We start from the raw sequence: 230,686 nt of genomic DNA, 5'->3' as shown, positions 1-230,686 counted from the left end.
TGGCCGAGCGGATCCTCTCCGACGCCGGGCACACGCCGGGTGCCCTGCCGCTGCTCGGGTTCACCCTCGACCTGCTGTGGCAGCACCAGCGGGACGGCCTGCTGACGCATCGTGCCTACGAGCACCTTGGCGGAGTCGCCGGGGCGTTGGGGCAGTACGCCGTCCAGGCGTGGTCCGAGTGCGTCTTCGAGGAGGACGAGGAGGACGAGGACGCGGGCCGGCGCCTGCTCGCCGGGCTCATCCGGCTCCCGATGGGGTCCAGCGCCGTGACCCGGCGTACCGCGCTGCGCTCGGATCTGGGCGACGGCGCGTGGCGCGTGGCGCAGCGCCTGGCCGCCACCCGGCTGCTGGTCACCGGCCGCACGGCGGAGGGGACCGAGACCGTCGAGCTCGCCCACGACGCGCTGATCACCGGGTGGGGGAGGCTGGCCGACTGGGTGGCGGAGAACCGCTCGTTCCTCGGCTGGCGCGAAGCGCTGCGGCACGACAGGGAGCGCTGGGAGCTCGGCGGACGCACGACGGATCTGCTGCCGACCCCGGCCACCCTGGCGAGCGCGGAGCCGTGGCTGCGGGAACACGCCGCCGACCTGACGGCCGCCGAACACGACTACCTGGAACGGGGCCGGGCCCGCCGGCGACTGCGCGCCCGCATGCGCCGCTTCTTCCTCTCGGGGCTCGCGCTGGTGGTCACTCTTGCGGTCGTCCTGGGCACCCTGCTCGCCTTCCAGCGCCGGGAGAGCCGCGCCCAGCAGGAGCGGGCCGACTCCCTCGCGCTGGCGCAGCTCTCGTCGGACCGGGCGAAGGCGGACCCGGTCGAGTCGACCATGCTGGCCCTGGCCGCGTACCGGACCTCGTCCACCGGGGAGGCCACCGACGCGCTGTTGCGCAGCTACGTCCGCTACGCGGGCACCACGCGGCAGCTGTCCGGGCTGCCCGACTCGCTCGGCGGTTACCAGGCGAGCGGCGACGGCGACGTGGTGCTGGCCCGCTCCACGGGCGGCAAGGCGATTCTCTACGTGCACGCCGCCACCGGGAGGATCCGCAGCGAGCAGCTACGGCAACCCGTGCCGGCGCTCTATCCCCTGGTCTCCCGGGACGGCAGCCGGGCGGGGTACGTCGGCCAGGACGGCTCCCTCTTCTGGTACCGCGTGAACAGGTCCGACGACGGCGCCCCCGTGGCCGGACGCGCCCACCGCCTGCCCGCCGCGCCGGAGGTGGAGGAGGGGCTCTACGACGACCACCGGGCCGTGTTCTCGCCCGACGGGCGCGTGGTCGCGGCGGCGTCCGACACGCACATCGTGTGGTGGGACCTGGACCGGGGGACCCTCGGCGGCAGGGTCCGGGCGCCCGACGGCATCGACTCCAGCGACAGTCTCTTCTTCGGTGCGGACAACCGCACGGTGCTGGCGAGGCGGTACACCGGCGGAACCGGCGACCGGTCCGTGGGCCTCGTCGCGGTCGACCGGATCACGGGTGCGGAGCACCCGGTGCCGGTGGCGGACGCGAGCGATTCGGCGGCGGACACGAGCGGGCCAGCGGCGGGCATCAGCGGGCCGGCGGCGGCCACGAACGAGCCTGCGGCGGCCACCAACGGGCCATCGGCGGCCACGAACGGGCCATCGGCGGGCACCAACGAGCCATCAAAGGCCACGAACGAGCCTGCGGTGGCCACGAACAAGCCATCAACGGCCACCAACGAGCCATCGGCGGCCACCAACGAGCTGATCGTCTCCGGCGACGGCGCGGCAGTCGTGACCTGCCGCCTGCATGACGGCCGCGCGATCTACGGCGGCCGTGCGATCTACGAGGGCCAGGCGACCCACGGCGGCCGGCCCGTGGCCGGCGGCCCGCCGCTCCGCGGCTTCTCCGAGCGCGCGGACATCTGCAACCTGGAGGCCGTGGACGACACCGGGCGGCGGGCCGTCCTTCAGGACGGCAACGACGTCCGCCTCGTCGACCTGGTCCACGGCACGGTGGTCTCCCGGGCCGACGGGCTGGGTGCCGGCGGTAGCGAGATAGGGCTCGCGTACGCCTCGGTCCGGGGCGCTCCGACGCTCATCGGGATGATCGGCAACAGGCTCTCCTACACCGCGCTGCCAGGTCCCGTCCCGCTCGACGTCCACACCGCCGGCATCACCCCCGGCGGCAGGACCGTGGTGGGCATCGCCAAGGGCGGCGCCCGGATCCAGGTGCGCTCGGTGGACGACCCGGACAAGGTGCTCGCCGACGCCGCCCGCCCCGCACCGTTCCGTGATCCCTCCCTGACGAGCGACCACGTCGTCGTCAGCGACGACGGGACACTCGTCGCTGACCGGGACGGCACGGGCACCATCTCCGTGCGCCGGGCCACGACGCTGCGCCGCACCGCTCGGATCACCACGGCCGCTCCGCCGCCGAGCAAGGGGGAGCAGTCCACGCTCACCTGCTTCTTCGACCGGTCCGGGCACCTGGTGACGGTCTCCGGCACCGTCGTCCAGGAGTGGGACCCGCACACGGGGCGGCAACTCGCCCGGTTCGACACGTCCGTCTACCACCCCGGGACCGCCGGCGACGGCAGGCCCGAGGTGTCCGTCGCCGCCTACCCCGCGGACGACACGGTCGCCGTCGCCGTGCCGGGCGATCCGCGGGTGCACGTGGTCGACCTGGCCGAGGGCCGCGAGACCGCCCACGTGACCACCGGCAGGGACACCGCGGCCGTCGAGTTCGACCCGGGTGGGCGTTTCCTGGCGGTGGAGCGCAGCGGCGGCCTGATCGAGCTGTGGCGGCGCCGACCGCAGTCCAGGGAGGTCGGTCCGCTGCCACCGCTGGGGAACGACGCCCATGTCGCCCGCTTCGTCGACGACCAGGGCCACTACCTCGTGGCGGCCGCCGGCAAGGCGCGCGTGTACCAGGTCGGATCGCACGCCTACGGCTCCTCCTACGACCTCGACAGCCCGGCGGACGCCCTGATCGACACGCCGTATGACGTCCCTGGCGCCGCACGCGACGGCACGGCCCTGGTCTACGAGGACGGCGGCCCCGGCGGCGAGGGCGGTGTGCTTCCGCTCGACCCGGCTCTCTGGGCGCGCCGGCTGTGCGCGGTCATCGGCTCCCGGGACTTCACGGCCCGGGAACGAGCCGGCCTGCCGACGCATCTGCCGCCGAAGCCCGCGTGTCCCGACGGGCGGTAGCCGGCGCCGGGTTGCCGTGCGGGCGATTGCGGTACGTTCTTCTCGCACGCTCCTGCCTGTCGTGAACGAGGCGGCGCGCACCGGGAGTCGGAGTCCCGCACCGGGAGTCGAGGGCCCGCACCGGGAGTCCGGGTCACCAGCGTGGTCGCCGGACGCGTGACGGGCCATCGGACTCAGGACGGACGTCGAAGGGGGATCGACGGCATGGCGTACGTGGTGGAGGTGCCGGTCGCCGGGGACGAGGGCGCACCGGACGGGGTCATCAAGGTCGCGATCGAGGAGGCTCCGCAGGACGGCCTGGTCAAGGTCGCCCGGCCGGGGCAGGTGGTGGCACGCGCCACGCGCTCCCTCGGCGACCTGCTCGCGGGTGTACGTCCCGTCGCGCAGCACTTCGTCGAGGGCTTCAGCACGATGGCGCACGCGCCGGACGAGATCACCGTGGAGTTCGGTCTCTCGCTGTCGGCCCAGGCCGACGTGGTGGTCTCCAGCACGTCCGCTCAGGCCAACTTCAAGGTCTGCCTGACCTGGAACCGCGAGTCCGCCGGGGGCGCCGGCACCGCCGCGTCCTCACCCGCGCCATGACCCCGCCGCCCGCCGGCACGGACCCACCGGCGGGACCCGGCGCACCGGCGGAGCCCCGCGCACTGGCGGGACCCGACGCGCTGGCGGGACCCGGCGCCCTGGGCGCCGCCGTGCTGCGGATCCGCGACGGCCGGGGCGAGGCCGTCGGCATGGGCTTCCTGGTCTCCGCCGACGTGGCCCTGACGTGCGCGCACGTCGTGTCCGCCGCGCTCGGCGGCTCCGGGGACGAACCGCCCCCGCCCGGTGCCGGCGTCCAGGTCGACCTGCCGCTGCTGCCGGCCTCCGGTGCGGACGGCACGAGGGTGACCGCCCGGGTCGAGCAGTGGACGGCGCCGGGCCCCTCCGGCGCCGGAGACGTGGCCGTACTGCGGCTGCCCGCACCGCTGCCCGGTGCGCGGCCCGTGCGGCTGGTCGCGGCCGGAGGCGAGGACATCTGGGGGCACCCCGTCCGCGTCTTCGGCCTTCCCGAGGGCCGCCCCGGCGGCGTCTGGCACGCCGGGGTCCTGCGCGGATCGCAGGCGGCAGGATGGGTGCAGGCCGATCTGGCCGGCGCGGGCTATCCGGTCTCGGGAGGCTTCAGCGGCTCCCCGGTGTGGGACGAGCATCTCGCGGGCGTCGTCGGCATGGTGGCGGTGGCGGAGGCCGGGAAGCCCTCGGCGAGCTACCTGGTGCCCACCGGCCGGCTGGCGGATGCCTGGCCCGAGCTGCGCGGCCTCCTGCTGCCGGCCCCGCCCTTCCGCGGGCTGGCGGCGTTCAGGGAGAACGACGCGCCCGTCTTCCACGGCCGGCGCGAGGAGGGCCGCGAGGTGGCCCGGATGGTGGCGGCCCACCGCTGGGTGACGGTCGTCGGCCCCTCGGGTTCGGGCAAGTCGTCCCTGGCCATGGCGGGAGTCGCACCGTCCCTGCGGGCCGCGGGGACCGTACCGGTCGTGATGCGGCCCGACGCGGGCTCCAGCCCGCTGTCCGCCCTCGCGGCCGCGCTGCTGCCGCTGCTGGAGCCGGATCTTCCCGAGACCACCCGGCTGCTGCGGATCCGCCCCCTGGTGGCGGAGCTGACCCGGCCGGGCGGGTTCGCGCAGGTCGTCGGGAGGCTGGCGGGCGCTGGGAGCGACGAGGGCCCGGAGCCCGCCGCTGGGAGCGACGAGGGCCCGGAGCCCGGCGCTGCGAGCGACGAGGTCCGGCTGCTGGTCGTGGTCGACCAGCTGGAGGAACTGCTCGCCGCGGAGCCGGAAGCCGCCGAAAAGCTGGCCGACGTGCTGTTCACCGACGCGCTGCCCCCCTCCGTCCGGGTCCTGACCACGCTGCGGGCCGACTTCCTGGAGGCGGCGCTCGCCCACCCGCGCATCGGAGCGCACATCGGGCAACAGGTGTACGTCCTTCGTCCGATGAGCGCCGGACGACTACGCGAGGTCATCACCGCGCCGGTGGACGCCATCCCCGGTGCGGGCTACGAGGAGAACCTCCCCGACCGGATCCTCGCCGACACCGGGCACGCACCAGGCGCGCTCCCGCTACTGGGACTCACCCTCGACCTGTTGTGGCGGCGCCGGCAGGACGGCGTCCTGACCCACGACGCCTACGACCGGCTCGGCCGGGTGCCCGGGGCGCTCGGGCAGTACGCGGACCGCGCGTGGGCCGAGAGCGTCTCCGAGGATGACGAGCCGGCCGCCCGCCGCCTGTTCACCCAGTTGATCCGGGTGCCGCTCGGATCGGCGCCCGTGACGCGCCGCGTCGCGGCGCGCACGGAGCTGGGCGAGGCCGAATGGCGGGTCGCCCAGCGGCTGGCCGCCACCCGGCTGCTGGTCGTCTCACGCGGCGCCGAGGGCACCGAGACCGTCGAACTCTCCCATGACGCGCTGATCACGGGCTGGGCCAGGTCGGCGGAGTGGGTCGCGCGGGACCGGTCGTTCCTGGCCTGGCGGGAGACGCTGCGGCACGACATGGAGCGCTGGGAGAGCGGCGGGCGCGCCACGGACCTGCTGCCGACGCCCGCCATGCTGACCGCCGCCCGGCCGTGGCAGCGCACCCGTGGCCCCGATCTGACGGTCACCGAGCTCGACTACCTCGCACGCGGGCGCGCCCATCGCAGGGCTCAGGCCCGGCGGCGTCGATCACTCGTCTCCGGCCTCGCGCTGGCCGTCGTCCTCACGCTGGTGCTGGGCACCCTCCTGTACGGCCAGCACCAGCGCGGCGAGGAGAACGCCGCGCACGCCGAGTCCCGTCACCTGGCCACGGCTTCGGCGGACGAGGCCGGCTCCGACCCCGGCCTGTCGGCCATGCTGGCCATCGCCGCGTACCGCACCTCACCCACGCAGGAGGCACGGGACCGGCTCCTCCAGCAGTACCTGCGGCAGATCCCGTCCGGCCGGATCGACTCCGGTTTCCAGGGACCCGCCGCGGACTTCCGGACGAGCAGGGACGGCGAGGTGCTGCTGGTCGGCTCCTCCTCGGGCCGCGCGACCCTCTTCGTGCACGCCGCGACCGGGCGGATGCGCATGTGGCGCCTGCCGTCGGAGGTCCACAGGATGTATCCGCTGGTCGCGGCCGACGGCACCCGGGCCGTGACGGTCAACTCCGACGGCTCCGTGGACTGGTACCCCGTCACGCCCGACGCCGACCGCATCACCCGGCCCGTCCACCATCTGCCGCCGGCCCGCGGCCTGCCCCGCCCCCACTACTCCGACGTGAACGCCACGCTGCTGCCCGAGACGCACGCCTCCCTCGCCGCGCTCTCCCCCGACGGCCGGCTGCTCGCGTACGCCACGTCGAGCGGCTTCGCCTGGCGGAGCCTGGACACCGGTGCCGGCGGCACCGTGCCCCTGCCACCGCACGCCTGGGGCGACGTGTGGTTCGGAACGGACGACCGGACGCTGCTGGCGACGGTCGACGCGTCCGGCGGCCGGAGCCGGATCGTCGCCGTCGACCGGACGACGGGCAGGACCAGGCCGGTGACGCCGGGCGCCGACCAGGAGTTGGTCTCGGGCGACGGAAGCGCGGTCGCGGCGTGCCGGGAGTCCGGACTCGGCCACGTCACCCTCGATGTCACCCGCGTGCGGGACGGCAAGCGGCAGGGCAGGGTGTACACCGGCCACGACCTGAAATGCGGCATGGAGGCGACCGACGAGGCTGGGCACCGGATCGTCCTCGGACCCGACGCCGGCGCCGCCGACGCGGCGTCGCTGCGGCTGCTCGACCTCGACCAGGGCACGGTGGTCTCGCGGTTCTCCACGGCGGGCGCGCCCGCGCGGCTGGTCTCCGACCACGGAGTGCCGCTGCTGGTGACGTTCGACGAGACCCGGGTCGGCTACGCGCGGGTGCCTGCCGCCCCCGGCACCGTCGACGCCGCCAAGGAGGTCCTCACTGACGACGGCAGGAACGTGATCGTCGCCGTGAAGGGCGGTGTGAAGGGGGGTTTGAAGGGCGGCTGCGCCCTCCAACTGCGGTCGGCGCAAGGCGGAGCGGAACTCCTCGCCCAGGCGCGGCGCCCCGAGCCGTGCTGGGACCTGGGGCAGGGCGACTCGCTCCAACTCGACGCGGGCGGCCGGCTCCTGGCCGTGCGGGACGGCGAGAACACCGTCTCCGTTCACGATGTCTCCACCCTGCGGCGGATCACCCGCGTCACCACGGCCGAGCCGCGGCCCCGGAGCGCCGGGAACGGCAACTTCGCCTGCTTCTTCGACCGGACCGGGCGCCTGGTGACCGTCTCCGGCACGCTCATCCAGCAGTGGGACCCGCACACGGGACGGCGGCTCGCGCAGTTCGACGCGAACGTCTTCCACCCCCGGACGGAGAAGAACGGCACGCTGGAACTGTTCGTCGGCCGCTATCCCGCGCCCGACTCGGTGGCCGTCGTCGCCTGGGGGGATCCGGTGGTCCACGTCCTGGACCTCACCAGCGGACACACCACGGCAGGCATGCGACTCGGCTCCGACACCCACGGGGTCCAGTTCGACCCCGGCGGACACCACCTCGTGGTACTCCGCTCCGGAGGCACCCTCGAACTGTGGCGGCGAGACCCCCTGCGCAGGGAACTCCCGGCGCTGACCAGCGTCGAGGACGACAGCGACAGCTACGTCGCACACTTCGTCGACGACCAGGGCCGGTTCCTGCTCGCCGCGCAGAACGCAGTCCGCATCTACCGCGTCGGCCAGGGCGCGTACGAGGACTCCTACGAGTTCGGTACCTCCTCCGGCACCCCCAACGGTCCCGGCTACACGTTCCTGAGCGCGTCGGGAAACGGCAAGAGCGTGATCTACGCAGGGGCGGGCGGCGCCGGTGGGCCGCTCCCCCTCGATCCCGCACTCTGGCAGCGGGCGCTGTGCCGGGCCATCGGCTTCCGCGAGTTCACCGCCGAGGAACGGCGGGGCCTTCCGGTCCACGTGCCCGCGCAGCCGGTGTGCGCGGGGTCGTGACGAGGGCCCGGCCGGTCGGTGTCATGGCAGGGACAAGGAGTGCGTACGCAACAGGCGGCGCTGACACGAGGTGTGCCTGCCGTCGCTCGACGTGACGGGCCCCGTGGCGCTCTGCACGGCCTCGCGGCCTCACGGTCTCTTGGGTGCCATCCGGCGGAGTGTGTCACCGTGGGAGACTCCGTGGGGGCAGGGGACAGAACGGGGCGGTACCGGCCGAAGCCGACCGGACCCGGCGTGCTGAGTTCGGTGTCATGCGTGGAAGAGGGCGTCAGAATGGCTGCAGAGGTGCGCGTCGACCCGGCCGATGAGCGCCGGCCCGATGAGCACGGGCCCGGTGAGCACGGGCCCGGTGAGCACGGGCCCGAGGAGCACGGGCCCGGTGAGCGCGGATCCGACGAGTACGGGTCCGACGAGTACGGGTCCGACGAGGTGGAAGCGCTGCTGCTGGCCGTCGAGCCACTGGTGAGCGGGCTGGCGGCGACGTTCGGGCCGTCCTGCGAGGTCGTCCTGCACGACTTCCGCCACCCCGAGAACAGCATCCGCGCGCTGTCCGGCTCGGTGACCTCCCGGCACGTCGGCGGCGCGATGAGCGAGATCGGCCTCGGGCTGCTGGCCCAGGGCGACCAGGCCCAGGACCAGCTCAACTACACCACCCGCATCGCCGACGGCCGCACGGTGAAGTCCTCGACCATGCTGCTGCGCACCGGCTCGGGACGCGTCGTCGGGGCTCTGTGCGTCAACCTCGACATCACGGGGCTGCAGGTGGCCGCCACCTCCCTCGCCGCGCTGATCGGCAGCACGCCCGAGCCCGAGGCCACGTCGATGACGGTCTTCTCCGACGACATCGGCGACGTCATCGAGACCGTGATCGCACAGGAGGAGGCGCTGCTCGGCCGGGTGCTCCCGAGGGACACCCGCAAGGGCAGGATCGCCATCATCGGCGCGCTGGACTCCAAGGGCGTCTTCAAGCTGCCGCGGGCGGCCCAGCAGGTGGCCGTGTATCTCAACGTCTCGCGGGCGACCGTCTACGCGGATCTCAACGCGGCACGCGGCACCGACACCGGCGCGTAGCGGGATCGATCCGCCCCATACTTTTCCTTGACATTTTGTCTGAGCGGCTAGACAGTGTGTCTAGCCGATCCTGGGTCGGCGGAGGGTCGCCCGGAAATCCCGGGCATCGCCGTCGACTCCACGGTGTCCGCCGGCGGGTCACCGCAGACGTCGCCCGGCGGAATTCGCAGGCGTCCGCCGGCGGATGGCGCACGGCGCGCCGCGCACCCGTTGCGCAACACCCCCCTGGTCAACGGAACCCGTGTGAGCGCGTGATGCGCGTTGCCGGGCACGCGACCCGTCGCGCTCGATTTATACCGCCAAAACTGGATATTTAGGATTGATTATGCACTCCCGGCCGGTCGCACCCAAGCGCTTCTCCGACGCGGACCACCCCTATTCGGCGAGCCGTACCGCAGCAGGTCTGATCTTCGTGTCCGGGCAGCTCGGCGTCCTCGACGACGACATCGTGCCCGGTGGAATCGGCGCCGAGGCCCGCCAGGCACTGGCGAACCTCAAGGCGTGCCTGGCCGAACACGGCCGCGGCCCGGCCGACGTCGTGAAGACCACGGTGCTCCTTGCGGACCTCGCCGAGCGCGGTGAATTCGACGCGATCTACGCGGAGTTCTTCACCGAGCCCCGGCCCGCCCGGACCTGCTACGCGGCGGGCGCACTCCCTTACGGCGCGCGAGTCGAGGTGGAGGCCATCGCCTCGGCCGGCGTTCCCCGTGGTTCTAGCGAAAGAGTGACATGGTAAGCGTCGCCACGCCCACCGGCTCGCCCGGAACGACCGGTCAGAAGCCGACCCGGAGGGTCCCGGGTCCCCTGGTGATCCTCGGTGCACTGTTCCTCGCCATAGCGATCACCTCGTCGATCCTTTCGGCGGCCGGCGTCTCCTTCACCGCCGCTGGGGGAAAGAGCACGCCGATCCTCGGCTTCTTCTCCGGCCAGGGCCTGTTGAACCTGCTGACCGGCGCCATCACCAACTTCGTGGACTTCCCCGCCCTCGGGGTGACGCTCACCATGGTCCTCGGCCTCGGCGTCGCCCAGGGAACCGGCGCCCTGGAGACGGCGGTGCGGATCGCGTTCGCCCGGGTGCCGGCGCGGATCGTGCCGTACGGCGTGGCCTTCCTCTGCTGTCAGGGACACGTGCTCTCCGACGGCTCGTTCGTCCTGCTGCCGCCGCTGGCGATGCAGATCTTCAAGGCCAAGGGACGCAACCCGCTGGCCGGCCTCGTGGCCGGACTGGCCTGCGTCGCCGTCGGCTACGGCGGCGGTCTGGTCTTCGGTACGTCCGACGTGGGCTACACCGCGGTGACCGAGAGCGCGGCGAAGCTCGCCCACGTGCCCGGCTACGTCTCCGACACCGGCGTCACGATGAACTGGTTCATCACGTCCACGATCGGGATCGTGCTGCCGCTCGTGCTCGGCTGGGTGACCGTCCACATCCTGGAACCCCGCATCGCGCCGATCGCCGCCGCCGGCTCCGGCACCCCGGACAGGGGCGTCGTCGTCACGCGCGCGCAGTACCGGGCGGTGGCGCTCGGCCTTGCCGCGGTCGCCGCCTACATCGCGGTCGTCATCGCCTGGTGGCTGTGGCCGGGCAGCGCGCTGCGCGGCGACGGCGGGGCGCTGGTGCAGTCCCCGTTCCTCAAGAACCTCGTGCCGATCCTGGCGCTGGCCTTCGTCATCTTCGGCATGATCTACGGGCGCGTCGCGGGCATCCCCAAGGAGCAGCGCAAGCTCCTGCCGCTGCTGACGAACTCCATCAGGGAGATGTCCGGCTTCATCGTCATCGTCTTCGTGCTGGCGCAGGTGATCTCGGTGCTCACCTGGTCCAACCTGTCGTCCTTCTTCGCCGTCGGGATCGCCTCGGGACTCGACCACATCGGGATCACCGGCTACCTGGCGCTGCTCGCGGTGGCGATCCTCACCGCGGTGATGAGCGTGTTCATCAGCGGCACGGCCCTGTGGGGACTGGAGGCGCCGGTGATGGTGCCCGCCCTGATGCTGAACGGCCTGGCTCCCGCCGGGCTTCAGATCGCCTTCCGGATGGCGGTGCAGTGGGGGTCCGTCGTCTCGCCGGCCAACGTGTTCATCTACTTCACCTACAACGAAGCACGCAAGATCGATTCCAGTATCACCATCGGCTGGCTGATCAGGCGCACCAGCTTCTTCGTCCCCGCGGCCGCGGTGACCTGGTTCGCGGTGCTGGCGGTCTTCTACTTCGCGGGGATACCGGTCGGCCCCGGCGTCGGGCTGAAGCTCGGCTGAGCGGTCCGACCGCTCGGGGACCACGGCCGCTCGGGGACCACGGCCGCTCGGGGACCACGGCCGGTCGGCGACCACGGCCGGTCCGGTCGCTCCGGCCGGTCCGCGTCAGCGACCGTTCGGTCCGCGTCGAGGAAGGCTCGGACCGCTTCGAGGAAGGGAAAGTCCAGCATGCATGATCTGGTGATCAAGAACGGTCGTCTCGTCGACTTCGCCGGCGACACCGACCGGTTCGCCGACGTGGCGGTGGAGGCCGGCCGGATCACGGCGATCGAGGATTCCGTCACCGGGCCGACGAGATCGGTCATCGACGCGGACGGCTGCTACGTGCTCCCCGGCCTCGTCGATCTCCACGTCCACCTCGACAGCGGCTTCGGCGGCGACGCCGGCCACGCCATGCTGGCGCGCGCCGGGGTGACCACCGCACTGGATCTCGGAACCCCGTCCGCCGCCGACGTGTTCGAGCTGGCCGAGCGCTACGGCACCGGACTGAACATCGCATGTGTGGTGCGCCTCGTTCCGGGGCTCCACCTGTCCGCCTCGCCCAGCCGCGGCGATATCAGGGGCGCGTTCGAGAAAATCCTGGCGGACGGGGCGCTCGGGGTGAAGATCCACGTCGACTCCGGCTGGTCGGTGGAGAGCGCCGCGGCCATCGCCGAGACCGCGCACGAGCTGGGGGTGTGGCTGGCGGTGCACTGCGGCACCAGCAGCGCGGGCAGCAACATCGAGGGGCTGCGCCAGACCGTCGAGTACCTCGACGGGCGGCCGGCGCAGATCGCGCACGTGAACAGCTACTGCCGGGGCGACCTCGCGGCACCCGAGGACGAGGCGCGGGAGGCCGTCCAGCTCCTGCGCGGCTCACCGCACCTGTTCGCGGAGTCCTACCTCGCCGAGATCAACGGCAACATCGCGGACTGCGCCGACGGGCTGCCCACGGTGCCCAGGGTCGCCGAGTGGCTGGTTCAGGGCGGCTACCCGGGCACCCAGGACGGCATGCGGGCCGCGATCCTGGAGGGCTGGGCGGCGATCCCGCACCGCGACGGCGACCACACCGTCCCGCTGTCGGGCCCGGCCGGCGTCAGGGCGTGGGAGGAGGCCGGAACGCACATCGGCCTGTGCCTGCCGCTCAACCCGGCCGCGTCGAGGGTCCCGCTGGTCGCCTCGAAGAACGGCAAGGGAGCCTTCGACGTCGCGGCCATCGCCACCGACGGCGGCGGAATCCCGCGCAACGTCACCGTGCACTCCGGCCTGTCCCTGGTGGAACTGGGTGCCCTGAGCCTCAAGGAGTTCGTCCAGAAGTCGTCCTGGACTCCGGCGCGCACCCTCGGACTGCGGAACAAGGGGACGATCGCGGTGGGCGCGGACGCCGATGTCGCGGTCGTCGACCGCGCCTCGAAGTCCGTGGTCTCCACCGTGGCCGCCGGGGAGGTGGTCTTCCACCGCGGCACGGTGATCCCGCGCAGGCCGCGGCTGCTCACCACCGCGCGTGCCACGGCGGATCCGCTCGCGGACGCCCTGAGGATCGACCCGGCGGAAAGCGGCCTGTACACGGGAGCGGGAAGGTAACGGGAAGGTCGGGAAGGCAACGGGAAGGCCGGGGAAGGCAACGGGAAAGTCGGGAAGGCAACGGGAAGGCCGGGAAGGCAACGGGAAGGTAAGGAGAAGAACCGTCCGATGGAGGAACCGGAACTGCACGAGCTGGTCCGGGGCGAGCCGTTCGCCTCGGCTCTCACCCCGGCCGTGCTGATCGACACCGAGCGGGTGCGGGAGAACATCGCCACCACGCTGCGGTACATCCGCTCGCCAGGCGCCTGGCGGGCGCACGTGAAGACCGCGCGACTGCGCTGGACCGTCGACGCCCTGCTGGACGCGGGCGTCGAGCGCTTCAAGGCGTCCACACTGGCGGAGGTGGAACTGCTGCTGGAGGCGGGCGCACGGGACGTGCTGCTGGCCTACCCGGCGATCGGACCGACCCAGTGGCGGCTGGCCGGACTGGCCGCCGCCCACCCCCGGGCACGGGTGTCCACGCTGGCCGACCACGTCGAGGCGGTGCGCGGCTGGCGGCCGGGCCCGGTGGCGGCGTTCCTGGACGTGGACAACGGCGGCGGCCGCACCGGGTTCGGGGTGAAGGACGCCGACAGGGCCAAGGCCGTCGCGGAGGAGCTGCTCGGGGCCGGCTTCGCACTCCTCGGCCTGCACTCCTATGACGGCCACCTGGCCGACCTCCCGGAGGCCCAACAGCGTGACGTGGTCGCCGGGGACCTGCACGACCTCGTGCGGCTCGCCGAACAGCTCGAAACCGCGGGGCACCCGGTGGGCGAGATCGTGACCGGCGGCAGCCACACCTTCGTCCCCGCCGCGGCCACGCCCCTGCCCGCCCCCTGGAACGAGCGGGTCACCTTCGGCCCCGGCACGGTGGTCTACAACGACCTGCGCAGCCTGGACCGGTTCGGCGACAAGGGCTACCGGAGCGCCGCCTTCGTCCTGTCCCGGGTGGTCAGCACGCAGGGACCGGACGGGGTGACCCTCGATGCCGGGCTCACGACCATCCAGGTCGACGGCGGCCGGCCGCACGCCCGGGTGATCGGCGTCCCGGCGCAGGTCGGCGCACCCTCCCAGGAGCACCTCAAGGTGACCGTGGAGTCCGGCCCGGTCCCCGCGCACGGCGACCCCGTCCTCCTGGTGCCGCGCCACGTCGACACCACGCTCGCCCAGTTCGACCGGGTCTACCTCGTCGGTGACGGCCCGGTGCGGACGACCGCGACGGTCACGCGGCCCTTCTGAGGTGGAGCGACGGGGCGGCCCGGTCACCCGCGTCCGGCGGGTGACCGGGCCGCCCCGGGCGCTCCTGTACCGGCCCACCGGTGGACCCCGCCACCTGTTCTCCCGCCGGGAAGAGCAATGGCCGGGCACCGCGAAGTGGGCCGTGGCGCAGCGGGATCAGTCAGCCAGCCGGTTGACGGCACCGGCGGCGATGCCTTCCATGTAGCCGGGGTCGTCGCTGGGCTGACCGGCGAGTTCGACGATGCCGAACCTGTGGCCGCTGCGGATCACCGCGACACCGCCGGCGGTGTCACCGTCGCCGTTGAAGGACGGGTACCACGTGCCCTCGCCGCCCTGGACGGTGATCGCGTGCCCGTCGCCGTAGTACCAGTGGCCGTCCGGCTCGTCCTGGCAGCTGCTCACCAGCGCGTTGAGCCGCTGCTCGTAAGAGGTCGCCGACGCGAGGGTGGAACCGTCCGCGACGGATTCGGTCAGCAGGGTGTCGTCGGTGTCGAAGGTCCAGATGACCTCGGCGTAGGCACCGGCCTTCCCTTTGGTCAGCGCTCGCATCGTCTCCTCGCCCGAGCAGGCCGAGAGGGCCTGGTTCCCGGTCGTGCCCACCGTCGCGCTGACCGGTTGCAGGCCCTGCTGGAAGAAGTCGTCGCTCTGGATCAGGTTGTCGGAGCCGAGGCCGGGCGCCCCGGCAGGAGTGGCGGTAGCCGCCGTTGCCGACCGGTGCGCGGCGATCGTGCCCGCGCCGGCGGCAGCGGGTTGCATGCCGAAGCCGACCGCGATCAGGGCGGCACCGACGGAGGCTGCCACCCCCGCGGTACGACCGCGGCGCGGGAACTTCCTGCCGGCTGCTTGGTTGTCGAACATCCCATCCCCCTGGGTGCTGGGACGCGGTGTGCGTCCTCGTACACAGGGAGATGCATGGGCTACGGGAAATGTTGGGTAGCGGTCGGCCCCGGCGGGTGTGAGCCATCTCGCATTTGCCGGCAGAGTCGGGGTGGTGCCGGCAGAGTCGGGGTGGTGCCGGCGGGGTCGGGGTGGTGCCGGCGGGGTCGAGATGGTCTCAGAGCCGTGTCACGGCCGCACGGACGATGCGCGTCATCGCGGCCGTGTCCAGGCAGGCGTCGACCTCCAGGACCCCGTAGTGGGAGCCATTGCGGAGCACGGCGATGCCTCCGCAGGGCTCCTTGCCCCGCGGTGCGGTCCCCGTGGTGTTCAGGTCGCCGTCGTAGGAACTCATCCAGCTCGCGGTGATGCGCGGAGCGACATCGATCGTGTGCGTGGGTCCGTAGACCCAGTGCGCGGCGGGCTCCTCCTGGCACGGCACCTCCTCCAGCAGGAGGCGCTGGGCGTAGTTCTGAGCCAGCGCCGGGCTCCCGGCGTCGGCGGCTACCTCGCGCGCGACCTGGTCCTCGATGTTCACCGCCAGCGTGGGGTCGCCGTCGTCCGTGTCCGTGGTCGTCAGCAACCCGCGGAAGTGTGCCCCCGGCCCTCCCAGGGTCTCCCCGAGGGTCTTCTCCCCGGCGCAGGCCGCGTTGGCGTACCTGCCGTCTCCGACACGGTCCCGCACGTGGATGTGCTTAGAGAACCCCACCTTCCCGAACTCGGCCGCTGCCAGCAGGTGCCGGTCCGTCATGGGCCCGCCGGCGGGCTTCGGTGCCGCAGAACCGTCACCCGGCGGGGCCGGCGCGGCGCCCGGAGCCACCGTCGTGGTGGAGCGGGCGGGCAGGACGAACCGGCCGGTCAGCAGGCCGAGTCCGACGGCTGCCGCCAGGATGACGACGATCGTCCGAACCCGCACGGCGACACCTCCCTGCTCCTACCCCATCTGATGCCGGTCGGGAGTCGGAAGTCGGGACGCTGTCCGGACGCTTCAGAAGTCGCCGCCGAGGCGGTCCCGCATGAAGCGCCGAGCCTGATGGATGCGGTCCTTGACCGTGCCCAGAGGGGTACCGGTGATCTCGGCGACCTGAGCATAGGTCAGGTCGCCGAGATCGCGGAGCACGAAGGACTCCACCAGGGCCGGATGGCGCTCCTCCAGCGCGGCCAGCGACTCCATCAGGTCCAGGCGGGTCCCCGCGATGACGCTCGTCGTCCGAGGGTCGGCGGCGTCCGGAACGACCGCATGACTGTCCTCCGCGCGCCGGCGCATCGAGCGGTACGTGGACCTGGCGGCGTTCGACGCGATCACCGTCACCCACCCGAGGAACGAGCCCCGCCCGCTGTACTCGTGCAGATGCGTGCTGATGGACAACAGCGCATCCTGCGCGGCCTCTTCGGCGTCGGCGTGGTGCGGCAGGAACCTGGAGCAGCGGCGCATGACCATGGGGCGGAGCCTGACAAGGAGGCGGTCCAGGGACGCTCGGTCACCTGCCCGGGCAGACGCCACGAGCCGTGCCAGCTCGGCCTCTTCGATCACCCCGCGGACTCCAGTCATCGTCCGACCCGCATCCCACTGGCCGCACCGGAGTTCCCGGCCCCAAGCCCTCGGGCAGAATGTCGCCACATGCAGAAGCTGGGTCGTTACGTCCTTGAGGACAGGCTGGGAGCCGGCTCGTTCGCCACCGTCTGGAAAGCATACGATCCCGAGCTCGACACGGACGTCGCGGTCAAGGTGCTTGCCGACAACTGGGCGTCGAACGCCGACGTACGAGAGCGGTTCCTGGCGGAGGCCAGGCTGCTCCGCAGGATCTCCAGCCCGCGTGTCGTACGCGTCCACGACGTCGGTGTCCAGGACGACCGGCCCTACTTCGTCATGGACTACGTACGAGGCGGCACCCTGGCCGAGAAGGTCGGGCACTGCCGGCCCGCGGAGGCACTCCGTCTGGCAGCCGAGGCCGGATACGCCGTCCAGGTGCTTCATGCCGCAGGCGTCGTCCACCGCGACATCAAGCCGTCGAACCTCCTGCTCGACGCGGGCCGCACGCCCACCGCCGTACTCGTCGCGGACCTCGGCAGCGCGAAGCAGCTCGCTGACGCGTCGGGGCTGACCGTGACCACGGGGACTCCCGCGTACATGGCACCCGAGCAGGCCTTCCGGAGCGGCGGGTTCGACGGCCGAGCCGACGTGTACGCCCTCGGTGTCGTGGCGTACGAACTGCTCACCGGCCGCAAGCCGTTCGGTCCGGGCGGCCGCGCCACTCTCACGGCGGAGCAGCCATCGGTGTCTTCGTCGCCGGCACTCCCCGGGGAGCTGGAGGTTCCGAGCGGCATCCACACGCTTCTCCATGCGGCGCTGTCCGCGGATCCCGACGACCGACCGGGAACCGCGCAGGCGTTCGCGGACGCGCTGCGGTCACGGGGGGCGGGGGAGTGGGCGCCGGCCAGGTCGTCGGGGCCGTCCGGCCTGGTGGTCTGGCTTGCGGCGGTGGCGGTGTTCCTGGCGACGGCGGTGCTGAGCTGGTGGGGGCGCTGAGGTCGGTTTCCCCCGGGTGGGCGATCCATGCAGCTCGGTGGGTGGCCGCTGTCGACCGCCTGTGGCACGGAAACACCTGCGGGGGCTTGCCGGGCCACACGCCCAGGTGACGCGCCCAGATGCGCCGGGCCTGCCGAGCGACCCGGGAGGCCGAGGTGCCTCGGGGCCGTTCCCCTGGCCCGCCGGCTGACGAGGGTCGGTCGACCGCTCTCGGAGGCGGGCCGTCAGCTTTCCGTATCGGTGGGGACCCGCGCCACGGTCACTCTGCCGGCGAAGGTGTTCTCCATCAGCACGGAGTCCTCCGGATCGTAGATCCAGAACTCTGGGTGCGAGTCGGTGATCTGCGACAGGTGGCTCAGGGCTGCACCAAGCGGCAGCTGCGCGCTCGGCAGCGCAAGGCTTCCCCAGAAGACCACCAAGCCCTTCGCGCCGGCGCAGTGTTGCCTGATCAGAGCGTCCAGGTCGGCGGTGTCCTCGTCCGTGGAGACGAGGACCAGGTCCGCGGACACCTCTGCCCACGCGATCGTGCCGTCCGAATGGCGCGGAAAGCGGCCGAGGCTCTCGTGTTCGTACCGGAGGTGCTGGTCCAAGTCCAGCAACAGTACGTCGGGACGGCCGACCCAGGTCAGCTTCCGTCCCTCCCGCTGTTCCGTACGGGCCAGGCGGACCATGGACCGAGGCAGGAGGTCCGGCCTGGTGCCGTACGTCTCTTCGAGAGTCATGTGTTACCGCCGAGGATCCTCTTGAAGTCGTCTTCCGTGCCGTTCCAAGGCACGGCCCACTTGCGTGCGGAGTCGCCCTTTCCGACCTCCACGTTGATGTGAGGTCCCTTCTCCGGGTCGTAGTCCAGCCGGAACCTCTTGAACTCGCCGTCCACCCTGGTGGTGAAACCCACTACCTTTCCGTAGGTCGACTCGGCCGATTCGAGCCGGCCGACGTAGGGTTCCCGGGTCGCGGGGTCGATCCTACCCAGCAGGTCCAGCGCCTTGTTCCGGGCTTGTTCGAAGCTGTCGTACTTGGGGAGGACCTTTTCCTTGGGCCCTCCGGAATCATCCGTTGGTTGACCGTTCTTGCATTTCAGGCCGAGCGGGTCGATGTACTTGAGCGGGTTGTCGACGTATCCGTGGTGGTTGGGGGCGGGATCCAGGCCCAGGGGGTCGGGGCTGAGGTAGCGCGCGGTCTCGGGATCGTAATTGCGGAAGTAGTTGTAGTGCAGGCCTGTCTCGCGGTCGGCGTACTGGCCCGGGAACCGAAGTGGGCAGTGAGCCGTGGAATCGGCCGCCGGCACGGAGACGTCCGTTCCCCAGAGCGTGGTGCGGTGGTGCCACACCACCTTCCCGTCGGCGGTGACCAGTTCCGCGGGGGCTCCTACAGCGTCGGTGACGACCGCCTGGAAGCGTGTGTGGTGGTCACCTTCCGTGTCCTCGGCCAGTGAGGCGAGCGCCGATTTGCCGGGCACCTTGAGGAGGGGGCGGTGGTCGGTCTGGGCCACCGGACGATGGGTGCCGGGCGCGTAGTCCCAGGTCAGGGCTTGTCCGTCGGGCCCGGTCTGCTCGATGAGGCGCGTGTCGTCCCAACTGAACTCCGTTCGCGCCCGGACGGGACTCCCGTCGGCGGCGACCCACTTGCCGATCCGGCGGCCCAGCGGATCGTAGGCGTAACGCCAGCGGACCCCTTCAGGTGTCACCGCCTCGACGAGCCGATCCTCCGGGTTCCAGACGTAGGCCCATTCCTTTCGCCGACCGTCGAGCAGCTTGAGGGTCTTGCGGACCAGGCGCCCTTGCGAGTCGTGCTCGTACCGTGTCCTGCCCGCACGGCGGATCAGCGTCCCGTCGAAGTCACGCTCACCGGGGCTCGCGTGGTCGGGCGCGGTGGCATGAGCCACGTTTCCCGCCGTGTCGTAACGGTAGGTCTCGCGCCACCCGTGGGCCCGCACCTCGGTCACTCGTCCGGCGTCGTCCAACGAGAAGCGGAGGGTCCCGGAGGTGAGGTCGCGGATTTCGGTGGGACGGCCGTCTGCCCGGTAGGCGTAGGCACGGTGCTGCAGGAGCCGTTGCGCCTCGGCCGCCCGTGCCCCGACACGGGCTGGCTCCGGGTGTCTGGTGAGCGTCTGCGACGTGACGCGGTCCGCCTCGTTCCAGGCGTGTGCGAGCAGCACCTCGGTCCCGATGTTCCGCTCGACCTCGCGGCCGGCGGCGTCGTATCCGAACCTGAGGAATCCGGCGTCCGCTTCGAGCTCGACGGGTTGGCCGGCGGGGTCGTAGGTCCACCGGGAGAGCAGTCCGGTAGGTGTCGTGCGCCGGATCTGCCGGCCGAGGGCGTCGTAGACGTAGGCGGTGGTGCGCCTGTTGACCGTCTCCTTCAGGACACGTCCCAGCGGGTCCCGTTCGTACCCGATCTCGGCGTCGCCGTTCGCCGTCCGGATGAGGTGGCCCGCCGCGTCGTAGGTGAACGTGCTGTTCCAGGTGCCGGAGTCCGTCTCGGCCCGCTGCTCGGTCACACGGGACAGGGCGTCTCGGAGGTACCGGATCGTCTCGCCGGCACCGTTGACGCGCAGGATCAGATGTCCGGCCGCGTCGTGGGCGTAGTCGAGGGTGCGCCCGTTGAAGTCGGTCTCTGAGGTGAGCCGCCCGGCCGCGTCATAGGTGTAACTCCAGGTCAGTCCCTGCGGGTTGGTCACCCCGGTGAGGCGCAGTTCGGTGTCGTGGGTGAACGTGTACGTACGGCCGTCGGGATCGCTGCGGGTGGCGGGAACGTCGAAGTGGGTCACCGAATGCCGGGTGACAGCGCCGACGCGGTCGGTGTGCGTGAGGAGGTTGCCTTCGGCATCCCACGTCCACGCCTCCTGCGTGCCGTCCGGGTACGCACGCCGCTTCGGCTTCCCCTCGACGGTCCAGGTCGTACGGGTGGTGCGTCCGAGCGGGTCGGCCACCTCGGTGATCCTGCCGAAGATGTCACGGCGCACGGTGGTGGTGCGCCCCAGCTCGTCGGTGAGCGCGACGGGCAGGCCCGCCTTGTCCGTGACGAAGCTGTGGACGTGGCCGAGGGCGTCCGTGACGGCAGTCAGGTGGCCGGCCCGGTCGTAGGTGTAGTGGGTCTCGGCGCCCAGTGGATCGATGGTGGCGAGGAGATTGCCCCGGTCGTCGTAGCGGCGCCTCCAGCGGGCGCCGCCGGGCTCCGTCACCTCGACGGGCTGTCCGAAGGCGTTGTGCCGGGCGTGGGCGGTGGACCCGTCCGGAAGCGTCAGGGTGGTGAGGTGGCCGTCGGCATCGTAGGCACAGGTGGTGGTGTTGCCGAGCGCGTCGGCCAGCTCGAGGGGCTTGTCGCCACGGGCCTCCCAGGTGGTACGGGTGGTGTTGCCGAGGGCGTCCGTGTCCTCGATGACCTGGCCCTCGGCGTTGTAGCGGTGCCGGGAGGTGTGGCCGAGGGAGTCGGTGTAGGCGGTGGTGCGGTGCTCCTCGTCGTAGGCGAAGGTGCCGGAGAGGAATCCGCCGGTACCCTCCGTGCGCACCACCCGGCCCCGGTCGTCGTAGAAGTACTGGAACGAGGTGTCGTTGCGGTCGGTCCAGGCTGTGATCCGGTCCTCGTCGTCGTACTCGAACGTCAGAGGTTCGCCGCTGGAGTTGATGACCTCGCTGAGGCGGCCCGCTTCGTCATAGCCGTAGCGGACGACGACGGTACCCGCGGTGGCGTGGGGATCGTGTTGCTCGTACGCGGAGGGGGCGTGGTCGAGGAGGCGCAGGGCGGTGACGCGGTGGCCCCTGGTGTCGATGGCGAGGTGGTAGCCGCCGGAGTGGCGCAGCGCGGTGGGGAGGCCCTGGTGGTCGCGGTCGAGGGTGATGCGGGTGTCGTTGCGGTCGTGCCAGCTCTCGACGAGGAGGCGGTAGGTGCCGGGTGTGTCGGAGGGGGTCATGGGGCCGGTGAAGGTGCGTACGACACCGGTGGCGGGGTCGGTGACGGTCATGACGCCGTCCGGGTGGCCGTCCCACTCCAGCGGCCAGCGGGCGCCCTTGGCCGGCAGCACCGGCACGCCGGGTTGCGGTACCGGGTAGACCAGGCGCATGCCGTCGGCGGCGGCGAACACCACCCCTTCGCCGTCGATCTGCACGCACTCGTCCAGCGGGCAGATCCAGGTGGGTCCGAAGGTGATTCCGGCGCGATAGGAGGTCAGGTGGGTGCGCTGGAAGATCAGGGGGAGGCCGGCGGCGGGCAGGGTGAGGTCGGTGTGCTGCATGAGCATCGCGCCGGTGACCACATCCACCGGCTCGTTCTCGCACGGGGTGTCCTCGGCCTTGCGGCCGGCGGTCCCGATGTCGTCGCCCGGTGGTCGGACGTCGTGGGGGCGGGCACGGCGTGCTGCCGCTGCCGCATCCGCGAGTTCGTCTGCGGTGCGTGCGGCCTTGACCCCGGCGCCCGCGCCGTCCGTGGCGATGGTCAGTGCGAGGTCCGGTACCAGCCGGCCGAGGCCTTCCGACGGGTCTTTCATGAAGTCGGTGACCATCTGCTTGCCGGCGCCCCAGGGGTCGTTGGCGACGGTGACCAGGCCCGCGGCGAGGCTGTCGAGGTTGGTGACGTACTCGGCGGGGTGGGTGATGTTGTAGGGGTCCAGCGGGTTGATGCCCCGCGCGAAGTTGTTCAGGCCCGCGGTGCCCTTGAGCAGGCCGCCCTCGAAGTGGTCGATCATCATCGGCACTTCGTCCAGGCCCGACGTGAGCTGGTCGGTGTAGGACGGTTTCGGCGGGGCCTTGTCACGCGCCGCGCGGATCTTGGCGCTCGCGGTGTCCGCGGCCGCATTCCGCTGCTTGCGGGCCTCGGACAGGATGTCCTGCGCGTCCTGCATCAGCTTCTTGCCCGGATCGGGGAAGGAACTGCCCGGCTTCGGCGGGAGTGAGGACGGGTCGCGCTTGTCCGCGGGCTGGGCGTTGTAGTGGTCGGCGGCCTTGTTGTAGGCGTCGACCTTCTTCTTGTGCGCGTCCGCCGCGTCCTCGGAGGCCTTCGTGCCGGCCTTCCACTTGTCGATCGCCGTCTGCGCCTGCCCCTGCGCCCAGGAGACCGTGTCCGCGAACGACTCCAACGCCTTGGCCGCCGCATCGAACGCGTCGGCCCCCGTGAACCACTTGGGGGGCTGGATGTGCACGCTCTTGCGGAACGCCTCCGCCGCCTCACCCTTGAGATGATCGGAGTTGAGACCCTTCAGGCCGTCGCCGACGTCGTCGAAGGACTTCTGGAACGTGTGCAGGTGACCCGCCGTGGCGCGGAGCTTGCCGGGGCTGCCGTAGACCAGCTTCGTCTTGTCGTCACTCTGGCCGAGGTCCATCTCGTCGACCTGGGCACCCATCCGGTTGGCCACCGAACGCGACTGCTCACGCACCCAGTCCGCACCGGAGTCCCAGCCCAGATCGTCCAGCCGATCGGCCGTCCAGTCACCGGCGTCCTCGACACGATCCCCGACCCACTCCGTGCCCTTCTCGACGGCATGCTCGATCGGATCGGGAATGAAATCACCGATACCCACCCGTCACTTCCCCCCGTCCTGCCCCTGCCCCTGCCCCTGCTCCGGCTGCTGGTCCTGCTGGGCTGCGCGCTCTTCCGGCGAGGGGCCGAAGACACGATCCAGATCCCGGTTGAACTCCTGGTCGTCCACGCCCGCGATCTGGTTGCCGATGCCGGACATCACGCCGCCCTGGCCCTCGGTCAGCAGCGAGCGCCCGGTGTCCTTCCAGGTCTGCGCCATCTCGTGGCCGGCCTTCTTCCAGGAATCGGCGCTGTAGTCGGGATGCAGGGAGTCCGGAGTGAACACATCCCCCCAGCTCTGCTTCTCGATGTCCTCCTCCGAGGCATACGGGCTCCCACCCGCGAACGAGCTGGCGATCACCTTCAGCGAGCCCTGGACGTACTGGTCCTCCGCCCACTGCGTACCCGCCGCCAGCCCCAGCCGCTTCGCGATCTCACTCGCGTCATGGATCAGCGAGCGAACCCCCCAGTCCCACCGCTCGCAGAAGTCCTCGAAATCCACCGACAGCCCGTGGTCCCCGGCCTCCATGCCGGTGATCGCCAGATCGGAGAAGCCCTTGCCCATCACGGAACCGGTGCCGCTGCCGATCTCACCGAGCTCGCTGATGGCACTGCGCAGGCCCTGCGTGATCTTGTCCACGCTGGCCTTGTCGAAATGCAGGTCCATCCCGTCACCACTGCCCACGGTCGTCCCCCTCCCGCCCGACGCCACCCTGCCGTGCGCCACCCCGTGCGGCGTCCACGGCCGCCTCATCGGGCACGATGCCCTCCACCGGCGGGAAGAACATCGCACCGCCCTCCGTGGCGATGTCCACCGCAAGCCCGGCCGGTTCGTCCATGGCCGGCCCGATCTCGTCCAGCAGCCGCCTGCCCAGCAGCGCCGCGAACTCCCACGACGCGTCACCCGGTCCGTGGTGCAACGCGAACCGCGCCAGCGCCGCCTCGTCGGTGAACGCGCAGATCCACCGCACCCCACCCGCGCGCGCCGTCCACAACCCGCCACCCTCCAGCGGCACCAGCAGCACCGCATCGCGCACCGCGGCCACCAGCTCCGCCGGGTCCCCGACCCCGGCCCGCCGCTGGGCGATCCGGTCCACGAGCCCTGTGCCTGCATCCACGCCCACCAGGCCTCCCCCCGCTGTGATGAACAACCGGCCGGCTCACGACACCATAGGAAAAGACGACAGAGTCCGACAGACCGTTCCGGCACGCACCCGAGGTCCTGCTTGCGGCTGCGACCGGACGGTCCCGGGGCCGAGGCGGGACGGGTTCGGGTCCGAGTCCGGAGGGGGGGCGGGTCCGGACGGGTTCGGGACCGGGTTCGGGACCGGGTCCGGACGGGTTCGGGGTCCGATATCGGACAGTTTCCGTGCCTACCCGTCGGTGAGCAACGTGGACGGTCTCGGCCTCCGCACCTCGATGAGGAACGTCAAAAGTCAAGAGCGGACATGGAACCGCACCCTTGCGCAGCAACAGTTCACCGAAGCCCGGCTCAGAGTTCATCCCGGACCGACAGGTTCGAGGGCATGACTTCAAGATTCGGCTTTCGCAGGCGCACCCGGATCGCCATCACGATCGTTGCCGCCGTCACCGTGGCGGGCGCGGGCTCGGTCGCAGCCCAGGCCCATGGCCGGATGTCGACCCCGACGCACGCCTTCGGCGCGGCCTCGGACACCTTCTCCGGCCACGGCGGTGTGAAGGGCGACGTGCTGCGGAACGACTTCGGCGCGACCGCCGTCGTGCGGCACACCGACCCGTCCCACGGGACGGCGGCGGTCAACGCGGACGGCACGTTCACGTACACACCGAGCTCCGGCTTCAAGGGTACGGACACCTTCACGTACACGGCGACCGATGCCGTGGAGCTGTTCAAGGACGCCCAGGCGAACGGTGCCCCCCTTCCTCCGCTCGGCACGGTCGCTGGCCCGGGCGGCACCACCACCCAGATCTCGGGGGAGGGCTTCGGGTCGTCGCTCGCCCCCGTGCCGGGCAGGCCGGGCTCCTTCTACGGCCTCACCGACCGCGGCCCCAACGCCGACGCCCCGGACGGCAACAAGTCCGAGATGGTCCTCGACTTCACGCCCGAGGTCGGCGAGTTCAGGCTCGTCGGCGGCAAGGCGAAGCTGGTCAGGAAGGTCACCCTGAAGGGGCCGAGGAGCCTCGGTGGGGTCAAGTACAGCGGCCGTCCCCCGCACGACACGGGCGAGGTGATCGACGACGTCGCCGCGACGAACGCGAACGGCGGCACCCCCGTGCCCGTCGCCGACGATCCGTACGGCTACGACTCCGAGGGCCTCGTGGCCCTGCCGGACGGCACGTTCTGGGTCTCGGACGAGTACGGCCCGTACATCACGCACTTCGACGCGAACGGCTACGAACTGGGCCGGCTGACCCCGTACAAGGACAGCCCGGACAACAAGTATCACAAGATCGTCGGCCACCTGCCGGCCGAGCTGGCCAACCGCCTGAAGAACAAGGGCATGGAGGGCCTGACGGTCACGCCGGACGGCTCGACCCTGGTGGGCGTGATGCAGTCCGCGCTGCAGCAGCCGGACCTCGGCAGCACGAAGGCCTCCAACGTCTCGCCCACCCGGATCGTCACGATCAACCTGCGCACGTACCGGGCCAAGCAGTACCTGTACCTGCTGGACGACCCCGGCACCACGGGCAACGCCAACAGCGAGATCACCGCGCTGTCCGACACGAGGTTCCTCATCGACGAGCGTGACGGCACCTTCGAGCCGTCCGCCCAGAAGACCCTCTACGAGGCCGACATCCGCGGCGCGACCGACGTCAGCGGCCTGACGGTCGGCGGCAAGTCGCCCGAGGCGCTCGTCGGGAAGGACGGCACCGACGCCGCCTTCGCCGCGCTCGACGGCGCCGGCGTCCACGTGGCCCGGAAGCGGTCGTACCTGGGCGTCGGGACGCTGGTGACCCAGCTCGACCCCAGCGGCGCGTTCTTCCCGCACGACAAGGTCGAGGGCGTCGCCACCACGAACGCCGGGAAGACGCTGTACCTCTCCAACGACGACGATTTCGGCATCGACACCATCGTTGTCGACCCCGACGGCACGTGGACGGTCCACCAGAAGGTGCTGCCGCCCACGGGCGAGAGCGACAACGGCGAGATCCTGAAGGTCGACACCACCAGGCTGCCGGCGGTCCTCAAGACCGTCACGGTGACGGTCCACGTGCACTGACGCACTCGGCGCCCTCGGGCGCAGGAGTTCCTCGGCTCCTACCACACGTTCCGGAACTGCCTGGTGAATCTCTTCGAGCACCGCGGCTGGGCGGGCGGCTCGATCGCCTTCGCCGGCGACCGCACCGACCTCGGCATCCTGGACGACAAGGCCGGCTCGATCCTCTGGTCCTGATCCCTCGCCCGCTGACCGGTCCACGGACTGCCTACCCGTCCGGGGACTGCTGACCGGTCCACGGACTGCCTACCCGTCCGGGGACTGCTCACCGGTCCACGGATCACGGACCGCTCACCCGTCCACGGCGGTGGCGCTTCCGCGCCACCGCCGCTGGCGTGCGTTCTCCGGCGTTCTCCGGCGTGTGCCGTGATCAGCCGAACAGCCCTGAACCGAGCGGGTGCTGCCGGTCGAAGCCCGGGAGGATCAGGAACGTCGCGCTGGCCGTCGTGGTGGTGAACTCCAGCAGCGCGTCGGCGGCGTCCATGTGGGTGAGGGTGGCGGTGAAGGTCCGCAGGGCGTTCTGGAAGCTGATGAAGAGCAGGCCGGGGGCGGGCTCGTCGGTGTTGTAGGAGCGGCGGAGCATGAGGCCGGTGCCGACCACGGTGGGGTTCGCCCTGCGCACGTGGGCCTTCGCGGGGACGAGGTAGCGCCCGTCCGCTGTCTTGGCGCCGAGTTCCGGGGTCGAGGCGACGGTGCCGCCGGAGAGGGGGACGCCGCTGGTCCGGTGCCGCCCGAAGACCGCTTCCTGCTCGGCCACGGACAGGGCGGCGAACCGCGGCAGGTCGAGTTCCATGCGCCGCAGCACGGCCAGGGTGCCGCCGGCGACCGCGGGGGGCCCGGCCAGCCACAGGTCGCGCTCCTGCTCGGCGGTGGTGTGCGGGCCCACGATGCCGTCGATGAAGCCGAGCGTGTTGCGTTGCGCGGCGAGGCCGCCCCCGAAGGGCACGTTCGTACCGCGGCGCGCGGACTGGCGCCAGCGTTCGCGGACGCGGTCGCCGGCCTGGTCGAGGAGCGCCGCGGCGGCGACCGACAGCAGCAGTGCGTTGCCGGCGCAGATCTGTAACAGCAGGTCTCCGCCCCGTGCCTCCGCGGCGATCCGCTCGCGGGAGAACCGCGGGAGGTCGGTCGCGCCGGGCAGCGAGGCACCGGCCGTGCGCACCAGCCGGGGGCCCACGCCGACGGTCACGGTCAGGTCGCCCGGCGGCAGGCCCAGCAGGCGCGGGTCGTCTCCCGCGGTGAGCGCCCGGATGGTCCGGCCGAGTTCGTCCAGCAACGGGCCGGCGTCCGCGGTGGCGCCGAGGTCGGCCACCACGGCGAGCAGGTTGGGCTGCGGCGGCTGGGGGAGCGTGATGCCCGCCTGATGGCGGCCCGTCGCCGGAACCGGCATGGGCGTGGGCGTGCCCGCTGCGGAAGGGGCGTTTCGCCCCGGCTGCGCGGAGTCCGACGTGCACCCGGCGGTCAGGCCGGCGGCCACCATCGTGCCGGTGACATCGAGAAACGTGCGGCGCGACGGGCGGCGATCGGCTCGGGGCATGGTGTGCAGAGTGCCACACCGCAATCGCGGTGCCGGTCAACTTGGCGATTCCGGCCCTGAATTGGGCGTCACGCCATACGCGGAATCGGGCGTCATGCCAGACTGGGGATCATGCCTCGATTAGCACTTCGCGTGGTGGCGGCGGTCCTGGGGACGCTGGCACTTGTGGCCGGCTGCGGCGGCGGCGACGACGGCGCGGACGCCGGATCGGCCAAGGGCCGGCGGCCGAGCGGCGCGCATGTGACGATCCGAGTGCCTGCCGACGCCCCGACGATCTCGGACGCGGTGTCCCTCGCTCACCCGGGTGACGTGGTGCTGGTCGCGCCGGGCGTCTACCACGAGTCGGTGAGGATCGACACGGCGCGCGTCACCCTGCGCGGCGAGTCCCGGGAAAGGGTCGTCATCGACGGGCGGTTGCGGCAGCCCAACGGCGTCCTCGTGTCGGCGCCCGGGGTGGCCGTGGAGAACCTGACCGTGCGGAACAACACGCAGAACGGCGTCCTGGTCACCGGTTCCGCGGCGGCCGCCGCCGGGCTGCCGGGCCAGAGCGGCGGCTACGACACCGGCGACGAGCCCGTCACCTTCCTGAAGTCGTTCCTGGTCTCGTACGTGACCGCGACCCGCAACGGCCTGTACGGCATCTACGCGTTCTCCGCGCAGAACGGCGTCATCGAGCACTCGTACACCTCGGGCGGGGCCGACTCGGGGATCTACGTCGGGCAGTGCAAGCCGTGTCACATCGTGGTGCGGGACAACGTCGCCGAACTCAACGCGGTCGGCTACGAGGGCACCAACGCCGGCGGGGACATGTACGTGGTCGGCAACCGCCTGGTGGGCAACCGCGTGGGCCTGACCACCAACTCCGACCACCAGGAGAAGCTGCTCCCGCAGCGGGGTGCCGTCATCGCGGGCAATCTGATCGCCGCCAACCAGCAGGAGGCCACCCCGGAGCAGGCCGACGGCGGGTGGGGCACCGGCATCGGCATCGACGGCGGCAGCGACAACCGGTTCGTCCGCAACCGCGTCGCCGGCAACAGCAACGCCGGGCTGGTGATCACCGCATCCGCCGACCTGCCTCCGAACGGCAACCAGATCGTGGACAACACGTTCACGGGCAACGGCGTCGACGTCGGCTGGACGTTCCCCACCGCCACCCGCGGCCGGGGCAACTGCCTGCGCGGCAACGCTCTGCGCACCACGGTGCCCGCCCGGCTCGCGGCAACGGCGTCCTGCCCGCTTCCGGCCGGGTCGTCCTCCCCGGCCGGCACGTGGACGATGCCGGCGGCGCCCGGTGGCATCCCGTTCACCGAGGTCGCGGCGCCCGGTCCGCAGCCGGAGTTCCCCGGCGCCCGCACGAAGGGCGCCACCGCGGTTCCGGCTGTTCCGAGCATGCCGGACGAGGCGGGCATCCCGCTGCCGTCGGCGTCCCTGCTCGTCGCGAACGCGCGGGTGCAGGGGGCCGGTTCGAAGACGTCCTGAACGGCGGCAACCGCGGCTGCCGCCCGTCCTGAACGGTCGCTTCCGTGCGTCCTGAACGGTCGCCTACGTGCGTCCTGAGCGGCTGCTTCCGTGCGTCCTGCTGAACGGCCGCTACCGCGGCTACCGCGCCGGGGCGGCTCCGGGTACCGGCTCGACCGGCACGTACTTCTGGGTGTCGAAGTCGATGACCACCGGCTGCGGCGCGGAACTCACGCCGGCGCGGGCCCGGTACATGGTGCCGTCCGAGCCGATCCAGTAGCGCACGTTGCCCGCCGTGCCGGAGCGGTCGCGGGAGGACGGCCCGGTCATGACGTCCACCCGGTGGCCGCCCACCTGGTCCCGCCCCCACCAGGCGGCACCGTTCTGCGGCAGCAGCTGGGCGTTGTCCGGCCGGTCGCTGCCGAGGCTGAGCGCGATGGCCAGCGAACTGTCCAGCGAGCTGCCCGACGACTGCAACGGACGCGTGTACCAGCCCGGACCGGGCGGCGACGCGGGTGCGCGCGCGGGGGCGTTGGCCATCGGGTGGACGAGGACCGAGGTGGCCGTCCACTCGATCAGCCCGTCGCTGGACGTGTCGCGCCCGGTGCCGTGCACCACGCCGTAGCCGAGCTTGCGCCGGTAGTCGACGGACCCGGTGACGACCAGCCCGCCGGCGCTGCCCGGCACGGTGATCGTCACCGCGCGGCCGTGCGCCTCGTAGTTGCGGAACCGCGTGATCGCGAGCTGGTTCGCCTCATCCGGCGTCAGTGCCCGCGGAACTCTGGATTCGGGGTCGCCGCCGGTGAGGAGGAGCGTGGCCACCACCGCCACCGCGACGGCCGCCGCGCCGACGGCGACTGCCGCCCAGCGCCGCCCCGGCCACCTGCGCCGGTCGGCCGGGCGCCCCGGTTGAGCTTGCTGGGATCTCGCACTGCGCACGCGGCTCGACGCTGGCACTCTGCTGGTTCACCCTCTCGATCACCGCACCGCCCGGCCACCGTGCTGACGCGACGGCACCCGGCGGTCCGGTGACGGACGACGCCGGGGCCGGCCCTCGTGGACCGGCCCGAGACGCGATCCGCCCGCCCGCGCGCCATCCGGAGCGCGGGCGGGCAGATCACTGGTTGTTCCGTTTGTTCCGTTCGTTCAGTGTCTCTGGACGAGGTACTTCCGGCTCACGAAGGCGATGACCAGACCCGCGCCCACCAGCAGGCCGGCGAGGGTGATCATCTGAGGCAGCCCGGACGTACCGGTGTCGGCCAGGGAACCCGAGCCGCCACCGGCCGGGGCCGGGTTGTTGGCGGGCGGCGCGGTCGGCGGGGTGGAGGCAGGTGGCGTCGCCGGCGGTGAGGACGGAGGCGGCGTCGGTGTCTCCTTCGGGATGTACACCCCGGCGTCGATCGTGTGATCGACACCGCCCGGCTTGTCCGGGGCCGTGACAGGCGCGGAGCCGTTGCACAACTCCCCGGTGGTCGGCGGGGTCACATTGGAGTCGTGCGCACGGTTGGCACCGGCCCGCGCGAGCGTGAACCGGAGCTCGTCCGCCGTGGGCTGGTCGGCCACCTTGCTGGTGTCGGCCGTGCACACGTCGAACTGCACGGTGTACTTGGCGCCGGGCGTGAGCTGGTACTCGGCACCGACACCACCGAAGTAGTACTCGCCGGCGGCATCGGTCCTCGTCGTGGCGACCTGCTTGCCGCCCGCGTCCAGCAGGTTGATCGTGGCCTCCGGCAGCAGCGGTTCCGCGGGGTCCTGCGTGCCGTTGTGGTCGCCGTCGAACCACACGAGGTTGCCGATCTGGATGGGCGCGTTCGCCGCCGCGTACGCGACGTCGCCGAGCCCGCCGGCCTTGCCGAACCCGCCTTGCTGCTGGTTGACGAACTGGTACCCGTTGGCGGTCGGGTTGTTGCCCGGGCCCTGACCGGTCGTGATGTTGTGGTACCCGGTCCCCGAGGTGGCGACGTTGACGACCGGGTCGAACTCCGTGCTGACGACCCACTGCTGCTGCGGGATATAGGCCACCGACCCCAGCGCGGTCTCCTGGTGCGCGTTGGCGTAAGAGTCGCCCGGGAAGTATTCGACGACATCGGCGGCCTGGCCGCCGTTGTTGGCGGGGGTGGCGTGGTTGGGGCAGCTCCCGGTGCCTTCCCACTGGTACTCGCCGGTGGGAGTGGCACAGACCATGGTGATGTCACCACCGGACATGCCGTTCTCCGCCGTGTTGTTCCCCGGGCGGGGGTCCAGCCCTCCCCAACTGAGCACGTCCATGAACCGGTCGCGGAAACCCAGGATCATCGAGCCGTCGCGGGCGAAGGCGAGGGAAGCCAGCTCCGGCTGCGGATCGATGAAGGTGCTGCCCGACTTCCGGTCGTCCCACGTGTCCAGCTTGGTGTTCCACGGGTTCCAGTGGGTGTTCCTGTCGCCGGAACCGTAGACGCTGCCGCGTTCCTCCGTGAGCTGGTGGGTCAGCACCGTGCTGAACCGCTTGCCGTCGTAGGTGTAGACGACGGCTTTGAGGTCCGCGCGCTGCTGCGTGCTCTCCGCGCTGCACACGCCGCCGACGTACAGCGTGTTGTTGTGGGCCTGGAGACCGAACGGCCGCCAGTCGTCGGCGCTCGCGCACCCCGGGTCCGGGATCGGAACCGTCGCCTCGGGCTCCGAGGCGGTGGTCCCCGTCGCATCGAAGGCCACCAGACTCCGGGTCAGCAGGTTCACCGCGTACAGCGTGGAGCCGTCCTCCGACAGGGCCAGGCCGCCGATGCTCTCCTTGCCCGGTGCCTCGGTGAACCCGGGATCCTTGATCATGTTGGCGGTGTCGTGCTGTGTCACCGCTGCGCCCGGGACCTGGGCGAACAGCTCGGGCGCACCCGAGCCGCCGACCGGCACCGTGTAGATCGCGCCGGCGCCCTGGGGCCCGTACGGGGCGTACCGGCGGGCGAACGCGCTCTGGAACAGGCGGCTGCGGTCCGTGTCGTACGCCAGCCCGAACGTCGTGCCGACCTGGTCCTGCGTGGCCAGCGTGGCCGGACAGGACACGTCCGTGGGACACGTGCCCCGGGTGTCCGTCCCGAACGCCACCAGCGCCCGGTTGTCGGTTCCGTCGGCGCCGCTCTGGACCGGTACGAAGTAGCGCGAGTCAGGCAGCGCGTAGTCGGCCGGATCCCACACCCCCGTCACCACGGAGGCGTCCTTCCCGCCCGACACGTCCACGAACGACGTGAAGCTGTCGAAGTGGTTCTCCTCCGTGGACGCGGGGGCCGCCCGCAGGTAGTCGCTGTACGGTGCCGGGACGCTGACGTCGACGCGGTACTGCCCGCCGCTCAGCTCCGCCGACGGCGGCACCACGACCTTTCCGGTGGCATCCGTGACGCCGGTGACATCGTGGCCGGCGGGGTCGGAGATCTCCACCTTCATGCCCCGCTGCGGCACGTCCATGGTCGCGTTGATCACGCCCGTGCCGAAGAAGTCGCGCAGCACCTCGACCGTCAGCGTGCCGTCGTCGGTCGCGGCGGCGGCGGAGCCGGCTGTCGCTCCCATGGCGCCGCCCGCCAGGAGGAGAACGGATAACCCCACGCGCCCCAGAGGCTCCGCAAGCCTCCAGGGCGACCGGGGCGAATCTCTGCCGACTCGGTTCATGGCATCACACTCCACACTTCTCTTGTCGTGAAACGAAGCGCCCGCTTCTCGCCGGGCGTCGCCCCATGGCCCCGGACGGGGGTGCCGGTCGCGAACGCCAAGGAAAAGAAAAAGGGCCCATCGCCGTTGCGTGGACCGCTTTGTGGTGATCGTTTGAAGGGTATTGCGGGCGAGTGGTAAGCACCGCGGGCCAGCAAAGGCGAAAGCATGTTCAGAACCTCGGGCGGTACCGCCCTCCATTGCGCGTTTCCGCAGCTCGAACACGGTACCCTCGCCCCCCGCCGCCGACCTCACCGACCGCCATCGCGAGCAGCGCGCGATATTCTAAGCGTGAGAGTCTCGCCGTCGCCACCAGAACTCCGGCATCCGTCAGGATCCGCGATAGGCCCCGAGCGCCCGGGGAATGCCGATCGGAAGAATGTGCGACAGCGACGTGATGACCGAATCCGGTCACGCTGAATGCGTGGCGCCCGGATGGCGCGTCCGGGACGTGCTCGTCATGCAGGGGCGTTGTGTCTGGAGGCGAAATCCGGTCGCCTGCGGGGGGCGCGGTGGCGTGGCCGAGTCGAGCGGTCATCGGAGGGCGGGGCATTACGGATCCGTGCGGTGGTGGAGGCCGGATCGGGCGCCGGTTTCGCGCTCCGCGCGCTCCCTGGTGCGCCGGTGGGAGCGGCCTCCGCCGCCAGAGCCGGTGCGGTCAGTGCAAGCCGTGCATTTCGACCACCAAGTTGCCCGAGGCAAGCACTTGGTTTATATTTGTTGAGACCAAGCAAGTTTCGTAGGAACAGGCGATCGATACGGAGTGGCCCATGGCCGCGGGAAGAGGCCCCGCCCCGCCGGTGCGAGCGGTGACACAGCTGCTCCCGCCCCCGGCACCGCCACCGGCACGAGCCCCCGCAGGCTGACAGCGACCGAGGGCCGCCCCCGGCGCGGTACGCGGGACGATCCGGCCCGCGCGGCCGGTGCCGGCCCGAAGACCCGGTCGTCCACCGCGAGCCGGGCCCGCAGCAGACGATCCCGGCCGCCACCCTCGTATCCGGCGAGGCCCGGAACACGGGCGGGGCATGCCGCCGACCGACACCGGCGCCGGGTGCGCCACCCTTCAGCAGTACCGGAGTGAGCGGGACCCGAAGCCGCGGCCGACCCCCAGGGGCGGCCGCCCGGGGACCGCTTCGAGCTCGTCCGGCCGCCCACCCGTCTCCATGAGGACTTGCCGGCACATCACAACGCGCGACACCGCCCAGGAGCCCGCTCCGGGTGTCGGCGGAGGACAGGGAGAAACAGCACGATGAGCCAAGCAGCCCCCGCGCAGAGCGCGGGGACACCGATAGCCTCGCCGGGCGGCCTCAACCACCGGCAGATCCTCACCATCCTCAGCGGCCTGCTGCTGGGGATGTTCCTGGCCGCGCTCGACCAGACCATCGTCAGCACGTCCATCCGGACCATCGCGGACGACCTGCACGGCCTCAGCCAGCAGGCCTGGGCCACCACGGCGTACCTGATCACCTCGACGATCTCGACGCCGCTGTACGGCAAGCTGTCCGACCTGCACGGCCGCAAGCCCTACTTCCTGGCCGCGATCAGCATCTTCATCGTCGGCTCCGTGCTGTGCACCTTCTCCAACTCGATGACCGAGCTGGCCGTGTTCCGGGCCCTCCAGGGCATCGGTGCCGGTGGTCTGATGTCGCTCGCGCTGGCGATCATCGGTGACATCGTCCCGCCCCGCGAGCGCGCCCGATACCAGGGCTACATGCTCGCGACCTTCGGCATCTCCAGCGTGGGCGGACCGCTGATCGGCGGCTTCCTCGCGGGCACGAGCAGCATCCTGGGCGTCACCGGCTGGCGCTGGGTCTTCCTGGTCAACGTGCCGATCGGCATCGTCGCGCTGTTCGTCGTCGCCAAGGTGCTCAACATCCCGCACACCCGCCGGCCGTCCCGCATCGACTGGTGGGGCGCGCTCACCCTCATCATCGGTGTGGTGCCGCTGCTGCTCGTCGCCGAGCAGGGCCGCGGCTGGGGCTGGGGCTCGCCGCGGTCCCTCACCTGCTACGCGATCGGTGCCGTCGGAATCGTCGTCTGGATCTTCGTCGAGCGCGCCATGGGCGATGCCGCACTGATCCCGATGCGCCTGTTCCGCATCCCGGTCTTCAGCCTGACCAGCCTGGTCGGGGTGCTGATCGGTATGGGCATGTTCGGCGGCATGCTGGTGATCCCGCAGTACCTCCAGATCGTCAAGGGCGCCAGCGCCACCAAGTCGGGCCTGGAGATGCTGCCGCTGATGGCCGGCATGATGGCCGCCTCGATCGCCTCCGGCCAGGTCACCTCCAAGACCGGCCGGTACAAGATCTTCCCGATCATCGGCAGCGCCCTGATGGTCGTCGCGATGGGGCTCTTCTACTTCAGGGTCGACTGGGACACGCCGCTGTGGCAGACGATGGTCTTCATGGCGGTCTTCGGCCTGGGCCTGGGCGGCTGCATGCAGACACTGGTCCTGGCGGTGCAGAACGCGGTGCCGATCAAGGACATGGGTGTCGCGACCTCGTCGTCCACCTTCTTCCGGCAGATGGGCGGCACGGCCGGCACGGCGATCTTCCTCTCGGTGCTCTTCAGCACGCTCAGCGGCAAGATCGCGTCGGCGTTCACCGAGGCCGCGTCGAGCGCGAGTTTCAAGGCCGCGCTGAGGGACCCGGCCGTGCTGGCGGACCCGGAGAACAAGCCGGTGCTGAGCATGCTCAAGGGCGGCTCCAACGGCGGTTCCAGCAGCGTCCTCAGCGATTCCTCCTTCATCCAGAAGCTGGACCCGCGCCTGGCCGTGCCCTTCAAGGCGGGCTTCGCGGACGCCATGCACTCGGTGTTCCTGCTCGCCGCGATCGTGATGGCCGTCGCCTTCGTGGTGATCCTGTTCATCAAGGAGGTGCCGCTCCGGAAGATCTCCGCCCTGGAGGCGCGTGCCGCCGAGGCGGCGGGTCCCGCGCCGCGCTCCGAGAAGGAGCCGGTCCTCGTGGGCGTCGGCGCCGCGGAGTCGCAGGCGGAGGCGCCGTCGCAACCGCCGGTGGCGGCCTTCGCCTCGCCGGGCGGCGGTGACGTCCAGGCGGCCGGCACCCACGCCGTGCACGGCCGGGTGCGGTACTCCGACGGCACACCGGTGGCCGCCGCCGCGCTGACCCTGATCTCCCCCTCCGGACGCCAGCTCGGCCGCGCCGACGCCCGGGCCGACGGCGGCTACACCCTTCCGGTGCCGGGCACCGGCTCGTACGTGCTGATCGCCGCCGCCGACGGCTGCAAGCCGCAGGCGTCCACCGTCACGGTCGGCCAGGAACCCGTCTCCCACGACGTGCTGCTGTCCGCGAGCGGTGGGCTCGCGGGCGTCGTGACCAGCGCGCCGGACGGCCTGCCCGTGGAGGGCGCGATGGTCGTGGTGACCGACATCCCGGGCAACGTGCTGGCCTCCGGCAAGACGGACGCGGCCGGCGGCTTCACCCTGGGCGAGCTGCCGGTGGGCGAGTACACGGTCGCCGTGCATGCCTCGGGTTGCCGGCCGACCGCCCGCCTCGCCGAGGTCGGCGGTACCGGGACCACGCGGCTGGACATCGTCCTCCAGGCGGGTGCCCAGCTCCAGGGCGCCGTCCGTGCCGGCGCGGACCACCGCCCGCTCGCCGACGCCCGCCTGACGCTGCTCGACGCGGCCGGGAACGTCGTCGGCACGGCCACCAGCGACTCGGAGGGCGTGTACGCGTTCACCGACCTGGACGCGGGCGGGTACTCGCTCATCGCCAGCGGCTACCCGCCGGTGGCCACCACCGTCCGGGTCGAGGGCAGGGGAGCCGACGGCCTCGACCTGGAGCTGAGCCACCCCGAGAAGTGACCCTCCGCACCCTCCGGACCCTCCGGTGAGAAGCCGGCCCGTACCTCCAGCGCGGAGGGACGGGCCGGCTTCTTCGTTACGTCTGGTGTGTGCCCGCGGTTACGGCCTGGCTGGCTTGCCCGCGGTGTAGAGCCAGGTGTGGAAGAGGGCGCCGAGGTCCTTGCGGGACACCCTCTCGCTGAGCGCGATGAACTGGGCGGTGGTTCCGCTGCCGTAGCGGTGGCTTCGGGCCCACGTCTTCAGGATGGTGAAGAAGTCGGTGTCGCCGACGGCCGTGCGCAGCTCCTGCAAGGTCATCGCGCCGCGGGTGTAGACGGGCGAGGCGAAGATGTTCGCCCCCTCGCCGGGGTCCGCGGGCGGGAAGGCCCACAGGCTGTTGGTGGCCGGCCGGGCGTAGTAGCCGTCGAAGCTGGCCTGGGCGGTCTTCCCGCCGTGCTGCTCCTCCCAGAGCCACTCCGCGTAGGTGGCGAAGCCCTCGTTGAGCCAGATGTCCTGCCAGCTGGTCAGGCTCACGGAGTCGCCGAACCACTGGTGCGCCATCTCGTGGACGACCGTGCCGACGCCCGGCGCCCTGTCGTAGATCGGCCGCGTCTGCGTCTCCAGGGCGTAGCCCACGTCCGGAGCATGGTCGACGATCGCGCCGGCCGCCGAGAACGGATACGGACCGAAGAGGTCGCTCTCCCAGTCGAGGATCGCCGGGATCCGGGCCAGTGCCGGGGCGGCGTCGGCCGCCTCGCGGGGATCCACCGCGTTGTAGACGGGGATGCCCGAGGCGGTGGTGTACCGCTGGACGTCGAACTTCCCGACCGTGGCGGTGGCGAGGTAGGAGGCCATGGGCTGGGACTGGCGCCAGTGGAAGGTGGTCTTGCCCGCCCTGGTCCGCTGCGATGCCAGCACGCCGTTCGCGACCGCGGTGTACCCGGCCGGCACGGTGATCTCGAAGGTGTACGAGGCCTTGTCCAGAGGGTGGTTGTCGGCGGCGAACCACGACATGGCGCCCTGGGGCTCACCCGCGACGAAGGCGCCGTCGTCGGTGGAGATCCAGCCGTCCGCGGAGCCGTCGGGGTCGGTGACGTCCTCCGGAACGCCGCCGTAGGAGAGGTCGACGCGGAAGCCCTGCCCCTTCCCGAGCGGCTTCGCGGGCGTGATGGCGAGTTCCTGCCCGTCGCGCGTCCACCGGGCCGTCCGCCCGTTCACCCGCACCCCGCGGACCGTCAGCCCGGACAGGTCGAGGTCGAACGTGCTGAGCCGCTGGGTGGCACGTGCGGTGACGGCTTCGGTGGCGTCCAGCCGCCGCGTGAGCGGATCGTAGGCGAGGTCCAGGTCGTAGTGCCGGGTGGTGTAGCCGCCGTTCCCCGCGAGCGGGAAGTACGGGTCGCCCAGGCCGCGCGCGCCCGGGGCGCCGTGGCCGTCCGCGGTCGCGGCCACGGCGGTGCTCTCGGCCGTCAGGGTGAGGGATGCCGTCACGGAGAGGACGGCCAGGGCGGTGGCCAGGAATCGACCGCGGGCCGGTCTCCGGCGCGGGCGGGTGGGGGAGGCTCCTGCGGGGGCAGCGAACATGTGCACTCCTGGAACGAGGCGGGTCCAGAACATGAACACATCAATGTCGCCTCACCTTATGGCGCGCCTCTTCCGGCGACAAGATCGCAGGCGGCGCCGACCGCCTGCGGCATCCCCACGGCACCTGGTGCGCGCCCCGCTCCGGCGCCCCGCTCGTCACCCCTCCGGCGGCTCGCCGCGGCCACGCGTGCCGGCCACGCGGCCACGCGTCGTTCAGACCCCTCCGGCCTCCGCGGCGCCGCCCTCCGCGTCCCGCTGCGCCCCCTCCTCCTGGATGACGGGGAAGCGGCGCGGTGCGACGAACAGCAGCACCAGCAGGGTCAGGACGGCGGCGCCGGCCGCGCCGAGGAAGACGTCGCCGACGGCGGAGTCCACGGCCCGGCGCAGGTAGTCGGCGGCTGCCGCGCTCAGGGAGCCGGGGTTGTCGAGGGCCCGCGAGACGGCGTCGAGGTCGCCGGGGAGCTTGAGCCCGTGGGCGTGGGCGAGCCGCCCGGCCAGGACGCCGTTGGCGACGGCGCCGAACAGCGCGGCGCCGACGCTCTGGCCGATCTGCCGGTTGAAGAGGATGGACGCGGTCGCCGTACCGCGCTCGGACCAGCCGACCGTGGACTGGACGCCGATGATCAGCGGGAGCTGGAAGAGGCCGAGCCCGCCGCCGAGCACCAGCATGATCAGCGCGGGCTGCCAGGCCTGCCCGGGGAAGGGCAGGAACGGGAACGCGAGCAGCATCAGCGTGGCGACGGACATGCCCGTGACGGCGCAGAGGCGGAAGCCGATGCGGTCGTAGACGCGGCTGGAGAGGGCCGCGGCGATGGGCCAGCTCAACGTCATCACGGACAGCACGAAGCCGGCGGGGATCGGGCCGAGGCCGAGCACCGACTGCGCGTACGTGGGGACGAACACGGTCGGCGCGACCATCAGCAGGCCCATGACGCCGAGCGCGATGTTCACGGCGGCGATGGTGCGGCGGCGCCACACCCAGCCGGGGATGATCGGGTCCGCGGCCCGCCGCTCGATGGCGACGGTGGCGACGGCGAGGGCGGCGCCGCCGCCGAAGAAGGCGAAGCTCGGCGCGGAGAGCCAGGGCCAGGCCACGCCGCCCTGGACGAGCGCGGTCAGCAGCAGGGCACCGGTGGCGAACACGGCGAGCGCGCCCGCCCAGTCGATCCGGGGCCGCCGCGCGGGTGCGGCCGGGGCGCTCGTGGCCGGTGCGCCTGCCTTCGCGGCCTTGGCGCCCGTGCGAAGGGTCGCGGGGCGGGAGGGCTCGTGCAGGTGCTTGACGATCAGCCACAGCGCGAGCGCGCCGATCGGCAGGTTGATGAGGAAGATCCAGCGCCAGTCGAGGTAACCGGCGAAGAGCCCGCCGACGGCGGGGCCCGCCACGGACGAGCTCGCCCAGACCGTGGAGAGCTTGGCCTGGATCTTGGGGCGTTCCTTCAGGGGGTACAGGTCCGCGGCGACGGTCTGCACGGTGCCCTGGAGGGCGCCGCCGCCGAGGCCCTGCACGACGCGGAACGCGATGAGCGCGGCCATGTTCCACGCGGTGGCGCAGAGCAGGGACCCGGCGACGAACAGGATGATGCCGGCGATGAGCACGGGCTTGCGGCCGAACGTGTCGGAGATCTTCCCGTACAGGGGGAGCGTGACGGTGACGGCGAGCAGGTAGCCGGAGAACAGCCACGAGAAGACGGAGAACCCGCCGAGGTCGCCCACGATCTGCGGGACGGCCGTGGAGACGATCGTGCTGTCGAGCGCGGCGAGCGCCATCGACAGCATCAGCGCGGCGACGACGGAGCCGCGGCCGCGTGGTGCTGGTGCTGGTGCGGCGGCCGCTGCCTGCCGCGGCGTGGTGTCCGGCGACGGGTGGTCCGGTATCGCGTCTGTTCGCTCGCCGCGGCTCACGGATTTCCTTTCCTGATGCACGTATCTTCCGACAGTACGGAGTGTGGGCGGCGTCTTCGCCTGCTGTCCAGGCCGGGCAGGTCGCGGCTACCGAGCGTCACCGCCGCTTCCGCCCCGGCGGAGCCCTTGCCCCTCGTGCGAGCCACGCCCAGGTGGGGCCGTTCGGCGGTATGCCGGAGCCTGGTTCCGTGCGACGCGGCGGCGAGCTGTCGCGCCCGCCGGCCGATGGTGCAGGGTGTGACCGACCGCGAAGGGCCATAAGGGCCATAGGGAGGAACGGCCAGATGGAGGGGGAAGGATGACCGCGATCAGAGACGCGTACCTGGAGGCGGCGGCGTCGGTGGCGGCGCTGCTCGGGGACGCGGGGGTCGCCGTGGCGTGGGACCGGCCCAGCGTGCTGAAGGAGTTCAGCGTCCACGGGCTCGCCGGCCACGTGGGGTCGCAGGTCTTCTACGTGTCTTGGCTGCTGGAGGCCCAGGCCGCGGAGGAGGAGCCGCTGCCCGTGGCCGACTTCTACACCAGGGCCGCCGCGTTCCACGCCGATGTCGACGCGGAGGTCAACGTGAACATCCGGGAGGGCGGCGAGTCCGCGGCGGCGGGCGGCGCGGAGGCGTTCGCCGGCGAGGTCGCCTCGGCGGTGGCCCGGCAGCGCGCGGCCCTGCCGGCCGAATCCGCCGACCGGATCGTGTCGTTCGTCGGAACGCCGCTGACGCTCGACGACTTCCTGCTGACGCGCATGGTGGAGATCGTCGTGCACTCCGACGACCTGGCGCTGAGCGCCGGCATCCCCACGCCGTCGTTCCCGCCGGGCGTCTTCGAGCCGGTGCTCGACCTGCTGTCCCGGCTCGCGGTGGTCCGGCACGGGCAAACGGCCGTCCTGCGCGCGCTGAGCCGGGCCGAACGGGCGCCCGCGGTGATCACGGGCATCTGAGGGCCCGGGTGCCAGGGGCGCCGGACTGCTTGCCCGGCGCCCGCACCGTCACCGGCCCGGTCGGTCACATCGCCGGATCCGGCTGTATCGCCGGGTCCGGCTGTATCGCCGGGTCCGGCTGTATCGCCGGGTCCGGCTGTATCGCCGGGTCCGGCTGTATCGCCGGGTCCGGCTGTATCGCCGGGTCCGGCTGTATCGCCGGGTCCGGCTGTATCGCCGGGTCCGGCTGTATCGCCGGGTCCGGCTGCCTCGTCGCGTCCGGCTACATCGCCGCATCCAGCTTCGCCCGCTGCTCGGCGGTGAGCTCCAGGTCGACGGCCGCCAGGCTCTCGTCGAGCTGCGCGACCGACGAGGCACCGACAAGCGGTATCGCCGGTACCTCCGCGCCGATCATCCACGCCAGCACGACCTGGTTGAGGGTCGCCCCCGCGTCCGCGGCCACCTCGCGCAGCGCCGCGAGCCTGGCCGGGGTGCCGGGGTGGTCGTGCTCGGGGTCGAGCGGCTTGTCGGGGCGCACGTAGGCGCCGCCGAGCAGCGGCGAGTACCCCACGAGCGTGAGGCGGGGGTCGTCCCGCAGGTAGCTGAGGTGATCGCCGGACACGACACCGAGGTTGCCGTCGGCCGAGCGCAGGCTGGGCATGTCGGTGCGCATCCGCAGGTAGCTGTGGTGGTACTGGAGGACCTCGTAGCCGGGCAGTCCGGCCGCCGCTGCCACCCTCCTGGCCCGCTCGACCCGCCATATCCAGTGGTTGCTGGCGCCGACGAGGCCCACGGTGCCGTCCGCGACCAGTTCGGCGAACGCCTCCACGGTCTCGTCCACCGGCGTCTTCGCGTCCTCCAGGTGCGCGTAGTAGAGGTCGATGGTCTCCACGCCGAGCCGTTCCCTGCTCCGCTCCGCCTGCTCCCTGATCACGGGCGCGGACAGGCCCTCCAGGTCGTTGATGAAGGTGGTGGTCGGGCGCGACGGTCTGCCGCCGACCTTGCTGGCGATCACGACCTCCCGGCCGACGCCGCGGCTGCGGCGCCACCGCCCGACCAGCGCCTCGCTCTCGCCGCCCTGGGTGCCGCCCACCCAGAACGCGTAGTTGTTCGCGGTGTCGACGAACGTGCCGCCCGCCTCGACGTAGCGGTCGAGGATCGCGAACGACGTGGCCTCGTCGGTCGCGGTGCCGAAGAGCATGGCTCCCAGGCTCAGGACGCTGACCTCGCGGCGCGTGGTCGAACTGGTGCCGATGGTGCGGTACTTCATGGGATTCCGTTCTGCCGGCCCGGTGTCGGGCCGGACCGGAGCGTGCGCGGCCGATGCGGTCGGGCGCGCGACGGCCGGTCCGGCCCGGGTGGGCTCCGACCGTAGGATCGGCGGACGGCTGCCGACGAACCGTTCGACTGTGCTCGAATGGCACCGTGCTCCGGATCGCCTTCAGCGCTGCCGACCTGACCAGGCTCAGGCTCGCCCACTCGCCCATGGTCGAGGTGGTGACCAGCAGCTTCGTGCTGAACCAGCCGAACAGGTTCCGGATGTACGGCTCCTGGCGGGCCAGGGTGCGACCGCTGGTGGCCCGGGCCGGCCTGGAGACGATGCTTGCGGTGGTCCGCGGCCCGGCCTGCTACGTGCCGGACTTCCTCACTCCCGTCCCGGCCACCGCGCGGCCCAGCCTGGAGGATGAGGTGCGGGTGCTGGCCGCCACCCCGCTCGACCGGGTCGCCGAGGAGGTCGGCGCCGCCTGGGCCGGCCACCCGGCGCCACCGGGGATCGTCCGGTTCGCCACCGACCCGGCGGGCGGGCTGGCCGACCTGATCCAGCAGATCCGCCGCTACTTCCGGCTGGCCATCGCGCCCCTCTGGCCGCGGCTGCGCGCGGTGGCCGAGGCCGAGATCGCGCAGCGCGCCCGGACCGCCGCCGAACTGGGCCCGCGCGCCCTGCTGGAGGACGTGCATCCTCAACTGGACTGGGACGGCTCTGCGTTGCGGCTGGGCCATGCCAAGAGCCGGGAGTGGGAACTGGACGGGCATCCGCTCGCCCTCATGCCGGCCGGGTTCGCCGGCCCGCTGGTGCACACCATGACCGAGGCACCGACGGGCCGGGCCCTGTGGTACCCGCCGCGCGGATACGGCCGCCTCTGGGACCCGGCCCGGCAGTTCGAACCCGGCTCCGCCCTGGCCGCCCTGCTCGGCCCCACCCGGGCGGCGGTGCTCACCCTGCTGGCGGTCCCCAGCACCACCGGGGAGGTCGCCGACGCCCTCCGGCTGGCCCCGGCGACCGCCTCGCACCATCTGACCATCCTGCGCGACGCCGGCCTGGTCGTCGCGGAGCGAGCCGGCCGGCGGCTGCGGTACCTGCGGACACCGCTCGGCGAGCAGCTCACCGCGGGCACCGGGACGCTGCCCGCCTGATCGCGGGGCTGGGTGAACGACTGTCCCGGCGGGGCAGGCGTACCGCTCCGCAGGAATGTTCAGAACGCAGGCGCGTGCGGCACGCTCGCGGTCCGGAACCACCGGGCCGGGACCAGGCCGTGTGGGCTTGCGCCGCAACGCTGCAAACGCGTTCGGCGGCCGCCGCGCCTGTTCCCCGCCCGGGCACCGCTCCCACGCCGCGCGCCGGGACCCCGTCCCGGCCACGCGCCGGCGCCCCGGACCCAACAGCCGTAAAGCGCTTGGTGCAGAGCCCTTCCTAGGCTCCTGTCCCGATGGCACCATGGCGCAACACATAGAGAGACGTTGTTCACGTCATTGAATGCACGGGGGCACAACGTCGCGCGGACCGAACGGGAGGGTGGGCCACGGCTCCCATGTACACGCAGAACCTGCCCCTGGAATCCGTCGGCTGGTCGGCCCTGGTCGCCGCCGTTCCCTTGCTCACCGTCCTCGTCCTGCTCGGTGTCTTCCGCTGGAAGGCGCAGTGGGCGGGGCTCGCCGCGTTCGTGGTCTCCCTGCTCGTCGCGGTGTTCGCGTACGACATGCCCGTCGGCATGACGTTCGACGCCGCCGGGTACGGGGCCGCGAACAGTGTGATCACCGTCCTGTGGATCACGTTCAACGCGATCTGGATCTACAACCTCACCGTGGAGACCGGGCACTTCGCCGTGCTGCGCAGGGCGTTCGCCGCGATCAGCGATGACAAGCGGATCCAGGCGATCGTCATCGCGTTCTCCTTCGGCGCGCTGCTGGAGGCGCTGGCCGGTGGCGGTTCGCCCATCGCCATCTGCTCGGTGATGCTGGTGGCCGCCGGGTTCCAGCCGTTGAAGGCGGCCGTCATCGCCCTCCTCGCGGACACCGCGCCCGTCGCCTTCGGCGGCATGGGCAACCCGATCACCGTCCTGGGCACGGTCACCCATCTGAACCCCGACGACTACGGCGCCATGACCGGCCGCCAGGCGCCGATCCTCGCCGTCCTCGTGCCGTTCCTGCTCGTGGCCATCGCCGACGGCCCGCGCGCCCTCAAGCAGGTGTGGCCGGCCGCGCTCACCGCCGGACTCACCTTCGGCGTCACGCAGTTCGCACTCGCCAACTACTGGAGCTACAAGCTCGGCGACATCTTCGCCGCCATCGTCTCCGCCGGCGCCGTCGTCGCGCTCAACCGCGTGTGGCAGCCCTCCGACGCCCCGGCCGGGCGGGCCGTACCGCCCGTCATCGCGGGCGGGTCCGTCGACCACGATCCGGTGGCCGAGCGCCGGGCCGGCCGCCCGGACGGAACCGATCCGCGTGCGGACAAGGTGCTCGCGTTCGCCCCCTACCTGATCGTCGTCGTGCTGTTCTCGCTCGCCCAGATCGGCCCGATCAAGGAATGGCTCGCCAAGGGCACGAACAGCTTCCAGTGGCCGGGCCTCGCCGGCATCCACGCCGGCGACGGTGCGCCAGTCGCCACGGTGTTCGCCGTGCCGTGGGCGTCGACGGCCGGCACGCTGCTGTTCGTCTCCGGCATCCTGACGGCCGTCGTGCTGCGGGTGGGGCCGCTGCGCGCGCTCCAGGTGTACGGGGCCACCCTGCGGCAGTTCGGCTGGGCGATCTTCACCGTGCTGTGCGTCTTCGCGCTGTCGTACGTGATGAACCTGTCGGGCCAGATCACCACGCTCGGCATCTGGCTCGCGCAGACCGGTTCGCTCTTCGCCTTCCTCGCACCGCTCGTCGGCTGGTTCGGCGTCGCGGTGACGGGGACGGACGCGGGTTCCAACGCGCTCTTCGGCGGGTTGCAGCTGACCGCGGCGCACCAGCTGCACGCCTCGCCGATCCTGTTCGGCGCCGCGAACACCACGGGCGGCGTGCTGGCCAAGATGATCTCCCCGCAGAACCTCGCGATCGGCACGGCCGCGGTGGGGTTGGTGGGCGCCGAAGGCACGCTGTTCCGGCGCGTGTTCGGCTGGAGCGTCGTGATGCTGGCGCTGCTGTGCGTCATCGTCTACCTCCAGTCCACGGCGGTGCTGGGCTGGATGGTGGTGGGGGGCTGATCGGCGGGGCGGTGCTCCGGCGACGTCCGGTGCGGGCGGTGCGTCGGCTACACCCGCGGTGGGGGGGCGGTCCACGGTGGGCCGCTCCGGCCGGGCGAAACACGAAGAAGTCAGCTCTCTGACAGGAAACTTACAACCCTCGGCGAACATGCGGCTCAGCCGAGACAGAGGTATGAGCCGCTATGAAACGCACCCCCCACAGCCCGTCTCCCCGCCATGACGGGGCAACTGACCACGACGGGGCCACCCGCCACAACGGGTCCAGCCGCCGGGGCCTGTCCACTCCGCGGGGCCGCCGGGGCCTGTTCACCGCCGTCGCCGTGACCGCCGCCGTGGTCGGATTCGCCCTGCCCGCCTCCGCGGCGCCCACGCCCGTCGCCGACCTGCGCGCCGACGGAGCCCGGACCGGCCGGATCGACATGGCGGGCGCGGACTCCGCCGCGGCCGGAACGGCGCTGTTCCTCCCCAACATCGACGACGACGCCGTCGCCTGCCGGGCACCCGCGAAGAAGATCGCCGCGGACGCCGTCGACCGGGAGGCAGCCAACGACACGGCCTTCTACGCGAAGAAGGCCGAGTTGGAGAAGGAGCCCGACCAGGAGAAGGCGAACCAGGAGTACCAGGAGCTGCGGCGCAGCCACCAGAAGGACCAGAACGAGGCCGACCGCGATATGGCCGCCTGCAACGACGCCGCCGACACGGTCGTGAACGGTGCGCAGGACGCTGCCGACCTGGCCCGGATCAGGACCGTTCCCTTCAAGGCCGCCCCCGCGGGCGCGACCGGCCGGGTCACCGTCTCCGAGCAGGCCGCCCCCCATGTGCACCTGTTCGTCAAGCGCCCCGGAAGCAGCGCGCCCCAGGGGTGGGAGCTGGTCACCGGCAAGACCGTCCTCACCGCGGACGAGCTGCGGCACGGTGTGGAGCTCGGCATCGAGGGCCGCGACGTCGTACGCGACTGGGCCGTCTGGGACGGCCGCGCCGACGTGACGCTCACGGTCACCGCGGACGGCGCCGGTGCCTCGGACACCGTGCCCCTGCGCGAGGCCCCGGTCCTCACCCAGCTCAACACCCAGAAGCTGGACCAGGTGCTCACCGCCGTCCCGGACAAGAGCGACACCGTGGGCAGCGCCTGGCGCGACGGCGTGCGGGCGGCCGCGGAGGACGGCGGCGCCGAGGACGGCATGCGCACCCTCGACACCGGCGGCGACGAGTGGGCGCAGGACATCTTCGAGCCCGCGTACACGTCCATCCCGGGCGCCGGCGGGAAGCCGCAGGGCATGCACGTCCTGATCGGCTCCGTCAACGACAACCGCCGGGTGGCGTCCCGGGTCGCGTTCACCGAGCTCGCGGGGCACGACGTGGCCGCCGTGCACATCGAGCACGTGCCCACCGAGGACGAGAACAGCAGCTACGACTCCATGGGCAACCTGGAGACCATCCCGCCGACCCCCGGCCACCCCGCCGGGCAGATCGTCGTCGGCGGCGCCGGCTACGCGCCCGGCAGGACCGGCCCCGCCTCGGAGGTGCTCACGCTCCTGCGCTCGCAGGGGATGCAGGACCCGCTGTCGCTGGACACCTCCTGGCTCAGCGTCGGCCACATCGACGAGTTCGTGCAGTTCGTGCCCGCGCCGGGCAGCCGGCTCGGCTGGCGCGCCGTGGTCGCCGACCCGACCGCCGGGATGCGGCTCCTGAAGGACGTGCGGAAGGCCGGGCACGGCGACGAGATCATGCACGGCGGGCTGCCGAAGCTCGACTGGCCCTACGACACGTACCTCGACCAGCGCACCACGAACGAGTTCCTCGCCGACGAGCAGTTCGTCGACACCAACCGGATCGCCGCCGAGAAGATCGCCGCCAACGTCGCCGTCCTGAAGCAGAAGGCCGGCCTGACGGACGCGGACATCGTGCGGATCCCGTCGCTGTTCACCGCGCGGGGGATGGACTACCACCTGCTCCAGTCCGAGATCGACAGCATGGAGCCCGGCGAGGAGAAGGACGACGCCGTCGCCAAGCTGGGCGCCATGCGCGAAGGGGTCGCGGAGATCCCGGGACCGGTCAACGGCCTGGTGCTGAACGGCGGCCGGTACGTCTCGCCGAAGCCGTACGGGCCCGTCGTGGACGGCAAGGACGTCTTCGCCGAGGCGATCTCGGCGGCGTTCGAGAAGACCGGCTACCAGGTCACCTACCTGGACGACCTGACGTCACCGCACGTGTCCGAGGGCGAGATCCACTGCGCGACGAACACCCTGCGGGACGTGCTCGGCGCGGACCAGCGGTGGTGGGCGCCGAACCACGGCTGACGGGCGGCACGGCGGCGCCTCCTTCCGCGGGGGGCGCGCCGAAGGCGGTGTCGTGCGGTCACCGCTGTGGGCGTGCGAGTGTTCACGAGAAACGACGTCAGTGCATGGGGTGACATGCCCTCTGGTGCCTGTTCCTGGATCACGCTGACGCCTTGGAACAATTCGTTCAGCTTTGACCGATGACTCGCGTAGGGTGCCCCAGTCATCGAGGCGGAAGGCGGGTTGCGGGCATGGCACCCAGGAAAGTGACGCGCGATCAGTTGGAGGGTGCCGCACGGGCTGCGCTGGGTGGTGGGCGACGACTGGAGGCGGTCGAGCGACTCGCGGGCGGCACCACGAAGGGCGTCTACCGGCTGACCATGGACGACACCATGACGGCGATAGCCTATCTGTGGGAGGACTCCGAGAACTACTGGCCGATCACCGAGCACGACGGCGACCTCGCCGACCCGTTCTCGCCCGGCATCGGGCTCGACCTGTTCGAGGCCGCGCACGCGCGGCTGGAGGCGCTGGGCCTTCGAGTCCTTGAGATCCACCTGGTCGACCGTGACCGCACCCACTACCCGGCCGACCTCGCGATCGTCGAGGACGTGCCCGGCGAGGACCTGATGGACCTGCGCAACCGCGACCCACGCGCCGCGGAGCCGACCATGATGCGCCTCGCTGAGAGCCTGGCGGTGATGCGTGGCCACAGGGCGCCGTCCTTCGGCAAGGTGGCCCTGATCGACGGGGGCGGCACGTCACGCTCGGCCTCGTGCGAGCAGGCAGCACTCGCCTTCGCACTGCGCTGCCTCGCCGAGGCCACCACTCGCGACCAGAGGATCGCCGACGTCCACGATCGGTTGGAGGAGCGACTGCGTCAGTTGACCGCGGCGGTGCGGCCGCGTGCCGAGTACTCGGTCGTCCACGGCGAGCTGGGCCTGGACCACGTCATGGTCGACCGGGACGGCCATCCCGTCGTGATCGACATCGAGAACCTGCTGTACTTCGACGTCGAGTGGGAGCACGTGTTCCTCCGTCTCCGCCATACCCTCGGCCAGTACCAGCAGTTGGCGGTCGACGGACTCGACGAGGACCGCCTCGCGCTCTACGAACTCACCCAGCATCTGTCGTTGACAGCCGGCCCGCTGCGCCTGCTCGACGGGGACTTCCCCGATCGGGAGTTCATGAGAGGGATCGCCGAGCATCACCTGAACGAGGCGCTGACCATGGTCCCGGCGAGTTGAAGACGCGACGGTGGAGGGTCGAGAACCCCTCCTCCAAGGAGGCCGGTCAGCCGTCGCCGGCGCGATCCCCGAGGGTGATCTCCAGCAGGGGGAGTACCCGGCCCGGGATGGATCCGGACGGTGCCGTGCCGATGCGTGTCGCGCCCATCGCGCGGTAGAACGGCTCCGCGTTGGGGTCCGAGTCGATCGTCAGCCGGACGAAACCGGCGTTCCTCGCGACGGTGAGGGCCCGGCCGAACAGCAGGCGCCCGACGCCCTGCCCGATGAACTCCGGGTCGACGAACATCATGCCCACCTCACCTTCCGGCGGCTCTCCCTGCACGGAGACGAAGCCCGCGAGGCGGCCGTCCGACTCGGCGACGCGGATCCGCCGGCTGTCCACCTCGGCCGGCAGGATGGTCAGTTCCTCACGGCATGCCTTGATGAAGGCCTCGTCGTAGCCCCAGTGCGCCTTCGACCTAAGCGCCAGTTCCGTGAGGAGGTCAGCTTCGTCGGCGCGGGCCGCCCTGATCAGCACGGACCGGCGTGGACCGGTGGGGGCGGTGTGGAGGACACGGAGGCGGCCCGGCTCCGCCGGGTCCCGGTCGGCGACCTGGACCGGTGCCCAGGTCCACTGCCAGACGCCGGTGCCCGGCGCCCGGGAGAACCGGATCGGGCCGCGGGTGCCCTCGACCGCCGTGCGCGGCCATGACGCGGCGATGGCCGCCCGGTCCGTGCCGTTCGCACGCAGCGCCTCGGCGAGGACGGCGATGGTGTCCCAGCCCTCGAAGGCGACGAAGGAGGGGGCTTCGCCGAGCCGGGCGCGGAGTTCCTTCCCGACGCGCTCGCCGAGCGGGCCGAGGTGCTCGGGCAGGTAGCGCAGGAACGGGATCCCGGCGCCGCCGGCGCCCAGCGCCGCGGCCCATCCGGCGAACTCCGGTTGTCCGGCCGGGGCGCCGATCAGGATCTCCGCGAGCCGCCGGTCGGCCCGCACGGCCCTGACGATCGGCACCGCCGGCTCGGGCAGGCCGGCCAGCAGGAGGAGCGCCGTCGCGCCGTGGTCGACCAGCGCGTCGCACAGGGCCTCAGGGGTGAGCGTGTCCGCGTCGAGTTCGACGACGGTGCCGCCGCGGGGCACGAGACGGTCCCGCAGGATGCGGGTCCCGGACGCCCAGTAAGCGCTCCGCTGGGTCGCCACGGCGATCCGGCTCCGGCCCGCGGCAAGGAGGAAGTCCGCGTAGATCCGCCAGCCGTGGGACTGGGCCGGGGCCAGGCGCGCGACCCGCTCCGCCGGCTCCTCGGTGAGCGCGTCGAGCACCGCGGACGAGCAGAGGAACGGCAGGCCGAGGGCGTCGGCCCGGGTGGCGGCGGCGCGGGCGGCGACGCTGTGGTACTCGCCCGCCACCGCTGCCGCGCCCAGGCCGGCCAGCTCCTCCACGGCCGCCGCCGCCCGCTCCGGATCGGCCGCGGTGTCGCGGACCACCAGTTCCAGTGGCGCCCCGCCGATCCCGCCCGCGTCATTGACCTCGCGGACGGCCAGGTCGAGTCCCGCGAGCAGGTGCCGGCCCGCCTCGACCCAGCCGGGCGGCGTCAGCGGGACGAGAACGCCAAGGCGGACGGACGGCCCGGACGCGTGATCCGCTCCGGGCGGCGATGGTGGCGTGTTCATCGGGTGGCGCCTCCCCTGGGGCGAAGCCGTGGCGGACGGCCCGGAACGCGCGTCGGCCGGGGCCGGCGCTCCGCCTTCCTCACGCCTGCCGCGGGGCGGTTGCCCGGGTGATCGTGCCGATCATTGGACCCAGCGCCCTCGCCGGTAGGCAACCGATTATTCGTTCCCTGGGTCGGGCCGGCCGTCTGCCCGGTAGCCACGCCCAGCCGGCGTTCGACAAGCCACCTGCCCGATACGGCCGAGTTGGCTGGGGCTGCGTGAACGGTTCACCGGTCGGCCACCGTGCGCATGGAGCGGCCGGAACTGGGGACCTGGCGGGAGCCTTGCTGAGGCCGGTCGCGGGAGCCCTGCCGAGACCGGCCGCACGCGGGCACCGACCGCCGTGCGGCCCCTCGAAAAGACAGAGAGCACATTAGGCCATAGGGTAGATATTCAGGACATATCTGACCCGATCAGCCCTGCGGATACGGATACCGAGAGGCGGTGGCCTGATGGCGAAGCTGCTGTTCGTGATGACCGGCGCGAGGTACTGGACGCTGAAGGACGGCACCCGGTACGCGACGGGTTACTGGGCCGAGGAGTTCGCGGCCCCCTACAAGGCGCTCACCGACGCCGGACACGACATCGTGGTCGCCACGCCCCGCGGCGTGATCCCGAACGTCGACATGATGAGCCTGCGGCCCGAGATGGCCGGCAGCGAGAAGATGGCCCTGCAACTGGAGGAGATCATCCGCGACGCGGAGGTGATGCGCCGCCCCATCCGGCTGTCGGAAGCCCGCCTGGAGGACTACGACGCCGTGTACTTCCCGGGCGGCCACGGCCCCATGGAGGACCTGTGCGTCGACGCCGACGCGGGCCGGCTGCTGACCGCGGCGCTCGCCTCCGGCAAGCCCCTCGCGGTCGTCTGCCACGCCCCGGCCGCCATGCTGGCCACCAGGATCCACGGCAGGTCGCCGTTCGAGGGCTACCGCGTCAGCGGCTTCACCAACGACGAGGAGAACGCCGTCGGCCTCGCCCCGAGGGCCCGGTGGCTGCTGGAGGACGAGCTGAGGGCCATGGGCGTCGACTTCACCAAGGGCGAGATGTGGAAGCCGTACACGGTGGTCGACCGCAACCTGTTCACGGGACAGAACCCGGCTTCGGCGGGGGTTCTGGCCGAACGGCTTCTCAAGGTCCTGTAGGGCGCTCCGGGGAGTACAGCCATGTCCAAGTTCCTCATCCAGGCCGCTTACACGCCCGAGGGCACGAAGGGGCTGCTCGCGGAGGGCGGGAGCGGCCGGCGCGCCGCCGCCGAACAGGTCGTCGCCGGCCTCGGGGGAACGGTCGAGACCGTGTACTTCACCTTCGGGGACGACGACATCCTGCTCATCGTCGACCTGCCGGACCCGGCCGCCATGGCCGCCGTCAGCCTCGCCGTCAAGGCCACCGGTGCCGTGCGCACCCGGGCCACCCCTCTCCTCACGGTCGAGGAGGTCGACGAGGCCACCCGCAGGCAGGTCTCCTTCCGAGCCCCCGGCGCATGAGCCGGGGCGCATGAACCCGGTTCACCCTTCGGCCCGTATGCCCCGGCACAGGGGCCGAAGGCACCGGTCCCTCAATCGGCGAGGGCACCCATGGGGTCCCAGGCGGGCAGGACGATCGGCTCCTGGTCGAGGGCGCCGGCCAGCTCCGGCGGCAGCGCGGAGCGCCGGACCGCGATCTCGAAGACGTGCTCGCCGAACCACGAGTCGTTCATGGTCCAGAAGCCCTTGTCGGCCCTCTCCCCGCCCCAGCTGTTCTCCACCCGCCAGCGGCGCGGGCTGCCGTCCACCACGTCGACGCCGGTGAACAGCATCGCGTGGGTCATCTCCGTGTCGTGGTGCAGCAGCCGGGCGGCCTTGTCCATGGTGAAGGGGGTGTCGTAGACGGCCGCGTAGTCGAAGAGGCCCGCGTCCCAGACCCCGGCGTCGGCGCGCATCATCTTGGCCACGTCGCAGCCGAACCACACCGGCTCGCCGCCGACGATCGCGTCCATGGCCAGCTGCTTCAGCAGCTCGATGCGCGCGTTCAGATAGACCACCGGCGGGGCGTCCACGACATTGCCCAGGTACTCGACAGTGAAGGTGCGGCCGGCCGGGCTCGACTCGCGCGGGTCGTGGACCAGGCAGACGTACTCGTCCAGCGGGAGCTGCACGTACGAGGCGGCGAACTCCGCCGGGGTGAGCCAGCCGTCGCGGTGGAACTCCCTGTCCTTGTCCTCCCACTGCCACAGGAACCGCTGCGGGGGCGTGCCGAGGTGGATGCTGAGCACCCGGTGGACCGCGGCCAGCACCTCGCGCTTGTGCTGCCGCTGCGCCTCGACTCCGTCGGCCGCCCGCCCGCGCAGGTCGCGGGCGCCCTGGCGGAGCAGGGTCTGAAGGGCCCGGTTCATCGCCCGGGTCGCGGAGGAGCTGTCGGTCTCCGGCATGGCCGACTTGGGGACCAGGCCGTGCTTGGCGACGAGCGCCGCGAACATGTTCCACTGCCCGCCGTCACTGATCGGGTCCGCCAGCAGGTGCGCCACGGTGCGGTCGTCCACGTCGCGGTCCGAGGTCTCGATGACCGCTTCGAGGACGTAGTTCGCCCGCTCCAGCTTGTCCCACCAGAGCAGGTGGTTCTGGGAGAACTCGAAGTCCCTCACGCCCAGTTTCCGTGCGGCGCCGACCCGTAGCAGGTTGAGCCCGGCGAACATCCAGCAGCGCCCGCTCTGCTTCTGGTTGGTGACCTTCCAGTCGTCCAGGTGGTGGGAGACCGAGTGGTCGATGCCCGTGAGGACCCGCCGGTCCAGGGCGACGTCGTCGACCGGAGTCTGGGTGACGGCGTTCTGCATCAGCTGGTTCGCCGGCCGGGCCGCGAACCCCTTCTCGAAGAACTCCAGCTGATCCGGCGTCAGGCCGGCTGCCACGGCCGGACGGGAATCATCGTTTCCGAAGGTCACAGCCACTGCCTCCAGTTCCCCGGCGCCCTCATGCGGAGCGCGCTCTCACGGTCGCACGCCCGTTCGGCGGGAGTCAACGGCGCGTGGGAGCTGAGCCGCCGCCGAGCGCGATGCGTGCGGGCATGCCTGTGGTGTGCGGGGGAAGGGGGCGAACCAGCGGGACACGAGTGCGGCCGTGCCCGTCTCAGGACGCGGGAACAGGCCACCGTGCCCTGGTCCTATTGTTCCCAGGTCGTGTATACAGTATACGGTCCCCGGCTGTCGGTGCACCTGCCGGCACCACGCCGCAGTGAACGGAGGTTCGTCCCCCATGTACACAGTGACCGATCCGGCCACGGGTGAACTGATCGAGGAGGTACCGAACGCGAGCGACGAGGAGGTCCTGGCGGCGATCGACCGCGTCCACCGCGGATTCTCGTCCTGGCGGCGCCGACCGGTCGCCGAACGGGCGAAGATCGCGTTGCGGGCGGCGGAGCTGTTCGCCGAACGCGCCGACGAGCTCGCGGCGATCATGACGTTGGAGATGGGCAAGCGGATCAACGAGGGCCGCGGCGAGATCGGCATCGTCGTCGACATCTTCGAGTACTACGGCACCAACGGCCCCGCGCTGCTGGCCGACGAGCCGCTGGCGCTCAAGACCGGCAAGGCCGTCATCGCCAAGGAGCCGATCGGCGCGCTCCTCGGCGTCATGCCCTGGAACTTCCCCTGCTACCAGGTCGCCCGCTTCGTGGCGCCCAACCTCGTGCTGGGCAACACGATCCTGCTCAAGCACGCCTCCATCTGCCCCCGGGCCGCGGCCGCGATCGAGCGGGTGCTGCGCGACGCCGGGGTCCCCGACGACGCGTACGTGAACGTCTTCGCGTCCAGCAAGCAGATCCCCTCGGTGGTCGCGGACCCGCGCATCAAGGGGGTGTCGCTGACCGGCAGCGAGCGGGCCGGCATCTCGGTCGCCGCCGACGCGGGGCGCAACCTCAAGCGTGCCGTGCTGGAACTGGGCGGCTCCGACCCGCTGATCGTGCTGGACAGCGACGACATGGCCGAGACCGTGAAGGCCACGGCGACCGCCCGGATGCGCAACTGCGGGCAGTCGTGCAACGCGCCGAAGCGCATGATCGTGATGTCCGACATCTACGACGAGTTCGTCGACGGGCTGACCAAGCGCGTCGCGGAGTACTACCGGCCCGGCGACCCCGCCGACCCGGCGACGACCCTGCCGCCGCTCGCGTCCGTCGCCGCGGCGGACGAGGTGGCCGGCCAGGTCGAGAAGGCCGTCAGCCAGGGGGCCACCCTGCGCACCGGCGGCAAGCGGATCGGCCCCGGCGCCTACCTGGAGGCCACCGTCCTCACCGATGTGACACCGGGGATGGACGCCTACCACGAGGAGATCTTCGGCCCGGTCGTCATGGTGTTCCGGGCCGAGACGGAGGACGAGGCGGTCGCCATCGCCAACGACTCGCCGTTCGGCCTCGGCGCCGCGGTCTTCGGAACCGACCCCGAGCGGAACCGGAGCGTCGCCGACCGGATCGAGGCCGGCATGGTCTACATCAACAAGTCCGGCGGGTCCGTGGCCGACCTGCCGTTCGGCGGCATCAAGCGCTCCGGCATGGGCCGCGAACTCGGTGCCCTCGGCATCGAGGAGTTCATGAACAAGAAGTCGATCCGCCTCTAGGGGGCTCGACGGCGGGGACGGTGTGCGGTCGCCCCCGCCACTCACGCAAGGGGCCCCTGGACGGCGGTGACGCCGGCCAGGGGCCCATTCGCGCTCAGGCTGTGCCCGCGCTCGTATTACGTCAGTCGGTGTCCGTCGACGGGATGAGGGCGCCGGGCACCTGGTTCGGGGCGAAGATCTTCTTCTCGCCCGGGTACGGCTGGGACCAGTTGTGCGTCTGGTACCACGTGAGGTGGTTCATCTGGGCCGGGTTCGCGAAGTCCGCCTGGGCGTGCGTCCCGGTCAGCCGCTGGTGCGACGCCCAGGTCTTCCACTCGTCCGCGAGCGGCTGCATGTCCGCGGGGACCTTCGTCGCGGGCTGGAGCGCCGCCTTGGGGTCCTGGGGCGCCGGGGTGTCGACGCCGCAGGACGGCGGGGTGCTCAGGCCGTCGGTCAGCGAGGTCCGGTTGGGCACCGCCTTGAACGGCGTGTTGTCCGGGTGCGAGGTGAACGCCCCGGTCATCGGCGTCGCAGCGCTGTCCTTCTGGTTCATCGGCTGGACCCCGAGGATCTGCTCGATGGTCCGGATCATCGTGATCTGCGAGTAGTAGTGGCTGTCGACCGTGCCGTGCTTCGCCCAGGGGCTGATGATCTGGATCGGGGCACGGTGGCCGTCGACGTGGTCGAGACCCGCCTGGGAGTCGTCCTCGGCGACGAAGATCGCCGAGTCCTTCCAGTACTTGCTGTGCGAGATCTCGTCCACGATCTTGCCGACGGCGAGGTCGTTGTCCGCGACCTGGGCGGCCGGGCTCGCCGGACCACCGGTGTGGTCGCTGGAGAGCCAGAACATGTTCAGGTTCGCGGGACCGTTCTTCTCGAAGTCCTGCTTCCAGATCTGCTCCCGGTAGACGTCCGGGACGCTGGTGTCGAACTTCGGGAAGCCGTGCACCGACACGTCGTTGAGCGACGGGATCGGCGAGGACGAGTCCAGCGGGATGCTGGTGGGCTGCCCCGTCGACTCCATGTTCTTGCTGTCGCAGTACAGGTTCTGCCAGCTCGCGTTCGACGGCTTGGTCAGGAACTGCTGGAACTCGCCGAAGTCGCGCACGGACTTGCCGGCCGCCTGGACACCGGACCAGATGAACCCGGACTTCTGGTGGCCGAGCGCGTCGTCCTCGGTGTCGTAGCTGCGCAGGTACTCGCCGGCCGAGGACTCGGTGTACTCCGGGTCGTCGGCCTGCATCAGCCAGTTGTGGCCCTCGGCGGAGTTCGTGCCGATGTCGTACGTGTTGTCGTACAGGCCGAACTGCTCGGCCAGCGCGTGCTGGTTCGGCGTGACGTTCTCGCCGAACTGGGTCAGCGACGCGTCGCCGTTGCCCTCCGGGATGTCGCCGAAGAGCTGGTCGTAGGTCCGGTTCTCCTTGACGATCAGGAAGACGTGCTTGATCGTCGAGGGTGCGCCGAGGCGCGCCGGGACCGGAACCGGCTTCGCCTTGATGTCGCCCTTGCCCTTGACCGAGCCGTCGGTCCAGCCGTTCTGCTGGAAGACCTTGGCCGTCTGGGACTTGATGGCCTTGTCGCTCGGCAGCGTGAAGCGCTGGAGGCTGGAGGTGGTGTCGTGGGTGCCGTGCCCGGCGCTGCTGGTGGGGCGGCGGGCGTCGATGCCGCGGGTGTTGGAGACCACGATCTGCTTGCCCACGGTGGCGATCTCCGCGGGGAAGTAGTCGGTGGGCAGCAGGCCGACGTAGCTGACCGGCTCCTGCGGGCTCCTGTACTTGTAGACGGCGACCGCGTTGGCGCGGCCGAGCGTCACCAGCAGGTGGCCGTCGTCGGTGAGCGTCACGGCGTTGGGCTCGTAGCCCACGGACGCCTCCGGCCACGGCTGCGTGGCGATGGTCTGGACGACCTTGTCCTTCTTCGTGTCGATGACCGACACGTCGTTGGTGGCCGTGTTGGTGACGAACAGCGCGCCCTTCTTCGCGTACATCGCGGTCGGGTGCAGGCCGACGTCGATGCTCGCGGGGGCGGCGGACGGCTTCGCCAGGTTGATGACGCTGACCGTGCCCGTGGTGGTGGCGCCGGTCACCGGGTTGGCCGGCACCTGGGTGTTGTAGGAGTTGATCGTGGTTTCGCCGGGCTTCGCCGGGCGGCCGCCCTCGTTGCTCACGTAGAGCTTGTCGCCGACCTGCACCATGCCGCGCGGGGCGTTGCCCACGGACCAGGTCTGCTTGATGGCGCCGGTCGCCGTGTCGAGCGCGACCACCTTGTTCTGGCCGTTGACCGCGGCGTACGCGGTCGAGCCGTCGGCCGAGAACACCGGCTGGGCCACGAGCGCGTGCTTGGGGCCGTCCGCCGCGATCTTGATGGAGACCGGGTCGGAGACGGTGCCGTCCGCGTTCACGGTCAGCTTGGTGTAGCCGTCGGTCTGGCCCAGCCACAGCTGCTTGCCGTCGGGCGAGTAGGTGGGGCCCTCCTGGCCGACATCGTTGCCAGCCAGGCGGGGCGTGGACGACGCGGCGTTGCTGACGACCTGCTGCACCTTCCAGCCGTCCAGGTCGACGATGGCCAGCGCGCCGTTGCCGTCGGTGATCGAGGCGGCGAGGTGCTTGCCGTCCGGGCTGACCGTCGACGACATGATCTTGCCGTTGTCGATGGTCAGGCGGTCACCGTAGGGGGCGATGTACTGGTCGGCGGAGACGACCTGCCCGTTCTTGGTGACCTGGCCGACCTGCTCCCTGCCGAACGTGTCCGTCTGGGCGATGGCCGTGCCGGCTGCCACCAGGCCGATGGCGGAGATGCCTGCCGTGACCACGGGTATCCGGCGGCCGAGCCGTCTGCCGAGAAGGCCCGAGTCGCCCTTCTCGTCACGCCTGCGGCGGCGTGTTACCTGCATTGCTTATCCCTTCGAGGTGGGAAGCAGCTCGACGTTGCCGTCGAACTGCCAGAGCGGGTTCGGTGCGTCCCCCTCGGGGGTCCGCACCAGGAAGTAGCCGTTCACTTCCTTCGGTCCATCGCCATCGGCCATGAACCGCCCGTCCGGGGTGACGTCAAGCTGATAGATCGCCTGCCCGGTGGCCTTGACGCCGGGGAGATGCCAGGAGACGACGCAGCGCCAGTCGTTGCCGGCGCCCTCGCCGTCGTCCTGGCCGCCCTTGGTGCACGCGGCCGAGGACTTCAGCTGGGCCTCGGTGACCGCAGGGCGGTGGAGTTGCTGAGTCTGCATGCGGTAGAGGTGGGAGAACGCCGTGGCGACCGAGCTCTGCACCTTGTCCTGCTCGATCCCCGAGCCCGACAGGGGCGGGATCCCGGTCGCCGGCGCGACGACCGCGACGGTGACGACGAGCAGTCCGGCGAGCGGCAGGATGCCGGCGGTGAGCGCGCGGCGGCCGGAGCCGTCGTAGCTCAGGTCGGTGAAGTCGCGGCGCATGAACAGCACGTAGGCCAGCGCGGTCGCGACCACGGCCCACACCAGGCTGACGGCGACGCCGATCAGCAGCGGGCCGAGCTGCGCCGGGCTGGTGAACAGGCCGTTCCAGGAGATGAAGGCGTAGCCGGGCAGGGCGAGCCGCACGGCGACGGGCAGCGGCAGCATCTGGAGGAGCTGCATCGCGAGCGCGACGATCGCGGGCAGCAGCAGTCCCATCGGGGACCGGCCCAGCATGACGGATCCGAGCAGGCCGATCCCGGCGAGTGCCAGGGTCGGGGCGAGCGCGCTGAGCCAGGCGAGTGCGACCCGGCCGGCGGCGTCGCCCGACGACAGCAGGTGCCCGTCGAGGCCCACCAGCGGGTGGCCGCCGATCGCCAGCACGCCGCCGACCACGCTGGAGACCGCGAGACCGGCCACGAGCAGCACGATGACGGTGAGGCTGGCGGACACCTTCGCCACGAAGATCCGCCGGGGCGAGCGGACCGCCACGAGCAGGTGGCGCCAGGTGCCGAGCCGGTCCTCGGAGGCGAACACGTCGCCGGCGACCAGCGAGGTCAGCAGCGGGAGCGCGTAGAGGCCCGCGAACCCGAGCATCACCAGCGGCCCGGCCCACCCCGTGGCGAGCATCCAGCGGCCGAAGAGGGTGTCGACGGGCAGCGTGCTCTGCTGGCTCACTCCGGCGACGAAGAGCGCCGGAACGATCCAGCAGGCGAGCACCAGCAGCCGGACCCGCCACTGCGAGACGAGCTTGACCAGCTCGAAGCGGTAGCCGCGGGCCACCGACACGGGCCGGGCCCGGCCGGCCTGGCCGTCGTCGACGGTGGGGCGTTCGCCGGCGATGGTCGCGGTCATCGGCCGTCCTCCTGGGGGTACCGCCCACGCCCCGCAGGCAGTGGGGGATGGTCCGTGAGGGCGAGGAACGCGGCCTCCAGCGGCGAGACCACGGGTGAGAGCTCGCGCAGCGCGATGCCCTCCTGCACGAGCCGCACCACCAGCTCGTCGACGGCGGGCACCAGAGCGCGCACGAAGAGCGCCTCGGTGTCGCGCCGTGCCGCGGTGTTCTCGACGACCCGGATACCGGGTGCCTCGGCGGCCACGCGGCGGGCGCCCGCCGCGTCGGAGGTGATCAGCCGGTAGTCGAGTTCACGGTTCTCGGCGGCGAGCTTGTCCACCGGCCCGGTGAAGACGATCCGTCCGGTGGAGAGGATGGTGACCTCGGAGCAGAGCGCCTCAAGGTCGTCCATGCGGTGGCTCGACAGCACGACGGTGGTCCCCTCCGCCGCGAGGCGGGTGAGGACGCCGTGCACGTGCCGCTTGCCGGCGGGGTCGAGGCCGTTCGACGGCTCGTCGAGTACCAGCAGCCGGGGTTGGGTCAGCAGCGCGGCGGCGAGCCCGAGCCGCTGCCGCATACCGAGGGAGAAGCCGCGGGCGCGGTCGTCGGCGACGTCGGTGAGCCCGACCTGGTCGAGCACGGCGTCGATCCCCGCCGTCTGCGCACCGCCGCGGAGGGCGGCGAGCGCGGCGAGGTTCTGCCTGGCGGTGAGGGAGGGATAGAGGCCGGGACCGTCCACGAAGCCGGCGACCGAGTCGGGAGCGGCGAGCGCCCGCCCGAGCGGCGTGCCCAGGATCTCGAGGCTGCCGCCGTCGGCGACGGCCAGACCCAGCAGGAGGCCGAGCAGTGTGGTCTTGCCGGCGCCGTTGGGCCCGACCAGGCCGTGGATCTGCCCCTGCGACACATCCAGATCGATGCCGTCGAGTGCGACGACGTCGCCGAAAGACTTGGTGATCCCGCGAGCCCGGATTGCGCGGAGTGTGTCCATGAGTCCCTTCTTTCGAAATCCTCAAGGACCCTAAGGATCGGCACCTGGCGCGGGCAGGGGCGCCCGATTGAACGTTCTCGGAACGGAAGGCGACTTAGGTCTGCCTTACGGACGCCCGTGTCGATAACTTCGGCAGGCCGACCTGCACTTCTTCGCGCCCCGTGACCGGCGGGTGCGCGGGTCTTCCGGCATGTGACGGGCCATCGGGACGTCCGGGGATGAGACACCCGCATCCGGGGGCCCGTTCAACAGATCTTTTGTGTATTCCCCATAAAACATGGCATGTCGTGCACGCCGTAAACCACGGCATATTGCTGACGCAACCCTGCGTCGTTTTCCGATAACCCACCGGAGGCGACCGGGAGCCTTGGCCCAGCCCTCTGGGGGCCGTCTCGGACGGCTCGTCAGAAAGCGCCGAGCGGATTCGGGGAAGTGGGGCGGTGGCCGCGGATCGCGTCGCCAACTGGCCTTCGCTCAGGGAGATTTGATGCTCGGGCGGTAGGCGGGGTCAGGGCTTTATAAAAGTGATGGTTTCTCAGTTACTTGCGGTATACCGGTGAGTAATCGTGTTCTCCCGCTGCTGAAAACGGAGGAGCTCCAAATGGATGTGAAATTCCTGTGTTAGTGTCCGTCGCCTGAATCAACCAGGCGAGAGAGGAAGCCCCGTGGGAGGTATGCATCACTTCACTTACGGGTGGTTGACGCCCTTGCTGTCGTTCGCGATGGCGTGCGTCGGCGGGGCGCTCGGCCTGCGCTGCATGGTCCGCGCTCTCGCCGCGACCGGGACGAGCCGGCGCAACTGGCTGGCCATGGCCTCCCTCGCCATCGGCTCGGGCATCTGGACCATGCACTTCGTCGCCATGCTCGGCTTCAGCGTCTCCGGCTCCGCCATCCGCTACAACGTCCCGCTGACCGTGCTCAGCCTGCTCGTCGCGATCCTCGTGGTCGGAGCCGGCGTCTTCACGGCGGGCTACGGGCGTTCGCGCACCCGCTCCGTCCTGCTCGGCGGCCTCGGCACCGGGCTCGGTGTCGCCGCCATGCACTACATCGGGATGGCCGCGCTGCGGCTGCACGGCGACGTCGGGTACTCCCCGCTGCTCGTGACCCTCTCCGTGCTGATCGCCGTCGCCGCGGCGACCGCCGCCCTGTGGGCCGCGCTCACCGTGCAGGGCACGTCGGCCGCCGCCGGTGCCTCCCTGGTGATGGGCGTCGCGGTCAGCGGCATGCACTACACCGGCATGGCCGCCGTGTCCGTGCGGCTGGCCCCCGGGCAGGCCGAGCTCCAGGGCGCCACGGCCACCGAGTTCATCTTCCCGCTCGCCGTCGTCCTGGGCTCCTTCCTCTTCCTGACCTCCGCGTTCGTCGCGCTGTCGCCCACCGCCCAGCAGCGCATGGAGTCCGAGTCGGCCGTGCGGCGCCTGTACGACGTCGAGACGCACGGTGTCGAGCTCCCCTCCGACTGACGCCCCCCGACCCGCACGTCTCAGCCACACCACCGAACGAGGAAGTCATGCGTGTAAGCCGCGTGTTGGCCGAGGACAGGCACGACCACGACCACGGGACACCCCCACCCTCCGGCGGACCGGGGCACGTGCTGCGCGCGCCGCGGCCGCCGCTCACCGGGGCCGCCTCGCTCCTGCCGGGCCGGCTGCGCCCCCAGTCCGTGCGGGCGAAGATCGTCGCGCTGCTGATGGTCCCCGTCGTCTCGCTGATGGCGCTGTGGGCCTTCGCCACCGTCACCACCGCCCAGAGCGTCTCCGACCTCACCCGGTTCAAGGACGTCAACGCGACCCTCCTGAAACCGGTGGGTGACTACGTCACGGCCGTGCAGGCCGAACGCAGCGCCGCGGCCCGCTACCTGGCGAAGCCCGACCCGGCGCGCCTGGGCACCCTCGGCGCCAGGGCCAAGACCACCGACGCCGCCGCGGCGGCCCTGCGGCGCGGCATCAGCGCCAGCAGCACCGACACCGCAACCCTCAGCCCCGACCTCCCCTCCCGCACCCGCGACCTGATCAGCGCCTCCGGCAAGCTGCCCGAACTGCGGAAGCGGATCGCAGCGAAGAGGGCGACCTGGGGCGACGCCTACACCCGGTACACCGACGCCATCGACCGCGGCTTCGCCGTCGACGGCGGGCTGAGCGGGATCAGCGCGTCCGTCGCCGAGCAGGGCCAGGGGTCCTCGATCGCCTCGGGGGCGCGCGTCGTGCAGGAGCTCGCCCGCGCCCGGGAGATGATCAGCCGCGAGGACGCCGTCGTCGGCAGCTCCGGGGCGGACGGGCGGATGCCAGGGGACCGCTACCGCTCCTTCGTCGGCGCCGCCCAGTCCGAGCAGACGCTGTTCCAGTCGGCCGTGGACGACCTGCGCCCGTCGGACGCGTCGGCCTACCGCGCCGTCCTGGCGGGCCGGGACTTCGAGCAACTGCGGTCCCTGGAGCGCGTGGTCGAGGACGCCGGGCCCGGCCACGCCCCGAGCGGTGCCACCACGGCGACGTGGGACCAGGTCGCGGGACCCGTGCTGGCGGGCCTGGACAAGGCCGAGGCGGGGGCGAGCACCGCGGCGGCGAAGCAGGCCGACCCGCTCGCGCTCGACGTGCTCGGCGAGTCCGGCATCGCGGTGGTCCTCGGCCTCGTCGGCGTGCTGATCTCCCTGCTGATCTCGATGCAGATCGGCCGCGGCCTCGTCGTCGAGCTGGTCGAGATGCGCAACTCCGCGCTGGAGCTGGCGGGCAGCAAGCTCCCCCAGTCGCTGCGCCGGCTGCACGCGGGCGAGGAGGTGGACATCGACGCCGAGGCGCCGGTGCGGCGGCGCGGCGAGGACGAGATCGGGCAGGTCGGCGCCGCGCTCAACGCCGTGCACCGGGCCGCGCTCCAGGCCGCCGTCGAGCGTGCCGAGGTGCTCAGCGGGATCTCCGAGGTGTACGTGAAACTCGCGCGCCGCAGCCAGGTGCTGCTCCACCGCCAGCTCGACCTGCTCGACACCATGGAACGGCGCGTCGAGGACCCCACCGAGCTGGAGGACCTGTTCCGGCTCGACCACCTCACGACCCGGATGCGGCGGCACGCCGAGAGCCTGATCATCCTCTCCGGCGCCGCGCCCGTGCGCGGCTGGCGCCGGCCGGTGCCGATGCTCGACCTGGTGCGCGCGGCGGTCGCGGAGGTCGAGGACTTCACCCGCGTCGAGGTCCGGGTCGCCGAGGACGTCCACGTGGCCGGCTCGGCCGTCGCCGACCTCACCCACCTGATCGCCGAGCTCGTCGAGAACGCCGTCGCCTTCTCGCCCCCGAACACCAAGGTGCAGGTGCGCGGCGAACGGGTCGGCGCGGGGCTGGCGCTTGAGGTGGAGGACCGCGGCCTCGGCATGAGCCGCCAGGCCATGGACCAGGCCAACCGCAAGATCGTGGACGCCTCCCAGGTCGACCTGCTCGACACCGACCGTCTTGGCCTGTTCGTGGTCAACCGCCTCGCGCACCGCCGCGGCGTCCAGGTCGCGCTGAAACCGTCGGTGTACGGCGGCGTCACGGCCGTCGTGCTCGTTCCCGAGACCCTGCTGGAGCAGCCGCCGGCGGCGGGGCCACAGGACCCCGGCGGCCCGGCGACCATGGAACTCCCGCCCGTCCCGGGCGGCCGGGGCAACGGCCGGCGCCACGCCGCACCCGCCGGACCCCTGCCCCGGCAGGTGCCCCCGCGGCCGACCAGGGCCCCGTCGACACCCGCCGCCGATCCGGAGCGGACGCGGCACGCGGTTTCCTCCGGCGACGAAACGATTCTTCCGGCGCATCCGCCGCAGGAGGCGCCCCCGCCGGGGGCTCCTGTCGAGGTGGTGCCCGCCTGGGAGACGCCTTTCCGGGGGACGCCTGCCGTCCGGCCGGCCGAACCGTCGCGGCCGGGTGCCCACGACCCCGCCGACGCACCGCGGCCCGGCGCCGCGCCCGCCGAGGGGACCGCGCCCGCCGACGGGACGGCACCCGTCGACAGGGCCGCGCCCGCCGGAGACGCGGCCACCTCGCAGGGGGCTGAGACCCCGGCCCCTGAACTCCCCGTGCGGAACGGGCAGTCCTCCACGGGCGGCGCCCCGCTGCCCAAGCGGGTACGGCAGGCGAACATCGCGCCGGAGCTGCGGGACGCCCCGCCCCGTCCGCAGCGCTCGGGACCGCACATCGCGGACCCCGCGGCCACGGCCCGCTCGCCCGAGCGCGCCCGCGCCACCATGGCGGCGCTGCGCGCCGGATGGCTGCGCGGCGAGCAGGCGGCCTCGGACCTCGGTCACGGTGCCGGGGGACGGACGGAGCCCGCTGCCGGGGAGATGCCGGGCCGCACCCCCGAAGGGAACGTGCCGCCCCCGCCCGCACGGGATCCGGGCCATTCCGAGATACCGTCACAGGGAGATGAATCGTGATGTCCGGGACGACGACGGAGACGTCCGGCGAGCTCAACTGGCTGCTGGACGAGCTGGTCTCACAAGTGCCGCAGATCAGGCACGCCGTCGTGCTCTCCGGCGACGGCCTGCCCATCGGCGCGTCCGGCGAGCTGACCCGTGACGACCGGGAGCGCTTCGCCGCCATCGCCTCCGGCTTCCACAGCCTCGCCAAGGGCGCCGGCAGGCACTTCCGGGCCGGCCGGGTGGTGCAGACGGTGGTCGAGCTGGAGGACGGGTTCCTCTTCGTCGCCGCGGCCGGCGAGGGCACCTGCCTGTCGGTGTTCACCGACGCCGACGCCGACGTGGGCGTGGTCGCCTACGAGATGGCGCGGCTGGTGGGGCGGGTGGCCGAGCACCTCGGGGTGTCGTACCGCACGGACGACGCCGTAGCCGTCCAGGAGTGACCGGAGCGCCATGACAGACACTCCCCGGCAGTGGTTCGGCGACGGAAGGGGACGGCCCGTGCCGCCGTCCCACCCGCCGAACGCCTCGTCGTCCACCCCCGAGTGGTACGACGACGAGGCCGGGCCACTGGTGCGCCTGTACGCGATGACCTCCGGCCGTGCGCGGCCGACCAGCGAGGTGTTCGACCTCGCCGCGGTCGTCCAGACGGTCCAGACGGAGGAGGCCGGCGAGGAGGCCGCGAAGCCTCCCTCCCCCGAGCATGCGGCGATCACCGCGCTGTGCCGGGCCGCTCCCCGGTCCGTCGCCGACATCGCGGCCGACTGCGACCTGCCGGTGGGCGTGCTGCGCGTGCTCCTCGGCGACCTGCTGGACACCGGGCACATCCGCGTCGTCCGCCCCGTCGCCCCGGCCCAACTCCCCGATGCGGGCATCCTGAAGGAAGTCATCGATGGACTCCGTGCACTCTGACGACCACCGTCCGGACGCCCCCGGCTCCTTCCTGTCGCTGAAGATCCTGGTGGCCGGCGGGTTCGGGGTGGGCAAGACCACCCTGGTCGGGGCGGTCAGCGAGATCCGCCCGCTGCGCACCGAGGAGCAGCTCACCGAGGCCGGCCGCCCGGTGGACGACCTCGGCGGCGTCGAGGGCAAGACCACGACGACCGTCGCCATGGACTTCGGGCGCATCACGCTCAGGGACGGGCTGTCGCTGTACCTGTTCGGCACGCCCGGCCAGAACCGGTTCTGGTTCCTCTGGGACGAACTGGCCAACGGCGCGCTGGGAGCGATGGTGCTCGCCGACACGCGGCGCCTGGAGGACTGCTTTCCCGCCGTCGACTACTTCGAGCGCCGCGACATCCCCTTCATCGTCGCCGTCAACTGCTTCTCCGGCTTCCACATCTACGCCCCGGGGGAGGTGCGGGCCGCCCTCGACCTCGATCCGGACACGCCCGTGGTGCTGTGCGACGCCCGTGAGAAGGAGTCGGCGAAGGAGGTGCTGATCGCGCTCGTCGAGCACGCGAGCCGCCTCTACAGCAAGGACTGACGCGGTCGTCCGGTCGTGCCAGGCCCTCGGACGGGCCGGTTGGACGGGTTGGTCGGACGGGTTGGTCGGACGGGTGACGGGTGACCCTGTTGGGGCCTCCCTGTCGGGGCACTAGACGTGCAGCGTGCCGTCCAGGACCGTGACGGCGTCTCCGGTGAGGTGGACCCGGTCGCCGTCCAGGGCGGTGCGGACCAGGCCGGTGCGCTCGGACGCCTGGAGCCCGGTGAGCGCGTCACGGCCGAGCCGCGCCGACCAGTAGGGGGCGAGCACGGTGTGGGCGCTGCCCGTGACGGGGTCCTCCGGGATGCCGCGGGCCGGCGCGAAGAAGCGGGAGACGAAGTCGTAGCCGGAGCCGAAGCCGGAGCCGGAGCCGGGCCCGGCCGCGGGTGCCGTGACGACGACGCCGCGCAGGCCCTCGCGGCGGGTCAGGCCGGCCAGCGCCTCCCCGTCGGGGGTCACGGCGTGGACGGCGGCCTCGTCGGGCAGGACCGCCAGCAGGTCGCCGAGGGTGCCGGCGTGGAGCGCGGCCTCGGGCTTGGTGCCCAGTGCCTCGGACAGGCCGTCCGGCACGGGGACCGCGGTGGCCGGTGCGGCCGGGAAGTCCAGGGTGATGCCGCCGCCCTCCTCCCCGGTGTGCGCGACGAGGACGCCGTGCAGCCGGCTGCTGAACCGGACCGTTCCGAGCAGTCCACGCTCGGTCCGCAGCACGTGCGCCGTGGCCAATGTGGCATGGCCGCAGAGTTCGGCCTCGACGCGCGGGGTGAACCAGCGGATGGCCCAGTCGGCCTCGGCTCCGCCGGGCAGGGGCAGGGCGAACGCGGTCTCCGCGTGGTTCATCTCGGCCGCGACCCGCTGCATCCAGGCCTCTTCCGGCCACTGGCCGGCGGGCAGAAGGCACACGCCCGCCGGGTTCCCGGCGAACGGGCGGTCGGTGAAGGCATCGACGACGTGAATTCTCATGGCACGACGGTAGCGACGCCGGGAAGTCCACAACCAAGTCCAATCCAACATTGGTGGACTGGAATGAGTGGGGCGGATCGGTCAGTAGTCGAGGCCGGCGGACCAGTCGCCGCGGCCCCGGGGGGTGAGGTCGAGGATGTGCCACACCGGGGTGAGCAGGTCGATGCCGCGCTGGTCGATGCCGTCGGCCATCCTCGGGTGCGCGGAGTAGGCGTGGCGCACCGGGCCGTCGCCGTCGCGGGTGAACACGGACACCGTCGAGTCCTGGTTGCCCTCGGCGTCCTCGCTGCCCAGGTCGTACTTGAAGGTGCCCTCTGAGGCGCTGAGCAGGCGCAGGTCCGTCCACCGCCGGTCGCGGGCGTGGGCGCGCAGGGCGGGCAGCCCGGCCGCGGCGACGACCGCGAAGTCGACGTTCCGCGCGATGTGGCGGGCGACACCGTTGAACCCGTCGATCCACATCGTGCACATCGGGCAGGGGCTCGGTCTGCCCCTTGCCGTACATCAGGTGGTAGACGACGAGGTCCCGGCCGGGCCCGGTGAACAGCTCGATCAGGCGCACGGTCCGCGCCGGTGCGTCACCGGCGTCCAGGTCCGCGGGGCCCTCCTCGAAGGCGTAGTCGTCGACGACGGGACCCGGCGGCAGCCGGCGCCGCAGCTCGGCGACCTGCTCGCGGTGGCGCATCAGCTCGATCTCGGCCTGGCGCAACTCCTCGCGCGCGGCGAGGTGGTCGGCCGACTCCCCGGCGAGATTGGTGTGGCGCATGGAGCTGCCTCCTGGAGGACCGGCACCTGGCTGCCGTGCCGCGCTGCCGCCATTGTCCGACGCAGCCTGGGGGCCCGCCAGACGAGCGGGCGGCGGGGATCCGGCGTGCGCGGGGGTGGCGCCGGGATCCGGAGTGCGCCGGGGTGCGCGAGCGACCAGGCACCCGGCCCGCGCCGAGCCCGGCGGCCCTGGTCGTGGACGAGGGCCGCCGGGCGGCGGCGGTCAGGACCGGGACTGGGACGGCGGGGGAGTGACCCAGTCCGGGTGGCCGACGGGGACGGGCGTGGTCTTCCCGTAGACCCAGCTCCTGATGTACGAGGTGAGGTCCTTGCCGGAGACCGCGTTCGCGACGTCGATGTAGTCCTGGGTCGCCGCCGACCTGCCCCGGTACTTCTCGAAGAACGTGTGCTCGATCGCCCGGAAGGTGGCGTCACCGACCATCCGGTGCAGGCCGTCGAGCATCACGCAGCCGCCGGCGTTGGTGCCGCCGAGGACGTCGAGCGTGTCCGCGGGGCGGCCGGGCGGGCCGTAGACCGGGCGGTTGTCGACGTCGAAGTCGTAGGCCCGGTGGATGTTCTCGTCGAAGGTGGCGTCCGAGTCGCCCTTGTCCGCCATGTAGCGGAACGCGTAGTACGAGGCGTGGCCCTCGCTGAGCCACATGTCGTCCCAGCTGTGCACGGAGACGGCGTCGCCGAAGTACTGGTGGACCAGCTCGTGCAGCATCGTCGTCTCGATGGCGCGGGGACCGCTCGTCAGGCCGTCCGCGGCGAAGGTGGACAGGGTGGCGCTCTCCAGCGCGACGTTGTTGTAACCGCCCGGCACGCCCAGGAGCCCGTACGTCTCGAACGGGTAGGGGCTGCCGATCTGCTCCTCCAGCCAGCGCATCTGGTCCGGGATGAGCGCCAGCACCGGGGCGGCCTTCGGGGAGTCGGGCGTGTTGACGAAGCTGCGCAGGGGGACGCCGCCCGGCCCGGTCCCGTTGGTCCGCGTGAAGTGGCCCACCGCGGCCTGCATCACGTCGGTGGGGACGGGGTCGCGGGTGGTGTAGACGTACGTGGTCCGGTCGCCGGCGGTCCGCCGTGACGTCAGGGTGCCGCCCGCCACCGCCTGGAGGTCCTCGGGGACGGTGATCCGGAAGGTGGCGCGGGCCTTGTCCCGGGGGATGTCGTTCATCGGGAAGAACAGGTGCGAGCGGTGCGGCTGGCCGAAGAGGGCGAAGCCGTCGTCCTTCTCGACCCAGTTCTTGAAGTGGTCCTGCTCGGGGAACCAGGGCGAGGGCGGGTTCACCGCGCGGTCGGCGACGAAGCCGATGCGGACCCGGAACGGAAGGCCCCGCGCCAGTGCCCGCTTGGGCGTGATGACCAGCTTCTCCCTGTCCCCGTCCAGGCGGAAGCCGGCCGGGGCGCCGTTCACGGTGGCGGAGCCGATCCGCTGGCCCACCGAGTCCAGGCTGAAGCTGGACAGCGCCTGCCGTGCCGTGGCCACGATGTCCACGGAGGAGTTCATCACCGTCTCGCCGGGCCGGTAGTCGTAGGCCACGTCGTACGACCGCACGTCGTAACCGCCGTTGCCGAGTCCCGGGTAGAGCCGCTCGCCGCCGCTCTGTGCGCCGGGCCGGGCCGTCTGCCCCGCGGCGGTGGCGGGTCCCACCGCCGTCGCCGAGAGCACCATGGCCCCCGCCAGCAAGGCGAGCGGAATCCTCCTGGCACCGAACCTGTGTCCCATGTGCTGGCTCCGTCCTGCGGCGTCCTCCTGACACCCCAGGACGGGGCGTCCTCCTGACGCGCGCCACGACGTCCAGTGAAGGTGGGGGTTGTATCGGTGCCGTATCCGTGCCGGCTCAACTGCCGCTATGTCTCGGGGAGCCGCACGGGAGGGGGAGGCTGCCCGGGAACGGACGGGCAGGCGAAGCCAGGACCTGACGGCACGTCAGAAGCGGTCCACGTCCACGACGGCCTGGGCGAAGGCCGCGGGTGCCTCCTGGGGGACGTTGTGGCCGATGCCCGTCAGGGTGCGGTGGTCGTACGCGCCGGTGAACCTGTCCCGGTACGACGTGCCGTTGCCGGGCGCCGTGAAGGGGTCGCGGTCGGGGTCGAGGGTGATGGTCGGCACCCCGATCACCGGTCGCGCGGCCAGCCGCCGCTCCAAGGCGTCGTAGCGGCGCTCGCCCTCGGCGAGGCTGAGGCGCCAGCGGTAGTTGTGGATGACGATGTCCGCGTAGTCGGGGTTCTCGAACGCCGCCGCCGTGCGCTCGAAGGTGGCGTCGTCGAAGTCCCAGGTGGGGGAGACGGTGTCCCAGACCAGCCGCGCCAGGTCGTGGCGCTTGTCCTTGTCCTGCATGGCGAGGCGGCCCCGCTCCGTGGAGAAGTAGTACTGGTACCACCAGGAGTACTCGGCGGCGGGCGCGATCGGCTCCAGGTTGGCCTCCGGGTTCGTGATGAGGTAACCGCTCACCGACACCAGCGCCTTGCAGCGCTCCGGCCAGAGGGCCGCGATGATGTCGGCGGTCCGCGATCCCCAGTCGAAGCCCGCGAGGACGGCCTTCTCGATCTTCAGCGCGTCCATCAGGGCGATGATGTCGAGCGCGATGGCCGACTGCTGGGCGTTCCGGAAGGTACGGGCGGACAGGAAGCGCGTCGTGCCGTGGCCGCGGAGGTGGGGGACGATCACCCGGTAGCCCTGCGCCGCCAGCAGCGCGGCCACGTCGACGTAGCTGTGGATGTCGTAGGGCCAGCCGTGCAGGCAGATGACCACGGGGCCGTGGGCGGGGCCCGCCTCGGCGTAGCCGATGTCGAGCACGCCGGCCCTGACCTGCTTCAGCGGGGCGAACGAGGTGTGCGCGCCGGGGGCGGCCGTGGGCACGGTGGGCGCCTTCGCCCCGTTCCGCGGTGCGGCGGAGGCGGCCGAGGCGGAGGCTGCCGGGAGGCCCGCCAGTGCGGCGGTGGCCGCGCCCGTTCCCAGCCCCAGGGCCTTGCCGAAGGTGCGCCTGTTGATCACGAGAGTCTCCCTCTGGTTCCGGTGGAGCCGACCTGCGTGCGGCAGAAGAACCGGTTCGCACCGGCCGTTCGCGAGGTGACCGCGGCCTGCCGGCGCGATGAATGTGTCACAGAATGCGTCACCAGTCAAATAGGTGACGGGGTATCCGGTGGGTGGTCCGGTTGGGGGCTCGTGTGGGGCGGTGGGAAAGTGGGGCGCAGGTCGCGTGTCGGCGTCCGGGGGTGGAAGTGCAGGTAATTGCTGACGTCCAGACGTCACCTTTCTGATAGGTGACGCCCGGATGGCGTGCGTCATCAACGCCCGCCCCGTGTCACCGCTCAGAACGGTGACACGGGGCGGGATTCAGGAATCGCAATCAGGGCCGGGGCCTGGGGCCGGGCCCGTCCTCGGCTGCCGAGCTCGGCAGCCGAACTCTCAGCAACCGGGCTCTCGGCATCCGAACTCTCGGCATCCGAACTCCCCGTAGCCGAGCCTCAGTAGTCGAAGCCGAACTCGCCGAGGATCGCGTCGATGCGGCCCCGGTGCGCCGTCTCCCAGGCGTCGAGGGACTCCTCGGCCTCCTCGGCCTCCTTCGCCCGTGCCGCACGGAGCACTTCCTTCTGCCGGGCGCGGGGAACGGCCACGATGCCCTCCTCGTCGGCCACCACGATGTCGCCGGGCGTCACCCGCACACCGCCGCACCGCACCGGGAGGTTCAGCGGCTCGACCGCCGACTTGGTGCCGGGGATCGGGATCACGCCCCGGGCGAAGACCGGGAAGCCCATCTCGCGCGCCTCGGCGACGTCGCGGATCACCCCGTCGAGTACGAAGGCGGCGACGCCCCGCCGCTGGGCGACCGCGCACACGTTGCCTCCGGCGAGCGCGTAGTCCAGGTCGCCCGACTCGACGACGATGACCGAGCCCGGCTCCGCGCGGTGGATGGCGGCGTGCAGCATGAGGTTGTCGCCGGCGGGGCACCGCACGGTGAACGCGGGCCCTGCCACGCGCGGGATCGTGGGCCACAGGGGACGCACGCCGATGTCCATGACCTGCTCGCGTCCCAGGATGTCGGCGAGGGTGGTCGGGGAGACGGTCGAGAACCCGCTGGAGTCGTTCATCTTCGTCCTTCTGTGGTCCGGGCCGCGGGGAACCGGTGTCCCTCGCCTCGGCCGCGGCGTCCGGCAACCGCTCGGACACCGTAACGGCCCGCCTGAGCCGCCCGGCAACGGCCTACCGGAGCAGCCGGGTGAGGAGCGACCGCGCGGTGGCCGGGCCCGGCCGGCGGAAGAGGCCGCGACCCCCTGGGGGGGCGCGGCCTCGGGAACGGCCGTGCGGTGGCCGGACCGCCGGCCGTGGCGGGCCGACCGCCCAAACGTCAGTTCGTGTACGCCTCCAGCTCCGAGAGCTGGGCCGCCGGCCACCCCGTGTTGCCGGTGAACGTCAGCCGCAGGTAGCGGACCGAGGTGCCGGAGAGCGGGACGGTGACGGAGTTGCCGTTCGACGGGTTGAAGGTGTAGCCCGCGGAGCCCTTGAGGGTGCTGTACGTGCCGTTGTCCGTGCTGCCCAGCACGCTCAGCGTCTGGGTCCGGGTGCTCCAGGCCGCGCCGGGCGGCAGCTTGAGGACCAGGTGGCCCACGGCCTTGGCCGCGCCGAGGTCGACGGTGAGGGACTGCGGGAAGGCGTTGTTCGGGCTCTCCCAGTAGGTGCTCGCGTTGCCGTCCACGGCGTTGGACGGCACGTAGACCTCCGTGTGGCCCGCGGTGACCGCGTGGCCCTGGGCGAGGTTGCCGGTGTCACCGGGGTCGCCCGGGTCACCCGGGTCGCCGGGGTCGTCGCCTCCGCCGGTCGAGGGGACCCCGCCGTTCGTCCACACCGGGGCGGGCCAGCCGCCGCAGTAGGGCGTGTCGGTGTACCAGCCGGAGTTGCCGCCGCCCTGGGTGATGGCGAAGGCGTTGCCCTGGCAGCTGTAGATCGGCGAGGGGCCGTTCACGTGCTTGGCCGTGACGTTGGTGAAGGTGCCGGCGCCGCCCGCCTGGAACTGGAGGACGAAGGTACCGGTGCCGTCGATGTTGATGTTGTTGAAGTTGAGCGTCTTCCCGCCGCCCTCGATGGTCTGGATCGCCTCGTAGGAGGAGTCGAGGATGTCGGAGTCGCTGATGTTGACGGTGGCGTTCAGGGCCTCGTTGAGCCCGTCGAACCACATCGCGCCCACGCCGAACTGCCAGTTGTAGTCGCTGTTCCCGGTCCTGATCAGCGTGTTGCGCGCGGCCGTGATGGTGCCCGAGACGGCCGTCCCCTGACCGGAGTTGACGCCCGGGTAGCGGTTGGCGATGTGCAGGCCGCCGCCGTTGGTGACGGTGTCCGACATGGTGTTGTCGGAGAGGGTGATGTCCTTGCCGCCGTACGTGACGATGTTGTTCGCCAGGACCGGCGCGACGACCGTGTTGTGCGTGAACGAGTCGTTCACGTTCGGGACGCTCTCCGCCCACATGGCCAGGCCGTCGTCACCGGTGTTGCGTACGAAGGTGTTGGTGACGGTGGAGTTGGTGACGCCCATGTGGAAGTTGACGCCGTCCGCGGTCTGGTCGAGGATCCGGCTGTTCTTGATGGTGAACCTGTCCATCGGGCCGTCCATCCAGGCCCCGACCTTGGTGTGCTGCATCCAGACGTCGTCCACCGTCGAGTTCGACAGCGCGCCTCCGATGGCGTTCACCTGGTCGGCGTCGACCCGCTCCTGGATGTCGCCCATGATGGCGAAGTCCTTGAGGGTGACGTTGCTGCTGCCGCCCTGGTTCGCGTACTTGCCGTACACGCCGACGGCCTTCGCGCGGTTGGACGGGTCGCGCCCGGTCAGCACGCTGTACCAGGGGCCCGCGCCGGCCAGCGTCACGTGGTCCACGACGATGTGGTCGCGGACCTGGAACGTGCCCTGGGGGATGTAGACCGCCTTGCCCTGCTGCTGGCCCGCGGTGACCGCCGCCTGGATCTTGGCGGTGGAGTCGGCGGCACCGGTCGGGTCGGCGCCGAAGTCGGTGACCACGTTCAGCGAGCCGGACGGCTGCGCGATCGGCGAGGCGACCTGCTCGAAGTCCGCCAGGTCGACGGTGAACGACGGCGCCTGCGCGGTGGAGGACACCTGGAGGCGGACCTTGGTGCCGGCCGCCAGGGTGCTGCCGAACATCGTCCGCGCCTCGTCGTAGAAGTGGTGCGGGTTGCCGCTGCCCGGGTTGTTGTTGAACGGGTAGCCGCCGTAGTACCAGCCGTACTTGGACGTCACGGGGACGCTCTTGAGGACGTTCCCGCCCACCCGGACGTCCAGCGACGCGGTGCGGCCGGTGCCGTCCGGGCTGTCCGGTATGGAGTAGCGGAAGTCCATCGCGTTGGCGGGCTTGGTGAGCGTGAACTCGACGTACTCGCCCGTCGCGTCCAGGGTCACCGCCTGCCGCCCCGACGCCTCGGAGGCGAGGTGGGTGTAGAGGCGGTCGGGGGCGACCACGGTGCCGTTGGTCGCGGCGTACTCGGCCTCCTGCTCCGTGAACGGCACGGACGCGCCGCGGCCCGATATGCCCACGGGAGAGGGGGCTGGCACGCCGGCGGCCCCCGCGGGGGCGACGGACAGGACCGTCACCGCGGCGGCGCCCGCCGCGACGAGGGTCAGCGAGGTGACGGCGGAGAGCGCGCGACGCAGCGCGCGGCGTCTCCGGGGTGGGGGTGGGGTCACGGATCCACATCCTTGCGGCTCGGTTGAGAACGGGGGACAAGGTGGTGACTCGCCGGACGCGAAAAGGCTAGGAGTCTGGGCGTAGGAAGTCTATGAATATGCGCAAGTCTGTTACGGGATCCCGCAAAAACCGGGCTGACCCCTGTGTCTCTGGCGGGGCGCGGGGAACTGCGCGAGCAACCACCCACCGGCAGGTGCTCCGGAGACGGCGGAGAGTGCCCCTTGGGGCGGCGGCAGCTGCCCGCGGAGTTCGACTCGCAGACGTGTGCGGCCCCGGACCGGTGTGAGGTCCGGGGCCGCGCTGTGTGGAGGGGTGGCCCGCTGCGACGGTGTGGTCGCTGCCGGAGCGTGGCCCGCCGCCGGGGCCTGTCCTGCTGTTGTGGCCTTGCGGCCTGCTACTGCTTCTTGAACGAGCGGATCTGGTAGCTGCCCTGGAGGTTGCCGCCCTTGGCGGCGGCCGTGGAGCCGACCCGCTTGTGGTAGTTGGTCTGCGTGTAGTACTGCACCCGGTGGCCGGTGCCGTTCCACACCGACTTGACGGGCTTGCCCTTCTGGATGAACGAGCAGTCGTCGGCGGTGTTCGCCTTCTTCTCCTGCGTCCAGCGACAGCGCGTTCCACGGCCGTTGTAGTCGCTGTAGATGCAGAAGTATCCGGAGTTGCAGTTGTAGGCCCTCGCGTCGGCGGCGCTCGCGGGGGCCGCGGCCGCGGGGGCCGTGATCGTGGGGGCCGCGGTCGCGGTGGGGACGACGCCGGAGGCGGCGACGAAGGCGAGCGCGGCGACGGCGATCGAGCGGAAACGGCGCATGGCACACTCCTTGTTCCCCCGGAGCGGGAGATGCCGCTCCGGACAGGCTGAGAAGAACGGGCTGTACGCGGCGAGGTCCCGCCCCCCGGTGGCTCCGGGTGGGCAGGACCTGCGGCGCGCCGTCAGTATGTCCGCGTTCAGGGGGTCATCGGGGACATTCCCGGTTCGTTCCATCGCGCGGTGAAGCGTACCGGCGTGCCCGCGCCCATGTGTGCCCGCGCCTGCGCCCCCGTTCGCCGCGGGCGCCGGGGGGTGGAGGCGCTGGGGTGTGGGGGTGCGGGGGTGCTGTGTGGGTGGGATGAGGTGGGTCGGGTGTGCTGAATGCACCTTTTGTCGGATAACGTCCCTGAGGCGGGACGAGCCGGCGGTCGAGAGACGGAGAGGAGAGCGACGACATGAGGATCCTCATCGCGGGGGCAGGCGCCGTGGGCGGGATGGTCGGGGCGTCGCTCCTGGAGGGCGGGCGCGAGGTCGTCTTCCTCGTCAGGCCCGGCAGGGCGGAGCAGCTGAGGGACCGTGGGCTGCGGCTCGCCGTGGGCGAGGACACCCGCGTGCTGCGGCCCGCGGCGGTCACCGCCGGCGAGCTCGACGGGTCGTTCGACCTCGTGCTGATCGCCGTGAAGGCCGAGGTGCTGCCGCAGGTGATGGAGGACCTGGCGCCGGCGATCGGGCCGGACACGGCGATCGTGCCGTTCCTCAACGGTATGGCGCACATGGACGCGTTGACGGGCCGGTTCGGTACCGCGGTGCTGGGCGGCACCCTCCGGGTGGCGGTGCAGCTCGGCGGCGACGGCACGGTGGTGCAGCTCGCGCCGGGGGTGCAGATCGAGGTCGGCGAGCTGGACGGTGCGGACACCCCGCGGCTCGGCACGGTCGTGGGGGCGCTGGACGTGCCGGGCGTCGATGTCGGCGGCCGGGGCGACATCGTGAACGCGATGTGGGTGAAGTGGGTCTTCATCGCGGCGATCGGTGCGGTCACCTCGCTGATGCGGGCGCCCGTCGGGGACGTCGTGGCGGTGCCCGGCGGCACGGACCTCGCGGAATCGGTGCTCGCCGAGATCTCCGGGGTGGCCGGGGCGGCCGGCCACCCCGTCGCCGAGGGGGACCTCGCGGGGATCCGGGGCGCTCTGACGGCCCCCGGCTCGCCGATGACGTCGTCGCTCGCGCGGGATCTCGTCGCGGGGCGGCCTACGGAGGTCGAGAGCGTGCTGGGTGATCTCTGTGGTCGGGCGCGTGATCTGGGGACCGGGGTTCCGCTCACCGAGGCTGCGGCGGTTGCGCTGCGCGTGCACAACCGCCGCGTGGCTCAGGGCGCGTCAGCGCCCTGAGCACGGGGTTGCCTTCCGGGGGCGGTGGGCACGGTTCCACCCGGGTGCCCCGGGGGCGGTCCGCTGCGAGCGGGTGCGGTTTCCTTGCCGGCTGGGCGTCGGCGGTGGCCTTTTGCGCAGTTCCCCGCGCCCTTGCGGGGTCGTGTTCTCCCCTTGGGGTTCATTGCCGGCTGGCGGTGGGGTGTGGCTGATTGCGCAGTTCCCCGCGCCCCTTGATGGGGCCTTGCCTCTTGCGGTCGTTGTTCGGGTGCGGCTTGGTCGTGGTTGTTTGCGCAGTTCCCCGCGCCCCTTGTCGGGGCCTGCCCCCTTGCGGTCGTCGCCTGGTTGCGGCTTGGTTGTGGCTTGTCGCGCGGTTCCCCGCGCCCCTTTCGGGGGCGGGTGTGTTCCGGCCCGGTTCTTTGCCGGCTGCCGGCCTGTCGTGGTTGCCCGCGCGGTTCCCCGCGCCCCTTCGGGACCCGGTCAGCGGGTCAGCATTTTCAAGGAGATGTCCCAGAGGCGGGCGGCGGCCGTCGGGTCCAGGGCGAAGGGGCGGATGCCCTCGTGGGCCTCGGGGTCCGTGGTGGGCTCGGCCTCGTTGCAGTCCTCGAAATAGCGGCCCGTGACGCCCTCGACGAGCGGGGAGGCGGCGAGCAGGACCGACGTGGCCGCGCCCTGCTCGACCGTCTTCCACGGGTACGTGTCGAAGATGGCCTTGATCTCCGGGGTGAGGTTCTCCTCCTGGTGCCGCTGGAGTCCGGTGCGGATGCCGCCGGGCATCACGGCGTTGGCGGCGATGCCCTCCGCGGCCCAGCGCCGGCCCGCCTCCACCGCAACGAGCTCGCGGCCGTCTGCGACGCCGTGCCCCCGCTGCTCGCCGAGCTGCCGCCGCTGGACGCCACCCGCACGTGGATGCACCGCTTCATCGACTACATGACGACCAAGATCGGCATGGCGGACGCGCTGCGCCTGGTGATCGCCTCGGGCGGCGACCCGTACGCGCAGAGCCGCGACCTGCTGGACGCCGCGATCGAACGGCTCCTGGACGCGGGCGTGGCGACCGGCGAGTACCGCACCGGTGTGCTCCCCGACGACGTCCTGATCGGCCTGAGCGGCATCGCCCTGGCCGCGGGCGAGCCGAGCCAGCGCGCCCAGGCGGGACGCCTGATCGACCTCATGCTGGACGGCCTCCGCCACCGGTCCCAGGCCTAGAGGTCAGATGGCCTCCGCCACCGGTCCCAGGCCTAGAGGTCAGACGGCCTCCGCCACCGGTCCCAGATCCAGAGGTCAGACGGCCTCCGCCACCGGTCCCAGATCTGGAAGTCGGACGGCCTCCGCCACCGGTCCTTCGTGCGGCCCGCTCCCAGCCGCCGGCCGGTCACTGGTGGCTGACGCGGACCAGGTAGTTCCCGTCGCCGTCGACGGAGAGCACGCTGATCCGGACCCTGGAGGCGCGGTCGCGGAACGACCTGCCCGGGGTGAAGGTCGCGTCGGAGAGTTCCGCGTGCACGTTGGGGCTGCGGGCGCAGCCGCCGCTGTGCCGGGTGGCGTCGTAGACCGTGACGGGGCCCTCGCCGGTGTCCACGTCCGCGTCCACGCGGTAGACGAGCACGCCGGGCCGGCAGACCGCCTCGTCGTTGCCCGCGTGGGTGCGGACCTCGGCCGCGAGGCCCGCGGTGCCGCCGAGCGGGACGAAGAGGAGCTTGCTGCCGCCGGTGCGGGCCAGCGGCGTCAGGAGGTGCTCGCTCGTACCGGACGCGGAGGCGCACTCGACCTGGTCGTCGTCGAGCCAGCCCAGCTTCCACTTGTGCCAGGCCAGCAGGTCGTTGTTGGCGCCCCAGTCCTCGCTCATGATGTCCCAGTGGCCGACCGAGCCGCCGCCCTGGCGGGTGTAGAGGTCGGGCAGCCCGAAGGTGTGCCCGTTCTCGTGCGGCAGCACCCGGTAGCCGGTGTGCGCGTAGGAGCCGGAGCCGTCGTCCTGGCGGCTGTAGATGAACGAGGCGTTGGAGAGCGGGACGCCGTCCGCCACGGGCGCGTCGCGGTTGCCGGCGAAGGTCACCGAGAGCACCGTGTTCAGGGCCGATGGCCCGGCGTTCGGTGTCATCAGCACGTTGACCAGGTCGTATGCCCGGAAGTTCACCTCCGGGTCGGCCTTCTTGATGATGTCGTCGACGAGCCCCCGGTAGCCCGGCTCGTACGGGGCGCCGCGCTCGATGCCGTACGCCTTGAAGGTCTTCGGCATCCGCAGCCAGTGCCGGATGGGGGCGCGCGGCCGGTAGTCGAGGCGGCCGTACGAGGCGGTGCGGAACCACGCGCGGGTCTGCGGGAAGAACTCGCCCAGGCGGTCCAGGGCCCTGCCCTGTCCCGGCGCGTCAGGAAAGTCGATCATCAGGTTCAGCGCGCGCACCGTCCCGGTGGAGCGCACGTAGCCCGGCCCGGTGGGCACGCCCTCGGACATCTGCACGCCGAGCGCGCCGCTGATCATGCAGGGGCCGATCGCGGCGGTGCGCGAAAGGGCGATCGGGTCCGGCAGCCTGCCCGCGCCGGCCGGCGGCGCCGTGCTCGCCGAGACCGTGAGGGCGAGGGTCAGCGAGGTGAGCGCGGCGAGCGGCACCGTGCGCCGGCGAGGGATCCGCGGGCGGCGGGCCCCTGGGCCCCGGGGTCCGGGGGCCCGTATGCGACGGCCGTGACGGCTGGTCGGCTGCATGCGTGACCCTCCGCTCCGCCGGTGGCAGCCGGCCGGACCGGCAGCACCCTTGTCCGATCACCCTGTGCCGGTGGCCCCGGGTCCGCTCGCTGGGTGCGCCCGAACGTGGGTTTTTCGGCGGGCTTTCCCGGAGTGGGAGAGTTGTGATGCGGGTCACAGAAATACCGGGAAATAACCGGGGAGGGGTTCCCCGTTTAGACCTGTGTCCGTACGGAACGGAGGCGTTCCCCCAAGGGGGCGTCAGGGGCCGTGCGGCGGAGCAGCAAGCGGGGCTCCGAGGACCCGGGCGTCGAGGTTGCCAGGGGATCCGGAGAGCGCCGGGAAGAACGTGAAACGCCCCGACGAACGTGAAGCGAAGGAGCAGGCAGTGCCGACCGCCACCACTGTGCCGCGCCAGGTGCCGCGGATGCGCGCCGATGCCGCGCGCAACCGTGAGCGGATCATCAACGCCGCCCGCGAGATGTTCGTCGAGTACGGCACGGAGGTGCCGCTCGACGAGGTCGCCCGCCGGGCCGGCGTCGGCAACGCCACGGTCTACCGCCACTTCGCGGACCGCATCGAGCTGGTGCGGCAGGTCGTCGTCGCGCTGCTGGACCGCGTCACGGACCGTGCCGAGCGGGCCGTCGCCGCGGCGGACACCGCGGGCGGCGATCCCTTCGCCGAGCTGCGGCGGTTCGTGCACGCCGCGGCGGACGAGCGGATCGGCGCGCTCTGCACGCTGATCGACCCCGGATTCGACAAGAGCCACCCGGACCTCACCGCGTCCCGGCTCCGCCTCGAAGCCGTGGTCGGCACCCTCATGGAGCGGGCCCGCACTGCCGGTCAGCTGCGCGCCGACATCGGCGTCGGAGACCTGATGGTGGCCCTCTCCCAGCTCACCAGACCGCTGCCCGGCACCGCGTGTTCGGGCATCGACCGATTCGCACACCGCCATCTCCAGCTCTTCATGGACGGCCTGATGGCGCCCGCCCGGTCCGAACTCGCCGGGACGGCCGCCACCCTGGAGGACCTGCGAAAACATGCCTGACCGGCATCCTGGCCGGCACCACACCGACCCGGTACCGCGTGTACCGCCCGGGTGGCGCCCCTGAACCGGCACCGCCCCTGACGCGGCACCCCTGACCCGGCCCCGGCCCGGTCCGCCCCGCACCGGTCACCCCCTCAAGGGGGACCCGGACGGGGGGGCGGACCAGGCGCGACCCCCCGGCGGGTCGGCGGCAGCCAAGACCTCCGGCCATCCGTGGCCGGCAGCACCGAAGCCGGCCTCCACGGGGGCAGGCAGAACCGAAGCCGGCCTCCACGGGGGCAGGCAGAACCGAAGCCGGCCTCCATGGCGGCAGGCAGAACCGAAGCCGGCCTCCACGGGCCGGGTGAACCGAGGCCGGCCTTCATACGTCGGCTGTACCGAAGCCGGTCCCCACTCCGGCGGCACCAAAGCCGGTCCCACGGGTCGGCTGAACAGAACCGGCCGGTCCCGGCCGGTGTCCCACCTCCGCCCCGGCGCAGTGCGGCGCCCGGGCGCCTCCACCGAACGGTCCCGTCGCACACGGGCCCGTCCGGTCCCATCGGCCACATCGGGGATGAGTTCCGCGGCGCAGCGGAGTCTCACCTTTCACTCACCCCTCTTCATCTACGCCTCTTCACTCACGCCTCTTCGTTCACGTGTGTGGCGTCACGCACGTCACTCGCGTCACTCGCGTCACTCGCGCCAGTCACCTCTCACTCAACCCAACCCTCAGCCAACGTCGCTTTTTCCCACACCGCCACGATCTTGCGACCTATCGAAATGGATACCTCCATGTCCGAAACCGTCCTCTCCAAAGGACGACACGTGCAGCAGGCGAGCACTGACAATCGCCGCTGGCGCGCACTCTTCTTCATCGCCCTGGCCCAGCTCATGGTCGTCCTCGACGCGACGATCGTGAACATCGCGCTGCCGTCCGCGCAGCACGACCTGGGCATATCCGACGCCAACCGGCAGTGGGTGATCACCGCCTACGCGCTCGCCTTCGGCGGCCTGCTGCTGTTCGGCGGGCGCATCGCCGACCTGTGGGGGCGCAAGCAGGCCTTCGTCACCGGCCTCGCCGGCTTCGCCCTGGCCTCGGCGGTGGGCGGTGCCGCGCAGAACGAGGTCATGATGCTCGGCGCCCGCGCGCTCCAGGGCGCGTTCGGCGCACTCCTCGCGCCGGCGGCGCTCTCCCTGCTCGCGGTGATGTTCACCGACGCCAAGGAGCGTGCCAAGGCGTTCGGCATCTACGGTGCGATCGCCGGTGGCGGTGGTGCCGTGGGCCTGATCCTCGGCGGCTTCCTCACCGAGTACCTGAACTGGCGCTACACCTTCTTCGTGAACGTCCCGTTCGCCATCGTGGCCGCCCTGGGCGCGATCATGGTGATCCGCGAGCCGGCGGGCGGGCGCAACCGCTCCCCGCTGGACGTCCCTGGCGTGGTGCTGGCCACCCTCGGCCTGGTGTCCCTGGTGTACGGCTTCACGCGCGCCGAGTCCGACGGCTGGACCGACACCACGACGCTCGGCCTGCTCGTCGCGGCGGTCGTGCTGCTCGTGGCGTTCGCCATCACCGAGGCGAAGGTCAAGGCGCCGCTGCTGCCGCTGCGCGTGGTCACCAACCGCAACCGCGGTGGTGTCTACCTCTCCCTGGGTCTTGCGATCATCGGGATGTTCGGCCTGTTCCTCTTCCTGACCTTCTACCTCCAGATCGTGAAGGGCTACTCGCCGGTCCAGACGGGCTTCGCCTTCCTGCCCATGATCGCGGGCATGATCGCGGGGTCCACGCAGATCGGTGCCCGGCTGATGACCCGCGTCGCACCGCGGCTGCTGATGGGTCCGGGCTTCCTGCTCGCCGCGATCGGCATGCTGCTGCTCACGCAGATGACCGTCGGCTCCTCGTACGCGGGGCTGCTGCTTCCGGCGATGCTGCTGCTCGGCCTGGGTATGGGTACGGCGTTCATGCCGGCCATGTCGCTGGCCACGCACGGTGTCCAGGCGCGGGACGCGGGTGTCGCCTCGGCGATGGTGAACACGTCCCAGCAGGTCGGCGGCGCGATCGGTACGGCGCTGCTGAACACGATCGCGGCGTCCGCGACCACGTCGTACCTCGCGGCGCACGCCGCGGGGGCGACCAGCCGGTCGGCTCGGCAGCTGGTCCAGCTGCAGGGGATGGTGCACGGGTACACCAGCGCGATCTGGGTGGCCGTCGGGATTCTGGTTGCCGCGTCGGTGATCGCGTTCACCTTCGTCACCACCGGGCGCCCGGGGACGGGGGCTCCGGCCGCGTCCGGCTCCACGGAGGGGGGTGCCCGGTCGGGGGAGGCCGGAGCCGGGGCACCGGACGACGTGCACGTACCGGTCATCGCCCACTGACCGGTGCATCCGGGACCCCGGAGGGGGTGCGAGGCCAACGCCCCGCGCCCCTTCCGGGGTCCTGCCCTTCGGGGCCGGCGGTCGTGTGGTGGCCGCTTCTCGCGCAGTTCCCCGCGCCCCTTATGGGGCCTTGTCTCGTGCGGTGGTCGGTTGGCTCTCGGCCCGCCGCGGCTCTTCGCGCAGTTCCCCGCGCCCCTGATCAGGCCGTGCCACTCGCGGTCGTTGCTTGGATGCCGCTTGGTCGTGGCTGATCGCTCCCCACTGCCTTACATGCGTGGGAGATACCCACCCCGTCCCCTGATCGGGGTGCAGCCCCGTTCTCAAGGGGCGCGGGGAACTGCCCGACAAGCCACGGCGAACCTGTCAGATCGCTACTGGCCGGCCAGTGGCACCCCGCGGGGCGGATCGGGGCGTAGCCCCGTTTGCAAGGGGCGCGGGGAACTGCGCGAGCAACCACCGCGAAACGGTCAGTTCGTCACCGGCCGTGAGGGTCACCCCGGGCCGGACCCGGGGCGTAGCCCCGTTTTCAAGGGGCGCGGGGAACTGCGCGACGAGCCACGGCGAACCTGTCAGATCGCCACTAGGTCGTGTCCGGCGGATCTTCGTGGATCAGCCTGCGGCGTCTGGTGCCGTGCATCGCAAGGCGGAGGATCATCCTCGTACTGGGCGTACCCGGATGACTCCGACAACGCGGCGAGGTGCGGTGCTGGGGGCACTCCCCCACTGCCCTGAACCGGCGTGGGAGGTACCCCCACCCACGCCCTTCAGGCAGTGGGGGAGTCGCGGGCCCACGAAGATCCGCCGGACACGACCTAGCCGACGAGGGGCACCCCTGTAGTTTTCGGCTGCGCCCCGCGAGGAACCCTCAGCGGAGCCAAGGCAGATCCGCCCCATACGACGGCTCAAGCCCCTCCGCCACCGTCTGCATGATCTCCCCGAGCGCCCGCTGCTGCTCGCGGGTGAGCCGATCGAAGAGTGCGTGCCGTACGGCCTCCACATGGCCGGGCGCCGCGCTCTCCAGGACCGCGCGGCCCTCGTCCGTGAGGACGGCGAGCTGGCCGCGCTTGTCCGAGGGGCAGTCCTCCCGCCGCACCCAGCCGTGGTCCTCCAGGCGCGCGACGGCGTGCGAGAGCCGGGAGCGGGTGATCTTGACCCGGCGTGCCAGCTCCGTCATCCGCAGCCGCCGCCGGGGCGCCTCGGAGAGCCGTACCAGCAGGCCGTAGTAGAGGTGCGGCATGCCCGCGTCACGCTGGAGCTGGCGGTCCAGGTGGTCGTCGAGCAGCATGGCGGCGTTCATGAAGGACTGCCAGACGCGCTGCTGCTCCTCGTCGAGCCAGCGCGGCTCCCGCTCGCCGTCCGCGGTGCCCTGCCCGGAGGCGGGGCGCCGCGGTCCGTCGGCCTGCTGCCCCGGTACGGGGCGTGGTGCGGGAGCCGTAGTCATGCCACCACTGTAGGGACCGGCCGGCGCCATACGTAACAAGGCTGTATATCCGAATACCCAAGCGGGCCTCCCGCGGCGGACGGGGCAGGCGGGGTGGGCGCGGCGCTTAGGGCAGGGCCTTCTCGTACCAGGCCACGTCCCAGTACCTGCCGAACTTCCGGCCCACCTCCCGGTACGTCCCGAGGTGCCGGAAGCCGAACCGCTCGTGGAGCCGCGTGGAGGGGACGTTCGGCTGGGCGATGCCGGCGTAGGCGCGGTGCACGTCCTCGTCGGCGAGAGCCTCGAAGAGGTGCTTGTAGAGGAGGGTGCCGACGCCGCGCCCGACCGCGTCCGGTGCCAGGTACACGCTGACCTCGACGGAGGTGGAGTACGAGGGCTTCGCGCGGAACGGGCTGGATGTGGCGTATCCGAGGAGTTCACCCGATGTGCCGTCCCGGGCAACCAGGAGGCGGTGCGGGCCGTCTTCAGGGTGGGAGAGGAGCCACGGTTGCCGTTCCTCGGGGCTGAAGACGGCGGTGTCGAAGGTGATGGCCGTCTCGCGGACGTAGTGGTTGTAGATGTCCGTGAGCGCGGGGAGGTCGGCGGTACGGCCGGTTCTGACCTGCACTTCCGAGGGGTGGGTGGACAAGGCGTCTCCCGGTGTGAGGGGACAGGGTACTGCATGATCAGAAAATTCGACCGGCGGGTTGGGAATTCTGTCCGGATTCCAGTCGTTGTTTCCTTCGGATGGAGGGCACCCGAGCGGTGTCGGGCACCGATGGACAACGCACGTACCGCTTGAGCACCGCTGAAACAACCGAGCCTACCGAACAACCGCTGAGTACCGACCTGACCACCGTAAGGGAGCACGCATGGCAACCCGTGCCGTCGCCCGTCGCCAGTCCACCTCGGGTGGCTCTGAGACGGCAAGCAGTGTTCGCGCCGTAGGCGGCGAGGTCGCCGACCGCGACCTGGTCGGCATGTACCTCGACGAGATCGCGCGTACACCGCTGCTCGACGCCGCCAAGGAAGTCGAGCTGTCGCAAATCATCGAGGCGGGTGTGTATGCCCGGCAGGTTCTCGACGGAGAAGTGGAGAGCAAGGCGGCCGAGAAGGCCGCTGCCACCCGCGAGGAGCTGCACGCGCTGATCGCCGAGTCGGAGCGCGCCAAGGACATCTTCATCCGGTCCAACCTGCGTCTCGTCGTCGCCGTCGCGCGCCGCTACCCGCGCAGCGGCCTGCCGCTGCTCGACCTCATCCAGGAGGGGAACGCAGGTCTGGTCCGCGCCGTGGAGAAGTTCGACTACCGCAAGGGCTTCAAGTTCTCGACCTACGCGACCTGGTGGATCCGCCAGGCGATCACCCGGTCGATAGCCGACCAGTCCCGCACCATCCGGCTCCCCGTCCACCTCGTGGAGGAGCTGGGCCGCATCCGCCGCGTGCAGCGCGAGTTCAACCGCGAGCACGGCCGCGACCCGGAGCCGGAGGAGGTGGCGGTCGAGCTGGGCACCAACCCGGAGCGCGTCGTCGACGTCCTCGACTGGGCCCGCGACCCGGTCTCGCTGAACATGTCGGTGGACGACGAGGGCGAGACCCAGTTCGGGGACCTGCTGGAGGACACCTCCGCCGTCTCCCCCGAGCAGTCCGTGCTGACGCTGCTGCGCAGCGAGGAGCTCGACGAGCTGATCAGCCGGCTCGACGACCGCACCGCGTCCATCATCAAGATGCGGTACGGCATCGAGGACGGCCGGGAGCGCACCCTCACCGAGGTCGGCAAGGAGCACGGCCTCACCCGTGAGCGCATCCGCCAGATCGAGAAGCACGCCCTGCTGGAGCTGAAGAAGCTGGCCCGGGACACCGGGTTCGACGCGGCGGCCTGAGCCGGGTCGGGCCCGGCGGGCCGGCGGCCCGAATCCGGTCGGACGCTTCGGCCTGAGCTGGACGCCGTGGCCTGAACCGGCCGGAAGCGGCGGCCTGAACCGGTCGAGGCGTTGGCCTGAAACGGGTCGAGCGCGGCGACCTGACGGATCGCGCGCCGGCCCCATACCGTACGGACACCACAACCAAGACCAGCGCTGCGGAGGATTCCCCCGTCACCGCAGCGCTCCTGGGGGGCCTGGCCCCCCAGCGAGCCCCGGCGCCCTCCCCCCGGCGTCGGGGCTCGCGCCTTTCCGGAATCGTGTCGTCCGATGTCCGAGTGGGCGGCCGTCCGCTCACGCCTTGCCAGCTGGCGCCCCAGATCCCGGGCGTACCCGGGCGTCGCGGTCCGGCCTGACCCCGCCCTGTGCCCGTATGGTCCCTGAGGGGTGCCCGTTCGTGCCCGTTTGGGTCTGATCGACGTCCGAACGTATTTACTTGCGAGGCCACAACCCCTACGCTCCACCGGAAACCCACACCTTCGGACACGGACGGCCGAAGCACGTCCCCGTCCGAAGCCCGGCACAACCGGAGCGATCGGGAGCCCGGTGCGATCACCCGAACGGAACGGCGGAACGGAACAGCGCCCGCAGATGTACGCACAGGAGCGGCAACAGGAGATCCTCAAGCTCGCCCGTGAGGGCGGCCGCGTCGACGTGCTGTCGCTCAGCGACACCTTCCAGGTCACCGCGGAGACCATCCGCCGCGACCTGAAGGCCCTGGACCGCGCGGGCCTCCTCCGCCGTGTCCACGGGGGCGCCATCCCCGCCGAGCGCCTCGACTTCGAGCCCGACCTCGCCCAGCGCGAGGGAACCGCGGCCGAGCAGAAGGACCGCATCGCCCGCGCCGCGCTCAGCGAGCTCCCGTCCGACGGCAGCGTCATCCTGGACGCCGGGACGACGGTGGCCAGGCTGGCCGCCTCGCTGCCGCTGGAGTCGGAGTTGACGGTCGTCACGCACAGCCTGCCGACCGCGGCCCGGCTCGCCGACCATCCCGGCATCCAGCTCCACCTCGTGGGCGGCCGGGTCCGCCACCGCACCCGTGCCGCCGTCGACGCCTGGGCGCTGCGGGCCTACGCCGAGATCCGCGCCGACGTCCTCTTCGTCGCCGCCAACGGCTTCTCCGCCGAGGGCGGCCTCACCACGCCGGACCTGGCGGAGGCCGCGGTGAAGCGCGCCGCCGTCGCCGCGGCCCGGCGCGTCGTGCTGCTCGCCGACTCGACCAAGCACCGGCAGGAGCACTTCGCGCGCTTCGCCCACTTCGGCGACGTCGACCTGCTCATCACCGACACCGGCCTGTCCCCGCTGGACGCCGCCGCCATCGCGCGTGCCGGCACCCAGGTCCTCCGTGTCCCCCCTGACGGCCTCCGGCCGGAGACGGCCGGCGGGGGAGCCCCCGCATGATCCTCACCGTGACGCCCAACCCCTCCCTGGACCGCACGTACGAGATGCCCTGCCTGGACCGCGGCACGATCGTCCGCGCCACGGGCGAGCGCATGGACCCCGGCGGCAAGGGCGTGAACGTCTCCCGTGCGGTCGCCGCCGCCGGCCGCCGCACTGTCGCCGTCCTCCCCCTCGGCGGCGCACCCGGCGCCCTGGTCGCCGACCTCCTCGCCGCCCAGGGCATCGAGGTGGCCCCCGTCACCGTCGCCGGCCTGACCCGGTCGAACATCTCGCTCGCCGAACCCGACGGCACCCTCACGAAGATCAACGCGCCCGGTCCGGAACTCACCCCCGAAGAAGCAGAGGCGCTGCTGCGTGCCGTGACGGAGCGGTCCCCGGGCGCCGGCTGGATCGCCTGCTGCGGCAGCCTGCCCCTGGGCCTCGGACCCGACTGGTACGGGCAGCTGGTGGCCCGCGCCCACGCGGCAGGCGCCCGGATCGCCGTCGACACCTCCGGACCGGCGCTGCTGGCGGCGGTGCGCGGAGGACCGGACGTCGTCAAGCCCAACGCCGCCGAGTTGTCCGCCGCGGTCCGCCGGCCGCTGGTCACCGTGGGCGACGCCCTCCAAGCGGCCGAGGAACTGCGCTCCCTCGGCGCCCGATCCGTGCTCGCCAGCCTGGGCGCCGCCGGCCAGCTCCTCGTCGGCGCCTCGGGCGCCTGGTACGCGAGCGCGCCCGCCGGCGCCGTACGCAGCGACGTCGGCGCCGGGGACGCCTCGCTCGCCGGTTTCCTGATCGCGGGCGGCACCGGGCCGGACGCGCTCGCCTCCTCCACCGCCCACGGCGCGGCGGCCGTACGGCTGCCCGGCAGCGCCATGCCGGCGCCGTCCGACCTCGCGCCGTCCGCGGTGACGGTCACCGCCGACGTACCCCTGGACCGGCTCCTCGGCGGGCCGCCGCCATGAGCCCCCTCCCACCCGGGCCGGCCGGCGCGCCGGCTGACCCCACCCACCCGTCCGTACGCGAGCAAGGGAGCCCGCGATGAGCGACACGATCACCGCGGACCTGGTCGACCTCGACCTGGCCGCCGACACCAAGGAGAGCGCCGCACGCGCCCTCGCCGAGCGGATGGCGGCGCTCGGACGCGTGACGGATCTGGACGCCTTCCTCGCCGACGTCGCCGCGCGCGAGGCGCAGATGCCGACCGGCCTGGAGGGCGGCATCGGCATCCCGCACTGCCGCAGCGCCCACGTCACCGAGCCCACGCTCGCCTTCGGCCGCAGCGCCCACGGCATCGACTTCGGCGCCCCGGACGGCCCCGCCGACCTGATCTTCCTCATCGCCGCGCCGGCGGGCGCCGACGACGCCCACCTGACCATGCTCTCCGCCCTGGCCCGCCGCCTCATGGACGCCGACTTCACCGCCGCACTCCGGCGTGCGGACGACCCGGTGCGGGCGGCGGCGCTGGTGGGGGGCGAGGAGGCGGCGGGGGCGGTCACCACCGGGGCGGACGGTGCCGTGGACGGTTCCGGTCCGCCCGGGGACGGCCCGCCGGACGGTTCCGGGGAGGCGGAGGGCGCAGGCGCGGCTGACGGCACGGGCGACGACACGGGCGAGGCCGACGGCACCGCGGAGACGCCCGGTGCCGCGGCGGGCGGCGCCGGGACCCCGCCGTTCCGGATCGTCGCCGTGGCCTCCTGCCCCACCGGGATCGCGCACACGTACATGGCGGCCGAGGCGCTGGAGAAGGCCGGGCGCGAGGCGGGCGTGGAACTGGCCGTCGAGGCCCAGGGCTCGGCGGGCTTCACGCGGCTGGACCCCGCCGTGATCGCCGCGGCCGACGCGGTGATCTTCACCCACGACGTACCGGTGCGCGAGAAGGAGCGGTTCGCGGGGAAGCCCACCGTCGACGTGGGCGTGAAGGCCGGCATCAGCCGCCCCGCCGACCTCGTCGCCGAGGCCCGCGCCCTGGCCGCCGCCCGCGGCACGGCCGGCACAGGGGCGCCCGGAGCGGACGCGCCGGCGCGCACCCCCGTGCAGAACGCCGGTGCGCACGGCGACGGTTACGGCACGAAGCTCCGCACCTGGCTGATGTCCGGCGTCAGCTACATGGTGCCGTTCGTCGCGGCGGGCGGCCTGCTCATCGCGCTGGGCTTCGCGATAGGCGGCTACCGCATCGACAAGGCCCCGTCCGTCGCCGAGCACTTCGTGTGGACCGACCACGTCAGCTGGGCCGCGCTGCTCTTCCAGATCGGCGGCCTCGCCTTCGGGTTCCTCATCCCGGTGCTCGCCGGCTACATCGCCTACGGGATGGCGGACCGGCCGGGGCTCGTCCCCGGGTTCGTCGGCGGCTCGGTCGCGGTCAGCATCAACGCGGGCTTCCTCGGCGGCCTCGCGGCCGGCCTGATCGCCGGCACGGTGGTGCTCGGCCTGCAACGTCTGCGGATCCCCACCTCGATGCGCGGCATCATGCCGGTGGTCGTCCTGCCGCTGCTCTCGTCGATCGTCGTCGGCTTCCTGATGTTCCTGGTCATCGGCAAACCCATCGCGTTCCTCCAGAGCGCACTCACGGACTGGCTGAAGGGACTGTCGGGCACGAACGCGATCATCCTCGGCGTCATCCTCGGCCTGATGATGTGCTTCGACCTCGGCGGACCGCTGAACAAGGTCGCGTACACCTTCGCGGTCGGCGGTCTGGCCGGCCCGACCAACGGCAGCCTCAAGGTGATGGCCGCGGTGATGGCGGCTGGCATGGTGCCCCCGCTGGGCATGGCGCTCGCGACCGTGGTCCGCGGCCGGCTCTTCACCCGCACCGAGCGCGAGAACGGCAAGGCCGCCTGGCTGCTCGGCGCCTCCTTCATCACCGAGGGAGCGATCCCGTTCGCCGCGGCGGACCCGTTGCGGGTCATCCCCTCGTCGATGGTCGGCGGTGCCGTCACGGGCGCCCTGTCGATGGCCTTCGGCTGCACGCTCCGGGCCCCGCACGGCGGCGTCTTCGTGGTGCCGCTGATCGGCGGCCCGCTGCTCTACCTGGTGGCGATCGCGGCGGGCGTGTGCGTCTGCACGGCGCTGGTGGTCGGCCTCAAGGGAGCCAAGGCGGCCAAGGCGGCGAGTGCCGCCGAGCAGGACGGGGCGCGCTCCGGAAGCGGCGCGGGGGACAGCGAGGGGAACGGCGAGGAGAACGGCGAGGGGCGCCCGGGGGTGCCTCCCGCGCCCTCCACGCAGAAGGGGGCCGCCGAGAGCCCGCAGTCGACGGAAACAGTCCCTTCGGGCCGTTCTGTCTCATAATCGCCTGTCAAGCACCGGCCTCATGATGTCTACTGGGTGATATGTCCGAACACGTCTCGACAATTCGGCGCGTGGCGCGAGCCGTTCTGGTGGTGGCGAGCGCCGTGGCCGCCTTGGTGCGCACCGCGGCGCCACGCGGGCTCTCCTGGGCCGCTCGCGTGGCGCAGACGACTCACAGGGTACGTCCACCGCGTCCGTCCGGCCGGGAGCGACAGGCGGAGCGTCCCAGGTCAGGCGCGGGGCCACTGCCGCACCCGGGCCGACGGCCCGCGGCGCAGGAGGGCGGCGGCCCGAACCGGCCGGGCACGGCCGGGTGGCGGCGTGTGCGGGCCCTGCATGCGATGCCCCGTCAGGTGGTCCCTCCGACGGAGACCGTCGATCTCACGCCGGCGGAACGGGCCGCGTTCGCCGGCCTCGTACGGCAGTTCAGCGAGGGGCGCCGCTAGGTCGTGTCCGGCGGATCTTCGTGGATCAGCCTGCGGCGTCTGGTGCCGTGCATCGCAAGGCGGAGGATCATACTCGTACTGGGCGTACCCGGATGACTCCGACAACGGGGCGAGGTGCGGTGCTGGGGGCACTCCCCCACTGCCCTGAACGGGCGTGGGAGGTACCCCCACCCACGCCCTTCAGGCAGTGGGGGAGTCGCGGGCCCACGAAGATCCGCCGGACACGACCTAGGGGCCGCCAGGGTCGCCAGCCAGGGGCAGCCAAGGGGCGGCCCGGCACGGCGTACGGCTGAGGCGGGTCAGGGAGTGCGGGAGGCGCGCCGTGCCATGGCGCCGCGGGCCTCGGCCTCGCTCGTGTAGACCTCGCACATGTGACGCCCGTTCGGGGTGGCCGTGTGCTCGACCTCCCAGAGGCTGACCTCCCGGCCGTCCGCCAGCAGGAAGGCGTGCTCGTACAGCGAGTACCCCAGCCGGGCCTCTCCGGCCGGCGTGGGACGGCCGAACGCCTGGGTGATCTGGTGCGCGAAGGCGGAACTGAGCAGCCGTAACATGTCCAGGCCCGGCCGGTCGGCGTTCTCCGCGCGCCGCAGGAGACGGCGGGCGTGGTCCGCGGAGTTGTCCGGGACGTAGACGTGCCGGGGCAGCGGCATCGGCGGGATCTGCACGGTGACGGGCAGGTCGAAGTCCTGCGGCTCGTCCGCGGGCAACGGCAGCCGCTCCATGGCGGTGCGCAGCTCGGTCTCGTCCGCGTACAGCTCGTGCTGGTCCTGCCGCGCCCTGGCCGGCCCCTCCGGCATCGGTGCCGCCATGGCGCCGGGGAAGGGCGTCGGCCGGGCGGTGTTGTGCACCAGCTCCCAGAGGGTGACCGCGCTGCCGTCGGCGAGCAGCCAGGTGTGCCGGTAGGTGAGGCGGTGCAGGTCGCCGCTGTGGTGTGCGGAGTGCAGCGAGCCGTCGTAGGCCAGGGCCGCGGTGAGGCGGCACAGCACCTCGTCGGGGAGTTCGAAAGAGTTCAGGGCGCGCCCGAGGAGCCGCGCGAGATGCTCCTCCGGAGTCTCGGGCGACTGTTTGCCTTCGCACGCTGTTTCGTACGGAACGCTCAAGGCTTCTCCCGCGTCGCTACATGTCACCTCGTGAGTGCATACCGTAGCCCCTCCCCGGGCCGGCATGTCCAGGAACCGGGAAAACGCCCGGCCCGCGCGACGAATTCCTCATCTGACCTCGGGAAAAGGGCAGTTCACGTGCAGATCACGTGTGTGTCCGCCCCGGGTGCGGGCGGCCGGCCGGCTCGTTCCGCCGGCCGCCCGCACCCGGGCCGTGGAGCCCGTCTCAGAGGGCGCTGCCCGCCTTCCAGGCGCTCCACGACATGTTCCAGCCATTCAGCCCGTTGTCCGGGGCGACGGTCCTGTCCGGCGAGTTCTTCACCGTCACGACGTCCCCGATCAGCGAGTGGTCGTAGAACCACTCGGCCGACGTGGCCGCCCCCGCGCCCTGGACGTCCTGGAGCCCCACGCAGCCGTGGCTGGTGCCCTGGCGCCCGAACGGCGGGTTGCCGCGGGAGTACCAGTAGTTGCCGTGGATGAAGGTGCCGGAGTTCGTCAGGCGCATCGCGTGCGGCACGTCCGGGATGTCGTACTCCCCGCCGAAGCCGACCGTGGACCCCTGCATACGGGTCTGGATGAACTTCTGCGAGATCACCATCTGGCCGTTGTAGGTGGTGTGCTGCGGGCTGCCCGACGAGATCGGGACGGTCCTGATGGTCTTGCCGTCCCTGACCACCGTCATCGTCTGGGTGCGCGCGTCCACCGTGGAGACCTGGGAACGGCCGACGGTGAACGTCACCGTCTTGTCCTGCACGCCGTAGACGCCCTGAGCGCCCTCGACCCCGTCCAGGTGGATCTTCATGGTGACCCTGGAGCCCGCCTGCCAGTACGACTGCGGCCGGAAGTCCAGCCGGTTGCCCCCGAACCAGTGGCCCACCACCTCCTGCCCGCTGCTGGAGGTCACCTTGATGCCGGACTGCACCGCCTTCCTGTCGGTGATCGCCTTGTTGAAGGTGAACGAGACCGGCATGCCGACGCCGACCGTGGTCCCGCCGTCCGGGGTGTAGGTGCCGATGAAGCTGTGGGCCTGCGTGACCGTGGTGAACTGCGAGTTCGCCGCCGCCGTGCGGCCCTTGGCGTCCTTGGCCGTGGCCGATATGCGGTACTGGGTGGCCCGCTCCAACTGGTCCTTGGGCTTCCAGACCGACCCGTCGGACGAGAGCGTGCCCGCCACGGACCGGCCGCTCGCCGCCTCCACCATGCTGACCCGGGTCAGCTTGCCGCCGCTGACCTTCACCTCGGTGGCGTTGATCGAGGCGTTCGCGGAACCGTCCTTCGCCGAGATCGCTATCTCCGCGGTGGAGATCCGCCCCGAGTCAGAGTTCGCGCCCCCGCTCGAACTCTCCTTGCCACCACCGGGCTTGCCGTTGTCCGCCGAGGCGTCGCCGCCGCAGGCGGTCAGGGTCAGCGCACCGACCGCCAGCACGGCGCACGCCAGCAGCCCGCGCCGTGCGGCGCGCCCCCGGACCGACCGCACCGGCCGGGCACCCCGCACGACGGTCTCCCGTTCCGCCGTCCCCCGCCCCACCATGTCCTGCGTTCCCACGAGTTGCTCCAGTTTCGGGTGAAGTATCCGATGTTCACGACCTGGGCGATCCAGGTGATCTGCTCCGTTGTGGGAAGAGAGCGGCATGCGAAGGGAATGGTTCCCTCCGCTTGTCTGATATCGGTGCTCCGGGATCGGGCGGGATCGGGCGGGATCGGGTGGGGCGGGTGGGAGCGGTCGGTGCGGGTGAACGGGGCGGATGTTTCCGTTAAGGCGGGGTGAGGCGTGTGTGGGGTGGAGGCGGCACCGGGACCCGCCAGCGGGACTCCTCACCGGGGCCCGTCAGCGGGACTCGTACAGCTCGCGGTACGACGGGAACGTGCCCCCCGGGCCCGAGACGGACTCCGCTGCCCGTACCGCCGCGACGATCGCCCGGGTCACCAGGTCCGCGCCCACCGACAGGATCTCGTTCCGGGCGGCCACGGCCGCCGCCAGCGCGGCGGCCCCGGCGGCCCCGTCGTCAGGTGCCGGATCCGACGGCCCCCGCCCCGCACCGCCGGTCACCGGCCGGGCGCCGGTGGCCAGAACGAACACGGTGTCCCCGTCGTGCATCAGGTGCGAGGGGCGCACGGCGCGCGCGATGCCGTCGTGCCCGGCGCCGGCGAGCTTCTGGGCCTGAGCCCGGGTCAGCGCGGCGTCGGTGGCCACCACGGCGAGGGTGGTGTTCATCGGCGGCGGCGCACCTTCCGCGGCCTCGGCCAGCCGCCGGCGCGCGGCCTCGTGCACCGCCGTGTCGGGATACCGCACCCGGCCCCCGAAGGACTCCCCGTACAGCGCCCCCGTCACGGGGTCCACCGCCGAGCCCGCGGCGTTCGCCACGACCAGCGCGCCGACCGTCACCCCGGACGCCAGCACCGTGCTCGCCGTGCCGACACCGCCCTTCATGCCTCCGATCACCGCTCCCGTGCCCGCCCCCACGCTGCCCATGGCGACCGGGGCGCCCGCTTCCGTGGCAGCCGCGGCCTCGACGGCGGTGCGTCCGGTGGCGGCGTCCGGCCGCGCCCGGAAGTCCCCGCCGCGGCCGAGGTCGAAGCAGCAGGCGGCCGGCACCACCGGGACCACCTGCGCCGGGTCGAGCCCGACCCGCACGCCCCGCCGCTGCTCCTCCAGCCAGGCCATCACGCCGGCCGCGGAGTGGAGCCCGTACGCGCTGCCGCCGGTCAGGACCACCGCGTCGATCCGCTCGACGACGTTGCGCGGGTCGAGTGCGTCGGTCTCCCTGGTGCCGGGGCCGCCGCCACGGACGTCCACCGCTCCGACCGCGCCACCCTCCGGGGCGAGCACCACCGTGGTGCCGGTGAGCCGCCCGCCCCCGGTCAGCGTGGCGTGCCCGACGCGCAGTCCCGGCACGTCCGTCAGCGCGTCCAGCCGTGCCCGTCCCGTGGCGTGGCCGCCCTCTCCGTGCCCCGTGCCGTCCTCGCCGCGCGCTGCCGAGGCGCCCTCAGCGCGGCCCCGATCGTCACTGTGCATCGTCATGGGGCATGCGTATCACGGGGGTTCGCCGCCGCTGCCCGTCCGCTCCGCCGTCCGGGCCTCGCGGGCCGCTGTCCGCGCGGAGAGCGTGATGCTGGTGGCCACGCTGAGTGCCGTCGTCGCACCCGTCGCCAGGATCGCCCAGTGCCCCGCGAACGTACAGGCCAGGACCGCCGCCGCGGTGCCGGGCAGTACCAGTTGCTGGGCGATGCCCACCTTGTGGAAGCGTGCGTGCAGCACCCACACCGTGAGCAGGTACACCGCCGTCGGAACGGTGACCGTCGCGCTCGCCACGAGCCCGGAGACGTCCGCGTGGCCCACCCTCTGCTCCACCGCCACCTCGATGCCCGCGCCCAGCGCCGCCACCGACGCGAAGACCAGGTAGTGGCCGTACCCCCACACGAACGCGTGCCTCCTGGAGCGCAGCTGACCGTGGAGGGGGACCGCGAAGTAGATCCACCACACGGAGAACACCAGCAGCAGCCCACCCGCCGCGTAGGGCAGCAGCTCGGGCAGCGCGTCGCTCCCCTCGGTGCCGGACTTGACCGCTGCCGTGGCCGCGGCGATGGCCTCGCCCAGCACGATGATCGTGAACAGCCCGTACCGCTCCGCGATGTGGTGCGGGTGCCACGACTGCTTCATGTACCGCTGCGCGTACGGCGGGACGCACAACTCCGCGATGACCATCGCCAGGAACACCCAGGGCCGTACCGGTTCCGGCGCCAGCAGCACGCCCACCCAGCCGCCCTGGCAGAGCAGCACGCCGATGGCGTACCGCAGGGCCATGCCGCGCTCCCGGCCGGCCGTGGCCACCGCCACCCGCAACCACTGGGTGGACATGGCCACCCGCATGATGGCGTAGCCGAACCAGACGACCAGGAAGTCGTCGCCCGCGAAGACCCGCGAGACGCCGGCCGCGAGTACCAGCACGCCGGAGATCTGGACGAGGGTCGCCAGGCGGTAGGGGACGTCGTCGTTGTCGTACGCCGAGGCGAACCAGGAGAACTGGATCCAGGCCCACCAGATGGCGAAGAAGACCATCGCGTAGTCGAGCAGGCCCTCGCCGACGTGGCCCTCCTCGAACTTGTGCACGAGCTGCGCGCCCGCCTGGGCGATGGCCACCACGAAGCAGAGGTCGAAGAAGAGCTCCAGAGGCGAGGCGACCCGGTGGGACTCGTCGCGGCGCCGCGCGGTGATCCTGCGCACGGGCCGGGCGGTCGGCGGACGGCTCCCGAAGGCGCCTGAGGCCGAGCCGGAACTGGAAGTCATGCCTCCAGCACAGCAGACCTGTCCCGGCCGATCGCTTCTTCGATCCCGTGTCGAGCGGCGGGCGCGGCGAACCGGGGGTGGTCGCCAGGGTACCGGCCCGGGTGCGGGGGAGGGGGTCGGGAGGCTGCCGCAGGCCGGTGGGTTGCCGCGGGCCGGATGGTTGCCGTGGGCCGGGGGCGTCCGGGGTGCCCGGGGTTCCCGGGGCGTCCGGAGCTTCCGGAGTGCTCGGCGGTGGGGTTCCGGATGCGCCCCGGGTGGGGGCGGGCCGGGGCCGGTCCGCGGCCTGGGCGGTCCGGGCGGCCGGCACCTGGTCGTACGCTGGTGGAATGACGAGCGCTTCCGGCCCCGACCCCCGTGATCCGAAGGCACCCGGCAATCCCGAGGTCCCGGGCGATCCGCAGGTTCCGGGTGATCTGAGGGCTCCGGGCTCGAAGGCGTTGTCCGGTGGACAGGTGTCATCCGGTGGACGGGTGTCATCCGGCTCGGGCACCCCCACCGGTCCGAAGGACGCGATCGTCTTCGACGACCCGCTGTCGCAGCGGTCGTCGGACGACTCGGACCAGGGCTGGGGCGAGCGGCCGTCGGGGGGCGGCGACAGCGCCGCGGACCTCGCGCGGTTCCTCGACGAGAAGCCGCCCCACCACCTCTGAACCCGCCCGACCAGGCCCTCCCGCGCCCACCGGCGGACGACCGCCACCGGCGTGCGGACGGCGGCCGTGGGGCCGCCGACCGCCATGAGGCCGTCGGGAACCCCTACCGGTCGGCCATCTGCAGATGGGGCATCTGCAGATCGGGTATCTACCAGTCGGCCGTCTACCGGTCGACCATCGGGCCGCCCCGCTGGGCGATCAGCTCGTCGCGGATCTGCTGGAGAACCTCCAGCTCCGTGAGGTCGATGGGCTCCTTGCTCAGGCCCTCCCGCGCTGCCTTCCTGGCCGCCTGCCTGGCGAGGACCCTGGCCATCGGCAGCACCATCAGGAAGTAGACGACGGCCGCGGTGATCAGGAAGCTGAGAGTGGAGCTGAGCACCGTGCCCCACATGATCGGGACGCCTTCGATGACCGTGCCCGTCTTCAGGTCGTACTTGCACATGCCCTTGAGGCACGAGCTGTACTTGTCCAGGTCCTTGGTGCCGAAGGCGCCGACGACCGGGTTGATGACGCCCTTCACCAAGGAATTGACGATGTTGGTGAATGCGGCTCCGATGACCACCGCAACCGCCAGGTCGACGACATTTCCGCGCATCAGGAAGGACTTGAAGCCCTCCCAGACACCGGACTCCTGGTTCTCGCTCACCGAAAGGCCTCTCTTCGTACAAGCAGCTAGTGGAGTAATCAGGTCCGCAACCTACGGCAGCGCGCGGGAGGCCTGTCCATTTCGCTGACTCATATGTGGGACTTGACACGGAAACTTTGTGCGGGAGGTCCCGAAGCGTCAGCACAACGTCACCGCCAGCCGTGCCGTGGCCCCGGCTCCGGCGAGCCGGGTGGCGGTCGGACGGGGTACCGAGAGCACGACCAGCGCGCCGGTGCCCATGCCGCCCTCGGCCGGTTCCGGCACCTCCACGACCCGGGCGCCCTCGGCGACCACCTGCGGTTGCTGGCCGCGGTCCGAACCGGGGGCGTCCGCCGCGATCACGTCCACCCGGTCGCCCGGGCGCAGCAGCCGTACCGCCTCCGCGTCCGCGATGCGCACGGGGGCCGTCACCAGCCGGGGTGCCGGACGGGCCGGGTGCGGGACGACCGGATGGCCGCCGGCCGGCGACCTCCCCCGGCCGGTGTCGGACGGTGCGGCCGCGACGAGGGCCGCCGCGGTCATCGCCAGCCCGGCCGCGACGGCACGTCTGCGGTGCCGCAGCAGCCGGCGCATCCGCGGGTGCCCGGGGCCGACCCGCACCGGGGAGAAGGGCGGCACCCCAGATGTGGGAGGCGCCCCTCCGGTGCCGCCGGGTCCCCCGGGTCCCCCTGGGCTCACGGCGCCCACACCAGGTCCGGGGGACGTCAGGCGTGAACCTGCGACGGCGGAGAAGGAGGGGGACGAGGAAGGACCGGGCGGCGAAGAGTGGCCCGGCGGGGAAGAAGGACCGGGCGGGGAGGCGGCACCCGGCAAGGGGGAAGGACCGGGCGGGGAGGCGGCACCCGGCAAGGAAGAACGACCGCGTGAGGAAGAGGAACGCGGAGAGGGAGAGCACGAGGAAAGCTGGGACATGACGACGACCACCGCCTGTGTGAGAGTCCGGAGATGCCCTCCCACGATGCGGCGCTCCGCCCGATCCCGCTGAGCCCCGTGGACTACTCACCGGTTGTGGAAAACTTCCTCACCCGAAGGTGAGGTTCCAGCCAACCAGGCGCGGCCTCAGGGCAGCTCGATCCCCGTCTCCAGCCCGTTCAGCGCACTGCCGCACAGGCAGTCCCCGCCCGCCTCGCCGGGTAGCCCGGCCACGGCGTCGAACAGCACCGTGCGCAGCCGGTCCACATTCGCGGCGAAGACCTTCAGCACGTCCTCGTGGGTCACGCCCTCGCCGGTCTCGGCGCCCGCGTCCAGGTCGGTGACCAGCGTCATCGACGTGTAGCAGAGCTCCAGCTCACGGGCGAGTGCCGCCTCGGGGTGGCCGGTCATGCCCACGACGGACCAGCCCTGGGCCGCGTGCCAGCGGGACTCGGCGCGGGTGGAGAAGCGGGGTCCCTCGATCACCACGAGCGTGCCGCCGTCCACCGGCTCCCAGTCGCGGCCGCGCGCCGCCTTCACGGCGATCCGGCGTCCCGTCGGGCAGTAGGGGTCGGCAAGGGAGACGTGGACCACCTTCGGGGTCGTCCCGTCCGGCAGCGGCTCCCCGTCGAAGTAGCTGTTCGCCCGGCTCTTCGTACGGTCCACGAGCTGGTCGGGGACGAGGAGCGTGCCGGGCCCGTACTCGGCCCGCAGGCCGCCCACGGCGCACGGTGCGAGTACCTGGCGGACGCCCACCGAGCGCAGCGCCCACAGGTTCGCGCGGTAGTTGATTCGGTGCGGCGGAAGATGGTGGCCGCGCCCGTGGCGGGGGAGGAAGGCCACCCGGCGGTCCGCGATCGTCCCCAGGAACAGTGAGTCGCTCGGAGCGCCGTAGGGGGTGTCGACCTGGACCTCGGTGACGTCGTCGAGGAAGGAGTAGAAGCCGGAGCCGCCGATGACACCGATCTCGGCCTGAGTCGCGTTCGCCTTGTTCGCCATGGCGAGCACAGTATCCGGACCCCGCCCCGCCCCTTGACCCAGCCGTGGAACAGGAGCCGGCGGCCCCCGGGGCCCGCCCTGAGCAGTCGCGTCCTAGGCAGCCGAAGAACTGCTCGACGAGCTGGAGCCGGAGCCAGAACCGGAAGACGAGGACGACGACGAGCCGGAGTCCTTGGAACCGGAACCGGAACTGGAACCGGACGACGAGCCCGAGCCCGAGGAGGAGGAACCGGAGTCGGAGGAGGAACCCGACCCCTTGGACCCGGACGACGCCTTCGAGGACGACCCGTTCGACGACGAGCTACGGCTGTCGTTCCGGTAGAAACCCGATCCCTTGAAGACGATGCCGACCGCGGAGAACACCTTCTTCAGGCGGCCGCCGCAGTTGGGGCACTCGGTCAGGGCGTCATCGGTGAACTTCTGCACCGCCTCAAGGCCCTCGCCGCACTCGGTGCACTGGTACTGGTAGGTCGGCACTGGTTCTTCCTCCTGGCACTCTCACTCATTGAGTGCTAACGACGGTCCATAGTGACCTATTCCTCGGTGTGAGTCCACTGCGACCGGGCTTCGGTGATCCACGCCACGCGCGCGCGTGCGCCCCCGCCCACGCGCGCGTGGCCACCTTCAAGCCACCACGCGCACCACATATGCCCAGGTCACGCAGCTCACCCCGTCCCTCACCGCTCACCCGGGCTCACCCTGTCCCCGCACCGCTCACGCGAGCTCACTCCTCCTCACCCCTCACCCCTCACCCCTCACCCCTCACCGCTCACACCTCGCCGCCCTCCCGCGCCCTGCTCTCCACCCGTGCCCAGCCAGCCCGCCAGCTTGCCGCCCCGGGCGACCGCGCGCAGGCGGCGTTCCGTGGCGTCGCGGACCGGGTCCGTCGCCACGACGAGGAGCTCGTCGCCGTACCGCAGCAGCGTGGTGGGGAGCGGGACGAAGGAGGTGCCGTCGCGCACCACCAGGGTGACCGCGGAGCCCGTGGGCAGCCGCAGCTCGTTGATCTCGACGCCGTTCATCCGGGAGCCCTCGGGGATGGACACGGACAGCAGGTGGCCGCGCAGCCGCTCCAGGGGCGCCGCCTCGATGCCGAGGTCCGCGGCGCCCTCCCGGTCGCCCAGGTGCAGCTTCCTGGCCAGCCACGGCAGCGTCGGCCCCTGGACCAGCGTGTAGACCACCACCAGGACGAAGACCATGTTGAAGATCCGGTGGCTGTCGCGGACGCCCGTCACCATGGGGATGGTGGCCAGGATGATCGGCACGGCGCCGCGCAGCCCGGCCCAGGACAGCAGCGCCTTCTCCTGCCAGGGCATGCGGAACGGCAGCAGGCTGACCACGACGCCCACGGGCCGCGCCACCACCGTCAGCACCAGGCCGATGATCAGGGCGGGCAGGATGTCGTCCACCAGCTCGTGCGGGGTGGCGAGCAGGCCGAGCAGGACGAACATGCCGATCTGCGCCATCCAGCCGACCCCCTCGGCGAAGCCGCGGGTGGCGGGCCAGTGGGGCAGCTTGGAGTTGCCCAGCACCACCGCCGCCAGGTACACGGCGAGGAAGCCGCTGCCGTGCGCCAGCGCGCCCGCCGCGTACGCGGTGACGGCGATCGCCAGTACCGCGATCGGGTACAGGCCGGACGCGGGCAGCGCCACCCGCCGCAGGCCGTAGGCGCCCACCCAGGCGATGGCGAGCCCGATCGCGGCCCCGATCGCCAGCTCCATGGCGATGGTGCCGAGCAGCGTGTACCAGTGCTCCACGGGGCCCCGGCTGGAGAACGCGACCACCAGGATGACCACGGGGGCGTCGTTGAAGCCGGACTCGGCCTCCAGGACGCCGGTGATGCGTGCGGGCAGCGGCACCCTGCGGAGCACGGAGAACACCGCCGCGGCGTCGGTCGACGACACCACCGCGCCGATGATGAGGGCCTGCCGCCAGTCCAGTCCGGCCAGGTAGTGCGCGGCGGTCGCCGTCACCCCGACGCTCACCCCGACACCGACCAGGGAGAGCGCCACCGCAGCCGGCAGGACGGGCTTGATCTGACTCCACTTCGTGCCCAGGCCGCCCTCGGCCAGGATCACCACCAGGGCCGCGTATCCGACCATCTGCGTCAGCTCGGCGTTGTTGAAGGTGATGTTGCCGATGCCGTCCTGGCCCATGGCGACGCCGATGCCCAGGTACACGAGCAGGCTGGGCAGCCCGCTGCGGGACGAGAGGCGGACCGCCACCACCGCGACGAGCAGGACGAGCGAGGAGACAAGCAGGAGCTGGTTGAGGTCGTGGACAGTCAGCGGCCGTTCCTTCCCCTTCTGGGCCCGAGTGCCGTTTGGTACGCGCGTTGGCACGCGCGCGTGGAGCGTCCGCAGGGGTAGGCGCGCGTGCAGCGTCCGCGCACCCGGCGCCCGGGCCGGACACCATCAAGTACTTCGTTACCTTACCTAATCGTTAACGGTTCCTTGACGCGTTCCCGGCAGCCGGTGGACGTTCGCGCGGTCCCTCGGAGGTGGCGCCGTGGCCTGAGGACGCCCCCTGGGTCATGGCCGCGTCCGGCACCCACAGGCGCTGCGCCTATGGTTGCTCCAGCACTCTCGCGCCACCGGCCGCAGGGGTGCACGAACCTGCGCCGGTACGTCCCGGACCGCCCGGTCCCGACCGCCCACTCCGAACTGCCGCTCGCGAAGGACTGCAAGGACAGCGATGCCCTCCACCACCACCGCCTCTTCCAGTCGGACGTCCGGTAAGTCCGGCCGGCAGAAGGGGCGCCGTGTGCGTCTCCTCGTGCTCGTTCTGGTTCTGGCCGTCGTCGCGGGCGTCGGCTATGGCGCCTACTGGAGCGTCAGCACGGTGCGTGCCTCGTTCCCGCAGACCAAGGGCTCGGTCAGGCTGGAGGGCCTGTCGGGTCCGGTGGACGTGAAGCGGGACTCCTACGGCATCCCGCAGATCTACGCCTCCTCCGACGAGGACCTGTTCATGGCGCAGGGCTATGTACAGGCCCAGGACCGCTTCTGGGAGATGGACGTCCGCCGTCATACGACCTCCGGGCGGCTCTCCGAGATGTTCGGCAAGAGCCAGGTCAAGACCGATGAGTACCTGCGCACGCTCGGCTGGTACCGGGTGGCGCAGCAGGAGTACGACTCCAAGCTCTCGTCCTCGACCAAGAAGTACCTCCAGGCGTACGCCAAGGGAGTCAACGAGTACCTGGCGGGCAAGGACGGCGCGGACATCTCCGTCGAGTACGCCGCCCTCGGCTTCACCAACGACTACAAGCCGCAGAAGTGGACCCCGGTCGACTCGGTCTCCTGGCTGAAGGCGATGGCCTGGGACCTGCGTGGAAACATGCAGGAGGAGATAGACCGCTCCCTGATGACGAGCCGGCTGACCACCGACCAGATCAAGGACCTGTACCCCGAGTACCCCTACGACCTGCACAAGCCCATCGTCCAGCAAGGTTCCTACGACGCCGCGACGGACACGTTCGACGGCAACGGCTCCACCCAGGGGAGCGCCGGATCCGGCGGAACGTCGACGACGGGCGGGACGTCGACTGACGGTGGGACAGGTGGGACAGGCGGGACCCAGCCGGACGGCGGGACGTCGACAGGCGCGTCGGCGGCCGGTGGGACGGCGGCGGGCACGGCGGGCACGGGCCTCGCGGACGGCGTCGCGGCACCCAGCGGCACGCAGAGCCAGCTCTCGGCCGTCTCGGACGTCCTGGACGGCATCCCGTCCGTCTTCGGGCCGAGCGGCAGCGGCATAGGCTCGAACTCGTGGGTCGTCTCCGGCGACCACACCATCACCGGCAAGCCGCTCCTCGCGAACGATCCGCACCTGGCGCCCGAGCTGCCGTCCGTCTGGTACCAGATGGGCCTGCACTGCCGGGCCGTCTCCGACGCCTGCCACTTCGACGTCTCCGGCTACACCTTCGCGGGGATGCCCGGCGTGGTCATCGGCCACAACCAGGACGTCGCCTGGGGCATGACGAACCTGGGCGCCGACGTCACCGACCTCTACCTGGAGAAGCTGACCGGCAGCGGCTACCAGTACGGCGGCCAGGTGCTGCCCTTCAAGACCCGCAAGGAGACCATCAAGGTCGCCGGCGGCAAGCCCAGAAACATCACCGTCCGCGAGACCAACAACGGGCCGCTCCTGTCGGACCGTGACGACGAACTGGTCAAGGTCGGCAAGAAGGCCACCGTCACCTCCGCGGCACCCGACAGAGGCGACGGCTACGGCGTCTCGCTGCGCTGGACGGCCCTGACGCCCGGCAAGTCAATGGACTCGGTCTTCGCGCTGGACCGCGCGCAGAACTGGCAGCAGTTCCGCGCGGCGGCGGGCGAGCTGGAAGTGCCCTCCCAGAACCTGATCTACGCCGACACCAAGGGCAACATCGGCTACCAGGCACCCGGCAAGATCCCGCTGCGCCCCGACGACTACGACGGCTCCCTCCCGGCGCCCGGCTGGGACCCCAAGTTCAGCTGGACGGGGAAGTACATCGCGCAGTCCGCGATGCCGAACGAGTACAACCCGAAGCGCGGCTACATCGTCACCGCGAACCAGGCCGTCGTCGACAAGGACAAGTACCCGTACCTGCTGACGACCGACTGGGAGTACGGCACGCGCAGCCAGCGCATCACCGACCTGATCGAGTCGAAGATCAAGCACGACGGCAAGATCTCGCCGGACGACATGCGCCAGATGCAGATGGACAACAGCAGCGAGATCGCCAAGCTGCTGACACCCAAGCTGCTGAAGATCGGCGTCTCCGACAAGTACGTCCGCCAGGGCCAGCAGCTCCTGGAGGGCTGGGACTACACCCAGAACCCGGACTCGGCGGCCGCGGCCTACTTCAACGCCGTCTGGCGCAACATCCTGAAGCTCGCCTTCGGCGACAAGCTCCCCAAGGAGCTGCGGGTGGAGGGACAGTGCCTCGCCGTGCCGCCCGCGAACAAGACCGCACCCGCCGACGAGGAGCAGCAGCTGGTCACCGAGTGCGGCGAGCGGGACCCGGACTCCGCGCAGCCGGACGGCGGGGACCGCTGGTTCGAGGTGGTCCGCCGGATCGTCGATGACCAGGACAACGCGTGGTGGCAGTCGCCCAAGACCCGCCTGGAGCCCGCCACCAAGACACGTGACCAGCTCTTCGCGCGTGCCATGAAGGACGCCCGCTGGGAGCTCACCGCGAAGCTCGGCAAGGACATGGACACCTGGAGCTGGGGCCGCCTGCACCGGCTCACGCTGAAGAACCAGACCCTCGGCACCGAGGGCCCGGGCTTCATCCAGTACGCCCTCAACCGCGGCCCCTGGAACCTGGGCGGCGGCCAGGCCGCGGTGGACGCCACCGGCTGGAACGCCGCAGGGGGCTACTCGGTCATCTGGGTGCCGTCCATGCGGATGGTCGTCAACCTCGACGACCTCGACAAGTCCAAGTGGATCAACCTGACCGGAGCCTCGGGGCACGCCTACGACTCGCACTACACCGACCAGACGGACAAGTGGGCGGGCGGCGACCTGCTCGACTGGTCGTTCTCGGAGAAGGCGGTCGACAAGGGCACCGAGGACACGCTGGTGCTGAGGCCGTGAGGCCCTGAGACCTGGGTCTCGGGGCCGGGGCCCCGGGTCCCCACTGCCGGTCCGGTCCCGGCGGACTCCCGGTCCCGGCAGCCGGCAGCAGGCGCCGGGTGGTCGGGCGGCCGCCGGACGGCGGCCGCTCAGAACCGCCGCACCCCCGACGGCGTCACGGCCGCCTGCACCGGGCGGTCGTGCGCCAGCCCCGGCAGCCGTTCCACGATCTCCGCGTCGTACAGCAGCACCACCAGCGCCGGCGTGGCCCCGGCGGCCGCCAGGCGGGCCAGCACGCGGTCGTACGAGCCGCCGCCGCGGCCCAGCCGCGTGCCCCGCGCGTCCACGGCGAGACCGGGCAGCAGGACGACGTCGGCCGTGAGCACCGCCTCGGGGCCGAGCCGTTCCCCGCGCGGCTCCAGCAGGGTGAGCCGCCCCGGGCGGGGCACGCGCTCCACCGACTCCGCGCCCTGGTACTCGCCCCAGTCCAGGTCGTGGTCAGGCCGCAGCACCGGCAGCAGGACCCGCGTATCGCGCGCGTGGAGGGCGTCCAGCAGAGCGGGAGTGCCCGGCTCGCGGCCCACCGAGACGTACGCCGCGACGGCCCGCGCCTCCGCCATCTCGGGCAGTTCCAGGGCGCGCCGCGCCAGGAGCCGTTCCGCCTCCTGGACGTCATCGTCCGTAAACCTGTCCCTCGCCGACAGGAAACCTCGGCGCAACTCGCGCTTCTCAGTATGGGAACCCTCGGCGAATTTCTTCCCACGGTCGTGCATGGGGTGCTCACAAACCTCTCTGAACGCGCTCATATGCCGATGAATTATGTGGAGCCACAGTTAGGCCGCATAGCCACCCGTTATGGTGGCCGCATGACTGAGTCTCCCCACCCCCCGATCAGCAAGGCGGTCATTCCCGCCGCCGGCCTCGGTACGCGCTTCCTTCCGGCCACGAAGGCCACTCCGAAGGAGATGCTCCCGGTCGTCGACAAACCGGCGATCCAGTACGTGGTCGAAGAGGCCGTCTCGGCGGGACTCCAGGACGTCCTCATGGTCACGGGCCGCAACAAGCGCCCCTTGGAGGACCATTTCGACCGCAATTACGAGCTGGAGGAGGCGCTGTCCAAGAAGGGGGACAGCACGAGGCTCGCAAGGGTGCAGGAGTCCAGCGACCTGGCGACCATGCACTACGTGCGCCAGGGCGACCCGAGGGGCCTCGGCCACGCCGTCCTGTGCGCCGCGCCGCACGTGGGCAGCGAGCCCTTCGCCGTCCTCCTCGGCGACGACCTGATCGACCCGCGAGACCCGCTGCTGGCCCGGATGGTGGAGGTGCAGCGGCAGCAGGGCGGCAGCGTCATCGCGCTCATGGAGGTCGACCCGGCCCAGATCCACATGTACGGCTGCGCCGCGGTGGAGGCGACGACCGACAGCGACGTCGTCAAGGTCAGCGGCCTCGTCGAGAAGCCCGACCCCGCGGACGCGCCCAGCAACTTCGCCATCATCGGCCGCTACGTCCTCGACCCCGGGATCTTCGACATACTGCGCCGGACGGAGCCCGGCCGCGGCGGCGAGATCCAGCTCACCGACGCCCTCCAGCAGCTCGCCGTCGACGAGAAGGCGGGCGGCCCGGTGCACGGCGTCGTCTTCAAGGGCCGCCGCTACGACACCGGAGACCGTGGCGACTACTTGCGTGCCATTGTCAGACTCGCGTGCGAACGTGAAGACCTGGGCCCCGACTTCCGGGCCTGGCTCCGGCGATACGTCACCGAGGAGATGTAGCGATTTGAGCAGCACCGCCACCCCACATGCCGCAGGTCAGGACCACATCTGGTCGGTGGCCGAGCACCTGGAGGACATCCTCGCCACGGTCCGCCCGCTGGACCCCATCGAGCTGCACCTCCTGGATGCGCAGGGCTGCGTCCTCGTCGAGGACATCGCGGTGCCGCTGTCCCTCCCGCCCTTCGACAACAGCTCCATGGACGGCTACGCGGTCCGCTCCACCGACGTCTCGGCCGCCGAGGACGAGTCCCCCGCCGTGCTGGCGGTCATCGGGGACGTCGCCGCGGGCCAGGCCCAGCAGCCCACCGTCGGCCCCGGCCAGGCCGCCCGCATCATGACGGGCGCCCCCGTGCCGCCCGGTGCGGACGCCGTCGTCCCGGTCGAGTGGACCGACGGCGGCCTCGGCGGCGGGCCCGTCTCCGGCATGCGGGCGCACAGCGCCGCCCCGGAGGGCGCCGCGGGCGAGGTCCAGGTGTACCGGCCCGCGAAGCAGGGCGCCCACGTGCGGACCCTGGGCAGCGACGTGCGCGCGGGCGACCGCGCCCTGCGGGCCGGCACGGTCCTCGGCCCGCCCCAGATCTCCCTGCTCGCCGCCATCGGGCGCAACGCGGTACGCGTGCGCCCGCGCCCGCGCGTGGTGATCATGTCCACCGGCAGCGAACTGGTGCAGCCCGGCGGCGACTTGCGCCCCGGCCAGATCTACGACTCCAACAGCTTCTCCCTCACCGCCGCCGCACGGGACGCGGGCGCCCTCGCCTACCGCGTCGGCGCGGTCGCCGACGACGCGGACACCCTGCGCTCCACCATCGAGGACCAGCTCATCCGCGCCGACCTCCTGGTGACCAGCGGCGGCGTCAGCGTCGGCGCCTACGACGTCGTCAAGGAGGCGCTCTCCGCCATCGGCGACCCGACGGACGTCCACGACCCGGCGGCGGGCAGCGGCATCGAGTTCCGCAAGCTCGCCATGCAGCCCGGCAAGCCCCAGGGCTTCGGGACCATCGGCCCCGAGCACACCCCGCTGCTCGCACTGCCCGGCAACCCCGTGTCGTCGTACGTCTCCTTCGAGCTGTTCGTCCGCCCCGCCATCCGCGCCCTGCGCGGCCTGCCCGACGTGCACCGGCCCACCGTCAGCGCCACGCTCCGCGCGGATGCGCCGCTGAGCTCGCCCGAGGGCCGCAGGCAGTTCCTGCGCGGCGCGTACGACCCCGAGACGGAGACCGTCGCCCCGGTGGGCGGTGCCGGATCCCACCTCATCGCGGCGCTCGCCCATGCCGACGCCCTGATCGTCGTCCCCGAGGACACCACCTCCGTGGCGCCGGGCAGCAAGGTGGAGACGGTCCTGCTCGGCTGAGGCCCCGCTCCGCGCGGTACCGTGTCGCGCACACAGGGCCCGTGCGGCGCGCCGCACGGGCCAGGACCGGGAGCGCAGAACATGACGGCGATGTCCAGGGGCGAGCCCCTCGGACCCCCTCCGCACGGCCGGGAGGGCGAGCACGACCAGCAGGGCCCGCCGGACCCCGGAGCCCCGAGGGGCGGGCGGGACGGCGGCGACCGGCTGACGCACATCGACGACTCGGGCGCCGCCCGGATGGTCGACGTCTCCGGCAAGGACGTCAGCGCGCGCGTCGCGCGCGCGAGCGGCCGGGTGCTGGTGAGCCCCCGCGTGGTGGAGCTGCTGCGCGACGGCGGCCTGCCCAAGGGAGACGCGCTGGCCACGGCCCGGATCGCGGGCATCATGGGCGCCAAGCGCACCCCGGACCTGATCCCCCTCTGCCATCCGCTCGCCGTCTCCGGCGTGACGGTCGACCTGTCCGTCGCGGACGACGCCGTGGAGATCCTGGCGACCGTCAAGACCACCGACCGCACCGGCGTCGAGATGGAGGCCCTCACCGCCGTCAGCGTCGCCGCGCTCACGGTGATCGACATGGTGAAGGCCGTCGACAAGGCGGCGGTGATCACGGACGTGCGGGTCGAGGAGAAGAGCGGCGGAAGATCGGGCCACTGGACCCGCACCGGCGCGGAGGCAGGAGCATGACCGACCACCATCACGAGGACGCGTCGCATCCCGCGCACCAGGGCGCGCCCGGACACCAGGGCACTGCCGCGCACGCTCCGCACTCCGGGGCGGGGGCCGGCACTCCGGAGGGCACCGGCCGCGCGCTCGTCGTGACCGCGTCCAACCGCGCCGCGGCCGGTGTCTACGCCGACACGGGTGGCCCGCTCATCGCCGAGCGCCTCGGCGACCTCGGCTTCGCCGTCGGCGGGCCCGAGGTGGTGCCGGACGGCGATCCCGTGGAGCAGGCCCTGCGCAGCGGCGTCGCGGACGGGTACGACGTCATCCTGACGACCGGCGGTACCGGCATCTCGCCGACCGACCGCACCCCCGAGGCGACCCGCAACGTCATCGACCACGAGGTGCCGGGCATCGCGGAGGCCATCCGGGCGTTCGGGCGGGAGAAGGTGCCGACGGCGTCCCTCTCCAGAGGGCTCGCCGGAGTCGCCGGCCGGACACTGATCGTCAATCTCCCCGGATCCACCGGTGGTGTGCGGGACGGCCTGGCCGTCCTGGCGCCGCTGCTGCCGCACGCCGTGCAGCAGCTCCGCGGCGGCGACCACTCCAGACCCTCCAGCGCCTCCGGGGCCGGGGAGGAACCCTCTCCCGGTGCCGCGCAGGCCTCGGACGTGCCCCCGGGGGGTGCGCACTGAACAGCCCAACCTGGCCCGTCGAGCTGGCGGACGGCGCGATCGCCCTCCGCCCGATAAGGGTGCGTGACCAGCGCGCATGGCGTGAGGTGAACCGCCGCAACCGCGACTGGCTGCGCCCCTGGGAGGCGACCATCCCGCCGCCCCCGCCCAGCGGGCCCATAACCCAGCGGCCCACCTACCGCCAGATGGTCCGCCACCTGCGCGCCGAGGCGCACGCCGGGCGGATGCTGCCGTTCGTCGTCGAGTACGAGGGCCGCCTCGTCGGGCAGCTCACCGTGGCCGGCATCACCTGGGGCTCCATGTGCTCGGCGCACATCGGCTACTGGGTCGACCAGGAGGTGGCGGGCCGCGGAGTGATGCCGACGGCGGTGGCGCTCGCGGTGGACCACTGCTTCCGGGTGGTCGGGCTGCACCGCATCGAGGTCTGCATTCGCCCCGAGAACGCGCCCAGCCGCAGGGTCGTGGAGAAACTCGGATTCCGCGAGGAAGGGCTCCGCCCACGTTATCTCCACATCGACGGGGCGTGGCGTGACCATCTCGTGTTCGCGCTCACCGCGGAAGAGGTGCCCGAAGGACTGCTCGCCCGCTGGCGCAGGGTCCGTTCCGAGAACGCCGGCCGGCACACGGCCTGACCGTATTCGCCGACCGGGCCCGGCACGTTCCCGCCGGGCGCTCCCATGCGGGCGGGGGCGCGGACCGGTGACCGTCCGGCCTGGGAGCGGTGCCGCTGGCATCTGGCCTGGGAGCGGTGGCCGCCGGCGTCGGGCGGGGGAGCGCTGGCCGCCGGCCTGGATGAGCTGCGAAAGGCGCGCGGAATGGGGGTGCACAACCCCTCGCGCCCCCACACCCCGGGCCACGCTCCCGTTCTCCCCGTGCCCTTCTGCCGCTCTCCCGCGACACCCCACGAATAAAATAAATGTTCGAAAAAGACGCTCCGCTTCGAGCCGGATTCGATCGGCTTCGGTCGGATCCCTTGCGGAATTCGCCCCCCTGGCGGTCGTCTCATCGCATCAGTCGCAAGAAAGGCTCGGAATATCAGCCAGATCGTGCGACACACCGGAGCAATTGGCAGATGGCCCCATGCAAACCCCTCTACCGTGTGAGGCGTGAGCAGCAGCGGCCTCATCTACGCAGTCATCGTCGGGGCCTGGGCCGCCTACTTGGTGCCGATGTGGCTCCGTAGGCAGGACGAGCTGAACGAAGCCCGTCCGACGGAACGCTTCAGTACCGCCATCCGGCTGCTGTCCGGCCGGGCGGCCATGGAGCGCCGGTACGCCAGGGACCTGCAGGCGCGCTCGGACGCGGTGGACGAACCCCGGAGCGACCCGGACGACGTCACCAGCTCGGTGGACGTCCGGGCCCTCGCCGTGCCCACGCGCACGGAACCCCGCCCGGCCCGCGGCGGCCCCGCGGACGAGGCGGCGGACCGCGAGCGCCCGGCGCGGGGCGCCACGGCGCGCCCCCGCGGCCGCCTCGCGCCCGGCCGCGGCACACCGTCCTCCGCGGCCGCCGCGCCCCCGGCGGCCGGCCGCCGCGCCGCCGCCGCTCACCAGGTCCCCGGGCAGGCGGTGTCCGCCCGGTACGAGCCCGGGAAGGACCCGGGCGCCCGGGGGGCAGCGGCCGGTCAGCCCGGCCAGCCTGGTCAGCAGGGACAGCAGGGACAGCAGGGACAGCAGGGGGCACGCCCGGCGGACGAGCGGCGTGATACGGGGCGCAGGCTTAGCGCGCTGGAGGCCGCGGCGCGCGCCCAGCGCTCGAAGGTGCTCGCACGCCGTCGGCGCACCACGGTGGTCCTCTTCTTCGCCTTCACCCTGGGTACCGTGATCGCCGTGGTGGGCGGGGTCGCGTTCCTCTGGGCGCCCGGCGTGCCCGCCGTGCTGCTGAGCTCCTACATCGTCTACCTGCGCCGCCAGGAGCAGCGCCGCTTCATGTACACGATGGACCGGCGGCGGGCGGAGGCCGCGGCACAGCGGCTGCGCGAGCGGCAACCGCGCCGGAAGCCGGGCTCGGCCGCCCCGGGCTCCGACGCGTCGGGCCCGGCGGAGCCCGATGACGCCGGCACTCCCGGAGACCCCGGCGACGCCGCCGGGCCGGGCGGCGGGCCTCAGTCGCAGGCGCTCTCCGCGCTGGCCGCCGACCGCCGCGCGCTCGTGGAGCAGACCGACCACGCCGAGTGGGTCGACCAGCAGCGCGAACGCCGCCGCGCCCCCGCCCCCGGCGAGAGCTGGGATCCCGTCCCGGTACCGCTGCCCACCTACGTCACCGCGCCCGTCGCCCCGCGCGCCGGGGGCGACAGCGACGACCCCGGCACCGATGCCTGGAGCTCGACCCGGTCGTCCGCGGCCGAGCCGCCCGCGGAAGGGGGCGCGCAGCCGTCCGAGGGCGCACGCGGGAGCTCACCCGCGGGCTCCGGCGCGGATGCTGCCGACGGCTCGCCGGACCAGAAGGCGTCGTCCGGCCGCGCCGGGGGCCGCAGGCGCGGCGGCGACCGCGCGCAGGGCGGCACCTCCGGAACGACCCGCAATACCCGGGCCCGCGGAAGGAACGGCCGCGGCGACCGGGACGGAACCGGCCGCGCCGCCTCCCCCGAGGCCCCCTCGGACCGTTCCACCGGACACGACGAGCAGGACGACACCGGAGGCGGACGCAGCGACGCCCGCCGCGCGGCATCGGCCCGCCGCTCCCGCGAGCGGGGACGCACGCCGCTCTTCGACCAGTACGCGGAGGGGGACCGGCCGCGGGCCGCGAACCAGTGAGGCGTGCCGGCGGGGCCGGTGCCGCACCCATGGGACCCCGGCCCGCGGACGCCGGGCCACCGTGTCATGGCTGACCAGCGCCGGGGCCATACCGGATCGCGTTTCCAAGCACACGCCGGGGGGTGCTAAAGTTTCACTCGTTGCAAGGGCCTGTGGCGCAGTCCGGTAGCGCACCTCGTTCGCATCGAGGGGGCCAGGGGTTCGAATCCCCTCAGGTCCACGCAGCGACTGTTCTTGAGCAAGCTCATGGATGGTTGACGAGATCCCGTCCGATCGGTTGATCGGACGGGATCTTTGTATTACGGGGCTTAATCGGCACGGTGCCCGGACGCCGGCGGGCCGGTGTCGTTGTGCAGTGGGCTGTTCGTCCGGGGCCTGAAGCTGGCCATGGTGCCAGCAGGCACTGAAGCCGCTGCCAGGAATGCGGGAGCTGCACCTAGTGTGCTGAAGCCGTCAGGGTTCGTTGGCTGCGGCGTGAGCGACAGTGGCTCGCGGGCTGATTCCAGTGTCGGCGCCTACCCCGAGACTCTTGGAACCCCGCCCTTGCGGCCGATGTTGAACGCGATGCGGTATACGTCTGGTAGGTCGATACGGCCGTCGCGGCGGCGGCGCATCACGCCGAGGGTGATCAGTTCCTCGATCAGGCGGTCCGGATCGTTTGGGTAACGGGGGCCGGTACGGACGAGCGAGTCTTCCTCGCCCCCCGCCTCGTACCGCTCAGTTTCTTTGAGTAGGACATCGGTCAGCCGCATCTCGCGCCACAGCTCTGTGACCGTGTCCTGCTCAATGGGGACCTGCCGGCCCGCCAGAGGATCGATGGCCAGGCGCACCCACGGCATGTCCTCACCGACCTCCTGCACCCGTGTTTCGGATGCGGTCTGCACTCCGCGGCGGATGCCCTCGTGGTGCAGGGCGTACTCATGGCCTGCGTACGTCCCGCGAGTCTCGGCCACTGCCTTGTTCAGGGCGCTGAGGAAGCTGCGTGGGCTGACCTGCTCGACGCCGTCCATCAAGTGGTTGGGCAGCCAGGTGTAGGTGTTGCCTTTACGGTAGTTGGCGCCCATGTAGGGGCCGGCGATCTGCGCGAACTGCTCGGCCTGGGATCGTTCGTCGCCTCTGAGCAGGGCCGGCGGGATGTGGCGGCTGCCGAACGCGTCGGTCTCCCAGCCACTCGTCAGGCTGCGGAAGCGCTGCGCGTACGTGCTGTCATGGTTGCCCATGTAGTGGAACAGCAGGCCGTAGAGGTTGGCGTTCGACCAAGTCAGGCTGGCGGCGTTGGCTGTGAGTTTGGATGCGTCGGGGAAGTGGAGCAGCGCGCCGTCGAACATGTCAGGCCGGATGAACACCTTGCAGCGGATGTTGCGGGTACCCAGCCGCATAGCAAGAGCGAGCTCCAGGATGCCGCCGACCAACCGGTCGGCCTGAGCACGGACCCGATGGAGGTGTTCCAGGGCGTCGAAGATGACCAGGTGCGTGACGCCGTCTTGCAGCGCCTCTCGGTCCGCACGCTGCACCGTGCGTTCCGCGGCGCCTGGGTTGGCGCGTACCCAGGTGACCCGGTCCCGCCACTCCGCAAACTCGTGCAGCTCGGGCTGGCCGAGGGCGGTCAGCAGGACGGCGTGCCAGAGGTCGTAGGGCCGCACGCCCTCCTCAACGAGCTGCCGCAGGACGCTCGTGCCCGGATACAGATCAGGTTCGACGTCTGCTCCGTATCCCGGAGAGACGACGAGCCTACGTAGGCGCTCGATGCCGTACTCCTCGGCGGCGACCTCCCGGAGGGCGTCATCGAGCAGCGAGCGGTACCAGAATGTCTTGCCCACGCCCCGCCCGCCACGCACCACAGTGCTGTCTACATAGAGCGCAACGCGGTGGCTGTCCGGGGTGAATAGGGTGTGGATGTCCGGAAGGAGCGTGTCGGCGTCCGTCGACTCAGGCAGTGCTGCGGAAAGCAGCTCACGGTAGTCCTCGGCGCCCAGTGCGGTCGTCATCGCGGTCCTTCGTTGCTCTGCGGGTCAGCGGTGATCAGAAGGGTTGCGGTGGTCAGGAAATCACGGTAAGCGGCCTGCACGAAGGCGCGGTCCTGCCAGCCGGGTGCGCGGTCCGCGTCCAGGCCGACCAGGCCGGGCTCGAACAGGATGGGGATCGGGTAGTGGGGGGCTGAGTCGTCCTCGAGCGAGGGAGAGAAAGCCCCTGGGATGAGACGGCCACTCTCCGCCTCCGGGACGTCGTCGTCGTACAGGACGGAGAAGCACTCCCAGGAGTGCTCGCGAAAGGACTGGAGATAGTCGTCCATTGAGTGGTGGGGTGTGTCCGGAACCATGGAAGCGACCATGCGCAACTTCTCGCGGATCGCACGGGCCTGCCCAGAGGCGTGCCAGGCGGTGAAAAGGTCGCCGTAGCCGCCCCAAGTCTGACGATTGTCCGCGCCGAACAACAGGGCGAGGTCACACAACCGGGAGATGGCGACAGCAGCGATATCGTGGATACCAGCTCGGCTGTCCAGGAGGACGACGTCAGGGCGGCGGCCGCTCTCGCTTTCGCGGGCCACTGCGTCCTCGCAGGCCTGGACAGCTGTCGCCAGACGGTCAGCGAAATCCATGCCGGGAATGTCGGCGTAAACCCGGTTGAGCTTATCGACGTATGAGTAGGGGACGTCCTTGGTGTCACGGCCGCGGGCAGGGGCCACCCAAAGCTCACCTCGGCCGGTACGCGGTTCGTACCCTGTCGGTCCCACCAGTTCGAGTCCGTTCGCGTTGTCCACGGCGCTCTCGACCAGTTGGTCGACGATGCCGTGACGCGGCGGCACCGACCCGGCCGCGATCAGGGGGCCGGCACCCGGAGACTCCAGGTCGAGGTCGACGACGAGGACAATGTGGCCCTGGTCGGTGAGGTGGCGAGCGAGTACGGCAGCGGCCGTGGTACGACCGACACCGCCCTTGAATCCGTACAGGGCCGTACGGTGGGTGCGTGAGCCATCGGTTTCGACGGCCGGCGTGGACACCTGGGCCCAGTCCTCCCCGACCACGGTGTTGTCAAGGATGAGAACGCTGCCGTGTCCGGCGGCCGGAATGTGCAGCGGATCTGGCTGGGCGCGCTCGGAGCCGAGCAGATCGTCGGCCGAGAACAGCTCCGAGGCGAGAAGCAGGGGACGGTCGGCGGAGTACCGCTGTAGATCAGTGGCCAGGCGCTCTCTCCAGACAGCTGCCCGAGCGGTCGGCACATCTTGCGCGCGGTCATCGACAATGAGCGCGAAACGACCCAACACATCCCGTACGAGTAGCACGTTCGCCCCCTCGGCGGCCACGTCGCGCGCGATGGTCAGGGCACGGGGTCGGGCGTCGTCGAAGCGGACCAGGGCGGAGGGGAGGTTCACTGGAGCCTTCCGTTGATCAGGGCCTGCTCGTGCAGGGCGAGGATCTCCTGCGCCACGGTACGCCGCTGTGACACATCGGCTTCGGCGACAGCGGTCCCGTCGAGGTAACGCTGGTGGACCGACCATGAGTCGAAGGCCTTGAGGTTGCCGAGCGCCGCCGATAATTGCGCTGTGGATCGTCCGTGGGTCAGCAAGGCGACGTCGGCCGCGACCCATGGCAGGTGGCCGTACATGCGACTCACCTTGCCGGTGACCGGATCCGGTACCCAGGGGGCCTTAGCTGCAGGCTTCCCCTGCCCAGTCGGAGCCATGGTGGCGGATGTGAACCTGAGCAACAGGCTCTTCAAAGCACATTCCACCGCGAAGCCAAAATGGTAGTCGGCATTGGGCAGGCGGCCGCCGTCTTGGAGGTAGACGGCGTCCTTGTAGTGCCGCACGGCGGCGTGCGCGTAATGATGCTCAGGCGAGGCAGTAGAAGCAGCCCCCGATGATGTTCCCGAAGTCCCCGACACGCAAGGGATCATAGGGTGCGGTTCAGCCGAATGGCTGCGTCCGAATGTCACTCACCCGATCGACGGGTCCATTGCCTTGACAGTCCGGCCGTTGAGGATGGGAGCGGTACTCAGGTCCTCAACGTGCGGCAGCACTCACAGGCTGTAGGAGTTCAGTTTCGGCGATCCACGCCGGGCGCGGCAGACATCGACAGCCCCATCAGGTCGGTCCACACCCAATCGCCGAGTACGTCCACTGTCTCCTTGGTCCTCCGTTCCTCGGCATTGAGGACGTTCAGAGCCACTCGCTCTTCGTACGGCAGGTAATCAAGGGCCAGACGGCGTCCGGCGTAGTCCATGACCGAGCTGGCCCGCCTGATCTCGGCGTCGTTCGTGAGGCCGGCGGGCTCGAACCGCATTCCGACGTAGTCACCGATGAACACCTTGAGCGGCACGCCCTGACGGAGCCCTCGCGTGAGGGTGGAGGAGAAGGCGTCCAGCATCCCCGCCAGCGTGGAGCCCTGCTTCGCCATGCGGATCATCACTTCCGCGGGTGTGCCCTGGGCGGTGAGCGCGACCGTCAAGTGCCCCTTGGCCTCTCCGATGGTGAACGACCGGGTCGTCGACCTCATCCGCCGCAGAGGGCGACGCCGTGGGCCCGGCAGGTCGACATCCCCTGGAGCGTCACAGGTTGACACCGTGTCGCCGTCGAAGCTTTCGGCCATCAATCGTCCTCGCTTGTCCTCGCGAACGTGGGGCAAGGTGCGCCTATCCAACAAACTGTGGGGCTCAGATCGATCCGGGCCACAACATGTTGTGGTTCAAGGTAGAGGACTGAGCGACCAGCACCAACTGCGGCACGCTGAGGCCGTTGTCTCGGTAACGATCAGTAACGAGAGGTGCGCGACGTCGAGTCGAGACCGGGCGGGCTGGTTGGTGACGGTGAGCCATCCGGCCGCGGAAGCTCGATTACCGGTCGCGGGACCCTACCGCCCCTCCTCGATCGCCCCCCGCAGATGCCCGACCGCCTCGTTCACCGCGCTGTCGGCCAGGTTGCCGTAGCCGAGGACCAGGCCGTGGTCCGTGTGGACGGTCGTGGCGTGGTACGCGGCGAGGTCGGCTGTGCGGAGGGAGCGGGTGGCCGCGGCGCTGACCACGGCTTCGGTGTCCGTGGTGGGCGGCAGGCGCAGGATGAGGTGGAGGCCGGCCGCCGCGCCCGAGACCGGGGTGCCGGGCAGCTCATGGGCGAGGGCCCGTACGAGGGTGTCGCGCCGGTTGCGGTACCGCTGCCGGCAGGACCGCAGGTGGCGGTCGTAGGCGCCCGACTCCAGCAGTGCGGCGAACGCCAGCTGGTCCAGGGTGGAGGGCTGGGTGGCCGCCTGGTCCATCTGGTGCAGCTGGTCGGTCCAGCGCGGTGGCGCCACCAGCCATCCGATCCCGAGCGCGGGGGACAGGGTCTTGCTGAGCGACTTGAACAGGACCACGCGCGACGGGTCCATGCCCTGCATGGCCGCGACCGGGCGGCGGTCGTAGCGGAACTCCGCGTCGTAGTCGTCCTCCAGCACCACGCCGTCCACCCGGCGCGCCCAGTCCAGCAACGCCGCCCGCCGCTCGGGAACGAGCACCGCGCCCAGCGGGAACTGGTGCGCCGGCGCCGTCAGGACGGCCCTGAGGCCCGCGTGCCCGGCCAGGTCGCCGGTGCGCAGGCCGCCGTCGTCCGTGCGGACGGGCACCGGCTCCAGGCCCGCCGCGCGGATCACCCCGCGCAGCCGCGTCCAGCCCGGTTCCTCGCACCCCACGGCGGTGATGCCGTTGGCGCGCAGCGCCTGGCAGAAGCGCCGTACGCCGTCCGTCACGCTCGTGCACACCGTCACGTCCTGCGGGTTCGCCAGGACGCCGCGGGAGCGGCCCAGGTACTCGGCGAGCAGCCGCCTGAGCCGGAGGTGGCCGCCCGGCGGTGGATAGCCGAGCTCCGTGAACGCCGCCTGCGTGGCCTGGGCGCGGACGGCGTCGGCCCACCGGCGGCGCGGGAACGCACGCAGGTCCGGCAGGCCCGGTGCCAGGTCGAACCGGGCCGCGGGAGCCTCGTGCGCCGTGGGGCGCACGGAGCCGGTGTCGGGGGCGTTCGACCACCGCACCCGGGTGGCCGAGCCGCTGCGCGCCTCCAGGTATCCCTCCGCGGCGAGCTGGCCGTACGCCTCCGTCACCGCCCAGCGCGAGCAGCCGAGGTCCGCGGCGAGTTGCCGGCTGGGCGGCAGGGCGGTGCCGACCTCGATGCGCCCCTTTCGTATCGCCGAGCGCAGCGAACGCTTCACCCGCTCGTGCAGCGGTCCGGTGCCGGGCTGTGCCAGGTCGAGCAGGAGGTCCCCCGCCAGATTGGTCTGTGATACCCGCATGCCATTGGACGGTAGCAGCGAGCCGTTTCTCGCTACTTTCGGATGGCCGACACAGCGGACGACCGGTCGGTACCGACGATCACGTGGAGGAGGACACGGTGGCTTCCGTGAGTCGCTCAGCCCAGGCCCACCCGGATTTCCCCGGCCTGTTCACCGACTGGCACGCGAGGGCGGGCGCCCTGTCGGCGCTACCGGACGCACCGGTCGTGCCGGACGGCTCCCGGCGGGGGAGGCCCGTGTGGCGCTGGTTGCAGTCCCGATTCGGACGGGGCCGGGCATGGTGAAGATCGTGAACGGTGCAGTCGACAGGGAGGCGGACGTGGAGGCGGGCGTGGAGGCGGGCGTGGAGGCGGGCGTGGATCGCGCCGACGAGATCGACTGGCCCTGACTCCCTACTCCTGACTCCTTGATCCTTACTCCTGATCCTGGAACGTGGAACGTGAGACCGGGATGCACCGGACGGCCATGGCCGTGCCGGTGCTCACCCGTGTCGGCACTCACCCCTGCCGTCGCCCACCCGTGCCTGTGCTGACCCGCGCCGCCGCTCGGCCACCCGACCGCGCCCGCTCCCCGCAGCCCGGCGGTGACGCCGAAGAGGGGGCAGGGAGACCGCGTCTCCCTCCCCCCTCCCTTACACCTGCCTACCGGCCTCCCCCCTACCGGCCACCCAGCAGCACGTCGATCTCCCGCATCTGCCCCGCCGTGAGCGGACCCCGTTCCATCGCCGCCGCGTTCTCGCGGACCTGGGCGACCGTCCGGGCGCCGGGGATGGGGATCAGCGAGGGGGAGCGGGCCCACAACCACGCCAGCGCGCCCTGGGCGAGGGTGCGGCCCTCCGACGTGAGGATGTGCCGGACGGCCTCCAGCGCCGTCGCGAGCTCCTTCACGGGGTAGCCGTCCTGGAAGTAGTTGAGCCACTCCGGCGAGCGGCGGCGGAAGTCCTCCTCGTCCGTGATCCTGGTGCCCAGCGGGTACGAGCCCGTCAGCAGGCCGGTGCCGAGCGGGCCCCGGGCCAGGGCGGGTACGCCGTGGCTCTCGCAGAGCTCGACGAGTGCGGGCGCGTCGTGCACCACGTTGATCTCGAACTCAAGGCCGCCGAAGCCGGGTTTGCCGACCCAGGCCGCGGCGAGGTCCGGCTCGTCCGTGGACCAGCCGTACGCGCGGAGCTTGCCCTCCGCCACGAGGTCCTGGAGCGTGCCCAGCAGCTCGTCGGCCTCGGCCACCGGGAGGCCGGACAGGTGGAGCAGGTAGAGGTCGAGGCGGTCGGTGCGCATCCTGCGCAGCGAGGCTTCGAGGGCCTGCCGGACATACCCCGGCGTGGCGTCCTGGCCGGTGAGCTGCCGGGCGTCCTCGTCGATGATGTTGCCCCACTTCGAGACCAGGGTGATCTCGTCGCGCTTGCCCGAGAGCGTCTCGCCGATCAGCCGTTCCGCGGTGCCCGTGCCGTAGGCGTCGGCGGTGTCGTAGAGCGTGATCCCGCTGTCGAACGCGGCCCGGAACACGTCCGCGGCCTCGGCGCGGTCGTACCGGGCGCCCCAGCCGAGGGGCTGCGGGCCTGCGGCCGAGGGGCCGCCGAGCGCCCAGGTTCCCAGTCCGAGAGCCGACACCTCGGCTCCGCCCGCGACAAGAGACCGTCGAGTCCGTCGCTGTGTGGTCATGCCACTCCTTCGTGTGTCACGCGTGTGTCAACGGTGCCGTGTCCGGCACCCGTTCCTTGCCGGTCCTTGCGCCGGCCGGTCAGGGCCAGCACCCCTCCCGCGCCCAGCAGTTCGGCCGCGGTGCAGCACACCCGGCTGGCCAGTGCCGCAGCGCCCGCCTCGGCCCACGGCAGCACCGTCGACAGCGCGCCCAGCAGCACGAGTTCGCGGGTCCCGGCGCCGTCCGGAACCACCAGCGTCAGCGCCCCGGCGACCGTGGCCAGGGCGAACGCCCCCACGCACACCGGCAGCGCGCGTCCCGCGGGGGCGCCGAGCAGCACGGCGATCAGCCAGAGGTGCAGTCCGGAGACCGCCCAGCAGAGCGTCTCCAGCCCGATCGCGCCCCGGACCCCGCGCTCGGAGAGCTCCCCGGCGGGCGGCTCGCGGCGCAGCAGCCGGGCCGCCGCGGCCAGCAGGCCGAGGAGCAGGCGCGGGCGCCACAGCACGAGCAGGGCGAGCGGCGAGGCCGCCAGCAGCCAGGCGGCCCCGGCGCCGAGTCCCGGTGCGCACAGCAGCCCCGTGACGGCGGCGGTGAGCAGCACGACGACCGTGTTGAGCAGGTACGCCGTCACCATCCGGCCGGCTCTAACGCCGGCCGCGCCGCCGAGGCGTACGTAGGCCAGCACGCCCCAGACCGGTCCGGGCACGTACTTGCCCAGCAGCGCCAGGAAGTAGATCCGCGCGCTCTGCCCGGCGGGCAGGGGCGAGCCGAGGCCCGCGAGCCCCACCCGCCAGGAACCCCAGCCCGCCAGCTGGCCCACGGCCTTCACCAGGACCGCGCACGCCAGCACCGCCGTGGCCCGGCGGCCCGAGAACACCGCCAGGACGTCCCGGCCGTGCCCCCACAGCACCGAGCCCATGCCGATCGCCGCCGCGGCCAGGAACACCGCCGCGAGCGCGGTCCTGACGGTGCGCCGGATCATCGGGACCCCCGCACGGAGACGACGGTCTCCTGGAGACGGTGGTCGGAGACCTCGGGCCGCGCCTGAAGCGTGTACCGGTGCACGTCCAGGTTCGCCGAGGTGAACGTCCAGTCCAGCCGCCACAGCCGCAGCCGGCCCTGCTCGTTCCAGGAGAGGGGGAGCAGGGAACCGCCGTGGTCGGCCGCGTCGTCGAGCTTCGAGCGCAGCGGCGTCAGATCGCCCATCGCGGCACTGGTGTTGAAGTCGCCGGCGACCAGCAGCGGGTTGCGGTTGCCGCCGATGTCGTCGAGCAGGCCCCGGTACTGCGCCCGGCGGACCGTCTCGCGGTCGTGGATCACCCGGTAGAAGGCCGGGCTCAGGAAGCTCTCGCGCATGTCCACCTGGACGGGGAGGTGCACGTTGTACAGCGAGACGACCCGGTCCCGGACCCGGATGTCGGTGCGCAGCACCTTGCCCGTCCGGTAGACCTCGTACCAGTCGGGCGAGGCGGCGCGGGCGGTGGCCCGGTAGGGGCCGACGGGGGGACGGGAGACGATGGGGTACCGGGAGAGGGTGACGAGTTCGCCCTGAACGGCCACGTGGTAGCCGGGGAACTCCTTCCGTATCCGGGCCATGTCGTCGATCGGACGCTCGTTGGCGTCGTTCTGGTCGCTGGAGTCGTACTCCTGGAGCAGGTACACGTCGGCGTTCCGCTGGCGCAGCTCCTGGTAGAAGCGGTCCGGGGTGGTGCTCTTGCCCCAGGCCAGCGTGTTCCAGGAGAGGACCTTCAGCGCCCCGGGCGGCGGGGTCCCGCCGCCGTCCAGCAGGGCGGCGGGGTTCAGTCCCGACCACGGGTAGCCCAGGACCAGAGCGGCCAGGCACGCGGCGGTGACGCCCAGCGCGGCCGGGCGCGGCACCCTGCGCCGGGCGAGCCGTGCGGCGGGCACGCCGGCGAGCAGGAGCAGGGGGACGGCGAGGAAGGCCGCGGGGGGTTCCAGGTTGAGCACCATCATGGCCCACCAGTGGCCGCTGAGCGGGTACTGGAGGACGACGAGCAGGAGCCATCCGGCGCTCGCCACGAGCAGCAGGCGCGTGTAGAGGCACCAGCGGGGCCGGGGGCCGCGGGGTTCTGGACGCGGGTCGCTGGGCGTGGGCGCGGATCCGGGTGTGGGCGCGGATCCGGGCGTGGCCGGGGATGCGGGTGTGGCCGGGGATGCGGACTGCCGGGTCAGTTCTTCCATGGGACGGCCGCCCCTCAGCCGGCGGGCAGGACGGCGGCGGGCGCGCTGTCGCGGTCGTACAGCATCCGGAACCGGCTGGACAGCAGCCAGTGCAGGACGCCCGTCACCACCCCGGCGGCGACCGCCAGGTTGAAGACGAACTGGACCGCGGTGAAGACCAGCAGGAAGCCGCTTCCGCGCGCGGAGCGCACGTAGCGGTACATGCCGAGGTCGCAGCCGAGGGAGAGGGCCAGCAGCGCGGCGGGCACCAGCCAGCCGGCCGGGCCCACGAGCAGCGGCAGCAGCAGCGCGGGCAGGGCGAGGAGCGCGGCGAGGCTGCCCCAGGCCCGGGAGGCGGTCTCGAAGCCCTTGGCGAACCTGCGCCGGCGTGCGTACAGCGGCACCCGCAGCCGGCCCCGGGTGAAGATCTTGCGGGCCAGGGGCCACAGCTCGTGGTCGTCGTCGTGGCTGCCGCGGACGGCGGAGGTCAGGATCAGGTCGTAGCGCTGCGACAGGCGCAGCCCGTAGTCCACCTCCTCCGTCTGCCGCAGGCGCTCGTCGAACGGCCCGACGTCGTCGTAGATCCGGCGCCACATGGCGCAGATGGAGGAGAAGAGGAAGGTGACCGTGCCCTCGGCCGTCCGCCGCCAGTAGTAGGCCTGTAGCGAGCGGCACTCCTCGACCAGGCTGTCCCGGATCAGCGGCACGGGTTCGTAGACGCCGCAGACGGCGCCGGCGCCGGGTTCGCCGCGCAGGCGGGCCACCGCTTCGGCGACGGCGTCGGGGGCGAGCGCCACGTCGGAGTCGAGGAAGAGCAGCACCTCGCCGCCGGAGTGCCGGACACCGGTGTTGCGGGCGGTCGCGACACCGCTGTTGGTGCCGGTGCTGAGCACCGTGGCGCCGGCCTCGCGGGCGATGCGGACGGAGTCGTCGGTGCTGCAGTCGTCGACGACGATGACCTCGATGCGCGGATACGTCTGCCGGCTCACGGCGTCCAGGCACATGCCGATCGTGCGGCCGTAGTTGTAGTTGGGGATGATGACGGAGACGAGGGGGAGCTCGTCCTGTGCGTCGTCCATGGCGTGGGGTTCCTTCGGGGACTCAGGGACTCAGGGAAGCAAGGGACTCAGGGCACGGATCAGTGCAGGGCCGCGAGGCATCCGGCGGTCAGGGCGGCCCACAGCAGGCCGCTGGCGAGGAGCAGCCGGTCGCCGGCGAGGGTGCGCACGGGGTCGCCGCCGCTCTGCCCGACGACGAGCAGTTGCAGGTAGCGGAAGACGGCGAAGAACGCGCAGGGTGCGGTGAGCAGCACCAGCGTCGTCGTGCCGGGCCGCAGGGCCATGTCCGTGCGGACGCAGAGCAGGTAGCCGATGGTGGCCAGGGTGGCGCTGATCACGGTCAGGTGGTCCAGGAACGGGACGGTGTAGCCGCGCAGGGCGGGCCGGTGGGCGGAGCTCGATCGGGCCAGCTCGTGCCGTCGCTTGCCGAAGACCAGCAGCAGGCAGACCGTGAACACGCTGAGCAGCAGCCACCCGGAGGCGGGCCGGCCGGTCGCGGTGTAGCCCTGGAGGGTGCGCAGGACGAAACCGAGCGCCACGCAGAAGGCGTCGATGAGCGGCACGTGCTTGAGCCGGAGGCTGTAGGCGAGGTTCAGCCCGAGGTAGACGAGGACGGGCCAGCAGCGGGCCGGGGAGGCGAGCGCGACACCGGCGGCGAAGAGCGCGCAGACGGCCGCCAGGAAGACCAGGGCCGTACCGACCCTCAACCGCCCCGAGGCCAGCGGGCGGTGGCGCTTTATGGGGTGCAGGCCGTCGCGGTGCCGGTCGAGGACGTCGTTGAGGACGTAGACGGCCACGGAGGCGAGCACGAACAGCCCGGTCGACCAGGCGATGCCCGCGGCGGTGGCGGCGTCCCAGACCGGCATCGTGACCAGGGCGAGCGCCACGGCCACCGGGTTCTTCGGCCACTGGTACGGGCGGGACAGGGCCAGCAGGTCCATGAACGGACCGCGGCGGAGGGCGGATTGCGGGGGCGTACCGGTTGAGGGCGCACGCTGGGACAGGTGCGCGGGTGGGGTTCCGACGGCGGACATGGAGGTCTCCTCGGGCTGAAGTCGAGGGAGAGCAGGGGAAGGGGCGCGGAAAGGCAGCGGGAAGGCGCGCGGGCGCGGCTCGGAAGCGGGCCAGAAGCGGCTCACAGGCGGTTCAGGAGCGCTCCGAGGCGGCTCAGAAGAGGACCTTCGCCAGCCCCAGAGCGCCCTGGCGCCACGGGTCCCGGCTGGTCCTGCCGGAGCGTGCGGCTTGCGTGCCGCGCGGCTGCGCGCGCCACCAGCGGTACGTGGCGAGGATGGCGTCCCGGTTGGAGCTGCGGGGCACGAAGCCCAGCGCGTCGCGGATGCGGTCGGTGCTGACGTACGAGTCCGCGCGGAGCTTGTGCAGCAGCCGGCCGTAGACCGGGGACAGCCGTGCCTTCTCCAGGAGCCGCAGCGCGGCGAGCGCGGGGCCCGCCGGGACGGAGACGATGCGCCCCCCGTGCCCGGCCTCGTCCAGCACGGCCTGGAAGTCCTCGCGGAGCGTGCCGAACTCGCGGGCGGCGACGTTGAACGTGTCGTTCGCCACCGCCGCGGGCCGGGTGGCGGCCAGCACGACGGCGTCGACCAGATCGTCGATGGCGAGCATCTGGATGCGCACGTCACCGCGGCCGAGCACGGGGAAGTTGCGCCCTTCCTCGGCCCATTCGAAGAGCATCGAGAACAGCCCCATGCGGCCCGGCCCCACGAAGGTCTTGGGGCGGAGCACCGGCAGCACCATGCCCTCCTCCCTGAAGCGCAGCGCGAGGGCCTCCGCCTCGGCCTTGGCTCGCGTGTAGGGGTCCACCGGTGCGTACGGGTGGGTTCTCGGGCGTCGGCACGGTGTCCGGGAGGCCGTAGACGGCGGTGGAGGAGATGTGGACGGTGCGGTGAACGCCCTGCCGGCGCGCCGCGGACAGGAGGGTGCGGGTTCCCTCGACGATGATGGAACGGATCTCCTCGGCCGGGTAGCTCGGCAGGGCCGCCGCGCAGTGGACCACCAGATCGGCGCCTTCCAGCGCGCGGTCCACGGCCTCGGGGTCGCGGATGTCGCCGATGACCTCCCGCACCCCGGCCGGCTGCCCGCCGGATGCGATGTCGAGGCCGGTGACGGACCTGCCGTCGGCGGCGAAGCGCGCGACGAGGTGCCGTCCGAGCATGCCGCTGCTGCCCGTGATCAGGACGCGGCTCACCATCGGGCCAGCACCCGGTCGCGGGCGAACTTGGTGAGCAGGCTCGGCAGGCCCTTGGCGAGGGTCGCGTCGAGGCTCGTCAGGAAGTAGTCGACCTCGGCCGGTTCCATGACCAGGGAGGGCGCCACGACCAGCGGGTTGTCTCCGTTGGGGCTGAAGTAGGTGAGGATGCCGTGCTCGCGGTAGAGCTCGGCGATCACCGCGCTGGTGATCAGCTTGGTGCGGAACTTCGGGTCGGCCGAAAGACCGGAGGGGGCCAGCTTGCCCGCCAGGTCGAGCAGCCTGGCACCGCCGTCGAGGAAGACGCCGTGGATGGCGCCGACGCCCGCGGTGGACCGCACCGTTCCGGGGTGCCTGCGCTGGATCTCCTTCAGCCCGTGGGCGAGCATCTCCTCGATCTTGCGGGCGCGGGCCGGGTAGTCCTCCTCCACGATGATGTTGACGGCCTCGATCGCGGTGGCGGTCTCCTCGCCGAAGCCGTAGTACGTGGTGGAGTGCAGGATCACCTCGCTGAGCCGGTCGTACGCCTTGCGGAAGACCGGCTCCCGCGTCGTGTAGCCGGATATGGACGCCTTGCCGCCGCCGAACGACTTGGAGTAGGTCAGGACGTCCGGTATCAGCCCGTCGTAGCGCATGAAGTAGAACAGCGTGCCGGACTTGCCCCAACCGGTGTAGATCTCATCGAAGATGAGGACGATGTCCTCCTGGGTGCACAGCTCCCGCAGTTCCCGCAGGGCGGCCTCGCTCCAGCTGTTCATGGTCGACGCGCTGAAGGGCTCCACCATGATCGCGTAGACGTCGCAGGAGCCGTCCGCGGTGCGGTGCTCGGCCACCAGGTCGCGGATGGCGGCCACGTCACCGTACGGGTAGCTGACGTTGGGGATGCCCGGGAAGCGGAAGCTGTTCTCCAGGGAGCCGGTGAGGCTGCCCGTGGCCAGGAGCTTCCCGTGGAAGCTGATGTCCGAGCGCAGGATCGTCCGGCGTCTGCCCTCGTGGTACTTGTACGCCAGCTTGATGGCGCCCTCGTTCGCCTCGGCCCCCGAGTTGGGGAAGTACGAGATGTCGAGGTCGCCGGGGAGTAAGCGCCCGACGTTGTGGCTGAGCGCGGCGACGTAGGGCGACAGGAACGCCTTGTGGACCTCCATCCGCCCCCGCTCGGCGAAGCGCTTGCGGGCCTGGAGGATGCGCGGGTGGTTGTGCCCGTGGTTCAGCACCCCGACGGCTCCGGTGAAGTCGAGGATCCTCCCGCCGTCGCGGGTGTGCAGCCAGACTCCGTCGGCCTTCTCGACCAGCTGCTTGCCGAAGCCGAACGTGGTGGTGAGGGAGACGTGGCTGCGGCTCACGTACTCCCGGTACAGGGCCTGGACCTGCTTCGCGCTGAGCTGCTCGCACTGCTCGATTCCGATGAGCTCGGGCATGGTCGGTTCCTCTCTCTGTGGGGCGAGACGGGTGTGGGGAGGCGGTCCCGGTCAGGGCCAGTCGATCTCCAAGGGGACGCCGGCACACAGGACGCGCTGGAGCTTCTGCATTGCTCTCGGCCACCTAAGGGGATGCGCAGGGGCAGGGCACGTTCTGCTGTTGCCAAGGGAACGTAACAGCGCTCGCCTCACCTTGGCAAGGGGTTGCCAAGGTGAGGCACAGAGTCGCGGGAGGGGCGCCGAAGGCCCCTACTGGCCTGAAGATGTGGGGATATGGCCCGCGGTGTCGGGCGTCCTGACGGTCGTTCACCGGCTCCCTTGAGGATCGCGAATCGCTGTCCGCGTCTGTCCGAGTCCGCTGGGAGGGGGATGTGGGAGATCGCCGGCCCGATGTGCTGGCAAGCATTTGTCAGAGTCTGTAAAGACGGCTACCGTGGGTGTCCGGTGAATGACCCGGTGAACGATCGTGACCGAGCCTTGCTACCCGTTGGGCACATCCGTCAGAGACGACGGGGGGACGCGCCATCCGATCGGGATGGCGCCTGTACTGCTGCTGGATGCTGCCACCTTCACGAACGGCTGGTGGAATGACATGGTGGAGCAGCCCGCCTTCGGGCGCCGTCTCAGGGAACTGCGCACGGAACGGGGACTGTCACAGGCCGCCGTCGCCGGTGACAACATGTCGACCGGATATCTTTCCCGGCTGGAGTCGGGCGCGCGGCAGCCGACGGCGCGGGCCGTCGCCTACCTCGCCGAGCGGCTCCAGGTGGACGCGTCGGAGTTCGACGCACCGAGCGTCGGCTCGGTCGCCGAGGCCCTGGCCCTCGCCACCTCGGCCGACGACGGCGGGACGCTGGAGAAGCTGGCCGCCGCCCTCAAGCAGTCGCCCGCGGTCGATCCCACGCTCCGCTGGCAGGCGCTCTGGCTGCTCTCCCGTGCCGCCGCCGGGCGGGGCGAGCGCAGGCAGGAAGCCGAGTACCTGGACGAACTGGTGCGGACCTCCGAGGAGTTGATGCTGCCCGAGTTGCAGTGCCGCTCCCGCGCCCAGCTCGCCCGGTGCCTGCGCTCGCTCGGCGAGATCCCGGGGGCGCTCAGGGCAGGGCGGGAGGCATGCCTCCTGGCCCACGATCACAAGCTGTCCGTCCAGGACACGGGCGCCGCCCTGCTGACGCTGGTGTCGGTGGAGGCCGAGGCCGGCCGCCTCTCCGACGCGCGGGCCCACGCCGACGACCTCCTCGCCGTGGTGGCGGAGCAGACCGGCACGCTCCGCGCCGAGGCTCTGTGGTCCGCCGCCACCGTGAGCTTCCGGCAGGGCGACCCGGCCACCGCCCGGGACCTGCTGGAGCAGGCTCTGGAGGAGTTCGACAGCCGTCTCGACCTCGTGCTGTGGATGCGGCTGCGGCTGGCCGCGGCATCCCTGTACCTCCAGGTGCGGCCCCGCCGGCTCGACGAGTGCCGCCGGCGCCTCGACGAGGCCGAGCCCGTCCTCGGACTCGTCGGCACCCCGGTGCTCCGCCAGGAGATGCTCACGCTCCGGGTGCACCTCGCGTTCGAGGAGCGCAGGTACGCCGACGCGCGGGCGGCGTACGACGAGCTCGTCCTCGACGAACTCCGGCTCACCTACCGGGACCGCATCAGGCTCGACATGCTCCACAACCGGCTGCTGATCGAGGAGGGGCACGCGCGGCAGGGCGTCCAGCGGCTGCGGGAGCTGGCCGAGCAGGTCCAGCAGACGTCGAACATCGACCTGGCCGCGGAGATATGGCGGGCGCTGGCGGAGATGCCGGCGGTGGTGGATGCGGCCGCGGGGGCGGAGACGGCCGCGGGGGCGGGGACGGCCGCGGGGGTGGAGACGGCCGCGGGGGCGGCGGCCGACCGGTCCGATGGGTCCGCCGGGTCGGGGCGGTCCGACGGGTCGGGGCGGTCAGCCCCGTCAGCCCGGTCCGACCGGTCCGACCGGAACGACCAGAACGACCGGACCGAGGAGGCGTCCCGGGACGGGAGGTCTTCCTGAACCTCCCCTTCCCCCGGGCCGGGGAGGGCGTCTCAGGGGACCCGGTTCTCCGAGCTGACCATCCAGGCGTACTTCTCCAGGGAGTCGATGATCTCGTGCAGCAGGTCGGCGGTGGAGGGGTCCTCGCCGTCGACCTCGTCGTGGCGGGTGCGCAGCGTGTCGACCGTGGCGCGCAGGCGCGTGGTGACGAGATCGACGACGGCGCTCACGCCCACCTCTCCCTCCGGGAACGCGGGGAGCGTCGTGGTCGACGCGACGGTGTCGGTGCGGCCGTCCGGCCAGGCCGAGAGGGCGCGCATGCGCTCGGCGATGGTGTCGGCCGCCTCCCGTGCCGCGTCGACGATCTCGTCCAGTTGCAGGTGCAGATCCCGGAAGTTGTGGCCGACCACGTTCCAGTGGGCCTGCTTTCCCTGGAGGTGCAGTTCGACGAGGTCCACCAGGATCTGCTGCAAGGCGCGGGCGAGCCCCCGCGACGCCGTGAATCCGGTGACGCCGGTCTCCGAGCGTCGGGAGCTCCCAGGTGAAGCGGGCATGGCGAGTCTCCTTCGCAGGCGCGGGCAGCCCCCGGGAGGGGGATCGGAACGCGGACGGGAGCGGAGGACGTGTCCCGTTACGTGATCAAGCCTAGGGAGGTCTCCCGCCGTCGCCACCGCTCCTGATCCACTCGGGCGGTCGCACGGGCCACGGGGGCGGGCCGGTGGGGTGGGGGAGCGGGGGAGCGGGGGAGCCGTCTCCTCACGTCCGCCCGTGGCGGCGCAGCCTCTCCTGGAGGTCCGGGTACGCGACGGCCGCCGGCAACGGGCCCTCGTCGCGGGCGGCGAGAGCGGTCTCCACGGCGGTGTGCAGGGCGGCCCGGTACGGCAGGGAGCCGGTGCTGACGCGGCGTACGCCCAGGCCGGTGAGGGCGGTGAGGCCGAGCGCCGGGGTCACCAGGACGTTCAGGGGGACCGGGAGCTGCGCCGCCAGCTCGCGGAGCACGTCCGGGTCGGATGTGCCGGGTACGAAGACGCCGTCCGCGCCGGCCTCGACGTACAGCAGGGCGCGCCGCAGCGTGGCGCCGGTCCCGGCGTCCTGGCCGAGCCAGAACGTGTCGACCCGGGCGTTCACGAACAGGTCGGGGCGGCGCTCCTTGACGGCCGCCACCTTCTCGGCGTGCGCCGCGGGGTCGACCAGCCGTTCCGCCGTGCTGTCCTCGATGTTGACGCCGGCCACCGGCAGGGCCGCGGCGTAGTCGGCGACCTCATCGGGGCTCTCCGCGTAACCGTCCTCGATGTCCACGCTGATGTGGCAGGGCAGCCTGGACAGGTCGCGGGCCAGGGCGAGGCTCGCCGCCGCGGTCGAGCGGCGGGCGTCCGGGCGGCCCGCGCTCGCGGCCACGCCGAAGCTGGTCGTGCCGACGGCCGGGAAGCCGGCGGCCAGCAAGAGCAGGGCGGACGGCACGTCCCAGGCGTTCGGCAGGACCAGCGGCCGGACGCCGTGGTGGAGGTCGCCGAAGGACTCGTTCATGGGGGTGGGTTCCCGCCTTTCCGTCGTGTCTCCCGCGTTCTCGGACCGCGGTCTCGGGCCGGGTTCTCGGGCCGGGTTCTTGGACCGGGTTCTCGGGCCGGGTTCTCGGACCGCGATCTTCGACTTCTTCGACCGCGTTCTTCGACCGCGTTCTTTGATCGATTCCTCGACAGCATTCTTCGACGTCGTTCCTTCGACGGGTGTCGAAACGTCCGCGGCCTAGCCTGGGCCCATGAGGCAATCGCCAACCGTGCCGGCGCCGGACGTCTCCGGGGGCGGCGACAGTGATATCGCGGCCGTCGGCTCGCTGGTGGCCGACCCCGGACGGTGCCGGATCCTGCTGGCGCTGGACGACGGCCGGGCGCTGCCGGCGAGCCGGCTCGCCGCGGAGGCCGGGGTGAGCGCCGCGACGGCCAGCTCCCACCTGGGCAAGCTGACCGCCGGAGGCCTGCTGACCGTCGAGGCGCACGGGCGCCACCGGTACTACCGGCTCGCCGGGCCCGAGGTGGGGGAGCTGATCGAGGCCCTCCAGCGGCTGGCGCCGGCCGCACCCGTGCGGTCGCTCAGGCAGAGCAGCAGGGCGCGGGCGCTGCGCCAGGCGCGCACCTGCTACGACCACGTCGCAGGGCGGCTCGGCGTGGAGCTGATGCGGGCGATGATCGAGCGCGGGTACGTGGCGGGCGGCGACGGCACGTACGACCCCGCGGTCGCCGTCGAGGACGGGCGCACCGGGTACGGAAAGGACGTGGAGTACGTGCTGACCGGCGCCGGGCGGTCGTTCCTCGCGGAGTTCGGGGCGCGGATTCCCGAGCGGCGGCGCCTGATGCGGTACTGCGTCGACTGGAGCGAGCAGCGGCACCACCTGTCGGGGGCCGTGGGGCGCGGGCTTCTCGACCGCCTGCTCGAACTCCACTGGGTGCGGCGCTCCGGGGACAGCCGGGCGGTGTTCGTCACGGAGGAGGGCGGGGCCGGGTTCGCGCGGGTCTTCGGGGTGCGGGTGTAACGGGAGTCGCGGGCGCCACGGATGTCTTGCACGTCACGGGCGTCGTCACAGGCGTCACGGGTGTCACGGATGCCATGCGCGTCACGGGCGTCACAGGCGTCACGGGTGTAAGGGGCTCCCACGGGAATACCGCGTGGCACTCGCGGCCGCGGGAATTACCCTGACGAGCATGAACATATGCCGTGTCCGGTTCGACCACCCCGACGCAGTGAAGCTGAACGACCGTGTGCTGCTGGAGTACGCCGAGCGGTACGGCGACGGGGACGGCGACGCCACGCCGCTGGAGGCGGAGATGTTCGAACCGCCGCGGGGACTCTTCCTGGTCGGGTACGACGAGCAGGGCGTGCCCGTGGCGACCGGCGGCTGGCGGAGCCAGGAGACCAACGACATGGGCTACTCCGACGGCGACGCCGAGATCAAGCGGATGTATGTCGTGCCCGAGGTACGGGGCCGGGGCCTCTCGCGGGTGATCCTGGCGGCCCTGGAGGCCGACGCACGGGCCGCCGGGCGGGTGCGGATGGTGCTGGAGACGGGCACCAAGCAGCCCGAGGCCATCGCCCTGTACGCGTCGAGCGGCTACGAGGAGTGCGCCAAGTTCGGCCACTACCGCGACGACCCGCTGAGCCGCTGCTACGCAAAGCCGCTCGCGGAAGTGGCCGAGGTGTAGCCCCGGGAGGGGCCGAGGGGGAGTCCCGGGAACGGCCGAGGGGGAGTCCCGGGAACGGCCGTAGGGGTGGCTCCGGGGCGGTGGCGCTCCGGGGCGGAGGACGCTCCGGCGCCGCGGGGTGGTGGCGCGGTCAGGACCCCGTGGCCTGGCCCGGCTCCGTGGGCCCGGACGCCGTGCGGCGGTCCAGGGCGAGGGAGAGTTCCGCCTCGACGATGGTCTTGGCGAGCGGGCGCAGGGATTCCGGGTCCTCGTCGGGGGCGTACCGGCCGACCATGTCCGTGAAGAGTTCCGCGAGGGCGTCCGTGTGGGCGCGCACGCGGTGGCCCGCCTCCAGGACCTCGGCGAGGGGGACGCCCCGGTGCACGAGCGCCGAGGACGCGTCGAGCAGGCGCCTGCTGACGTGCACGATCTCCTGGCCGTCGGTGCCGAGATAGCCGAGTTCCAGGGCCTTCGCCAGGTTCTCCGCGGTGTCCTGGCCCGCGAACCGGTCCGCCAGTTCCTCGGGGGTGAGGCGCACCGGGATCTCCTCGGTGGGCGTGCCGAGGCCCAGCAACTCGCCGACCCCGCGGCCGTGGTCGAACGCCTCCGCGAGCTCGGCGATCCCCGTGAGGGTGTGGCCGCGGTCGAGCAGCGCGGTGATGGTGCGCAGGCGGGCCAGGTGGCGGTCGTTGTACCAGGCGAGGCGCCCCTCGCGGCGGGGTGGCGGGAGGAGCTTGCGCTCGCGGTAGAAGCGGAGCGTGCGCACCGTGATGCCCGCGGCGCGGGCCAGCTCCTCGGTCCGGTACTCGCGGGCCCCGGCGGCAGGGTCGGGGTCGGGGCCGTGTCCGGGGTGGGGGCCGGGGTCGGGTTCTGCGTCTGGCACGTCCGTCACCCTACGGCGTGGGGCGGAGCCGGTCCGGCTGCTTCCACGGTCCCCCGGGATCGGGCCCGGCACAGGGCCGGGCATAGGGCCCGGCACAGGGCCGGGCATAGGGCCGGCATAGGGCCCGATGGGGCGCGCCGTACCCTCGGTAACATTCCCGTCCGCACCCCTACCCATGAGTACGCGCCTCCCCTACGCTCCCATCGTGCCAGTGGTCACTGGCGCGATCGTCCGGCGTGGCGACCGCGGGATGTGGGAGGTCCGGATGGACGGGCATGTGCGGATGGACGGGCATGTACAGGTGGACCGGCCTGTACAGGTGGACCGGCCTGTGCAGGGAGGCGGGCAAGCACAGGCGGACGGGCACGTGCGGGTGGACGGGCACGTGCGCGTGGCGGTGATCGGGTCCGGCTTCGGCGGGCTGGGGGCCGCCGTGCGGCTGCGGCGCGCGGGCGTCACCGACTTCGTGGTGCTGGAGCGCGGTGACGCGGTCGGCGGCACCTGGCGGGACAACGCCTATCCGGGGTGCGCCTGCGACGTGCCGTCGCACCTCTACTCGTTCTCCTTCGCACCGCACCCCGACTGGCCGCGCACCTTCTCCGGCCAGGAGCACATCCGCGGCTACCTGGAGCACGTCGCCGACACCTTCCGGCTCCGCCCGCACCTGCGGCTGCGCTCCGAGGTGACACGGCTGCGCTGGGACCCGCGGCGGCTCCGCTGGGAGCTGGAGATCGGCGGACTCCCGGGGCTCACCGCCGACGTGGTCGTCTCCGCGACCGGCGCGCTCTCCGACCCCAAGGTCCCCGACATCCCCGGCCTCGGCTCCTTCCCCGGCGAGGTCTTCCACTCGGCACGCTGGAACCACGGCTACGACCTGCGCGGCAAGCGGGTCGCCGTGGTCGGCACGGGGGCGTCCGCGATCCAGATCGTGCCGTCGATCCAGCCGGACGCCGAGCGGCTGACGCTCTTCCAGCGCACCCCGGCCTGGGTGCTGCCGCGCGCCGACCGCGAGATCACCCGCGCCGAGCGCTGGCTGCACCGGAACCTGCCGTTCACCATGAAGGCGCGGCGCGCGATGCTGTGGGGCATCAGGGAAGTCCAGGTCCAGGCGTTCACCAAGTGGCCGAACGAGCTGGGGCTGATCGAGCGGCTCGCCAAGCGGAACATCGCCCGCGGCATCGGCGACCCGGCGCTGCGCAGCCGGCTCACCCCCTCGTACCGCATCGGCTGCAAGCGGATCCTGCTCTCCAGCTCCTACTATCCGGCGCTCGCCCGGCCCAACGTGGACGTGGTCGCGGCGGGCCTCGCCGAGGTGCGCGGCTCCACCGCGGTGGGCTCCGACGGCAGTTCGGCCGAGGTGGACGCGATCGTCTTCGGCACCGGGTTCCACGTCACGGACATGCCGATCACCGAGCGGGTGGTGGGCGCGGACGGGCGCACCCTCGCGGAGAGCTGGCAGGGCGGCATGGCGGCGCTGCGCGGCGGCACCGTGGCGGGCTTCCCCAACTTCATGACGGTCGTCGGCCCCAACACCGGGCTCGGCAACTCCTCGATGATCCTCATGATCGAGTCCCAGCTGAACTACCTCGTGGACTACCTGCGGCGGCTCGACACCCTCGGCGCCCCCGGCGAGCGGGTCGCGCTCGACGCCCGGCAGGGGGCGGTGGACGCCTGGAACGCGGCGGTACAGCAGCGCATGAAGCGCACGGTGTGGAGCACCGGCGGCTGCACGAGCTGGTACCTGGACGCGCGGGGCCGCAACACCACGATCTGGCCCGGTACCACCACCGAGTTCCGGGCGGCGACCCGCCGCGTGGACCTCGCGGAGTACGACGTGGTCCGGGCACCGCGGTTCTCGGATGACGACGACCGCACGGGCGGAGCCGGTACGACGACGACCCCGGATGACGACCACCGCCCCGGCGCGATCGGTACGGCGACGGCAGCGACCACGGCAGGCACAGCCAGGACAGCCGACACGGCGAGCACGGCCTCCGCGGCTGGGGCGGCCGGCGCGGCACGGACGACGGAGGCCGGAGCGTGAGCGGAACGAGCGGAGCAAGGGGAACCAGCGGAACGAGCGGCACGAGCGGAGCAAGGGGAACGAGCGGCACGAGCGGGACGAGCGGAGCAAGCGGGACGAGCGGTGCGCGGGGGACGGCGTCCGCGGACCCCGGCACCGGGCGGGAGGCGACGGCCCGCCGCGGTGGCAGCGGACCCGAGGGGGACCGGCGCGGCAGGCGGCCGGAACCCGTCCCGGCCGGGCCGTACGCACCGCCCCCGCCCGCCTCGGAGTTGACCGCGGTCTCCGCCGACGGCACCTCGCTCCACGTCGAGTCGCACGGCCCGGCCGACGCGCCCGCCGTCGTGCTGGTGCACGGCTGGGCGTGCAACACCGCGTTCTGGGCGGCCCAGGTACGCGACCTCGCCGCTGACCACCGCGTCATCACGTACGACCTGCGCGGCCACGGCCGCAGCGACGTGCCGGAGGGCTCCGCGGGCTACGGCACCCGGCAACTCGGCGAGGACCTGGCGGCGGTGCTCGCCACCGCGCTGGAGCCGGGACAGCGCGCGGTCCTCGCGGGGCACTCCATGGGCGGGATGACGCTGATGGCCGCGGCCGGCGCGGAGGAGGTGCGGGAGCACGCGGCAGCGGTGCTGCTGGTCAGCACCGGAGGTTCCCGCCTGCTCGCAGAGTCGCTGCTGCTGCCGATGCGCCCCGGCCGGATGCGTTCCCGCGGCACCGGCATGGTGCTGAACTCGCGCGCGCCGCTCGGCCCGGTCACGCCGCTCAGCAAGCGGATCCTCAAGTACGGGACGATGGGCCGCGCCGCGACGCCGGAGATGGTCGAGGCCGCGGCGCGCGTCGTGCACGCCTGCCCGCGCGGGCCCCGGCACCACTGGTCGAAGGTGCTCGGGTGGCTCGACCTGGACGCCGAGGCACGACGGCTCACGGCGCCCACCGCGATCCTCGTCGGAACCGCGGACCGCCTGACGCCGCCCGTCCACTCCCGGCGCCTGGCCGAGGCGTTGCCGCGGTGCGTGGAGGCTACCGAGCTGCCCGGGCTCGGCCATATGGTGCCGTTGGAGGCGCCGGACGAGGTGAACGGTCGCATACGCGAGCTGGCCCGCAGGTACGTGCCGGCGGAAGGCGGCGCGAAAGGGGTGGCGTCCGCATGAGCGGCACGGGGAAGAGCGTCATGAGCGGCACCGGGAAGAGCGTCCTTGAGGGGCGGGTCGCGGTCGTCACCGGGGCCGCGCGCGGCGTCGGGGCCCTGCTGGCGCGCAAGTTGTCGGCGCGCGGCGCGACGGTGGCGCTCGTCGGGCTCGAACCGGAGGAGATGAAGGCGGTCTCCACGCGGCTGCACGGCGAGAGCGCCCACTGGGAGGCGGACGTCACCGACCGGACCGCCATGGAGCAGGTCGCCCGGGACGTCGGTGCGCGGTTCGGCAGGACCGACGTCGTGGTCGCGAACGCGGGCGTGGCCACCGGCGGCCCGTTCGCCACCTCCGACCAGGACGCCTGGCGGCGCGTCATCGAGGTCAACCTCATCGGGTCCGCGACCACCGCCCGCGCGTTCCTGCCCGCGCTGCTGGAGAGCAGGGGCCACCTGCTCCAGATAGCCTCGCTCGCCGCGATCACGCCCGCGCCCCTGATGACCGCGTACTGCGCGTCCAAGTCCGGCGTGGAGGCGTTCGCGCACAGCCTCCGCACGGAGGTGGCGCACCGCGGCGTGAGCGTCGGCATCGGCTACCTGTCCTGGACCGACACGGACATGGTGCGCGGCGCGGACGAGGACGAGGGCATGCGGGAGCTGCGCGGCCGGCTGCCGTGGCCGGCGGGCAAGACGTATCCGGCGGGACCGGCGGTGGACCGGCTGGTGGCCGGCATCGAACGGCGCTCGGCGCACGTGTACGGGCAGTGGTGGCTGCGGGGGATGCAGCCGGTGCGGGGCATGCTGCCGCCGATCATCAGCGCGATCGGCAGGCGGGAGATGCGGCGCGTCGACTCACGGATGCCCGCCGTGGGGCGGGGCCTCGTCGGAGCGGGCGGCCAGGCCGACGAGAAGGCCCGCGCAGCGGGCCGATCGGCCGACGGTGAGCTGACGTAGGGGTGTGCCTGCCCCTTCCGGGGCGGGGGCGTATGGGGCTGTTCTCTTGTGTGGGCTATGCCCCGCCCGGCACGCGGTGTGGCCTGTGCCCGTCAGGGGCGCGGGAACTGCGCGAGCAAGGCCCACTGCGGGGTGGTCCGGATGCGACAGAGAGTGCCCCTTCGGGCCGGTGGCGATGCACGGGTTCGTTGCGGTTGCTCGCGCAGTTCCCCGCGCCCCTTGAAGGCGGGGCTGCGCCCCGGCCCACTCAGGGGCGCGGGGAACTGCGCGAGCAACCACCCACCGGCAGGTGGTCCGGACACGACGGGAACCGACCCTCCCGGCCGGTGGCGACCCGCAGGGTCGAACGCAGCCCCGCGCCCCTGCCGGGGCGCCCCCGGCAGGGTGAGAGGGACACCGCGGTGACCCCCGCCGGGTCGCCCTCAGACGTCGTAGTCCTGCTCCATCCGATCCGCTTCCTCCTGCGCGGACCGCGGCTCGTCCTCGGAGATGATCATCCGGTGGTACCGCTCCGGACCACGCTCGGTGCGCTCCGTGCGCTCGGCACCTTCGGTGGGCGCGGCCTCCGGCCGCTGCTCCGGCCGCTGCTGCTCCGGCCGCTCTGCGCGGTCGCGCCGCTCCTCGTTCCTGTTTCCGTTCTCTTTCTCGTTGGCAGCCATGGGATCCCTCCATGGGTGGGGCGTTCAGACGGCCTCCGGATACTGCCGTGGCGGCAGTTTCGGGCGGATTCTGGCCGGTACGTGCGTGTGGTCGGGCGGGGCGGACGGCGGGTGCTCGGCGAGCAGTTCCAGAGCGACGTGCACGGCGTCGTCGAGCTGGGCGTAGCGGCCCTCGGCCCAGTCGAGCGGGGTGCGCAGGGCGGGGATGTCCGGGAGCACGCCGCGGTTCTCGACCGACCACCCGTACGCGTCGAACCACGCCGCGTTCATCGGCACCGTGATCACCGTGCCGTCGCCCAGGCGGTGCCTGCCGGTGATCCCGACCACCCCGCCCCAGGTGCGCTGACCGACCACCGGGCCGAGGTCCAGCAGCTTGATGGCCGCGATGATCATGTCGCCGTCGGAGGCGGTGGACTCGTCCGCGAGGGCGACGATCGGGCCGCGCGGCGCGTCCTTGGCGTAGGAGACGGGCTGGGCGCCGCGGGTGAGGTCCCAGCCGAGGATGCTGCGGGTGAGCTTCTCGACGACGAGTTCGCTGATGTTGCCGCCGGCGTTGCCGCGCACGTCCACGATCAGCGCGGGCAGCGCCACCTCCCGGCGCAGGTCGCGGTTGAACTGCGCCCAGCCCGAGCCGCCCATGTCCGGGATGTGCAGGTAGCCGCACTTGCCGCCGCTGAGCTCGCGGACCACCCGGCGCCGCCCGGCCACCCAGTCCTGGTACCGCAGCGGGCGCTCGTCGATGAGCGGCACCACCGCGACCCGGCGCGGGCCCCGGCCGCCCGCGCTGCCCTCGGCCGGTGTGAAGGTCAGCTCGACCGTGGTGCCGCCCGCCCCCGCAAGCAGCGGGAACGGCCCGGTGACCGGGTCGACCGGGCGCCCGTCGACGTGGGTGAGCACCGCGCCCTCGCGGACGCCCGTGCCGGCCAGCGGCGAGCGCGCCTTGGAGTCCGAGGAGTCACCGGGCAGGATGCGCCGCACCGTCCAGCCGCCCTCGCGGGGCACCAGGTCGGCGCCGAGCACGCCGATCAGCCGCTGGTAGTGCGGCGGCCCCTCGTTGCGGCGGGCCGGGATGACGTACGCGTGCGAGGTGCCCAGCTCGCCCAGCAGCTCCCGGAGCAGGTCGCTGAACTCGTCGGGAGTGGCGACCCGGTCGACCAGCGGCCGGTACTGGGCGAGCCGGCCGGGCCAGTCGATGCCGGCCATGTGCGGTTCCCAGAAGTAGTCCCTGATGAGCCGGCCGGCCTCCTCGAAGGCGCCGCGCCACTCGGCGGCCGGGTCCACCTCCTGGAGGATGCGGCGCAGGTCGATCCAGACGGTGGTGTCGAGGTCGCCGGGCCCGGTGGCCGGCATCGCGCGCAGCTCGCCCTGGTCGGCCACGACCAGCCGGGAGCCGTCGCCGCTGACGCCGAACGAGTCGAGGTGGAAGACGAGTTCCGACTTCCGGCACCGGGAGATGTCGAAGTACTCCAGCGTGGGCCGCCCCGAGAGGTCCGCGGGGTTGGCGAAGGTCTCGCCGAGCGCGCCGGAGATCGGCCAGCGCAGCCAGACGAGACCGCCGCCGGCCACCGCCTTGAGCGCCGAGTACTTGGAGGCCGTCACCGGGAACGGCGTCACGCGGCTCGCCAGGCCCTCCACCTCCACCGCCGCCGGACCGGCCGACATGGCCGCGGCGCGGGCGTCGGCCGGGTCGATGCCCAGCGGGTCGTGCGAGCCGGCCGCGGGCCGGCCGTCCGGCAGCAGCGCGAACGGCGACGGGATCGCGGAGGAGAGCGGCACGAGGTAGGGGCGGCAGCCGAGCGGGAAGGAGAGGTCGCCGGTGTGCACGTCGTACACCGGGTCGAAGCCGCGCCAGGAGAGGAACGCGAGGTAGCGGCCGTCTCGGGTGAAGACCGGGCTCTCGTCCTCGAAGCGTCCGTCGGTGACGTCCACGACGGTCCGCGCGACCAGCCCCGTGCCCGGATCGCCCGCCGTGGCGTCCTCGATGCGGGCCAGCTTGATCTGCCGCAGCGACCGCCCGATGCCCGGGTGCGACCACGTCAGCCAGCCGCCGTCGGGCGAGAACGCGAGGTCGCGCACCGGGCCGTTGGAGGACCGCACCAGCTCGCTCACCACGGTTGCGTCGTCCACCGCGGCCGGCGGCGCGCCGCGCTCCCCGCCGGCCCCGCCGCCGAGCTGCCCGTCGCCGTCCGGCTGCCCGGTCCCGCCCGCGGGTTCGCGGACCCCGACGTCGACCTGCCCCGTGGGCTCGCGGACCCCGGTGTCGCCAGGCCTCGCGGACCGGCGCACTCCGGCGTCGCCGGGCCCCGTGGCACGCGTCGCGCCCCGCGGTCCGGCGGCACGCGACCCGCCACCACCCGACCCCGCGGCACCGGCACCGGCAGTGGCACCGGCAGTGGCACCGGCCCCGTCCGGCCCGCCCTGAGCGGCCTGGGGGCCCTGCTCCGTCCCGAGCGCGGCCGCCGCGGCGTCCTCCGGATCGTCCGGTACGTCCACGATCAGCAGCCGGCCGTCGTGGGAGGCCATGGCGAGGCGCCGGCCCTCGGGGTCGGGGACCATCTCCAGGACCCGTCCGAGCCGCCCGGTGGCGAACCGCAGCGGCGGCGGCGTCCCGACGGCGCGCGGCAGGTACCCGATCTCGACGGAGTCCTCGCCCGCCGCGTCCGTGACGTAGGCGATCCGCCCGCTCGCGCCCAGCATCGCGGGCAGCCGCACCCGTACCCCCGGGGTGTCCGCGATGGCGCGGGCCGGGCCGTCGCGGTGGGTCAGCCAGTGCAGGCTGCCGCGGACCACGACCGCGCTGGACCGCCCCCTGGCGTCCACCGACAGCGCGTCCAGGTGCTGGGCGGGCGGTATCTGGTAGCGGCGGCGGCCGGAGCGCGGGCTGCCGAGGCGGACGTCCAGGCGGTGCGGGACGGAGTCCGGCGTCAGCTCGTCGACCATCCAGATCTCGCCCGCGCACTCGTACACCACCCGCCGGCCGTCGCTCGACGCGTGCCGGGCGTAGAAGCCGCCGTGATCGGTGTGGCGGCGCAGGTCGGAGCCGTCCGGACGGCACGAGTAGAGGTTGCCGATGCCCTCGTGGTCGGAGAGGAAGGCGATCCGGCCCGACACGAACATCGGGGATTCCAGGTGCCCCTCCAGATCCTCCAGCAGCCGCCTGCCGTGCATCCATAGCCGGCCCGTCCCGCCGCCGCGGTACCGCTTCCAGGACGCGGGCTCGTGCGGGGCGCTGCCGGTGAGCAGCAGGGTGAGGTGCTCGCCCCCGATGTCGGCGACGTCGATGGCGTTCACCGGGCCCCAGGGCAGCCGGCCGCCCGGTGAGCCGTCGGTGGGCACCTTGTAGGCCCAGGAGAAGTGCGAGAACGGCTGGCCGTGCGAGCCGACGGCGAGGATGCACGGCGGCTCGTCCGGCTGCGGCGGGGTCCAGCCGCAGATGCGGGTGTCGGTGGTGCCCCAGTACGTCAGCCGCCGCGCCGGGCCGCCCTCGACCGGCACCAGATGGATCTCCGGGTCGATGCTGCGCCAGCTCGTGAACGCGATGTGCCGGCCGTCGGGCGAGAAGCGCGGGTCGGCCACCTTCGTCCGGTCCGCGGTGAGCCGCCACGCGCGGCCCGTCGCGGTGCCGTCGGCCGTGAGGTCCGCCAGCCAGAGGTCGTCCTCGGTGCTGAAGCAGAGGCGGTCGCCGTGCACGTGGGGGAAGCGGAGGTAGCCCCTGGCGTCGGGTTCGCCCGGGGCGCCGGGCGCGCGGCCCGCGGCCGCTGCGTTCTCGCGCACGTCACTCACCCCACCAATGCTTTTCCGGCCGGCGCCGGGCGGCAACTCGTGCACGCCCCGCCGGCGGCGTCCCCACCCGGCGGCCCGCCCCCGCGAACGGCGCTCCCACCGGCTCGTGCCCGGTGCCCGCCGGGCCCTACTGGTGGACGGGCTCGGTCGCCGCATACGTCCGGCGCAGGAAACGGGTGAGCGCCGCCGAGTCGAACTGCACCACCGCCACATGCCGCTCCGACCGCAGCTCCACCACCGCCCGCACCCGGCCGCTCGGCCAGACCCGCACGTCGCCGCCGTTCACCGGGCCGCGCAGCCCGCGTTCCAGGAGGTCCCGGGAGAACGTCCAGTCGTGCGGCGGGGCACCGGGGGACTCCGGCAGGCTGATGCACACGTTGGTCGGGGCGGTGTCGGGGTCGTACCGCAGGTCCACCGGGACCTCCCACCGCTCCTCGGCCGCGTCGTCCGTGACGACGCGGACCTCCGTGTGCTCTTCCACGGCCTGGGACATGAAGCGCTCCTCACGCTGATGGTCGCCTTGTCCATTAATGTTCCATATTTTCGGTTTAACGAACCTCCGGAGGGTGGGGGAATGCGGGGGAATCCACGGGAGGGCGTGAAGGGGGGCGGGTCGGGGTGTCCGGTCGGGGGCGCCGGAGCGTCCGCCCCGGGGGCGATGGGGTGCCGGCCGCGGGGGGCGGCCTCCGATTGCGGAATGGTGGCTCTCACTTGAAGATGGCTCGCTGTTGCGAGTCATATGCAACAAGGCATGATGGTCGCGCTGCTTGTCGTATCAACGGCGGAGGTGGAGCACATGCATGTTCCCGACGGCTTTGTCGATGCCCCGGTCTCGGTCGCGGCCGGGGTCGTCGCCGCCGGCGCGGTGGCCGTGAGCCTGCGGGGCGCCCGCAGGGAGCTGGCCGGGGCTTCCGGCGCCGCGGGCGGGCCCGGCGGGCCCGGCGGGCCCGGCGGGTCCGGTGGGCCGCTCGCCGGGACGGGAGGCGGGGAGCGCACCGCGCCGCTCGCCGGACTCGTCGCCGCGTTCATCTTCGCGGTGCAGATGCTGAACTTCCCGGTGGCCGCCGGCACCAGCGGTCACCTGCTCGGCGGTGCGCTGGCCGCGATACTCGTGGGCCCCTTCACCGGGATCCTGTGCGTGTCCGTGGTGCTGCTGATGCAGGGCGTGCTCTTCGCCGACGGCGGCCTCACCGCGCTCGGCGTGAACATCACCGACATGGCGCTCACCACCACGGTCGTCGCCTACGCCGTCTTCCGCGGCCTCGTGAAGGTGCTGCCGCGCGGCCGGCGCTCCGTGACCGTCGCCTCCTTCGCCGCCGCGCTGCTCTCGGTGCCGGCGGCGGCCGTGGTCTTCACCCTGGTCTACGCGCTCGGCGGCACCACGGACGTGCCCATCGGGAAGGTCGCCTCGGCCATGATCGGCGTCCATGTGCTGATCGGCATCGGCGAGGCGGTGATCACCGCGCTCACCGTCGGCGCCGTGATCGCGGTGCGGCCCGACCTGGTGTACGGGGCGCGGGGGCTCGCCCGTCCGCTCAAGCTCCGGGTGGGCGGCACGCTGGTCGACGCGCCTGCGGCACCGGCCGGCGCCGCGACCGCCGCGGCCACCGCGGTCCCCGAGGCCGGATCCGCCGCCGGCCCCGCGGCCACCGCGGCCACGACCACCGGCGCCGGGGCGCCCGGGACCGCCGCGCCCACCGGAACCCCGCGCCGCTCGCGCCGCAAGGTGTGGCTCACCGGCCTCGTCGCCTCCCTCCTGCTCGCCGGCTTCGTCAGCTTCTACGCCTCCGCGAGCCCCGACGGCCTGGAGAAGGTCGCCCACGACAAGGGCATCGACAAGAAGGAGCAGAAGCACGCCGCCGACGGCTCCCCGCTGGCCGGCTACGGCGTCAGGGACGTCGCAGACGCCCGGCTCTCCGGCGGCCTCGCCGGTGTGATCGGCGTCGGTGTCACGGTGGTCGCGGGCAGCGCCGTCTTCTGGGCGCTGCGCCGCCGGGGCGGCACGAGCCCCACCGCCGTCCCGCGCCAGGAAGGTGCCTGAGCCATGAGCGCCGTCGGAGGCACCGCACACGCCGCACACGCCGCGGGCAGCGGGGCGGCGCACAAGCTGTACCGGCACGGCCGCTCGCCCGTGCACGCCCTGCCGCCGCAGACGAAGATCACGGCGGCGTTCGGCTTCGTGGTCGTCGTGGTCGCCACGCCCCGCACCGCCCTGTGGGCCTTCGCGCTCCACGCGGCGCTGCTCGCGGCCGTCGCCGTGGCCGCCAGGGTCCCGGCGGCCTTCCTGCTGAAACGGCTGCTGATCGAGGTCCCGTTCGTCGCCTTCGCGGTGCTGATGCCGTTCGTCGCCACGGGCGAGCAGGTGCACGTCCTCGGGCTCCCGCTCAGCGTGGCCGGCCTGTGGGGCGCCTGGAACGTGCTCGCCAAGGGCACCCTCGGCGTCGCGGCCTCCGTCCTGCTGGCCGCCACCACCGACCTGCGCGCACTGCTGCTCGGCCTGCAACGGCTGAAACTGCCGCCGCTGCTGGTGCAGATCGCGTCGTTCATGATCCGCTATGGGGACGTGATCACGGACGAGATGCGGCGGATGCGGATCGCCCGCGAGTCACGGGGCTTCGAGGCGACGGGGCCCCGGCACTGGCGCGTCCTCGCGAAGTCCGCGGGCGCGCTGTTCATCCGCTCCTACGAGCGGGGCGAGCGGGTGCATCTGGCGATGGTCAGCCGCGGCTACACCGGCACGATGCCGGTGATCGACGACGTGGCGGCCTCCCGCGCCCAGTGGTCCCGCGCACTGGCCCTGCCGTCGGCGGCCCTGGCCGTCTGCCTGACGGGATGGATCCTGTGACCTCAGCAGCCTCGTCGAAGTCGTCACCCTCGCCAGCGTCGGCACCTTCGTCGACGTCGTCACCTTCGTCTACCTCGGCATGTTCGCCGACCTCGGCACGTTCGTCGGGGTCGTCACCTTCGTCGACGTCGTCACGTTCCTCAGGGGCGGCACCTTCGTCGACGGGGTCACGTTCCCCAGGGTCGTCGCCCTCGTCGCCCTCGTCGCCCTCGTCGCCCTCGTCGCCCTCGTCGCCCTCGTCGCCGTCGCCGTCGTCGCCGTCGTCGCCGTCGTCGCCGTCGTCGAGCGGCGCGCCCGTGCCCGTGCCGTCGGCGGAGGCGACCGAGGTCGTGCCGTCGGCGGAGGCGGTCGGGGTCGTGCCGTCCGCGGAAGGGCCCGGAGCCGTGCCGTCCGCGCAGGCCCCCGCGCCGCCGGACACCGCGCGGTCCGGTCCGCCGTCGCTGGAGGTGGCGGGCCTCGCCTTCGCTTACCCGGACGGCCACCAGGCCCTGTTCGGCGTCGACCTCACCGTCGGCCGGGGCGAACGCGTCGCGCTGCTCGGGCCGAACGGCGCCGGCAAGACCACGCTCGTCCTGCACCTCAACGGCATCCTGACCGCGGGCGCGGGCACCGTGCGGGTCGCCGGGCTGCCGGTGGCGCGCGGCACCATGGCGGAGGTCCGGCGCCGGGTGGGCATCGTCTTCCAGGACCCCGACGACCAGCTCTTCATGCCGACGGTGCGCGAGGACGTGGCCTTCGGGCCCGCCGCGGCCGGGCTCAAGGGCGCCGGGTTGGAGGCGCGGGTACGGGGCGCGCTGGAGCGGGTCGGCATGGCGGAGTTCGCCGACCGCCCGCCGCACCACCTCTCGTTCGGCCAGCGGCGCCGGGTCGCCGTCGCGACGGTCCTCGCGATGGAACCGGAGATCCTGGTGCTGGACGAGCCGTCGTCCAACCTGGACCCCGCCTCCCGCCGTGAACTCGCCGACATCCTGCGCTCCCTGGACGTCACGGTCCTCATGGTCACCCATGACCTGCCGTACGCCATGGAACTCTGCCCCCGCGCCGCCATCCTCAGCGAGGGCGTCATCACGGCGGACGCCCCTACCGCCGACCTCCTCTCCGACGCGGAACTGATGCGACGTCACCGCCTGGAGCTCCCCTTCGGCTTCGACCCGCGCATGGCGGCACGGAGCCGCTGAGAGGCACGGCGGCACGGCACCTCCGAGAGCGGTGGCACGGTGCCGCTGAGCGAGAGCGCGGAGACGGCGAACGCGTACGGCACGTCAGCCGCGGCCTGCGCCGGTCACGTGGCGGCCTGTGCTGGTCACGTGGCGGCCTGTGCCGGTCACGTTGCGGCCTGTGCGGTCACGTCCGCCGGTCATGTCGCCGGTCACGTTGCGGTTCTTGCCGGTCACGTCACCTCAGACGTGCCCCGCACACCGGCCAGGGGCTCGCGCCGCGGCGGGCGTAGAGCTGCTTGGCCAGACGGGTCTGCTCCGCCCGGGAGGCGTTCTGCGGGAGGCCGTGCCCGCCCAGGCTGCGCCAGGTGCGTGCGTCGAACTGGTACAGGCCGCCGTACGTCCCGGACGGATCCACCGCGTCGGGCCGCCCGCCGGACTCGCACCGTGCCAGCGCGTTCCAGTCCAGCTCGTCCGCGCCGCCCGTGTCCCCGTAGCCCGTGGAGTCGCCGTCGCGGGCCTGGACCCAGTGCCGCCCGCCGCCGGCCCGGCCGCCGGGGCCGACCCGCACCACCGCGTCCCGCGGCCGCACCACCACCTGCGCGGCCACGCGGTGCGGCCGGTGCCGCACCCCGTTCACCGTCTGCGTGGCATACGTCACCCGCCGGGTGCCGGTCCTGCCGCTGCGCTGGACCACCTCCGCGCCGGACGGCAGCGAGGCGTCCGGCACCCGCCGCACGCCGTAGGGGATCGACTCGGCGCGCACCTTGTGCCGCACCGAGACGCGGGTGACGGTCACCGTCAGACCGTTCCGCGGGAAGCTGCCGGCCGCCGTGGACAGCCGGTCGTGCCGGTGCAGCCGCACGCCGGCCTCGTCGAGCGCGGCGCCGACGGTCGCCGCGTTGGTGCGCAGCGTGCGCGTCCGGCCGTCCGCCGCGAGCCGCAGCGTGCGCTCCGTGCGGACGGCGAGCGTCAGGCCGTCCCGGCCGATCCGCCGGGACCGCGACACGGACAAGTACGCGCCCTCGGGGCGTACCCCGAGGGCGCGTAGCGCTCCGTCGACCGTGTGCGCGGTCGTCCACACCTTGCGGTGCGCCCCGTCGACGGTGAGCCGAAGGGGCCGGCCATGGCGCACGACCACCTCGTCCCCGTTGCTCAGCGGGGTCCGCGGGGCGGGCGCGACGATGTCGTGGGCTCCGACGACGATCTTCTGGTCGGCCAGCAGGCCGGACACGTCGTCGGCGAACGTATGCAGTATCCGCGGCGCCCCGTCGATGCTGAGGTGGATCTCCTTGTCGTCCGCGACGAACGCCGAGGTGCCCCCGGCGAGACACGCCACCACCAGAGCCTGCGGCAGCAGGCGCCGCAGCGGCTCCCGTCGCGCCCAGCCGCCGCGCACCCGCGTGCCCGTGGCCGCCTCCGGCGCCGCGGCGAACCCGCCCTGGCGCCCAGGGGCAGGGGAGGCACCGGACGCACCGCGGCCCGCACCCTCGGGGGACCCGGCCGCCCCGCCGCGCCGCCTGGCGCGTGCCGGAACCCCGCACGCGGCCCGTGCCGCACTCAGTGCTTCGCGCGCTCCGCTGACGCCGCGCGCCTGCCCCGTCCTGCGCACCTCGCGGACGGCCTGCACGGCCCTGGCGGCCCGGGCGCCGCCGCACGGCGGCCGGCCGTGGGCGTCGCGGGGGCGCTCGCGCAGCCGCAGGGCCGAGGCGTCGTCCCGGGTGCCGCGCGCTTCGTGGTGCCGGTGGCCGGCGCGTCTGCCGGTCGCCGATCCGTCGTGACGGCTGTCTGTGCTCATGCCAACGCTCCAAGGAGAGTCCGGTCTGGGCGGGACCGAACCTAATGAGCGTTGGGCGCTCTCCCAAGCAAGCTGTTCACAACGTGTCGTCCCGGGCTCCCACGATCGGCCGCTACCGAAAGTTTCGTACCGTAATCATTCAGTAACCGAAAACCCGGGCAGTATTGGCCGAGACCGCCGCCGCCAAGGTCTCCTCGGTGACGCCCTTCACCGCCGCCATGGCCCGCACCGTGACCGGAATGAGATATGGAGCGTTCGGCCGTCCGCGGTACGGCGCCGGAGTGAGGAACGGCGCGTCGGTCTCCACGAGCACCAGATCGAGCGGGGCCACGGCGAGCGCGTCGCGCAGCGGCTGGGCGTTCTTGAAGGTGACGTTCCCGGCGAACGACATGTGGTAGCCGCGTGCCGCGCAGACCTCCGCCATCGCGGCGTCGCCGGAGTAGCAGTGGAAGACGGTGCGCTCCGGCGCGCCCTCCTCGTCGAGGATGCGCAACACGTCCGCGTGCGCGTCGCGGTCGTGGATGACCAGCGCCTTGCCGTGCCGCTTGGCGATCTCGATGTGCGCGCGGAAGGACCGCTCCTGGGCGGCGAGGCCCGCCTCGCCGGTGCGGAAGTGGTCGAGCCCGGTCTCGCCGACCGCCCTGACCTGGTCGAGACCGGCGAGCCGGTCGATCTCGGCCAGCGCCTCGTCGAGCGCGGCGGCGCCGCCCGCGGGCCGCGCGCCCTGCCGGGCCGTGCCCTCGGGATCGCCGTGCACGATCCGCGGCGCCTCGTTGGGATGGAGGGCGACGGCCGCGTGCACGCTCTCGTACGTGGCCGCCGTCTCGGCCGCCCAGCGCGATCCCGGCACGTCGCAGCCGACCTGCACGAGGGTCGTGACGCCCACCGAGGCCGCCTTCGCGAGCGCCTCCTCGACGGTGCCGGACTGCATGTCGAGATGGGTGTGCGAGTCGGCGGCCGGCACGGCGAGGGGCTCGGGCGGCGGGGGAGGGGCCTGCCGCTCGGCCTTCTTCGCCTGGTCGGCTTCCTTCGCCTGGTCGGCGCTCTTCGGACCGCCGCTCTTGGGATCAGCGGTCTGTGGACCGACGGTCTTCGGACCGGCGGCTTTCGGATTGACGCCCTTCGCCGACGGGGCCACGGCTGGGTCTTTCGCGGACATGTCCCGATCCTACGAACCGCCCGTTCGCACCCTGGAGGGCGCCCACGGGCCCGTGGCGACCGCGCCCGCGACCGTCACCGCGACCGTGCCCGCCGGTCACGCAACCCCGTGCCGGCTCAGCGCGCCCGCCGCTGCATGTGGATCAGCCGCAGCAGGCCGGACACGTACCAGGCGTGCCGCCCGGCCTGGCCGGGCCCGTCCTCCGAGGTCGGGTCGGCCTCGCCCGCGGCCATGGCGGCGTCCGTCGACCCGGTGCGGTACGGGCCCGGGCGCCGTGCCGCTCGCCGCTCCGCGGCACCGGGCCCCGCCGGTGCGCGCTCGGCGTGCATCGACTGGAGGACGGTGGAGACGCGGCCCGGGCGCATTATCCGCACCACGTGCCCGTCGCAGTGGTCGCAGTGCGGCTGGGTCAGCGGCGACGGCACCTGGCGGCCGTCGGCCTTGTAGACGACGAACTCCTTGCCCTTCGCGTCCATGTGGTGCTCTATCTCGTACGACTGCTCCCAGCCGTGCCCGCAGCGCAGGCAGGCGAAGGAGTACGACTCGTGCACGACCGGGAGCCCGGTGGTGCTACGGCCGGTCCCTGTGATCTCACTCATGCCAGCTCCTCGTGTCCGCTGGACGAGCGCTTCCGGGCCTTCGGGGCTTTCTGGACCCGACGGTCGGCGGAAGCGGGGGACGGAGACGTCCTCCCTGTCCAGTGGACGCTTCTCGCGGCGCCGCCGCACGAGGCCTGTCGACTATTGAAACTGATTTGGCAATTCCGCTAAGAATCCGCCGGATTCCTTCGAAAACGAGGCACCTGCTTTGCTTTTCACGCTAGTCCTTTGCCGTGCTCTGGGGTGCAGGGGAGATCCGAGCGCCGGGCGCACCACCACGGAGGGTCACACGTGCCGGCACTCCGCGATCGCGCTCCCGCGCGCCTTTGCGGGGTGACTGCACACCGGCGTGATGCCACGGCACCGATGTGGCTGGGTGCCTTGGCTCGGGGGACCACCCAGCCGCCCTGAAGGGGCGCGGGGAACTGCGCGAAGACCCCCACGGGCGGACGGTCCGGGCCGAGGCCTCACGCCGACCGATTGGTGGGGTGGGGGGCGAAGCCCCGATTAGGGGCGCGGGGAACTGCGCGAAAACCCCCACGGGCAGATGGTCCGGGCCGACGCCTCGTCCCCACCCGCTGGTGCGGTGGGGGGCGAAGCCCTGATCAGGGGCGCGGGGAACTGCGCGAAGACCCCCACGGGCAGATGATCCGGGCCGACACCTATACCCACCGGATGGTGCGGCCGGGGCGCAGCCCCGAGAACCGGGCGCAGCCCCGAGAAGGAGCGCGGGGAACCACGCAGGCAGGCCCCACGCCCAGCCACCGTCACCGTCACCGTCACCGAGCACACGATCCGGTCACCCCGCGGCGCCCCCGCCGCCATGCTTAGCCGCCACCACCGCGTCGAAGACGACCCGCTTCGGCACCCCCGCCGCAGCGGCCACCGCGGCAATCGCCTCCTTGCGCCGCTCCCCCGCCTCCTCGCGCACCCGCACCCTGCGCACCAGTTCGGCGGCGTCCACCGCGCCCTTCTCGGGGTCCTCGCCCGCGCCCGCCACGACGACGGTGATCTCGCCCCGCACCCCCTCGGCCGCCCAGGCCGCGAGCTCGGCGAGCGTGCCGCGCCTGACCTCCTCGTAGGTCTTGGTCAGCTCCCGGCAGACCGCGGCGCGGCGCTCCGCGCCGAACGCCTCGGCCATCGCGGCGAGGCTGGCGTCGAGCCGGCGCGGCGACTCGAAGTAGACCTGCGTCCGCCGCTCCCGCGCCGCCTCGGCGAGCCGCACGCGCCGCTCGCCCGGCTTGCGGGGCAGGAACCCCTCGAAGCAGAACCGGTCCACCGGCAGCCCGGACAGCGCGAGCGCGGTCAGCACGGCCGACGGCCCCGGCACCGCGGTGACCCGGATGCCCTGCTCCACAGCGGCCGCCACCAGCCGGTACCCGGGGTCGGACACCGACGGCATGCCCGCATCGGTCACCAGGAGCACCCGCGCCCCGTCCGCGAGCGCCGCGACCAGCTCCGGGGTGCGGGCCGCCTCGTTCCCCTCGAAGTACGACACGACACGCCCGGTGGGGCGCACCCCGAGCGCCTGGCCGAGCCTGCGCAGCCTGCGGGTGTCCTCGGCGGCCACCACATCGGCGCCGGCCAGCTCGGCGGCGAGTCGCGGCGGGGCGTCCTCCACGTCGCCGATCGGGGTGCCGGCCAGCACCAGCACTCCGCCCGCGGCCTCGCCGCCTCCCCCTTCAAGCGCCTCACGCCCGTCCCGTCCGGGCTCCGGGGCCTGCTGCGGCCGCTCCGAGGCCTGCTCCGGCCGCTCCGCCACCGTCTCCGAACCGGTTCCATTCGTCACGGTTCCATCCTCGCAGGGGCCGTAAGCGGGATAAGCACAGACGGGTTCCCTACGATGGCGCGGTGACGAGTACGGCAGCATCCCCGGGTCCCCCCGGCTCCACGGACTCCACGGACGACCGGCAGGACGCCGCCTCCGGCGGGCACCCGCCCGCCTGGCAGCAGCACCTGCGCCACTACGGCTACGTGGCGCGCCCGGTGGCCGGTGTCCGCGACCGGCTGCTGCCGCCGCATGCCCGGCCCGCGTCCGGACTGTGGACGATGCCGGGCCTGCGCGGGGCCATGGGGGAGCGGCTCGTCCGCTGGTCGGGCTGGCTGGGGCCGCTGCTGGTGACGCTCGTGGCGGGCGTGATGCGGTTCTGGGACCTGGGCAACCCCAGGGCGGTGATATTCGACGAGACGTACTACGCCAAGGACGCCTGGGCGCTGATCCACCGCGGCTACGAGCTGAACTGGCCGAAGGGGGCCGACGCCCTCGTCCTGAGGCAGGGCGGCCACGTCGTGATGCCCACCGACGCCGCCTACGTGGTGCACCCGCCGGTCGGCAAGTACGTGATCGGCATCGGGGAGTGGCTGTTCGGTTTCAACCCGTTCGGCTGGCGCTTCATGACGGCGGTGCTCGGCACCCTCTCCGTGCTGATGCTCTGCCGCATCGGGCGCAGGCTCTTCCGCTCCACGTTCCTCGGCTGCCTGGCGGGCGGGCTGCTCACCGTCGACGGGCTGCACTTCGTGATGAGCCGCACCGCGCTCCTCGACGAGGTGCTGATGTTCTTCGTGGTGGCCGCCTTCGGCTGCCTCCTGATCGACAGGGACCGCGCCCGCGCCAGACTGGCCGCCGCGCTCCCCCTGGGACCGGACGGCGTCGCCCGCCCCGACCCGGTGACCGCGCAGACGCTGCGCCTGGGCCTGCGCCCCTGGCGGCTGGCCTGCGGCATCTGCCTCGGCCTCGCCTTCGGCACCAAGTGGAACGGCCTCTACATCCTGGCCGCCTTCGCCCTGATGTCGGTCCTGTGGGACGTGGGCGCCCGCCGGGTGGCCGGCGCCGAGCGGCCGTTCGCCGCGGTGCTCAGGTACGACGCGGTGTGGGGGTTCCTGTCGACGGCGCCGGTGGCGGTGGGCGTGTACCTGCTGTCCTGGCTGGGCTGGATCCTTTCGCCCGCGGACGGCACTGGCGGCTACTTCCGGAACTGGGCGGCCACGGCGGGCCGCGGCGGAGACTGGACGTTCCTGCCGGACTGGCTGCGCAGCCTGTGGCACTACGAGTACCAGGTGTACCTGTTCCACGTCGGCCTGGACTCCCCGCACACCTACCAGTCCAACCCGTGGAGCTGGCTGGTCCTCGGCCGCCCCGTCTCCTACTTCTACGAGTCGCCGGCCGCCGGCACGGACGGCTGCCCGGTGGACGCGGGCGGCAAGTGCGCCCGCGAGGTACTGGCGCTCGGCACCCCGCTGCTGTGGTGGGCGGGATGCCTGGCGCTGCTGTACGTGCTGTGGCGGTGGCTGCTGCGGCGCGACTGGCGCGCGGGCGCGATCCTGTGCGGCGTCGCCGCGGGCTACCTGCCGTGGTTCATGTACCAGCAGCGAACGATCTTCTTCTTCTACGCCGTCGTCTTCGTCCCGTTCCTCTGCCTGGCGGTGACGATGATGATCGGCGCCCTCCTGGGCCCACCCGGCGCGAGCGAACGGCGCCGGGTGGTGGGCGCGGTGGGCGCGGGCGTCCTGATCATCCTGATCGTCTGGAACTTCATCTACTTCTGGCCGATCTTCACGGGCGAGGCGATCCCGCTGGACGCGTGGCGTAGCCGGATGTGGCTGGATTCGTGGATCTAGCCGGCTGAACACAGCATGAGGGCGCGGCCGGCTTCCGCACCGGCAGGCTGCCGCGCCCTCAAGGCCCTGAGCCGGTACCCGGGGCCCACGCCGCTCTTACGATCAGGACCGTGACCGAGCCGACCTACCTTCGTGAGACCCGGGTGTCGTACGACACCGTCGCGGACAACTACGCCGAGTTGGTGCCTCCCCTGTTGGTGGGTGACCCGCTGATGCGCTCGATGCTGGGGGCGTTCGCGGAGCTGGTACGGGCCGCTGGGGACGGCCCGGTCGCGGATGTGGGGTGCGGCCCTGGCCATGTGACGGCCCACCTCGACTCCCTCGGGCTCACCGCGTTCGGCATCGACCTGTCGCCTGCGATGGTCGACATCGCCCAGCGGACCCACCCCGGCCTTCGCTTCGCAACGGGCACCATGACGGCCTTGGAGCTGGCCGACGGCGAGCTCGGGGGCATCGTCGCCTGGTATTCGATCATCCACATCCCGCCGGAGGCACTGCCGACGGTGTTCAGCGAGTTCCACCGGGTGCTGGCACCCGGCGGCCATCTCCTCCTCGGCTTCCACGTCGGTGACGAGAAGCGCCGCAAGACGAAGGGGTACGGCGACCTCGACATGGCCCTAGACGTCTATTGGCGGCCACCCGCCCGGGTCGCGGAACTGGCCACCCGGGCGGGACTTTCGGTACAGGCGACGATGCTCACCGAGCCCGACGCCCGCGTGCCGCAGGCTTTCCTCCTGGCGCGAAAGCCTTAGAGGAAGATCACGGCCCACAGACGGCCCAGGGGCTCGCCCGCAGGGGTCGAGGGTCCCTTCCCCGCAGGTGCCGCATCCCGGCGCGGCAGGTGCTGACCCGCCTCAACGCCCGTTCATCCGCAGCACCGAGACCGCCCCCACCGTGGCGTGGCCGCGCCATTCGAGGGTCGCGGCCGGTGAGAAGCCGGTGAAGCCGACCGTCCAGCCGCCGTCCGGCTGCTGGCCGTGCTCCAGGCGGTCGAGGTCGGCGGAGACGGCCCCGGGGTCGAGCAGGTCGCGGACCGGGCGGTCGGGTTCGGGCGCGTAGTCGAGGAGGTGGAGGGTCTCGCCCTCGGTTCCGCCGACGACGGCGACCGCCCCGTCTGCCGGGACGAACTGGCCCAGGTGGTCCAGCAGATCGCGCGCCTTCGGCTGGGTGTCGGCCGCGGCGTCGAGGAACTGGAGCGCGAAGGAGAGCACGTACGCGAAGGGTGCCTCGTCGATCCGGGGGATCGACTCGAAGCAGTACCGCGTCGCCGCCTCCAGCCACGGGTGGTCCCGCACGTTCTCGTCCCAGCGCGCCAGGCGGTGCGCTTGGGCGGCCACCGCCGCGGTGATCTGGAGCGATGACTCCGCGGGGTCCGCGTGGACCCAGAACGGCGCGCACGCCGCGGGATCGGCGATCGGAAGGGCGAAGGGCAGCCCGCCGTCGGGCAGCGTCACGGAGTCCAGCCAGTCGAGGAGGGCGACCGTGTGCGGTGACGTCGCCGGGCCCGCGCAGGCGAGCGCTTCGAGGGCGTGGAGGGCGCCTGCCGGCTGGCTCTCGGCGGCGCGGAGGTCCGGTTCCAGCCCCCACCCGTAGCCGCCGTCCGGGTTCCGGTAGGCGTCGAGGGCGTCGATGACCGCCTGTCGGTCCGCGGTGCCCCCGTCGGTGACCGCGTCGAAGCGGTGCCGGTCGAGCACGCGCGCGTGCGCGGCCATGAATGCTTTCGTGCGTCCCAGGTGAATGCTGTGAATGCTCATACCAGGACCGTGCCATCCGCCGGCGCCACCGCTCTTGGACGAATCGGCCAGCAGGGAAGGGAGTCGGGAAGGGAGTGCGGGAGTGCACGGTCGCGGTCAGGCGCGGGTGCGTGGCGTGGGGTCGTGCCCGGACCCGCTTACGTGGCCCGGGTGAGCCTCGCGGGCGTCTGGCCCGTGAGCCGCTTGCTCTCGCGGTTGAAGTGGGCCTGGTCGGCGTACCCCGCGGTCGCCGAAGCGTCGCTCAACGGCATTCCCGCCCGTGCCAGATGGAGCGCGTGCTGGAAACGGTGGATCCGCACGAGCGTCTTGGGGCCGTAGCCGAAGAGCCGGTTGCTGAGCCTGCGCAGCGATCGTTCCGGCAGGCCGTGGAGTTCCGCCGTCTCCCGCACGCCCAGGCCCCGGCGGGCGGCCCGGTCGAGGGAGGCCGCGAGGCGCAGGACGGAGCGTTCCGGGTCCGCGTGCGTCCACAGGGCGACGAGAACCCGTTCGAGCGCGTCGGCCGCGCCGTCGGTGTCGGTGTCGGTGCCGGTGCCGGCCGCATCATCGACGTCGGCCTCGAACGACCCGCCCCGGCACCCGGGCAGCGCGACGAGGTCCGACAGGTCGACGCGCTGGTCGGTCAGTTCGTCCGCGGGCACGCCGAGGAGTGCGTACGCCATGCCGGGAGCGAGCTGGAGACCCCAGGTCACCTCGCCGGCACGGGTCTCCACGACCATCGTCCGCGTGTCCGGGCCCGCCACGACGAGACGGCCCCGGAACCACATCAGGTCCATCACGCCGTCGGGGGCGATGCTCTGCTCGGGGCCGCCCGAGCGCGCCCGCCACACCGTCGCGCCGGTCCGGGCGCCTCGCCGTGCCGCGTACTCCGCCACGTCCCGCCCACCTCCGTGATACGCGGCCCATCGTAGGGCGGGGCGGCCGGCAGGGCATCGGGCGCGCGCTCGCGGTGCGTCCCGGCGGCGCCGCTATGACTGGTCCAGCGCGAAGGAGCCGTACTCGGGGCTGCCGGTCGGCTGGTACGTGGTGATGACGGTGCCGGAACCGGTGACCGTCGAGTCCACCACGCGCAGCGCCGTCGGGGTGGCCTCGGCGAACAGGCGCTGGCCGCCGCCCAGGACGACCGGGTAGGTCAGCAGGCGGTACTCGTCGACGAGGCCGTGCTCCATGAGCGTCGTCGCCAGCCGGCCGCTGCCCCAGACCTGGAGCTCGCCGCCGGGCAGCGCCTTCAGCTTCCGGATCTCCTCCGGCACGTCGCCCGTGACCAGGGTGGAGTTCTGCCAGGACAGCTCGGGGCGCCCGCCGGACACGACGTACTTCGGCAGCGTGTTGAGCTGTCGGGCGATCGGGTCCTCGTCGGGGTTCGGGACGTGCGGCCAGTGCGCGGCGAAGATGTCGTACGTACGGCGTCCGAGCAGGAACGCGTCCACGCGCGTGTACCAGTCGTGGATCAGCCGGATGGTGTCCTCGTCCATGTAGGGCACCTGCCAGCCGCCGTGCTCGAACCCGCCGCCGCGGTCCTCCTCGGGCGCTCCGGGGGCCTGCATGACGCCGTCGGCGGTCAGGAAGGTGATGACGATGAGGCGCATGGGTCTCTCCTTGCCGGGTGTGTTCGGTCGCCGGGCGTGTCCGATGGCCGGGCTGTCTTCGATGGCCGGGCGTGTCCGGTGCGGGCCGGTGGTGCCCGCACAACGGTGGACCGCCCGTCGCGCCGGAACTCATCGCCGCGCGTACCGGCACGCCATGGGGCGCGCGGACTCACCCGCAGGGCGTACGGGCGTGCCCGCGTGGGTGCCGGGCACGGCGCACGGATGCATCCCCGGGCGCCCGGCTCCCCACGGCATGCGGACAGGACGCAGAGGCGCCCCGGCGAGCTCCCCGGCCTCCCGGACTCCCGGCGTCCGGGCGTCCGGGCGTCCGGAAACGGCGAGACGCGTATGTGATCAAACGGCGAGACGCGTAAGTGATCGTCGATCTCCTTTTGGCCACCATCCGGAGTACAGGCACCGTTTGTCACACCCTGCGCTTACAGTGCTGACGATGCTGTTACCGCCGGTGCGGGGGTGCCGGGGACTCGGAGAGATGGGGAGGGCGCGGGATGCGCAGGGGGGTCGTGGCCGGGGTGGTCGGGGCGTTCGTCCTGGTGGCCGGCGGTGTGGGGTACGCGGGATTCAACGTCTGGAACGGCCTCGCCGGCGACACGGTCTCCACGGCGGGCGGGCACCCCGCGCCGAAGCGGACCGGGCCGCCGGACGCCAAGGAGATCCAGCAGGCGTCGCGCGCGTTCTTCGCGGCCTGGGAGAAGGGCGACGCCACCGGTGCCGCGTCCTACACGAACAACGCCTCGGCGGCCGAGCAGGCCCTGACCGGCTTCAACGACGACGCGCACATCAGTGGCGTCACGGTGACCCCCCGGGCGGCCACCGGCGCCACCGTCCCCTACGCCGTCCGCGCCACGGTCTCGTACCAGGGCAAGAGCAAGCCGCTCGCGTACGACACCCAGCTGACGGTCGTGCGCGGCCTGACCACCGGCCGCGCCCTCGTCGACTGGACGCCCGCGGTGCTGCACCCGCAGCTGAAGACCGGCGACACGCTCGTCACCGACGCCTCCGGCGCCCCGCCCATCGAGGCCGTCGACCGCGACGGCGCCGTGCTCACCAAGGAGAAGTACCCCTCGCTGGGCCCGATCCTGGACGAGCTCCGCGCGAAGTACGGCGAGAAGGCCGGCGGCACGCCCGCCCTCGAACTCGTCGTACGGCACCAGAGCGAGACCGCGCCCGACACCGTCCTCGCCACCCTCGCCAAGGGCCGGCCGGGCACGCTGCACACCACGCTCAGCGCCGCGGCGCAGGCCGCCGCCGAGCACGCGGTCACGCAGTTCGCCGAGTCGTCCGTGGTCGCCGTCAAGCCGAGCACCGGCGAGGTGCTGGCGGTCGCCAACCACCGGAAGGACTCGTTCAACGCCGCCTTCCAGGGCGAGCTGGCACCCGGCTCCACCATGAAGATCATCACGTCCGCGACGCTCATCGACAACGGCATCACCACGGCCTCCGGGCCCGCGCCCTGCCCCGACACGGCGACCTGGCAGAGCCAGACGTTCCACAACGAGAAGGGCCTCACGCCCGACCTGCACGCCACGCTCGCGTCGAGCTTCGCCCGCTCCTGCAACACCGCCTTCCTCAAGTACGCGGACGAGGTCAAGGTCGACTCGCTCACCAAGGAGGCGCAGGACCACTTCGGCCTGGGCAGGGACAACTGGAAGACGGGCATCCCGTCCTTCGACGGCAGCGTGCCGGCGTCCGGCGGCCCCAACACCGCGGCGAACATGATCGGGCAGGGCCAGGTGCAGATGGACCCGCTGAACATGGCCTCGGTGACCGCGACGGCCATGACCGGCGTCTTCCGGCAGCCGGTGATCGTGCCGCAGTCGCTGGACGGGCGGACCCTCGCGACCGCCCAGGGGCTCTCCTCCGGGACGGTGGCCCAGCTCCGCCAGATGATGCACCGCACGGCCATCAGCGGGACCGCCGCCGCGGCGATGTCGGGGCTCGGCGGGGACATCGGCGCGAAGACCGGGTCCGCGGAGGTGGACGCGCAGGCGAAGTCGAACAGCTGGTTCGCGGGATACCGGGGCGACATCGCGGCGGCCGCGATGACGCAGAGCGGCGGCCACGGGGCGGACGCGGCAGGGCCGATCGTGGCCGGGGTGCTGCGCGCCGTGGGGTGAGGCGCGGCGCCCCCGGGCGACCGGTGGTCGGGGCGGGGGGCGAACAGCCCATAGGGTGGATGCGTGGACGATGTGTTGCTGGGACCCGCCGAGATCAGGGAGCTGGCCGCTGCACACGGCATACGGCCGACCAAGCAGCGCGGCCAGAACTTCGTGATCGACGCGAACACGGTCCGCCGCATCGTCCGCACCGCGGACGTCCGGCCGGACGACGTCGCCGTGGAGGTCGGCCCCGGCCTCGGCTCGCTGACCCTCGCGCTCCTGGAGGCCGCCGGCAACGTCACCGCCGTGGAGATCGACGACACCCTCGCCGCCGCGCTGCCCGGCACCGTCGCCGACCGCGTTCCGGAGCGAGCCGACCGCTTCGCGCTGGTCCACGCGGACGCCATGCACGTCACGGAGCTGCCCGGACCGCCCCCGACCGCGCTGGTCGCGAACCTCCCCTACAACGTCGCCGTCCCGGTGCTGCTCCATATGCTCGGCACCTTCCCGAGCATCGAACGCGCCCTCGTCATGGTGCAGTCCGAGGTCGCCGACCGGCTGGCCGCCGCCCCCGGTTCCAAGGTGTACGGCGTGCCCTCGGTCAAGGCGAACTGGTACGCCCACGTCAAGCGGGCCGGCGCCGTCGGGCGGAACGTCTTCTGGCCCGCCCCCAACGTGGACAGCGGTCTGGTCTCGCTGGTGCGCAGGACCGACCCGGTCCCCACCACGGCCTCCAGGCAGGAGGTCTTCGCGGTGGTCGACGCGGCCTTCGCGCAGCGCAGGAAGACCCTGCGCGCGGCGCTCGCCGGCTGGGCCGGATCCCCGGCTGCCGCCGAATCCGCGCTGGTCGCGGCGGGTGTGCCGGTGCGGGCGCGGGGCGAGGAGCTGACCGTGGCGGAGTTCGCCCGGATCGCGGAGCACCGGCCCGGGACGGGCGGCGGGCAAGGACGGGCCGCCGGGGCGCGGCGCGTGGAGAGGCGGAGTACGCAGTGACAGTGACCGTGCGGGTCCCGGCCAAGGTGAACGCTCAGCTCGCGGTGGGCCCCGCCCGCCCCGACGGCTTCCACGACCTGGCGAACGTGTTCCTGGCCGTGGGGCTCTACGACGAGATCACCGTCGAGCCCGCCGCCGAGCTGCGGATCACGTGCTCGGGCCCGGGCGCCGACCAGGTGCCCCTGGACCGGAGCAACCTCGCCGCGCGCGCCGCCATCGCCCTGGCCGAGTGGACCGGGCGGAGCCCGGACGTGCACATCCACATCGCCAAGGACATCCCCGTGGCGGGCGGCATGGCGGGCGGCAGCGCGGACGGCGCGGGCGCGCTCCTCGCGTGCGACACGCTCTGGGGCACCGGCGCCGGTCGGGCCGAGCTGCTGGAGCTGGCCGCCGGCCTGGGCAGCGATGTGCCGTTCAGCCTGGTCGGCGGGGCGGCGCTGGGTACCGGGCGGGGCGAGCGACTGCGTGAGCTGCCGGTGGGCGGGATCTTCCACTGGGTGTTCGCGCTCGCCGAGGGCGGGCTCTCGACGCCCGCGGTGTACCGGGAGTTCGACCGGCTGGCGGCCGAGCGGGGGGCGCCGGTGCCGGCGCCGGTGGCGTCCGAGGTGCTGCTCGACGCGCTGCGGGACGGGGACGCGGTGGCGCTGGGCGCTGCGCTCGGCAACGATCTCCAGCCCGCGGCGCTCTCGCTCTACCCGTCGCTCGCGGAGGTCCTTGCCGTGGGCACGAAGGCGGGTGCGCTCGCCGCGCTGGTCTCCGGTTCGGGGCCCACGACGGCGTTCCTGGCCTCCGACGCGGCCGTGGCTCGCACGGTTTCGGATGCCCTGCGGGAGTCCGGCACGTGCCGCACGACCCGAGTGACGGAAGCTCCGGCGCGGGGTGCGACGGTCCTCCCCTGACCGCGGCTCGGGCGCCCCTGTCGGGGCGGAGCCCTGGTGCCCTCAGGGGCGGGGGGAACTGCGCGACCAGCCACGACGAGGCGGTCGGGTCGTCCCTGTCCGAAGGGGGCTGGTTCTGTCGCGTCCGGACCACCGGTGTGTGGGTGGTTGCTCGCGCAGTTCCCCCCGCCCCTGTCGGGGCGCAGCCCGGCCGTTGGGGCGCAGCCCTGAAAAGGGGCGCGGGGACCGGAGACGGCGACGCCCCGCAAGGACGGCCCCGCCACCGGGGCGGACCGCCGGGGGACCCCGCACGCCCGACCCCACCCCACCCCGCCAAGTACGCTGGGAGGCTGATCCATCCCGCAGCACAAGACAGGAGTGTCGGTGGCCGTCAACCTGGTCAATGTCGAGGCAGTCAGCAAGGTGTACGGCACCCGCGCCCTGCTCGACTCGGTCTCCCTCGGGGTCTCGGACGGCGACCGGATCGGTGTGGTGGGCCGGAACGGAGACGGCAAGACCACCCTGATCAGGCTGCTGGCCAAGCTGGAGGAGGCCGACTCCGGCCGGGTCACCCACAGTGGCGGGCTCCGCCTCGGCGTGCTCACCCAGCACGACTCCCTCGACTCCGCGGCGACCGTGCGCCACGAGGTGATCGGCGACCTCGCCGACCACGAGTGGGCCGGCGACGCCAGGATCCGCGACGTCCTCACCGGCCTCTTCGGCAGCCTGGAGATGCCCGGCTTCCCGCAGGGCCTGGACACCGTCATCGGGCCGCTCTCCGGTGGCGAGCGGCGCCGTATCGCGCTGGCGAAGCTGCTCATCGCCGAGCAGGACCTGATCGTCCTCGACGAGCCCACCAACCACCTGGACGTGGAGGGCATCTCCTGGCTCGCCGGCCACCTGCGGGCCCGCCGCTCCGCGCTGGTCTGCGTCACCCACGACCGGTGGTTCCTCGACCAGGTCTGCACGCGGATGTGGGACGTGCAGCGCGGTTCCGTGTACGAGTACGAGGGCGGCTACTCCGACTACGTCTTCGCGCGCGCCGAGCGGGAGCGCATCGCCGCGACCGAGGAGGTCAAGCGGCAGAACCTGGTCCGCAAGGAGCTGGCCTGGCTGCGCCGCGGCGCCCCGGCGCGCACGTCCAAGCCCAGGTTCCGCATCGAGGCCGCCAACGAGCTGATCAAGGACGTGCCGCCGCCGCGGGACAGCAGCGAGCTGATGCGGTTCGCCTCCTCCCGGCTCGGCAAGTCCGTGATCGACCTGGAGGACGTCACCGTCCAGGCCGGCCCGAAGGTGCTGCTGGAGCACCTGACCTGGCAGGTCGGCCCCGGCGACCGGTTCGCCCTGGTCGGGGTGAACGGCGCGGGCAAGACCTCCCTGGTGCGGGCCATGGCCGAGGCGGCGGCGAGCAGCGGCGACCGGCAGCCGGTGGGCGGGCGGATCGCGGTCGGCAAGACCGTGCGTCCCGCGTTCCTCTCCCAGGAGGTCCGCGAGATCGACCCGGCACTGCGGGTGCTGGAGGCCGTGCAGCAGGTGCGCGAGCGCGTCGACCTCGGCAAGGGCCGGGAGCTGACGGCCGGCCAGCTCTGCGAGACGTTCGGCTTCGGCAAGGAGAAGCAGTGGACGCCGGTCGGCGACCTCTCCGGCGGCGAGCGCCGAAGGCTCCAGCTCCTGCGGCTGCTGATGGACGAGCCCAACGTCCTCTTCCTCGACGAGCCCACCAACGACCTGGACATCGAGACGCTCACCCAGCTGGAGGACCTCCTCGACGGCTGGCCGGGCACCCTCGTCGTGATCTCCCACGACCGGTTCTTCCTGGAGCGCACCACGGACCGCGTGTACGCGCTGCTGGGCGACCGGGCGCTGCGGATGCTGCCGCGCGGCATCGACGAGTACCTGGAGCGGCGGGAGCGGATGCGCGAGGCCACGGCCGCCGCCCCGGTCCCGGCGGCCAAGGCGGCCGAGAACGCCGCGAAGGCGGCGCGCACCGTCTCGGCGGCCGACGCCCGCGCCGCGAAGAAGGAACTCCAGCGCATCGAGCGGCAACTGGACAGGATCACGGAATCCGAGACGGAGCTGCACGCGAGGATCGCCGACAACGCAACCGATTTTGAGAAAGTGGCCGGATGGGACGGCGAATTGCGCGAGCTCGCCGGCCGTCGCGAGGAGCTGGAGAACCGCTGGCTGGAGCTCGCGGAGAACGCGTGAAAACCCCGTAACGGAGCCATCACGGCAGGGTCCGACGTTGGGAACAGGCCACGAACCGATCAGGTGTGCCAAGGCGTCATGGTGATAGAAAGGCGCCCTGGACGTCAGGCCTGAGCGCGATCAGGTGTGCCGAAAACCAGCGTTGTGCGCATCCGGGATGAGCCCCGGGCCCCCGCCGTGACGGCCTGACGGTCGCTGTGATCGTCCGGTCGTCATGGTCTCACCAGCTTGACGGCGGACGGGGCGCCGGCGGGCCTCGGCCAGGCGAGATTTCAGTGAAAGAGGGGGAACGCTGTGACTCAGCCGCCCAACCAGCCGCCTCAGGGCGGTTTCGGAGCTCCGCAGGACCGACCGCAGGACCCACCGCAGAATCCACCGGGGAGTCCGGGCGGTGGTTCCGGCGGAGGCTCCGGTGGGGGATACCCGAACCAGCCGGGTACGCCTCCGCCGCCGCCCAGCCAGCCGCCGGGGGGCGGCTTCGGCGCCCCGCAGAACCCGCCGCCGGCCCCGCCCCGGATGCCGCCGGCCCCGCCGCCGGCCCCCGGCACCCCGCCGCCCCCGGGCCAGGGCGGCTACGGCCACCCCCAGCCGGGGCAGCAGCCCCAGCCTCCGGCGGGCCCCGGCTACGGCTACCCGCAGCAGCAGCAGCCCGCCGCCAACAACCCGTACGCACAGCCCTACACCCAGCCGCAGCAGCCCGGCCCCTACGGCCAGCCCCCGGCGCCGGGCTACGGCTACCAGCAGCAGGGCCAGTACCCGTACCCCCAGATGCCCGGTGGCCCCGGAATGCCGGGCGGCCCCGGTGGCCCGGGCGGTGGGGGGAAGAACCCGTTCAAGGGCAAGCCCGCGGCGATCATCGGCGCGGCGGTGGCCGTGCTCCTGGTGGCCGGCGGTGTCGTGTGGGCGGTCTCCGGCGGGGACGACGGCAAGCAGCAGGAGGCCGGCGGCGACAAGGGCGCCACGAGCCCCGGCGCCTCGGCCCCCGTCAACCCTGGTGACGGCAGCGGCGACGGCGAGGGCAAGGGCGGCGACGACCCCGACAACCTCAACGCCGGGCGCCAGGCCGGCGAGGACAAGGTGCTCTGGTACAAGTCGGCGCCGGACGCGCCCGGTTCCGGAGCGGACGCCCCCGGCATGTGGATCACCGGCACGGTCGCGGTCAAGGCGGCGTACAAGGAGATCGTCGGGTACAAGGTCGCCGACGGCACCCCGGCGTACGACCCGGTCACCCTGCCGCAGGCCATCTGCGCCGCGTCCAAGCAGGCCACCCCGGACGGCAAGGTCGTCGTCGCCTACAAGAGCGGCACCAACGACTCGGCCAAGTGCAACCAGCTCGTCCAGATCGACCTGAAGACCGGCCAGAAGGGCTGGACGAAGAAGATGGACGAGGGCGAGCTGTTCGACAGCACGATCACGCTGGAGCTGTCCATCTCCAAGAACACCCTGGTCGTGGGACGTTCGCAGTCCGGCGTCGGCTACAGCGTCAGCGACGGCAAGCAGCTGTGGACGAAGAAGGAGGAGAAGTCGGGGGTCTGCTTCCCCAGCGGCTTCACCGGCGGCGACCGCGTCATCGTCGCCCTGTCCTGCGCGGCCGGCCAGCCGAACCAGCACGAGCGGGTGGAGGAGCTGGACCCGGCGAGCGGCCGCACGAAGTGGACCAAGGAGCTGCCCAAGGGCTGGCAGCTCGGCCGGGTGTACTCCACCAGCCCCGTGGTCCTCTACCTCACCAACGAGGACAAGAAGCAGTGGAACATCAGCACCCTGAAGGACGGTTCGAGCACGACACGCTCGCAGGTGGACATCAACGAGAGCTTCGCGCCGGAGTGCGGCTGGGCGATCCTCGACCGTGACCTCCAGGGCTGCACGGGCGTGGCCTCCGACGCCGACACCCTCTACCTGCCCACCGAGGCGAAAAGCGGTGCGAACGACATCGTCGCGATCAACCTCGCGAACGGCAAGGAGAAGTGGCGGGTCAAGGCACCCGGGGACACCGCCATGCTCCCGATGAAGGTCGAGGGCGGCAACCTCATCGCGTACGAGGACCCCTCCTACGACGCGGGCGGCCGGGTGCTGTCGATCCCGACCGGCGGCGCCCACAAGGCGAAGACGGTGCTTCAGAACCCTCAGGGGGCCGCCGAGATCGAGAACGGCTTCTTCTCCAAGGCGATCGACTACGTGGACGGGCGCTTCTACATCTCCACGACGCGGCTCACGGGCAGCGACAAGTCGCAGGAGAAGCTCATGATGGCCTTCGGCAACTGAGTCGTGACGGCCGTCCGCGACCGAGGTCCGGACGGCCTTCGGCGACCGGGGTCCGGACGGCCCTCGGCGACCGGGGTCCCGACGGCCTTCGGCAGCCATCCCGCCCGACTTTCGACCACCCGCTCTTCTCCTCAGAGGTTGACACGTCATGACCCAGCCGCCCAGCCAGCCGCCGCAGGGCGGGTTCGGCGCCCCGCAGGACCCTCCCCCCGGCTCTCCGCAGCACCCTGGCCAGGGACACCCCGACCAGGCCCCGCCGCAGGGCCCGCCCGCCGGCCCCCCGCCTCCGCCGGGGGCCGCCGGAGGAGGCTTCGGCCCGCCACCGGAGCAGCCCGGCCAGGGATACGGCCACCCGGCCACGCCTCCGCCGCCGCCGGGCCAGCCACCGCAGGCCCCGCCGCCGCCCGGCCAGCCGCCCCGGACCCCACCACAGGGCCAGCCACCCATGCCGCCACCCGGCCAGCCCGGCTACGGCTTCCCGCAGGGCCCGGGCGGCGGTCAGCCGCCCACCGTTCCCCAGCAGTACGGCTATCCGGCCCAGCAGGGCTACCCGCCGCAGGGGCCCTACGGGCAGTACCCGGGAGCGGGCATGGGCCGGCCGGCGGCGCCCGCCTCCGGCCGCCGGGGGATGAACACCCAGATGACCATCATCATCGCGGCGGTCGTCGCCGTCGCGCTGATCGTCGGCGGCGGCATCTGGTACTCGTCGTCGGACTCCGGCGGCGGGAAGGACCAGGCAGCCTCGTCCAGCGGCGGCTCCTCCGGCGGCGACGGGAAGAACGGCTCGGGCGGCGCGCAGGGCGCCGGCGGCCTTGAGAAGGTGCCCTCCAACACCAGCGCCAACGTGCTGATGCAGGTGCCTGCGCCGAAGGTCGGCAAGGACGACGTGGTGAAGGCCGAGGGCTCCTGGCTGCACGGCTCGATCTACGCGAAGTCGGGCGAGGCCCAGGTCGTCGGCTACGACACGGCGACCGGCAAGCAGTCGTGGACCCTGCCGCTGGACGGCCAGGCGTGCGCGGGCTCCCAGGAGGTCACGGACGCCGGCGTCGCCGCGGTGGTCTACGAGGAGGGCAGGTCCAAGAACAAGAACGACTTCAAGCACTGCGACAAGCTCGCCGCCTTCGACATGGCCTCGGGCAAGAAGCTCTGGTCCAAGGAGATCCTGCTCGGCGACGACAAGCCCGACTACGACGAGGTCAGCATCAGCGGTGACGTGGTCGCGGTCGGCGGCGGCACCGACGGCGGGGCGGCGTTCGACCTCAAGACCGGCCAGGCCAAGTGGACGCCGCAGTCCGGCGACCAGTGCCACGACGTCGGCTACCGGGGCGGCGAGCAGCTCGTCGCGGTGCGCACCTGCGGCGACTACGACCACCCGAAGATCTCGGTGCAGCTGCTCGACCAGGGCGGCAAGCCGAAGTGGTCGTACAAGCTGCCCGACGGCGTCGACAACGCCAAGCTGATCTCCACCAAGCCCGTGGTCTTCGGCGTCGACTCCGGCGACATCACCGCCTCGGGCGTCACGGACGTCTTCACCCTCGACGACGCCGGCAAGCTCCAGTCGAAGATCACGCTGGAGGACGGCAAGTACAACCACCGCTGCGAGGTCAACGAGGTCCACTCCTGCTACGCCATCGCCGTCGGCAACGACAGGCTGTACGTGCCGACCGCGGAGCACCAGGGCAGCGGCGACGACTACGGCACCACCAACGAGATCGTCTCGTTCGACCTGACCACCGGCAAGCCCACCGGGGACCGGGCCGACGCCGGCCAGAAGTACAAGATCTTCCCGCTCCGGATGGACGGCTCCAACATCCTCGCCTACAAGGACGGTCCCTACGACAAGGGCGCGCAGGTCGTCACCATCGACAGCAAGACGATGAAGGAGACGAAGCTGCTGGAGACCCCGGCGTCGCGGAACGTGCTGGACGTGCTCAGCAGCATGGTCCCGGACCGGGCCGAGATCCTGTACGGCGGCGGGAAGCTGTTCATCGCCAAGCAGCTCGTCGGCTCCGTGCTCAGCCCCGACGAGAAGGCGTACACGGCGGTCGGATTCAGCGACTGAGGGCCACTGTCAGCCACCGATAGCCACCGGTAGCCGCTGCCGGCCGCTGCTGGCCGGTCGCTCGCGACGGCAGCCGACGGCCCCGCCCCTTGCCGGGCGGGGCCGTATTCGTTGGGCCTGCTCTCTGCCTGCGGCCGGGCTCGGATGTTCGTGCGCCGCCCTGCTGTTCGTGCCTGTACGGGGGTGTGGGCGGCCCGGGGACGTAAGGAACAGGGCGAATTCCAGCGCCTACCCGGACTTCTGGACAGTAATGCGGGCGCAATGTCGAACAGGCGTGTAGTTTCCGGGGGATGAACAGCGGGGGTGGGAGTGCTTCCCGGGCCATGCGTGCACCGGGTGTGGGGTATCTCCCGTACCTCCCGGGCCGTTGAGGCTCTGGCCGTCAGGGCCTGGGGGAGGAACAAGGAAAGGATCGGTTTTCGGTATGGGGGACTGGGGGGTTGCTCTATGGCGGCGGTCCGGATCGTGGTCGTCGACGACCATCGGCTGCACGCCGAGGCGCTGGCCTCGGCTCTCAAACTGCGCGGGCACCGCGTCCTGGCGGCGGCCGCGCCCACGGGCGGCGCCGCGGAACTGGTGATCGCGCGGGTGCCCGAGGTCTGCCTGATCGGCACGGCCGCGCCCGACCGGCCCGGCGTCTTCGACCCGGTGCTGAAGATAAAGCAGGACCGCCCGCAGGTGGCGGTCGTGGTCCTCGGCCCCGTGCCGTCGCCGCGCGGCATCGCCGCGGCGTTCGCCGCCGGGGCGAGCGGATACGTGCGCCACGACGAGCGGATCGAGGGTGTCGAGCGGGCCATCATGAAGGCCCGCGCGGGGGAGTCCGCGGTGGCCCCGGCGCTGCTCCAGGGCGCGTTCGGCGAACTGCTCAACCCGGCGGCCCAGCCCGACGACGAGGGCCAGCGGCTGCTGGGGATGCTGACGGCGCGGGAGGTGGAGGTGCTGGTGCGGGTCGCCGACGGGGAGGGCACCCGGCTGATCGCGGCGGGCATGGGCATCGCACCCTCCACGGCACGCACGCACGTCCAGCGGGTCCTGATGAAACTGGGCGTCGGCTCCCGCCTTGAGGCGGCAGCCTTGGCGGCGCGTACGGGGTTGCTGGACCGGGCGGGGCGCTCCCCGGGAGCGCGGTAAGCCGACGCCGGGGTGCACCCCGGTCCCCTCAGATCGGGGCTGTGCCCCGGCCTACCAAGGGGCGCGGGGAACTGCGCGACCAGCCACGATGCGACCGTCGGGTCGTCGCCGTCCCGAGGGGGCTGGTTCTGTCGCAGCCGGACCACCTGCCGGTGGGTGGTTGCTCGCGCAGTTCCCCGCGTACTGAAGGAAGCCGGGGTTGCGCCCACGGTGGGGGCGCCCTTACTCGGGGGTATCCGCCGGGGCGGGCGGTGCCGCAGGCCGCAACTTCAGCCAGAGCAGGAACAGCAGGCCGAGGATCAGCATCCCGATGCCCGTCCACAGGTTGATGTTGATGTCCTGCGCCTTCTTGATGTCCGCGTCGGACGCGGTGAAGCCGGCGATCGTCACGATCACCCCGTACACCACGAAGAGCCCCCCGATGATCCGCCGGATGTCGAAGAGCCGCGCCGCGGTCGCGGACCGCCGCTCCAGCTCGGCGACCTCCTGCTGGTACTCCGTCTCGACCGGGGCGGAGCCCCGCCCGCTCTCGTTCTCGTCAGACATGCTCGGTCGTCCTTACGGTGCTCAGAGGGAGAAGGGGACGTAGCAGATGGCAGCGAGGACCACCGCGCCCCAGCCCAGCAGGGCCGGCCGGCGGTACCACGCGTCGTCGCCCTCGGCGGGCGGCTCCTCCATCCCGGGGGACCTGGTGCCGTACACCAGGCCCGCCAGCGACTCGGACGGCTTGGGCCGCGTCGCGTAGGAGACCGCCACCATCACGAGCGCGCCGACCACGAAGGCGACGATGGACGAGACGAAGTTGGCGCCCTGGTCGCTGGGGATGCTGATGACGCCCCCCTTGTACAGCCAGAAGTAGTTGACCATCGCGGCGACGGTGCCGGAGAGCAGGCCCCAGAAGCCGGCCGCGGCGGTGGTCCGCTTCCAGAACATGCCGATGATGAACACCACGAACAGCGGGACGTTGAAGAACGAGAACAGCGTCTGGAGGTAGTTCATGATGTTGCTGAAGCTGGAGGCGATGAACGCCGTGCCCATGCCGATCAGCACGCCGACCGCGGTGACCACGCGCCCGGTCAGCAGGTAGTGCCGGTCGCTCTGGCCCTTCTTCAGGTAGGCGGCCCATATGTCGTTGGTGAAGACGGTGTTGAACGACGACACGTTCGCCGCCATACCGGCCATGAACGCGGCGAGCAGGCCGGTCACCGCGATGCCCAGCACGCCGTTGGGCAGCAGGTCGCGCATGAGGACCGGTATCGCGTCGTTGTAGGTCAGGTCGCTGTTCTTCTGGCCGATGGTCGGCTCCATCACCAGCGCGATCAGGCCCGGCACCACCACGACCATGGGTATCAGGATCTTGGGGAAGGCGGCGATCAGCGGGGTGCGCTTGGCGGCCGAGAGGTTCTTCGCGGACAGCGCCCGCTGCACCTCGGCGAAGTTCGTCGTCCAGTAGCCGAAGCTCATCACGAAGCCGAGGCCGAGGACGATCGTCAGCCAGTTGGCGCCGAGCGGGTTGGACGAGCCGATGCCGGTGCCGCCCCAGGCGCTCATGAAGTTCTCGCCGTGCGAGGCGGTCAGCTTGTCGCTGATGCCGCTCCAGCCGCCGACCCGCTTGAGGCCGACGATGGTCAGCGGTATCAGCGCGGCGAGGATCACGAAGAACTGGAGCACCTCGTTGTAGATCGCCGAGGAGAGCCCGCCGATGGTGATGTAGAGGAGCACGAAGAAGCCCGCCACCACGATCGCCACCCACTGGGGCCAGCCCAGCAGCGCCTGGAGCACGATCGCCATGGCGTACAGGTTGACGCCCGCGATCAGCACCGAGGAGACGGCGAAGATGATCGACGAGAGCAGGTGCGAGGAAGGACCGAACCGGTGCAGCAGGAACTCCGGGACGGAGCGCACCTTCGAGCCGTAGTAGAAGGGCATCATCACGAGGCCCAGGAAGACCATGGCCGGGATGGCGCCGATCCAGTACCAGTGCACCGTGTAGGCGCCGTACTGCACGCCGTTGGCCGCCATGCCCAGGATCTCCGTGGCGCCGAGGTTGGCCGCGACGAAGGCGAGCCCGGTGACCCAGGCGGGCAGGGAGCGGCCTGAGAGGAAGAAGTCGAGACTGGTCTTCACCGAGCGCCGGGCGGCGAGCCCGATGCCCAGCACGACCGCGAAGTAGATCGCGAGAATCGCGTAGTCGAGCCCGTTCGTGGGGAGACGGAGCCCTTCGGCGAGGTTTTCCATGGGGGGTACCCGCTTCGTTGGCTGAACTGAACGGAGCGGAACCTACGCTGAACCCTTAAAGAAGTGAACCGTTTGCCTGATGTTCTTTGTTTGATTGTGATCGAGAGAGTCGTTTTGTCCCTGATGTTCGCTACGGAACGAGGCGAACCTCACAGAAAACCCCTAGGTTTACCGTCTCGTCTCCGTTGACGGTGCTGTGCGGTTGTGATTTGTTGTGTTCGGTTGTGTTGGGCAGGCGGCAGGAAGCGGGAGCGCGGCGTGAAGAAGACCTCGACCAGGCTGGCCGACGGTCGCGAGCTCATCTACTACGACCTCGAAGACGGCGTCGCCCGGGACGCCGTGGACCGGCGGCCGCTCGAACCGGCCGGCCTCGTCCACTCGGAGATCCGGCACGACAGGCTGCTCGGCGACGCGGTCGCCGTCGCCTCGCACCGCCAGGGCCGCACCTACCACCCGCCCGCCGACGAGTGCCCGCTCTGCCCGTCCCGCGAGGGCCGGATGAGCGAGATCCCCGACTCCTCCTACGACGTCGTGGTCTTCGAGAACCGCTTCCCGTCCCTGGTCGGCGACTCGGGCCGCTGCGAGGTCGTCTGCTTCACGCAGAACCACGACGCGTCCTTCGCCGACCTCACCGAGGAGCAGGCGGCCCTGGTCCTTTCGGCCTGGACCGACCGCACCGCGGAACTGGGCGAGCTGCCCGCGGTCAGCCAGGTGTTCTGCTTCGAGAACCGCGGCGAGGAGATCGGCGTCACCCTCGGCCACCCGCACGGCCAGATCTACGCCTACCCCTTCGTCACCCCGCGCACGGCGCTGATGCTCCGCTCGCTCGCGGACCACCGGGAGCGCACCGGGCGCAACCTCTTCGACGACACCGTGGCCGACGAACTCGCCGACGGCCGCCGGATCGTCCTGGACACCGAGCACTGGACCGCGTTCGTGCCGTACGCCGCCCACTGGCCGTACGAACTGCACCTCTACCCCAAGCGGCGGGTGCCCGACCTGATCGCGCTCGACGACGCCGCGCGCGCCGAGTTCCCGCGGGTCTACCTGGAGCTCCTGGGGCGCTTCGACCGGATCTTCGGTCCCGCGGGCGCCCCGGGGGACGACGCCGGGGCCGCCGCCGGGACCGCGGAAGCGGTCACCCCGCCCACCCCGTACATCTCCGCATGGCACCAGGCTCCCACCGGCGACCTCGCCTCCTTCGGCGTCGCGCGCCACGACTTCGCGCTTCACCTTGAGCTTTTCACTATCCGCCGCACTTCCGGCAAGCTGAAGTTCCTCGCGGGTTCCGAATCCGGCATGAGTGTGTTCATCAACGATGTGCCGCCGGAGGCCGCGGCCGAGCGACTGCGAGAGGTAGCGAGTAGATGAGTGGGACGTATCTGGTCACGGGGGGTGCGGGCTACGTGGGCAGCGTGGTCGCGGCCCACCTGCTTGAGGCCGGACACCGGGTGACCGTGCTCGACGACCTCTCCACGGGCTTCCGCAGGGCGGTGCCCGAGGGCGCCGAGTTCATCGAGGGCCGTGTCCAGGACGCCGCCACATGGGTGGACTCCCGCTACGACGCCGTGCTCCACTTCGCCGCCTTCTCACAGGTCGGCGAGTCCGTCGTCAAGCCCGAGAAGTACTGGGAGAACAACGTCGGCGGCACCATGGCCCTGCTCGCGGCCATGCGCGACGCCGGGGTGCGCACGCTCGTCTTCTCGTCCACCGCCGCGACGTACGGCGAGCCGGTGCACACCCCCATCACCGAGTCCGACCCCACCGCGCCCACCAGCCCCTACGGCGCCAGCAAGCTCGCCGTCGACCACATGATCAGCGGCGAGGCCGCGGCGCACGGCCTGGGCGCCGTTTCCCTGCGCTACTTCAACGTGGCCGGCGCGTACGGCGAGCAGGGCGAGCGGCACGCGCCGGAGTCGCACCTCATCCCGCTGGTCCTCCAGGTCGCCCAGGGCCGCCGCGAGGCCATCTCGGTCTTCGGCGACGACTACCCCACCCCGGACGGCACCTGCATCCGCGACTACATCCACGTCGCCGACCTCGCCGAGGCCCACCTGCTCGCGCTGGACGCCGCCACCCCCGGCGAGCACGTCATCTGCAACCTCGGCAACGGCAACGGCTTCTCGGTCCGCGAGGTCATCGAGACCGTCCGCAAGGTCACCGGCCACCCGATCCCCGAGGTGGCCGCGGCGCGCCGCGGCGGCGACCCCGCCGTGCTGGTCGCCTCCGCCGACGCCGCCCACACCCGGCTCGGCTGGAGCCCGCAGCGTGCCGACCTCGCCGGGATCGTCGCCGACGCCTGGGCGTTCGCCCAGCGGATCGCCGATCAGGCCCCGGATGGCGGCCCGGCCGCCTGACAAGCGGCACCTCTTTTTGAGCTTTTGAGGCCCGTACCACCGCGCCGCCCGGCCCGCGCCGGGCGGCGCACCCCGTGTTCCAGCAGCCAGCAGCAGGAGGAGCAGCCGTGACGACCGCCGAGACGGCCGAGGCCGTGGCCAAGGGTTTTCGGAAGCTGTACGGGGCCACGCCGGACGGCGTCTGGGCCGCCCCCGGCCGCGTCAACCTGATCGGCGAGTACACGGACTTCAACGAGGGCTTCGTCCTGCCCCTCGCCCTGCCGCACACCGCCGTCGCCGCCGTCGCCCCGCGCACCGACGGCGTGCTGCGGGTGTACTCCGCCGACACCGGCACCCCGGTGACCGAGCTGCGCGTCGACGAGCTGGTGCCGCGCACGGACGCCGGCTGGGCCACCTACCCGGCGGGCGTCGTCTGGGCGCTGCGCACGGCCGGACACGAGGTCACCGGGGCGGACCTGTACCTGTCGTCGACGGTGCCGACCGGCGCCGGCCTCTCCTCGTCGGCCGCGCTGGAGGTCGTCACGGCCCTCGCCCTGAACGACCTCTTCGAACTCGGCCTGAAGGGACCCGAGCTGGCCCGCCTCGCCCAGCGCGCCGAGAACGACTTCGTGGGCGTGCCCTGCGGGGTGATGGACCAGATGGCCTCCGCCTGCTGCGCCGAGGGCAACGCCCTGCACCTGGACTGCCGCGACCTGTCGACGCGCCAGGTCCCGTTCGACCTCCCGGCCCGGGACCTGGACCTGCTGGTGGTCGACACCCGCGTGAAGCACGTCCTGGGCGACGGGGCGTACGCGGAGCGGCGCGCGGGCTGCGAGGAGGGCGCCCGGCTGCTCGGCGTCTCGCACCTGCGGGACATCGCCTACGAGGAGTTGCCCGCCGCGCTGGAGCAACTGGCCGAGCACGAGCGCAGGGGCGAGGCCGCGGACGACCGGCTGCGCCGCTACGTCCGCCACGTCGTCAGCGACGACCACCGGGTGGAGCAGGTCATCTCCCTGCTCGACGCCGGCGAGGTGCGCGCGATCGGCCCGCTGCTCACCCAGGGCCACGCCTCGCTCCGCGACGACCTGCGGATCTCCTGCGCAGAACTGGACCTCGTCGTCGAGCGCGCGGGGGCGGCCGGTGCGCTCGGGGCCCGGATGACCGGTGGCGGCTTCGGCGGCTCGGCGGTCGTGCTGGTGGAGCGCGCCGCGGCCGAGCAGGTCACGTCGGCGGTGGTCGACGCGTTCGCCGAGGCGGGCTTCACGCCGCCCCGGGTGTTCTCGGCGATACCGTCGCAGGGGGCGCACCGGGTCGCCTGAGGGCGCGCGGGGCAGGAGCGTGCCTCAGATCCTGGAGCCCCGGCACCGGGGGCCGCCGGGCCCGCGTCCTGCCGGGGCGCCCCGCGCCCGTACCCGCGGATCCCCCGCGGGCCCCGCCTCGAAGTCCCCTACGCGAGGCGTTTCGTCAGGGTGTACTCGGTGATGCCCGGCGGGTAGTCCGGGATCTCGCAGACGACGTCGTAGCCGTACTTCCGGTAGAAGTCCGGTGCCTGGAAGTCCCACGTCCACACGCGCGAGTGGAGGCATCCGCGGTCCTCGCGGGCGGTCCGCTCGGCGTCGAGGAGCAGCCGGGAGCCGAGGCCGGTGGCGCGGTGCCGTGCGTCGACCCAGAGGAGGTTGACGTGCAGCCAGTGCGCCCAGGTGTGCGCGTCGAGCCCCGCGACCAGCTCCTCCCCGCCGCCCTCGTCGGAGAACACCCATATCTGGAGCGGGAGTTCGCGCTCGTCCGCGGTGCCCCGCAGCGCACCGATGATCGGGGAGGCCGCGGTGTTGGCCTCCCGCAGCCGGGCCCTCAGCAGGTCGCGGCGAGGCCTGTCGACCTTGGCCGTCTCGGTCTCCACTCGGAACATATGACTCACGATAATGACCGGCCCGCCGGCCACCGCGGGCGGGCGACCCCGTGCGCCCCACCTGCCCCGCGACCGATCGCCGAGTTCTGCAAAGGGCCTTCCGCTCCGGCCGGGCGGCCTTACTCTGAGAGCAGCACCGGTGGGGGCCGGTGCAGATCAGGGGGCGAAAGAAGTCGGGTACGACGCCCGGGGCGGGGGTAGCAGTTCCAGCACGGCGGCGGCCGTGCGGCTGTGGCGACCCTGAACCGGCCCGTGAGGGTTCCGGTCACCGCACTCCGGGCGCCGTGCCCGCATCGACCGTCCCCCGACCCGTGGGGGTTTGACGTGGTTCGTATCCGAGTACTGGTCGTCGACGACCACCGTATCTTCGCCGAGTCTCTCTCCGCGGCCCTGGCCGCCGAGCCCGACGTCGACGTCACTCCGGCCGGCAGCGGCCGGATGGCACTGCGCTGCCTGGAACGGGCCGTCGCGGTCGGCCGCCCGGTCGACGTGCTGCTGGTCGACGCCGACCTCGGTCGCGGCGCACCGGTCGCCGTGGCCGGCGCGGCTTCCGTGGGGCCGGGCGTTCAGGGACACGCGGGCCGCCTGGCGGCCGCTCCGGTGTCCGGGCGCCGCGCGGTCGCCGTGGCCGACGCCGTCGTCGAGCAGCCGGTCGACGGCATCTCGCTGGTGTCCGCGGTGCGTTCGGCGCAGCCGTCGGTGCGGTGCGTGGTGCTCGCCGAGAAGGACGACCCGCACCGCGCGGCTCTCGCCCTCGCGGCCGGCGCCAGCGGCTGGGTCGCCAAGGACTGCTCGCTCACCCGCCTGCTCACGGTCGTACGGGGCGTGCTGCGCGACGAGACGCACCTGCCGCCCGCGCTGCTCACCGGCGTGCTCCGGGAGCTGACGGCGGCCCGCAAGCACCGTACGGAGAGCGAGCAGCTGGTGGAGTCGCTGACGCCCCGCGAGCGGGAGGTGCTGCGCTGCATGGTCGCCGGCCTCGGCCGCAAGGCGGTCGCCGAGCGGCTCTTCCTCTCCCCGCACACCGTCCGCACCCACATGCAGAACGTCCTGGGCAAGCTGGGCGTCCACTCGACGCTGGCCGCGGTAGCGCTGGCGCGGCGAGCCGGGGTGGGGCCGGCGGACCTGGAGGAGGCGTCCTGACGGACGCGTGTGCCCCGGAAGGGGCGCGGGGAACTGCGCGCTCAGCCACGACTGGGGGCACCTCCCACGCCCTTCAGGCAGTGGGGGACGTCAGATCGCCACCGTCCTGAAGGGGCAGTCTCTGCCGTCTCCGGTTCGTCGGTGGGTGGTGGGCTGCTCGCGCAGTTCCCCGCGCCCCTTCCGGGGCGGCCCCTGACGTCGCGTGGGCGCGACAAGCCACGACGGGACCGTCAGGTCGCCCCGGGCACAACGGGGCACCCTCGACCGCACCCGGCCGGCAGGCCGGCTACCCGGGCACGTTGTCGAACGGCGCCGTCAGATGCCGCAACAACGCCGCCAACTCACTGCGCTGCGCCCGGGAAAGCTCCGCAAGCAGCGTCCGCTCCTGCTCCAGCAACCCCGCCAGCGCCTCATCCGCCCGATCCCGGCCGGAGTCCGTGAGCCGGACCAGCACGCCGCGCCGGTCGCTGGGGTCCGGCAGCCGCTCGACGAGCCCCTTCTTCGCGAGCCGGTCGATGCGGTTGGTCATGGTGCCCGAGGTGACCAGCGTCTGGGTGAGGAGCTGGCCGGGCGAGAGCTGGTACGGGGCGCCGGCGCGGCGCAGGGCCGTGAGGACGTCGAACTCCCACGGTTCGAGGCCGTGCTCCGAGAAGGCCAGCCGGCGAGCCCGGTCCAGGTGCCGGGCGAGCCTGCTCACCCGGCTCAGTACCTCAAGCGGCTCGACATCGAGGTCCGGGCGCTCACGGCGCCACGCTGCGACCAGCCGATCGACCTCGTCCTCCATGAGATCAGTCTAGAGGATCTGTCGATGTGAAGTCTCTTGACGTCAAGATATACTGACTGTGACGATGTCAGTGGTCACCCGGACGCTGGATGCCCGCTACCGAGGCATGCCCGGACCAGGGCGTGCCCGGGCCCGCCCGCGCCGTCCGCGCGGTGATCCACGTCCCGCCCCGTGAGGAGGCAGCACCCGCCATGCCCAGCACCGCTCCCACCTGGGACCCCGGCCAGTACCTGCGCCACGCGGGCCACCGCGCCCGCCCCTTCGCCGACCTGCTCGCCAGGGTTCCCGAACTTCCGGACGGCGGAGGCCGCCGGCCGGTGATCGCCGACCTCGGCTGCGGCCCCGGCAACGTCACCCGGCTGCTCGCCGACCGCTGGCCGACCGCCCTGATCACCGGCCTGGACAACTCCCCGCAGATGCTGGAGCAGGCCCGCCGCGAGCAGGCCGGACCCACCCCGGCCGGCGGCCGGATCGAGTTCGCCCCCGCGGATGCCCGGACCTGGGCGCCCGAGGAGCCGTTGGACCTGATCATCAGCAATGCCACGCTCCAGTGGGTGCCGGGCCACCCGGACTCCTTCCCTGCCTGGTTCGACGGCCTGGCGCCGGGCGGGGTGCTGGCGTTCCAGGTGCCCGGCAACTTCGACGCGCCCAGTCATGCGCTGATGCGCGAGCTGGCGGCCTCCGAGCGGTGGCGGGGCCGGCTGGGTGCGGTGCTGCGGCACACCGACGCGGTGCTGGAGCCCGCCGGCTACCTGGACCGGCTCCTCGCGCTCGGCGCCGAGGCCGACGTCTGGGAGACCACGTACCTGCACCTGCTGCCCGGCGACGACCCGGTGCTCGACTGGGTCAAGGGCACCGGCCTGCGGCCCGTCCTCGCCGCCCTCGACGACGACACCGACGCCAGGGAGGCCTTCCTCGCCGAGTACCGCGACCTGCTCCGCGCGGCCTACCCGCGCACCCCGCACGGCACGGTCCTGCCGTTCCGGCGGATCTTCGCGGTGGCGGTCAAACGGGCGGACGAGGCGGCGGACGGGGCCGTGGGCACCGAGGGCACGGACGGGAAGGGGGCCCGGTGATGCTGGTGGCCATCGACCACGTCCAGCTCGCCGCCCCCGCCGGCTCGGAGGACGCGCTGCGCGCCTTCTACACGGGCGCCCTCGGCATGACGGAGGTGCCGAAGCCGCCGGTGCTCGCGGCGCGCGGCGGCTGCTGGTTCCAGGCGGGCTACGTCCAGCTCCACCTGGGCACCGAGAAGGACTTCCGCCCCGCGAAGAAGGCCCACCCCGGCCTGAGGGTGCGCGACATCGAGTCCTTCGCGGCCCGCCTCGCCGCCCGCGGCGCCGAGATCACCTGGGACGACGACCTCCCGGGCCACCGACGTTTCTACACGCAGGATCCGGTGGGCAACCGGCTGGAGTTCCTGGAGCCGGTCACACGTCCTTGAACGCCTCCGGGGAGATGTCGATGTCGATGTCGATGTCGAAGGGTGCTCCGAGCTTGAGCTGGTCGTGGTGGATGCCGGTCGACTCGTACTGCTTGGCCACCGGATCGAGCTCGTACGTGCGCACCACGGGCCGGTGGTTTCCCTCGGTCATCTCGACCAGCCAGAAGTACGGGATGCCGGCTGTCGCGTATTTGTGGGGCTTGGTGTCGCGGTCGCGGGACTCGGACTCGGGCGAGACGACCTCGACGGCGAGCACGACGTCGGACACATGGAAACTGGTCTGTTCCAGGCTGGCGTAGCCCTCCGCCCGGATGACGCTGACATCTGGTTCGGGTCCGTTGCGGCGGTCCAGCACGATGGTCATGCCGCGGCTGACCTTCAGGCGGCTGGGAACGGTACGGCGGAGTCCTGCCACCAGAAGGTCGATCATGACGCTGTGGAAAGACGTCTGCGGGGCCGCGAAGACCAGACTCCCGTCGATCAATTCTGCGTGCGACGGGAGGTCGGGCAGCGTGAAGAGGTCGTCCACCGTGAACCCGTCCAGGGGTGGGCATAGGCCAGCGACAGCCGTGCTCGGTAACCGGCTCGGCGGCGGCGGTCATGATTCCTCCCGTGACTCCTCCCCCGGCTGATGCCGGGGGCTTCTCGCTAGCCCTGGCGGGTGTCGCGGCGGGCCAGCCCGGCCCGTAGTACGTTCAGGGCGCCCACGGTGTCGGCGTGCGCGTGGTGGCCACACGCCTGGCAGTGGAACTTCTCCTGGGTGGGCCGGTTCTCCTTGGCGGTGTGCCCGCATTCGGGGCACCGCCGGGAGGTGTTGCGGGGGTCCACAGCCATCACTACCCGTCCGGCGCATTCTGCCTTGGCGGTGAGTACCTGGAGGAACACCCCCCATCCGGCATCGGCGATCGAGCGGTTGAGCCCGGCCTTCGCGGCGGCCCCGTTCGGCAGGAAGATGCCCGACTGTTCCCGGTCCGCCTTCGGCGTGGGGGCCTTGCTCATGTTGCGGATCTTGAGGTCTTCGTGCGCGATGAAGTCGTTGCCGCGTACGTAGGCCAGGGCGGTCTTGTGGGCGTGGTCCAGGCGCTGACGGCGCACCTTGCGGTGCAGGTGGGCCACGACCTGAACGGCCTTGCGGCGGCGCTTGGATCCCCGCTTGCACCGGCTGAGCGCCTGCTGCGCCGTCTCCAGTGCGGTGGCGGCCTTCTGGCCGTGACGCGGGTTGGGCACGAACTCACCATGGGAGTCGGCGAGGAAGTGGGCTATGCCCATGTCGATGCCGATCACGGAGCCGGTCGGCTCCAGGGGCTCGGGGCGGGCCTGGTCGGCGGTGAGGATGACGTACCAGCGTCGGCCCTCACGCTTCACCGAGATCGTCTTGACCTTGCCGACCACAGGCCGGTGCTGGTGCACCCTGACGTGTCCCACGCCTTGGAGGCGGACACGGGTCACGGGGTCGTGCGGCGTGGCATCCCAGCGGCATCCGTCGCCGTCCCTGGGGAAGTCCACGGTGTCGAACCGCTTGCCTGAGCGAAAACGCGGATATCCCGGCTTGTCGCCGGCCTTCACCCGCCGGAAGAACGCGGCGAACGCCTTGTCCAGGCGGCGCAAGGTGGCCTGCTGGCTGGAGAACGACCAGCGCCCCTGACACTCCGGATCGAAGGCCCGGATGTCCTTGAGCTGCGCGGACTGCTGCCCGTACCGGACGGTGGTCTTCGAGACGTGCCGGTGGGCGTCGCGGCGCTCCTGTAACGCCCCGCTGTAGAGCGAGCAGTGATCACGCAACATCTCGGCAAGCGCACCCTGCTGACCCACAGTGGGCCGCATCAGGAACTTGTACGCACGGATCACCCGGCACACCCCCTCTCGGGCCAGCCCGCAAGGACGCGTCTCCCCCCGGCTGAAGCCAGGGGTTACCCACGCAAGATCAACGGATGGAAAGGATTCTGGGCCTGTTCCTCCACGGTATCGGGCGGAATTCACCGCTGTCACCGCAAAGAGTGATCAAGGACGGGTTTGATCGGTAATGTTCGAGAAGTGAACCCCGAATGGGCGCCGCGCACGCCGGCGCGCCTGTCCCGGAGCCACCCCGGACCACCCCGGGAGCACTCGCCCCCGGAGACCGGCCCCGGGACGTCCGAACGCACCCCTAAGCCTTCCGGTGGCCTATCAGCCGAGGCCGCTGCTCAAGACCGTCGAGGCCGTGCCAGGCGAGGTTCACCAGGTGGGCCGCCACCTCCGCCTTCTTCGGGCGGCGGACGTCGAGCCACCACTGCCCGGTCAGGGCGACCATGCCGACCAGGGCCTGGGCGTACAGCGGGGCCAGCTTGGCGTCGAAGCCCCGGCTCTTGAACTCGCGGCCGAGGATGTCCTCGACCTGCGTGGCGATGTCCGAGATCAGCGAGGCGAAGCTGCCCGTGGACTGCGGGATGGGGGAGTCGCGGACCAGGATGCGGAAGCCGTCCGTGTGCTCCTCGATGTAGTCGAGCAGGGCGAACGCCGCCTGCTCGCACAGCTCGCGCGGGTGGCCCGCGGTCAGCGAACCGGTCACCATGTCCAGCAGCCGCCGCATCTCGCGGTCCACCACCACCGCGTACAGCCCCTCCTTGCCGCCGAAGTGCTCGTAGACCACCGGCTTGGAGACCCCGGCCTTCGCCGCGATCTCCTCGACCGACGTGCCCTCGAAACCCCGGGCCGCGAAGAGGGTGCGACCGATCACCAACAACTGCTGACGGCGCTCCGCGCCGGTCATCCGGGTGCGGCGGGTCCGCCGCGGTTTCTCACTGCTCGGATTGCTGCTGGTGTCGCTCGCCACACCGACCATCATGCCGCGTCGGCGGCACCGCCATCGGCGGGGGACGAAATCGCCTGGCGCCGGGCGTCGATGCGCGACTGCGAGGGCCAGCGGACGTCGTAGGCCCAGCCCAACTGCTCCATCCACCGGATGATGCGCGCCGAGGAGTCGATCTGGCCGCGCATCACGCCGTGCCGCGCGCAGGTCGGGTCGGCGTGGTGCAGGTTGTGCCAGGACTCGCCGCACGACAGCACCGCGAGCCACCAGACGTTCCCGGACCGGTCACGCGACTTGAACGGCCGCTTGCCCACGGCGTGGCAGATCGAGTTGATCGACCACGTGACGTGGTGCAGCAGGGCCACGCGCACCAGCGAGCCCCAGAAGAAGGCCGTGAACGCCCCCCACCACGACATGGTCACCAGGCCGCCGACCAGCGGCGGGATGAGCAGCGACGTCACCGTCCAGATCACGAACTGCCGGGAGATCGCGCGGATCGCCGGGTCCCGGATCAGGTCCGGTGCGTACTTCTCCTGCGGGGTCTGCTCCTCGTCGAACATCCACGCGACGTGCGCCCACCACAGGCCCTTGATCAGGGCTGGCACCGTCTCGCCGTACCGCCAGGGCGAGTGCGGGTCGCCCTCCGCGTCGGAGAACTTGTGGTGCTTGCGGTGGTCCGCCACCCAGCGCACCAGCGGGCCCTCGACGGCCATCGAGCCGATGACGGCCAGCGCGATCCGCAGCGGGCGGCGCGCCTTGAACGAGCCGTGGGTGAAATAGCGGTGGTAGCCGATGGTGACCCCGTGGCAGCCGAGGTAGTAGAAGAAGACCAGCAGGCCCAGGTCGAGCCAGCTCAGCCCCCAGCCCCATGCCAGCGGTACCGCGGCGAGCAGAGCCAGGAAGGGGACGGCGATGAAGAGGACCAGGGTGATCTGCTCGATCGAACCCTTCTGCTCACCGCCGAGCGTGGCGGAGGGGAGGGGAGTGCCGGACGGCGCCTGTGGGGCGTCTTCCATCACATCGGAGCTCGTGCTCATAGGCGTTCCTGTGGGTCGAGGGGGATGGCAGGTGCCCGGCCGGAAACCTACGCTTCCGTAACCTACGGCATCGTAAGTATGACAGCGCGCCGCTTGTCAGCAAGAGGCCGGACAGCCGCGCCGCGGCCGAGACACCTATCCTTGACTCGGTCGGACAGCGTGGTCCGCTCTGTGTCCTTCCCGGTCCCGGGCGGCGCTAGCCGTGGATCACGGGGATGTCAGCGGGAAGGGACACGGAACCACCGGTACAGATCAGTGCAGACCCGGCATATGACCGGGACCTCCAGACGTGAGACGTGCCTCACCACTGCAAGGAGCCGCACCTGTGAGCAGTGCAGACGACCACCGCCGCCGTGCCACCGCGGGTGCCGCCGGCACCGCCGGTGCCGAACTCCGCGCCGACATCCGCCGACTGGGTGATCTGCTGGGCGAAACCCTGGTACGCCAGGACGGACCGGAACTCCTCGAACTCGTCGAACGCGTCCGCCGCCTCACCCGCGAGGACGGCGAGGCCGCCGCGCGCCTCCTCGGCGAGACCGACCTGCTGACCGCCGCCAAGCTGGTCCGCGCCTTCTCCACCTACTTCCACCTCGCCAACGTCACCGAGCAGGTGCACCGCGGCCGTGAACTGCGTGCCCGGCGCGCCGCGGAGGGCGGGCAGCTCGCCCGCACCGCCGACCGCCTCAAGGACGCCGACCCGGGGCACCTGCGCGAGACGGTCCGCAACCTCAACGTACGCCCGGTCTTCACCGCGCACCCGACGGAGGCCGCGCGCCGCTCCGTCCTCAACAAGCTCCGCAGGATCGCGGAGCTGCTGGAGACCCCCGTCATCGAGGCCGACCGGCGCCGCTACGACATCCGCCTCGCGGAGAACATCGACCTCATCTGGCAGACGGACGAGCTGCGCGTGGTGCGCCCGGAGCCCGCCGACGAGTCCCGCAACGCCATCTACTACCTGGACGAGCTGCACGCGGGCGCCGTCGGCGACGTGCTGGAGGACCTCACCGCGGAGCTGGAGCGGGTCGGCGTGCAGCTGCCCGACGACACCCGCCCGCTCACCTTCGGCACCTGGATCGGCGGCGACCGCGACGGCAACCCCAACGTCACCCCCGACGTGACCTGGGACGTCCTGATCCTCCAGCACGAGCACGGCATCAACGACGCCCTGGACCTCGTCGACGAGCTGCGGGGCTTCCTGTCCAACTCGATCCGCTACGCCGGCGCCACCGAGGAGCTGCTCACCTCGCTCCAGGACGACCTGGAGCGGCTCTCGGAGATCAGCCCCCGTTACAAGCGCCTCAACGCCGAGGAGCCCTACCGGCTGAAGGCCACCTGCATCCGGCAGAAGCTCGTCAACACCAAGCAGCGCCTGGCCAGGGGGATCCCGCACGAGCCGGGCCGCGACTACCTCGGCACCGCCGAGCTGCTGCGCGACCTCGTGCTGATCCAGACGTCGCTGCGCGAGCACCGCGGCGGCCTCTTCGCCGACGGCCGGATGAACCGCATCATCCGCACCCTCGCGGCGTTCGGCCTCCAGCTCGCCACCATGGACGTCCGCGAGCACGCCGACGCCCACCACCACGCGCTCGGCCAGCTCTTCGACCGGCTCGGCGAGGAGTCCTGGCGGTACGCGGACATGCCGCGCGAGTACCGCACCAAGCTGCTCGCCAAGGAGCTGCGCTCCCGCCGCCCGCTGGCCCCGACGCCCGCCCCGCTCGATGCGGCCGGTGAGAAGACGCTCGGGGTCTTCCACACCGTCCGGCGCGCGCTGGACGTCTTCGGGCCCGAGGTGATCGAGTCGTACATCATCTCGATGTGCCAGGGCGCCGACGACGTGTTCGCCGCCGCCGTGCTCGCCCGCGAGGCGGGCCTGCTCGACCTGCACGCCGGCTGGGCGAAGATCGGCATCGTGCCGCTGCTGGAGACCACGGACGAGCTGCGCGCCGCCGACGTCATCCTCGACGAGATGCTGGCCGACCCCTCCTACCGCCGGCTCGTCGCGCTGCGCGGCGACGTCCAGGAGGTCATGCTCGGCTACTCGGACTCCTCCAAGTTCGGCGGCATCACCACCAGCCAGTGGGAGATCCACCGCGCCCAGCGCCGGCTGCGCGACGTGGCGCACCGCTACGGCGTGCGCCTGAGGCTCTTCCACGGCCGCGGCGGCACCGTCGGCCGCGGCGGCGGCCCCTCCCACGACGCCATCCTCTCGCAGCCCTGGGGCACCCTGGAGGGCGAGATCAAGGTGACCGAGCAGGGCGAGGTCATCTCGGACAAGTACCTCGTGCCCTCGCTCGCGCGGGAGAACCTGGAGCTGACCGTCGCGGCCACCCTCCAGGCCTCCGCCCTGCACACCGCGCCGCGCCAGTCCGTCGAGGCGCTGGCCCGCTGGGACGCGGCCATGGACGTGGTCTCGGACGCGGCGCACGCCGCGTACCGGCGCCTCGTCGACGACCCGGACCTGCCCTCGTACTTCTTCGCCTCCACCCCCGTCGACCAGCTCGCGGACCTGCACCTGGGCTCCCGGCCCTCGCGCCGTCCCGACTCCGGCGCGGGGCTCGACGGGCTGCGGGCGATCCCGTGGGTGTTCGGCTGGACGCAGTCGCGGCAGATCGTGCCGGGCTGGTTCGGCGTGGGCTCCGGCCTCAGGGCGCTGCGGGAGGCCGGGCTCGACCCGGTGCTCGACGAGATGCAGGAGCACTGGCACTTCTTCCGCAACTTCATCTCCAACGTCGAGATGACCCTCGCCAAGACGGACCTGCGGATCGCCCGGCACTACGTCGACACGCTCGTCCCCGACGAGCTGAAGCACGTCTTCGAGACCATCGAGGCCGAGCACGAGCTGACGGTCGCGGAGGTCCTGAAGATCGCCGGCGGCGAGAAGCTGCTCGACACGCAGCCGGTGCTCCAGCAGACGTTCGCCATCCGCGACGCCTACCTGGACCCGATCTCCTACCTCCAGGTCAGCCTGCTCGCCCGGCAGCGTGCCGCGGCCGAACGCGGCGAGGAGCCGGACCCGGTGCTCGGCCGGGCCCTGCTGCTCACGGTCAACGGCGTCGCGGCGGGCCTGCGCAACACCGGCTGACGGCCGGCCCGCCGACCGGTCGGCCCGGGGGCGTGCCCCGTCCCCGGGCCCCGGCCGTGCGGCGCAGTGCATCGGCTGGGCGGGAGCGGCCCGGTGGCTCCGTGCTCGACCACCCACGGACATCAGCCGGGCGGCACCGCCCGTCGACTCGCAAGGCGTCACGCGGTGCACGGATCGTCAAGAAACCGTGCACCCCACGTCAAGGACAGTTCGCCGTCCGGACGGCATCCTCAAGGGGACGGGGGACGGCCCACGGAAGCCTCGCGCCGGGGGAATCCGTACATGGGGGGACCGCAGGGTATCCGCGGGCCGGCCGCCGCGGCAGCAGGATCGGACACCGAACCGCTGCCGTCCCCGGTGTCCCGGCGTGTGCACGCCGTCGTCCGCCGGCCGACGCGCTGATGGGGGTCAGCGCTCGTGGGGAATGGCGGGCCGGGACGGCACCGCGAGAACGGCGGACACCGGAAGGGGAGCGACGGGCGGGGCACTGCACCGGTCCGCCCGTCGCTCTCGTCATATCCGCGGGCGCGCGAGGTGCGGGTGGCGCATCGGCTGGGCCCCTGCGGTATCCGGGCGCCCCGGCACCGGCGGCACATGACGCCAGGTCACATCGTGAGGGCCGCCGCGGCCAGCACCGCCAGGCCGAGGAGGCCGGTCACCCATCCGGTCTTGCGGAGCCTGAGCCCGCCCGCGATCACCACCGCCGCGAGCACCAGCGCACCGCCCAGCGGCAGGCAGGCCCGCACCAGCCCGGCCGAGCCGGTCCGCACCACCTCGTCGCCGTGCGCGGTCGCCACGGGGATTTTCGCACCCTTGTGGATGCCCACCGTCTCGTCGAGCACCACGGTGTCGCGGCGTGCCGCGCCGGGTGAGGCGGGGGCGTAGGTGCCGGTGCAGCGGTCGTCGGTGCAGCGCGTGACGGTCATGGTGCCGCGCCCGGCGCCGCCCATCGCGGCCCGGGCCGGGTGCCAGGACGCCCAGACGCCCGCGGCCACCACCAGCACGACCAGCAGGCCCAGCAGAAGGTGCCGGGCCAGCAGCAGGAGCCCGTACGCGCTCTCGCCGACCCTGCGCATCCGGCTCCGCCGGGCGACGGAGCCGATCCGCCGCGTCGAGGTGGACGTGCCAACCATGGCGGCGATCCTTGGCCATGGGTGGCCATGGGGTCAACCGTCCGGGAGCGGCTCGCGGCAAGTGCGGTGACAGATCACCTGTGCACGGAGTCGTGAGGAGTTGTGCGGATGTAGGTCAGGAGTTGTAGGTTCCCTGTGCGCGCTCCAGGCCCTCCGCGACCAGGCACTCCACGGCGTCCGCGGCCCGGTCGACGAAGTAGTCGAGCTCCTTGCGCTCGGTGGAGGAGAAGTCCTTCAGCACGAAGTCGGCGACCTGCATCCGCCCCGGCGGCCGTCCGATGCCGAACCGCACCCGGTGGTAGCCGGGACCCATCGCCTTCGTCATGGACTTGAGGCCGTTGTGGCCGTTGTCGCCGCCGCCCAGCTTCAGCCGCAGCGTGCCGTAGTCGATGTCCAACTCGTCATGGATGGCGACGATGCGCTCCACCGGCACCTTGTAGAAGTCCCGCAGCGCCGCGACCGGGCCGCCGGAGAGGTTCATGTACGACAGCGGCTTGGCCAGCACCACCCTGCGGCTGCCCGGCCCGGGCGGCCCGATGCGGCCCTCCAGGGCCTGGGCCTGCGCCCTGGCGGCCCGCTTGAACGCTCCACCCATCCGGTCGGCCAGCAGGTCGGCCACCATGTAGCCGACGTTGTGCCGGTTGCCGGCGTATCCGGGGCCGGGGTTGCCCAGCCCCACCACCAGCCAGGCCCCGCCGTCGTCCGCCATCGACTGACCTCCTCGCACATGCGGGCAGCCGCCCCGGGGAGGGCGGCTGCTGACGTCTCGTCATCGTGCCGGGTGCGGCGCTCGGGGCCCGGCGGCCCCGGTCCCGGGCCGCCGCGGATGGCGGCGGTCCGGAGGGGAGGCCCGGACTCCCGGGCCGGAGGTCAGACCTCCTCGACCTCGGCCTCCTCGGCACCCTCCGCCGGGGCCTCCTCGGCCTGGGCGGACAGCACCTGGAGGACGACCGCGTCCTCCTCCACGCCCAGCGCGACGCCGGACGGCAGCGCGATGTCCTTGGCGAGGATGGAGGCGCCCGACTCCAGGCCCTCGATGGAGACCGTCACGGACTCGGGGATGTGGGTGGCCTCGGCCTCGACCGGCAGCGCGTTCAGCACGTGCTCCAGGAGGTTGCCGCCGGGGGCCAGCTCGCCCTCGGTGTGCACCGGGATCTCGACGGAGACCTTCTCGCCGCGCTTCACGAGGAGCAGGTCGACGTGCTCCAGGAAGCCCTTGATCGCGTCGCGCTGGACGGCCTTCGGGATCGCCAGCTCCTTCTTGCCGTTGAGGTCCAGGGCGATCAGGACGTTGGGGGTACGCAGCGCCATCAGCAGGTCGTGGCCGGGCAGCGTGATGTGCACCGGGTCGCCGCCGTGGCCGTAGACCACGCCGGGCACCTTGTCGTCGCGGCGGATGCGCCGCGCGGCACCCTTGCCGAACTCGGTACGGGTCTCGGCGGCGAGCTTCACCTCGGGCATGTGCACTCCTCGTAACTCGGACGTCTCACGACGTCGTCCAGTGGCCTGCAGCGGGATCCCCTGCTCGAACGAGCCTGGGAAGGTCACCCGGCCACACGACTGGCCTGCCACGAAGAGCGCGTCGATAACGGACCGCCGCGGCCTGTCACGGCCACGGCCTCCCTCGCCGAGCAACGGTGACAGGTTACCCGGCGGTGCGGCCGGGCCCCAAAAGGATCACCGTTCTCAAGGACCACCGTCCCGGTGGGGGCGCCCCGGAAGGGGCGCGGGGAACGGCGCGACCAGCCCGCACGGCGGTTCGCCGGACGACGACCGCCAGGGGCTGGGCCCGTCTGCTCGCCGCAGGCGGGTCGTGGCTGTTGCGCAGTTCCCCGCGCCCCTTGTCAGGGCTGTGCCGCGGCCGCTGAGGTCCGTTGCCGGCTGCTTGCGCGTGCCCATTGCTCGCGCCCACGCGGCGGAGCCGCACATCGAAAACAGCCCCGCGCCCCTTTTCGGGGCTGTGCCGCGGCCGCTGAGGTCCGTTGCCGGCTGCTTGCGCGTGCCCATTGCTCGCGCCCACGCGGCGGAGCCGCACATCGAAAACAGCCCCGCGCCCCTTGTCAGGGCTGTGCCGCGGCCGCTGAGGTCCGTTGCCGGCTGCTTGCGCGTGCCCATTGCTCGCGCCCACGCGGCGGAGCCGCACATCGAAAACAGCCCCGCGCCCCTTTTTCGGGGCGCGCCCCACCGCAAAGGTGGCCGGAAACCGGCTCCCCGCGCCCCTTCGGGGCGCTAGTCCTCGAAGAGGCTGGTCACCGAGCCGTCCTCGAAGACCTCCCGGACGGCCGTGGCGATCAGGGGAGCGATCGACAGCACCGTGATCTTGTCGAGGTCGAGCTCGCCCGGCGTGGGCAGCGTGTTCGTGAGCACGAACTCGCTGACCTTGGAGTTCTTCAGCCGGTCGGCCGCGGGCCCGGACAGCACCCCGTGCGTCGCGGTCACGATCACATCCGCCGCACCGTGAGCGAACAGCGCCTCCGCCGCGGCGCAGATCGTGCCGCCGGTGTCGATCATGTCGTCGACCAGCACGCACACGCGGCCCTCGACGTCGCCGACGACCTCGTGCACCGTGACCTGGTTGGCCACGTCCTTGTCGCGGCGCTTGTGCACGATGGCCAGCGGCGCGCCGAGCCGGTCGCACCAGCGGTCCGCGACGCGCACCCGCCCGGCGTCCGGCGAGATCACGGTCAGCTTGCTCCGGTCCACCTTCGCGCCCACGTAGTCGGCCAGGATGGGCAGCGCGAAGAGGTGGTCCACGGGACCGTCGAAGAAGCCCTGGATCTGGTCGGTGTGCAGGTCCACCGTGAGGATGCGGTCGGCGCCCGCTGTCTTCATCAGGTCGGCCACCAGGCGCGCCGAGATCGGCTCCCGGCCGCGGTGCTTCTTGTCCTGCCGCGCGTAGCCGTAGAACGGCACGATCACCGTGATGCTCCGCGCGGAGGCCCGCTTCAGAGCGTCGATCATGATGAGCTGTTCCATGATCCACTTGTTGATCGGTGCCGTGTGGCTCTGGATCAGGAAGCAGTCCGCTCCGCGCGCGGACTCCTGGTAGCGGACGTAGATCTCGCCGTTGGCGAAGTCGAACGCCTTCGTCGGCACCATCTGGACACCGAGCTGCTCCGCCACCTCCTCCGCCAGCTCGGGGTGGGCGCGGCCGGAAAAGAACATCAGCTTCTTCTCGCCCATTGTCTTGATCCCGGTCACAGCACTGTCTCCTCGGCCTGTGGTTGTCGACCGCTGCACCCGTACGCGTCCCTCAGCGACGAGCCAGCCACGGTGTCTTCAGGGGACGCCCCAGCCCCCCGCGTTTATGCACGTAACACGGTACGCCGCCATTGACGCACCTATTTTCGGACAGTTCTCCTCCTGCTTCCAGCCATTCTCGGTCGATCCCGGGCAGCATGCAGTGCCCCGGAATCCTCCGGGGTACCACGCGCCACCTCCCAGGACCACCCGGTGGCCTCCGGATCAGACTCCGTCGTCCGATCCGTTCCCGGTGCCGGCGCCGCCCGCCGCACGGGTGGCCTCCGTCCCGGTCGTCGCTCCGGCCGTCCCGGCCGCGGCGGGCGTATCCGCCCCCGCCGCTTCGACCCGTGCCGCCTCGGCCGCCTTCGCGGCCGCGCTGCCCGCCCGACGCCGCTCCACCCAGCCCTCGATGTTGCGCTGCTGGGCGCGGGCCACCGCCAGGGAGCCCGGCGGGACGTCCTTGGTGATCACCGAGCCCGCGGCCGTGTACGCCCCGTCGCCCACCGTCACGGGGGCGACGAACATGTTGTCCGAGCCGGTGCGGCAGTGGGAGCCCACGGTGGTGTGGTGCTTCTCCTGGCCGTCGTAGTTCACGAAGACGCTGGCCGCGCCGATGTTGGTGAAGTCGCCGATGGTGGCGTCGCCCACGTACGACAGGTGCGGCACCTTGGTGCCCTCGCCGACCGTCGCGTTCTTCATCTCGACGTACGTGCCGGCCTTCGACTTCGGGCCAAGACGGGTGCCCGGCCGCAGGTACGCGTACGGGCCCACCGAGGCGCCCGCGCCCACCTCCGCGGAGTCCGCGACCGCCGTGTGCACCCGGGCCCCGGCGCCCACCAGCGTGTCGGTGAGCCGGCTCTGCGGGCCGACCTCGCAGCCCTCCGCGAGGTGCGTGGTGCCCAGCAGCTGGGTGCCGGGGTGGACCACCACGTCCTGGCCGAACGTGACGGTCACGTCGACCCAGGTCGAGGCGGGGTCCACGACCGTGACGCCGGCCAGCATGGCCCGCTCCAGCAGACGGTCGTTCAGGAGCCGGCGGGCCTCGGCGAGCTGGACGCGGTTGTTGATCCCCGCGATCTCCCGGTGGTCGGCCGCCACGGCCGCGCCCACCCGGTGGCCCTGGCCGCGCAGGATGCCCAGGACGTCGGTGAGGTACTCCTCGCCCTGGCTGTTGTCCGTGCGCACCTGCCCGAGCGCCTCGGCGAGCAGCGGGCCGTCGAACGCGAACACGCCGGAGTTGATCTCCCGGATCTCCCGCTGCGCCTCGGTCGCGTCCTTGTGCTCCACGATCGCCAGCACCGCGCCGGTGGACTCGTCGCGCACGATCCGGCCGTAGCCGGTGGCGTCCGGAACCTGTGCCGTGAGCACGGTCACGGCGTTGCCGTCGGCGGTGTGGGTCGCGGCCAGCCGCCGAAGCGTTTCCCCGGTGAGCAGCGGGGTGTCCCCGCACACCACGACGACGGTGCCGTCGACGACGGGCACGGGGCCCGAGCCGTTCGCCGCCGGGTCCGGGCGCCCGCCCAGCTCCGCGAGTCCCACCCGCACGGCGTGCCCGGTGCCGAGCTGCTCGTGCTGGACGGCGGTCCTGGCCCCCGGGTCCACCTCCGCGCAGTGCGCCACCACCTGCTCGCGGGCGTGGCCCACCACCACGACGACCTGCTCGGGACCCAACTTGCGCGTCGCGGTGAGCACATGCCCGATCAGCGAGCGGCCGCAGATGTCGTGCAGGACCTTCGGGGTCGCCGACCTCATCCGGGTGCCCTCACCCGCGGCGAGGACGACGACGGCTGCCGGCGGGTTCTCCCCTGTTCGATCAGAGCCGAGAACTCGGGGATTGATGGCGCTCACAAGACTGCCCTTCGGCTGGGGTGCGGGGGGACGTCCGGGGGTGTTTCGGCTGGGGACATCCGCAGGATACCGGGGCGAAGAGGGCCGGAAACGGAAGCGGGTCCCGACCTGAGGCCGGGACCCGGGGATGCGCGGCTCCCCCGCCAGGATTCGAACCTGGACATACGGCACCAAAAACCGCAGTGCTGCCAATTACACCACAGGGGAATGGACTCCACTAAACCGGACATTTAGCCGGTCTGTCGAGTGGAACCTCCCCCACTATGCCGTACCGGGGGGCCTCGATGCGACGGTATGGGGACCTGCGGGCGACCGGCCGGTGAGGGTGCCGTGAGGGCGGCGGGCGGGCGCCGCGGGGTGCGGGTGCGGTGGGGTAGGGACGGGCGCCGCCGGATGTGCCTGTCCGGGCCGCCGGCGGCGTGCGTGGCCTGGTGCGGCGCCGTCCCGGGGCCTGGTTCACCGGTCCGTGCGCGCCGGGCGGTGGTGCGGGCGCACGGGGGGTGGTGCCGGAGCGCTCGCGACCCCTTGCCGCCACGCCGTGAAAACCCCTCGAAAAAGCCTCCCCCCACGCCTTTACGCTGGGGTGCATGACCACCACGGGGGAAGACCGCGCCACGACAAGGGGAGGGCCGTGGTGGTGGGCGCGCCGGCGCGGTGCCGTGCTGGACGTGGCGCTGGCGCTGGCGTCGGCCGTGGAGTGCGGGGCCGAGGGGATCGAGTTCGCGGGGGACGCGGGGCTCCCCGTCCCGGTCGGCGTCGTCTTCGGCCTGGTCGCGGGCTCGGTGCTGGTGCTGCGGCGGCGCTGGCCGATCGCCGTGGTGCTGGTCTCCATCGCGGTGACACCCGCCCAGATGGGCTTCCTGATGGGTCTGGTGGGCCTCTACACGCTGGCCGCCTCCGAGCTGCCCCGGCGGATCATCGGCGCCCTGGCGGGGATGTCGTTCGTCGGCACCATGATCGTGACGTTCGTGCGGGCGCGGCAGGACATGGCGCACGGCCACCTGACGATCGGCGACTGGTTCGTCCCGTTCCTCGCGATCACCACGTCCGCGGGGGTCACGGCGCCCCCGGTGCTGCTGGGCCTGTACGTGGGCGCGCGCAGGCGGCTGATGGAGAGCCTGCGCGAGCGTGCCGACTCGCTGGAGCGGGAGCTCCAGCTCCTCGCCGAGCGCGCGGAGGAGCGCGCGGAGTGGGCGCGCGGCGAGGAGCGCACCAGGATCGCCCGCGAGATGCACGACGTCGTGGCGCACCGCGTGAGCCTGATGGTGGTGCACGCCGCGGCGCTCCAGGCGGTGGCGCGCAAGGACCCGGAGAAGGCGGTGCACAACGCCGCGATCGTCGGGGACATGGGCCGCCAGGCGCTCACGGAGCTGCGGTCGATGCTCGGGGTGCTGCGGGCGGGCGACAGCCTGGTGCCGCACGACCCGGTGCCGCTGGCCGCGGTCGGGGCGGCGGCCGCCGCGGCGGCGTCCCGCGCGGTCGGCGACGGCGCGCAGGACTGCGTGCAGGACGGTCCGAGCCTCGCCGAGCTGGACGAACTGGTCGAGCAGTCCCGGGCGGCCGGCATGGTCGTGGAGCTGTCCGTGGAGGGCCGGGAGGGCCCCTACCCGGCCGAGGTGGAGCAGACGGCCTACCGGGTGGTCCAGGAGGCCCTGACGAACGTCCACAAGCACGCGGCGGGCGCGAAGACCTACGTACGGCTGGCCCGCCGGGTGTCGGAGATCGCCATGCAGGTGGAGAACGAGTCGGCCCCGGACGGCGAGGGCGAGAGCGCACGGCTGCCGAGCGGCGGCAACGGCCTGGTGGGCATGGAGGAGCGGGTGTCCGCGCTGGGCGGGGCGTTCGTCTCGGGCCCCACGGACGCCGGCGGCTTCCGGGTGTCCGCGGTCATACCTGCTTCCTGAGGGCGCGGCCGCTTGGGCGTGCGGCTTCCTGAACGTGCGGCCGTTTGAGCGTGCGGCTTCCTGAACGCGCAAGCGTTTGCGGCTTCCTGAACGTGCGGCCGCTTGCGGTTTCCTGAGCGCGCGGGCCCTTGGACGACCGCTTCGTGAACGAACGGTTCGTGGACGGCCGGGTTCCTGGGCGACCGGATTCCTGAGGGACGGCGCCGTCACCCCGTCGTGAGCCGCTGCGGCTCCGTGCCCGAGATGAGCGCGCCGAGGGCCTGGTCCAGGTCCGGGCCGAGGTACCAGTCGCCGCTGTGGTCGAGCCCGTAGACGCGCCCGCCCGCGTCGATGGCGAGCAGCGCCTGGGGCTCGCCGGTGTCGGCCGCGGCGGCGATCTCCTGGCCGAGCGGGCAGACCTCGGTGTCGAGCGCGCGCCCCAGGTCCCCGAGGGTGCGGGCCATGTGCAGGCCGTGCAGCGGGTCGAGGTCGAGCACGGCGGGCGCGAGCCGGGTGCCCGGCCCCGAGGGCGTGATGTGCAGGCCGCCGAACTCCGCCCAGGCCTCCACCGCCGCCGGGAAGATCACGTGCTGGTGCCCGGCCGGCGAGGTGTGCGCGCTCAGGGTGTCGGCCCAGTACTCGGCCTGCTTTATGTCCCACCGTCCCGGCTGCCAGCCGGCGGCGCGCAGGACGACGTCGACGGTGAGCGGGAAGCGGTTGGCGGAAGAGCGATCGGGGTGCATCGGCCGTTGTCTCGTTCGGTTCGATCGGTTCGTTGTGGAGGCGTGGTTCGCCCGGCGGGCGTGGTGACCCGGATGGTGGCGCTGGGGCTCGCACGGGGCGCGGGGTGTGCGCGCCGGTGGCCGGTGAGCGCGGCTGCGCCTCGGGCGCCGGGGTGGGGGATCCCCGAACGGTGCGGAGCCGGGCGCCGTCAGCCGTCCGGCGCCTCCGGGTCGACGACGCGGATGCCGAACTCGCCGGCGAGCGCCGCGCACGCGCGGCAGGGGTGCGCGAAGCTGCCGTGCAGGGGGTCGCCGTCCTCCCGGATCCGCCGTGCGGTGAGCTTGGCGTTCTTGAAGGCCTTGCGGGCGTCGTTCCGCGTCATCGGCTTGCGCCGCGCGCGCTTGCTGCGCTCTCCGTCCACGGCGGCGAGATGGCGGGAGACGAGCAGCGTCTCCGCGCAGCGCCCGGTGAAGCGGTCCCGCTGCTCGATCGGCAGCTCGTCCAGGAGCTCCTGGACGAGCGGGTGCAGCTCGGGCGCCAGGTCGCCGCGCGCGGCCGTTCCGGTGAGCGTGCTGCCGCGCACGGACAGGGCGGCGGCCACCGTGGGCAGGATGCCGTCCCGGCGGTGGCGCAGCACGGGCGCGTGAGGGGCACTCAGATCCACGTCGCCCCGGGGGTCCCCGGGCATGCCCGGCTCGCCCGCCGCGGCCTGCCCGGGCACGTGCACGGGGTCGGCGGGGATACCGGAGGCGCCGGGGGCGACGGGGCCTCTGAAGCCCGCCTCCCGGTCCGTGCCGGTATTCGGTTGTGCGGTGTGCATGGTGGTGCTTCCCTCCCGGCCCCCGGTGGTGGACCCCGTTCCCGGGGCAACCGCCGCGGGTTTCACGCCCCGCGTTGCGGACACAGCCTGCCAAACGGCGAGCTGCTCCGGAAGCTGAGGCCATGCGACACGCTGATCGGGAGGCCCACCGTCATCACCGCGTGACTGCAGGTCACTGAAACGGAGGGCCGGTGACCCCTCGGGCCCTACCGCATAGGCTGTCGTCATCCGAGAAGCCGCGCACCGGCAGGCGCGGGGCGGCAGGACACCTCGCGCGGACGGTGCGGTCGGCGCGGACGGCGTGCAGGGACCCGGCATCCGCCGGGCGCGCGGCGCGTACGGACAGCAGCAGACACTCGTACAGCAGGACGCAGCAGGGGGCTACCGCCATGACGACAGGTCGGCTCGGTCTTGGGGCGCCTGGCGCCCCGGCCGGGGGACACGCCGCACCGCCGAATGCGGCGTACGCCGGGCAGGTTGTGCACTTCCCGGACCCGGTGCGGGCAGCCCGGCACCCCAGAGGCGTCCGCGTGGACGAGCGGGGCTACCCGGACTTCTCGCCCTACGCGTCCGCGGCGGCGGAGATAGCGGAGCCGCCGGAGGGCTTCGGCGTGGACGAACTCCGCCTGACGGACTACGTGTCGGCGAACGCCGCGCTGGCGGCGCAGGGCCACGACCTGTGGAGCACCATCCCTTCGGTGGCGACGCCGCCCGGCTGGACGTGGCACCACGTGCCGACCTCGCGCCGGCTGGAGCTGGTTCCGGTCGAGGTGAAGGCCCTGCTGCGGCACCACGGCGGCCTCGCGACGGCCGCGGTGGACCAGAACAAGCGCGGCACCCGCCCGCTCCAGGACCCCCGCCCCGCGCACTTCGGGCTTCCCGAGCGCGGCCTCGCGGTCTCGGAGCGCGCGGTGCAGGGCGCCGAGGAGAACCTCGGCTACCGGCTGCCCGGCGCGTACCGGTCGTTCCTGAAGGCGGCGGGCGGCCGCGCGCCGGTCGGCGCCGCCCTCGACGCCGAACTCGGCCTGCTGGTGGACCAGCCGTTCTTCACGGTCCGCGGCGAGGCCGCCGTCGACGACCTGGTGTACGTCAACAAGTGCCTGCGCGACCACCTGACGAAGGACTACCTGGGCGTCGCGTTCGTGCAGGGCGGCCTGCTCGCCGTGAAGGTCAAGGGCGAGCAGCCGGGTTCCGTGTGGTTCTGCGCGTACGACGACGCGCGCGACCAGGACGGCTGGGCGGTCACCGACCGGGTGCCGCGCCTGCTGCTGCCGTGCGGCGGCGACTTCGACGCCTTTCTGACGCGTCTCGCCGGCAACCCCCCGGAGCTGGAGACCGTGGCCAACCTGATGGTGGACGGCGGTTTCGCGCGCGCCGTACCGGTGGCGGAGTGAGTGGGGCCAGTGAGTGGGGGAGTGATCTGCCGATGGTGACGTTCGCTCAGGCGCAGGACCGCGCCGAGGAGTGGATCAACGCGGAGGTACCGGCGTACGAGCGCCGGGACGTGCGCGTCCGGGAGTTCGAGCTGGGCTTCGTGGTCTGGGCCGCCGGGTCCGCACGGGCCGGGGACCGTACCCCGGGCGCCGCGCAGGCGCCCGGAGACGCGCCCGCGGAGGGCGGCGGCCCGCGGCTGGTGATCCCCCGCGACGGCGGCGCGGCCACGCTCTGGCCGGCCCTGCCGGTCGACGACGTGATCCGCCGGTACGAGGAGGAGTACGGCACCGCGGAGGAGGCCGGGCAGGCCCCGGCGCCCGCGGCGCAGAGCGTCGACCTCAACCAGACGTCGTTCCTGCTGAGTCCGCCCGAGTGGCTCCAGGAGGCGGCGGACCGGCTGGGGGTTCCTGATCAGCGGGCGGGCGGTGCGGCGGCCGGGGCGGGGGGCGGTGCTGGTGCCGGCTCCGGTGAGGGTGCGGGTGCCGGTGCCGGCTCCCTTGTGGGTGTGGGTTCTGGTGCGGATTCCGGTTCGGGTGTGGACTCCGGTTCGGGTAGGGGGTCCGGCTCGGTTGCGCGCGTGGACGGCGGTCTGGACGCGGGCGGTTCCGGGGTGTCCGGGGCCGGTGGTGTCGCGGGTTCCGGTTCCGGCTCTGCCGGGGGCGCCGACCAGGTTCCGGCCGCGCACGAGGACGAGCGTGCGCGGGAGTCCGGCGCCGTCTCGCAGCCCACTCCCTGGGCGGGTACGGACACCAACGCGGATGCCGGCGACGACCGCTCCGTGCCGCTGCCCGCCACCGTCTTCGCGCCTCCGCTCACCGACCTGGACGACGGCGGTACGCCGCACGAGCCGCCGGCGACGCCGGTGCCGCCGGATGCGAAGACGTCGCTGATGTCCGGCGGCAGCCAGTTGCCGCCGACGGCCGTGGCGCCCGCGATCGACGGGCCGGAGGGTTCTGTTCCGGGCGGCCCTGGTGCCCCGGGAGCTCCGGGAGCGCCGGGAGCCCCGGGGTACGGATATCCGCAGGGGGCCGGCGGTCCTGGAAACGCCGGTGGGCCGGGTGCTTCGGCCGGTGCCGGTGGGTCTGGTGTTCCGGGCGGGTCTGGCGTTCCGGGTGGTCCCGGCGCGCCGGGTGGGGCCGGCGTGCCTGCGGAATCCGGTGCTTCTGGCGTTCCCGGTGTTCCCGGCGGGCCCGGTGCCCCGGGTGCACCCGGGGCCCCGGGTGCTCCTGCCGGTCCGGGTGGGCCTGGTGCCGGTGTGCCGCCCGCGTCGGGTCCCGGCGCGCCCGGTACCCCGGCGGGCGGTTACGTGCCGACTCAGCTCGTGTCCTCGCTGGGCCCTGACGGGCCCGGTGGCCCGGGTGCCCCGGGTGCCGAGGGCCCGCCCCCTCCGCCCGTGCCCGGCGCTCCCGGCGCCCCCGCGGGCCCCCCGCCGCCGCCCGGCTCGGCGCCGCCGCCCCCGGGGGCTCCGCCCGGTGGCGTGCACCATGCCGCGACGATGCTGGCCGACCCGGGCCAGGGCGGCTCCGGCGTGCCCAAGCCTCCGCCGGCGCCCGGCGCTCCGGGAGCGCCCGCCGGACCGCCTCCGCCTCCCGGCTCGACGCCGCCTCCGCCGGGCGCGCCCGGTACACCGGGAACCCCGCCGCGCGGCGTGAGCCCCGGTACGCCGCCGCCCCCCGGCGGAGTGCACCAGGCGGCGACCATGCTCGCCGGCCCGGCCGTGGGCGGCCCCGGCATGCCGCCTCCGGGTGCGCCCGGCACCCCCGGTGCGCCGGCGGGCCCGGGCATGCCGCCGCCCCCGCCCGGCCAGGTCGCGCACGGCGCACCGCCGCCGCCCGCGGCGTACGGCTACCCGCAGCAGCCGGTCGGCCAGCCGACCGTCGGCCCGGGCTACCAGGCGGTGCTGCGGTACCGCGCGCAGGACGGCTCCGAGCAGCAGCTCATCCGCCGCTCCGCGCCGGGCATGCCGCACCCGGAGTGGCAGATCGTGCACGAGCTGCACGCCATGAACGTGCCGCCGCAGCAGGTCCTGGAACTCCACACCGAGCTGGAGTCCTGCGAGCTGCCGGGCGCGTACTGCGCCCGCATGATCCGGGAGAACTGGCCGCAGGCGCGGATCACGTCCATCGCCCCGTACGGCAGGGACCACGCGTCGCGGCAGCAGGGCATGCAGCAGTTGCTCGCCCACCAGGGGGAGCTGCACCAGGTCGCGGACGGCCCCGCGCGGCCCGCGCCGGTGCGCGCGCCGCTGCCGCCCGTGCCGCCCGCGCCCCCGCTGCCGCCGGAGGGCGTGGCCCAGGAACTGGCCGCCGCGTACGGCCCCGGGGTCTTCCGGTTCGACCAGCGGGCGGTGTCCCGGCAGGGCGTGCCCGAGGTGGTGGCCACGACGCTGATGTGGGCGGGGCTGCCGCTGGACGTCCGGCCGTTCTTCTGGGCCCAGGCGCAGCCCGGCCGCCCGGTGCCGACCCTCCACGAACTGGCCTTGGAACGCGGTGTGCAGCCGGCCTCCGACGCCGCCTCCTATCTCGTGATGGGCACCGACTTCGGGCGGGCGATCTGCGTCCAGTACGGCACGGCGAACATCGTGGCCGTGCCCGTTGAGGCAGGCCCGGGCGGTGCTCCCGTGCCGCCGCAGTTCGTGAACACCGGCCTGCCGGAGTTCGTGCGCTGCCTGGCCCTCGTCGGCCGGATGTGGCCGCTGCGGCTGGGGCTCAACCAGGAGCAGGCGGGCCGCTGGACGGTCGACTTCCAGGCCCAGCTCGCCTCGCTGGACCAGGCGGCACTGGGGTCCCCGGAGAGCTGGTGGTCCGTCATCCTCGAACAGATGTGGGACGGCCTCCTCTGACCCGGTGACCCGGTGATACCGGTGCCCGCCCTCCAAGGGCTTCGACGGTGGCTGGCGTGCCGCACACGCGCGCGTGCGGCACGCCAGCCACCGTCTGCCATAGGGGCTCGCCTGGACAGGCTGGCGGGCCGATGGGTCGTCGGAGGACCGATGGGCCGTCGGACCGCGCGGCGTCAGGGCCCGTCCGGCGGCGTACCCAGCCGCCCCGTGAGGGCGAGCAGGCTGGTGCGCACGCGATCCATGTGCACGAGCACCTCGTCCCGCTGCGCGTCGTGCTCCCTGAGCACGCGGTCGGTCTCGCGCCCGATGGCCTCCTTGCGCATCCGCGCCTCAGCCAGCAGCTCCGCCGCGCCGGCCTCCGCGTTCTCCTGGTCCCGCTTGGCCTTCTCCCGGGTCGCCACGAGGGCCCGTTGCGCGTCCCGCAGGCGTGCCTCGGCCTGTGCCGTGAGTTCCTCGTGGTGGGCCTTGAGCTCCGCCTCGCGCTCCGCGAGCTGACGTTCCGCGGCCTCCCAGCGCTCCTCGTGCTCGCTCTCCTGCCCGGCCAGCAGCTCGGCCACCCGCTGCCGCATCTCCCGCAGCGCCGCCAGCACCTCAAGACGGGTCTCCTTGACCTCGGCGCGCGCTGCCGTGCGCAGCTCGTCGGCGGTCTCGCGGTCGGTCAGCAGGCGCCTTCTGGCGTACTCGTCGGACTCCGACCGCAGCGCCTCGGCGTAGGCGCGGGCCGCGTCACGCGCGCGCGTGCTCTCCTGCACCGCGTCCTCGCGGGTGCGCCGGGCCACCTCCTGCGCCTCCGCCCGCACCACGAGGGCCTCCTCCTGGGTGAGCGCGAGGAGCCGGCGGGCGCGCACCCCGAGGGACTCGTACGTCTGCGGGGGGAGCCGCCGCAGGGCCTCGTCCAGCCGCGCGAGCTCCGCCTCCATCTCCTTGGCCAGCACGGTCAGCCGGGCCGCCCGCTCCCACGCCTCGTCGCGCGCGTCGGACAGGTCCGTCACGAACGCGTCGGCCTGCCCGGGACGGTAGCCACGGCCTCGTACGGCGGCGAAGCCGTGCGGTGACGCCGATGCACTGCTCACCCTGAATCCCCTCTTCCGGCACTGGAGCGCGCTTCTTCCCGCACTGGAGCGCGGTCCGCGCGGCACGGGCCCCGAACGCGCCGCGCGGCGCCCACGGCGGTACGCGCGTATCACTCCATGTGCCGCACATCTTGATGGATCAAGAGGAACACCACATAACGCGACACTCCGCCCATTCGTCCGTCAGGGACGAACTCGTTCGGACGGGATGCCGGCGGGGCCGGCGTGCGCGCCCCCTCGTGGGGCTCGGAGCCGGGCCGGTGACGGCCGTGGAGCCGGGCCGGTGACGGGGCGTGGAGCCGGGCCGGTGATGGGGCGTGAGAGTGGCCTTTGTTCCGCCCCCACGCCTCCCGCACGCCCCGCGCGGCCCCAGCCCGCCCCCAGTCGGCTCCCTGTGCGGCCCGCCCCTCCTGTAGCCGCGGGTGGAACCAGGCGCCCAGGCGCTGAGCAGGAGCCTCCGCTTGACCCTCACGCGACGGAAGGGTGGATGCTGCGTGGGCGGAAGGGTGGAGGGGACCCTTACACCTTCTCCTCCGGGGGGTGGAGCGCCCCTAGGGGATCCTCCGTACTGCGGGCAGGGGCACGTTCGTACTGCCGGAGGACGAGGCGCGGCGGGCCGCTGCCTAGCCTTGCTGTGTACGACGGACCGGGCGGATCGGCGCCCGCCCTGGCCTGGGGGGACTCGGGCGGGCGCCGGAGGCATCGGGGGTCGTGCGGGCGGGCCGGCCGCCCCGGTACTGCGTGAAACCGCAGTGCGGGGGTGGGGTTTACCCCAGGAAAAGAGTGCGCTGTTCCTCAGCGCGGTGGGGCGTGCCGGCCACGCAGACTGAAGCACGGAGCGAAGCACGGCTGCCATAGCTGCCAGCCGCCCCTCATCCCCGCATCACACACCCCTTCGATCGGCCGGTCCGATCGGAAACCGATATAGGAGACTTAGCGTGACTACGGCTGTAACCATTCCGAGGCACGGGGGAGCCGGAGGGCGTACGGCCGCAGCCGCTCGTGCCCGGCAGGTGGTCAAGGCGTACGGCGCCGGCGAGACCCGCGTCGTCGCGCTCGACAGCGTCGACGTGGACATCGACCGCGGCAGGTTCACCGCGATCATGGGCCCCTCCGGGTCCGGCAAGTCCACTCTGATGCACTGCCTGGCCGGCCTGGACACCGTGACGTCCGGCCAGATCTTCCTCGACGAGACCGAGATCACGGGCCTGAAGGACAAGAAGCTCACCAAGCTGCGGCGGGACCGCATCGGCTTCATCTTCCAGGCGTTCAACCTGCTGCCGACGCTCAACGCCCTGGAGAACATCACGCTCCCCATGGACATAGCCGGCCGCAAGCCGGACCGCGAGTGGTTGGACCGCGTGGTGAAGACCGTCGACCTCGGAGGACGCCTGAAGCACCGTCCGAGCCAGCTCTCCGGAGGGCAGCAGCAGCGGGTCGCCGTGGCCCGCGCCCTGGCGGCCCGCCCCGAGATCATCTTCGGTGACGAGCCGACCGGGAACCTCGACTCCCGCGCCGGTGCCGAGGTGCTCGGCTTCCTGCGCCAGTCGGTCGACGAGCTCGGCCAGACCATCGTGATGGTCACCCACGACCCGGTCGCCGCCGCCTACGCCGACCGCGTCCTGTACCTGGCCGACGGCCGCATCGTCGACGAGACGCACAACCCCACCGCGGACCAGGTCCTGGAGCGGATGCTGCGGTTCTCCGGCGAGCAGTCCCCGGCCCCGCGCTCCGATGCCCGGAGGCGCCGGTCATGACCGTCCTCAGGACCTCGATGCGCAATTTCCTCGCGCACAAGGGCCGCATGGCGCTCTCCGCCATCGCCGTCCTGCTCTCGGTGGCGTTCGTCTGCGGCACGCTCGTGTTCACGGACACCATGAACACCACGTTCGACAAGCTCTTCGCCGTGACGGCCGCGGATGTCACGGTCAACCCCAAGGTGGAGAAGGACCGCCCGCAGTCGGACAACGGCCGGCCGCTGTCGCTGCCCTCCTCCCTCCTGGCGAAGGTGCGCGCCGTGGACGGCGTGAAGTCCGCCGAGGGCGCGGTGAGCAGCGAGAAGGTCACCGTCGTCGACGCCCACAACAAGAACATGGGCTCCGACACGGGCGCCCCGACCATTGCCGGCAACTGGACGCAGAACGACCGCCGTTCGATGGACATCACCTCGGGCCACGCCCCGAGAGGCCCCTCCGAGGTGATGGTCGACGCGGACACGGCCGACAAGCACCACCTCAAGCTGGGCGAGGGCCTGCGCACCATCACCGCCACCGGTGACCTCACGGCGCGGATCTCCGGCATAGCCACCTTCAAGGTGACCAACCCGGGCGCGGCGATCGTCTACTTCGACACGCCCACCTCGCAGAGCAGGCTGCTCGGCTCCACCGACCGCTTCTCGGCGATCACCATGACGGCCGACGAGGGCGTGAGCAACGACCAGCTCAAGCAGCGGGTCAGCTCGGCGCTCGGCTCCTCGTTCACCGTGAAGACGCAGGCGGAGTCGGCGGACGAGAGCCGCAAGTCGGTCGGTTCCTTCCTCGACGTGATGAAGTACGCCATGCTCGGCTTCGCCGGCATCGCGTTCCTGGTCGGCATCTTCCTGATCATCAACACCTTCTCCATGCTGGTCGCCCAGCGCACCCGCGAGATAGGTCTGATGCGGGCCATCGGCTCGTCCCGCAAGCAGGTCAACCGCTCCGTGCTGATCGAGGCCGTCCTGCTGGGCGTGGTCGGCTCGGTGCTGGGCGTGGTGGCAGGAGTCGGCCTGGCCGTGGGGCTGATGAAGCTGATGTCCGGCCTCGGCATGGAGCTGTCCACAGGCGACCTGACGGTCAAGTGGACGACTCCCACCGCCGGTCTGCTGCTCGGTGTCATCGTCACCGTGCTCGCCGCCTACCTCCCGGCCCGCCGCGCCGGGAAGGTCTCGCCGATGGCGGCACTGCGGGACTCCGGCAACACGACGGACGGCAGGGCCGGTGTGGTGCGGGGCGTCCTGGGCGTGCTCCTCAGCGCCGGGGGCGGCGCCGCGCTCTACGCCTCGGCGGGCGCGGAGAAGGCGATGCAGGGCTCGCTCTGGCTCGGCCTCGGCGTGGTGCTCTCCCTGATCGGCTTCATCGTGGTCGGCCCGCTGCTCGCGAGCGGCGTGGTCCGCGTGATCAGCGTGGTGGTCCTGCGGTTCTTCGGGCCGGTGGGCCGGATGGCCGAGCGCAACGCACTGCGCAACCCGCGCCGCACCGGCGCCACCGGCGCGGCGCTGATGATCGGCCTCGCCCTGGTCGCCTGCCTCTCCGTGGTCGGCTCGTCCATGGTCGCCTCGGCCACCGAGGAACTGGACAGGTCGGTCGGCGCGGACTTCATCGTGCAGTCCAGCACCGGCCAGACGATCGTCCCGCAGGCCGCGAAGGCCATGGAGAACACACCGGGCCTGGCGCACGTCACTCACTACCTGGGCGTCCCCGCCAGGATGACCGCGCCGAACGGCAAGTCGGAGAACGAGCAGCTGGTCGCCGCGGACCCGTCGTACGCGACGGACCTGCGCCGGGAGACCACCGAGGGCGACCTCTCCGCGGCCTACGGCAAGGACTCCATGTCCGTCGGCACGGACTACGCCGGCCGCAACCACGTGAAGGTCGGTGACCGCATCACCATCGCCTTCACCGGCGGCAGCACGGCCAAGCTCAAGGTGGCGGCGATCACCTCGGACGACACGTCCATCGACAAGGGCGCGATGTACATGAGCATCGCGACGGCCCGGCAGTACCTCCCGGCCGACCGGGTGCCGCAGAACCTGCTCATGTTCGGCGCCGCCAAGGACGGCCAGGAGAAGCAGGCCTACGCGGCTCTCAAGAAGTCGCTGGCGGCGTACCCGCAGTACAAGGTGGAGAACCAGACCGACTTCAAGCAGGAACTGAAGGACCAGATAGGCCAGCTCCTCAATCTGGTCTACGCCCTGCTGGCTCTGGCGATCATCGTCGCCGTGCTCGGCGTGGTGAACACGCTGGCACTGTCGGTGGTGGAGCGCACCCGGGAGATCGGCCTGATGCGCGCCATCGGGCTCTCCCGGCGCCAGCTGCGCCGCATGATCCGCCTGGAGTCGGTGGTGATCGCCCTCTTCGGCGCCCTGCTCGGCCTCGGCCTGGGCATGGGCTGGGGGGCCACGGCCCAGAAGCTGCTGGCCCTGGAGGGCCTGCGCACCCTGGACATCCCCTGGCCGACGATCATCACGGTCTTCATCGGCTCGGCGTTCGTGGGCCTCGTCGCGGCCCTCCTCCCGGCCTTCCGGGCCGGCCGGATGAACGTCCTGGGGGCCATCGCCACGGAATGAGCGCGTAGCGCTCGAATCGCCGACCACTGAGCGGGGGTAACGGGGGGCACGGCGCCCGGACGCAGCACAGGCGTCCGGGCGCCGTGCGGTGCGCCCCGACAGGGGCGCGGGAGGTACCCCCAGGACACAGCCTCGCGCCCCCGGGGGACATCGGGTCACCCAAGCCCCCGCCCCCGGCGCCCAGAGACCCCGGGGGCAAGGCGAGCCCCGGGGTCACCGCTCCCACGCGCGCGGCACGGCGCCTCCTCGGAGTCGTAGGCTGGAGGCTCCGGCCCGCCAGAAAGGCGCTTGGCCGGTGTTCGCGCTGCCCACCCGGACGGAAACCCTGTTCATGAGCCTGCATGGCCTGCTCGACGCCGTCGTCAAGGACGCGGCCCTGGCGGAAGCGGTCACCGCGGCCACCGACGGTAACCGTATGCATGTCGACCTGGTCGGCCCGCCCGCCGCACGCCCCCTCTCGGTGGCCGCGCTGGCGCGCGAGACCGGGCGCCCCGTACTGGCCGTGACCGCGACCGGCCGCGAGGCGGAGGACCTGGCCGCGGCGCTGCGCAGCCTGCTGCCGCCGGACGGCGTGGTGGAGTACCCCTCCTGGGAGACGCTGCCGCACGAGCGGCTCTCTCCGCGCTCGGACACCGTCGGCCGCCGCCTCGCGGTGCTGCGCCGGCTCGCCCACCCCAGCGCGGACGACCCCGAGACGGGCCCCGTCCAGGTGGTCGTCGCCGCTGTCCGTTCCGTGCTCCAGCCGCAGGTCAAGGGCCTGGGCGACCTGGAGCCGGTGGCGTTGCGCACGGGGATGCAGGCCGATCTGGAGGAGATCGTCGACGCGCTCGCGGCGGCCGCGTACGCGCGCGTGGAGCTGGTCGAGAAGCGCGGCGAGTTCGCGGTGCGCGGCGGCATCCTCGATGTGTTCCCGCCCACCGAGGAGCACCCCCTGCGCGTCGAGTTCTGGGGCGACGACATCGAGGAGATCCGCTACTTCAAGGTCGCCGACCAGCGTTCCCTTGAGGTCGCCGAGCACGGCCTGTGGGCGCCGCCCTGCCGTGAGCTGCTGCTCACCGACGAGGTACGGACGCGCGCCGCCGCGCTGGCCGAGGACCACCCCGAGCTGGCCGAGCTGCTCGGCAAGATCGCCGAGGGCATCGCCGTGGAGGGCATGGAGTCCCTGGCGCCGGTCCTGGTCGACGACATGGAGCTGCTGCTCGACGTGATGCCGGCGCGCAGCATGGCGGTGGTGTGCGACCCGGAGCGGGTGCGCACCCGGGCTGCCGACCTGGTGGCCACCAGCCAGGAGTTCCTTGAGGCGTCGTGGGCGGCGAGCGCCGAATCATGGCGTACGGGCGAAGCCCGCTCGGTCGAGGGTGGTGGCGGGCGACGGGCGGGCGGCCAGGCGCCGATCGACGTCGGCGCGGCCTCCCTGTGGTCCATCGCGGACGTCCGCGAGCGGGCCCGGGAGCTGGGCATGATGTGGTGGTCGCTCTCACCGTTCGCCGGTGACGAGGCGCTCGCCGAGGACTACGCCGACGAGACGTCGGACATCCTCAAGCTCGGCATGCACGCACCGGAGAGCTACCGCGGCGACACCGCGCGCGCCCTCGCGGACACCAAGCAGTGGCTCGCCGACGGCTGGCGCACGGTCTACGTCACCGAGGGCCACGGCACGGCGGCGCGCACCGTGGAGGTGCTCGGCGGCGAGGGCATCGCCGCCCGCCTCGACACCGACCTGGCCGGGCTCACCCCGTCCGTGGTGCACGTGGCGTGCGGCTCCATCGACCACGGCTTCGTCGACGCCGCGCAGCGCCTCGCCGTGCTCACCGAGACCGACCTGTCCGGCCAGAAGGCCGCGGGACGCGACGGCGCCCGGATGCCGGCCCGGCGCCGCAAGACCATCGACCCGCTCACCCTGGAGTCGGGCGACTACATCGTCCACGAGCAGCACGGCGTGGGCCGCTACATCGAGATGGCGCAGCGCACCGTGCAGGGCGCCACCCGCGAGTACCTGGTGGTCGAGTACGCCCCGGCCAAGCGCGGCCAGCCCGGTGACCGGCTCTACATCCCCACCGACCAGCTGGAGCAGATCACCAAGTACGTCGGCGGCGAGGCCCCGACGCTGCACCGCCTCGGCGGCGCCGACTGGACGAAGACGAAGGCCCGCGCGAAGAAGGCCGTCAAGGAGATCGCGGCCGACCTGATCAGGCTCTACTCCGCCCGGATGGCCGCGCCCGGGTACGGCTTCGGTCCCGACACCCCCTGGCAGCGCGAGCTGGAGGACGCCTTCCCCTACGCGGAGACGCCCGACCAGCTCACCACCATCGCCGAGGTCAAGGAGGACATGGAGAAGACGATCCCCATGGACCGTCTGATCTGCGGCGACGTCGGCTACGGCAAGACGGAGATCGCGGTGCGCGCCGCGTTCAAGGCGGTCCAGGACGGCAAGCAGGTCGCCGTGCTGGTGCCGACCACGCTGCTGGTGCAGCAGCACTTCAGCACGTTCTCGGAGCGGTACGGGCAGTTCCCGGTGTCCGTCAGGGCGCTCTCCCGGTTCCAGACGGACACCGAGGCGAAGGCCGTGCTGGAGGGGCTGCGGGACGGCGCGGTGGACATCGTCATCGGCACCCACCGGCTGTTCTCGTCGGAGACCAGGTTCAAGGACCTCGGGCTCGTGATCGTCGACGAGGAGCAGCGGTTCGGCGTCGAGCACAAGGAGCAGCTCAAGAAGCTGCGCGCCAACGTGGACGTGCTCACCATGTCCGCCACTCCCATCCCGCGGACGCTGGAGATGGCGGTGACGGGCATCCGCGAGATGTCGACGATCACCACGCCGCCGGAGGAGCGGCACCCGGTGCTCACGTTCGTCGGGCCCTACGAGGAGCGGCAGATCGGCGCCGCGATCCGCCGCGAGCTGCTCCGCGAGGGCCAGGTCTTCTACATCCACAACAGGGTCGAGTCGATCGACCGCGCCGCCGCGAGGCTGCGGGAGATCGTGCCCGAGGCCCGGATCGCCACCGCGCACGGCCAGATGTCCGAACAGGCGCTGGAGCAGGTGGTGGTGGACTTCTGGGAGAAGAGGTTCGACGTGCTGGTGTCGACGACCATCGTCGAGTCCGGCATCGACATCTCCAACGCCAACACCCTCATCGTCGAGCGCGGCGACAACTTCGGCCTGAGCCAGCTCCACCAGCTCCGCGGCCGCGTCGGCCGCGGCCGCGAGCGCGGCTACGCCTACTTCCTCTACCCGCCGGAGAAGCCGCTCACGGAGACCGCCCACGAGCGCCTCGCCACCATCGCGCAGCACACCGAGATGGGTGCGGGCATGTACGTGGCGATGAAGGACCTGGAGATCCGCGGCGCGGGCAACCTCCTCGGCGGCGAGCAGTCCGGCCACATCGCGGGCGTCGGCTTCGACCTGTACGTGCGCATGGTCGGCGAGGCGGTCGCGGACTACCGCGCCTCCGTCGAGGGCGGCGAGGCCCCGGAGGAGCCGCCGCTGGAGGTCAAGATCGAGCTGCCGGTCGACGCGCACGTCCCGCACGACTACGCGCCCGGCGAGCGGCTGCGCCTCCAGGCGTACCGGGCCATCGCCTCGGCCAACTCCGAGGAGGACATCAAGGCGGTCCGCGAGGAACTCACCGACCGCTACGGCAAGATGCCCGAGCCGGTGGAGAACCTCCTCCTCGTCGCGGGCCTGCGGATGCTGGCGCGGGCGTGCGGCGCGGGCGAGATCGTCCTCCAGGGCAACTCGATCCGGTTCTCCCTCCCGTCACCCGACCACCACCCCTCAACGAGCGCTGGCGCGCGCCCCTCTCGATCGTCCCCCGACAGCGCCTCGAAGGGTGCCGACGCGGGGCCTTCCCGGCTGGAGTTGCGCGAGTCGCAGGAGCTGCGCCTGAAGCGCCTCTACCCGGGGACGGTCGTCAAGGCGGCCACCCGCCAGCTCCTCGTTCCGCGCCCGAAGACCGCGAAGGTGGGCGGCAAGCCGCTGACGGGACGCGAACTGCTGTCGTGGACGGGCGAGTTCCTGACGTCGATCCTGGGGGCGTAGCCGGGGCCCCGCGCGATCGTGCCGTGGCCGGCGGTCCCTGCGCGCCTCGCGTGCGGGGGCCCGGGCGCGCGACAGGCTCGGGCGTACAGCCTATGACCGTCTGTTCGAGCCGCCCTATACGCTCTGGGAGCAGCACCCGCACGCCTGTCGGGCCGCCCGCAGCAGTCAGAACTGCCTTGCGGACGTGGGAGGTGCCGTATGCCCAGCCGGGCAGCCGCCCGGCAACGCCGTGTTCCTGGGAGCATTCATGTACGGCCCCGGTCTTGCGCCGCCGCAGTCCCGGCGCCCCTCGACCGCAACGCTCGTGGTGCTGCGCGTGATCTTCATACTGGTCTCGCTGTTCAGCTTCGGATTCCTGTCCTGGGCCGGGTTGCTGAGAGTGGCCACGTTGACCAGGAAGAAGTCCGACTGGGCGGTGTTCTGGACCGGCGTGGGGGCCACGGCCCTCGCGCTGCTGTGCTTCGTCGGCGCCCAGGTCGCCGGCACCGGTACCTTCGCCTTCGGGCTGATCATCCTGATGTTCACCGGCGTCGGTGCCACGGCCTACTTCCTGTACGCGGACATCCGCCACTTCGAGGTCCCCTGGCCGGGCGCGGCCCCCGGCGGCGGGCACCTCCCCGGGCCGCAGCCGCCGCACGCGGGCCCCGGCTATCCCGGACCCCACACGCCGCCCCCGCCGGCCACCGTGCCCCAGCACCACGCCGCCGCGGGGCCGCCACCGTCCCGGCCCGACCACCGCGGCCCGACGCAGCCGATGGGACCGGAGATGCCGGGGCGGGACCGGACCCCGCCGCCGGGGCGGGACCGTACTCCGCCGCCGGGACCCTCGGGTCCCCTGCCGTACGCCGTCCCGATGCCGGTGACCCCGCCGCCGGGCCGCCCCGCCCACGCCCGTATCGACCAGGTACGCGCCGAGCTCGACGAGCTCAGCGACTACCTGCGGCGCCAGGGTGACGAGGGCGGGCCGGGCCCGGAGGCGGACCGGTGAGCGTCCGCACCGTCGCCGGCCGCTACGAACTGTCCAAGCTCATCGGACAGGGCGGCATGGGCCAGGTCTGGACGGCCTACGACGGGCGCCTCGACCGCCGGGTCGCGGTCAAACTGCTCCGCCCCGACATCGCCACCGGCACCGACGCCGAGCAGACCGACGGGCTGCGCCGCCGCTTCCTGCGCGAGTGCCGGGTCACCGCCCAGGTCGACCACCCCGGCCTGGTGACCGTGCACGACGCGGGCAGCGAGGGCGAGGAGCTGTACCTGGTCATGCAGTACGTGGACGGCGCCGACCTCGCCGACCACCTCGCGCGCTTCGGCGGGGGCCAGCCCTACCCCTGGCAGTGGGCCGTCGCCGTCGCCGCGCAACTGTGCGCCGTGCTCAGCGCTGTGCACGCCGTCCCGGTCGTGCACCGCGACCTCAAGCCGCGGAACGTGATGGTGCGCCAGGACGGCACCGTCACCATCCTGGACCTCGGCGTCGCCTCCGTCATGGACACCGACACCACACGCCTCACCCACACCGGCTCCGCCATCGGCAGCCCCGCCTACATGGCCCCCGAGCAGGCGATGAGCGGCGTCGTCGGGCCGGGCACCGACCTGTACGCGCTGGGGGTGGTGCTGTACGAACTGCTCAGCGGCACGGTCCCGTTCGCGGGGAACACCGCCCTCGGGGTCCTCTACCGGCACCTGTACGAGCAGCCCCTGCCGGTGCGCCAGCTCCGCCCCGAGGTGCCGGCCGCCCTGGACTCCCTGGTGGGCCGGCTGCTCGCCAAGGACCCCCAGCACCGGCCCGCCTCCGCGCAGGAGGTCTACGAGGAACTGCTTCCGCTGCTGCCGGTGCGCGGCGCGCACGGGGCCCCGTCGGGCGGTGCCCTCGACCCCACCCGCCCCTTCCTGCGCCCGGGCGCCCCCTGGCCGGATCGTGCCGTCGTGCCCCCGCGTCCAGCGAGCCGTCCCGCGGGCCCGGCGGACGGGCGCACGGATGTCGCAGCGGTCATCGACGAGGTCAAACGGCTGCTCGGAGAGGGCCGCATCACCCAGGCCGTGGACACCCTCGGTGCGCTCCTGCCGGCCGCCGCGGCCCAGCACGGCGAGCACTCGGGGGTCGTGCGCACCCTCCGCAAGCAGTACGCGGCCACGCTGATGGACGACGGGCAGTACCGGCGCGCGCTGCCCGAACTGCGGGACCTCGCCGAGCAGCGCGCCGCCGAGCGCGGCGTGGGCGACGAGCAGTCGCTGCGGTTCCGCTACGACGCCGCCCAGTGCCTGGAGCAGCTCGGCGAGCCGGCGGCGGCCCTGGCCGAGTACCGCGCGCTGCTGCCGCACTTCGAGCACCGGCACGACCCGCGCGATTCGGCCGCCCCTTACGACCAGCGCGCCGCCTACCCGGCCAACCCATACGCGGAGAGCGCCCCCGCGGACGAGCCGTCCGTCGCGCTCGACATCCGGCGCCGCATCGGCCATCTGCTGCTCGCGCTCGGCGACCAGGCCGCGGCCCACGACACGCTGGGAAAGCTGCTGCACGACGCCCGGCTCCGGCACGGGCCCGGCCATCCGTTCGCCGCAGAGATCCAGAGCACGCTCCAGTGGCTGGGGCAGGTGCGCGCCTGAAGCGTTCCTTGAACGAACGGAGCGCGGTCGCGGACGACATCGCGCCCGCGCGGTCGCGGCCGACAAGGGACGACGAGGGACGATTGGGGCGGACGACAAAGGATGGTTGGGGAGGGAGTGCCCCGGCTGTTCCCGAATCGTTGGTCGATTCAGTCCGCCGAATCGGTGGCCCCCGCCACCAGGACTGCATAACATCGATCACCGCAAGCTTGTGCTCCGTTGCACAATCGCCTCGGGAGGTTCCTTTGCACCGCCGCCGACGCACTGCGCTTCTCGTCAGCTCCGCCGCACTGCTGGCCGCCGCGCCCCTCCTGACCGGCTGCGGGAACGACGCGCACCCGGGCGCGGCCGCCGTCGTCGACGGCCGGCGGATCACGGTCTCCGAGTTGGAGGGCCGGGTCAACGAGGTCCGGGGCGCCCTCCGGTCGGCCCTCAAGGACGACACGCAGTACGAGCAGGTCGTCGGCAAGACCGGCGGCCTCACCCGGAGCACTCTTCAGACGATGGTGCTGGACCGGGTGCTGCACCGCGCCGCCCAGGACGCCGGGGTCGCGGCGAGCCGCAAAGAGGTGCAGATGATGCGCACCGGCATGGAGAGCCAGGCGGGTGGCGCCAAGGCCCTGGAGACGGGCTGGCTGGAGCAGTACGCGGTCGCCCCCGCGCACCTGGACGAGAGCCTGCGCACCGAGCTGGAGGCCCAGAAGCTCGCAAAGAAGCTCGGCATCAACATGAACTCGCCCGACGGCCAGGCCGCGCTCTGGAAGCACCTCGGCACGACGTCGAAGTCGATGAACATCGACATCAACCCGCGGTACGGGGCGTGGGACGTGAAGAAGAGCAGCCGCGTGGACGCGAAGGTTCCGTGGCTGCGGGAGGTCAGCTCGCCGCCGCAGCAGCAGGTTTAGGGCCCCGCCCCGGGGCGCGGCTCACCGCGCCCCTCGTGGGGGCCTTTCGCGGATGGGGCCTTTACGTCTCATGGAGCGGCCCTACGCCTTATGGACGGGGTCCTACGTCTCGTGGACGGGCTCCCACGCGTTATGGCGGGGTCCTGCGTCTCATGAACGGGCCTCGCGTCCGCGGTGCCGGGCCGAGCAGGGGCGCCGTCGAGGTCGCGTTCTGGGTTACGTTCGAGGCGTGAAGACTTCTGCGACGCGTTCCTCCGGCACCTCCGGTGCGGTTCCGGAGTCCGGCGGAGCCGGGACCGGCCGTATCGTCCTGCTCACCACGAGCCACCGGGTGGCACCGGGGCTGCTGTCCTGGCCTGCCTGGCAGGCGCTGGGGAGCGCCGACCGGGTGCTGTGCGCCGACCCGGACCACCCGCAGATGCCGTACCTGCGGGAGGCGGGCGTCACCGTCGAGCACGCCTCTCCCACCGCGCAGGAGCTGGTGGACGCGTGCGCCGGCGGCGCCGACGTGGTGGTCGTCGCCACCGGCGAGGGCGACCCGCGGCTGACGGACGGCCTCGCGAACCTGGCCGGCTCCGGGCGCGTCCGCATGCCCGACCTGGAACTGCTGCCCGCCTCGTACGATCTGCCCGGCGCGCGGCTGCTCGACCTCGTCCAGGTCATGGACCGGATCCGCGGGGAGTGCCCCTGGTCCTCGCGGCAGACCCACCAGGGCCTGGCGAAGTACGCCATCGAGGAGGCGTACGAGCTGGTGGAGGCCATCGAGGACGGGGACCGCGACGAGCTGCGCGAGGAACTGGGCGACGTGCTCCTCCAGGTCGTCTTCCACGCGCGGATCGCCGAGGAGGGCACCGCTGGGGACGTCGGGGATGTCGAGGACGTCGACGGCGTCGAGGACGACGAGCAGGTGGAGGACGGCGAGAGCCCGGCCCACGGCCCGGACGCGCTCGGCGCCCCGGACGAGGCGGGGGCCGCGGAGGAGCAGGGCGGCACGGGAGGCGGCGCGTTCTCCATCGACGATGTCGCGGCCGGGATCGTCGCCAAGCTGATCCTGCGGCATCCGCACGTCTTCGGGGACGACACCGCCGAGACCCCCGAGGACGTCAGGGAGCACTGGCTGCGCACCAAGGCCGAGGAGAAGCGGAGGACGTCCGTCACTGAGGGCGTCCCGCTGGGCCAGCCGGGCCTCGCGCTCGCCGCGAAGCTCGCCTCCCGCGCACGCACGGCCGATCTGGGCGTACCGCTGCCGGCCGGCGAGGGCGTCGGGTACGAACTGCTCGCCCTGGCGGTGCGCGCCGAGCACGAGGGCGTCGATCCGGAGGCGGCGCTGCGGGCCGCGGCCCGCGCGTACCGGGACGCGATACGGACGGCGGAGGCGGAACGACGGGACGGCCCGCGCTCCCAGTGAGGCCGTACCCCGATTAGCGGGCGCCCTTTTACCGAGCGGTGCGGGCGCCCTCTTACTCACCGGGCGGTGCGCGCCCATACCGGCCCCTGCGAGGCCGTACCCCCTACCGAGGCGCGCCCGCTCCCCGGCTCTCCGCCGGTGCCGCCGGTGCCGTCGGCGTGAACGCCACCGGCAGCTCCCGCAGGCCCCGCATGATCAGGCCGCCGCGCCAGCGCAGGTCCGCCGGGTCGCGGGCGAGACGGAGGTCGGGGAGCCGGTCGAGCAGCGTCGCGAGCGCCGTGCGGCCCTCCAGGCGGGCGAGCGGGGCGCCCAGGCAGTAGTGGATGCCGTGGCCGTAGCCGAGGTGCTGGTTGTCGGCCCGGCTGAGGTCGAGCCTGTCGGGGTGGGCGAACCGCTCGGGGTCCCGGTCGGCCGCCGCGAGCACCACGAGCACCGGCTCACCCTCGGCGATCCGCTGCCCGCCGATCTGGAGGGGACGCGTCGCGAACCGCCACGTCGCCAGCTCCACCGGCCCGTCGAACCTCAGCAGCTCCTCTATCCCGGTCTCCAGCAGCGTCTGCTCGCCGCGGGCCAGCGACCGCGCCAGGGCGTCGCGCTGCCCGGGGTGGGTGAGGAGGGCGTAGGTGCCGTTGCCGATCAGGTTCACGGTGGTCTCGAAACCGGCGAAGAGCAGCACGAAGCACATCGCGGCGGCCTCGTTCTCGGTGAGGTGCTCGCCGTGGTCGGAGGCCCGGATCAGGCCGGAGATCAGGTCGTCGCCGAGGTCGGAGCGCTTGCGGTGGATCAGCTCCGTCAGGTAGCCGCGCATCTTCTTGACGGCCCTGCCGACGCCGCCGCGCGGGCCCGTGCCGTGCCGGATCATCATCCCGGCCCAGTCGCGGAAGTTGTCCTGGTCCTCGCCCGGTACGCCCAGCATGTCGCAGATGGCGTAGATGGGCAGCGGGAAGGCGAACTCGTGGATGAGGTCCGCTGAGCCCCGCCCCGCGAAGCCGTCGATGAGCCGGTCCGTCAGCTCCTGGACGCGGGGCGCGAAGGCGGCGACCCGGCGCGGCGTGAAGGCCTTCGAGACCAGCCGCCTGAGCCGGGTGTGGTCCGGCGGGTCGATGTTGAGCAGGTGCGTCATCAGCTCGGCCTTGCGCTCGCCCGGGATGCCGGTGCGGCCCTGGGCGTGCGCGGGCTCGGCGTGGTGCGCCGGGTTCTTGCTCAGCCGGGGGTCGGCCAGCGCCTCGCGGGCGTCCGCGTACCGGGTCACCAGCCACGCCTCGACCCCGCTGGGCAGCCGCGTCCACCGCACCGGAGCGTGCTCGCGCAGCCAGGCGTAGGCGGGATACGGGTCCGTGGCGAAGGCCCGGCTGAACAGCTCGGGCGGCGCGTCGGGAAGGGGCCGGTCGGTCACGCCCCCGACCGTATCCGGTGCGTGCGGCCGGCCCGACCCCCGGCGGGGTGCGGCTCCCGGCGGGCCACGAAGGGAGGCCGCCACAGGCGATGCCTGGCGGGGTGTCAGGACTGTGACGTTGATGTGATCTCCGCTGCATCGACTTGTGATGGACGTGTGAGGTCGCTACGGTCACCTTCGACCGGCGGCGCGATCACATGCGTCACGCCGGTCACATCGATCAGGTCCGGCGCGCCAGTCACACCAGACACATCAGGCGTGCCAGGCCCGGGGGGCGTGCCAGGTAGGAGAGGCGTGCCAGGCACGACAGGCATGCCAGACACAGCAGACATGCCAGGCACGCCAGGCACGCCAGGCACGTCGTTTTGCACGTGAATCGTCCGCGTACACGTGAACCATCCGCGAACACGTAAACCATCCGCGAACACGTGAACCGTCCGCGGCGCAGGGCCGTCTTCATAGTCGTCAGATCCGCCACGCGAAAGGCCTTCGCATGCTCTCCGGGAACGGCCGGCATCGGCGCCCCCGTCAAGCACCCGCTCTCGTCCTCGCGGCCGGAGTGACCGGCTCCGCCATCGCCATCCCGCTGCTCGGCGCGACCGGCGCGCACGCGGACGGCACCGCCTGGAAGGCGGACAACGCAACCTGGAACCGCCTCGCGAACTGCGAGAGCGGCGGCTCCTGGAGCGCCGACCCCGGGAACAGCTACTACGGCGGCCTCCAGCTCTCCGCGAACATGTGGGTGCTGTACGGCGGCCTGGACTACGCGCCTCGGCCGGACCAGGCCAGCAGGTCCGAGCAGATCGCGGTCGCGCAGAAGGTGCTCGCGGGCCGGGGGCCCGGTGCGTGGCCGGGGTGTGCCGACATCGTGGGACTCGGCAAGAGCCACGGTTCACCGTCCGGTTCGCCGGGTTCATCCGGTAACGACCAGGGTGGCAGGGCTTCGTCCCGCGAGACGGGTACGGGCGCCACGGGCGACCCGTCCCGCGAGTCCGGATCCGGATCCGAGTCCGGGGTTGGCGGCCTGGGGGACTCGGACGCGGGGATACCCGCGAGCACGCCGTCCGATGCGCCGGGTTCATCCTCTTCGTCCCATGGGGGATCGTCCTCGGCCCCGGCCGACGGTGAAGCCGACCATGGTGGCGTCTCGTCGGCGACGCCCTCTGGAGTACCGTCCAAAGGCGACAACTCGGACGGCTCCGGTCGCCATCGCGGTGGCCGTGCGCACGAGGCGCACAAGGGCTCCGGAGGCGACGGTTCGGACGGCTCCCGGGGTACCGGCCGGCACGCCTCGCGCGGCGCCGGCGGCGAGGGTGGCGGCGACAGGGGAGGGGTGTACACGGTGCGTCCCGGCGACAACCTCTCGGCCATCGCCGACTCCCATGACCTCAAGGGCGGCTGGCCGAAACTATATGCAGCCAACAAGAAGACCGTCGGGGCCGATCCGGACCTGATCCTCCCTGGCCAGAACCTTGATCTTTTCTAAACTCATCCGGAAAGGTCTCGATCTTTACCCCTGAATCGGGCGAAAAACGGCTGAAGTTCGGGGGGTTCTGTCCGATTTGCTCGAATGAGAGATGGGTCTCACCAACCCCAGTTCGCTTTGAAATCCGGCGCATCAGCTGTTTACCGTCATGTCCGCTCGCCACAGCGGGCACCGACGGACGCCACGCCGAATCCTGCCGGCGTTCGTACGGGAACAGTCGTCGCGTCGAAGCGCCGTAGGCAGGAGCGGGGGAACCAAGGTAAGCGCCGGCCCCACCGGACCGCTGCCTCGCCGATACGAGCACGAGGCGAGCAGCGGCACGGTGAACGGACCGGCTAGGGGTGAAGCCGTGCGGAAATCGCACGGCCGGGCAAAACCTCCCATGCTCGCAAGGAGCAAGGGATACCCCATCGGCCCGAACCCGACAGCTCACCTCGCAGGCGTCGGTGAGGGGATCTCTTCATGCTGCTTTCCGGCAAGGGCCGGCACCGCCGCCCGTCCGCGCTCAACCGCACCACCCGTGCCGTCGCCATCGCCGGTGTCGCCGGTGCCGCCGTCGCCGCCCCGCTGGTCAGCGCGGGCAGCGCCTCCGCCGCCACCGCCTCTGAGTGGGACAAGGTCGCCCAGTGCGAGTCCAGCGGCAACTGGTCCATCAACAGCGGCAACGGCTTCTCCGGTGGGCTCCAGTTCACCCAGTCCACCTGGGCCGCGTACGGCGGCACCGCCTACGCGCCGGCTGCCTACCAGGCCAGCAAGGCCCAGCAGATAGCCGTCGCCGAGAAGGTGCTCGCCGGGCAGGGCAAGGACGCCTGGCCCGTGTGCGGCACCGGCCTGTCCAACACGCCGTACAACGGAGGCTCCGCCTCCACCGGTTCCGGCTCGGGCTCCGCCGCCACTCCGCAGACGCAGAACACCGCCTCCGCGAAGCCGACCCACGAGGGCTCCCAGCACGCCTCGCGCTCCCAGCAGCGCCAGACCGTGACGACGCCCACCGGCAAGAAGGTGAAGAAGGGCGACGGCGAGTACAAGGTCAAGAAGGGCGACACGCTCAGCGACATCGCCCAGGACCACCACGTCAAGGGCGGCTGGCACAAGCTGTACAAGCTGAACAAGGACATCGTCAGCAACCCGTCGCTGATCTACCCGGGCCAGCAGCTCCACCTGCACTGAGCCCTCGGGCCGGGCTCCCCGGCCCCGGGCTCGCTGGCCCTGGCCCCGCCCCCGGCTCGTCCGCACGGGCATCCGGGCCTCTGACCGCCCCGCCTCGGCGCGTTTTCCCCCGGACGCGCCGGGGCGGGGCTGCCGCATGTGGGGGTGCGTCGTGTGGGCTGGGGTGCGCGGTCGGCTGCGGGTGCGTTCTGGTTTTTCGCGCCGTTCCCCGCGCCCCTTGCGTGCGGGGAACGGCGCCCCGGCCTACTCAGGGGCGCGGCCCCGCTTCCTCGCGCCCCTGCCAGCGCCAAGCCGGGGCGCAGCCCCACCCCGCCGGAGGCGGAACGGCGTACCGGCAGGTAATCGTGCCAGACGGGGCGTTATCCGGCCGTGACCCGGCCATGGGACGGGCCCGCTCCCCGGGCCCGTTAGGCTCATGCCGCAAGCCCCACGAAACGCCGCACAAGCCAAGCGTCACATCCCAGAAGGAGATGCTCGTGCCGTCCATCGACGTCGTCGTAGCCCGGGAAATCCTGGACTCCCGAGGCAACCCCACGGTCGAGGTCGAGGTCGGCCTCGACGACGGCAGCACCGGTCGTGCCGCCGTGCCGTCCGGCGCCTCCACGGGCGCCTTCGAGGCCCTGGAGCTCCGTGACAAGGACGCCAACCGCTACGGCGGCAAGGGCGTCGAGAAGGCGGTGCTCGCCGTGATCGAGCAGATCGGCCCGGAGCTCGTCGGCTACGACGCCACCGAGCAGCGGCTGATCGACCAGGCGATGTTCGACCTGGACGCCACCCCGGACAAGTCGAGCCTCGGCGCCAACGCCATCCTCGGCGTCTCGCTCGCCGTCGCGCACGCCGCCTCCGAGGCCTCCGACCTCCCGCTCTTCCGCTACCTCGGCGGCCCGAACGCGCACCTGCTGCCGGTGCCGATGATGAACATCCTGAACGGCGGCTCGCACGCCGACTCCAACGTCGACATCCAGGAGTTCATGATCGCCCCCATCGGGGCGGAGTCCTTCTCCGAGGCGCTGCGCTGGGGCGCCGAGGTGTACCACAAGCTGAAGTCGGTCCTGAAGGAGCGCGGCCTGTCCACCGGCCTCGGCGACGAGGGCGGCTTCGCGCCGAACCTCGGCTCCAACCGCGAGGCGCTCGACCTCATCCTGGAGGCCGTCAAGGAGGCCGGCTACGTTCCCGGCCAGCAGATCGCCCTCGCCCTCGACGTCGCCGCGTCCGAGTTCTACAAGGACGGCGCCTACCTCTTCGAGGGCAAGGAGCGCACCGCCGCCGAGATGACGGAGTACTACGAGGAGCTGGTGGCGGCCTACCCGCTGGTCTCCATCGAGGACCCGCTGTTCGAGGACGACTGGGACGGCTGGAAGATCATCACCGACAAGCTCGGTGACAAGGTCCAGCTCGTCGGCGACGACCTGTTCGTCACCAACCCGGAGCGCCTCGCCCGCGGCATCGACGAGGGCGCCGCCAACGCCCTGCTGGTCAAGGTGAACCAGATCGGTTCGCTGACCGAGACCCTGGACGCCGTCGAGCTGGCCCAGCGCAACGGCTTCAAGTGCATGATGTCGCACCGCTCCGGCGAGACCGAGGACGTCACCATCGCCGACCTGGCCGTCGCCACCAACTGCGGCCAGATCAAGACCGGCGCCCCGGCCCGCTCCGAGCGCGTCGCCAAGTACAACCAGCTGCTGCGCATCGAGGAGATCCTCGACGACGCGGCGGTGTACGCGGGCCGCAGCGCGTTCCCGCGGTTTCGCGCGGAGAGCGAGTAGCGAGTAGGCACGGGGCGCAGCGCGCCGGCAGGGAAGCCCTCCGGCGGCTGCGCCGGCAGGGGCCGGCGCACGCCCGCGCGTTCCGCGGGGCGCCGGCTGACACCCGTGGGTCCCGCCGTCCCCGCACCCGGTCCCGTACCGTGTGCGGGGACACCGGCACATACAGGGGAGGCGGGAACAGATGCCCGGAAGGGACCGGGACACGGGCCGCGACCGGTTCTCCACCGCGACCAGGCTGCGGCTGCTCGGCGAGCAGACCGCTGCCCGCGTCTACCGCTCCCAGAGCAGGCGCCAGGCCCGCCGCTCCCGGCTCACCGGCCGCGCGGCGCTGCTCGCGCTGGTGCTCTGCTCGCTGGTCGTGGCGCTGGCCTACCCGATAAGGCAGTACATCTCGCAGCGCGGCGAGATCAGCGACATGCGCCGGCAGATGGAGCAGGACCGCGCCCGCGTGGAGCGGCTGCGCGACCAGAAGGCGCGCTGGCAGGACGACGCCTACGCGGAGCAGCAGATCCGCAAGCGGCTGCACTACGTCAGGCCCGGCGAGACCGGGTACGTCGTCGTCCAGCCCAGGTCCACCGAGCGGTCCGGCACCGACGAGAGCAGCCGCGCGCCCGCCATGCGGCCCTGGTACGCGCACGTGTGGGAGAGCGTCGACCGTGCGGACCGCGGCGGGCAGTCCGGCAAGACCGGCGGTGCGGCCGGGGCCTCCGGCGCCTCCAGCCCGACCCCGGCCCCCTGAGCTCCGCCCCGCCCCGCCTCGCCACTCCTCACCGTTCCCCGCCGACCTCCGTACCTGTCCCCGCCGTTCCTCCGATGAGAGACACCACCACCCCCGCCGTTCCACCGATGAGAGACACCGCCCCCGCCATGCAGACGCCCCCGCCGACCACCGAGCGCACCGAGCCGACCGAAGCGGACATCGCCGCCTGTGCGCGGCAGCTCGGCCGCACCCCGCGAGGTCTGCGGGCCGTCGCGCACCGCTGCCCCTGCGGGCTGCCCGACGTCGTGGAGACGGCGCCCCGGCTGCCCGACGGCTCGCCCTTCCCGACCGTGTACTACCTCACCTGCCCGCGTGCGGCTTCCGCGATCGGCACGCTGGAGGCCGAGGGCGTCATGAAGGAGATGACGGACCGGCTGGGCACGGACCCGGAGCTGGCCGCCGCGTACCGGCGGGCGCACGAGGACTACCTGCGGCGCCGGGACGAGATCGAGGAGCTGACCGGTTTCCCCAGCGCCGGAGGCATGCCGGACCGGGTGAAGTGCCTGCACGTGCTGGTCGCGCACTCCCTGGCCGCCGGTCCCGGCGTCAACCCGCTCGGAGACGAGGCACTGGAGATGCTGCCCGAGTGGTGGCGGAAGGGCCCGTGCGTCCGGCTCGACGACGACTGAACGCCCGCCCGTCCCCTTACCCGCCCGTCCCCTTACCCGCCCGTCCCCTTACCCGCCCGTCCCCGTTCCCCGACCGCTCCGGGCCCCCGGCCCCGCCCCGAACAGGAGCCCCCATGCCCCGTGTCGCCGCGATCGACTGCGGAACCAACAGCCTCCGGCTGCTCATCGCCGACGTCAGCCCCGAGAGCGGGGAACTGGCCGACGTCGAGCGGACGATGGAGATCGTCCGGCTCGGGCAGGGCGTCGACAGGACCGGGCGGTTCGCCGAGGAGGCCCTGGAGCGGACGTTCCGGGTCTGCCGGCGGTACGCGGACCTGATCGAGCGGCACGGTGCCGAGCGGGTGCGGTTCGTGGCCACCTCCGCCTCCCGGGACGTGGCCAACAGGGACGCGTTCGCCCAGGGCGTCCTGGACACCCTGGGCGTGCGGCCCCAGGTCGTCACCGGTGACACGGAGGCCGCCTACTCGTTCACCGGCGCCACCCGGGAGCTCCTCGGGCGGCCCGAAGTGCCGGGTCCCTACCTGGTGGTGGACATCGGCGGCGGCTCCACGGAGTTCGTGCTCGGCGGGGACCGGGTGGAGGCGGCGCGCAGCGTCGACATCGGCTGCGTGCGGATGACGGAACGTCACCTCGTGCGGGACGGCGCCGTGACCGACCCGCCCGAGCCGGGCCAGGTCGAGGCGATACGCGCGGACGTCGAGGCGGCGCTCGACCTCGCTGCCGACACCGTGCCGCTCACCGGGGCCCACACGCTCGTGGGCCTTGCCGGCTCGGTCACCACGGTCGCCGCCATCGCGCTCGGCCTGACGGAGTACGACCCCGCGGTCATCCACCACGCGCGCGTGCCCCGCGACAAGGTCGCCGAGATCACCCGCTCCCTGCTCACCGCCACTCACGCCGAACGCGCGGCGATCCCCGTGATGCACCCCGGCCGCGTCGACGTGATCGGCGCCGGCGCCCTCGTCCTGCTGGCCGTCATGGAGCGCACCGGCGCGCAGGAGGTCGTGGTGAGCGAGCACGACATCCTGGACGGGATCGCGTTCGAGGTGGCGCAGGAGCACCGTTGAGGCTCGGGGCGGTGGCGCCGTGGGGCTCCCAGGGACTCCATGAGAGGGCTCCACGGGGACTCCACGTGAGCCTCACGGGGGTTCCGCGCGAGCTTCACGGGGCCTCCAGGGGGTGCCCGGAAGGCCTCGCGGGCACCGCCCGCCGGGAAAGTTCGTGAACTTCTTCACAAGGAATTGCCCCCGGTAGAGGCGGTATTCGGAGTGCCGGGAGCGTCCTGGCGCGTCGCCCGGGTCGCCGGAGCGGCTACGGGGCCGTGGCGGGAGTGTGTCACTCCGATGAAAAGGGGGGCGGCGCAGGCCGTGTCCGGACCCGGAGCGGCAGCTCACAGGGGGTGGGGGCAGTGCGACGGCGGGGCTCTGGCGGTGGATGGTCACCAGCACCGGCATGGTCCAGAGGGCGCGCCCCGCGAAGTGGGTGTGCAGGGTAGCACAGCACCCGGGGAAGCTTGTGAAGGGGCGCACGAGACCCCCCTCCAATCGGGTGGATACTCGATGGCATGAGCACCACGGAGCGTCCCAGGATCCTCGTAGTGGGCGGTGGGTACGTAGGCCTGTACGCGGCTCGTCGCATTCTGAAGAAGATGCGCTACGGCGAGGCGACCGTCACGGTCGTCGACCCCCGCTCGTACATGACGTACCAGCCCTTCCTTCCCGAAACCGCGGCTGGCAGCATCTCGCCCCGGCACGTCGTCGTGCCGCTGCGGCGTGTGTTGCCCAAGGCCGAGGTTCTCACCGGCCGTGTCACCACCATCGACCAGGACCGCAGGGTCGCCACCGTCGCTCCGCTCGTCGGCGAGGCGTACGAGCTGCCCTTCGACTACCTGGTGATCGCGCTCGGCGCGGTCTCCCGGACCTTCCCGATCCCCGGCCTCGCGGAGCAGGGCATCGGCATGAAGGGCATCGAGGAGGCCATCGGCCTGCGCAACCACGTCCTTGAGCAGCTTGACAAGGCCGACTCCACCACGGACGAGGACGTCCGTCGCAAGGCACTGACCTTCGTCTTCGTCGGCGGCGGCTTCGCCGGTGCGGAGACCGTCGGCGAGGTGGAGGACATGGCGCGCGACGCTGCGCGCTACTACACCAACGTCACCCGCGAGGACATGCGCTTCGTCCTCGTCGACGTCGCCGACAAGATCCTCCCGGAGGTCGGGCCGAAGCTCGGCGCCTACGGCAAGGACCACCTGGAGAGCCGGGGCGTCGAGGTCTACCTGAAGACCGGCATGGACTCCTGCGTCGACGGCCACGTGGTGCTGAACAACGGCCTCGAGGTCGACTCCAACACCGTCGTGTGGACCGCCGGCGTCAAGCCCAACCCGGTGCTGGCCCGCTACGGCCTGCCGCTCGGCCCGCGCGGCCACGTGGACACCGCCGCCACCCTCCAGGTGCAGGGCACCGACTACATCTGGGCCGGCGGCGACAACGCCCAGGTCCCGGACCTCGCCGCCCGCAAGGCCGGCGTGGAGAACGCCTGGTGCCCGCCGAACGCCCAGCACGCACTGCGCCAGGCCCGGCTCCTCGGCGACAACGTGGTCTCCGCCATGCGCGGCTTCCCGCAGCGCGACTACAGCCACGCCAACAAGGGCGCCGTGGCCGGTCTCGGCCTGCACAAGGGCGTCGCGATGATCGTCGCCGGCAAGGTGAAGATCAAGGTGCGCGGGCGTCTGGCCTGGTACATGCACCGCGGGTACCACGGCATGGCCATGCCGACCTGGAACCGGAAGATCCGCGTCTTCGCCGACTGGACCCTCGGGATGTTCCTCAAGCGCGAGGTCGTCTCGCTCGGTGCGATCGAGTCTCCGCGCGAGGAGTTCTACGAGGCGGCGAAGCCGGCGCCGGCTCCCGCCGTCCCCAAGGAGGCGTCGGTCACCGCGTCCCCCGCGGGCGCCACGTCCGTCACGGGCGGCGAGAAGGCCAAGGCTTCCTGATCACCGGGGCCCTTCCCGGCCCCTGCAGCATCCCCGAAGGGGCGTCCGCCATCCGTGGTGCGGGCGCCCCTTCGGCGTGGGGCGGCTCCCACCGGGGGTACCCCGTCCACCTGTAGGGGTGGGCCGTACGTGGGGAGCACCCCGGTTCCGTCAAGGGGCGGGGGGAACTGCGCGACCGGCCACGACGAGACCGTCGGATCGTCACCGTCCGAAGGGGCTGGTTCTGTCGTGCCCGGACCACCTTCTGGTGGGTCCCCGCGCCCCTTCCGGGGCGCGTGCGTGGCCGCCGGCCGAGAACGCGCGCCGTGGTCGGCCACCCCGGCATGGGGCTGATGCATGGCACATACACTCACCTTTGCCGTTCCGTGACGCAGGACGGGACTGCGGAGGGGGGCCGCACGTGTTTTCGTTATGTCGAACGGTTCCGGGATCGACGTCACGGAGGTGTGTGCCATGCCGAATGCCGCGCAGCGGCTGATGACGCTTGCCGAGCAGTTGATGGGAGCCCCGCTCCCATTGCGAGTGCGAGCCTGGGACGGTTCCGAGGCGGGTCCCCCGGACACGCCCGTACTGGTCGTACGCAGCCGCCGCGCCCTGCGCCGCCTGCTGTGGAAGCCGGGCGAGCTGGGCCTCGCGCGCGCGTGGGTGGCCGGCGACCTCGACGTCGAGGGCGACCTCTACCAGGCCCTGGACCAGATGGCCGGACTGATCTGGGAGCGCGGCGTGGAGGTCGCGGGTTCCCCGGACGCACCCCGGTCCGCGGGGAGCACGAGCGGCGCCGCCTCGCTGAGCGCCGCGGGCACCGGGAGCGTGAAGGGCCTCAAGGCCGCGCTGGACGCGCTGCGCGACCCCGGTGTGCGCTCCGCGCTCCAGGAGTTCGCGGCGCTCGCCGGCCCGCTGCCGCCCCCGCCGCCGCCCCCCGAGGAGATGCGCAGGAACCGCCGCGGCCACCTGCACACCAAGAGCAGCGACAAGGAGGCCATCAGCCACCACTACGACGTCGGCAACGACTTCTACGAGCTGGTGCTCGGCCCGTCGATGGTCTACTCGTGCGCGTACTGGGAGAGCCCGGACGCCACCCTGGAGGAGGCCCAGCGCGACAAGCTGGAACTCATCGCGCGCAAGCTGGAGCTCAAGCCCGGCCAGCGCCTGCTGGACGTGGGCTGCGGCTGGGGGTCCATGGCGCTGCACGCGGCGCGCGAGCACGGGGCGCGGGTCGTCGGCGTCACGCTCTCCGCCGAGCAGGCCGCGTACGCGCGCAAGCGGGTCGCCGACGAGGGGCTGACGGACCAGGTGGAGATCCGGGTCCAGGACTACCGCGACGTCGCCGACGGGCCCTATGACGCGATCTCCTCCATCGGCATGGCGGAGCACGTCGGCTCGGCGCGCTACCTGGAGTACGCGCAGGACCTGTACGCGCTGCTGAAGCCGGGCGGGCGGCTGCTGAACCACCAGATCGCGCGCCGCCCGCAGGTGGACGAGTCCGAGTACCAGGTGGACAGGTTCATCGACGCGTACGTCTTCCCGGACGGCGAGCTGGCACCGGTGGGCACCACCGTGACGCAGCTGGAGCGCACCGGGTTCGAGGTGCGGGACATGGAGTCCATCCGCGAGCACTACGCGCTCACGCTGCGCCAGTGGGTGGCCAACCTGGAGGCGGACTGGCAGCGCGGCGTGCGGCTCACCAGCCCGGGCCGCGCCCGCGTCTGGCGGCTCTACATGGCGGCCTCCGCGCTGTCCTTCGAGCGCAACCGCATCGGCGTCAACCAGCTCCTCGCCGTGAAGACGCCCGCCGGGGGCGCTTCTGGGATGCCGCTGCGGTCGCGTACCTGGAACGTCTGACCGGCGCCGGCCGGGTCCGGGACCGACCGGCGCCGGCGGGTCCGCGAGAGCCCCGGCGTCCGCGGGCCCGCCCCGGCGGACGGCGGCGGCGCACGCGGCGCACGAGTCCGTGCGCGTCCCTGCGCACGCGACGAAACCGCCCCTGGGGAGCCCGTCACCGACCGGGCTCCCCAGGGGCGTTGTGCGGGCGGTACCGGCCCACCCGGCGGACCGGGCCCCATGGGGGAGGGTCCGGGCCGCCGGACCCGGAGCGGCAGGGGGCGGCGGGCCGAAGCCCCGCCCCCGCCGCGGCCTACTCCGCGTGGATCGCGTTCAGCATGTTCAGCCGCGCCGCCCTGCGCGCCGGCCACATCGCGGCGAGCACGCCCACGGCCCCCGCCAGCACCAGGAAGATCGCCATCCGGCCCCACGGCAGCACCAGCGCGTAGGTGTCGATGTGGGAGGCGATCAGCTTCCCGGCCGCCCAGCCGAAGAACACGCCCAGGGCGACGCCGAGCACCCCGCCGAAGAGCGAGATGACCACCGACTCCAGGCGCACCATCCGCTTCACCGCGGGCCGGTCGAGGCCGATGGCGCGCAGCATGCCGATCTCCTGGGACCGTTCGAAGACGGACATGGCCAGCGTGTTGATCACACCGAGCACGGCGATGATCACGGCCATCGCGAGCAGGCCGTAGAGCATGTTCAGCATCAGCGTGAACGCCTTGGCGATCTGCCCGGAGACGCTCTGCTTGTCCTGCACGAGGATCCCCGGATTGTCCCCGAGGGCGTGCTGGATGGCGTCCTTCGTGGCGGCCTGCGGGCCGTGCGCCGCCTTCACCAGGACCTGCATGTCGGTGGGGTCGCTCTGGTGCGGCCGCATCGTGGCGTTGTCCATCAGGATGCCCTGGATCATGTCGTTGCCGTGGTAGACGCCCGCCACGGTCAGCGGCACGGCCTTGCCGTCCTCGAAGGTGGCCCGGACGTTCTGCCCGGCCTTCCAGTGCTGCTCGGAGGCGGTCTGGTCGTCGACGACGATGTTCCGCCCGCTCACTTCGAACGAGCCGTCGGTCACGTCCAGATCGGTGAGCCGGCCGATGTCGTGGCCGTTCACGCCGGTCAGGTAGTGGCGCTCGCCGTCGACCAGGGCCGGCGCGTTGCTCATCGGGCTGCTCGCCGTGACCCCGTCGGTGTGGGCGATCCTCTCGGCCACGTCGGGCGCCAGGGAGTTGAAGTTGGCCATCGAGACGACGTAGTCCGCCTTCAGCGAGGAGACCGCCATCTTGTCGATGGCCTGCTGGGCGCTGCCCGCGATCACGGTCATCCCGGTGATCAGGCAGAGGCCGATCATCAGCGCGGAGGCGGTCGCCGCGGTGCGCCGCGGGTTGCGCACCGAGTTCTGGCGGGCGAGCTTGCCGGACACCCCGAAGACGTTCAGCAGTGGCGCCGCGGCGGCGATCAGCGGCCGGGACAGCAGCGGCGTCAGCACGAAGATGCCGATCACCAGCACCGCCGCGCCCGCGCCCACCCACGGCTGGCCGTCGTCGCCGTGCATCTGCGTGCCGGCCACCACGAGGACGGCGCCCGCGGCGGCGATCAGCGAGCCGAGCGTGTTGCGCAGCACCAGCGAGCGGGTGGTCGGCGTGGCGTGCACGCTGCTCATCGCGGCCACCGGGGGGATCTTCGCGGCCCTGCGGCCCGGCAGCCAGGCCGACAGGACGGTGACGACGATGCCGACCGCGAGCGCGGTCGCGATGGTGCCCGGCGAGACCACGAGGGGGCCGTCGGGCACGGTGGCGCTGTCCAGGGACGACACCAGGGACTTCATTCCGGCCCCGATGCCGATGCCGGCGAGCAGGCCCGTGATGGCCGCGACCACGCCCACCACCAGCGCCTCCAGCAGCACCGACCGGGTGACCTGCCGGCGCGAGGCGCCGACGGCGCGCAGCAGCGCCAGTTCCTTGGTGCGCTGGGCGACCAGCATCGAGAACGTGTTGGCGATGATGAAGATGCCGACGAAGAGAGCGATCCCGGCGAAGGCGAGCAGGCCCGTCTTCATGCTGCTCATGGACGAGGCGATGCTCTCCGCCTGGCGGTCGGCGAGCTCCTGGCCGGTCTTGGTGTGCACCGCGTCCTTGGGCAGCGCCTGGTCGAGGGCGTCCTGCAACTGCACCTGGCTGGTGCCCGCGGCGGCCTTCACGTCGATCTCGTCGTACCGGCCCTCCTCGTGGAAGAGCTTCTGTGCGGTGGCCGTGTCGAAGAGGGTGAGGTTGCCGCCTGCGGCCACGTTGCCGTCGTCGGTGCTGAAGATGCCGGAGATGGTGGGGGTCATCACGGGGCCGTCGACGGACATCCTGACGTGGTCGCCGACGTGGTAGCCGGCGCGGTCGGCCGTCCGGGCGTCGATGGCGACCTCGCCGGCGCCCTTGGGGGCGTGCCCGTCGCGCAGCGGGTAGCGCGGGTCCTTGTCGCCCCAGTAGTTGCCGCCCTTGGAGCTGAAGCCGCCGCCGATCAGCTTGCCGTGCTTGTCGGCGACCGCCGTGAAGCCCTGGACGACGCCGGTGGCGGAGGCCGCGCCGGGCGCCTTCTCGGCGCTCGACCGCAGCTTCTCCGTCAGCTTCGGGTCCTTGCCCGGGGCGTCGGAGGAGCTGACGCCGCCCGGTGTCACGGCGACGTCCACCCGGTCGAAGCCCTTGGAGGAGCTCTTCTGGTAGGCGTCGGAGATGGTGTTGGTGAAGACCATGGTGCCGGCCGCGAACGCCACGCCGAGCATGACGGCGAGCACGGTCATCAGCAGCCTGGTCTTGTGCGCGAGGACATTGCGCAACGCTGTACGGAACATGTCGGATCCTGTGGGGGAGAGTCAGGCGGAGCGGTGGCGGGGGCGCTGCGAGTGCTGCGGGGCCTGGGAGCGCTGGGGGGCCTGGGGCATGCTCTGGGAGCGGCCCTGGGGCGCGCCGCCGCTGCCGGGCAGCGTCCGCATGCGGTCGAGCACGTTGTCCGCGGTCGGCCCGTGGAGCTCGTCGACGATGCGGCCGTCCTCCAGGAAGATCACCCGGTCCGAGTAGGCGGCGGCGACCGGGTCGTGGGTGACCATGACGACGGTCTGGCCGAGCTCGCGCACGGAGTTCCGCAGGAAGCCCAGCACCTCGGCGCCCGCGCGGGAGTCCAGGTTGCCGGTCGGCTCGTCACCGAAGATGATCTCCGGCCGGGAGGCCAGCGCGCGGGCCACCGCGACGCGCTGCTGCTGGCCGCCGGAGAGCTCGGAGGGGCGGTGCTTCAGCCGGTCGCCGAGGCCCAGCATGGTGATCACGTTCTCCAGCCACCCCTGGTCGGGCTTGCGCCCCGCGATGTCCATGGGGAGCGTGATGTTCTCCCGCGCCGTGAGGGTCGGCAGGAGGTTGAACGCCTGGAAGATGAACCCGATCTTGTCCCGGCGCAGCCGTGTCAGCTGCTTGTCCTTCAGCGCGCCGAGTTCGGTGTCGCCGATGCGCACCGAGCCGGACGAGAAGTCGTCCAGGCCGGCGACGCAGTGCATGAGCGTGGACTTGCCCGATCCGGACGGGCCCATGATCGCGGTGAACTCGGCGGCCCGGAAGTCGACGGAGACCCGGTCCAGGGCGACCACCTGGGTCTCCCCCTGGCCGTAGACCTTGGTCAGTTCCGTGGCGCGCGCGGCCACCTGGGTGGTGCGCTCGGCGATGGGAGTGGTGGTCACGGGAGTGTGCTCCTGTCAGAACGGTTCTCTGGGGACTGCTCCATCGTCCCGACCGCGGGCGCCCGTGTAGTCAGCCGCTGTTCCGGTTCCGGGGGCCGTCTCCAGTCGGAGCGCGTGGCTCCGCCCTCATACCTGGGGATGAGATCCGACCCTCATACGGAGTCCGTCCAGGGGGAGACGGGCGTACCCCCGGATCAATGGGGAAGCACGCCCGTGCCGGCGGTGAAATGATCCCGTTACGCCGGGTAACGTTGTCGGGGAACCGTGAACCTCCCCGCGCGTGCGGTGAAATTCCGTCATTCCGTACGGGACGGCTCTGCGGGGCGTGCAGGCCGTTGGCGGGTGAGAACGCCATCCGACGTGGTCTGACGGACCCTCAGGGCTCAATAAAATAAGACAACATCGTTCCATCGCACCGTAGTTCGGGGGAGGCCTGCCGATAGGCTCGGACCCACGACGGAGCGCACGGCCTGCCCGGATGGTGGAATGCAGACACGGCGAGCTTAAACCTCGCTGCCCCTCGCGGGCGTACCGGTTCAAGTCCGGTTCCGGGCACCACCCGTTCATGGCGGGGGACCAGGAGAATGACCGGAACCGGTAGTACCTCTTTCGGAATCACGGAAACACCATGGGATCATCCGGCCCCGCCGCCTTCGGCGCCCGAGCCGGCCCTCCGGCCCTCTCTCCCGTGTCAATGCATTCCGGTGTATATCCCGGCAGGTTCGCCGGGATCGTTGCGCATTCCGGTGAGTACGGGGTGGGGTTGTTCGGTCCGGGCGCGGTGCCGGGGCCGGGGCCGCGGCGCACCGGCTCGGGATCGGGTGCGCGACATCCCGGGTGCGCGACGACGAGGTGCGCCGCCGGTGGGCGGAACGGCTTGACCGGCGGCGCTCAGGGGTGGTCGTGGGTTGGTGTGGTGTGGTCCGGGTCAAGGGCCCTGCCGCCCGGACGGGTCCGGGGCGCGGCTCGGGCATCGGGGTCCGGCGCGGCGTGGTGCCGCGCGGGCCGGGTGGCGGCTGAGGAGCGTGCGGGGCGGCGGGCGTGGCCCGGTCAGGCCACGCTCTCGTCGCCGGCCTCCAGGGCGGCGGCGCGCACGGCCGCGGACCACTCCGTGACCAGCTGCTCGTAGGTACGGCGCTGTTCAACGGAGAGGCGCCCGCCGGCGCGCAGCCACAGCGCACGGATCTCCTCGTTCACCGCGGCGGCGGACCGCGCGGGACGGGAATCAGAAGTCGTGGCCATGTGTGAAGCTTACGGGTAGGCAAGTGAAGGCAGCGTGAAGCCCCTCCAACGGTAGGGCGCACTCGCCGGTAG

166 protein-coding genes, 3 tRNA genes, 8 pseudogenes and 1 riboswitch (1 of these 178 running past the window's edge) are annotated in these 230,686 nt (G+C 72.3%); of the genes and pseudogenes, 88 read left to right on the top strand and 89 right to left on the bottom strand.

Going from position 1 to position 230,686, the window contains the following annotated elements; genetic code table 11:
- From Sm713_RS26010 to Sm713_RS25975, 8 genes are all read left to right on the top strand, one after another.
- Positions 1–3,170, top strand: the 3' portion of a protein-coding gene (locus tag Sm713_RS26010; protein ID WP_212912507.1) for a serine protease. Its footprint begins 1,459 nt before the window's first position; 3,170 of the gene's 4,629 nt are visible here — the last part of the coding sequence; its start codon lies beyond the left edge, outside the window; it ends in the stop codon at positions 3,168–3,170.
- A gap of 204 nt (positions 3,171–3,374) precedes the next feature.
- Entirely contained in the window at positions 3,375–3,752 is a 378-nt protein-coding gene (locus tag Sm713_RS26005; protein WP_212912506.1) for a CU044_2847 family protein, read from the top strand.
- Positions 3,749–8,164 (top strand): serine protease, encoded by a 4,416-nt coding sequence (locus tag Sm713_RS26000; RefSeq protein WP_212912505.1) that lies wholly within the window; start codon positions 3,749–3,751, stop codon positions 8,162–8,164. Before Sm713_RS26005 ends, Sm713_RS26000 begins: the two co-directional genes overlap by 4 nt.
- A gap of 273 nt (positions 8,165–8,437) precedes the next feature.
- A complete protein-coding gene (locus Sm713_RS25995; RefSeq protein ID WP_212912504.1) occupies positions 8,438–9,235 on the top strand; it encodes a transcriptional regulator in 798 nt (265 codons plus the stop codon).
- Between the two features lie 325 nt (positions 9,236–9,560).
- A complete protein-coding gene (locus Sm713_RS25990; protein WP_212912503.1) occupies positions 9,561–9,971 on the top strand; it encodes a RidA family protein in 411 nt (136 codons plus the stop codon).
- On the top strand, positions 9,965–11,488 hold the full coding sequence (locus Sm713_RS25985) for an AbgT family transporter (RefSeq protein WP_283249824.1): 1,524 nt from the start codon (positions 9,965–9,967) through the stop codon (positions 11,486–11,488). Before Sm713_RS25990 ends, Sm713_RS25985 begins: the two co-directional genes overlap by 7 nt.
- Before the next feature lie 168 nt (positions 11,489–11,656).
- The gene (locus Sm713_RS25980) at positions 11,657–13,051 is read left to right on the top strand and encodes a dihydroorotase family protein (protein ID WP_212912501.1); all 1,395 of its coding nucleotides are present in this window, start codon (positions 11,657–11,659) and stop codon (positions 13,049–13,051) included.
- A 108-nt stretch (positions 13,052–13,159) separates the two neighbouring features.
- Positions 13,160–14,269 carry an alanine racemase gene (locus tag Sm713_RS25975; protein ID WP_212912500.1) on the top strand — a complete coding sequence of 370 codons (1,110 nt, stop codon included), beginning with the start codon at positions 13,160–13,162 and terminating at the stop codon, positions 14,267–14,269.
- A 156-nt stretch (positions 14,270–14,425) separates the two neighbouring features.
- Here the strand turns inward: Sm713_RS25975 and Sm713_RS25970 are convergent, their stop codons facing one another.
- The 3 genes from Sm713_RS25970 to Sm713_RS25960 form a co-directional block, all read right to left on the bottom strand.
- Positions 14,426–15,127: a hypothetical protein gene (locus Sm713_RS25970; RefSeq protein ID WP_212912499.1), complete on the bottom strand. Its 702-nt coding sequence runs from the start codon at positions 15,125–15,127 to the stop codon at positions 14,426–14,428.
- A gap of 196 nt (positions 15,128–15,323) precedes the next feature.
- Entirely contained in the window at positions 15,324–16,061 is a 738-nt protein-coding gene (locus tag Sm713_RS25965; protein WP_212912498.1) for a hypothetical protein, read from the bottom strand.
- 72 nt (positions 16,062–16,133) lie between these two features.
- A complete protein-coding gene (locus Sm713_RS25960) occupies positions 16,134–16,697 on the bottom strand; it encodes an RNA polymerase sigma factor (protein WP_212912497.1) in 564 nt (187 codons plus the stop codon).
- 69 nt (positions 16,698–16,766) lie between these two features.
- Between Sm713_RS25960 and Sm713_RS25955 the strand changes: the two genes are divergently transcribed.
- Entirely contained in the window at positions 16,767–17,675 is a 909-nt protein-coding gene (locus Sm713_RS25955; protein ID WP_212912496.1) for a serine/threonine-protein kinase, read from the top strand.
- A gap of 224 nt (positions 17,676–17,899) precedes the next feature.
- Here Sm713_RS25955 and Sm713_RS25950 read toward each other — a convergent pair whose 3' ends face one another.
- The 4 genes from Sm713_RS25950 to Sm713_RS25935 are packed head-to-tail and all read right to left on the bottom strand — an operon-like array spanning position 17,900 to position 24,307.
- Positions 17,900–18,397, bottom strand: a complete 498-nt coding sequence (locus Sm713_RS25950) for a hypothetical protein (RefSeq protein ID WP_212912495.1) — start codon at positions 18,395–18,397, stop codon at positions 17,900–17,902.
- The gene (locus Sm713_RS25945) at positions 18,394–23,190 is read right to left on the bottom strand and encodes a putative T7SS-secreted protein (protein ID WP_249416693.1); all 4,797 of its coding nucleotides are present in this window, start codon (positions 23,188–23,190) and stop codon (positions 18,394–18,396) included. The genes Sm713_RS25950 and Sm713_RS25945 overlap by 4 nt, the downstream gene beginning before the upstream one ends.
- 3 nt (positions 23,191–23,193) lie before the next feature.
- Positions 23,194–23,856 carry a hypothetical protein gene (locus Sm713_RS25940; protein ID WP_212912494.1) on the bottom strand — a complete coding sequence of 221 codons (663 nt, stop codon included), beginning with the start codon at positions 23,854–23,856 and terminating at the stop codon, positions 23,194–23,196.
- A gap of 4 nt (positions 23,857–23,860) precedes the next feature.
- Entirely contained in the window at positions 23,861–24,307 is a 447-nt protein-coding gene (locus Sm713_RS25935; RefSeq protein ID WP_212912493.1) for an SseB family protein, read from the bottom strand.
- A 408-nt stretch (positions 24,308–24,715) separates the two neighbouring features.
- Between Sm713_RS25935 and Sm713_RS25930 the strand changes: the two genes are divergently transcribed.
- The gene (locus tag Sm713_RS25930; protein ID WP_212912492.1) at positions 24,716–26,389 is read left to right on the top strand and encodes an esterase-like activity of phytase family protein; all 1,674 of its coding nucleotides are present in this window, start codon (positions 24,716–24,718) and stop codon (positions 26,387–26,389) included.
- Between the two features lie 367 nt (positions 26,390–26,756).
- Here Sm713_RS25930 and Sm713_RS25925 read toward each other — a convergent pair whose 3' ends face one another.
- Positions 26,757–27,920: a Dyp-type peroxidase gene (locus Sm713_RS25925; protein ID WP_212912491.1), complete on the bottom strand. Its 1,164-nt coding sequence runs from the start codon at positions 27,918–27,920 to the stop codon at positions 26,757–26,759.
- A gap of 111 nt (positions 27,921–28,031) precedes the next feature.
- On the opposite strand from Sm713_RS25925, the gene Sm713_RS25920 reads away from it, so the two are divergent.
- Positions 28,032–29,399: a nitrous oxide reductase family maturation protein NosD gene (locus tag Sm713_RS25920; protein ID WP_212912490.1), complete on the top strand. Its 1,368-nt coding sequence runs from the start codon at positions 28,032–28,034 to the stop codon at positions 29,397–29,399.
- A 120-nt stretch (positions 29,400–29,519) separates the two neighbouring features.
- Here Sm713_RS25920 and Sm713_RS25915 read toward each other — a convergent pair whose 3' ends face one another.
- Together Sm713_RS25915 and Sm713_RS25910 are read right to left on the bottom strand one after the other, a co-directional pair.
- Entirely contained in the window at positions 29,520–30,209 is a 690-nt protein-coding gene (locus Sm713_RS25915) for a hypothetical protein (protein WP_212914836.1), read from the bottom strand.
- A 315-nt stretch (positions 30,210–30,524) separates the two neighbouring features.
- The gene (locus Sm713_RS25910; RefSeq protein WP_212912489.1) at positions 30,525–32,915 is read right to left on the bottom strand and encodes an SdrD B-like domain-containing protein; all 2,391 of its coding nucleotides are present in this window, start codon (positions 32,913–32,915) and stop codon (positions 30,525–30,527) included.
- A 1,387-nt stretch (positions 32,916–34,302) separates the two neighbouring features.
- Between Sm713_RS25910 and Sm713_RS25905 the strand changes: the two genes are divergently transcribed.
- Positions 34,303–36,879 carry an MFS transporter gene (locus tag Sm713_RS25905; RefSeq protein ID WP_212912488.1) on the top strand — a complete coding sequence of 859 codons (2,577 nt, stop codon included), beginning with the start codon at positions 34,303–34,305 and terminating at the stop codon, positions 36,877–36,879.
- 99 nt (positions 36,880–36,978) lie between these two features.
- On the opposite strand, the gene Sm713_RS25900 is transcribed toward Sm713_RS25905, so the two are convergent.
- Together Sm713_RS25900 and Sm713_RS25895 are read right to left on the bottom strand one after the other, a co-directional pair.
- Positions 36,979–38,439, bottom strand: coding sequence for a M1 family metallopeptidase (locus Sm713_RS25900; protein ID WP_212912487.1), 1,461 nt, complete (start codon positions 38,437–38,439; stop codon positions 36,979–36,981).
- Positions 38,440–38,652: 213 nt separating this feature from the next.
- Entirely contained in the window at positions 38,653–40,215 is a 1,563-nt protein-coding gene (locus Sm713_RS25895) for an MFS transporter (protein WP_212914835.1), read from the bottom strand.
- 424 nt (positions 40,216–40,639) lie between these two features.
- Between Sm713_RS25895 and Sm713_RS25890 the strand changes: the two genes are divergently transcribed.
- Positions 40,640–41,272 carry a maleylpyruvate isomerase N-terminal domain-containing protein gene (locus tag Sm713_RS25890; protein WP_212912486.1) on the top strand — a complete coding sequence of 211 codons (633 nt, stop codon included), beginning with the start codon at positions 40,640–40,642 and terminating at the stop codon, positions 41,270–41,272.
- Positions 41,273–41,534: 262 nt separating this feature from the next.
- On the opposite strand, the gene Sm713_RS25885 is transcribed toward Sm713_RS25890, so the two are convergent.
- A complete protein-coding gene (locus Sm713_RS25885) occupies positions 41,535–42,521 on the bottom strand; it encodes an aldo/keto reductase (RefSeq protein ID WP_212912485.1) in 987 nt (328 codons plus the stop codon).
- A gap of 155 nt (positions 42,522–42,676) precedes the next feature.
- Here Sm713_RS25885 and Sm713_RS25880 point away from each other — a divergent pair, with 155 nt between their 5' ends.
- From Sm713_RS25880 to Sm713_RS25865, 4 genes are all read left to right on the top strand, one after another.
- Entirely contained in the window at positions 42,677–43,666 is a 990-nt protein-coding gene (locus Sm713_RS25880) for a helix-turn-helix transcriptional regulator (protein WP_212912484.1), read from the top strand.
- A 395-nt stretch (positions 43,667–44,061) separates the two neighbouring features.
- Positions 44,062–45,717, top strand: a complete 1,656-nt coding sequence (locus Sm713_RS25875; RefSeq protein ID WP_212912483.1) for an L-lactate permease — start codon at positions 44,062–44,064, stop codon at positions 45,715–45,717.
- 182 nt (positions 45,718–45,899) lie between these two features.
- On the top strand, positions 45,900–48,017 hold the full coding sequence (locus Sm713_RS25870; protein WP_212912482.1) for a protein-arginine deiminase family protein: 2,118 nt from the start codon (positions 45,900–45,902) through the stop codon (positions 48,015–48,017).
- Positions 48,018–48,247: 230 nt separating this feature from the next.
- Entirely contained in the window at positions 48,248–49,243 is a 996-nt protein-coding gene (locus Sm713_RS25865) for a phosphotransferase family protein (protein WP_212912481.1), read from the top strand.
- Positions 49,244–49,289: 46 nt separating this feature from the next.
- Here the strand turns inward: Sm713_RS25865 and Sm713_RS25860 are convergent, their stop codons facing one another.
- Positions 49,290–49,760, bottom strand: a complete 471-nt coding sequence (locus Sm713_RS25860; protein ID WP_212914834.1) for a GNAT family N-acetyltransferase — start codon at positions 49,758–49,760, stop codon at positions 49,290–49,292.
- A gap of 24 nt (positions 49,761–49,784) precedes the next feature.
- Positions 49,785–50,891 (bottom strand): annotated as a pseudogene (locus tag Sm713_RS25855) (ABC transporter substrate-binding protein); the annotation flags it as partial.
- A 491-nt stretch (positions 50,892–51,382) separates the two neighbouring features.
- Between Sm713_RS25855 and Sm713_RS25850 the strand changes: the two are divergent.
- Both Sm713_RS25850 and Sm713_RS25845 read left to right on the top strand, forming a co-directional pair.
- Entirely contained in the window at positions 51,383–52,072 is a 690-nt protein-coding gene (locus tag Sm713_RS25850) for a type 1 glutamine amidotransferase domain-containing protein (RefSeq protein ID WP_212912480.1), read from the top strand.
- Positions 52,073–52,093: 21 nt separating this feature from the next.
- Positions 52,094–52,414: a GYD domain-containing protein gene (locus tag Sm713_RS25845; protein WP_212912479.1), complete on the top strand. Its 321-nt coding sequence runs from the start codon at positions 52,094–52,096 to the stop codon at positions 52,412–52,414.
- Between the two features lie 71 nt (positions 52,415–52,485).
- On the opposite strand, the gene Sm713_RS25840 is transcribed toward Sm713_RS25845, so the two are convergent.
- Positions 52,486–53,814: an aminopeptidase C gene (locus Sm713_RS25840; RefSeq protein ID WP_249416692.1), complete on the bottom strand. Its 1,329-nt coding sequence runs from the start codon at positions 53,812–53,814 to the stop codon at positions 52,486–52,488.
- A gap of 343 nt (positions 53,815–54,157) precedes the next feature.
- Here Sm713_RS25840 and Sm713_RS25835 point away from each other — a divergent pair, with 343 nt between their 5' ends.
- The gene (locus Sm713_RS25835; protein WP_212912477.1) at positions 54,158–55,516 is read left to right on the top strand and encodes an NAD-dependent succinate-semialdehyde dehydrogenase; all 1,359 of its coding nucleotides are present in this window, start codon (positions 54,158–54,160) and stop codon (positions 55,514–55,516) included.
- Positions 55,517–55,637: 121 nt separating this feature from the next.
- On the opposite strand, the gene Sm713_RS25830 is transcribed toward Sm713_RS25835, so the two are convergent.
- The 3 genes from Sm713_RS25830 to Sm713_RS25820 are packed head-to-tail and all read right to left on the bottom strand — an operon-like array spanning position 55,638 to position 60,742.
- Complete coding sequence (locus Sm713_RS25830; RefSeq protein ID WP_212912476.1) at positions 55,638–58,388, bottom strand: alkaline phosphatase family protein; 2,751 nt, start codon at positions 58,386–58,388, stop codon at positions 55,638–55,640.
- Between the two features lie 3 nt (positions 58,389–58,391).
- Positions 58,392–59,774 (bottom strand): ABC transporter permease, encoded by a 1,383-nt coding sequence (locus Sm713_RS25825; protein ID WP_212912475.1) that lies wholly within the window; start codon positions 59,772–59,774, stop codon positions 58,392–58,394.
- Positions 59,771–60,742: an ABC transporter ATP-binding protein gene (locus Sm713_RS25820; RefSeq protein WP_212912474.1), complete on the bottom strand. Its 972-nt coding sequence runs from the start codon at positions 60,740–60,742 to the stop codon at positions 59,771–59,773. The genes Sm713_RS25825 and Sm713_RS25820 overlap by 4 nt, the downstream gene beginning before the upstream one ends.
- 665 nt (positions 60,743–61,407) lie before the next feature.
- On the opposite strand from Sm713_RS25820, the gene Sm713_RS25815 reads away from it, so the two are divergent.
- Genes Sm713_RS25815 through Sm713_RS25795 form a run of 5 tightly spaced genes read left to right on the top strand, consistent with a single transcriptional unit; the run spans position 61,408 to position 66,606 of the window.
- Positions 61,408–62,205, top strand: coding sequence for an MHYT domain-containing protein (locus Sm713_RS25815; RefSeq protein ID WP_212912473.1), 798 nt, complete (start codon positions 61,408–61,410; stop codon positions 62,203–62,205).
- Positions 62,206–62,252: 47 nt separating this feature from the next.
- Positions 62,253–65,138 carry a nitrate- and nitrite sensing domain-containing protein gene (locus Sm713_RS40675; RefSeq protein ID WP_249416691.1) on the top strand — a complete coding sequence of 962 codons (2,886 nt, stop codon included), beginning with the start codon at positions 62,253–62,255 and terminating at the stop codon, positions 65,136–65,138.
- A complete protein-coding gene (locus Sm713_RS25805; RefSeq protein ID WP_212912472.1) occupies positions 65,138–65,563 on the top strand; it encodes a roadblock/LC7 domain-containing protein in 426 nt (141 codons plus the stop codon). Before Sm713_RS40675 ends, Sm713_RS25805 begins: the two co-directional genes overlap by 1 nt.
- Positions 65,564–65,573: 10 nt before the next feature.
- Complete coding sequence (locus Sm713_RS25800; protein ID WP_212912471.1) at positions 65,574–66,032, top strand: DUF742 domain-containing protein; 459 nt, start codon at positions 65,574–65,576, stop codon at positions 66,030–66,032.
- Entirely contained in the window at positions 66,013–66,606 is a 594-nt protein-coding gene (locus tag Sm713_RS25795; protein ID WP_212912470.1) for an ATP/GTP-binding protein, read from the top strand. Before Sm713_RS25800 ends, Sm713_RS25795 begins: the two co-directional genes overlap by 20 nt.
- Before the next feature lie 111 nt (positions 66,607–66,717).
- Here Sm713_RS25795 and Sm713_RS25790 read toward each other — a convergent pair whose 3' ends face one another.
- The 8 genes and pseudogenes from Sm713_RS25790 to Sm713_RS25760 form a co-directional block, all read right to left on the bottom strand.
- Complete coding sequence (locus tag Sm713_RS25790; RefSeq protein ID WP_212912469.1) at positions 66,718–67,566, bottom strand: PhzF family phenazine biosynthesis protein; 849 nt, start codon at positions 67,564–67,566, stop codon at positions 66,718–66,720.
- 81 nt (positions 67,567–67,647) lie between these two features.
- The gene (locus tag Sm713_RS41265) at positions 67,648–68,034 is read right to left on the bottom strand and encodes a DUF899 family protein (protein WP_283249823.1); all 387 of its coding nucleotides are present in this window, start codon (positions 68,032–68,034) and stop codon (positions 67,648–67,650) included.
- A gap of 73 nt (positions 68,035–68,107) precedes the next feature.
- Positions 68,108–68,248, bottom strand: a pseudogene (locus Sm713_RS41755) (hypothetical protein); the annotation flags it as partial.
- Positions 68,249–68,551: 303 nt separating this feature from the next.
- Entirely contained in the window at positions 68,552–70,054 is a 1,503-nt protein-coding gene (locus tag Sm713_RS25780) for a M1 family metallopeptidase (RefSeq protein ID WP_249416690.1), read from the bottom strand.
- Between the two features lie 204 nt (positions 70,055–70,258).
- On the bottom strand, positions 70,259–71,326 hold the full coding sequence (locus Sm713_RS25775) for an alpha/beta fold hydrolase (protein ID WP_212912468.1): 1,068 nt from the start codon (positions 71,324–71,326) through the stop codon (positions 70,259–70,261).
- Positions 71,327–71,799: 473 nt separating this feature from the next.
- A complete protein-coding gene (locus tag Sm713_RS25770; protein ID WP_212912467.1) occupies positions 71,800–72,423 on the bottom strand; it encodes an RraA family protein in 624 nt (207 codons plus the stop codon).
- Positions 72,424–72,680: 257 nt separating this feature from the next.
- On the bottom strand, positions 72,681–75,026 hold the full coding sequence (locus tag Sm713_RS25765; protein WP_212912466.1) for a discoidin domain-containing protein: 2,346 nt from the start codon (positions 75,024–75,026) through the stop codon (positions 72,681–72,683).
- 395 nt (positions 75,027–75,421) lie between these two features.
- Positions 75,422–75,832 carry a peptidase inhibitor family I36 protein gene (locus Sm713_RS25760; protein WP_212912465.1) on the bottom strand — a complete coding sequence of 137 codons (411 nt, stop codon included), beginning with the start codon at positions 75,830–75,832 and terminating at the stop codon, positions 75,422–75,424.
- Positions 75,833–76,227: 395 nt separating this feature from the next.
- Here Sm713_RS25760 and Sm713_RS25755 point away from each other — a divergent pair, with 395 nt between their 5' ends.
- On the top strand, positions 76,228–77,160 hold the full coding sequence (locus tag Sm713_RS25755; RefSeq protein WP_212912464.1) for a ketopantoate reductase family protein: 933 nt from the start codon (positions 76,228–76,230) through the stop codon (positions 77,158–77,160).
- 459 nt (positions 77,161–77,619) lie between these two features.
- On the opposite strand, the gene Sm713_RS25750 is transcribed toward Sm713_RS25755, so the two are convergent.
- On the bottom strand, positions 77,620–78,054 hold the full coding sequence (locus tag Sm713_RS25750) for a hypothetical protein (protein WP_212912463.1): 435 nt from the start codon (positions 78,052–78,054) through the stop codon (positions 77,620–77,622).
- On the opposite strand from Sm713_RS25750, the gene Sm713_RS25745 reads away from it, so the two are divergent.
- Positions 78,049–78,348 (top strand): hypothetical protein, encoded by a 300-nt coding sequence (locus tag Sm713_RS25745; protein WP_212912462.1) that lies wholly within the window; start codon positions 78,049–78,051, stop codon positions 78,346–78,348. The genes Sm713_RS25750 and Sm713_RS25745 overlap by 6 nt on opposite strands.
- A 166-nt stretch (positions 78,349–78,514) precedes the next feature.
- On the opposite strand, the gene Sm713_RS25740 is transcribed toward Sm713_RS25745, so the two are convergent.
- Positions 78,515–79,843 carry a M6 family metalloprotease domain-containing protein gene (locus tag Sm713_RS25740; RefSeq protein ID WP_212912461.1) on the bottom strand — a complete coding sequence of 443 codons (1,329 nt, stop codon included), beginning with the start codon at positions 79,841–79,843 and terminating at the stop codon, positions 78,515–78,517.
- A gap of 406 nt (positions 79,844–80,249) precedes the next feature.
- Here Sm713_RS25740 and Sm713_RS25735 point away from each other — a divergent pair, with 406 nt between their 5' ends.
- A complete protein-coding gene (locus Sm713_RS25735; RefSeq protein ID WP_212914832.1) occupies positions 80,250–80,870 on the top strand; it encodes a TetR/AcrR family transcriptional regulator in 621 nt (206 codons plus the stop codon).
- Positions 80,871–81,641: 771 nt separating this feature from the next.
- Positions 81,642–83,222 carry an MFS transporter gene (locus Sm713_RS25730; RefSeq protein ID WP_212912460.1) on the top strand — a complete coding sequence of 527 codons (1,581 nt, stop codon included), beginning with the start codon at positions 81,642–81,644 and terminating at the stop codon, positions 83,220–83,222.
- An 865-nt stretch (positions 83,223–84,087) separates the two neighbouring features.
- Here the strand turns inward: Sm713_RS25730 and Sm713_RS25725 are convergent.
- Positions 84,088–84,663, bottom strand: a complete 576-nt coding sequence (locus Sm713_RS25725; protein WP_212912459.1) for a MarR family winged helix-turn-helix transcriptional regulator — start codon at positions 84,661–84,663, stop codon at positions 84,088–84,090.
- A gap of 106 nt (positions 84,664–84,769) precedes the next feature.
- Entirely contained in the window at positions 84,770–85,291 is a 522-nt protein-coding gene (locus tag Sm713_RS25720) for a GNAT family N-acetyltransferase (RefSeq protein ID WP_212912458.1), read from the bottom strand.
- A 223-nt stretch (positions 85,292–85,514) separates the two neighbouring features.
- Between Sm713_RS25720 and Sm713_RS25715 the strand changes: the two genes are divergently transcribed.
- From Sm713_RS25715 to Sm713_RS25700, 4 genes are all read left to right on the top strand, one after another.
- Positions 85,515–86,522: an RNA polymerase sigma factor RpoD/SigA gene (locus Sm713_RS25715; RefSeq protein WP_212912457.1), complete on the top strand. Its 1,008-nt coding sequence runs from the start codon at positions 85,515–85,517 to the stop codon at positions 86,520–86,522.
- Positions 86,523–87,152: 630 nt separating this feature from the next.
- Positions 87,153–87,962, top strand: coding sequence for a DeoR/GlpR family DNA-binding transcription regulator (locus Sm713_RS25710; protein WP_212914831.1), 810 nt, complete (start codon positions 87,153–87,155; stop codon positions 87,960–87,962).
- A complete protein-coding gene (gene pfkB / locus Sm713_RS25705) occupies positions 87,959–88,906 on the top strand; it encodes a 1-phosphofructokinase (RefSeq protein ID WP_212912456.1) in 948 nt (315 codons plus the stop codon). The genes Sm713_RS25710 and pfkB overlap by 4 nt, the downstream gene beginning before the upstream one ends.
- Positions 88,907–88,982: 76 nt before the next feature.
- A complete protein-coding gene (locus tag Sm713_RS25700; RefSeq protein ID WP_212912455.1) occupies positions 88,983–91,229 on the top strand; it encodes a fructose-specific PTS transporter subunit EIIC in 2,247 nt (748 codons plus the stop codon).
- A 745-nt stretch (positions 91,230–91,974) separates the two neighbouring features.
- Here Sm713_RS25700 and Sm713_RS25695 read toward each other — a convergent pair.
- The 4 genes from Sm713_RS25695 to Sm713_RS25680 all read right to left on the bottom strand — a co-directional run bounded on the left by Sm713_RS25695 (position 91,975) and on the right by Sm713_RS25680 (position 97,063).
- Entirely contained in the window at positions 91,975–92,775 is an 801-nt protein-coding gene (locus tag Sm713_RS25695; protein ID WP_212912454.1) for a DUF6227 family protein, read from the bottom strand.
- Between the two features lie 226 nt (positions 92,776–93,001).
- Positions 93,002–94,321, bottom strand: coding sequence for an Ig-like domain-containing protein (locus tag Sm713_RS25690; RefSeq protein ID WP_249416689.1), 1,320 nt, complete (start codon positions 94,319–94,321; stop codon positions 93,002–93,004).
- 282 nt (positions 94,322–94,603) lie between these two features.
- Complete coding sequence (locus Sm713_RS25685; RefSeq protein ID WP_249416688.1) at positions 94,604–95,797, bottom strand: P1 family peptidase; 1,194 nt, start codon at positions 95,795–95,797, stop codon at positions 94,604–94,606.
- Positions 95,798–95,809: 12 nt separating this feature from the next.
- Positions 95,810–97,063, bottom strand: coding sequence for a low temperature requirement protein A (locus tag Sm713_RS25680; protein ID WP_212912453.1), 1,254 nt, complete (start codon positions 97,061–97,063; stop codon positions 95,810–95,812).
- Between the two features lie 470 nt (positions 97,064–97,533).
- On the opposite strand from Sm713_RS25680, the gene Sm713_RS25675 reads away from it, so the two are divergent.
- Positions 97,534–97,713 (top strand): hypothetical protein, encoded by a 180-nt coding sequence (locus Sm713_RS25675; protein WP_212912452.1) that lies wholly within the window; start codon positions 97,534–97,536, stop codon positions 97,711–97,713.
- 163 nt (positions 97,714–97,876) lie between these two features.
- On the opposite strand, the gene mscL is transcribed toward Sm713_RS25675, so the two are convergent.
- The 5 genes from mscL to Sm713_RS25650 form a co-directional block, all read right to left on the bottom strand.
- Positions 97,877–98,359: a large conductance mechanosensitive channel protein MscL gene (mscL, locus tag Sm713_RS25670; RefSeq protein WP_212912451.1), complete on the bottom strand. Its 483-nt coding sequence runs from the start codon at positions 98,357–98,359 to the stop codon at positions 97,877–97,879.
- A gap of 138 nt (positions 98,360–98,497) precedes the next feature.
- Positions 98,498–98,977: a hypothetical protein gene (locus Sm713_RS25665; protein ID WP_212912450.1), complete on the bottom strand. Its 480-nt coding sequence runs from the start codon at positions 98,975–98,977 to the stop codon at positions 98,498–98,500.
- A 441-nt stretch (positions 98,978–99,418) separates the two neighbouring features.
- Entirely contained in the window at positions 99,419–100,270 is an 852-nt protein-coding gene (locus tag Sm713_RS25660; protein WP_212912449.1) for an S-methyl-5'-thioadenosine phosphorylase, read from the bottom strand.
- Between the two features lie 93 nt (positions 100,271–100,363).
- Complete coding sequence (locus tag Sm713_RS25655; RefSeq protein WP_212912448.1) at positions 100,364–100,747, bottom strand: FmdB family zinc ribbon protein; 384 nt, start codon at positions 100,745–100,747, stop codon at positions 100,364–100,366.
- Positions 100,748–101,025: 278 nt separating this feature from the next.
- Positions 101,026–102,612 carry a potassium/proton antiporter gene (locus tag Sm713_RS25650; RefSeq protein WP_212912447.1) on the bottom strand — a complete coding sequence of 529 codons (1,587 nt, stop codon included), beginning with the start codon at positions 102,610–102,612 and terminating at the stop codon, positions 101,026–101,028.
- Between the two features lie 225 nt (positions 102,613–102,837).
- Here Sm713_RS25650 and Sm713_RS25645 point away from each other — a divergent pair, with 225 nt between their 5' ends.
- Together Sm713_RS25645 and Sm713_RS25640 are read left to right on the top strand one after the other, a co-directional pair.
- A complete protein-coding gene (locus tag Sm713_RS25645) occupies positions 102,838–103,008 on the top strand; it encodes a hypothetical protein (protein ID WP_212915154.1) in 171 nt (56 codons plus the stop codon).
- Positions 102,965–105,847 carry a penicillin acylase family protein gene (locus Sm713_RS25640; protein ID WP_212912446.1) on the top strand — a complete coding sequence of 961 codons (2,883 nt, stop codon included), beginning with the start codon at positions 102,965–102,967 and terminating at the stop codon, positions 105,845–105,847. Before Sm713_RS25645 ends, Sm713_RS25640 begins: the two co-directional genes overlap by 44 nt.
- A 128-nt stretch (positions 105,848–105,975) precedes the next feature.
- Here the strand turns inward: Sm713_RS25640 and Sm713_RS25635 are convergent, their stop codons facing one another.
- Entirely contained in the window at positions 105,976–106,599 is a 624-nt protein-coding gene (locus Sm713_RS25635; protein WP_212912445.1) for a 5-formyltetrahydrofolate cyclo-ligase, read from the bottom strand.
- A 93-nt stretch (positions 106,600–106,692) separates the two neighbouring features.
- Here Sm713_RS25635 and galU point away from each other — a divergent pair, with 93 nt between their 5' ends.
- The 7 genes from galU (at position 106,693) to Sm713_RS25600 (ending at position 113,280) form a co-directional block, all read left to right on the top strand.
- Complete coding sequence (galU, locus tag Sm713_RS25630) at positions 106,693–107,598, top strand: UTP--glucose-1-phosphate uridylyltransferase GalU (protein WP_212912444.1); 906 nt, start codon at positions 106,693–106,695, stop codon at positions 107,596–107,598.
- A 4-nt stretch (positions 107,599–107,602) separates the two neighbouring features.
- Positions 107,603–108,949, top strand: coding sequence for a gephyrin-like molybdotransferase Glp (gene glp / locus Sm713_RS25625; protein ID WP_212912443.1), 1,347 nt, complete (start codon positions 107,603–107,605; stop codon positions 108,947–108,949).
- A 237-nt stretch (positions 108,950–109,186) separates the two neighbouring features.
- Positions 109,187–109,633 carry a cyclic pyranopterin monophosphate synthase MoaC gene (gene moaC / locus Sm713_RS25620; protein WP_249416993.1) on the top strand — a complete coding sequence of 149 codons (447 nt, stop codon included), beginning with the start codon at positions 109,187–109,189 and terminating at the stop codon, positions 109,631–109,633.
- On the top strand, positions 109,630–110,304 hold the full coding sequence (locus Sm713_RS25615; RefSeq protein WP_212912442.1) for a molybdenum cofactor biosynthesis protein B: 675 nt from the start codon (positions 109,630–109,632) through the stop codon (positions 110,302–110,304). The genes moaC and Sm713_RS25615 overlap by 4 nt, the downstream gene beginning before the upstream one ends.
- Complete coding sequence (locus tag Sm713_RS25610; protein WP_212914827.1) at positions 110,301–110,936, top strand: GNAT family N-acetyltransferase; 636 nt, start codon at positions 110,301–110,303, stop codon at positions 110,934–110,936. The genes Sm713_RS25615 and Sm713_RS25610 overlap by 4 nt, the downstream gene beginning before the upstream one ends.
- Before the next feature lie 474 nt (positions 110,937–111,410).
- Positions 111,411–113,060 carry a gephyrin-like molybdotransferase receptor GlpR gene (gene glpR / locus Sm713_RS40670; RefSeq protein WP_249416686.1) on the top strand — a complete coding sequence of 550 codons (1,650 nt, stop codon included), beginning with the start codon at positions 111,411–111,413 and terminating at the stop codon, positions 113,058–113,060.
- 146 nt (positions 113,061–113,206) lie between these two features.
- A tRNA-Ala gene (locus Sm713_RS25600) sits at positions 113,207–113,280 on the top strand.
- A 295-nt stretch (positions 113,281–113,575) separates the two neighbouring features.
- Here the strand turns inward: Sm713_RS25600 and Sm713_RS25595 are convergent.
- From Sm713_RS25595 to Sm713_RS25545, 13 genes and pseudogenes are all read right to left on the bottom strand, one after another.
- Positions 113,576–115,048: a hypothetical protein gene (locus Sm713_RS25595; protein WP_212912441.1), complete on the bottom strand. Its 1,473-nt coding sequence runs from the start codon at positions 115,046–115,048 to the stop codon at positions 113,576–113,578.
- Positions 115,045–116,433, bottom strand: coding sequence for a KGGVGR-motif variant AAA ATPase (locus tag Sm713_RS25590; RefSeq protein WP_249416685.1), 1,389 nt, complete (start codon positions 116,431–116,433; stop codon positions 115,045–115,047). Before Sm713_RS25590 ends, Sm713_RS25595 begins: the two co-directional genes overlap by 4 nt.
- Positions 116,430–116,945: a hypothetical protein gene (locus Sm713_RS40665; RefSeq protein WP_249416684.1), complete on the bottom strand. Its 516-nt coding sequence runs from the start codon at positions 116,943–116,945 to the stop codon at positions 116,430–116,432. Before Sm713_RS40665 ends, Sm713_RS25590 begins: the two co-directional genes overlap by 4 nt.
- 152 nt (positions 116,946–117,097) lie before the next feature.
- On the bottom strand, positions 117,098–117,649 hold the full coding sequence (locus Sm713_RS25585; RefSeq protein WP_212912439.1) for a ribonucleoside-diphosphate reductase: 552 nt from the start codon (positions 117,647–117,649) through the stop codon (positions 117,098–117,100).
- 261 nt (positions 117,650–117,910) lie between these two features.
- Complete coding sequence (locus tag Sm713_RS25580; RefSeq protein ID WP_212912438.1) at positions 117,911–119,320, bottom strand: PLP-dependent aminotransferase family protein; 1,410 nt, start codon at positions 119,318–119,320, stop codon at positions 117,911–117,913.
- 656 nt (positions 119,321–119,976) lie between these two features.
- A complete protein-coding gene (locus Sm713_RS25575; RefSeq protein ID WP_212912437.1) occupies positions 119,977–120,978 on the bottom strand; it encodes an aldo/keto reductase in 1,002 nt (333 codons plus the stop codon).
- Positions 120,975–121,940 (bottom strand): lysylphosphatidylglycerol synthase domain-containing protein, encoded by a 966-nt coding sequence (locus tag Sm713_RS25570; RefSeq protein ID WP_212912436.1) that lies wholly within the window; start codon positions 121,938–121,940, stop codon positions 120,975–120,977. The genes Sm713_RS25575 and Sm713_RS25570 overlap by 4 nt, the downstream gene beginning before the upstream one ends.
- Positions 121,937–123,160: an endonuclease/exonuclease/phosphatase family protein gene (locus Sm713_RS25565; RefSeq protein ID WP_212912435.1), complete on the bottom strand. Its 1,224-nt coding sequence runs from the start codon at positions 123,158–123,160 to the stop codon at positions 121,937–121,939. Before Sm713_RS25565 ends, Sm713_RS25570 begins: the two co-directional genes overlap by 4 nt.
- Positions 123,161–123,174: 14 nt before the next feature.
- Entirely contained in the window at positions 123,175–124,218 is a 1,044-nt protein-coding gene (locus tag Sm713_RS25560) for a glycosyltransferase family 2 protein (protein ID WP_212912434.1), read from the bottom strand.
- Positions 124,219–124,277: 59 nt separating this feature from the next.
- Entirely contained in the window at positions 124,278–125,231 is a 954-nt protein-coding gene (locus Sm713_RS25555; RefSeq protein ID WP_249416683.1) for a UbiA prenyltransferase family protein, read from the bottom strand.
- A gap of 133 nt (positions 125,232–125,364) precedes the next feature.
- Positions 125,365–126,045 (bottom strand): annotated as a pseudogene (locus Sm713_RS25550) (NAD-dependent epimerase/dehydratase family protein); the annotation flags it as partial.
- 34 nt (positions 126,046–126,079) lie between these two features.
- A pseudogene (locus Sm713_RS41255) lies at positions 126,080–126,367 on the bottom strand (NAD-dependent epimerase/dehydratase family protein); the annotation flags it as partial.
- A 29-nt stretch (positions 126,368–126,396) separates the two neighbouring features.
- Positions 126,397–127,818: an aspartate aminotransferase family protein gene (locus Sm713_RS25545; protein WP_212912433.1), complete on the bottom strand. Its 1,422-nt coding sequence runs from the start codon at positions 127,816–127,818 to the stop codon at positions 126,397–126,399.
- 535 nt (positions 127,819–128,353) lie between these two features.
- Here Sm713_RS25545 and Sm713_RS25540 point away from each other — a divergent pair.
- Positions 128,354–129,832, top strand: a complete 1,479-nt coding sequence (locus tag Sm713_RS25540; protein WP_249416682.1) for a helix-turn-helix domain-containing protein — start codon at positions 128,354–128,356, stop codon at positions 129,830–129,832.
- 32 nt (positions 129,833–129,864) lie between these two features.
- Here Sm713_RS25540 and Sm713_RS25535 read toward each other — a convergent pair whose 3' ends face one another.
- Positions 129,865–130,365 carry a Dps family protein gene (locus Sm713_RS25535; protein WP_212912432.1) on the bottom strand — a complete coding sequence of 167 codons (501 nt, stop codon included), beginning with the start codon at positions 130,363–130,365 and terminating at the stop codon, positions 129,865–129,867.
- A 202-nt stretch (positions 130,366–130,567) separates the two neighbouring features.
- Complete coding sequence (locus Sm713_RS25530) at positions 130,568–131,338, bottom strand: isocitrate lyase/phosphoenolpyruvate mutase family protein (RefSeq protein WP_212912431.1); 771 nt, start codon at positions 131,336–131,338, stop codon at positions 130,568–130,570.
- A gap of 232 nt (positions 131,339–131,570) precedes the next feature.
- Here Sm713_RS25530 and Sm713_RS25525 point away from each other — a divergent pair, with 232 nt between their 5' ends.
- Both Sm713_RS25525 and Sm713_RS25520 read left to right on the top strand, forming a co-directional pair.
- Positions 131,571–132,341, top strand: coding sequence for a helix-turn-helix transcriptional regulator (locus Sm713_RS25525; RefSeq protein ID WP_212912430.1), 771 nt, complete (start codon positions 131,571–131,573; stop codon positions 132,339–132,341).
- 169 nt (positions 132,342–132,510) lie between these two features.
- Entirely contained in the window at positions 132,511–133,008 is a 498-nt protein-coding gene (locus Sm713_RS25520) for a GNAT family N-acetyltransferase (protein WP_212912429.1), read from the top strand.
- A 130-nt stretch (positions 133,009–133,138) separates the two neighbouring features.
- On the opposite strand, the gene Sm713_RS25515 is transcribed toward Sm713_RS25520, so the two are convergent.
- Positions 133,139–133,870, bottom strand: coding sequence for a MerR family transcriptional regulator (locus tag Sm713_RS25515; RefSeq protein ID WP_283249822.1), 732 nt, complete (start codon positions 133,868–133,870; stop codon positions 133,139–133,141).
- Positions 133,871–134,075: 205 nt separating this feature from the next.
- On the opposite strand from Sm713_RS25515, the gene Sm713_RS25510 reads away from it, so the two are divergent.
- The 3 genes from Sm713_RS25510 (at position 134,076) to Sm713_RS25500 (ending at position 137,982) form a co-directional block, all read left to right on the top strand.
- Positions 134,076–135,914 (top strand): NAD(P)/FAD-dependent oxidoreductase, encoded by a 1,839-nt coding sequence (locus tag Sm713_RS25510; protein WP_249416681.1) that lies wholly within the window; start codon positions 134,076–134,078, stop codon positions 135,912–135,914.
- A 251-nt stretch (positions 135,915–136,165) separates the two neighbouring features.
- Positions 136,166–137,050 carry an alpha/beta fold hydrolase gene (locus Sm713_RS25505; protein WP_212912427.1) on the top strand — a complete coding sequence of 295 codons (885 nt, stop codon included), beginning with the start codon at positions 136,166–136,168 and terminating at the stop codon, positions 137,048–137,050.
- A gap of 20 nt (positions 137,051–137,070) precedes the next feature.
- On the top strand, positions 137,071–137,982 hold the full coding sequence (locus Sm713_RS25500; protein WP_212914824.1) for an SDR family oxidoreductase: 912 nt from the start codon (positions 137,071–137,073) through the stop codon (positions 137,980–137,982).
- Positions 137,983–138,404: 422 nt separating this feature from the next.
- On the opposite strand, the gene Sm713_RS25495 is transcribed toward Sm713_RS25500, so the two are convergent.
- From Sm713_RS25495 to Sm713_RS25485, 3 genes are all read right to left on the bottom strand, one after another.
- Positions 138,405–138,641 carry a hypothetical protein gene (locus tag Sm713_RS25495; RefSeq protein WP_212912426.1) on the bottom strand — a complete coding sequence of 79 codons (237 nt, stop codon included), beginning with the start codon at positions 138,639–138,641 and terminating at the stop codon, positions 138,405–138,407.
- A gap of 24 nt (positions 138,642–138,665) precedes the next feature.
- Entirely contained in the window at positions 138,666–142,331 is a 3,666-nt protein-coding gene (locus Sm713_RS25490) for a S41 family peptidase (protein WP_249416991.1), read from the bottom strand.
- A 220-nt stretch (positions 142,332–142,551) separates the two neighbouring features.
- Positions 142,552–142,917, bottom strand: coding sequence for an SsgA family sporulation/cell division regulator (locus tag Sm713_RS25485; protein ID WP_212912425.1), 366 nt, complete (start codon positions 142,915–142,917; stop codon positions 142,552–142,554).
- 303 nt (positions 142,918–143,220) lie between these two features.
- Here Sm713_RS25485 and Sm713_RS25480 point away from each other — a divergent pair, with 303 nt between their 5' ends.
- The 3 genes from Sm713_RS25480 to Sm713_RS25470 all read left to right on the top strand — a co-directional run bounded on the left by Sm713_RS25480 (position 143,221) and on the right by Sm713_RS25470 (position 146,447).
- Complete coding sequence (locus Sm713_RS25480) at positions 143,221–144,465, top strand: energy-coupling factor ABC transporter permease (protein ID WP_212912424.1); 1,245 nt, start codon at positions 143,221–143,223, stop codon at positions 144,463–144,465.
- Positions 144,466–144,468: 3 nt separating this feature from the next.
- A complete protein-coding gene (cbiQ, locus tag Sm713_RS25475) occupies positions 144,469–145,269 on the top strand; it encodes a cobalt ECF transporter T component CbiQ (protein ID WP_212912423.1) in 801 nt (266 codons plus the stop codon).
- Between the two features lie 383 nt (positions 145,270–145,652).
- Positions 145,653–146,447, top strand: a complete 795-nt coding sequence (locus tag Sm713_RS25470) for an energy-coupling factor ABC transporter ATP-binding protein (RefSeq protein WP_249416989.1) — start codon at positions 145,653–145,655, stop codon at positions 146,445–146,447.
- Positions 146,448–146,531: 84 nt separating this feature from the next.
- Here the strand turns inward: Sm713_RS25470 and Sm713_RS41250 are convergent, their stop codons facing one another.
- The 5 genes from Sm713_RS41250 to rsmI all read right to left on the bottom strand — a co-directional run bounded on the left by Sm713_RS41250 (position 146,532) and on the right by rsmI (position 151,636).
- Positions 146,532–146,663: a hypothetical protein gene (locus Sm713_RS41250; RefSeq protein WP_283249821.1), complete on the bottom strand. Its 132-nt coding sequence runs from the start codon at positions 146,661–146,663 to the stop codon at positions 146,532–146,534.
- Between the two features lies 1 nt (position 146,664).
- Positions 146,665–148,224 carry a resuscitation-promoting factor gene (locus tag Sm713_RS25465; protein ID WP_212912422.1) on the bottom strand — a complete coding sequence of 520 codons (1,560 nt, stop codon included), beginning with the start codon at positions 148,222–148,224 and terminating at the stop codon, positions 146,665–146,667.
- Positions 148,225–148,363: 139 nt separating this feature from the next.
- Positions 148,364–149,383: a TatD family hydrolase gene (locus Sm713_RS25460; RefSeq protein WP_212912421.1), complete on the bottom strand. Its 1,020-nt coding sequence runs from the start codon at positions 149,381–149,383 to the stop codon at positions 148,364–148,366.
- Positions 149,384–149,499: 116 nt separating this feature from the next.
- A complete protein-coding gene (locus Sm713_RS25455) occupies positions 149,500–149,982 on the bottom strand; it encodes a hypothetical protein (RefSeq protein WP_212912420.1) in 483 nt (160 codons plus the stop codon).
- 799 nt (positions 149,983–150,781) lie between these two features.
- A complete protein-coding gene (gene rsmI / locus Sm713_RS25450) occupies positions 150,782–151,636 on the bottom strand; it encodes a 16S rRNA (cytidine(1402)-2'-O)-methyltransferase (protein ID WP_212914821.1) in 855 nt (284 codons plus the stop codon).
- Positions 151,637–151,833: 197 nt separating this feature from the next.
- Here rsmI and Sm713_RS25445 point away from each other — a divergent pair, with 197 nt between their 5' ends.
- Both Sm713_RS25445 and Sm713_RS25440 read left to right on the top strand, forming a co-directional pair.
- The gene (locus tag Sm713_RS25445; RefSeq protein ID WP_212912419.1) at positions 151,834–153,600 is read left to right on the top strand and encodes a dolichyl-phosphate-mannose--protein mannosyltransferase; all 1,767 of its coding nucleotides are present in this window, start codon (positions 151,834–151,836) and stop codon (positions 153,598–153,600) included.
- 110 nt (positions 153,601–153,710) lie between these two features.
- A complete protein-coding gene (locus Sm713_RS25440) occupies positions 153,711–154,352 on the top strand; it encodes a class I SAM-dependent methyltransferase (protein WP_212912418.1) in 642 nt (213 codons plus the stop codon).
- 102 nt (positions 154,353–154,454) lie between these two features.
- Here the strand turns inward: Sm713_RS25440 and Sm713_RS25435 are convergent, their stop codons facing one another.
- The 3 genes from Sm713_RS25435 to Sm713_RS25425 form a co-directional block, all read right to left on the bottom strand.
- A complete protein-coding gene (locus Sm713_RS25435; RefSeq protein WP_212912417.1) occupies positions 154,455–155,354 on the bottom strand; it encodes a hypothetical protein in 900 nt (299 codons plus the stop codon).
- A gap of 137 nt (positions 155,355–155,491) precedes the next feature.
- Complete coding sequence (locus tag Sm713_RS25430; protein WP_212912416.1) at positions 155,492–156,226, bottom strand: AraC family transcriptional regulator; 735 nt, start codon at positions 156,224–156,226, stop codon at positions 155,492–155,494.
- A gap of 93 nt (positions 156,227–156,319) precedes the next feature.
- Positions 156,320–156,940, bottom strand: coding sequence for a dihydrofolate reductase family protein (locus tag Sm713_RS25425; RefSeq protein WP_212912415.1), 621 nt, complete (start codon positions 156,938–156,940; stop codon positions 156,320–156,322).
- A 509-nt stretch (positions 156,941–157,449) separates the two neighbouring features.
- Here Sm713_RS25425 and Sm713_RS25420 point away from each other — a divergent pair.
- From Sm713_RS25420 to Sm713_RS25390, 7 genes are all read left to right on the top strand, one after another.
- Positions 157,450–159,078 carry a penicillin-binding transpeptidase domain-containing protein gene (locus Sm713_RS25420; protein ID WP_212912414.1) on the top strand — a complete coding sequence of 543 codons (1,629 nt, stop codon included), beginning with the start codon at positions 157,450–157,452 and terminating at the stop codon, positions 159,076–159,078.
- Positions 159,079–159,141: 63 nt separating this feature from the next.
- Positions 159,142–160,053, top strand: coding sequence for a 16S rRNA (adenine(1518)-N(6)/adenine(1519)-N(6))-dimethyltransferase RsmA (gene rsmA, locus Sm713_RS25415; protein ID WP_212912413.1), 912 nt, complete (start codon positions 159,142–159,144; stop codon positions 160,051–160,053).
- Positions 160,050–160,952: a 4-(cytidine 5'-diphospho)-2-C-methyl-D-erythritol kinase gene (locus Sm713_RS25410; RefSeq protein WP_212912412.1), complete on the top strand. Its 903-nt coding sequence runs from the start codon at positions 160,050–160,052 to the stop codon at positions 160,950–160,952. The genes rsmA and Sm713_RS25410 overlap by 4 nt, the downstream gene beginning before the upstream one ends.
- A gap of 363 nt (positions 160,953–161,315) precedes the next feature.
- Positions 161,316–163,139: an ABC-F family ATP-binding cassette domain-containing protein gene (locus Sm713_RS25405; RefSeq protein ID WP_212912411.1), complete on the top strand. Its 1,824-nt coding sequence runs from the start codon at positions 161,316–161,318 to the stop codon at positions 163,137–163,139.
- 294 nt (positions 163,140–163,433) lie between these two features.
- Entirely contained in the window at positions 163,434–165,401 is a 1,968-nt protein-coding gene (locus Sm713_RS25400) for a PQQ-binding-like beta-propeller repeat protein (protein ID WP_374196069.1), read from the top strand.
- A gap of 445 nt (positions 165,402–165,846) precedes the next feature.
- On the top strand, positions 165,847–167,463 hold the full coding sequence (locus Sm713_RS25395; RefSeq protein WP_249416680.1) for a PQQ-binding-like beta-propeller repeat protein: 1,617 nt from the start codon (positions 165,847–165,849) through the stop codon (positions 167,461–167,463).
- 447 nt (positions 167,464–167,910) lie between these two features.
- Entirely contained in the window at positions 167,911–168,594 is a 684-nt protein-coding gene (locus tag Sm713_RS25390) for a response regulator transcription factor (protein ID WP_212912408.1), read from the top strand.
- Positions 168,595–168,816: 222 nt separating this feature from the next.
- On the opposite strand, the gene Sm713_RS25385 is transcribed toward Sm713_RS25390, so the two are convergent.
- Both Sm713_RS25385 and Sm713_RS25380 read right to left on the bottom strand, forming a co-directional pair.
- Complete coding sequence (locus Sm713_RS25385) at positions 168,817–169,140, bottom strand: hypothetical protein (protein ID WP_212912407.1); 324 nt, start codon at positions 169,138–169,140, stop codon at positions 168,817–168,819.
- A 21-nt stretch (positions 169,141–169,161) separates the two neighbouring features.
- Positions 169,162–170,832: a sodium:solute symporter family protein gene (locus Sm713_RS25380; protein WP_212912406.1), complete on the bottom strand. Its 1,671-nt coding sequence runs from the start codon at positions 170,830–170,832 to the stop codon at positions 169,162–169,164.
- A 258-nt stretch (positions 170,833–171,090) separates the two neighbouring features.
- On the opposite strand from Sm713_RS25380, the gene galT reads away from it, so the two are divergent.
- From galT to galK, 3 genes are all read left to right on the top strand, one after another.
- Positions 171,091–172,203: a galactose-1-phosphate uridylyltransferase gene (galT, locus tag Sm713_RS25375; protein ID WP_212912405.1), complete on the top strand. Its 1,113-nt coding sequence runs from the start codon at positions 171,091–171,093 to the stop codon at positions 172,201–172,203.
- Positions 172,200–173,189: a UDP-glucose 4-epimerase GalE gene (galE, locus tag Sm713_RS25370; protein ID WP_212912404.1), complete on the top strand. Its 990-nt coding sequence runs from the start codon at positions 172,200–172,202 to the stop codon at positions 173,187–173,189. The genes galT and galE overlap by 4 nt, the downstream gene beginning before the upstream one ends.
- 107 nt (positions 173,190–173,296) lie before the next feature.
- Positions 173,297–174,487, top strand: a complete 1,191-nt coding sequence (galK, locus tag Sm713_RS25365) for a galactokinase (protein ID WP_212912403.1) — start codon at positions 173,297–173,299, stop codon at positions 174,485–174,487.
- A gap of 128 nt (positions 174,488–174,615) precedes the next feature.
- On the opposite strand, the gene Sm713_RS25360 is transcribed toward galK, so the two are convergent.
- Positions 174,616–175,089 carry an N-acetyltransferase gene (locus tag Sm713_RS25360; protein WP_212914820.1) on the bottom strand — a complete coding sequence of 158 codons (474 nt, stop codon included), beginning with the start codon at positions 175,087–175,089 and terminating at the stop codon, positions 174,616–174,618.
- Positions 175,090–175,401: 312 nt separating this feature from the next.
- On the opposite strand from Sm713_RS25360, the gene Sm713_RS25355 reads away from it, so the two are divergent.
- A complete protein-coding gene (locus Sm713_RS25355) occupies positions 175,402–176,220 on the top strand; it encodes a response regulator transcription factor (protein ID WP_212912402.1) in 819 nt (272 codons plus the stop codon).
- Positions 176,221–176,506: 286 nt separating this feature from the next.
- On the opposite strand, the gene Sm713_RS25350 is transcribed toward Sm713_RS25355, so the two are convergent.
- Complete coding sequence (locus tag Sm713_RS25350; protein WP_212912401.1) at positions 176,507–177,004, bottom strand: MarR family winged helix-turn-helix transcriptional regulator; 498 nt, start codon at positions 177,002–177,004, stop codon at positions 176,507–176,509.
- Between the two features lie 191 nt (positions 177,005–177,195).
- Between Sm713_RS25350 and Sm713_RS25345 the strand changes: the two genes are divergently transcribed.
- Together Sm713_RS25345 and Sm713_RS25340 are read left to right on the top strand one after the other, a co-directional pair.
- Positions 177,196–178,080 (top strand): trans-aconitate 2-methyltransferase, encoded by an 885-nt coding sequence (locus Sm713_RS25345; RefSeq protein WP_212912400.1) that lies wholly within the window; start codon positions 177,196–177,198, stop codon positions 178,078–178,080.
- Complete coding sequence (locus Sm713_RS25340; RefSeq protein WP_212912399.1) at positions 178,080–178,448, top strand: VOC family protein; 369 nt, start codon at positions 178,080–178,082, stop codon at positions 178,446–178,448. The genes Sm713_RS25345 and Sm713_RS25340 overlap by 1 nt, the downstream gene beginning before the upstream one ends.
- Here the strand turns inward: Sm713_RS25340 and Sm713_RS25335 are convergent.
- The 4 genes and pseudogenes from Sm713_RS25335 to Sm713_RS25320 all read right to left on the bottom strand — a co-directional run bounded on the left by Sm713_RS25335 (position 178,435) and on the right by Sm713_RS25320 (position 182,273).
- Positions 178,435–179,050: pseudogene (locus Sm713_RS25335) on the bottom strand (Uma2 family endonuclease). The gene Sm713_RS25340 and the pseudogene Sm713_RS25335 sit on opposite strands and share 14 nt — an antisense overlap.
- Positions 179,051–179,096: 46 nt before the next feature.
- Entirely contained in the window at positions 179,097–180,296 is a 1,200-nt protein-coding gene (locus Sm713_RS25330) for an RNA-guided endonuclease TnpB family protein (RefSeq protein WP_212912398.1), read from the bottom strand.
- 298 nt (positions 180,297–180,594) lie between these two features.
- Positions 180,595–181,272 carry a TetR/AcrR family transcriptional regulator gene (locus Sm713_RS25325; RefSeq protein ID WP_212912397.1) on the bottom strand — a complete coding sequence of 226 codons (678 nt, stop codon included), beginning with the start codon at positions 181,270–181,272 and terminating at the stop codon, positions 180,595–180,597.
- Positions 181,269–182,273 (bottom strand): acyl-CoA desaturase, encoded by a 1,005-nt coding sequence (locus tag Sm713_RS25320; RefSeq protein WP_212912396.1) that lies wholly within the window; start codon positions 182,271–182,273, stop codon positions 181,269–181,271. Before Sm713_RS25320 ends, Sm713_RS25325 begins: the two co-directional genes overlap by 4 nt.
- A 325-nt stretch (positions 182,274–182,598) precedes the next feature.
- Here Sm713_RS25320 and ppc point away from each other — a divergent pair, with 325 nt between their 5' ends.
- Positions 182,599–185,355, top strand: coding sequence for a phosphoenolpyruvate carboxylase (gene ppc / locus Sm713_RS25315; RefSeq protein WP_374196068.1), 2,757 nt, complete (start codon positions 182,599–182,601; stop codon positions 185,353–185,355).
- 605 nt (positions 185,356–185,960) lie between these two features.
- On the opposite strand, the gene Sm713_RS25310 is transcribed toward ppc, so the two are convergent.
- The 6 genes and pseudogenes from Sm713_RS25310 to Sm713_RS25285 form a co-directional block, all read right to left on the bottom strand.
- Entirely contained in the window at positions 185,961–186,488 is a 528-nt protein-coding gene (locus Sm713_RS25310) for a hypothetical protein (RefSeq protein WP_212912395.1), read from the bottom strand.
- 115 nt (positions 186,489–186,603) lie between these two features.
- On the bottom strand, positions 186,604–187,197 hold the full coding sequence (gene pth, locus Sm713_RS25305) for an aminoacyl-tRNA hydrolase (RefSeq protein WP_212912394.1): 594 nt from the start codon (positions 187,195–187,197) through the stop codon (positions 186,604–186,606).
- Between the two features lie 161 nt (positions 187,198–187,358).
- A complete protein-coding gene (locus Sm713_RS25300) occupies positions 187,359–187,949 on the bottom strand; it encodes a 50S ribosomal protein L25/general stress protein Ctc (protein ID WP_212912393.1) in 591 nt (196 codons plus the stop codon).
- 768 nt (positions 187,950–188,717) lie between these two features.
- Positions 188,718–189,689, bottom strand: a complete 972-nt coding sequence (locus Sm713_RS25295; RefSeq protein WP_212912392.1) for a ribose-phosphate diphosphokinase — start codon at positions 189,687–189,689, stop codon at positions 188,718–188,720.
- Positions 189,690–190,055: 366 nt separating this feature from the next.
- A pseudogene (gene glmU, locus Sm713_RS25290) lies at positions 190,056–191,570 on the bottom strand (bifunctional UDP-N-acetylglucosamine diphosphorylase/glucosamine-1-phosphate N-acetyltransferase GlmU); the annotation flags it as partial.
- 144 nt (positions 191,571–191,714) lie between these two features.
- Positions 191,715–191,786 (bottom strand) — tRNA-Gln (locus Sm713_RS25285).
- Positions 191,787–192,166: 380 nt separating this feature from the next.
- Here Sm713_RS25285 and Sm713_RS25280 point away from each other — a divergent pair.
- Positions 192,167–193,483: a histidine kinase gene (locus Sm713_RS25280; protein WP_212912390.1), complete on the top strand. Its 1,317-nt coding sequence runs from the start codon at positions 192,167–192,169 to the stop codon at positions 193,481–193,483.
- Between the two features lie 206 nt (positions 193,484–193,689).
- Here Sm713_RS25280 and Sm713_RS25275 read toward each other — a convergent pair whose 3' ends face one another.
- Together Sm713_RS25275 and Sm713_RS25270 are read right to left on the bottom strand one after the other, a co-directional pair.
- A complete protein-coding gene (locus Sm713_RS25275; protein ID WP_212912389.1) occupies positions 193,690–194,205 on the bottom strand; it encodes an SUKH-3 domain-containing protein in 516 nt (171 codons plus the stop codon).
- 188 nt (positions 194,206–194,393) lie between these two features.
- A complete protein-coding gene (locus Sm713_RS25270; protein WP_212914818.1) occupies positions 194,394–194,873 on the bottom strand; it encodes a YwqJ-related putative deaminase in 480 nt (159 codons plus the stop codon).
- Positions 194,874–195,394: 521 nt separating this feature from the next.
- Here Sm713_RS25270 and Sm713_RS25265 point away from each other — a divergent pair.
- Together Sm713_RS25265 and Sm713_RS25260 are read left to right on the top strand one after the other, a co-directional pair.
- Positions 195,395–196,399 carry an SMI1/KNR4 family protein gene (locus Sm713_RS25265; protein ID WP_212912388.1) on the top strand — a complete coding sequence of 335 codons (1,005 nt, stop codon included), beginning with the start codon at positions 195,395–195,397 and terminating at the stop codon, positions 196,397–196,399.
- Positions 196,400–196,431: 32 nt separating this feature from the next.
- A complete protein-coding gene (locus Sm713_RS25260) occupies positions 196,432–199,281 on the top strand; it encodes an SUKH-4 family immunity protein (RefSeq protein WP_212912387.1) in 2,850 nt (949 codons plus the stop codon).
- A gap of 173 nt (positions 199,282–199,454) precedes the next feature.
- Here Sm713_RS25260 and Sm713_RS25255 read toward each other — a convergent pair whose 3' ends face one another.
- Positions 199,455–200,354 (bottom strand): cellulose-binding protein, encoded by a 900-nt coding sequence (locus tag Sm713_RS25255; protein WP_212912386.1) that lies wholly within the window; start codon positions 200,352–200,354, stop codon positions 199,455–199,457.
- 938 nt (positions 200,355–201,292) lie between these two features.
- On the opposite strand from Sm713_RS25255, the gene Sm713_RS25250 reads away from it, so the two are divergent.
- The 8 genes and pseudogenes from Sm713_RS25250 to Sm713_RS25220 all read left to right on the top strand — a co-directional run bounded on the left by Sm713_RS25250 (position 201,293) and on the right by Sm713_RS25220 (position 213,634).
- The gene (locus tag Sm713_RS25250; RefSeq protein WP_212912385.1) at positions 201,293–202,111 is read left to right on the top strand and encodes an ABC transporter ATP-binding protein; all 819 of its coding nucleotides are present in this window, start codon (positions 201,293–201,295) and stop codon (positions 202,109–202,111) included.
- The gene (locus Sm713_RS25245) at positions 202,108–204,678 is read left to right on the top strand and encodes an ABC transporter permease (protein WP_212912384.1); all 2,571 of its coding nucleotides are present in this window, start codon (positions 202,108–202,110) and stop codon (positions 204,676–204,678) included. The genes Sm713_RS25250 and Sm713_RS25245 overlap by 4 nt, the downstream gene beginning before the upstream one ends.
- 331 nt (positions 204,679–205,009) lie before the next feature.
- Positions 205,010–208,426: pseudogene (gene mfd / locus Sm713_RS25240) on the top strand (transcription-repair coupling factor); the annotation flags it as partial.
- A gap of 105 nt (positions 208,427–208,531) precedes the next feature.
- Positions 208,532–208,717 (top strand): annotated as a pseudogene (locus tag Sm713_RS41750) (hypothetical protein); the annotation flags it as partial.
- A 247-nt stretch (positions 208,718–208,964) separates the two neighbouring features.
- Complete coding sequence (locus Sm713_RS25235) at positions 208,965–209,705, top strand: hypothetical protein (RefSeq protein WP_212912382.1); 741 nt, start codon at positions 208,965–208,967, stop codon at positions 209,703–209,705.
- Between the two features lie 56 nt (positions 209,706–209,761).
- On the top strand, positions 209,762–211,321 hold the full coding sequence (locus tag Sm713_RS25230) for a serine/threonine-protein kinase (protein WP_249416987.1): 1,560 nt from the start codon (positions 209,762–209,764) through the stop codon (positions 211,319–211,321).
- Positions 211,322–211,566: 245 nt separating this feature from the next.
- Complete coding sequence (locus Sm713_RS25225; RefSeq protein ID WP_212912380.1) at positions 211,567–212,226, top strand: SurA N-terminal domain-containing protein; 660 nt, start codon at positions 211,567–211,569, stop codon at positions 212,224–212,226.
- A 229-nt stretch (positions 212,227–212,455) separates the two neighbouring features.
- Positions 212,456–213,634, top strand: coding sequence for a MazG family protein (locus tag Sm713_RS25220; RefSeq protein WP_374196067.1), 1,179 nt, complete (start codon positions 212,456–212,458; stop codon positions 213,632–213,634).
- A gap of 103 nt (positions 213,635–213,737) precedes the next feature.
- Here the strand turns inward: Sm713_RS25220 and Sm713_RS25215 are convergent, their stop codons facing one another.
- Entirely contained in the window at positions 213,738–215,030 is a 1,293-nt protein-coding gene (locus Sm713_RS25215) for a cytochrome P450 (RefSeq protein ID WP_249416679.1), read from the bottom strand.
- Positions 215,031–215,589: 559 nt separating this feature from the next.
- Here Sm713_RS25215 and Sm713_RS25210 point away from each other — a divergent pair.
- From Sm713_RS25210 to Sm713_RS25175, 8 genes are all read left to right on the top strand, one after another.
- On the top strand, positions 215,590–216,516 hold the full coding sequence (locus Sm713_RS25210; RefSeq protein WP_308293192.1) for a transglycosylase family protein: 927 nt from the start codon (positions 215,590–215,592) through the stop codon (positions 216,514–216,516).
- A 213-nt stretch (positions 216,517–216,729) separates the two neighbouring features.
- Positions 216,730–216,974: riboswitch (cyclic di-AMP (ydaO/yuaA leader) on the top strand.
- Between the two features lie 4 nt (positions 216,975–216,978).
- Positions 216,979–217,686 (top strand): transglycosylase family protein, encoded by a 708-nt coding sequence (locus Sm713_RS25205; protein ID WP_212912377.1) that lies wholly within the window; start codon positions 216,979–216,981, stop codon positions 217,684–217,686.
- 476 nt (positions 217,687–218,162) lie between these two features.
- On the top strand, positions 218,163–219,452 hold the full coding sequence (gene eno, locus Sm713_RS25200) for a phosphopyruvate hydratase (RefSeq protein ID WP_212912376.1): 1,290 nt from the start codon (positions 218,163–218,165) through the stop codon (positions 219,450–219,452).
- Positions 219,453–219,633: 181 nt separating this feature from the next.
- On the top strand, positions 219,634–220,191 hold the full coding sequence (locus Sm713_RS25195) for a septum formation initiator family protein (RefSeq protein WP_212912375.1): 558 nt from the start codon (positions 219,634–219,636) through the stop codon (positions 220,189–220,191).
- Between the two features lie 128 nt (positions 220,192–220,319).
- Positions 220,320–220,841 (top strand): DUF501 domain-containing protein, encoded by a 522-nt coding sequence (locus tag Sm713_RS25190; protein WP_212914816.1) that lies wholly within the window; start codon positions 220,320–220,322, stop codon positions 220,839–220,841.
- A 113-nt stretch (positions 220,842–220,954) separates the two neighbouring features.
- Positions 220,955–221,908 (top strand): Ppx/GppA phosphatase family protein, encoded by a 954-nt coding sequence (locus tag Sm713_RS25185; protein ID WP_212912374.1) that lies wholly within the window; start codon positions 220,955–220,957, stop codon positions 221,906–221,908.
- 497 nt (positions 221,909–222,405) lie between these two features.
- Positions 222,406–223,833, top strand: a complete 1,428-nt coding sequence (locus Sm713_RS25180; RefSeq protein WP_249416678.1) for an NAD(P)/FAD-dependent oxidoreductase — start codon at positions 222,406–222,408, stop codon at positions 223,831–223,833.
- A gap of 453 nt (positions 223,834–224,286) precedes the next feature.
- Positions 224,287–225,675: a cyclopropane-fatty-acyl-phospholipid synthase family protein gene (locus Sm713_RS25175; RefSeq protein ID WP_212912373.1), complete on the top strand. Its 1,389-nt coding sequence runs from the start codon at positions 224,287–224,289 to the stop codon at positions 225,673–225,675.
- A 292-nt stretch (positions 225,676–225,967) separates the two neighbouring features.
- On the opposite strand, the gene Sm713_RS25170 is transcribed toward Sm713_RS25175, so the two are convergent.
- Positions 225,968–228,496 carry an ABC transporter permease gene (locus Sm713_RS25170; RefSeq protein ID WP_212912372.1) on the bottom strand — a complete coding sequence of 843 codons (2,529 nt, stop codon included), beginning with the start codon at positions 228,494–228,496 and terminating at the stop codon, positions 225,968–225,970.
- A 21-nt stretch (positions 228,497–228,517) separates the two neighbouring features.
- Positions 228,518–229,372, bottom strand: coding sequence for an ABC transporter ATP-binding protein (locus Sm713_RS25165; RefSeq protein ID WP_212912371.1), 855 nt, complete (start codon positions 229,370–229,372; stop codon positions 228,518–228,520).
- Between the two features lie 472 nt (positions 229,373–229,844).
- Between Sm713_RS25165 and Sm713_RS25160 the strand changes: the two genes are divergently transcribed.
- Positions 229,845–229,930 (top strand) — tRNA-Leu (locus tag Sm713_RS25160).
- Positions 229,931–230,422: 492 nt separating this feature from the next.
- On the opposite strand, the gene Sm713_RS25155 is transcribed toward Sm713_RS25160, so the two are convergent.
- On the bottom strand, positions 230,423–230,614 hold the full coding sequence (locus Sm713_RS25155) for a hypothetical protein (RefSeq protein ID WP_212912370.1): 192 nt from the start codon (positions 230,612–230,614) through the stop codon (positions 230,423–230,425).
- Positions 230,615–230,686 lie beyond the last annotated feature (72 nt).

It is taken from the genome of Streptomyces sp. TS71-3, assembly GCF_018327685.1.
Lineage (GTDB): Bacteria > Actinomycetota > Actinomycetes > Streptomycetales > Streptomycetaceae > Streptomyces.
The sequence above is the reverse complement of the archived record's forward strand: the minus strand, read 5'-3'. Positions and strand labels throughout refer to the sequence as shown.

Bases quoted from the DNA above. Each gene is read 5' to 3' on its own strand.
- Sm713_RS25545 (WP_212912433.1), bottom strand. From the start codon at position 127,818: ATGCCCGAGCTCATCGGAATCGAGCAGTGCGAGCAGCTCAGCGCGAAG.
- Sm713_RS25380 (WP_212912406.1), bottom strand. From the start codon at position 170,832: ATGGAAAACCTCGCCGAAGGGCTCCGTCTCCCCACGAACGGGCTCGAC.
- Sm713_RS25170 (WP_212912372.1), bottom strand. From the start codon at position 228,496: ATGTTCCGTACAGCGTTGCGCAATGTCCTCGCGCACAAGACCAGGCTG.
- Sm713_RS25635 (WP_212912445.1), bottom strand. From the start codon at position 106,599: ATGCACGACCGTGGGAAGAAATTCGCCGAGGGTTCCCATACTGAGAAG.
- Sm713_RS25950 (WP_212912495.1), bottom strand. From the start codon at position 18,397: ATGACTCTCGAAGAGACGTACGGCACCAGGCCGGACCTCCTGCCTCGG.
- Sm713_RS25525 (WP_212912430.1), top strand. From the start codon at position 131,571: ATGAGGCAATCGCCAACCGTGCCGGCGCCGGACGTCTCCGGGGGCGGC.
- Sm713_RS25275 (WP_212912389.1), bottom strand. From the start codon at position 194,205: ATGCACCCCGATCGCTCTTCCGCCAACCGCTTCCCGCTCACCGTCGAC.
- Sm713_RS25735 (WP_212914832.1), top strand. From the start codon at position 80,250: ATGCGCGCCGATGCCGCGCGCAACCGTGAGCGGATCATCAACGCCGCC.
- cbiQ (WP_212912423.1), top strand. From the start codon at position 144,469: ATGAGCGCCGTCGGAGGCACCGCACACGCCGCACACGCCGCGGGCAGC.
- Sm713_RS25460 (WP_212912421.1), bottom strand. From the start codon at position 149,383: ATGTCCGCGAAAGACCCAGCCGTGGCCCCGTCGGCGAAGGGCGTCAAT.
- Sm713_RS25885 (WP_212912485.1), bottom strand. From the start codon at position 42,521: ATGAAGTACCGCACCATCGGCACCAGTTCGACCACGCGCCGCGAGGTC.
- Sm713_RS25770 (WP_212912467.1), bottom strand. From the start codon at position 72,423: ATGAACGACTCCAGCGGGTTCTCGACCGTCTCCCCGACCACCCTCGCC.
- Sm713_RS25520 (WP_212912429.1), top strand. From the start codon at position 132,511: ATGAACATATGCCGTGTCCGGTTCGACCACCCCGACGCAGTGAAGCTG.
- Sm713_RS25320 (WP_212912396.1), bottom strand. From the start codon at position 182,273: ATGAGCACGAGCTCCGATGTGATGGAAGACGCCCCACAGGCGCCGTCC.
- Sm713_RS25955 (WP_212912496.1), top strand. From the start codon at position 16,767: ATGCAGAAGCTGGGTCGTTACGTCCTTGAGGACAGGCTGGGAGCCGGC.
- galU (WP_212912444.1), top strand. From the start codon at position 106,693: ATGACTGAGTCTCCCCACCCCCCGATCAGCAAGGCGGTCATTCCCGCC.
- Sm713_RS25890 (WP_212912486.1), top strand. From the start codon at position 40,640: ATGACCGCGATCAGAGACGCGTACCTGGAGGCGGCGGCGTCGGTGGCG.
- Sm713_RS25660 (WP_212912449.1), bottom strand. From the start codon at position 100,270: ATGGCGAACAAGGCGAACGCGACTCAGGCCGAGATCGGTGTCATCGGC.
- Sm713_RS25280 (WP_212912390.1), top strand. From the start codon at position 192,167: ATGACCACCACGGGGGAAGACCGCGCCACGACAAGGGGAGGGCCGTGG.
- Sm713_RS25175 (WP_212912373.1), top strand. From the start codon at position 224,287: ATGCCGAATGCCGCGCAGCGGCTGATGACGCTTGCCGAGCAGTTGATG.
- Sm713_RS25195 (WP_212912375.1), top strand. From the start codon at position 219,634: ATGCCCGGAAGGGACCGGGACACGGGCCGCGACCGGTTCTCCACCGCG.
- Sm713_RS25800 (WP_212912471.1), top strand. From the start codon at position 65,574: ATGACAGACACTCCCCGGCAGTGGTTCGGCGACGGAAGGGGACGGCCC.
- Sm713_RS25435 (WP_212912417.1), bottom strand. From the start codon at position 155,354: ATGAGCATTCACAGCATTCACCTGGGACGCACGAAAGCATTCATGGCC.
- Sm713_RS25615 (WP_212912442.1), top strand. From the start codon at position 109,630: ATGACCGACCACCATCACGAGGACGCGTCGCATCCCGCGCACCAGGGC.
- Sm713_RS25190 (WP_212914816.1), top strand. From the start codon at position 220,320: ATGCAGACGCCCCCGCCGACCACCGAGCGCACCGAGCCGACCGAAGCG.
- Sm713_RS25970 (WP_212912499.1), bottom strand. From the start codon at position 15,127: ATGTTCGACAACCAAGCAGCCGGCAGGAAGTTCCCGCGCCGCGGTCGT.
- Sm713_RS25300 (WP_212912393.1), bottom strand. From the start codon at position 187,949: ATGCCCGAGGTGAAGCTCGCCGCCGAGACCCGTACCGAGTTCGGCAAG.
- Sm713_RS25455 (WP_212912420.1), bottom strand. From the start codon at position 149,982: ATGAGTGAGATCACAGGGACCGGCCGTAGCACCACCGGGCTCCCGGTC.
- Sm713_RS25235 (WP_212912382.1), top strand. From the start codon at position 208,965: ATGTACGGCCCCGGTCTTGCGCCGCCGCAGTCCCGGCGCCCCTCGACC.
- Sm713_RS25805 (WP_212912472.1), top strand. From the start codon at position 65,138: ATGTCCGGGACGACGACGGAGACGTCCGGCGAGCTCAACTGGCTGCTG.
- Sm713_RS25185 (WP_212912374.1), top strand. From the start codon at position 220,955: ATGCCCCGTGTCGCCGCGATCGACTGCGGAACCAACAGCCTCCGGCTG.
- Sm713_RS25820 (WP_212912474.1), bottom strand. From the start codon at position 60,742: ATGGACACACTCCGCGCAATCCGGGCTCGCGGGATCACCAAGTCTTTC.
- Sm713_RS25155 (WP_212912370.1), bottom strand. From the start codon at position 230,614: ATGGCCACGACTTCTGATTCCCGTCCCGCGCGGTCCGCCGCCGCGGTG.
- Sm713_RS25870 (WP_212912482.1), top strand. From the start codon at position 45,900: ATGAAACGCACCCCCCACAGCCCGTCTCCCCGCCATGACGGGGCAACT.
- Sm713_RS25905 (WP_212912488.1), top strand. From the start codon at position 34,303: ATGAGCCAAGCAGCCCCCGCGCAGAGCGCGGGGACACCGATAGCCTCG.
- Sm713_RS25565 (WP_212912435.1), bottom strand. From the start codon at position 123,160: ATGGAAGAACTGACCCGGCAGTCCGCATCCCCGGCCACACCCGCATCC.
- Sm713_RS25680 (WP_212912453.1), bottom strand. From the start codon at position 97,063: ATGACTTCCAGTTCCGGCTCGGCCTCAGGCGCCTTCGGGAGCCGTCCG.
- Sm713_RS25205 (WP_212912377.1), top strand. From the start codon at position 216,979: ATGCTGCTTTCCGGCAAGGGCCGGCACCGCCGCCCGTCCGCGCTCAAC.
- Sm713_RS25715 (WP_212912457.1), top strand. From the start codon at position 85,515: ATGGCAACCCGTGCCGTCGCCCGTCGCCAGTCCACCTCGGGTGGCTCT.
- Sm713_RS25325 (WP_212912397.1), bottom strand. From the start codon at position 181,272: ATGATGGTCGGTGTGGCGAGCGACACCAGCAGCAATCCGAGCAGTGAG.
- Sm713_RS25980 (WP_212912501.1), top strand. From the start codon at position 11,657: ATGCATGATCTGGTGATCAAGAACGGTCGTCTCGTCGACTTCGCCGGC.
- Sm713_RS25685 (WP_249416688.1), bottom strand. From the start codon at position 95,797: ATGACGATGCACAGTGACGATCGGGGCCGCGCTGAGGGCGCCTCGGCA.
- Sm713_RS25390 (WP_212912408.1), top strand. From the start codon at position 167,911: ATGGCGGCGGTCCGGATCGTGGTCGTCGACGACCATCGGCTGCACGCC.
- Sm713_RS25555 (WP_249416683.1), bottom strand. From the start codon at position 125,231: ATGTCCGCCGTCGGAACCCCACCCGCGCACCTGTCCCAGCGTGCGCCC.
- Sm713_RS25850 (WP_212912480.1), top strand. From the start codon at position 51,383: ATGGCGAAGCTGCTGTTCGTGATGACCGGCGCGAGGTACTGGACGCTG.
- Sm713_RS25270 (WP_212914818.1), bottom strand. From the start codon at position 194,873: ATGCCCGGGGACCCCCGGGGCGACGTGGATCTGAGTGCCCCTCACGCG.
- Sm713_RS25895 (WP_212914835.1), bottom strand. From the start codon at position 40,215: ATGCTGTCGATGGCGCTCGCCGCGCTCGACAGCACGATCGTCTCCACG.
- Sm713_RS25865 (WP_212912481.1), top strand. From the start codon at position 48,248: ATGGCACCCAGGAAAGTGACGCGCGATCAGTTGGAGGGTGCCGCACGG.
- Sm713_RS25920 (WP_212912490.1), top strand. From the start codon at position 28,032: ATGCCTCGATTAGCACTTCGCGTGGTGGCGGCGGTCCTGGGGACGCTG.
- Sm713_RS25900 (WP_212912487.1), bottom strand. From the start codon at position 38,439: ATGTTCGCTGCCCCCGCAGGAGCCTCCCCCACCCGCCCGCGCCGGAGA.
- Sm713_RS41265 (WP_283249823.1), bottom strand. From the start codon at position 68,034: ATGTGCACGATGTGGATCGACGGGTTCAACGGTGTCGCCCGCCACATC.
- Sm713_RS25245 (WP_212912384.1), top strand. From the start codon at position 202,108: ATGACCGTCCTCAGGACCTCGATGCGCAATTTCCTCGCGCACAAGGGC.
- Sm713_RS25230 (WP_249416987.1), top strand. From the start codon at position 209,762: ATGGGCCAGGTCTGGACGGCCTACGACGGGCGCCTCGACCGCCGGGTC.
- Sm713_RS25640 (WP_212912446.1), top strand. From the start codon at position 102,965: ATGCCCTCCACCACCACCGCCTCTTCCAGTCGGACGTCCGGTAAGTCC.
- Sm713_RS25760 (WP_212912465.1), bottom strand. From the start codon at position 75,832: ATGCGCCGTTTCCGCTCGATCGCCGTCGCCGCGCTCGCCTTCGTCGCC.
- Sm713_RS25385 (WP_212912407.1), bottom strand. From the start codon at position 169,140: ATGTCTGACGAGAACGAGAGCGGGCGGGGCTCCGCCCCGGTCGAGACG.
- Sm713_RS40675 (WP_249416691.1), top strand. From the start codon at position 62,253: ATGCGTGTAAGCCGCGTGTTGGCCGAGGACAGGCACGACCACGACCAC.
- Sm713_RS25420 (WP_212912414.1), top strand. From the start codon at position 157,450: ATGCGCAGGGGGGTCGTGGCCGGGGTGGTCGGGGCGTTCGTCCTGGTG.
- Sm713_RS25340 (WP_212912399.1), top strand. From the start codon at position 178,080: ATGCTGGTGGCCATCGACCACGTCCAGCTCGCCGCCCCCGCCGGCTCG.
- Sm713_RS25530 (WP_212912431.1), bottom strand. From the start codon at position 131,338: ATGAACGAGTCCTTCGGCGACCTCCACCACGGCGTCCGGCCGCTGGTC.
- Sm713_RS25645 (WP_212915154.1), top strand. From the start codon at position 102,838: ATGGTTGCTCCAGCACTCTCGCGCCACCGGCCGCAGGGGTGCACGAAC.
- Sm713_RS25990 (WP_212912503.1), top strand. From the start codon at position 9,561: ATGCACTCCCGGCCGGTCGCACCCAAGCGCTTCTCCGACGCGGACCAC.
- Sm713_RS25540 (WP_249416682.1), top strand. From the start codon at position 128,354: ATGGCGCCTGTACTGCTGCTGGATGCTGCCACCTTCACGAACGGCTGG.
- Sm713_RS25795 (WP_212912470.1), top strand. From the start codon at position 66,013: ATGGACTCCGTGCACTCTGACGACCACCGTCCGGACGCCCCCGGCTCC.
- Sm713_RS25730 (WP_212912460.1), top strand. From the start codon at position 81,642: ATGTCCGAAACCGTCCTCTCCAAAGGACGACACGTGCAGCAGGCGAGC.
- Sm713_RS25845 (WP_212912479.1), top strand. From the start codon at position 52,094: ATGTCCAAGTTCCTCATCCAGGCCGCTTACACGCCCGAGGGCACGAAG.
- Sm713_RS25180 (WP_249416678.1), top strand. From the start codon at position 222,406: ATGAGCACCACGGAGCGTCCCAGGATCCTCGTAGTGGGCGGTGGGTAC.
- Sm713_RS26005 (WP_212912506.1), top strand. From the start codon at position 3,375: ATGGCGTACGTGGTGGAGGTGCCGGTCGCCGGGGACGAGGGCGCACCG.
- Sm713_RS25740 (WP_212912461.1), bottom strand. From the start codon at position 79,843: ATGCAGCCGACCAGCCGTCACGGCCGTCGCATACGGGCCCCCGGACCC.
- Sm713_RS25925 (WP_212912491.1), bottom strand. From the start codon at position 27,920: ATGCCCCGAGCCGATCGCCGCCCGTCGCGCCGCACGTTTCTCGATGTC.
- Sm713_RS25940 (WP_212912494.1), bottom strand. From the start codon at position 23,856: ATGGACCTGCATTTCGACAAGGCCAGCGTGGACAAGATCACGCAGGGC.
- Sm713_RS25875 (WP_212912483.1), top strand. From the start codon at position 44,062: ATGTACACGCAGAACCTGCCCCTGGAATCCGTCGGCTGGTCGGCCCTG.
- Sm713_RS25975 (WP_212912500.1), top strand. From the start codon at position 13,160: ATGGAGGAACCGGAACTGCACGAGCTGGTCCGGGGCGAGCCGTTCGCC.
- Sm713_RS25395 (WP_249416680.1), top strand. From the start codon at position 165,847: ATGCCGCCACCCGGCCAGCCCGGCTACGGCTTCCCGCAGGGCCCGGGC.
- Sm713_RS25345 (WP_212912400.1), top strand. From the start codon at position 177,196: ATGCCCAGCACCGCTCCCACCTGGGACCCCGGCCAGTACCTGCGCCAC.
- Sm713_RS25560 (WP_212912434.1), bottom strand. From the start codon at position 124,218: ATGGACGACGCACAGGACGAGCTCCCCCTCGTCTCCGTCATCATCCCC.
- Sm713_RS25465 (WP_212912422.1), bottom strand. From the start codon at position 148,224: ATGAGCACAGACAGCCGTCACGACGGATCGGCGACCGGCAGACGCGCC.
- Sm713_RS25700 (WP_212912455.1), top strand. From the start codon at position 88,983: ATGAGCGACACGATCACCGCGGACCTGGTCGACCTCGACCTGGCCGCC.
- Sm713_RS25480 (WP_212912424.1), top strand. From the start codon at position 143,221: ATGCATGTTCCCGACGGCTTTGTCGATGCCCCGGTCTCGGTCGCGGCC.
- Sm713_RS25995 (WP_212912504.1), top strand. From the start codon at position 8,438: ATGGCTGCAGAGGTGCGCGTCGACCCGGCCGATGAGCGCCGGCCCGAT.
- pth (WP_212912394.1), bottom strand. From the start codon at position 187,197: ATGGCGGACGACGGCGGGGCCTGGCTGGTGGTGGGGCTGGGCAACCCC.
- Sm713_RS25265 (WP_212912388.1), top strand. From the start codon at position 195,395: ATGACGACAGGTCGGCTCGGTCTTGGGGCGCCTGGCGCCCCGGCCGGG.
- Sm713_RS25825 (WP_212912475.1), bottom strand. From the start codon at position 59,774: ATGACCGCGACCATCGCCGGCGAACGCCCCACCGTCGACGACGGCCAG.
- Sm713_RS25495 (WP_212912426.1), bottom strand. From the start codon at position 138,641: ATGGCTGCCAACGAGAAAGAGAACGGAAACAGGAACGAGGAGCGGCGC.
- galE (WP_212912404.1), top strand. From the start codon at position 172,200: ATGAGTGGGACGTATCTGGTCACGGGGGGTGCGGGCTACGTGGGCAGC.
- Sm713_RS25745 (WP_212912462.1), top strand. From the start codon at position 78,049: ATGCACCGCTTCATCGACTACATGACGACCAAGATCGGCATGGCGGAC.
- Sm713_RS25725 (WP_212912459.1), bottom strand. From the start codon at position 84,663: ATGACTACGGCTCCCGCACCACGCCCCGTACCGGGGCAGCAGGCCGAC.
- Sm713_RS25570 (WP_212912436.1), bottom strand. From the start codon at position 121,940: ATGATCCGGCGCACCGTCAGGACCGCGCTCGCGGCGGTGTTCCTGGCC.
- Sm713_RS25575 (WP_212912437.1), bottom strand. From the start codon at position 120,978: ATGACCACACAGCGACGGACTCGACGGTCTCTTGTCGCGGGCGGAGCC.
- moaC (WP_249416993.1), top strand. From the start codon at position 109,187: ATGGTCGACGTCTCCGGCAAGGACGTCAGCGCGCGCGTCGCGCGCGCG.
- Sm713_RS25535 (WP_212912432.1), bottom strand. From the start codon at position 130,365: ATGCCCGCTTCACCTGGGAGCTCCCGACGCTCGGAGACCGGCGTCACC.
- Sm713_RS25960 (WP_212912497.1), bottom strand. From the start codon at position 16,697: ATGACTGGAGTCCGCGGGGTGATCGAAGAGGCCGAGCTGGCACGGCTC.
- Sm713_RS25755 (WP_212912464.1), top strand. From the start codon at position 76,228: ATGAGGATCCTCATCGCGGGGGCAGGCGCCGTGGGCGGGATGGTCGGG.
- pfkB (WP_212912456.1), top strand. From the start codon at position 87,959: ATGATCCTCACCGTGACGCCCAACCCCTCCCTGGACCGCACGTACGAG.
- Sm713_RS25585 (WP_212912439.1), bottom strand. From the start codon at position 117,649: ATGGCCGAAAGCTTCGACGGCGACACGGTGTCAACCTGTGACGCTCCA.
- Sm713_RS25835 (WP_212912477.1), top strand. From the start codon at position 54,158: ATGTACACAGTGACCGATCCGGCCACGGGTGAACTGATCGAGGAGGTA.
- Sm713_RS25350 (WP_212912401.1), bottom strand. From the start codon at position 177,004: ATGGAGGACGAGGTCGATCGGCTGGTCGCAGCGTGGCGCCGTGAGCGC.
- Sm713_RS25710 (WP_212914831.1), top strand. From the start codon at position 87,153: ATGTACGCACAGGAGCGGCAACAGGAGATCCTCAAGCTCGCCCGTGAG.
- Sm713_RS25425 (WP_212912415.1), bottom strand. From the start codon at position 156,940: ATGCGCCTCATCGTCATCACCTTCCTGACCGCCGACGGCGTCATGCAG.
- Sm713_RS25985 (WP_283249824.1), top strand. From the start codon at position 9,965: ATGGTAAGCGTCGCCACGCCCACCGGCTCGCCCGGAACGACCGGTCAG.
- Sm713_RS25260 (WP_212912387.1), top strand. From the start codon at position 196,432: ATGGTGACGTTCGCTCAGGCGCAGGACCGCGCCGAGGAGTGGATCAAC.
- Sm713_RS25500 (WP_212914824.1), top strand. From the start codon at position 137,071: ATGAGCGGCACCGGGAAGAGCGTCCTTGAGGGGCGGGTCGCGGTCGTC.
- Sm713_RS25580 (WP_212912438.1), bottom strand. From the start codon at position 119,320: ATGCGGGTATCACAGACCAATCTGGCGGGGGACCTCCTGCTCGACCTG.
- Sm713_RS26000 (WP_212912505.1), top strand. From the start codon at position 3,749: ATGACCCCGCCGCCCGCCGGCACGGACCCACCGGCGGGACCCGGCGCA.
- Sm713_RS25780 (WP_249416690.1), bottom strand. From the start codon at position 70,054: ATGGGACACAGGTTCGGTGCCAGGAGGATTCCGCTCGCCTTGCTGGCG.
- Sm713_RS25485 (WP_212912425.1), bottom strand. From the start codon at position 142,917: ATGTCCCAGGCCGTGGAAGAGCACACGGAGGTCCGCGTCGTCACGGAC.
- Sm713_RS25930 (WP_212912492.1), top strand. From the start codon at position 24,716: ATGACTTCAAGATTCGGCTTTCGCAGGCGCACCCGGATCGCCATCACG.
- Sm713_RS25595 (WP_212912441.1), bottom strand. From the start codon at position 115,048: ATGACGACCGCACTGGGCGCCGAGGACTACCGTGAGCTGCTTTCCGCA.
- Sm713_RS25790 (WP_212912469.1), bottom strand. From the start codon at position 67,566: ATGAGAATTCACGTCGTCGATGCCTTCACCGACCGCCCGTTCGCCGGG.
- Sm713_RS25310 (WP_212912395.1), bottom strand. From the start codon at position 186,488: ATGGTTGGCACGTCCACCTCGACGCGGCGGATCGGCTCCGTCGCCCGG.
- Sm713_RS25830 (WP_212912476.1), bottom strand. From the start codon at position 58,388: ATGCAGGTAACACGCCGCCGCAGGCGTGACGAGAAGGGCGACTCGGGC.
- Sm713_RS25910 (WP_212912489.1), bottom strand. From the start codon at position 32,915: ATGGGAGCGACAGCCGGCTCCGCCGCCGCCGCGACCGACGACGGCACG.